The 216183-nt window shown below is 68.7% G+C and carries 237 protein-coding genes, 7 tRNA genes, 1 other RNA gene and 2 pseudogenes (1 of these 247 only partly in view); 124 read left to right on the top strand and 123 right to left on the bottom strand.

The window, feature by feature from the left end:
• The 10 genes from EPY72_RS09100 to EPY72_RS09060 all read right to left on the bottom strand — a co-directional run.
• Positions 1–1578: fibronectin type III domain-containing protein (locus EPY72_RS09100; protein WP_135806218.1), on the bottom strand; the 1578-nt coding region annotated here is incomplete at its 3' end.
• The gene (locus EPY72_RS09095) at positions 1578–2765 is read right to left on the bottom strand and encodes a hypothetical protein (protein ID WP_135806217.1); all 1188 of its coding nucleotides are present in this window, start codon (positions 2763–2765) and stop codon (positions 1578–1580) included. The genes EPY72_RS09095 and EPY72_RS09100, both read right to left, overlap by 1 nt.
• Positions 2766–2771: 6 nt before the next feature.
• Positions 2772–3389: a hypothetical protein gene (locus tag EPY72_RS09090; RefSeq protein WP_135806216.1), complete on the bottom strand. Its 618-nt coding sequence runs from the start codon at positions 3387–3389 to the stop codon at positions 2772–2774.
• Positions 3390–3437: 48 nt separating this feature from the next.
• Positions 3438–4670 (bottom strand): hypothetical protein, encoded by a 1233-nt coding sequence (locus tag EPY72_RS09085; RefSeq protein ID WP_135806215.1) that lies wholly within the window; start codon positions 4668–4670, stop codon positions 3438–3440.
• An 11-nt stretch (positions 4671–4681) separates the two neighbouring features.
• Entirely contained in the window at positions 4682–5059 is a 378-nt protein-coding gene (locus EPY72_RS09080; protein WP_135806214.1) for a hypothetical protein, read from the bottom strand.
• Between the two features lie 41 nt (positions 5060–5100).
• On the bottom strand, positions 5101–5250 hold the full coding sequence (locus tag EPY72_RS19355) for a hypothetical protein (protein WP_168216016.1): 150 nt from the start codon (positions 5248–5250) through the stop codon (positions 5101–5103).
• 29 nt (positions 5251–5279) lie between these two features.
• Positions 5280–5813, bottom strand: coding sequence for a hypothetical protein (locus tag EPY72_RS09075; protein WP_135806213.1), 534 nt, complete (start codon positions 5811–5813; stop codon positions 5280–5282).
• Positions 5810–6727: a phage tail tube protein gene (locus EPY72_RS09070; RefSeq protein ID WP_135806212.1), complete on the bottom strand. Its 918-nt coding sequence runs from the start codon at positions 6725–6727 to the stop codon at positions 5810–5812. The genes EPY72_RS09075 and EPY72_RS09070 overlap by 4 nt, the downstream gene beginning before the upstream one ends.
• Before the next feature lie 46 nt (positions 6728–6773).
• Positions 6774–7274 carry a hypothetical protein gene (locus EPY72_RS09065; protein ID WP_135806211.1) on the bottom strand — a complete coding sequence of 167 codons (501 nt, stop codon included), beginning with the start codon at positions 7272–7274 and terminating at the stop codon, positions 6774–6776.
• Positions 7271–7726 carry a hypothetical protein gene (locus EPY72_RS09060; protein ID WP_135806210.1) on the bottom strand — a complete coding sequence of 152 codons (456 nt, stop codon included), beginning with the start codon at positions 7724–7726 and terminating at the stop codon, positions 7271–7273. Before EPY72_RS09060 ends, EPY72_RS09065 begins: the two co-directional genes overlap by 4 nt.
• A 48-nt stretch (positions 7727–7774) precedes the next feature.
• Here EPY72_RS09060 and EPY72_RS09055 point away from each other — a divergent pair, with 48 nt between their 5' ends.
• Positions 7775–8017: a hypothetical protein gene (locus EPY72_RS09055; RefSeq protein WP_135806209.1), complete on the top strand. Its 243-nt coding sequence runs from the start codon at positions 7775–7777 to the stop codon at positions 8015–8017.
• A 4-nt stretch (positions 8018–8021) separates the two neighbouring features.
• Here the strand turns inward: EPY72_RS09055 and EPY72_RS09050 are convergent, their stop codons facing one another.
• The 15 genes from EPY72_RS09050 to EPY72_RS19350 all read right to left on the bottom strand — a co-directional run bounded on the left by EPY72_RS09050 (position 8022) and on the right by EPY72_RS19350 (position 21937).
• Positions 8022–8765: a hypothetical protein gene (locus tag EPY72_RS09050; RefSeq protein WP_135806208.1), complete on the bottom strand. Its 744-nt coding sequence runs from the start codon at positions 8763–8765 to the stop codon at positions 8022–8024.
• A 15-nt stretch (positions 8766–8780) separates the two neighbouring features.
• On the bottom strand, positions 8781–9074 hold the full coding sequence (locus EPY72_RS09045; protein ID WP_135806207.1) for a hypothetical protein: 294 nt from the start codon (positions 9072–9074) through the stop codon (positions 8781–8783).
• A gap of 3 nt (positions 9075–9077) precedes the next feature.
• A complete protein-coding gene (locus tag EPY72_RS09040; RefSeq protein WP_135806206.1) occupies positions 9078–9446 on the bottom strand; it encodes a hypothetical protein in 369 nt (122 codons plus the stop codon).
• An 11-nt stretch (positions 9447–9457) separates the two neighbouring features.
• Positions 9458–10435 carry a phage major capsid protein gene (locus EPY72_RS09035; RefSeq protein WP_135806205.1) on the bottom strand — a complete coding sequence of 326 codons (978 nt, stop codon included), beginning with the start codon at positions 10433–10435 and terminating at the stop codon, positions 9458–9460.
• A 3-nt stretch (positions 10436–10438) separates the two neighbouring features.
• Positions 10439–11692, bottom strand: a complete 1254-nt coding sequence (locus EPY72_RS09030; protein WP_135806204.1) for an XkdF-like putative serine protease domain-containing protein — start codon at positions 11690–11692, stop codon at positions 10439–10441.
• Between the two features lie 190 nt (positions 11693–11882).
• Positions 11883–13754, bottom strand: coding sequence for a phage portal protein (locus EPY72_RS09025; protein WP_135806203.1), 1872 nt, complete (start codon positions 13752–13754; stop codon positions 11883–11885).
• Positions 13755–13757: 3 nt separating this feature from the next.
• Positions 13758–15131: a hypothetical protein gene (locus tag EPY72_RS09020; protein ID WP_135806202.1), complete on the bottom strand. Its 1374-nt coding sequence runs from the start codon at positions 15129–15131 to the stop codon at positions 13758–13760.
• Positions 15118–15678 carry a helix-hairpin-helix domain-containing protein gene (locus tag EPY72_RS09015; protein ID WP_135806201.1) on the bottom strand — a complete coding sequence of 187 codons (561 nt, stop codon included), beginning with the start codon at positions 15676–15678 and terminating at the stop codon, positions 15118–15120. The genes EPY72_RS09020 and EPY72_RS09015 overlap by 14 nt, the downstream gene beginning before the upstream one ends.
• A 132-nt stretch (positions 15679–15810) precedes the next feature.
• A complete protein-coding gene (locus EPY72_RS09010; RefSeq protein ID WP_135806200.1) occupies positions 15811–16128 on the bottom strand; it encodes a hypothetical protein in 318 nt (105 codons plus the stop codon).
• An 8-nt stretch (positions 16129–16136) separates the two neighbouring features.
• Positions 16137–16391 carry a hypothetical protein gene (locus tag EPY72_RS09005; protein WP_135806199.1) on the bottom strand — a complete coding sequence of 85 codons (255 nt, stop codon included), beginning with the start codon at positions 16389–16391 and terminating at the stop codon, positions 16137–16139.
• Between the two features lie 2 nt (positions 16392–16393).
• Positions 16394–16783: a hypothetical protein gene (locus EPY72_RS09000; RefSeq protein ID WP_135806198.1), complete on the bottom strand. Its 390-nt coding sequence runs from the start codon at positions 16781–16783 to the stop codon at positions 16394–16396.
• On the bottom strand, positions 16783–17313 hold the full coding sequence (locus EPY72_RS08995; RefSeq protein WP_135806197.1) for a hypothetical protein: 531 nt from the start codon (positions 17311–17313) through the stop codon (positions 16783–16785). Before EPY72_RS08995 ends, EPY72_RS09000 begins: the two co-directional genes overlap by 1 nt.
• 118 nt (positions 17314–17431) lie before the next feature.
• Positions 17432–17710, bottom strand: coding sequence for a MarR family transcriptional regulator (locus EPY72_RS08990; RefSeq protein WP_135806196.1), 279 nt, complete (start codon positions 17708–17710; stop codon positions 17432–17434).
• Positions 17711–17770: 60 nt separating this feature from the next.
• The gene (locus tag EPY72_RS08985) at positions 17771–21532 is read right to left on the bottom strand and encodes a hypothetical protein (protein ID WP_135806195.1); all 3762 of its coding nucleotides are present in this window, start codon (positions 21530–21532) and stop codon (positions 17771–17773) included.
• Between the two features lie 254 nt (positions 21533–21786).
• Positions 21787–21937 (bottom strand) — tRNA-Met (locus EPY72_RS19350).
• A 143-nt stretch (positions 21938–22080) separates the two neighbouring features.
• Between EPY72_RS19350 and EPY72_RS08980 the strand changes: the two genes are divergently transcribed.
• Positions 22081–23313, top strand: a complete 1233-nt coding sequence (locus tag EPY72_RS08980; protein ID WP_135806194.1) for a DUF7115 domain-containing protein — start codon at positions 22081–22083, stop codon at positions 23311–23313.
• Here EPY72_RS08980 and EPY72_RS08975 read toward each other — a convergent pair.
• Entirely contained in the window at positions 23297–23686 is a 390-nt protein-coding gene (locus tag EPY72_RS08975) for a DUF5830 family protein (protein WP_135806193.1), read from the bottom strand. The two genes, EPY72_RS08980 and EPY72_RS08975, sit on opposite strands and share 17 nt — an antisense overlap.
• Positions 23687–23741: 55 nt before the next feature.
• Entirely contained in the window at positions 23742–24497 is a 756-nt protein-coding gene (locus EPY72_RS08970) for a DUF2797 domain-containing protein (protein WP_135806192.1), read from the bottom strand.
• Between the two features lie 112 nt (positions 24498–24609).
• Between EPY72_RS08970 and EPY72_RS08965 the strand changes: the two genes are divergently transcribed.
• Positions 24610–24942, top strand: coding sequence for a BsuPI-related putative proteinase inhibitor (locus EPY72_RS08965; RefSeq protein WP_134668969.1), 333 nt, complete (start codon positions 24610–24612; stop codon positions 24940–24942).
• Here the strand turns inward: EPY72_RS08965 and EPY72_RS08960 are convergent.
• Positions 24939–25877 (bottom strand): NAD-dependent epimerase/dehydratase family protein, encoded by a 939-nt coding sequence (locus EPY72_RS08960; RefSeq protein ID WP_134668967.1) that lies wholly within the window; start codon positions 25875–25877, stop codon positions 24939–24941. The two genes, EPY72_RS08965 and EPY72_RS08960, sit on opposite strands and share 4 nt — an antisense overlap.
• A gap of 90 nt (positions 25878–25967) precedes the next feature.
• On the opposite strand from EPY72_RS08960, the gene EPY72_RS08955 reads away from it, so the two are divergent.
• Genes EPY72_RS08955 through EPY72_RS08945 form a run of 3 tightly spaced genes read left to right on the top strand, consistent with a single transcriptional unit; the run spans position 25968 to position 29186 of the window.
• On the top strand, positions 25968–26528 hold the full coding sequence (locus tag EPY72_RS08955) for a tRNA (cytidine(56)-2'-O)-methyltransferase (RefSeq protein ID WP_135806191.1): 561 nt from the start codon (positions 25968–25970) through the stop codon (positions 26526–26528).
• A gap of 60 nt (positions 26529–26588) precedes the next feature.
• On the top strand, positions 26589–27845 hold the full coding sequence (locus EPY72_RS08950; RefSeq protein ID WP_135806190.1) for a DNA double-strand break repair nuclease NurA: 1257 nt from the start codon (positions 26589–26591) through the stop codon (positions 27843–27845).
• Positions 27846–27899: 54 nt separating this feature from the next.
• Complete coding sequence (locus EPY72_RS08945; RefSeq protein ID WP_135806189.1) at positions 27900–29186, top strand: hypothetical protein; 1287 nt, start codon at positions 27900–27902, stop codon at positions 29184–29186.
• A gap of 10 nt (positions 29187–29196) precedes the next feature.
• On the opposite strand, the gene EPY72_RS08940 is transcribed toward EPY72_RS08945, so the two are convergent.
• Positions 29197–30030 (bottom strand): PspA/IM30 family protein, encoded by an 834-nt coding sequence (locus tag EPY72_RS08940; RefSeq protein WP_134668959.1) that lies wholly within the window; start codon positions 30028–30030, stop codon positions 29197–29199.
• A 55-nt stretch (positions 30031–30085) separates the two neighbouring features.
• Here EPY72_RS08940 and EPY72_RS08935 point away from each other — a divergent pair, with 55 nt between their 5' ends.
• The 4 genes from EPY72_RS08935 to EPY72_RS08920 all read left to right on the top strand — a co-directional run bounded on the left by EPY72_RS08935 (position 30086) and on the right by EPY72_RS08920 (position 33698).
• The gene (locus tag EPY72_RS08935) at positions 30086–30700 is read left to right on the top strand and encodes a dienelactone hydrolase family protein (RefSeq protein ID WP_134668957.1); all 615 of its coding nucleotides are present in this window, start codon (positions 30086–30088) and stop codon (positions 30698–30700) included.
• Positions 30701–30814: 114 nt separating this feature from the next.
• Positions 30815–32461, top strand: a complete 1647-nt coding sequence (locus EPY72_RS08930) for a CTP synthase (RefSeq protein WP_135806188.1) — start codon at positions 30815–30817, stop codon at positions 32459–32461.
• The gene (guaA, locus tag EPY72_RS08925; RefSeq protein ID WP_134668953.1) at positions 32461–33378 is read left to right on the top strand and encodes a glutamine-hydrolyzing GMP synthase; all 918 of its coding nucleotides are present in this window, start codon (positions 32461–32463) and stop codon (positions 33376–33378) included. Before EPY72_RS08930 ends, guaA begins: the two co-directional genes overlap by 1 nt.
• Positions 33378–33698, top strand: a complete 321-nt coding sequence (locus EPY72_RS08920; protein WP_134668951.1) for a DUF7126 family protein — start codon at positions 33378–33380, stop codon at positions 33696–33698. The genes guaA and EPY72_RS08920 overlap by 1 nt, the downstream gene beginning before the upstream one ends.
• A gap of 25 nt (positions 33699–33723) precedes the next feature.
• On the opposite strand, the gene EPY72_RS08915 is transcribed toward EPY72_RS08920, so the two are convergent.
• The gene (locus tag EPY72_RS08915) at positions 33724–34407 is read right to left on the bottom strand and encodes an MBL fold metallo-hydrolase (protein WP_135806187.1); all 684 of its coding nucleotides are present in this window, start codon (positions 34405–34407) and stop codon (positions 33724–33726) included.
• Between the two features lie 80 nt (positions 34408–34487).
• Between EPY72_RS08915 and EPY72_RS08910 the strand changes: the two genes are divergently transcribed.
• From EPY72_RS08910 to EPY72_RS08900, 3 genes are all read left to right on the top strand, one after another.
• On the top strand, positions 34488–34700 hold the full coding sequence (locus tag EPY72_RS08910; RefSeq protein WP_134668948.1) for a DUF8142 family protein: 213 nt from the start codon (positions 34488–34490) through the stop codon (positions 34698–34700).
• A 386-nt stretch (positions 34701–35086) separates the two neighbouring features.
• On the top strand, positions 35087–35404 hold the full coding sequence (locus EPY72_RS08905; protein ID WP_135806186.1) for a cupin domain-containing protein: 318 nt from the start codon (positions 35087–35089) through the stop codon (positions 35402–35404).
• 68 nt (positions 35405–35472) lie between these two features.
• The gene (locus tag EPY72_RS08900; protein WP_134668944.1) at positions 35473–35802 is read left to right on the top strand and encodes a transcription factor S; all 330 of its coding nucleotides are present in this window, start codon (positions 35473–35475) and stop codon (positions 35800–35802) included.
• Here EPY72_RS08900 and EPY72_RS08895 read toward each other — a convergent pair.
• Positions 35799–36188, bottom strand: a complete 390-nt coding sequence (locus EPY72_RS08895) for a DCC1-like thiol-disulfide oxidoreductase family protein (protein WP_135806185.1) — start codon at positions 36186–36188, stop codon at positions 35799–35801. The genes EPY72_RS08900 and EPY72_RS08895 overlap by 4 nt on opposite strands.
• Before the next feature lie 153 nt (positions 36189–36341).
• Between EPY72_RS08895 and EPY72_RS20060 the strand changes: the two are divergent.
• Both EPY72_RS20060 and EPY72_RS08885 read left to right on the top strand, forming a co-directional pair.
• Positions 36342–36434, top strand: a pseudogene (locus EPY72_RS20060) (phosphoenolpyruvate carboxylase); the annotation flags it as partial.
• 57 nt (positions 36435–36491) lie between these two features.
• On the top strand, positions 36492–37013 hold the full coding sequence (locus EPY72_RS08885) for a hypothetical protein (RefSeq protein ID WP_135806184.1): 522 nt from the start codon (positions 36492–36494) through the stop codon (positions 37011–37013).
• 21 nt (positions 37014–37034) lie between these two features.
• On the opposite strand, the gene EPY72_RS08880 is transcribed toward EPY72_RS08885, so the two are convergent.
• The 6 genes from EPY72_RS08880 to EPY72_RS08855 form a co-directional block, all read right to left on the bottom strand.
• On the bottom strand, positions 37035–37571 hold the full coding sequence (locus tag EPY72_RS08880; RefSeq protein WP_244605550.1) for a DUF8135 domain-containing protein: 537 nt from the start codon (positions 37569–37571) through the stop codon (positions 37035–37037).
• On the bottom strand, positions 37568–38458 hold the full coding sequence (locus tag EPY72_RS08875) for a hypothetical protein (protein ID WP_135806183.1): 891 nt from the start codon (positions 38456–38458) through the stop codon (positions 37568–37570). Before EPY72_RS08875 ends, EPY72_RS08880 begins: the two co-directional genes overlap by 4 nt.
• 88 nt (positions 38459–38546) lie before the next feature.
• Positions 38547–39413 (bottom strand): dihydrodipicolinate synthase family protein, encoded by an 867-nt coding sequence (locus EPY72_RS08870; protein WP_135806182.1) that lies wholly within the window; start codon positions 39411–39413, stop codon positions 38547–38549.
• Positions 39414–39458: 45 nt separating this feature from the next.
• Entirely contained in the window at positions 39459–39755 is a 297-nt protein-coding gene (locus EPY72_RS08865) for a hypothetical protein (protein ID WP_135806181.1), read from the bottom strand.
• 512 nt (positions 39756–40267) lie between these two features.
• Positions 40268–40945, bottom strand: a complete 678-nt coding sequence (locus EPY72_RS08860) for a potassium channel family protein (protein WP_135806180.1) — start codon at positions 40943–40945, stop codon at positions 40268–40270.
• 62 nt (positions 40946–41007) lie between these two features.
• The gene (locus EPY72_RS08855) at positions 41008–41367 is read right to left on the bottom strand and encodes a response regulator transcription factor (protein WP_135806179.1); all 360 of its coding nucleotides are present in this window, start codon (positions 41365–41367) and stop codon (positions 41008–41010) included.
• Between the two features lie 211 nt (positions 41368–41578).
• On the opposite strand from EPY72_RS08855, the gene EPY72_RS08850 reads away from it, so the two are divergent.
• Entirely contained in the window at positions 41579–42007 is a 429-nt protein-coding gene (locus tag EPY72_RS08850) for a universal stress protein (protein ID WP_134668930.1), read from the top strand.
• Between the two features lie 3 nt (positions 42008–42010).
• On the opposite strand, the gene EPY72_RS08845 is transcribed toward EPY72_RS08850, so the two are convergent.
• Positions 42011–42295, bottom strand: coding sequence for a DUF2249 domain-containing protein (locus tag EPY72_RS08845; RefSeq protein WP_135806178.1), 285 nt, complete (start codon positions 42293–42295; stop codon positions 42011–42013).
• A gap of 112 nt (positions 42296–42407) precedes the next feature.
• Between EPY72_RS08845 and EPY72_RS08840 the strand changes: the two genes are divergently transcribed.
• A complete protein-coding gene (locus EPY72_RS08840) occupies positions 42408–43031 on the top strand; it encodes a helix-turn-helix domain-containing protein (RefSeq protein ID WP_134668927.1) in 624 nt (207 codons plus the stop codon).
• Here EPY72_RS08840 and hemG read toward each other — a convergent pair.
• Genes hemG through EPY72_RS08820 form a run of 4 tightly spaced genes read right to left on the bottom strand, consistent with a single transcriptional unit; the run spans position 43009 to position 46275 of the window.
• Positions 43009–44304: a protoporphyrinogen oxidase gene (gene hemG / locus EPY72_RS08835; RefSeq protein ID WP_135806177.1), complete on the bottom strand. Its 1296-nt coding sequence runs from the start codon at positions 44302–44304 to the stop codon at positions 43009–43011. The two genes, EPY72_RS08840 and hemG, sit on opposite strands and share 23 nt — an antisense overlap.
• Positions 44301–44663, bottom strand: coding sequence for a hypothetical protein (locus tag EPY72_RS08830; RefSeq protein ID WP_134668923.1), 363 nt, complete (start codon positions 44661–44663; stop codon positions 44301–44303). Before EPY72_RS08830 ends, hemG begins: the two co-directional genes overlap by 4 nt.
• Position 44664: 1 nt before the next feature.
• Positions 44665–45753, bottom strand: coding sequence for a radical SAM protein (locus tag EPY72_RS08825; RefSeq protein ID WP_135806176.1), 1089 nt, complete (start codon positions 45751–45753; stop codon positions 44665–44667).
• 6 nt (positions 45754–45759) lie between these two features.
• Positions 45760–46275, bottom strand: coding sequence for a halocyanin domain-containing protein (locus EPY72_RS08820; RefSeq protein ID WP_135806175.1), 516 nt, complete (start codon positions 46273–46275; stop codon positions 45760–45762).
• Positions 46276–46429: 154 nt separating this feature from the next.
• Here EPY72_RS08820 and EPY72_RS08815 point away from each other — a divergent pair, with 154 nt between their 5' ends.
• The 11 genes from EPY72_RS08815 to EPY72_RS08765 all read left to right on the top strand — a co-directional run bounded on the left by EPY72_RS08815 (position 46430) and on the right by EPY72_RS08765 (position 56263).
• Positions 46430–46987, top strand: coding sequence for a DUF7998 family protein (locus EPY72_RS08815; protein ID WP_135806174.1), 558 nt, complete (start codon positions 46430–46432; stop codon positions 46985–46987).
• Positions 46988–47073: 86 nt separating this feature from the next.
• On the top strand, positions 47074–47622 hold the full coding sequence (locus EPY72_RS08810; protein WP_135806173.1) for a metal-dependent hydrolase: 549 nt from the start codon (positions 47074–47076) through the stop codon (positions 47620–47622).
• 85 nt (positions 47623–47707) lie between these two features.
• A complete protein-coding gene (locus tag EPY72_RS08805; protein WP_134668914.1) occupies positions 47708–47920 on the top strand; it encodes a DUF2249 domain-containing protein in 213 nt (70 codons plus the stop codon).
• The gene (locus tag EPY72_RS08800) at positions 47917–49263 is read left to right on the top strand and encodes a hypothetical protein (RefSeq protein ID WP_135806172.1); all 1347 of its coding nucleotides are present in this window, start codon (positions 47917–47919) and stop codon (positions 49261–49263) included. The genes EPY72_RS08805 and EPY72_RS08800 overlap by 4 nt, the downstream gene beginning before the upstream one ends.
• A gap of 75 nt (positions 49264–49338) precedes the next feature.
• The gene (locus EPY72_RS08795) at positions 49339–49719 is read left to right on the top strand and encodes a cupin domain-containing protein (RefSeq protein ID WP_135806171.1); all 381 of its coding nucleotides are present in this window, start codon (positions 49339–49341) and stop codon (positions 49717–49719) included.
• A 55-nt stretch (positions 49720–49774) separates the two neighbouring features.
• Positions 49775–50002 carry a DUF2249 domain-containing protein gene (locus EPY72_RS08790; protein ID WP_135806170.1) on the top strand — a complete coding sequence of 76 codons (228 nt, stop codon included), beginning with the start codon at positions 49775–49777 and terminating at the stop codon, positions 50000–50002.
• Positions 50002–50310, top strand: a complete 309-nt coding sequence (locus EPY72_RS08785) for a cupin domain-containing protein (protein ID WP_134668907.1) — start codon at positions 50002–50004, stop codon at positions 50308–50310. The genes EPY72_RS08790 and EPY72_RS08785 overlap by 1 nt, the downstream gene beginning before the upstream one ends.
• A 220-nt stretch (positions 50311–50530) precedes the next feature.
• Positions 50531–52819, top strand: coding sequence for a nitric-oxide reductase large subunit (locus EPY72_RS08780; RefSeq protein ID WP_135806169.1), 2289 nt, complete (start codon positions 50531–50533; stop codon positions 52817–52819).
• 165 nt (positions 52820–52984) lie between these two features.
• On the top strand, positions 52985–54049 hold the full coding sequence (gene nirK, locus EPY72_RS08775) for a copper-containing nitrite reductase (protein ID WP_135806168.1): 1065 nt from the start codon (positions 52985–52987) through the stop codon (positions 54047–54049).
• A gap of 223 nt (positions 54050–54272) precedes the next feature.
• Positions 54273–55427 carry a galactonate dehydratase gene (gene dgoD, locus EPY72_RS08770; RefSeq protein WP_135806167.1) on the top strand — a complete coding sequence of 385 codons (1155 nt, stop codon included), beginning with the start codon at positions 54273–54275 and terminating at the stop codon, positions 55425–55427.
• A gap of 2 nt (positions 55428–55429) precedes the next feature.
• Positions 55430–56263, top strand: coding sequence for an SDR family NAD(P)-dependent oxidoreductase (locus EPY72_RS08765; protein WP_244605549.1), 834 nt, complete (start codon positions 55430–55432; stop codon positions 56261–56263).
• Between the two features lie 55 nt (positions 56264–56318).
• Here the strand turns inward: EPY72_RS08765 and EPY72_RS19675 are convergent, their stop codons facing one another.
• The 5 genes from EPY72_RS19675 to EPY72_RS08740 form a co-directional block, all read right to left on the bottom strand.
• The gene (locus EPY72_RS19675) at positions 56319–56873 is read right to left on the bottom strand and encodes a hypothetical protein (RefSeq protein WP_209019545.1); all 555 of its coding nucleotides are present in this window, start codon (positions 56871–56873) and stop codon (positions 56319–56321) included.
• A 101-nt stretch (positions 56874–56974) separates the two neighbouring features.
• The gene (locus EPY72_RS08755) at positions 56975–58033 is read right to left on the bottom strand and encodes an inorganic phosphate transporter (RefSeq protein ID WP_134668897.1); all 1059 of its coding nucleotides are present in this window, start codon (positions 58031–58033) and stop codon (positions 56975–56977) included.
• A gap of 343 nt (positions 58034–58376) precedes the next feature.
• Positions 58377–59495 carry an MFS transporter gene (locus EPY72_RS08750; RefSeq protein ID WP_135806233.1) on the bottom strand — a complete coding sequence of 373 codons (1119 nt, stop codon included), beginning with the start codon at positions 59493–59495 and terminating at the stop codon, positions 58377–58379.
• A gap of 709 nt (positions 59496–60204) precedes the next feature.
• A tRNA-Thr gene (locus EPY72_RS08745) sits at positions 60205–60276 on the bottom strand.
• A gap of 55 nt (positions 60277–60331) precedes the next feature.
• A complete protein-coding gene (locus EPY72_RS08740) occupies positions 60332–61000 on the bottom strand; it encodes a DUF7114 family protein (protein WP_134668895.1) in 669 nt (222 codons plus the stop codon).
• Positions 61001–61060: 60 nt separating this feature from the next.
• On the opposite strand from EPY72_RS08740, the gene EPY72_RS08735 reads away from it, so the two are divergent.
• Positions 61061–61753, top strand: coding sequence for an enoyl-CoA hydratase/isomerase family protein (locus EPY72_RS08735; RefSeq protein WP_135806165.1), 693 nt, complete (start codon positions 61061–61063; stop codon positions 61751–61753).
• Positions 61754–61859: 106 nt separating this feature from the next.
• Entirely contained in the window at positions 61860–62483 is a 624-nt protein-coding gene (locus EPY72_RS08730) for a C2H2-type zinc finger protein (protein WP_135806164.1), read from the top strand.
• 25 nt (positions 62484–62508) lie between these two features.
• Here the strand turns inward: EPY72_RS08730 and EPY72_RS08725 are convergent, their stop codons facing one another.
• The gene (locus tag EPY72_RS08725; protein ID WP_135806163.1) at positions 62509–63306 is read right to left on the bottom strand and encodes an NAD+ synthase; all 798 of its coding nucleotides are present in this window, start codon (positions 63304–63306) and stop codon (positions 62509–62511) included.
• A gap of 119 nt (positions 63307–63425) precedes the next feature.
• Between EPY72_RS08725 and EPY72_RS08720 the strand changes: the two genes are divergently transcribed.
• Positions 63426–63496 (top strand) — tRNA-Gly (locus EPY72_RS08720).
• A 173-nt stretch (positions 63497–63669) separates the two neighbouring features.
• Positions 63670–64791 (top strand): tyrosine-type recombinase/integrase, encoded by a 1122-nt coding sequence (locus tag EPY72_RS08715; protein WP_135806162.1) that lies wholly within the window; start codon positions 63670–63672, stop codon positions 64789–64791.
• A 61-nt stretch (positions 64792–64852) separates the two neighbouring features.
• On the opposite strand, the gene EPY72_RS08710 is transcribed toward EPY72_RS08715, so the two are convergent.
• On the bottom strand, positions 64853–66148 hold the full coding sequence (locus EPY72_RS08710) for a hypothetical protein (RefSeq protein ID WP_135806161.1): 1296 nt from the start codon (positions 66146–66148) through the stop codon (positions 64853–64855).
• Between the two features lie 221 nt (positions 66149–66369).
• On the opposite strand from EPY72_RS08710, the gene EPY72_RS08705 reads away from it, so the two are divergent.
• Together EPY72_RS08705 and EPY72_RS08700 are read left to right on the top strand one after the other, a co-directional pair.
• Entirely contained in the window at positions 66370–67044 is a 675-nt protein-coding gene (locus EPY72_RS08705; protein WP_135806160.1) for a hypothetical protein, read from the top strand.
• 1011 nt (positions 67045–68055) lie between these two features.
• The gene (locus tag EPY72_RS08700; RefSeq protein WP_135806159.1) at positions 68056–68700 is read left to right on the top strand and encodes a hypothetical protein; all 645 of its coding nucleotides are present in this window, start codon (positions 68056–68058) and stop codon (positions 68698–68700) included.
• Between the two features lie 529 nt (positions 68701–69229).
• On the opposite strand, the gene EPY72_RS08690 is transcribed toward EPY72_RS08700, so the two are convergent.
• The 4 genes from EPY72_RS08690 to EPY72_RS08675 form a co-directional block, all read right to left on the bottom strand.
• Entirely contained in the window at positions 69230–69952 is a 723-nt protein-coding gene (locus EPY72_RS08690) for an Nmad3 family putative nucleotide modification protein (RefSeq protein WP_135806158.1), read from the bottom strand.
• Positions 69953–69998: 46 nt separating this feature from the next.
• Positions 69999–70283 (bottom strand): DUF7577 domain-containing protein, encoded by a 285-nt coding sequence (locus EPY72_RS08685; RefSeq protein WP_134668871.1) that lies wholly within the window; start codon positions 70281–70283, stop codon positions 69999–70001.
• A gap of 99 nt (positions 70284–70382) precedes the next feature.
• Positions 70383–70862 carry a FlaD/FlaE family flagellar protein gene (locus tag EPY72_RS08680; protein ID WP_135806157.1) on the bottom strand — a complete coding sequence of 160 codons (480 nt, stop codon included), beginning with the start codon at positions 70860–70862 and terminating at the stop codon, positions 70383–70385.
• 71 nt (positions 70863–70933) lie between these two features.
• Positions 70934–71317 (bottom strand): hypothetical protein, encoded by a 384-nt coding sequence (locus EPY72_RS08675; protein ID WP_135806156.1) that lies wholly within the window; start codon positions 71315–71317, stop codon positions 70934–70936.
• Positions 71318–71434: 117 nt separating this feature from the next.
• Between EPY72_RS08675 and EPY72_RS08670 the strand changes: the two genes are divergently transcribed.
• Positions 71435–71611 (top strand): YHS domain-containing protein, encoded by a 177-nt coding sequence (locus EPY72_RS08670; protein WP_135806155.1) that lies wholly within the window; start codon positions 71435–71437, stop codon positions 71609–71611.
• Here the strand turns inward: EPY72_RS08670 and EPY72_RS08665 are convergent.
• The 3 genes from EPY72_RS08665 to kdgK1 all read right to left on the bottom strand — a co-directional run bounded on the left by EPY72_RS08665 (position 71608) and on the right by kdgK1 (position 75376).
• Positions 71608–73020: a dihydrolipoyl dehydrogenase family protein gene (locus EPY72_RS08665; protein WP_135806154.1), complete on the bottom strand. Its 1413-nt coding sequence runs from the start codon at positions 73018–73020 to the stop codon at positions 71608–71610. The two genes, EPY72_RS08670 and EPY72_RS08665, sit on opposite strands and share 4 nt — an antisense overlap.
• An 83-nt stretch (positions 73021–73103) precedes the next feature.
• Positions 73104–74312: a PGF-CTERM sorting domain-containing protein gene (locus EPY72_RS08660; protein WP_135806153.1), complete on the bottom strand. Its 1209-nt coding sequence runs from the start codon at positions 74310–74312 to the stop codon at positions 73104–73106.
• 110 nt (positions 74313–74422) lie between these two features.
• Complete coding sequence (gene kdgK1, locus EPY72_RS08655; RefSeq protein WP_134668859.1) at positions 74423–75376, bottom strand: bifunctional 2-dehydro-3-deoxygluconokinase/2-dehydro-3-deoxygalactonokinase; 954 nt, start codon at positions 75374–75376, stop codon at positions 74423–74425.
• 169 nt (positions 75377–75545) lie between these two features.
• Here kdgK1 and EPY72_RS08650 point away from each other — a divergent pair, with 169 nt between their 5' ends.
• Complete coding sequence (locus EPY72_RS08650) at positions 75546–76841, top strand: O-acetylhomoserine aminocarboxypropyltransferase/cysteine synthase family protein (RefSeq protein WP_135806152.1); 1296 nt, start codon at positions 75546–75548, stop codon at positions 76839–76841.
• 10 nt (positions 76842–76851) lie between these two features.
• Here EPY72_RS08650 and mutL read toward each other — a convergent pair whose 3' ends face one another.
• Positions 76852–79080 carry a DNA mismatch repair endonuclease MutL gene (gene mutL, locus EPY72_RS08645; protein WP_210423514.1) on the bottom strand — a complete coding sequence of 743 codons (2229 nt, stop codon included), beginning with the start codon at positions 79078–79080 and terminating at the stop codon, positions 76852–76854.
• A 157-nt stretch (positions 79081–79237) separates the two neighbouring features.
• Here mutL and EPY72_RS08640 point away from each other — a divergent pair, with 157 nt between their 5' ends.
• Complete coding sequence (locus EPY72_RS08640; RefSeq protein ID WP_135806151.1) at positions 79238–80194, top strand: acetamidase/formamidase family protein; 957 nt, start codon at positions 79238–79240, stop codon at positions 80192–80194.
• 57 nt (positions 80195–80251) lie between these two features.
• Positions 80252–80830, top strand: coding sequence for a pyridoxamine 5'-phosphate oxidase family protein (locus tag EPY72_RS08635; RefSeq protein WP_135806150.1), 579 nt, complete (start codon positions 80252–80254; stop codon positions 80828–80830).
• Between the two features lie 65 nt (positions 80831–80895).
• Here the strand turns inward: EPY72_RS08635 and mutS are convergent, their stop codons facing one another.
• The 4 genes from mutS to EPY72_RS08615 form a co-directional block, all read right to left on the bottom strand.
• Positions 80896–83649, bottom strand: a complete 2754-nt coding sequence (gene mutS, locus EPY72_RS08630) for a DNA mismatch repair protein MutS (RefSeq protein ID WP_135806149.1) — start codon at positions 83647–83649, stop codon at positions 80896–80898.
• A gap of 142 nt (positions 83650–83791) precedes the next feature.
• Complete coding sequence (locus EPY72_RS08625; RefSeq protein ID WP_210423513.1) at positions 83792–85465, bottom strand: thiamine pyrophosphate-binding protein; 1674 nt, start codon at positions 85463–85465, stop codon at positions 83792–83794.
• A 96-nt stretch (positions 85466–85561) separates the two neighbouring features.
• Positions 85562–86014, bottom strand: a complete 453-nt coding sequence (locus EPY72_RS08620) for an RDD family protein (protein WP_135806147.1) — start codon at positions 86012–86014, stop codon at positions 85562–85564.
• A gap of 154 nt (positions 86015–86168) precedes the next feature.
• Positions 86169–86366 carry a heavy-metal-associated domain-containing protein gene (locus EPY72_RS08615; RefSeq protein WP_135806146.1) on the bottom strand — a complete coding sequence of 66 codons (198 nt, stop codon included), beginning with the start codon at positions 86364–86366 and terminating at the stop codon, positions 86169–86171.
• Positions 86367–86553: 187 nt separating this feature from the next.
• Between EPY72_RS08615 and EPY72_RS08610 the strand changes: the two genes are divergently transcribed.
• Positions 86554–86895, top strand: a complete 342-nt coding sequence (locus EPY72_RS08610) for a four-helix bundle copper-binding protein (protein ID WP_134668845.1) — start codon at positions 86554–86556, stop codon at positions 86893–86895.
• Here the strand turns inward: EPY72_RS08610 and EPY72_RS08605 are convergent.
• Positions 86892–87218 carry a DUF8152 family protein gene (locus EPY72_RS08605; RefSeq protein ID WP_134668843.1) on the bottom strand — a complete coding sequence of 109 codons (327 nt, stop codon included), beginning with the start codon at positions 87216–87218 and terminating at the stop codon, positions 86892–86894. The two genes, EPY72_RS08610 and EPY72_RS08605, sit on opposite strands and share 4 nt — an antisense overlap.
• A gap of 106 nt (positions 87219–87324) precedes the next feature.
• Here EPY72_RS08605 and EPY72_RS08600 point away from each other — a divergent pair, with 106 nt between their 5' ends.
• Positions 87325–88206 (top strand): ArsR/SmtB family transcription factor, encoded by an 882-nt coding sequence (locus EPY72_RS08600; RefSeq protein ID WP_134668841.1) that lies wholly within the window; start codon positions 87325–87327, stop codon positions 88204–88206.
• Positions 88207–88271: 65 nt separating this feature from the next.
• Positions 88272–89306 carry a M23 family metallopeptidase gene (locus tag EPY72_RS08595; RefSeq protein WP_134668839.1) on the top strand — a complete coding sequence of 345 codons (1035 nt, stop codon included), beginning with the start codon at positions 88272–88274 and terminating at the stop codon, positions 89304–89306.
• Positions 89307–89316: 10 nt separating this feature from the next.
• On the opposite strand, the gene thiD is transcribed toward EPY72_RS08595, so the two are convergent.
• Positions 89317–90705, bottom strand: a complete 1389-nt coding sequence (thiD, locus tag EPY72_RS08590) for a bifunctional hydroxymethylpyrimidine kinase/phosphomethylpyrimidine kinase (RefSeq protein WP_135806145.1) — start codon at positions 90703–90705, stop codon at positions 89317–89319.
• Positions 90706–90803: 98 nt separating this feature from the next.
• Between thiD and EPY72_RS08585 the strand changes: the two genes are divergently transcribed.
• Positions 90804–91763, top strand: coding sequence for an NOG1 family protein (locus EPY72_RS08585; RefSeq protein ID WP_135806144.1), 960 nt, complete (start codon positions 90804–90806; stop codon positions 91761–91763).
• A gap of 10 nt (positions 91764–91773) precedes the next feature.
• Here the strand turns inward: EPY72_RS08585 and EPY72_RS08580 are convergent, their stop codons facing one another.
• The 4 genes from EPY72_RS08580 to EPY72_RS08565 form a co-directional block, all read right to left on the bottom strand.
• Positions 91774–93066, bottom strand: a complete 1293-nt coding sequence (locus EPY72_RS08580) for a TIGR00341 family protein (RefSeq protein ID WP_135806143.1) — start codon at positions 93064–93066, stop codon at positions 91774–91776.
• Between the two features lie 63 nt (positions 93067–93129).
• Entirely contained in the window at positions 93130–93642 is a 513-nt protein-coding gene (locus EPY72_RS08575) for an SHOCT domain-containing protein (RefSeq protein ID WP_135806142.1), read from the bottom strand.
• Positions 93643–93695: 53 nt separating this feature from the next.
• A complete protein-coding gene (locus tag EPY72_RS08570; RefSeq protein WP_135806141.1) occupies positions 93696–94430 on the bottom strand; it encodes an SIMPL domain-containing protein in 735 nt (244 codons plus the stop codon).
• A 54-nt stretch (positions 94431–94484) separates the two neighbouring features.
• On the bottom strand, positions 94485–95777 hold the full coding sequence (locus EPY72_RS08565) for a TIGR00341 family protein (protein ID WP_135806140.1): 1293 nt from the start codon (positions 95775–95777) through the stop codon (positions 94485–94487).
• Positions 95778–95959: 182 nt separating this feature from the next.
• On the opposite strand from EPY72_RS08565, the gene engB reads away from it, so the two are divergent.
• Complete coding sequence (gene engB / locus EPY72_RS08560; RefSeq protein ID WP_134668826.1) at positions 95960–96580, top strand: GTP-binding protein EngB; 621 nt, start codon at positions 95960–95962, stop codon at positions 96578–96580.
• A 52-nt stretch (positions 96581–96632) separates the two neighbouring features.
• On the opposite strand, the gene EPY72_RS08555 is transcribed toward engB, so the two are convergent.
• Positions 96633–96965 (bottom strand): DUF7344 domain-containing protein, encoded by a 333-nt coding sequence (locus EPY72_RS08555; protein ID WP_135806139.1) that lies wholly within the window; start codon positions 96963–96965, stop codon positions 96633–96635.
• Between the two features lie 560 nt (positions 96966–97525).
• Between EPY72_RS08555 and EPY72_RS20055 the strand changes: the two are divergent.
• Positions 97526–97708: pseudogene (locus tag EPY72_RS20055) on the top strand (helix-turn-helix domain-containing protein); the annotation flags it as partial.
• A gap of 172 nt (positions 97709–97880) precedes the next feature.
• Positions 97881–98327 (top strand): phospholipase D-like domain-containing protein, encoded by a 447-nt coding sequence (locus EPY72_RS19810; protein ID WP_244605547.1) that lies wholly within the window; start codon positions 97881–97883, stop codon positions 98325–98327.
• A gap of 18 nt (positions 98328–98345) precedes the next feature.
• Here the strand turns inward: EPY72_RS19810 and ddh are convergent, their stop codons facing one another.
• Positions 98346–99278 (bottom strand): D-2-hydroxyacid dehydrogenase, encoded by a 933-nt coding sequence (gene ddh / locus EPY72_RS08545; protein WP_135806138.1) that lies wholly within the window; start codon positions 99276–99278, stop codon positions 98346–98348.
• A gap of 771 nt (positions 99279–100049) precedes the next feature.
• Here ddh and EPY72_RS08540 point away from each other — a divergent pair.
• On the top strand, positions 100050–100661 hold the full coding sequence (locus EPY72_RS08540; RefSeq protein ID WP_134668819.1) for a TetR/AcrR family transcriptional regulator: 612 nt from the start codon (positions 100050–100052) through the stop codon (positions 100659–100661).
• Positions 100658–101926 carry an MFS transporter gene (locus tag EPY72_RS08535; protein WP_134668817.1) on the top strand — a complete coding sequence of 423 codons (1269 nt, stop codon included), beginning with the start codon at positions 100658–100660 and terminating at the stop codon, positions 101924–101926. The genes EPY72_RS08540 and EPY72_RS08535 overlap by 4 nt, the downstream gene beginning before the upstream one ends.
• Before the next feature lie 18 nt (positions 101927–101944).
• Here the strand turns inward: EPY72_RS08535 and EPY72_RS19970 are convergent, their stop codons facing one another.
• Entirely contained in the window at positions 101945–102073 is a 129-nt protein-coding gene (locus EPY72_RS19970) for a hypothetical protein (RefSeq protein ID WP_280177976.1), read from the bottom strand.
• A gap of 242 nt (positions 102074–102315) precedes the next feature.
• Here EPY72_RS19970 and EPY72_RS19345 point away from each other — a divergent pair, with 242 nt between their 5' ends.
• Positions 102316–102492: a DUF7501 family protein gene (locus tag EPY72_RS19345; RefSeq protein WP_167599392.1), complete on the top strand. Its 177-nt coding sequence runs from the start codon at positions 102316–102318 to the stop codon at positions 102490–102492.
• A gap of 27 nt (positions 102493–102519) precedes the next feature.
• On the opposite strand, the gene EPY72_RS08530 is transcribed toward EPY72_RS19345, so the two are convergent.
• Positions 102520–103791, bottom strand: a complete 1272-nt coding sequence (locus tag EPY72_RS08530; protein ID WP_135806137.1) for an eIF2B alpha/beta/delta subunit family protein — start codon at positions 103789–103791, stop codon at positions 102520–102522.
• Positions 103792–103950: 159 nt separating this feature from the next.
• Here EPY72_RS08530 and EPY72_RS08525 point away from each other — a divergent pair, with 159 nt between their 5' ends.
• Both EPY72_RS08525 and EPY72_RS08520 read left to right on the top strand, forming a co-directional pair.
• Positions 103951–104715, top strand: a complete 765-nt coding sequence (locus EPY72_RS08525) for a coenzyme F420-0:L-glutamate ligase (protein WP_135806136.1) — start codon at positions 103951–103953, stop codon at positions 104713–104715.
• Positions 104702–105688, top strand: coding sequence for a 5,10-methylenetetrahydromethanopterin reductase (locus EPY72_RS08520; protein WP_135806135.1), 987 nt, complete (start codon positions 104702–104704; stop codon positions 105686–105688). Before EPY72_RS08525 ends, EPY72_RS08520 begins: the two co-directional genes overlap by 14 nt.
• On the opposite strand, the gene EPY72_RS08515 is transcribed toward EPY72_RS08520, so the two are convergent.
• Complete coding sequence (locus EPY72_RS08515; protein WP_134668809.1) at positions 105645–105851, bottom strand: DUF8024 family protein; 207 nt, start codon at positions 105849–105851, stop codon at positions 105645–105647. The genes EPY72_RS08520 and EPY72_RS08515 overlap by 44 nt on opposite strands.
• A 157-nt stretch (positions 105852–106008) precedes the next feature.
• On the opposite strand from EPY72_RS08515, the gene EPY72_RS08510 reads away from it, so the two are divergent.
• The 5 genes from EPY72_RS08510 to yciH all read left to right on the top strand — a co-directional run bounded on the left by EPY72_RS08510 (position 106009) and on the right by yciH (position 111060).
• Positions 106009–106242, top strand: a complete 234-nt coding sequence (locus EPY72_RS08510; RefSeq protein ID WP_134668807.1) for a DUF7573 domain-containing protein — start codon at positions 106009–106011, stop codon at positions 106240–106242.
• Between the two features lie 155 nt (positions 106243–106397).
• Positions 106398–107387, top strand: coding sequence for an AAA family ATPase (locus EPY72_RS08505; RefSeq protein ID WP_135806134.1), 990 nt, complete (start codon positions 106398–106400; stop codon positions 107385–107387).
• A gap of 1 nt (position 107388) precedes the next feature.
• A complete protein-coding gene (locus EPY72_RS08500; RefSeq protein ID WP_135806133.1) occupies positions 107389–108429 on the top strand; it encodes a DUF58 domain-containing protein in 1041 nt (346 codons plus the stop codon).
• Positions 108426–110669 carry a transglutaminase TgpA family protein gene (locus EPY72_RS08495; RefSeq protein WP_244605546.1) on the top strand — a complete coding sequence of 748 codons (2244 nt, stop codon included), beginning with the start codon at positions 108426–108428 and terminating at the stop codon, positions 110667–110669. The genes EPY72_RS08500 and EPY72_RS08495 overlap by 4 nt, the downstream gene beginning before the upstream one ends.
• Before the next feature lie 97 nt (positions 110670–110766).
• The gene (yciH, locus tag EPY72_RS08490) at positions 110767–111060 is read left to right on the top strand and encodes a stress response translation initiation inhibitor YciH (protein WP_134668801.1); all 294 of its coding nucleotides are present in this window, start codon (positions 110767–110769) and stop codon (positions 111058–111060) included.
• Positions 111061–111128: 68 nt separating this feature from the next.
• On the opposite strand, the gene EPY72_RS08485 is transcribed toward yciH, so the two are convergent.
• The gene (locus EPY72_RS08485; protein ID WP_135806132.1) at positions 111129–111488 is read right to left on the bottom strand and encodes a rhodanese-like domain-containing protein; all 360 of its coding nucleotides are present in this window, start codon (positions 111486–111488) and stop codon (positions 111129–111131) included.
• Between the two features lie 160 nt (positions 111489–111648).
• Here EPY72_RS08485 and EPY72_RS08480 point away from each other — a divergent pair, with 160 nt between their 5' ends.
• Positions 111649–111948: a DUF7562 family protein gene (locus EPY72_RS08480; protein WP_134668797.1), complete on the top strand. Its 300-nt coding sequence runs from the start codon at positions 111649–111651 to the stop codon at positions 111946–111948.
• A gap of 113 nt (positions 111949–112061) precedes the next feature.
• Positions 112062–113369 carry a ribonuclease catalytic domain-containing protein gene (locus EPY72_RS08475; protein ID WP_134668795.1) on the top strand — a complete coding sequence of 436 codons (1308 nt, stop codon included), beginning with the start codon at positions 112062–112064 and terminating at the stop codon, positions 113367–113369.
• Here the strand turns inward: EPY72_RS08475 and EPY72_RS08470 are convergent.
• Positions 113366–113869 (bottom strand): GNAT family N-acetyltransferase, encoded by a 504-nt coding sequence (locus EPY72_RS08470; protein WP_135806131.1) that lies wholly within the window; start codon positions 113867–113869, stop codon positions 113366–113368. The genes EPY72_RS08475 and EPY72_RS08470 overlap by 4 nt on opposite strands.
• A gap of 103 nt (positions 113870–113972) precedes the next feature.
• Between EPY72_RS08470 and EPY72_RS08465 the strand changes: the two genes are divergently transcribed.
• Positions 113973–114641 (top strand): uracil-DNA glycosylase, encoded by a 669-nt coding sequence (locus EPY72_RS08465; RefSeq protein ID WP_135806130.1) that lies wholly within the window; start codon positions 113973–113975, stop codon positions 114639–114641.
• Positions 114642–114728: 87 nt separating this feature from the next.
• Complete coding sequence (locus EPY72_RS08460) at positions 114729–117434, top strand: M14 family zinc carboxypeptidase (RefSeq protein ID WP_135806129.1); 2706 nt, start codon at positions 114729–114731, stop codon at positions 117432–117434.
• 29 nt (positions 117435–117463) lie between these two features.
• Here the strand turns inward: EPY72_RS08460 and EPY72_RS08455 are convergent, their stop codons facing one another.
• Positions 117464–117994, bottom strand: a complete 531-nt coding sequence (locus EPY72_RS08455; protein ID WP_134668788.1) for an NUDIX hydrolase — start codon at positions 117992–117994, stop codon at positions 117464–117466.
• Positions 117995–118105: 111 nt separating this feature from the next.
• On the opposite strand from EPY72_RS08455, the gene EPY72_RS08450 reads away from it, so the two are divergent.
• Positions 118106–118564 (top strand): metal-dependent transcriptional regulator, encoded by a 459-nt coding sequence (locus tag EPY72_RS08450; protein ID WP_135806128.1) that lies wholly within the window; start codon positions 118106–118108, stop codon positions 118562–118564.
• Here EPY72_RS08450 and EPY72_RS19340 read toward each other — a convergent pair.
• The 6 genes from EPY72_RS19340 to EPY72_RS08425 form a co-directional block, all read right to left on the bottom strand.
• On the bottom strand, positions 118561–118713 hold the full coding sequence (locus tag EPY72_RS19340) for a hypothetical protein (protein ID WP_167599391.1): 153 nt from the start codon (positions 118711–118713) through the stop codon (positions 118561–118563). The genes EPY72_RS08450 and EPY72_RS19340 overlap by 4 nt on opposite strands.
• Positions 118714–118745: 32 nt before the next feature.
• Entirely contained in the window at positions 118746–119168 is a 423-nt protein-coding gene (locus EPY72_RS08445; RefSeq protein WP_135806127.1) for a DUF5809 family protein, read from the bottom strand.
• A gap of 24 nt (positions 119169–119192) precedes the next feature.
• Positions 119193–119648 carry a DUF5810 domain-containing protein gene (locus tag EPY72_RS08440; protein ID WP_135806126.1) on the bottom strand — a complete coding sequence of 152 codons (456 nt, stop codon included), beginning with the start codon at positions 119646–119648 and terminating at the stop codon, positions 119193–119195.
• Between the two features lie 47 nt (positions 119649–119695).
• Positions 119696–120184 (bottom strand): ribosomal protein S18-alanine N-acetyltransferase, encoded by a 489-nt coding sequence (gene rimI, locus EPY72_RS08435; protein ID WP_244605545.1) that lies wholly within the window; start codon positions 120182–120184, stop codon positions 119696–119698.
• A gap of 438 nt (positions 120185–120622) precedes the next feature.
• Positions 120623–121153, bottom strand: a complete 531-nt coding sequence (locus tag EPY72_RS08430; RefSeq protein WP_134668778.1) for a hypothetical protein — start codon at positions 121151–121153, stop codon at positions 120623–120625.
• Between the two features lie 322 nt (positions 121154–121475).
• On the bottom strand, positions 121476–123452 hold the full coding sequence (locus EPY72_RS08425; protein ID WP_134668776.1) for an aconitate hydratase: 1977 nt from the start codon (positions 123450–123452) through the stop codon (positions 121476–121478).
• 166 nt (positions 123453–123618) lie between these two features.
• Between EPY72_RS08425 and EPY72_RS08420 the strand changes: the two genes are divergently transcribed.
• Entirely contained in the window at positions 123619–124113 is a 495-nt protein-coding gene (locus tag EPY72_RS08420) for a deoxyuridine 5'-triphosphate nucleotidohydrolase (RefSeq protein WP_134668775.1), read from the top strand.
• A 77-nt stretch (positions 124114–124190) separates the two neighbouring features.
• Complete coding sequence (locus tag EPY72_RS08415) at positions 124191–125228, top strand: hypothetical protein (RefSeq protein WP_135806125.1); 1038 nt, start codon at positions 124191–124193, stop codon at positions 125226–125228.
• Positions 125229–125325: 97 nt separating this feature from the next.
• On the opposite strand, the gene EPY72_RS08410 is transcribed toward EPY72_RS08415, so the two are convergent.
• Positions 125326–125697 carry a DUF5658 family protein gene (locus EPY72_RS08410; RefSeq protein ID WP_134668771.1) on the bottom strand — a complete coding sequence of 124 codons (372 nt, stop codon included), beginning with the start codon at positions 125695–125697 and terminating at the stop codon, positions 125326–125328.
• The gene (locus tag EPY72_RS08405) at positions 125694–126317 is read right to left on the bottom strand and encodes a DUF7344 domain-containing protein (RefSeq protein ID WP_135806124.1); all 624 of its coding nucleotides are present in this window, start codon (positions 126315–126317) and stop codon (positions 125694–125696) included. The genes EPY72_RS08410 and EPY72_RS08405 overlap by 4 nt, the downstream gene beginning before the upstream one ends.
• Before the next feature lie 261 nt (positions 126318–126578).
• On the opposite strand from EPY72_RS08405, the gene EPY72_RS08400 reads away from it, so the two are divergent.
• From EPY72_RS08400 to EPY72_RS08365, 8 genes are all read left to right on the top strand, one after another.
• Entirely contained in the window at positions 126579–127745 is a 1167-nt protein-coding gene (locus tag EPY72_RS08400; protein WP_135806123.1) for a TasA family protein, read from the top strand.
• A gap of 14 nt (positions 127746–127759) precedes the next feature.
• On the top strand, positions 127760–128422 hold the full coding sequence (locus tag EPY72_RS08395) for a TasA family protein (protein ID WP_135806122.1): 663 nt from the start codon (positions 127760–127762) through the stop codon (positions 128420–128422).
• Positions 128423–128653: 231 nt separating this feature from the next.
• The gene (locus tag EPY72_RS08390) at positions 128654–130006 is read left to right on the top strand and encodes a hypothetical protein (protein WP_135806121.1); all 1353 of its coding nucleotides are present in this window, start codon (positions 128654–128656) and stop codon (positions 130004–130006) included.
• A complete protein-coding gene (locus tag EPY72_RS19335; protein ID WP_168216015.1) occupies positions 130006–130851 on the top strand; it encodes a hypothetical protein in 846 nt (281 codons plus the stop codon). Before EPY72_RS08390 ends, EPY72_RS19335 begins: the two co-directional genes overlap by 1 nt.
• Positions 130848–131405, top strand: coding sequence for a signal peptidase I (locus EPY72_RS08380; RefSeq protein ID WP_135806120.1), 558 nt, complete (start codon positions 130848–130850; stop codon positions 131403–131405). The genes EPY72_RS19335 and EPY72_RS08380 overlap by 4 nt, the downstream gene beginning before the upstream one ends.
• Positions 131406–131657: 252 nt before the next feature.
• The gene (locus tag EPY72_RS08375) at positions 131658–133181 is read left to right on the top strand and encodes an alpha,alpha-trehalose-phosphate synthase (UDP-forming) (protein ID WP_135806119.1); all 1524 of its coding nucleotides are present in this window, start codon (positions 131658–131660) and stop codon (positions 133179–133181) included.
• Positions 133178–134035: a trehalose-phosphatase gene (otsB, locus tag EPY72_RS08370; RefSeq protein WP_135806230.1), complete on the top strand. Its 858-nt coding sequence runs from the start codon at positions 133178–133180 to the stop codon at positions 134033–134035. The genes EPY72_RS08375 and otsB overlap by 4 nt, the downstream gene beginning before the upstream one ends.
• An 86-nt stretch (positions 134036–134121) precedes the next feature.
• Positions 134122–134967, top strand: a complete 846-nt coding sequence (locus tag EPY72_RS08365) for a hypothetical protein (RefSeq protein ID WP_135806118.1) — start codon at positions 134122–134124, stop codon at positions 134965–134967.
• Here EPY72_RS08365 and EPY72_RS08360 read toward each other — a convergent pair.
• On the bottom strand, positions 134964–136922 hold the full coding sequence (locus EPY72_RS08360; RefSeq protein ID WP_135806117.1) for an ABC transporter ATP-binding protein: 1959 nt from the start codon (positions 136920–136922) through the stop codon (positions 134964–134966). The genes EPY72_RS08365 and EPY72_RS08360 overlap by 4 nt on opposite strands.
• 153 nt (positions 136923–137075) lie before the next feature.
• Positions 137076–137342: a DUF7538 family protein gene (locus EPY72_RS08355; RefSeq protein WP_134668755.1), complete on the bottom strand. Its 267-nt coding sequence runs from the start codon at positions 137340–137342 to the stop codon at positions 137076–137078.
• Positions 137343–137434: 92 nt separating this feature from the next.
• On the opposite strand from EPY72_RS08355, the gene EPY72_RS08350 reads away from it, so the two are divergent.
• The 5 genes from EPY72_RS08350 (at position 137435) to EPY72_RS08330 (ending at position 141249) form a co-directional block, all read left to right on the top strand.
• A tRNA-Val gene (locus tag EPY72_RS08350) sits at positions 137435–137508 on the top strand.
• A 320-nt stretch (positions 137509–137828) separates the two neighbouring features.
• Entirely contained in the window at positions 137829–138023 is a 195-nt protein-coding gene (locus EPY72_RS08345; protein WP_134668753.1) for a cold-shock protein, read from the top strand.
• A 207-nt stretch (positions 138024–138230) separates the two neighbouring features.
• A tRNA-Arg gene (locus tag EPY72_RS08340) sits at positions 138231–138303 on the top strand.
• 159 nt (positions 138304–138462) lie between these two features.
• Positions 138463–139539, top strand: a complete 1077-nt coding sequence (locus tag EPY72_RS08335; protein WP_135806116.1) for a 2,3-butanediol dehydrogenase — start codon at positions 138463–138465, stop codon at positions 139537–139539.
• 255 nt (positions 139540–139794) lie between these two features.
• Positions 139795–141249 carry an MATE family efflux transporter gene (locus EPY72_RS08330; RefSeq protein WP_303645956.1) on the top strand — a complete coding sequence of 485 codons (1455 nt, stop codon included), beginning with the start codon at positions 139795–139797 and terminating at the stop codon, positions 141247–141249.
• A 1-nt stretch (position 141250) separates the two neighbouring features.
• On the opposite strand, the gene EPY72_RS08325 is transcribed toward EPY72_RS08330, so the two are convergent.
• Together EPY72_RS08325 and EPY72_RS08320 are read right to left on the bottom strand one after the other, a co-directional pair.
• Positions 141251–142225 carry an ornithine cyclodeaminase family protein gene (locus EPY72_RS08325; protein WP_135806115.1) on the bottom strand — a complete coding sequence of 325 codons (975 nt, stop codon included), beginning with the start codon at positions 142223–142225 and terminating at the stop codon, positions 141251–141253.
• 60 nt (positions 142226–142285) lie between these two features.
• Complete coding sequence (locus EPY72_RS08320) at positions 142286–142603, bottom strand: DUF5789 family protein (protein WP_134668748.1); 318 nt, start codon at positions 142601–142603, stop codon at positions 142286–142288.
• Between the two features lie 82 nt (positions 142604–142685).
• On the opposite strand from EPY72_RS08320, the gene EPY72_RS08315 reads away from it, so the two are divergent.
• Positions 142686–143423, top strand: coding sequence for a creatininase family protein (locus tag EPY72_RS08315; protein ID WP_134668746.1), 738 nt, complete (start codon positions 142686–142688; stop codon positions 143421–143423).
• A gap of 17 nt (positions 143424–143440) precedes the next feature.
• Here the strand turns inward: EPY72_RS08315 and EPY72_RS08310 are convergent, their stop codons facing one another.
• Positions 143441–143890, bottom strand: a complete 450-nt coding sequence (locus tag EPY72_RS08310) for a DUF5790 family protein (protein ID WP_135806114.1) — start codon at positions 143888–143890, stop codon at positions 143441–143443.
• 213 nt (positions 143891–144103) lie between these two features.
• Between EPY72_RS08310 and EPY72_RS08305 the strand changes: the two genes are divergently transcribed.
• A complete protein-coding gene (locus tag EPY72_RS08305; protein WP_134668743.1) occupies positions 144104–144508 on the top strand; it encodes a CBS domain-containing protein in 405 nt (134 codons plus the stop codon).
• A gap of 4 nt (positions 144509–144512) precedes the next feature.
• Here the strand turns inward: EPY72_RS08305 and EPY72_RS08300 are convergent, their stop codons facing one another.
• A complete protein-coding gene (locus EPY72_RS08300) occupies positions 144513–144860 on the bottom strand; it encodes a dihydroneopterin aldolase family protein (RefSeq protein WP_134668741.1) in 348 nt (115 codons plus the stop codon).
• Between the two features lie 103 nt (positions 144861–144963).
• On the opposite strand from EPY72_RS08300, the gene EPY72_RS19330 reads away from it, so the two are divergent.
• On the top strand, positions 144964–145134 hold the full coding sequence (locus EPY72_RS19330; protein WP_168216014.1) for a hypothetical protein: 171 nt from the start codon (positions 144964–144966) through the stop codon (positions 145132–145134).
• A gap of 79 nt (positions 145135–145213) precedes the next feature.
• Positions 145214–145822, top strand: coding sequence for a translation initiation factor IF-2 subunit beta (locus tag EPY72_RS08295; RefSeq protein WP_134668739.1), 609 nt, complete (start codon positions 145214–145216; stop codon positions 145820–145822).
• A 27-nt stretch (positions 145823–145849) separates the two neighbouring features.
• Here the strand turns inward: EPY72_RS08295 and EPY72_RS08290 are convergent, their stop codons facing one another.
• Positions 145850–146077: a DUF7860 family protein gene (locus EPY72_RS08290; protein ID WP_134668737.1), complete on the bottom strand. Its 228-nt coding sequence runs from the start codon at positions 146075–146077 to the stop codon at positions 145850–145852.
• A 91-nt stretch (positions 146078–146168) separates the two neighbouring features.
• Between EPY72_RS08290 and EPY72_RS08285 the strand changes: the two genes are divergently transcribed.
• From EPY72_RS08285 to EPY72_RS19325, 3 genes are all read left to right on the top strand, one after another.
• Entirely contained in the window at positions 146169–146396 is a 228-nt protein-coding gene (locus EPY72_RS08285) for a DUF8151 family protein (RefSeq protein ID WP_134668736.1), read from the top strand.
• A gap of 78 nt (positions 146397–146474) precedes the next feature.
• On the top strand, positions 146475–147236 hold the full coding sequence (gene azf / locus EPY72_RS08280) for an NAD-dependent glucose-6-phosphate dehydrogenase Azf (protein WP_134668734.1): 762 nt from the start codon (positions 146475–146477) through the stop codon (positions 147234–147236).
• An 82-nt stretch (positions 147237–147318) separates the two neighbouring features.
• Positions 147319–147480 carry a hypothetical protein gene (locus EPY72_RS19325; protein ID WP_167599388.1) on the top strand — a complete coding sequence of 54 codons (162 nt, stop codon included), beginning with the start codon at positions 147319–147321 and terminating at the stop codon, positions 147478–147480.
• A 56-nt stretch (positions 147481–147536) separates the two neighbouring features.
• Here the strand turns inward: EPY72_RS19325 and EPY72_RS08275 are convergent, their stop codons facing one another.
• The gene (locus EPY72_RS08275) at positions 147537–148154 is read right to left on the bottom strand and encodes a DUF309 domain-containing protein (RefSeq protein WP_135806113.1); all 618 of its coding nucleotides are present in this window, start codon (positions 148152–148154) and stop codon (positions 147537–147539) included.
• Here EPY72_RS08275 and EPY72_RS19320 point away from each other — a divergent pair.
• Complete coding sequence (locus EPY72_RS19320; RefSeq protein WP_168216013.1) at positions 148153–148323, top strand: hypothetical protein; 171 nt, start codon at positions 148153–148155, stop codon at positions 148321–148323. The two genes, EPY72_RS08275 and EPY72_RS19320, sit on opposite strands and share 2 nt — an antisense overlap.
• Positions 148324–148527: 204 nt before the next feature.
• On the opposite strand, the gene EPY72_RS08270 is transcribed toward EPY72_RS19320, so the two are convergent.
• Positions 148528–148600, bottom strand: a tRNA-Arg gene (locus EPY72_RS08270).
• A 107-nt stretch (positions 148601–148707) separates the two neighbouring features.
• On the opposite strand from EPY72_RS08270, the gene EPY72_RS08265 reads away from it, so the two are divergent.
• The 4 genes from EPY72_RS08265 (at position 148708) to EPY72_RS08250 (ending at position 152356) form a co-directional block, all read left to right on the top strand.
• The gene (locus tag EPY72_RS08265) at positions 148708–149211 is read left to right on the top strand and encodes a hypothetical protein (RefSeq protein ID WP_135806112.1); all 504 of its coding nucleotides are present in this window, start codon (positions 148708–148710) and stop codon (positions 149209–149211) included.
• A 188-nt stretch (positions 149212–149399) separates the two neighbouring features.
• The gene (locus EPY72_RS08260) at positions 149400–150824 is read left to right on the top strand and encodes a single-stranded DNA binding protein (protein WP_134668729.1); all 1425 of its coding nucleotides are present in this window, start codon (positions 149400–149402) and stop codon (positions 150822–150824) included.
• 90 nt (positions 150825–150914) lie between these two features.
• Positions 150915–151346 carry a histone gene (locus EPY72_RS19965; RefSeq protein WP_134668727.1) on the top strand — a complete coding sequence of 144 codons (432 nt, stop codon included), beginning with the start codon at positions 150915–150917 and terminating at the stop codon, positions 151344–151346.
• Complete coding sequence (locus tag EPY72_RS08250; protein ID WP_134668725.1) at positions 151343–152356, top strand: histone deacetylase family protein; 1014 nt, start codon at positions 151343–151345, stop codon at positions 152354–152356. The genes EPY72_RS19965 and EPY72_RS08250 overlap by 4 nt, the downstream gene beginning before the upstream one ends.
• Positions 152357–152387: 31 nt before the next feature.
• Here the strand turns inward: EPY72_RS08250 and EPY72_RS08245 are convergent, their stop codons facing one another.
• Together EPY72_RS08245 and rnpB are read right to left on the bottom strand one after the other, a co-directional pair.
• Positions 152388–154868 carry a heavy metal translocating P-type ATPase gene (locus tag EPY72_RS08245; protein ID WP_135806111.1) on the bottom strand — a complete coding sequence of 827 codons (2481 nt, stop codon included), beginning with the start codon at positions 154866–154868 and terminating at the stop codon, positions 152388–152390.
• A 400-nt stretch (positions 154869–155268) separates the two neighbouring features.
• Positions 155269–155637: RNase P RNA component (rnpB, locus tag EPY72_RS08240), an RNA gene on the bottom strand.
• Positions 155638–155810: 173 nt separating this feature from the next.
• On the opposite strand from rnpB, the gene EPY72_RS08235 reads away from it, so the two are divergent.
• Positions 155811–156413 carry a TIGR00296 family protein gene (locus EPY72_RS08235; RefSeq protein WP_134668721.1) on the top strand — a complete coding sequence of 201 codons (603 nt, stop codon included), beginning with the start codon at positions 155811–155813 and terminating at the stop codon, positions 156411–156413.
• Between the two features lie 205 nt (positions 156414–156618).
• Here the strand turns inward: EPY72_RS08235 and EPY72_RS08230 are convergent, their stop codons facing one another.
• Positions 156619–157770, bottom strand: coding sequence for a nicotinate phosphoribosyltransferase (locus tag EPY72_RS08230; RefSeq protein ID WP_135806110.1), 1152 nt, complete (start codon positions 157768–157770; stop codon positions 156619–156621).
• Positions 157771–157881: 111 nt separating this feature from the next.
• Entirely contained in the window at positions 157882–159375 is a 1494-nt protein-coding gene (locus EPY72_RS08225) for an Hvo_1808 family surface protein (protein ID WP_135806109.1), read from the bottom strand.
• A gap of 104 nt (positions 159376–159479) precedes the next feature.
• Here EPY72_RS08225 and EPY72_RS08220 point away from each other — a divergent pair, with 104 nt between their 5' ends.
• A complete protein-coding gene (locus tag EPY72_RS08220; protein ID WP_134668716.1) occupies positions 159480–160052 on the top strand; it encodes a cysteine hydrolase family protein in 573 nt (190 codons plus the stop codon).
• A 91-nt stretch (positions 160053–160143) separates the two neighbouring features.
• A complete protein-coding gene (locus EPY72_RS08215) occupies positions 160144–161307 on the top strand; it encodes an outer membrane protein assembly factor BamB family protein (RefSeq protein WP_135806108.1) in 1164 nt (387 codons plus the stop codon).
• On the opposite strand, the gene EPY72_RS08210 is transcribed toward EPY72_RS08215, so the two are convergent.
• The 3 genes from EPY72_RS08210 to EPY72_RS08200 are packed head-to-tail and all read right to left on the bottom strand — an operon-like array spanning position 161288 to position 163887.
• Positions 161288–162529, bottom strand: a complete 1242-nt coding sequence (locus EPY72_RS08210) for a PQQ-like beta-propeller repeat protein (protein WP_135806107.1) — start codon at positions 162527–162529, stop codon at positions 161288–161290. The two genes, EPY72_RS08215 and EPY72_RS08210, sit on opposite strands and share 20 nt — an antisense overlap.
• The gene (locus EPY72_RS08205; RefSeq protein WP_134668711.1) at positions 162526–163071 is read right to left on the bottom strand and encodes a PH domain-containing protein; all 546 of its coding nucleotides are present in this window, start codon (positions 163069–163071) and stop codon (positions 162526–162528) included. Before EPY72_RS08205 ends, EPY72_RS08210 begins: the two co-directional genes overlap by 4 nt.
• An 18-nt stretch (positions 163072–163089) precedes the next feature.
• A complete protein-coding gene (locus EPY72_RS08200) occupies positions 163090–163887 on the bottom strand; it encodes a hypothetical protein (protein ID WP_135806106.1) in 798 nt (265 codons plus the stop codon).
• Between the two features lie 219 nt (positions 163888–164106).
• Here EPY72_RS08200 and EPY72_RS08195 point away from each other — a divergent pair, with 219 nt between their 5' ends.
• Positions 164107–164478 (top strand): DoxX family protein, encoded by a 372-nt coding sequence (locus tag EPY72_RS08195; protein ID WP_134669012.1) that lies wholly within the window; start codon positions 164107–164109, stop codon positions 164476–164478.
• Positions 164479–164490: 12 nt separating this feature from the next.
• Here EPY72_RS08195 and EPY72_RS08190 read toward each other — a convergent pair whose 3' ends face one another.
• Positions 164491–165375 (bottom strand): DUF8155 domain-containing protein, encoded by an 885-nt coding sequence (locus EPY72_RS08190; RefSeq protein WP_135806105.1) that lies wholly within the window; start codon positions 165373–165375, stop codon positions 164491–164493.
• A 54-nt stretch (positions 165376–165429) separates the two neighbouring features.
• Here EPY72_RS08190 and EPY72_RS08185 point away from each other — a divergent pair, with 54 nt between their 5' ends.
• The 3 genes from EPY72_RS08185 to EPY72_RS08175 all read left to right on the top strand — a co-directional run bounded on the left by EPY72_RS08185 (position 165430) and on the right by EPY72_RS08175 (position 168370).
• Entirely contained in the window at positions 165430–166131 is a 702-nt protein-coding gene (locus EPY72_RS08185) for a lipoate--protein ligase family protein (RefSeq protein WP_135806104.1), read from the top strand.
• A 159-nt stretch (positions 166132–166290) separates the two neighbouring features.
• Positions 166291–167568, top strand: a complete 1278-nt coding sequence (locus EPY72_RS08180; protein ID WP_134669010.1) for a dihydroorotase — start codon at positions 166291–166293, stop codon at positions 167566–167568.
• A gap of 382 nt (positions 167569–167950) precedes the next feature.
• Entirely contained in the window at positions 167951–168370 is a 420-nt protein-coding gene (locus EPY72_RS08175; RefSeq protein WP_134668704.1) for a DUF5807 family protein, read from the top strand.
• Between the two features lie 154 nt (positions 168371–168524).
• On the opposite strand, the gene EPY72_RS08170 is transcribed toward EPY72_RS08175, so the two are convergent.
• A tRNA-Lys gene (locus EPY72_RS08170) sits at positions 168525–168598 on the bottom strand.
• A gap of 138 nt (positions 168599–168736) precedes the next feature.
• On the opposite strand from EPY72_RS08170, the gene EPY72_RS08165 reads away from it, so the two are divergent.
• The gene (locus tag EPY72_RS08165) at positions 168737–170002 is read left to right on the top strand and encodes a M20/M25/M40 family metallo-hydrolase (RefSeq protein ID WP_135806103.1); all 1266 of its coding nucleotides are present in this window, start codon (positions 168737–168739) and stop codon (positions 170000–170002) included.
• 12 nt (positions 170003–170014) lie between these two features.
• Here the strand turns inward: EPY72_RS08165 and EPY72_RS08160 are convergent, their stop codons facing one another.
• Positions 170015–170677 carry a DUF7119 family protein gene (locus tag EPY72_RS08160; RefSeq protein ID WP_134668700.1) on the bottom strand — a complete coding sequence of 221 codons (663 nt, stop codon included), beginning with the start codon at positions 170675–170677 and terminating at the stop codon, positions 170015–170017.
• A 172-nt stretch (positions 170678–170849) separates the two neighbouring features.
• Between EPY72_RS08160 and EPY72_RS19315 the strand changes: the two genes are divergently transcribed.
• The 5 genes from EPY72_RS19315 to EPY72_RS08140 all read left to right on the top strand — a co-directional run bounded on the left by EPY72_RS19315 (position 170850) and on the right by EPY72_RS08140 (position 174210).
• The gene (locus EPY72_RS19315) at positions 170850–171008 is read left to right on the top strand and encodes a hypothetical protein (RefSeq protein WP_167599386.1); all 159 of its coding nucleotides are present in this window, start codon (positions 170850–170852) and stop codon (positions 171006–171008) included.
• Positions 171009–171038: 30 nt separating this feature from the next.
• On the top strand, positions 171039–172004 hold the full coding sequence (locus tag EPY72_RS08155) for an oxidoreductase (protein ID WP_134668699.1): 966 nt from the start codon (positions 171039–171041) through the stop codon (positions 172002–172004).
• 137 nt (positions 172005–172141) lie between these two features.
• Positions 172142–172579, top strand: a complete 438-nt coding sequence (locus EPY72_RS08150; protein ID WP_134668697.1) for a DUF2391 family protein — start codon at positions 172142–172144, stop codon at positions 172577–172579.
• Between the two features lie 61 nt (positions 172580–172640).
• Positions 172641–173228: a DUF7090 family protein gene (locus EPY72_RS08145; RefSeq protein WP_134668695.1), complete on the top strand. Its 588-nt coding sequence runs from the start codon at positions 172641–172643 to the stop codon at positions 173226–173228.
• A gap of 49 nt (positions 173229–173277) precedes the next feature.
• Positions 173278–174210, top strand: coding sequence for a carbohydrate kinase family protein (locus tag EPY72_RS08140; protein WP_135806102.1), 933 nt, complete (start codon positions 173278–173280; stop codon positions 174208–174210).
• Here EPY72_RS08140 and EPY72_RS08135 read toward each other — a convergent pair.
• From EPY72_RS08135 to EPY72_RS08125, 3 genes are read right to left on the bottom strand one after another with little or no spacing between them, the layout of a single operon-like run.
• Positions 174207–175052: a BtpA/SgcQ family protein gene (locus tag EPY72_RS08135; RefSeq protein ID WP_135806101.1), complete on the bottom strand. Its 846-nt coding sequence runs from the start codon at positions 175050–175052 to the stop codon at positions 174207–174209. The two genes, EPY72_RS08140 and EPY72_RS08135, sit on opposite strands and share 4 nt — an antisense overlap.
• Complete coding sequence (locus tag EPY72_RS08130) at positions 175049–176164, bottom strand: DHH family phosphoesterase (RefSeq protein ID WP_135806100.1); 1116 nt, start codon at positions 176162–176164, stop codon at positions 175049–175051. The genes EPY72_RS08135 and EPY72_RS08130 overlap by 4 nt, the downstream gene beginning before the upstream one ends.
• A gap of 48 nt (positions 176165–176212) precedes the next feature.
• Positions 176213–176641, bottom strand: coding sequence for a universal stress protein (locus tag EPY72_RS08125; RefSeq protein ID WP_134668688.1), 429 nt, complete (start codon positions 176639–176641; stop codon positions 176213–176215).
• Between the two features lie 127 nt (positions 176642–176768).
• On the opposite strand from EPY72_RS08125, the gene EPY72_RS08120 reads away from it, so the two are divergent.
• The gene (locus EPY72_RS08120) at positions 176769–177224 is read left to right on the top strand and encodes a universal stress protein (RefSeq protein ID WP_134668686.1); all 456 of its coding nucleotides are present in this window, start codon (positions 176769–176771) and stop codon (positions 177222–177224) included.
• Positions 177225–177376: 152 nt separating this feature from the next.
• Here the strand turns inward: EPY72_RS08120 and EPY72_RS08115 are convergent, their stop codons facing one another.
• Complete coding sequence (locus tag EPY72_RS08115) at positions 177377–177901, bottom strand: GNAT family N-acetyltransferase (RefSeq protein WP_134668684.1); 525 nt, start codon at positions 177899–177901, stop codon at positions 177377–177379.
• On the bottom strand, positions 177898–178266 hold the full coding sequence (locus tag EPY72_RS08110) for a universal stress protein (RefSeq protein WP_134668682.1): 369 nt from the start codon (positions 178264–178266) through the stop codon (positions 177898–177900). The genes EPY72_RS08115 and EPY72_RS08110 overlap by 4 nt, the downstream gene beginning before the upstream one ends.
• A 103-nt stretch (positions 178267–178369) precedes the next feature.
• On the opposite strand from EPY72_RS08110, the gene EPY72_RS08105 reads away from it, so the two are divergent.
• Positions 178370–179032 carry a DUF5806 family protein gene (locus EPY72_RS08105; RefSeq protein ID WP_244605543.1) on the top strand — a complete coding sequence of 221 codons (663 nt, stop codon included), beginning with the start codon at positions 178370–178372 and terminating at the stop codon, positions 179030–179032.
• Here EPY72_RS08105 and EPY72_RS08100 read toward each other — a convergent pair.
• The 3 genes from EPY72_RS08100 to EPY72_RS08090 form a co-directional block, all read right to left on the bottom strand.
• The gene (locus tag EPY72_RS08100) at positions 179029–180075 is read right to left on the bottom strand and encodes a DUF7972 family membrane protein (protein ID WP_135806098.1); all 1047 of its coding nucleotides are present in this window, start codon (positions 180073–180075) and stop codon (positions 179029–179031) included. The two genes, EPY72_RS08105 and EPY72_RS08100, sit on opposite strands and share 4 nt — an antisense overlap.
• A gap of 63 nt (positions 180076–180138) precedes the next feature.
• Complete coding sequence (locus EPY72_RS08095) at positions 180139–180579, bottom strand: DUF7112 family protein (protein WP_134668677.1); 441 nt, start codon at positions 180577–180579, stop codon at positions 180139–180141.
• Positions 180580–180634: 55 nt separating this feature from the next.
• On the bottom strand, positions 180635–181036 hold the full coding sequence (locus EPY72_RS08090; protein WP_134668675.1) for a 30S ribosomal protein S6e: 402 nt from the start codon (positions 181034–181036) through the stop codon (positions 180635–180637).
• A 125-nt stretch (positions 181037–181161) separates the two neighbouring features.
• Here EPY72_RS08090 and hisA point away from each other — a divergent pair, with 125 nt between their 5' ends.
• The 8 genes from hisA (at position 181162) to EPY72_RS08050 (ending at position 188762) form a co-directional block, all read left to right on the top strand.
• Positions 181162–181884: a 1-(5-phosphoribosyl)-5-[(5-phosphoribosylamino)methylideneamino]imidazole-4-carboxamide isomerase gene (hisA, locus tag EPY72_RS08085; RefSeq protein ID WP_135806097.1), complete on the top strand. Its 723-nt coding sequence runs from the start codon at positions 181162–181164 to the stop codon at positions 181882–181884.
• Positions 181885–181985: 101 nt separating this feature from the next.
• The gene (gene hisB / locus EPY72_RS08080) at positions 181986–182573 is read left to right on the top strand and encodes an imidazoleglycerol-phosphate dehydratase HisB (RefSeq protein WP_134668671.1); all 588 of its coding nucleotides are present in this window, start codon (positions 181986–181988) and stop codon (positions 182571–182573) included.
• A 64-nt stretch (positions 182574–182637) separates the two neighbouring features.
• Positions 182638–183141 (top strand): TrpY family transcription regulator, encoded by a 504-nt coding sequence (locus tag EPY72_RS08075; RefSeq protein ID WP_134668670.1) that lies wholly within the window; start codon positions 182638–182640, stop codon positions 183139–183141.
• 94 nt (positions 183142–183235) lie between these two features.
• Positions 183236–184429, top strand: a complete 1194-nt coding sequence (locus EPY72_RS08070; protein ID WP_135806096.1) for an AI-2E family transporter — start codon at positions 183236–183238, stop codon at positions 184427–184429.
• Positions 184422–185045: an IMPACT family protein gene (locus tag EPY72_RS08065; RefSeq protein ID WP_134668666.1), complete on the top strand. Its 624-nt coding sequence runs from the start codon at positions 184422–184424 to the stop codon at positions 185043–185045. Before EPY72_RS08070 ends, EPY72_RS08065 begins: the two co-directional genes overlap by 8 nt.
• A gap of 84 nt (positions 185046–185129) precedes the next feature.
• A complete protein-coding gene (locus EPY72_RS08060) occupies positions 185130–187094 on the top strand; it encodes a gamma-glutamyltransferase family protein (protein ID WP_135806095.1) in 1965 nt (654 codons plus the stop codon).
• Between the two features lie 125 nt (positions 187095–187219).
• A complete protein-coding gene (gene hisI, locus EPY72_RS08055; protein WP_134668663.1) occupies positions 187220–187630 on the top strand; it encodes a phosphoribosyl-AMP cyclohydrolase in 411 nt (136 codons plus the stop codon).
• Positions 187623–188762, top strand: coding sequence for a DUF7118 family protein (locus EPY72_RS08050; protein ID WP_135806094.1), 1140 nt, complete (start codon positions 187623–187625; stop codon positions 188760–188762). Before hisI ends, EPY72_RS08050 begins: the two co-directional genes overlap by 8 nt.
• Positions 188763–188767: 5 nt before the next feature.
• Here the strand turns inward: EPY72_RS08050 and EPY72_RS08045 are convergent, their stop codons facing one another.
• From EPY72_RS08045 to glmM, 5 genes are all read right to left on the bottom strand, one after another.
• Complete coding sequence (locus EPY72_RS08045) at positions 188768–190171, bottom strand: PAS domain S-box protein (RefSeq protein WP_135806093.1); 1404 nt, start codon at positions 190169–190171, stop codon at positions 188768–188770.
• Positions 190164–191270 (bottom strand): sensor histidine kinase, encoded by a 1107-nt coding sequence (locus tag EPY72_RS08040; RefSeq protein WP_135806092.1) that lies wholly within the window; start codon positions 191268–191270, stop codon positions 190164–190166. Before EPY72_RS08040 ends, EPY72_RS08045 begins: the two co-directional genes overlap by 8 nt.
• Positions 191271–191284: 14 nt before the next feature.
• Positions 191285–192769 carry an ATPase domain-containing protein gene (locus tag EPY72_RS08035; protein WP_134668656.1) on the bottom strand — a complete coding sequence of 495 codons (1485 nt, stop codon included), beginning with the start codon at positions 192767–192769 and terminating at the stop codon, positions 191285–191287.
• A 143-nt stretch (positions 192770–192912) separates the two neighbouring features.
• Positions 192913–193335: a hypothetical protein gene (locus EPY72_RS08030; protein WP_135806091.1), complete on the bottom strand. Its 423-nt coding sequence runs from the start codon at positions 193333–193335 to the stop codon at positions 192913–192915.
• Positions 193336–193429: 94 nt separating this feature from the next.
• Positions 193430–194794: a phosphoglucosamine mutase gene (gene glmM, locus EPY72_RS08025; protein WP_135806090.1), complete on the bottom strand. Its 1365-nt coding sequence runs from the start codon at positions 194792–194794 to the stop codon at positions 193430–193432.
• A gap of 132 nt (positions 194795–194926) precedes the next feature.
• Between glmM and EPY72_RS08020 the strand changes: the two genes are divergently transcribed.
• The gene (locus EPY72_RS08020) at positions 194927–195328 is read left to right on the top strand and encodes a DUF7522 family protein (protein ID WP_135806089.1); all 402 of its coding nucleotides are present in this window, start codon (positions 194927–194929) and stop codon (positions 195326–195328) included.
• 39 nt (positions 195329–195367) lie between these two features.
• Entirely contained in the window at positions 195368–196192 is an 825-nt protein-coding gene (locus EPY72_RS08015) for an HVO_0234 family beta-propeller protein (protein WP_135806088.1), read from the top strand.
• Here EPY72_RS08015 and EPY72_RS08010 read toward each other — a convergent pair whose 3' ends face one another.
• Entirely contained in the window at positions 196193–197191 is a 999-nt protein-coding gene (locus EPY72_RS08010; RefSeq protein ID WP_134668647.1) for an AI-2E family transporter, read from the bottom strand. It abuts the gene before it with no gap.
• A gap of 50 nt (positions 197192–197241) precedes the next feature.
• Entirely contained in the window at positions 197242–198126 is an 885-nt protein-coding gene (locus tag EPY72_RS08005) for a hypothetical protein (RefSeq protein ID WP_135806087.1), read from the bottom strand.
• 98 nt (positions 198127–198224) lie between these two features.
• Here EPY72_RS08005 and EPY72_RS08000 point away from each other — a divergent pair, with 98 nt between their 5' ends.
• The 3 genes from EPY72_RS08000 to EPY72_RS07990 all read left to right on the top strand — a co-directional run bounded on the left by EPY72_RS08000 (position 198225) and on the right by EPY72_RS07990 (position 202350).
• Positions 198225–199391 (top strand): thiamine ABC transporter substrate-binding protein, encoded by a 1167-nt coding sequence (locus EPY72_RS08000; RefSeq protein ID WP_135806086.1) that lies wholly within the window; start codon positions 198225–198227, stop codon positions 199389–199391.
• 6 nt (positions 199392–199397) lie between these two features.
• Complete coding sequence (locus EPY72_RS07995) at positions 199398–201191, top strand: ABC transporter permease (RefSeq protein WP_210423512.1); 1794 nt, start codon at positions 199398–199400, stop codon at positions 201189–201191.
• Positions 201192–201291: 100 nt separating this feature from the next.
• Complete coding sequence (locus EPY72_RS07990) at positions 201292–202350, top strand: ABC transporter ATP-binding protein (RefSeq protein ID WP_134668641.1); 1059 nt, start codon at positions 201292–201294, stop codon at positions 202348–202350.
• 18 nt (positions 202351–202368) lie between these two features.
• On the opposite strand, the gene EPY72_RS07985 is transcribed toward EPY72_RS07990, so the two are convergent.
• Positions 202369–204720: an ATP-dependent DNA helicase gene (locus tag EPY72_RS07985; protein ID WP_135806085.1), complete on the bottom strand. Its 2352-nt coding sequence runs from the start codon at positions 204718–204720 to the stop codon at positions 202369–202371.
• A gap of 141 nt (positions 204721–204861) precedes the next feature.
• Between EPY72_RS07985 and EPY72_RS07980 the strand changes: the two genes are divergently transcribed.
• Entirely contained in the window at positions 204862–205311 is a 450-nt protein-coding gene (locus EPY72_RS07980) for a universal stress protein (RefSeq protein WP_134668638.1), read from the top strand.
• Positions 205312–205389: 78 nt separating this feature from the next.
• Entirely contained in the window at positions 205390–205944 is a 555-nt protein-coding gene (locus EPY72_RS07975) for a DUF1684 domain-containing protein (RefSeq protein ID WP_135806084.1), read from the top strand.
• A 49-nt stretch (positions 205945–205993) separates the two neighbouring features.
• Here EPY72_RS07975 and EPY72_RS07970 read toward each other — a convergent pair whose 3' ends face one another.
• Positions 205994–206674, bottom strand: coding sequence for a class I SAM-dependent methyltransferase (locus tag EPY72_RS07970; protein ID WP_134668634.1), 681 nt, complete (start codon positions 206672–206674; stop codon positions 205994–205996).
• A gap of 100 nt (positions 206675–206774) precedes the next feature.
• On the opposite strand from EPY72_RS07970, the gene EPY72_RS07965 reads away from it, so the two are divergent.
• The 3 genes from EPY72_RS07965 to EPY72_RS07955 all read left to right on the top strand — a co-directional run bounded on the left by EPY72_RS07965 (position 206775) and on the right by EPY72_RS07955 (position 209237).
• Entirely contained in the window at positions 206775–207923 is a 1149-nt protein-coding gene (locus EPY72_RS07965) for an NAD(P)/FAD-dependent oxidoreductase (RefSeq protein ID WP_135806083.1), read from the top strand.
• Between the two features lie 175 nt (positions 207924–208098).
• Positions 208099–208386: an amphi-Trp domain-containing protein gene (locus EPY72_RS07960; protein ID WP_134668630.1), complete on the top strand. Its 288-nt coding sequence runs from the start codon at positions 208099–208101 to the stop codon at positions 208384–208386.
• 92 nt (positions 208387–208478) lie between these two features.
• Complete coding sequence (locus EPY72_RS07955; protein ID WP_135806082.1) at positions 208479–209237, top strand: creatininase family protein; 759 nt, start codon at positions 208479–208481, stop codon at positions 209235–209237.
• Positions 209238–209392: 155 nt separating this feature from the next.
• Here EPY72_RS07955 and EPY72_RS07950 read toward each other — a convergent pair whose 3' ends face one another.
• On the bottom strand, positions 209393–210625 hold the full coding sequence (locus EPY72_RS07950; protein ID WP_135806081.1) for an MBL fold metallo-hydrolase: 1233 nt from the start codon (positions 210623–210625) through the stop codon (positions 209393–209395).
• Positions 210626–210759: 134 nt separating this feature from the next.
• On the opposite strand from EPY72_RS07950, the gene EPY72_RS07945 reads away from it, so the two are divergent.
• The 4 genes from EPY72_RS07945 (at position 210760) to EPY72_RS07930 (ending at position 213916) form a co-directional block, all read left to right on the top strand.
• Positions 210760–211137, top strand: coding sequence for a hypothetical protein (locus EPY72_RS07945; protein ID WP_135806080.1), 378 nt, complete (start codon positions 210760–210762; stop codon positions 211135–211137).
• A gap of 109 nt (positions 211138–211246) precedes the next feature.
• Positions 211247–211975 (top strand): DUF8081 domain-containing protein, encoded by a 729-nt coding sequence (locus EPY72_RS07940; protein ID WP_135806079.1) that lies wholly within the window; start codon positions 211247–211249, stop codon positions 211973–211975.
• 80 nt (positions 211976–212055) lie between these two features.
• A complete protein-coding gene (gene serB / locus EPY72_RS07935; protein WP_134668579.1) occupies positions 212056–212694 on the top strand; it encodes a phosphoserine phosphatase SerB in 639 nt (212 codons plus the stop codon).
• Positions 212695–212857: 163 nt separating this feature from the next.
• The gene (locus tag EPY72_RS07930) at positions 212858–213916 is read left to right on the top strand and encodes an NAD(P)/FAD-dependent oxidoreductase (protein ID WP_135806078.1); all 1059 of its coding nucleotides are present in this window, start codon (positions 212858–212860) and stop codon (positions 213914–213916) included.
• A 15-nt stretch (positions 213917–213931) separates the two neighbouring features.
• Here the strand turns inward: EPY72_RS07930 and EPY72_RS07925 are convergent, their stop codons facing one another.
• From EPY72_RS07925 to EPY72_RS07915, 3 genes are all read right to left on the bottom strand, one after another.
• Positions 213932–214666, bottom strand: coding sequence for a DUF7530 family protein (locus EPY72_RS07925; protein ID WP_135806077.1), 735 nt, complete (start codon positions 214664–214666; stop codon positions 213932–213934).
• Positions 214666–215553, bottom strand: coding sequence for an NAD(P)H-binding protein (locus EPY72_RS07920; RefSeq protein ID WP_135806076.1), 888 nt, complete (start codon positions 215551–215553; stop codon positions 214666–214668). The genes EPY72_RS07925 and EPY72_RS07920 overlap by 1 nt, the downstream gene beginning before the upstream one ends.
• A gap of 83 nt (positions 215554–215636) precedes the next feature.
• A protein-coding gene (locus tag EPY72_RS07915) for a S1C family serine protease (protein ID WP_135806075.1) crosses the window boundary here: on the bottom strand, positions 215637–216183 show its 3' portion. The gene runs 497 nt beyond the window's last position; 547 of the gene's 1044 nt are visible here — the last part of the coding sequence; its start codon lies off the right edge, out of view — the gene reads right to left on this strand; it ends in the stop codon at positions 215637–215639.

Below are 216183 nucleotides of genomic sequence, written 5' to 3'. Positions count from 1 at the left end.
GAAGTCCGTGTCGCCCTCAACACGGTAGCGGAGTGCGATCCGCCAGTCGCCGGCCGGGATGTCGTGGTTGGTGGTGAACGACCAGGGGCCGTACGTGATGAGGTCCGCGAGCGACAGCGCTTCGCCCTGCGAATAGTTCTCGAAACTGTCAGTCCCCGAGGTACCGCTGAACGTCTCGCCCTCGAGCGTCCAGCTCGTCTGCTTGCGCTGGAGCCGGCCATCACTCGTCACCTGCCACGGCTCGTCGCTCGCGATCGCGGTGTTCAGGTCGTTCAACCAGTCCGTCTCTGTGTCGATCGACTTCTGCAGCACGTCCTGGCGGACGGTCTGAGCGGGCGGGTCGACGTCCGCCTGATAGCTTGTCTCGCTTTCGATGAGGGATTCGACTGCGGTGTGGATGTCTTCGATGTCGTACTCGGCCTCAACCGGCTGTTTGAGCTCGCGGCCGCCCTCGCCGACCAGGATCGTGCGGTCGGGCTGCTGTTCGACGTCGACGAGTGTCCCGATCGGCTGTTTGTGGCCGTCCTCCCACACCCGCATGTCGGCCTCCTCGAACGCCTCACAAGCCCACGTCTCGTCTTTCGGGACCGGCACTCGGATCCGAGGCAGATCGTTCACCCGAGGGTTTGCTTCGGGATCGTCGAGCAGCCTGGGGCGGAGTGTCCGCCCGCTTGGATGGTCGACCTCGACAGTCCAGCCCGACGCCGTCGTCCGCGTCCGCGGCCGCCCTGAACTCGGTGTCGACACCACGCCACTCTCCCCGCTCTCGGACGCCCCGGACGCGTTGTACGCCGCAGCCTTGTACTTGTACGTGTTCCCCGGCGAGACGGTGTCGTCCGTGACCGCGACCGTGCCCGTGCCAGGGGCCGCGTCGAGTTCCACGGCTACCTGATAGGGCCCCCAGTCAGAGTCATACTCGCGCGCTCGCAGCAGCCGGAAGCCGGTCTCCGTCGCCGCGTTGTCGCTGAACTCGATGTCAACCGACGTCTGGGTCGGGTTGCTCGCCGAGATGTTGGACGGCGCTGCGGGCGCCGGCTCGATCTGCGCGCTGTCAAAACGGACGGTCTCCGAGCTCGCGCCGTTGAAATGGCTCCACCCGATCCCGCCGTCAGTGTAGGTCGAGTCGGTCGCCGAGACCGCGGCGTGCCTGGTGCCGGACGCGTCAGCGATGGCGGCCGTGATCGTGCCGTCAGCACTCCAACTGACTAACACCCGGAGCCACTCGCCGGTCGGCACTGATCCAGACTGCACGGCGATCTGCTCGCCGTCTCGCTGCAGTTGGAGCTCACCCGCGTTCCACCGCACCCGATACCAGCGGCTCGTGTCCTGGACGCCGAAGTACATCCCCGACGTGCCAGTGTCTGAGTCCTGGACTCGCAGTCGAAATGAGAACGCGTCTCCCGCAGCAGGATACGCTGGCAGACCGCTCGTGGAGAAGATACTGTAGCCGCCGCCTCCGGTGACTTCGAGCGCGTTCGACCCCGCGTGAGTGGGGCTGGACACGATGGTGAACGCGTCGGTGTCGCCAGTGTATTCGTCGAGGTTGCCGTCGTCGAAGTCGTCGATCGTCGTCGCCATTAGCGCCACACCTCCTCGCGGCTGACGACCCCCTGCGTTTCGGCTGCGGTGTAGTCGCTCCCAGACGCGACCGGGGCGAGCAAGTCTTGGAGCCCCGACGGCGTCGGCGGTGTCTCGTTCTCAGGGACGACCCAGTGGGGGCGTCGCCAGCCGCGATGCAACACTGCATCAAGTTCGAAGTCCTGATAGTTGTTGGTTGAGGTGGTGCCGACTGTTGATTCGCCGACAATCGCTTGACCGACGATCGCGGGCGCGATCGCGTCCGCGAACCGAACCCGGACGACGACTCGGGCCGGCCCGATCCGAGTGACTCCCCAGCCGTCGAGCATCCAGTCTGAGCTACCGAGCGCAACCTCCGTCCACGCGCCCGCACTATCGTCGTACTCCTCGACTGTGAGGCTCTCGCCGAGCCGCAGCCGGACGATCCGATTCGACACGATCACATCCTCCGCGAAGGTGTGGCTGGGCGCGAACACTCGTCCCCACTGGACATACCCGTTTGAGTCGGTCTTGTCCGCATGACCGCGTGTATCCCACACCTGAATATCTGTCCGCCACTCGGCGTCCAACGCGGCATCATAGATCAGATGAGGGTTCTCGAACGAGCTTGCGAGCGCGTCGACGACATCCACTTGGCCGTGTTCGCCAGCGCGCGTCTCGACGACAGAGACCTGCTCAGTCTGCTTGCTCTCCACGTCGAACCACCAGACATCCGTGGCCGACTCGGGGAGGCCGACGAGCGCGGTCTGGTCGTTGCCGAAGTCGTTCTCGACTTGCGCGACCGATGTCGAAACCGCACGGCGGCTGTTCTCACGCGTTCCCTCGAAGGTGAGCCGGCCATCAAACGCCTGCGCAGCCGGCGTCCGCGGATCCACGCGATTCGAATCGATGTTCTCCAGCGAGTAGTAGCCGTCCTGTGGTGTCTCGTCGACGCCGTAGAACGGCACCGGCCCGATCTCGGGGCCCGCGTCGAACAGCTCCTCCAGTTCGGTCGCGAGCTTCTCCGCGAACCGACCCCGGTACTGGCCGGTGACCGTGAACTCGTTGGGCTCGCTGGAGATGCTCTCGACGGAGCCGTTGATGTCTCCGAGCAGGCCCTGTTTAGCGAGGCGCTGGCGGCGCTGGCCTTGGCTGTTCGTGAGGCTGTCCGCCGGGATCTCGATCGGGCCGAGGTATCGTGTCGTCATGAATCGTTATTCCCGCTGGTTGCGACCGTCAATCGCTTCCGTGAGACTCGCCGCCTCGAGGAACGTGAGGCTGCCGTCGAAGACGCTCGACTGCTCTTCGGCGTCGAAGGTGAACCGCGGGCTCTCGACGACCACCTGCAGGGGATCGTAGAGGCCGTTCGTGCTGTACTCGCCGACCTCGAGCGTGGCGGTCGAGGCGCTGTCAATCGTGCAGACCTGGAGGTAGCGGTCGAGGACCTGCAGCTGGGTGATCGCGTTCGCTGCTGTGGCATCCGTTGGAGTTACCTGGGATGGGTCACCGGTGTCACCCCACTGGCTGTCGCTGCCCGTCCAGCCCTCGACACCCTGGAACGAGATCTCCGCGAAGTGGATGCCGCCGCCGAGATCGAGGTAGAGTCCCTGTCGTTTACCGTTCCCCGAGAGTTCCTCGCCGGTGGCGTCCTCGTACCAGCTGGAGAGGATGCTGTTGATGGAGCTTCCGGCACCGTCGAAGATGAACCCGGTGCGCGTACCCATTTCGATGGTGAGGTTGCCCTCGAACACGAACGTTCCAGTGACGTCGTTCCCCGAGTTTGCGGGGTCGCACGGCGGGAGTGTCAGCTTGGCTTTGTCGTAGCTACTCATGGATGATTAGTACTGAAAACGGAATCACGGGGTGGCTAGAACGGCCAGCTATCGGCCGGGAAGGCCGCCGCTGCCGCCTGTAAGGCCGTTCTCCAGCTCTTGGATGCGGCGCTCGAGCTTCCGGAGCTCCTGGCGCTGCCGTCGCTCCAGCTCGGTCGTGTCCAGCTTGAACGTCGGCGAGTACGTAATCTCTTGACGGGCCCGCTTGCGGTCCCGGGCCTGGTTCGACGACGTCGATCCCTGCGACCCGGACGTCGAGCCCTTGCCGTCGCTGCCGCCGCCGGCGATGCCGGTGATGAAGTCGACGATCGGGCCGAGTCGCTCCTTGCGGCCCTGCTCGGTGAGGATCGACGGCGGCGCCGACTCGCCCGTCCGCGGGTTCGTCCGCAGCGCACTCCCTTCGGGGAGCATCTCGGGAGTGAGGATGGGCATGCCGACGCCGGCGGCTCCGCCCGCGCCGGCGCCGCCGATCAGGGAGCTGGCGCCGCCCTGTCTGGCGAGCCAGGCGGCGATCCCACCGCCGGCGCCGAGGGCTGCTCCGCCGGCGATCGTGCTCGGGTCGATCGCCCCCGATCCATCGCTGGTGGGGCCGGACCCACCGCGAGGGTCGGCTTTCTCGCTGATGAGGTCGCTTGGCACGAGTTCAACAGCGTCCTCGATGAGATCGCTCACCTGTAGTCCGAGCGGGTTTTCGATAAGCGCAGACGCGGCGATCGTCGCTCCGCTTGCAACCAACGCGGCGGCACTGATGTCCGCTCCTTCTTCGATGACTGCGCCCTCACCGATTGACACTGCATCCTTGATCAGATCCGATGCTTCGAGACTCGCCCGAGAAGCGATCAGCGACCCAACTCCGATACTGACGGATCCGAGAAGTGAGGATACCGATAGAACGCCGCCGATCGACCCCAGCAGGCTACCACCGCCTCCGCCCCGGCTGGAGAGGTTGCCTTTCTCGATAGAATCATTCATGTTCCGGAGCAAATCGTTCCGAGTCCGGCTGAGGTCGTGCTCGATCTCCCACTCGTCGAGTACTGGCGGCTCCTCTAGATCCTCCTGGATCTCCGAGAGAGATTCAGTCTGAGAGTCGAGCAGTTGACGGGACATCGCCCGCTCCCGCGAAGCCCGCTCGCCACCCCCGTCGTTTGCGAGCTGGGCCGAGGCGTTCACGTCGACAGTCAGAGCGTTCTCGAGCTCGGACTCGATGTCGTCACGGGCCGCTCGAAGGCTGGCTGACGATACCTCTGCCTCAAGGAGTGCTGCTGTACTGAATTCGGTCATATGAATAGCGGTTATCTGCTGAAGGAGATGCGACGGCCGTCGACTTCGGTCGCGTTGATGTCGAATTCAACCGAGAATTCGACTTGCTCCTCCGGTGAAACGTCTTCCAGCTCGAGCGTCCGCGTTGCCACGGGTGACGATTCGTTCAGCAGGGCGACCTCCATCGTCCCACTGACGGACTCCTCGCCCGTGTTAAGGACCATCCCCGATATTTCGATGGTGCTACCGTTATCAGTTGTGTCCTGAGTCACGCTCCACGTCCGGAGCGGCAATTCAGCCACGGTTTCGGTTTCTGTCGTTTCCGGCGCTGATGTCCCCGTCCCGGCACACCCTGCAACGAGCAGTATCAAGACAAGAGCAACTGCGGGGAGGGTCCTGCTGAGGCTCATTGCTTGGCTGTTTGTCTCTGCCCGCTTAAATTTAGGGCCAGCTACTCATCGGGGACCCCGCCGAACGACTGCCGAGCGTCCATGATGTCGTGGATCGCGATCCAGTCCTCGATCTCCGCCCACGTCATCTCATCGAAGACCCGGGGGCTACCGCCACGATCGATGTACGCCGACTTCGCGTACCGGTACACCTCGCGCCGCGAGACGTCCTCCCGGGTCGCTACTCCGCGGGCGAGGTCGCGGAGTACCTCCCGTTTCCCACCTCGGGATCCAGGAGTTCGCTGATGCGGGCCTCCGCCCACTTCCGGTAGAACGGATGCAGCTGGCCGACGACGCCTGCGTGCTGTGCGTCGGTCATGCTGTCGTCAATATATGGTGCCTCGACCGTCCCTTCGGCGACGAGTAGCGTGGCCGACGTACCGCCGCCGGCGTTCGGGTCGCTCTCCAGGTCGTTCTGGATGTTGCCGTAGACGTTCGCCCGGACCGCGCCGAGCGTGACGCCGTCGACGTCCTCGTCCCACATCGGGAAGTCGTCGCTCTCGAACGCGCCCTCGCGGTCGTCGTCTTCGGGGAAGCCACGCGCCCACAGCACGCCCTTCTTCTGGGCGGCGAGTTCCTGCTTCTGGGAAGCCAACTGCTGGGCCTGCGGGCTGTCGTCGTCGATGTCCGCGAGCGCCTCGGTGAGCTCCTGAATCCGATCCTCGAGGCGGTCAACCTCGTCGTCGAAGTCGAAGTGCGTCTCGTTGAACGTCATGCGACCGTCACCCCGCCGTTGACGTGGAACGTCGTGCTGTCTGTCGTGTCGTCCGGCGTGATCACGCTATCCCAGTTGTACGAATCCGGCTTCAGCTTCGGGAGATCGTACGTCGAGACCGTGGAGCCCTCGACGGCGATTTCGACCGTGCCGGTGACGCTGTCCAGCTGGTCGGGCGGCGGGCCATTCGCCGCGCCGCGAGCTAGCTCCAGCCGCGACGGTGACGTGAACGTCGCGGTCGCGTCGAGCGTCGTCGACGGGTTCGCGATCACGGCTCGGAGCGGCGTCGGATCCGTGCCGCGCTGGAAGCGCGCGATCTCGCTGATCGACAGCGAGCACGACTGGAGGTCCTCGATGCTCGTTCCGTCGATAGTGAGGGTGAACCCGTGGAATGGCGCCGACGTCCCGTCGTTGACTCGGGTCGCCGTGGTCAGGTCGACTGACGATCCGGGCTGCTCGTCGGCGTACGCCATCGTCAGGCTGTACGAGACCATCCCGCCCTGTTCGTAGTCGATGCTGAAGTCGATCGGGATGACGCCGAGCAGTTCGCGCTCGGCAGTCCCTGTCGGGTACTGGACGTTGGTGAACACGCGGCCGGACGCGGCGAGCCCGGGCGTGAAGCCGGTGCCGCCGTCGTTGAACACGAGCTTCTCAACCTCGTTGAACGTGTCGCTAGACACGACGGCGGTGACGCCGACGGCGCCCTCGAAGTTCTGCTTGATGCTCTCGGCCGCCTCGACCTCGCCGGCTTCGCGGAGCCGCTGGAGTTGGTTGTCCAGCGAAAGTTCGGTGAGCTCGGCGTTCCGGCCAAAGTCGAAGAGGTCGGGCGTGCCGTCGCTGTTGCTGTCGACGAGCGAGCCGAGGAACGAGTCCTCGTGGCCGAAGATGAGTTCGCCACTGCCCGCGCCGGTCATCGGTCGGTACCTCCATCGTCAGGTGGAATACTGCGGTCTGTACTGGTCATGATAAGTCCTCGTAGCCGTCAAAGACGACGTCGAAATCGTAGCGGTAGTAGTCCGCATACAGCTCCGACTGCGGCGCTTGGTTCGCCACCTCCAGATGCGTGTACGAGACGTCGGTCCCGCCGGCGTCCGGCCAGGTGCGCTCGGCGAGCAGGGTGCTCCGGATCCGATCGACGAGGCCGGTGTCACCGTTCTGCCAGACGATGCCCTCGCTGCCGTCCGGATCGACGTGGCCCCATTCGCTGTGGTTGAGGCCCTCGATGCGGACGCCGACCACGGCCTCGCGGGAGAGGTTGTACTCGGCGCCCCGCGGCTCGGTCGCGACGTCCGCGAGCGTGGCGCCGACGTAGTTCGCTTGCTGGAGGTCCTCGGTCCGCGACCGGATGTCGCCGTCGAGGATGGTGCTCTCGTCGCGATCGACGCGGCGCAGCGGGACGGTCAGCGAGCCGACGACACTGCCCAGCTGGGCGAGCACCCAGTCAACTTCCGGACTACTCATCGCTGCATCTCCCTCCGGAGCTCGTTGAGTGCATCCCGAACCGCCCGCGACTCAGGCAGCCCGCTGGGATGGGTCTGTGGCAGGAACGCGGTTCCGTCGGGGAACATCTCGGCCAGGTAGGGGTACTCGGCGGGGTCGAACTCGAAGACGAGCAGGGGATCGCCCTCAACGGTGTGGTCGCTGGTCCCGAACTCGAAGTAGACCGAGGCCTCGTGCTCCCAGCCGACTCGGATCGAGAGCGAGTTCTCGGAGCGGTCGACTTGGGGTTCGCCGAGGCTCTCGATGATCGGCTCGACGTTGTAGTCGTACTGGCTGCCGTACGCTCGTAGCTGGTCGTGGACGTCCTGGACGAATTGATGGACGAGGTTGTCCGATTGCCCTATGAGTTCGTGTTCGGCCTCGTCCAGGACGGCCTCGCGGAGATCGTCCTCGAAGCTGCTGTCGAGATTCATGTATTGAGGCCCCTACATTTATCCGGGGTGGCTGACACCTCTCCAGTGATGTCCGAAGACATGCCCCGAGTAATCCGGAAGGCAGACCACGGCGTGAGTGTCGAGCTTGAACTCGAAGAGTCCGAGAAAGGATTCACTACGATGAAGTTCTCGGAAATCCGGCTACTTGAGAACGGCTGGGTGGAATGTCGAGACCCCAACGACGAGGAAGAACGGCGAAACTTCTTCCCTCCTTGGAAAGTGCAGAACATCGTTGTGTACGACGAAGACAAGCCGAAAACAACGTTGTAGGCCATTACTGGTAGACCTCCAGGAGCTCGTCGGCCTTCCGCTCGAACTCCTCAGCCAGCGACTCGACCGACCGAACCCGAGCGTTCTCCGGGATCTGGACCGCGGCCTCATCGACGAAGTCACTCGCAGCACGGAACGCAACCGCCCGGCGAACGTTCCGCGGGATCCCTTCGTGGCCGTACGAGTAGGACACGTACACCGCGTTCGCGAACGACTTCAGGACGTACTCGTCGTCCTCGCCGTCCTCGAGGAGGTTGTCCGTGTCGAGGTAGAGCCGGCTCCAGCCGCCGTTGTTCACGCGGAGGTAGTAGTCGTCGCCGACCGCGTCTGGCCACGACCCGCCCTCGTACTCGACGGTCCAGTCCTCGAAGCTCCCATCCGCAGTGCGGACGAGCAGCTCGGAGACGGACTCGGCGTCGCGGCGTGCGAGCTCGATCGCCGTGTACGATCCCTGCGAGGTCTTCGGCGACGGCCCGCTCTCGTCGACGATGAACGCACCACTGGTCGGGATGTCTTCCTCGTCGTCTCTGGTCTTCGACGCGGTCGGGATGTCGATCGCCGAGGCCTCGTCGAGGATGGTGGCGCCGGTCGGCGCGTACCAGTGGCGCTTCAGACTCTTCTCCAGTGGCTCGGTCTGGGCGGCGATCGCGTCGACGGCGAGCTGCTGGTCCTGACTGATGTCGCCGGGGAGCTCTGCCTCCTGGAGCGCGCGGCGGAGGTCCTCGAGCGTGCAGTAGCCTTTAGGCATAAGAGATCACCGCGGTCAGCTCGCCAGCAGCGTGATCGTCGCCATGTCTCCAGCCGTGCCGGTTCCACTCGAACAGCGGACGCGGATCTCCTCGGCGCCGGTCTCGACGACGTCGTCGTAGTCCGCGCTCCCAGAGTAGCCCGACCGGACACCCTGGATCCAGTCGCCGCCGTTCTGCCGGACGTCGACCTCGTAGTCCGCCGCAGCGTCGCCGCGGATGTGGATGTCGACGATGTTGGCGCCGAGCAGCCGGAGGCTGACGGCGTTGCCAGCGGTTTCGATGTCGATCGTCGCCTCTTCAGTGGGCATGGGTCAGCCCTCCAGCTCGTCGTAGTAGCGCGAACTGATGGTCTCGAGTGCCGTTGTCCGAGACTTCCCCGTGTCCTCGGCGTGGTAGAGTGCATCGAGGAGGTCGACATCGTCGATGTCCTCGACGCGTTCGCTGAGTTCGTCGACGGTCTGGTCGGATGGATCGAACGGCGGTTCGACCTCTACCGCACCGTCGCCGAGGTCGGATGTCTCGCCCACTTCGTCAGCGGCGTCCTCGACCACGTCGAAGTCCTCGTGGTCGCGGAGGTAGTCGGCGAGCTCGCCGTCGACGTCCTTGGTGTCGCCGGGGTCGAAGCCGACGCCGCCGACCCGGTAGTGGCCGCCGTCAGCCGTGTACGTGACTCGTGTCATGGCGAGCCACCTCAGGCGGTCGCGACGTTGTTGATGAGGACCGCGCCCTCCTCGTCCTCGACCTGGAAGTCGTCGCGGGTCCGCATGAAGTAGCGCGCGAACAGGTCGTTCTCCGCGGTCTTGTCCGTCTGATCGAGCACCTCGACCTCGGTCTGCCGCCAGACGCCGTAGATGAGGTTCTCCGGGTAGGTGAACAGCGCCGTACCCTGGGGCCAGCCGGCGAACCCGTAGACGTCGTAGTTGAACGGCGTCAGATCGTCGTCGCTGAAGATGACGGCAGCGCCGAGCGGGTCCTCACGCTGGGTGAGGTCGAACTCCCACTCCTCGATCTGGGAGAGGTTCATCATGTAGACGGGCTCGTTCACCGCCGCCGACCGCTTGAACTTGTTCGGCAGCGCTGCCCGCGCCTCGTGGAACAGCGACGTGTCGATCGCGCCGCCGGCGTGGTCGTAGGTGTTCGTGTCGGTGCGCTCGTTGAGGATCTTCAGCCAGCCGTCGTTCTGACTGAGGAACGCCTGACTGTCACCACCCGACGCGTCGTCTTCGTCGCCGTTGATGCCGAGGTCCTGGGTGTCGACCGCCCACTGGTTGCTCATCTTGTCGAGCACGATCTCGTCGACCTGCCCGATCGTGTCCTCGACAGTCTCCTGGGGGAGGTCCCAGTCGAGCACGCCCTTCTCGGCGTCCATCTTGATGCCGTCCGTGTTCACCTCCGCACTGCCGTTGCTGGTGCCTTCCTCGGTGCCGGCGCCGCGCCGCATGCGTTCGCCGACGCCGATCCGGGCGATCTCCATCTTCGGCCGCGGCAGGACCTCGGTCCGGACCATGCCCATCAGCTGGCTGGTGTCCTGGATCCGCTGGTACCACTCGTTGAAGAGGTCCCGCGGCATCACGCCGCCCGAGAGATCCGCGGGAGCGATGTCCTTCAGCGCTTCCTCGTTGCCCTTCCGCACGCCGGTCATACCGCCGTAGTTCTGCTGGATGCTCATGTTCTATCGGCCTCCCTGGCTGCCTGCGAGCTCGCTCATCTTGCTCTCCGGCGTGAAGAACGCCGCCCGACGGTCGACACCGTCTCCGTCGCCGCCCTTCTCGGCACCGCCGAGCTGCTGGCTCTCGGTCGCACCGGTCTGCTTCGAGATCGCGTCGATGCGCTCGGCCTGCTTGTCGACGTCCTCCTTCAGCGCCTTCGCCCACTCGGGAGCGTCAGCGAACGCGTCCTTCTCGCCGTCGCCGCCATCGCTGGCGGCCTCGAGGGCGTCGTCGAGTCGCTTGCTCTGTTCGTCGACCTGTTCCTTGAGTTCCTGTGCCCACTCCGGGGGCTCGTCGTCGTTGCTCATGTCAGAATCGTCGGCGGCTTCTGTGCCGCCATCGTCGTCGGCCGGCGTGTCGCCGCCGGGGGCGTCTTTGGCAGTCGATCCAGCACCCGAGGCCTCGGACGTCGTCGCACCTGTGTCGCCGTCATCGGATCCGGTGAGTGCGTTGAGGAACGCCGTCGCGGCGCTCGTCAGCTTGCTCTTGGCGCCGGGCTCGCCAGCGCCCTCGACGTTGATCCCGCGGTCGAGCACGTCCCACAGCCGTTCGGCGTCTTGCTCGCTGTGGCCGCGCTCCAGCGCCTCCTCGATGAAGGCGTCGCGGTTGCCGAGGTGGTCGGCGAGCCGCTTCTCCGCGGTCGCTGCCCGCGCTTTCGACGTCGAGAGGATCTGGGCGTCAGGCACCGCGGGGATGTCGACCGCGCTGACTTCTTGCATGATGCCGTCAGTGAGCTCCCAGTACTCCTCGACATCGACTGCGTCTGGGACGGAGACCTCGTCGGGGAGCTCCTCGGGGTCGTCAGTGGTGTACGTCCAGTCGACGTTGATCGCGCCGATGGAGTGGCCGTCGAGGATGCCGTCCGCGACGAGGCTCCAGAGCTCGTCGTCGTGGTAGGCCCACGTCTGGACCCACGCGCCGGCGTCGACGGTCTTGCCGCCGATCTCCTCGGCCTCGTCGAGCACCTCGTTCCGTTCGAGCGTCATCCAGTCGGAGGGCCAGACGGCGTGCATGATGCCGCCGTCGGCCTCCTCGACGTCCATGAACGCCTCGAACTGGGCGGCAAACGCCTCGATCGTCTCGGGGCGCTCCCAGTCGCCATGGTGGTCGACCGTCCACGGCACCATGACGACGCCCGTCGCGGTCTGGGCGTCCTCGTCTTTGGCGACGTAGTCGACGCGTTTCTCGTAGTGCTGTTCGTTTCGCTGCCTGGTCATCTGTCAGTCCTCGTCGTCGTTGGCGGCGTCGTCGGCGTCCTCAAGGTCTTTGGCACGACCGGAGGAGAGGACGCCGCGCTTTTCGCCGCGCTCTTTGTCACTGTTCGATGTCATCGATGGAATCCGTGCGTCCCGGTCGTGCCTCGCACAGGAGAGCCGGGACCTCCCCTGGGTCATCGGCGTCCACGGGCTAGTCGTCGGTCGGCGCTGCGGCCCCAATCTGCGGCCACCCGCTGGTGTCGGTCAGCTCCTCGTAGACGAAGTCCCACTTGATGTGCTCGTGGTGATAGGAGCCGTGCGAGGCGGCGTCCTTCAGGCCGGCCCACGTGTCTTCGGGGACGTCGAGGTAGACGTAGATCCGGTCGACCGGGTCGCCGTGGAAGCGGATGTAGAGGTCGCGCGTCTGCCGGTCGTAGAGGCCGGCGACGAGATTCGAGCTTTCGAACTGCATCATGTCGACCCGTGCCTCGTCGGGCGTGAGCGGGTCGTCGAGCTCGACGGTGACCCCCGAGCGCTCGCCGACCTTGTTCTCTGTCGGCGGCGCAGCCTCCGGCCGACCCATCGACTGCACGCCCATCTCGGTGGAGTCGTCGAACTCGCTGCCGACGTTCGCGACCAGCGTCTCCCCATCGACCGGATGATCGTCGGGGAGCGGATCCTCGCCGATCATCTCCAACGCCCGGTTGACCGGCACCGCGCCACGGACCGCCTGGATCTTCGTCCGGGCAGTCCGCGCCTCCTCGGCGGGCCGATCGGCGCCCCGGAGCTCGAAGTCGACCGTCCACTCGTCGACGCCAAGCGCGGTCTGGTGGAGGATGCGGTACAGTCGGGCTTCGAACTTCGCCTGCTCGGGCGCGATCACGTCCTCCGCGAACTCCCGGACCTGCGCCTCCGAGTTCGACCGGTTCGACGTCGACGTGACGTTGATGAGGATCGGCGGGACCTCGTGGACCTTCGCGATCTCGTGCTCGTTGCGCTCGCGGAACTGCTGGAACTCCATGTCGTTCGAGTCCGTCGCCCCCAACGGCTCGAACTCGATCTCGACGTCGCTCCCATCCTCGGCTTCCAGCGGGGTCTGTTGCTCGAACTCGTCAACCTCGAGGATCGCCGTCCGGTACGGCTCGCCTTTCAGGTTCTGCTGGAGTTCTCGGAGTTGGTCTTTCGACTCCTCGGTGAGCTTCCCGCCGGTGACTTTGATGGCGTAGTGGGGGATGCCGAGGTTGTCGAAGATGTCGTGGTTCCATTCTTGGGCGGCCTCGTCGGCGGCCATCGTCCGCATCGCGGCGACCCAGTCGGGGATCCCGTAGTAGAGGCTGATCGGGCTCGGATTCGGGATGAAGATCAGCTCGTTCGCCGGTTCGTTCTCGAGGGCGTCGACGCTGCTGGCGACATCGCCGGTCTCCTTGTCGACGAACGTCGGGTCGTCACCGTACCGGTCGCCGGCCTCGCCGAAGTACCGGCGGCGGCCCTGTCGGATCTGGACGTAGCCATGCCCGCTCAAGATCTCCTCCTGCTCCTCACCGTCGGCGTTCTCGACTGTGGTTGTAGTCTTGCGGACGCGGACGGTCGTCGCGGGGACGTGTGCGAGCCCGATCGGTGTGCCGTCGCCCTCGACGAGGACTTCGAGGGCGGCCCAGCCGATCCCGTGATAGTCGAGCCGGGAGAGTTCGAGTACCTCCTCGGGTGTGGAAGCGGCGGTGCCTTCGGGCCCGATCTGCCAGCGCGAGTCCGAGCCATGCCAGAAGTCGTGGACTGTCTGGTAGGCCTCACCGTCTGGGTCGGGTTCGTCGGCGCTGGGATGGGGGACGATGTCGAAGCCGTAGCCAACCTCGTAGCGCGCCTTCTTCCGGAGGCACGCCTGATGGGTTTCGTTGAGCTCCTGGAAGGCAGCAAGTGTCTCGGGGTTGTACGGCGGGACGATGCCGCGGCCGACGTCGGTGGCGATGCGGCGTTCGTCGAGCTGGGTCGTCTCCTCGGCTTTTTCCATCGCTCGCTTGTTGCCGGGCGTCGACACTGAGAGCGATACCGTCGTCTCCGAGTCGTCTGGGGTGTCGTCTGTCATGATTTAGAGGTAGCTCACTCCCGTCGAGTCGTCATCTTCGCTGTCACGCTTCTCGTGCCGGCGTGCGGCCGCGGTAATCCGGTCGAGCGCCGAGGCGGCCAGCGCCAGTGAGTCGACGCAGTCGTCATGCCCTGTCTCGGGCGCGTGGTAGCGGGTGTAGCCAGTCTCGGTGACGTCGCGCTCCAGCTGGCGAAGCTCCAGTCGGAGCTGGTCGAGCTCGGGAACGCTCGGGGCGGTCAGCTCCTCGTTCTCGATCCGGGTCGCGAGGTCGTCGATCAGGCTCTTCTTCGTCTTCGGCGACATCCCGACCGGGTCAAGTGTGACACCTTCCTGTGCGAGGTCGGCGACGATCTTGTTGTCGCGAGAGGCGTCGGGAAGAACGATGCCGGGGTACTCAGCGTGGACGTCTTCGATGTCCTCCTGGATGGTGTCCCAGCCCTCGTTCTGGTCGCGTGAGAAGTACGCGATCTCGCCGGTCGCGTCGAGGACGGTCGTCACTCGGTAGTCCTGGTGGCGGGCGAAGTCGACGCCGACGGCGAACGGCGGCCGGCAGTTCTCTGCCGGACGTCTGGCCTCGCCGGTTCCTTCGACGATGTCGCCCTTGAGCGGGTAGGTGGCGGTGAACAGCCGGTCGCCGAGTTTCTTGAATACCTCGCCGCCGTCGTCGGGGAGCTGGGCGAGGTACTCGCGTTGGAAGTCGTGCTCGGGGATCGTCCCTCGCTTGTCTTCGGGATCTTCAGCGAGGTAGGGGTTGTCGGCGGACGTCGCATGGCTGGAAAAGTACTCGGGGTAGTCAGCGGACTGCCCGAGGTCGAAATACTTCTGGAAATACGAGCGCGGGCGAACCGGCTTCGAGATGAACATCGCCGAGCCCCCAGAGTCGAGGAGCATCGGGTCGAGGTCCTGATACCAGAGGTTGTCCGGCATGTAGTCGGCCTCGTCGATGACGACGTGGTCGACGCCAGCCCCCTGCAGCGTCTTCGGGTGGTCAAACGTCCGGAACTCATAGGTGATGCCATTGACGAGGTCGATCTCGTAGGGTTCAGACTCCGTAGGCTGACCGTCGATCCAGCTGTTGGGGAGCGCGCTCTTCAACGGCTCGAACCCGTACTTCTTCGCCTGGTCGTAGCTCGGGCCGACCCACCAAAATACTGCGTTCGCGGGGTCGTCAGTCCCCCAGTCGGAGAGCCAGGGCGCGCGGCCGAGTTCGACCAGATCCATCACCGCGCAGATGTTCTTCCCGGCGCGCCGCCCCCACTTGAGGACGCGGTACCGGGCGTCCGAGGTGAGGACGTCAACCTGCTTCTCGTGGGTGGTGAACCGTGGCCGTGGGAGCAGCGGCTCGCGACCCGCCGACTGTGTGCTACTTGTTGCCATTGCCGGCCTCCTCGTAACTGACGAACTCGGCAGTCACGCCCTCGCTAGCGTCGAAGCTATGATCGGCGTTGAGATCGACCTCTTGACGCTCGGTCTTGATGAACTTGAAGCTCCGCTCGAGCAGAAATCGAGCGAACGTGGTGTCGATGTCGTCTTCGGGGTCGAGCGCTCGCTGGACGAGCTGGTCGGCGGCTCGCGCACGTGCGCGCTTAAAGCTGTCCGAAAACTCCTCGTGCTCGTCAAGGTATTTGTAGAGCGTCGACCGTGAGACACCGCCTTTGTTGGCGACCTGTTTGAGGTTGAGGAAGCTCTCGGCCGCCTCCAGCAGATCGTCTTTGACCTGCTCGAACTTCGACGGCCGGCCGCCATGGACGTCGTCCTCGTCTTCGAGGATGGCGGTGGCCGAGGCCTCCCCGAGCAGGTGGACGTCGGCGAGTTCGTCGACGGTGGCTTCGCGGACGTCGTCAGCGGTGGTGTAGCCGGCGTCGCGGAGCTCGTCGGCGATGGCGGATCCGACGCCGTCGATGCTGGTCAGGTCCTCAGTCATGGGAATCACTCAAAAGTCCGAGTTCGTGAGCGCACGCCGCGCAGATCGCGGCGTCGCCCTGCCGGTGGGGCGGGTCGAAAAGGTCTCCTTCCGAGCAGTCGTCGGCGACGCCGCTCGAACACGTCCACGCCATCAGTCCTCCTCGGCGGTGGTCTCCTGACTGACCTCGACGATCGCTTGGGCGAGTGCTTGGTAGTCGGCGATCTCGACACCGTTGTAGGCGCCGAGGACAGCGATCGCGAGCGGGACGATGACGGTTGGGTCGCCGCCGTATCGCAGGCCGAGGATGGAGATGGCGGAGATGCCGATGTTGACGACGATCGACCGGATGATCTTCAGGCCCTTGAGCATCTTCAGATCACCGCCCGTCTGGTGGACGGTCTTCCAGTCGTCGACGAGCCTGTCCGAGCAGTACCACGGCCGATCGCATGGGGTCGGTTCTGCGGCCATGGCATGCATCACCCTCCGGACTCCCCACCGTCGTCGCTGTCGTTGCCCTGGAGGTCGCCGACTGCGGCGACGCCCTCGCCCATCGCGTCGTCCCAGAGGTAGTAGGCGGCGCCGAGCGCGATCGCGACGGCGCCAAGCAGGATGAGCGAGTCGGGTTCGCGGCCGGTCCACTCCATCCCGAGCCAGGATGCGAAGAGGCCGAGGATGATGATGCCGGCGAGTACTGTGCGGATCAGTCGTGGAACGTCAGTGTGTTGTGTCATGGTTAGGTGATGAGGCCGAGGATGTAGGCCTCGAACAGCCAGTCGAGCGGCGTCCAGATTTCGAGCGTGTGCGACGTCCAGTCGTCGACCATCGCGAGCACGCCGATCACGGCCGCTGCGAACGCGACCCGGGTGGCGTACTGGCGGAAGCGCAGCAGGCCGGCCGTCGTGATGACGATCCCGAGCAGCGATCCGATCGAGCCGGCGACCGAGTAGAATCGCCAGATCGAGACGAACGAGAACAGGCCGACGGCGAGGCCGAGCGTGACGACCACTGGCTCGCGGTCGGTCATCGCGTCCCAGGCGTAGGTCGCGGCCCAGAACGCGAGCAGCGCGCCCCACGTGTAGTGGTGGGGAGCGAGCGTGTGGCCGTCGGGGACTGTTTCGAGCATTAGAAGAGCGTGATCCGGTCGATCTCGTCGAACGTGTCCGCGTAGAGGTCGAGGACGCGCTCGACGATCTCGACGGTGCGGTCAGTGTGGCCGGCGCCACACGACGAGGCGCACTTCGCGTTCGCGTAGCCCGAGACCGACGGTTCGTACTGGAGTCGGCTCCCGCAGCGCGGACACCGGGCTTCGACGTGGTCGAGCATCCACGCGACATCGGCGTCGACGTCGTCGCGACGGTGGAGGCGCTCAGCGAGCGCATACCAGAGCCAACAGTCCCAGGGGTCGTGCTCGCGGAGTCGCTTGATCGCGAGCGCGGCCGCCTGGTAGAGCTCGGCGTCCTCGTGGGTGTGGCGTCGCTGATGCATCCGCTTGAAGTAGCGGGCGAGTGCGGTCGCGGTGTCGGAGACGAGTTTGCCGTTCGAGAGTTCGCCGCTTCCGTCGAGGGCTTCGCGCAGCGGGATCGTTCCAGGATACCGCCGGTCGCGACTGAGTGGTGCGCCGCTGTTGGGGCTGAATTTGTGTGCGCCTTTCATCGTCTCAAGAGGAAAGCTGTCGCTGTGGTTCGTCCCCCTTCATCGCTCGCGACAACTGCAGTCGCGAGCATCCGAGCGACGGGCGGTCCTGTTGTCAGAAAGAAAGGGCAAGAAGGTATTAGTGCCATTCTGTTCCGGAATTATCCCCGGTTCTTTCGGACCCTGGCGCGAGCTCGTAGAGGTTCTTCCGAGCATCGTCGACGTAGGGGCGCTCGTCGAGCACGCCAACGTCATCGAGACGCTCTAAGGCGTCTCGGACTGTCCGACCGGGGAGGGCAGTTCGCTCGATCAACTCCGCTTGGGTGAGGGGTGCGTTCTCCTGCAGGATGAAGTAGACAAGCTTCGCGCTCGGTGGGAGATCTCGAACCCGGTCGGAGTCGATATTGAGCGAGGTCATGGATGTAGTCGGACAGTCCTGCAGCTACTCTTCGGGGCGAGCAGTCCGGGATTCGTGCCGCTAACTGGGCGGGTCACTGGCCGATTGCCAGTCCCACACCTCCGTTCGAGCCGTCGTCGACGTGGCCGACTCGTCAGCTGGGCCTCGCTCGGACGTGACGGGGTCGCGAATCGCCAACGATGCCGTATAGGACTCCCATACGTTGCTGTTGGTAGTCGAGGGCTGGACGTCGACCATCCCCGAGTTCGGACAACCGTCGTCCGCGTAGAGTGTCGCACCGTTCGGACCTGCACCCTCGAACGCCTGCAGGAGGTCGCGCTCCTCGAGGCGAGTGAACGTCGTCCGGACGTGTTCTTTCGAGCAGCCGACCTCGTCAGCGACATCCGCCGCGGTGACCGTGCCGGTCGCGTCCCGGAGAGACTCCACGATCTCGCGCTGGGTGTCGGTGTAGACCCATTCGACGCCCGAGACTTGGACGTCGGCGAACCCGGCGGGCATGGCGTCGGTCCGGACGAAGACGGTGGCGTGGCTGTCGGGGTCGCTCGGATCTCGAGCGTACCGGCCGGCGGCCTGCGCGGTATGGTTCTCCCGGACTGACGCCAGGATCTCTTTGGCGACCTCGGCGTCCTCGCCGACGAACCCACGGCCGTGGGCGCGGTGTTCGGTGCCGTCGTCGTCCCTAGTGGTCTCGGGTTCGGCGTCGAGATCGAGCTCGGCGAGGAGATCGAGGACGAAGTGGTCGCCCGGGTCGATGCAGCCGTTGACGAGCCCGGCGCGCTCGTGGGCGAAGTCGTTCCGGCTCTTCTCCTCGCCGTAGTGCATGGTCTCGGGGTCGACGCAGCCGGCGTCCTTCATCAGCTGGCGGACACGGGACTCAACGGCGTTCGTGGTGATGGCGGTCCGGAACTGGTGGCCGTACTCGTCCTGGAGGTGTTCGACGAGCGCGCGGACCTGATCCTCGTTGAAGTACTCGCCGCTCGCGAGCGGCCGGGTCGCCGTGCCGACTTGGACAACACGAAGACCGCGCTCGAACCGCCGCCACAGCTGGCGGGCCTCGGGGTCGAGCACCTCCTTGACGTGGATGTTCGGGTGGACGTCGACCGCCCACTTCGGCCGCGCCGGGTGGGCGTCGAGCCCGACGACCGACCGGGCCTGGCTGAAGTCGGGCGCGCATCGGACGGTCCAGAGCTCGTTGTCCTCGCTGAGGACGACCGAGACCCATTCGCGGTTCCAGCCGTCTTCGTCGCTGACTTGGGCGTCGAGCCGCGGGGGCTCGTAGCTGGTTTTGCCGACGCGGCGGCCATTCCCGCGGTCTTCGGCGTGGAAGATCGCTCTCGCGAGCGCCGGCGCCATCGTGTGGGCCCGCGGATCCTCGAAGTAGTGCTCGGCGGGCGGCTCCTGGTCGAGGGCGTCCTGGAGGGCGTCGCGCTCGTTGGCCGCGTCGCCCTGGTAGCCGTCGTGGCGGGCGAGGGTGATGAACGACTCCCAGTTCGTGACGGGCGCGTCGATCGCCTGCAGGTAGGCGGTGACCGCCTCCTCGACGCGCTGTTTGTCCATGTCTTGGACGAAGTCGGGCTCTTCGTCGATGACGATGTTCGTGCCCATCCGGAGGCCGGGAACGTGGGCGAAGTTGTGGGTCGCGAAGACGACGTCGAGACCCTCCTCGCGTTTGTTACGGAACGTCTCCCACTGCCGGATCGCGGGACACTCCGAGGGCGTTTCGTCGAAGTCGCCCTCGTCTTCGTCGTAGGTGGTCTGGCCCGAGCAGCACGGGAGGTCGGCGCCCTGGTCGTTGTGGTCTTCGAGGCGGCGGTGGACGTGCGAGAAGGGCAGGCCGCGGCCCTCGCACATCATCTTGATCCACTCGGAGGCAGCCATTCCGTCCATCGTGATCGGGGTGTAGTCGATGTCTTCGTCGTCCTCGGGCGGATCGTAATCACCGGCCGCGACCGTGCAGGCCTCGTGGCGGGCCCGGAGGACGAAGTGGTCGATGTCGTCCTCGCCTTGGGCGGCCTCGATGGCCTCGTCGCGAGCGTCGCGAGTCGCCTGCAGGTGGATGACGGGCGCGCCACCGGCGACGCCGTTGAGCGAGGGGTTGCTGTTCCAGGCGGTCGTCGCGACGGTGTGGCTCTTCCCGAGCGACGTGGGCGCGTCGACGACCGCGGTGTCCTCGTTCCGCATGACTTGAGTGATGGTCGCGAACAACTGGTCACGAGCTTCGCGTGTCGACGGCCAGTCGAGTCCGCGCTTCTTCGCTGCGCGCTTGCGTTCCTCGTGGGAGAGGTGTTCGAGCTGGCCGACCGGGAGCGAGCTCACCGGCTGGCTCTCGACGTCGTCCTCGCTCTCGAAGGCATCGTCGAGGAGCGCCGGGCGATCGTCGCTTGTATCTCCGCTGGTGTTCGCGGTCGAGCGCTCGAGTTCTGGGATGTCGAATCCGAGATCCCGGAGGTTTTCGATACCTCGCCACCAGAGCTCGCCGCTAGCCTGTCGGGGTGAGGCGTTCTCGGGCCGCATCTCGCCGGCGTCGATGAGCGCCATCACCACGGGCCCACCGTAGCCGCCGCGGTCGCCGGTGTCCTGCCAGATCTGGTCGTCGACGACGTTTGCCGTCCCGTTGCTGTTCTTCCCCCATGTCGGGACGAACGCGCGCTTGCCGTCGCTCGTCGACGCCGTGTCGTTCCAAGCATGAACGATTGTGCGCTCGGCCACCCGACGGGCGTCGAGGCGGTCGATCGCCGCGAAGATGTCTCGGATGTCGTCGGTCGTCTCCTCGGACGATGTCGCTGCGGGCTCGTAGTCGTCGAGGTCGTAGTCGTCGCGAGCAGTCGAGACATCTCCGCGCTGCGATGAGGCGACCTCGTCGTTCGCCTCCAGGAGCGCGTCGAGGACGTCGTCGTTCCACTCGCGGACTTCGGTCGGCGTCCCCGGGATGTGTTCGCCGGTCATCACGCAGACGCGCTTGCCGGGATACACTTCGATGGAGGGGAGTTCGTCGTTGTCGCCCCACGGCTCATCGTCGATCTGCCACGACGCCTGTTTCACGCCGTCGGGGAGCTCCCCACGGTAGATGGCGTGCGCGCCGGCGCCGCTCGTCGAGACGTCGGCGTAGGTCAGCCCGAGGTGTTCGAGGATGGCCTCGAACGCGGGGTGTACTTCACCGTTCTCGTCGCGGACGTCGTCGCCGTCGATGTAGACGTAGGGGTCGTCGGGCTGCTGGAGGAACGCCCGACCGTCGAGGCGGTTGTCGACCTCGGCCATCGCGACCGTTTCACCGTCGACGTAGTGGTCGGTGTAGCCCCACTTCCAGCGAGCGTCACAGTCACAGGTCGCGGCGGTGTCGTGGCCGTCCTCGCTACACTCGGCGGGCGCATTTCGGTCGCCCCACGGCGCGAACGGCTTCTTGTCGACGTGGCCCATCCACTGCTCGCGGTCGAGCAGCTCGGCCGGCCAGACGTTCGACTCGGGGCTCGCGAACTCCGCGTCGGCCCACGTTCCGTGGTCGCCCGCGCGGTTGTGGCCGTGATCGCGCAAGCGGTCGGCCCCCACGGCCGCGTCGGCGGCCTCCTCGGCGGTCGGCTCGTCGACAGTCTCGTCGTCGCCGGCGACGAGCTGCAGGTCGGGGTTCGAGGCGAGGCTGTCTCCGACCGCTTCGACGTCGTCGGTCGAACGTAATGCTTCGTTAAACTCGCGTTCGGTCCAACCGTTCGCGAGAGCTGTCTCTTTAAGTTCTGCTTTCGGGACAGGTTCGTCTGTGTCGAGGCCGAGGAAGCCCTGGGTCTCCCAGATGAGCGCCGCCCAGTCGAGATTCGGGACGTCGCTCACGCCCATCCCTCCTCGGTCCGGCTAGCGCTCGCGTCGAGTGTCGTGAGATCCTTGCCGCAGCGTGCGCCGTTGATTTCCCCGTCGCAGCGATAGTCGCCGGACTTGATGGGGGTTCCGCAGACGGGACAGCGCTCGCTCACGCGGGGCACCCCCTGGCTTCCGCTGTCTCAGCAGAGGTAGCTATCGCGGAATGGGGTTGACGATGGGTGCTCCTCGCTGTCTGATTATTTTGGGCATCTACAGGAACGAAATTATGCCCGGGGAGGGCTCCGAACCCTCGATCTCCGCATGTCCCAGGTTCGAGGCTCGGCAGTCCTCGGCGGACATGGGGAGGCTTCCAAGGCCTGAGCACCGAATCTCAGAACCCTATGAGTGCGGCGCTATGTCCAGCTAAGCCACCCGGGCTCGGTTCGAGGTAGGCGAGAGGAACTCTTTAAACTTCTCATCTGGACCGGATTCGTCACCGCGAGGCACGGTGATTTCGCGCGCGCGTTCGACCCGACGTGCCACCCGGCGGATTTAAGCCGGGAGGCTAATCATACCTGAGCATGAGCGTTCCCGGTATCGTGCAGTCGAAGCTCGACGGCGAACAGATCGCGGCCCAGGTGCCGCTCGGCGGCGAGGACGGACTCTACGTGACGCGGACTCGAACGCTCGTCTATCGAGCCGACGGGCTGCTCAGCGACGAGTCGGTCGAAGAGTACCCCCACGACGCAGAGCGCATCGAGATCTCGGAGGGGCGGCGCAAGTCGGCCATCACCCTCGACTTCGGCATCGAGGGCGAACAGCGGTTCAAGGTGCCGACCAGCCGACTCTACGAGGCGCTCCATCCGGTACTCGCGGGCGTGTTGAACGCCGCGGGCGTGACGGGCGCCGACGAGACCGTCACCCAGACCTACCAGTTCAGCGAGCTCACGCTCGTGATCACCAGCGAGCGCGTCGTCAAGCACGTCGGCGCGGCCGTCTGGGACGAGGACTACGAGGAGTATCACTTCGGCGACGTGACCGCGCTCGACGTCGAGGAGGGCAACGTCTCCTCCCAGATCATCGTCGAGAGCGAGGGCCGGCCCCAGCGGATCAAGACGCCGAGCGACCAGACCCGCGAAGTGCGCGAACGCATCGAGCGCGCGCTGCTGGAGTACCACGGCGCGAGCTCGTACGAGGAGTTCGCTCGCGAGCACGCAGACCCCGAGGACCGCGCCGACCCGGCGGCGGGCGCCGACGCCGAGGCGAGCCCCGAGACCGACGACGAACCGGCCGATCCGCTCGCCGGCGGCGTCGACCCGATCGAGGCGAACCCGCCGGAGCTCGACGACGACGGTGCGATCATCGAGGACGACGCGGGCGTGACCACCGACGAGCGACCGGGCGACGGCGGGGAGGCGGTCGCCGAGCCCGCGCCCGCCGAGCAGTCGGGCGGCGCGTCGGACGGGCCCGAGGCGTCGGGCGCCGCCGACTCGGTGGCGGCCGGCGAGCCGATCACGAGCAACGAGCCACCGGCGGCCGACGAACCGGCCGCGACCGGGACCGACGGCGCGCAGACCGGGACCGACAATGCGGCCGCGGCCGCCGACGGGGACGGGGACGACGCCCCGAACGGTGAGTCGGCCGACGGGTTCGCCGACTCGGGGTTCGAGCCCGCCAGCTCCGAGCTCGAAGCCGACGACACCGCGGCGCAGTTGGAGGCGCTCACCGAGGCCGTCGAGCGCCAGAACGAACTGCTGGCCGAACAGCAACGGACCCTCGAAACCCTCATCGAGGAGCTCAGTCGCGGCCGGTGACCTTCCGGATGCACTCGGGACCGAACGCGCCGTGTTCGGCGGCGTCGAGCTTCATGAAGTAGCCCGTCGAGATGCTCGCGCCACAGCGCCGACACGAGAACTCCCCCTCCTTGGTGACGATTTCGCTCTGGAAGCTGAGGTAGCCGCCGCCGCTCGGCCGCACGACGCCGTCCTCGCGCTCGATGACGCCGCGCTTCTCGGCGGCGTCCAGAATCTCGCGCGTGGTCGCTGGATGGGTCGTCACCGTCTCGATCCGGTCGACCGCCTCCGCGACCGTGAGCTCGGGGTGTTCGAGCTTCGAGAGGAGTTCGACGCCCACTTCGACGGGGTCGGCGTCGGTGTCGACATCGCCGGGCTCGGCGTCTTCGACCATCGCTACGAGTTCGCTCGCGGGGCGGATTAAAGCTTGCGCGAGGCCGGGCGGCCGCTCAGAACGCCTCCAGACTCGACTGGCGGTCCCGATCGTCGGCCTCCGGCCGGACCGCGTGGCCGACCAGTTCGCGCATGTCGACCGCGTAGGTCGTGTCGCCCCGCGCCAACACGAGCACTCGACCCTGCACGCCCACCACGGTGCCGGTCGCCAGCGTCTCCGGGACGGCGCCCGAGTCGAGGTCGAAGCCGTAGTCGAACGCGAACGTCGCCTCGTGGTCGAACTCCGCGAGCGTCGCCGACCACGCCCGGTCGTCGACCGCGCGGTGGAGCCCGGCGACCTTGTCGGGGACGCGCACCCGATCGGTGTAGGTCTCGGCGATCCGGGCCTCGATCTCGCGGGCGATCCGGCCGTTCGAGACCGTCCGGAGGTGGGCGGCCCGATCCGCCCCCTGTTCGCGGAGCCGGGTCCGGAGCCGCCACTCGCGGGTCACGCCGACCTTGAACGTCGCGGGCGCGAACGCCGCGAGGTAGACGGCGTGGTCCTCGTGGCAGTCCATCTCGTCTTTGAGACAGGTGCCGGTACACCGGGCACAGACCCACGTCGAGGTGTGGGCCTCGCAGTACGGCGCCCCGTCGCGGTCGCACGGGTAGTGGTCGGCGCCGTCGAGCGCGCCCGCACACCGACGCTCGCCCAGCGCGTAGGCGAGGTCCTCGCCGGGTCGTAGGGGCTCGCGCCGGACGCGCCCGTCTTCGGCGACGAGCAACGCCGGCCGGCGATCCTCGCGCTCGGTCTCGTAGCCCACGATCTGCACGAATCCGGCTACGCGCTCGGCGAGTAAAAGGCGTGCCGTTCGGTGCGGGCCAGCCGACCCGACCGCGGGCCGGCACGGAAGCGTTTTCACGCCGGGGTCACCACGCCGAACTATGGCCCTACGGAGCACCGTGACCGCGTCGGTCGCAGACGGCCGCGTGGCGTTCGACTACGAGGTCGAGAACGCGGGCGAGCCCGTCGAACTGACGTTCCGAAGCGGCCTCTCGGCCGACTTCGCGGTGTTCGAGGACGGCGAGGAGCGCTGGCGGGCGAGCGACGGCCGACTGTTCACGCAGGCGCTACGCACCGAGACGCTCGCCGCCGGCGAGCGCCGAGAGTTCTCGGACGCGTGGGAGGACCCCGACCCGGGCGCGTACGCGGTGGTCGCCCAACTGAACGCGACCGGGACCGACGCCGAGGCCCGCGCCGAGTTCTCTGTCGCCTAGGATTGCTCGCGGAGCTCCGCGAGCAACTGGCGGGCCGCCCGACGGACCGACTCGTCGCTCGACGTCGACGGCGTCCACCCGAGCGCCGAGAGCTTCTCGATCGAGAGCCGCATCTTCGGCACGTCGCCGGTCCACCCGCGGTCGCCGCCGGTGTACTCGTAGTCGGGGTCCAGCCCCATCTCGTCGGCGACGATGTCGGCGATGGCGTTGACCGAGGTGGTGGTCCGGGTGCCGAGGTTGTAGATGTTGAGAGGCTCGTCGGCGTGCTCGACGACGTGGCACATCGCGTCGACACACTCCTCGACGTGGAGGTAGGACTTCTCCTGGCGGCCGTCGCCGAGGATCGTCAGGCGCTCGGGGTCGTCGAGGAGCTTCTCGATGAAGTCGGGGACGACGTTGCCCCGCTGGTGGGGTCCGACGATGTTGGCGAACCGGTAGACCCACGCCTGCATCCCGTACGAGTGAGCGTACGTCGAGACCAGCCCCTCGTCGGCGAGCTTGCTCGACCCGTAGATGCTGATGGGTTCGAGCGGGGCGTAGTCCTCGGGCGTCGGCATCGGGGCCTCGCCGTAGACGGTCGAGGAGGACGTGAACGCGATCCTGTCGACGCCGACCTCGTCCATGCGTTCGAGGACGTTGTAGGTCATCGCGCCGTTCTCCTCGAACAGCCGGCGGTCGTCGTCGTAGTTGGTGTCGGTGTAGGCCGCGAAGTGAAAGACCATGTCGACGTCGTCGGTGATTACCTCGGCGACGTCGTCGGAGTCTGTCATATCGGCCACGACGAGTTCGGCGCCGTCGGGCACCCGATCGGCGTCGCCCTTCGAGAGGTCGTCGGCGACCAGCACGTCGTTGTCCGGCGCGAGCGCGGCGGCGAGGTGCGAGCCGACGAGCCCGGCCCCGCCGGTAATCACGACCCGCCTGTCGGAGAGTTGCATGACCGAACTTGGACCGGTTGCGCCAAAGTGCTTTCCGGTCGCGCGCCGCGTTCCGAAATCCCCTAACCCGCCGGCCCCCGATGGGCGCCCATGCAAGGCGAACCCGAGGTCGCGGTCCTCCGGCTGGGTCACCGGCCGGGCCGCGACGAGCGGATGACGACCCACGTCGGGCTGACCGCCCGCGCGCTCGGCGCCGACCGCGCCGTTCTGGCGGGCGACGCGAGCAAGTCCGTCGATACGATCGCGGACATCACCGACCGGTTCGGCGGCCCGTTCGCGGTCGAACTCACCGAGAGCCCCCGGCGGGTCCTCCGCGAGTGGGACGGGAAAGTCGTCCACCTCACGATGTACGGCGAGCGCGTACAGGACGTCGAAGGCGCGATTCGGCGCGCCCACCGCGGGGGCGACGGCGGGGTCGGCGAACCGATCCTGACGGTCGTCGGCTCCCAGAAGGTGTCGTTCGACGTGTACGAGGCCGCCGACTGGAACGTCGGCGTGACCAACCAACCCCACTCGGAGGTCGCGGGACTCGCGGTGTTCCTCGACCGGCTGTTCGACGGCCGGGAGCTCGATCGAGAGTGGGTCGGCGCCGACCGCCGAGTGGTCCCCGAGGAGACGGGCAAGACCGTGGTGCCGACCGACGAGGAGTGAGCCTCCGGACGCGCCGACCGAACCCCACCCTTTTTCGCGCTCGGCCGGGACGTGACTCGCATGACCCTCGACCCGGTGCACTTCGACGGCATCGCGGGGTTGGCCGACCGCATCGACTACGACGCCGAGGACGCTGACCACCGGGAGTCGGCCGAGACCGTCTGGCGGGAGTACCTCGACCCGCTGTACGGCGACGACGGCCCGATCATAGAGCCCCTCACCGAGCTCCGGCGCCGGCGGGTGAACGCCGAGGAGGTCGCGCTCGAAGCCGAGCCGTTCGGGACGACCCACGGTCTGGACGCCGGGACGCTCAACCCGAAGGTGTTCAAGAACGGGCTGGTGGTCGACGTGGCTCACGCCGCGATGAGCGCGACGCCGTCGGACCTCGACCTCCACGACCGCCGGACGGTGGTGAAGGCCGTCCACTCCAACGACACCTCCACCGACTTCGAGACCGAGTGGGAGCCCTACGACGACGGGAGCCGGCGCCGGATCGTCCACACGAATTTGCCCCGAAACCAGTACGAGGAGGACGTGGTTCACGCCCTCGCGCTCTATCTGGCCGAGAGCACCCACGCGATCGACCACGCCGATCGGGTCGCGGAGTTCCTGTTGCTCGACGGGCCCCTCTACCCCAAGGGCGTCCTCCGGTGGTACTACCGGAGCTCGGTGCTCACCGACCTGTTCGAGGAGTCGCCCCACGTCGGTCGGATCCTCGACAACTACGTCGAACTGGTCGAGACGTTCGTCGATCGGGAGGTTCCGCTCGCGGGCTTCGTCAAGAACGTCTCCTCGAAGTCGATCGTCCGGACGCTGAAGCGCCGGACCGAGTTCGGCCCGGTGCCGTGGGCCCACGACGCGGGGCTGTTCGCGCAGTTGCTCGAACGCCGCGAGCGCGTCGGCGGCGAGTTCGAGCGGCTCACCGACGAACTGACGCTGACCAACTGGTTCGTCTCGAGGGCGGGGATGGACGCGTTTTTCGGCGACCCGGATCGGGGCCTCCTCGATCGGTCCCTCGACCCCGATCAGTACCGAGTCACCTTCTGCGTGGTCTACGATCCCCGCCGGGACCTGATCTTCAAGATCGAGGCCCCCTACGCGTTCACCGCCGACGCCGAGACCCGCGAGCGGATCGAGCGCCAGATCCTCGGGGAGATCGCGCTCCGGCGCGGTCCGCCGGGCGCCGTCTCGAAGGCCGACGAGCTGGCCGCCATCGACCGCGGGAGCGCCGAGTCGCTGGTCGCCGCCTTCGAGAGCTCGCTCGATACCGAACTCGACGACAACTACAACGCGGTTCGGTGGGGCCGGGACTACTAGCGACGGCGGTGGGTCGCCGGGGTTCTTTTGGCGCTCCGTCGCGTGTGTGTCCCCATGGCAGGGGACGTGCGAGTCGTCCTCGCGGTGGCGGTCGCGCTCGCGGTCGCGGGCGTGACCCCGGCCGCGGGCGGCCCGCCGCCGGCAGTGGGGGAACAGCAAGCCGCCGAATTGGCGGAGATATCACAAGACGGTACCGCGACCGAGCCGAACGAGACGGTGGTCCTCGAAGGTGGGTTCGACCCGGACTACGACCCAGCCGCGGTGCTGACGCGAGTCGAAGCGCGCCGAGAGCTGTCGGCGACCGAGCCGATCACGCTCCACGAGTACGACGACGACGCCGGCCCGGAGATCGACGTCCGCGATCAGTTCGGCGAGATCCGACCCGCCGGTGCTCGCGCGCTCCAGTTGTACTCGAACGCGACCACCGAGCGCCGGATGCCGCTGGGCTACGCCGTCGAGCGCGGCGACGGCGTCCACATCTATCTCATGAACGCGACCGACCTCGCGGCGTACGGCGTCTCACAGGAGGTCGTGTTGGCCCACGAGTTCGTCCACGCGCTCCAGTTCCAGCGGGACCTGTTGGCGCCCTCGCGGGAGGGGTTCCGGTCGACGTTCCCGCGGTGGACGACCGACGCCAGACTCGTCACCACGTCGCTGGTGGAGGGCGACGCGACGTGGACGACCGAGGAGTACGTCGCCCGCTACGGCGGCGACTACTCGCCGGCCGACTACAACCGGACGCTGGCGCGGGCGGCATGGCCGAACAGCCTCGGCGGCACGCCCTACTACTACGGCTACGAGTACTACCGAGCGATCGGCGCCGCGCCCGACGAGCGGTCGGCCGCGATCCGGTCGCCGCCGAACTCGACCGCGGAACTGCTCGACCCCGACGGGGCCGTCCCGCGAGCGACCCTCCCCGAGGCTCCGGCGAGCTCACAGGAGTTCGAGGCGCTGACGCGGTACCACACCGACACGGTCGGCGAGCTCGCGCTCCGACACGCGCTCAGGATCAACGGCCGGTCGTTCGGCGCGGCCGCCGCGGCCGCCGACGGACTGGCGAACGACCGGATGTACTACTACGCCGAGGCGGCCACGACCGCGACCCACTGGGTGAGCGTCTGGGAGTCGCCCGACGAGGCCGCCGAGTTCGAGGCGGCGTGGCGAGAGCTACTCGACGATCGCGGAGCGACGCCGGGCGAGAACGAGACCCTCGTGGTGCCGACCGGCGACGACGCGCCCGCCGTCCACTACGTCGTCGAGCGCGACGGCGATACCGTCCGGATCACGGCCGCTCCCGATCCCGACCTCGCGGTCGAACTCGCCGCCCACGGCCGGGCGTGACCGCTCCGATCTAGTTCTCCTCGTCGTCGCGAATCTCTTCGAGTTCGGCCTCGATGTCCTCGTCGGCGACCGATTCGGTCTCGGCCTCGACTTCCGGCTCGGCGTCGACTTCCGGCTCCGCGTCGGCGTCCCCGGTGTCGACCGACCCCTTGCCCATCTCGGCCTTCAGGGTCTCGAGTTCGGCGTCGACCTCGCCGGAAGTCCGAACGTCTTCGAGTTCGCGGTCGAGGCTGTCCTTGTCCGAGAGGGCGTCCTCGAAGGTCCCCGACTCCTGAAGCTCGTCCATCGCCTGCGCGCGGGCCTCCATCTCCTCGGTGCGGCCCTCGGCGCGCTCGATGGCCCGGCCAACGTCTTCCATCTCCTCGCCCGCACCGGTCATCGCCTCCGAGACGCGGGTCTGGGCCTCCGCGGCCTCGTAACGGGCCTTCATGCTCTCCTTTTTGGTCTTGAACTCCTCGATGCGGTTCTGGAGCTGGTTTTTCTTGTCGACGAGGTTGTCCTGAGTGTTCTGGAGATCGGCGATCTGGTCTTCCAGTTCCTCGATCTGGTTCATCTTCGTCTTCTTCTTCTCTAGGGCCTGGCGCGCGAGGTCCTCGCGGTCGGCCTCGACGGCCTGGCGGGCCTGATCGTTGTGCTTCTCGACGTTCTCCTCGAGCTTTCGCTTCTGCATTTCGAGGCGCTTTTTCTGGGTCGTGAGGTCCGCGATCCCCTGTTTCACGTCCTGCAGCTCGTCGCGCATCTGCTCGTAGGAGTAATCGAGCGTCTCCGACGGGTCCTCCGCCCGGTTGAGCAACGCGTTCACCTTCGACCGGACGACGTACGACATGCGTGAGAGTACTCCCATACACCACCATTTCGTGACCTTACCCTTAAAATCCTCACCTCCCCAACAGGCTCTCGTGCACTCCGAAGACCTCCCGCTCCCCGGCGCCCGGGACGTGCGCGCGACGCTGGACCGGCCCGAATCCGACGACGAAGCCGCCGTAACGGTCGCGTGTCCGCCCCACCCCCAGCACCGCGGCCACCGCGGCGACGACCGACTGACGGCCGTCAGCGAGCACCTCGTCGACCGTGGGATCGCCTGCCTGCGGTTCGATTACGGCGATTGGGACGAGGGGTACGGCGAGCGCGAGGACGCGCGCAACGCCTACCGGTGGGCCCGAGAGCGGTACGACCGGGTCGGGCTGTTCGGCTTCAGCTTCGGCGGCGCGGTGGCGGCGCTGGCGGCCGCGACCGTCGAGGCCCGACCCGACGCCGTCTCGCTGCTCGCGCCCGCATCGGGGCTCGCCGCCGACCTCGACGCCGCCGCGGCGCTCGACGACGTCGACGCGCCTGTACAGGTGATTTACGGCGCCCGCGACGACACCGCCGACTGGGCGCCGGTGGTCGAGCGCGCGCGCGAACTGGGGTTCGAGGTCGTAGAGTTGAGCGCCGACCACTTCTTCGTCGGCCAGCGCGAGACGGTCGCCGAGACGGCCGGCGGGTTTCTGGTCGAACGACTGGCGACGCGGTGACGACGCCCCCGGAAAGCCGCGTTCGCCGACGCGGTGGGCGAGGCCCGTGGGAGACGCTCACGGCGTGCGCTCGCGCTCCGAAATCGTTTTGAACGACGCCCGCCGACACTCGGTATGCCGACCGAACCCGAAACAGACTACGACCCTTCTCTCGGGAACAAGTTCATCTTCGTGACCGGGGGCGTCATGTCCGGACTGGGCAAGGGCATCACGGCGGCCTCGACGGGCCGACTCCTCGCCAACGCCGGGTTCGACGTGACCGCGGTCAAGATCGACCCCTATCTCAACGTCGACGCGGGGACGATGAACCCCTACCAGCACGGTGAGGTGTACGTCCTCAAGGACGGCGGCGAGGTCGACCTCGATCTGGGGAACTACGAGCGGTTCCTCGACATCGACATGACGTTCGACCACAACGTCACCACGGGCAAGACCTACCAGCACGTCATCGAGAAAGAACGGGCGGGCGACTACCTCGGCAAGACCGTCCAGATCATCCCCCACGTCACCGACGACATCAAGCGCCGGATCCGGGAAGCCGCCGAAGGCCACGACGTCTGCATCGTCGAGGTCGGGGGCACCGTCGGCGACATCGAGGGGATGCCGTTCCTCGAAGCCCTCCGGCAGTTCGCCCACGAGGAAGACGAGGAGGACTTCCTTTTGACCCACGTCACGCTCGTCCCGTACTCGAAAAACGGCGAGCAAAAGACCAAACCGACCCAGCACTCGGTGAAAGAACTGCGCTCGATCGGCCTCCAGCCCGACATTCTGGTCGGGCGCTGTGAGGACGAACTCGACCCCTCGACCAAAGAGAAGATCGCGCTTTTCTGCGACGTGCCGACCGACGCCGTCTTCTCGAACCCCGACGTCGAGGACATCTACCACGTCCCGCTGATGGTCGAGGAGGAGGGCCTCGACGAGTACGTGATGGAGCGGTTCGGCCTCGCCGACGAGGCCGTCCCCGCCGAGGAGCGCGACACTCAGTGGCGCGATCTGGTGACCCAGGAGACCGGCGGCGAGGTCGACATCGCGCTGGTGGGCAAGTACGACCTCGAGGACGCCTACCTCTCGGTCAACGAGGCGCTGAAGCACGCCGGCCTCGAACGGGGCGTCGACGTGAACGTGCTGTGGGTCGACAGCGAAAAGATGGCCGACGACGACGAGGCGCGACTCCGGGAGGCCGACGGCGTCGTCGTGCCCGGCGGCTTCGGCTCGCGGGGCACCGCGGGCAAGATCGATGCCATCCGGTACGCCCGCGAACACGACGTGCCGTTCCTCGGGCTGTGTCTGGGGTTCCAGCTCGCGGTCGTCGAGTACGCCCGTAACGTCCTCGGGCTGGAGGGCGCCCACTCGGCGGAGATCGACGCCGAGACGCCCCACCCGGTCATCGACCTGCTACCCGAGCAGTACGACCTCGAGGACCTCGGCGGGACGATGCGGCTGGGCGCCCACGAGACCGAGATCGCGCCCGGGACGCTGGCCGCGGACGTGTACGGCGCCGAGGCCTGTACCGAGCGCCACCGCCACCGCTACGAGGTCAACCCCGAGTACTTCGAGGACTTCGCCGACACCGACCTCGTGTTCTCGGGCGAGTCGGGCAACCGGATGGAGATCCTGGAGCTAGACGATCACCCGTACTTCCTCGGAACGCAGTTCCACCCCGAGTTCCGATCGCGGCCGACCCGGGCGAGCCCGCCGTTCGTCGGGCTGCTCGACGCGGTCGTCGAATCGACTGACGAGCGACTGGAGGTCGAAGCATAATGGTAGACACAGACGAGTTCATCGACGAGGCGGTCCCAGAGGTTCGCGAACAGGTCGGCGACGAGAACGCCATCATCGCGCTGTCGGGCGGGGTCGACTCCTCGGTCGCGGCGGCGCTCGCCTACGAGGCGATCGGCGATCAGCTCACGCCGGTGTACGTCGACACGGGCCTGATGCGGAAAGGCGAGACCGACCAGATCCGCGAGACGTTCTCGTTCATGGAGAGCTTGGAGATCGTCGAGGCCCAAGACCGGTTCCTCGACGCGCTCGCGGGCGTCACCGATCCCGAGGAGAAGCGCAAAGTCATCGGCGAGCAGTTCATCCGGGAGTTCGAGACGGTCGCCCGCGAGACCGACGCCAGCATGCTCGTGCAGGGGACGATCTACCCCGACCGGATCGAGAGCGAGGGCAACATCAAGTCCCACCACAACGTCGGCGGGCTCCCCGACGTCGTCGACTTCGACGGCATCGTCGAGCCGGTCCGGGACCTCTACAAGGACGAGGTCCGGGAGGTCGCCCGCGCGCTCGACCTCGAGTCGGTCGTCGCCGAGCGGATGCCGTTCCCCGGCCCCGGGCTCGCGGTCCGGATCGTCGGCGAGGTCACCCGCGAGAAGGTCGAGGTCGCCCGCGAGGCGACCCACGTCGTCGAGGAGGAGCTCGCGGAGTACGACCCGTGGCAGGCGTTCGCCGCGGTGCTCGGCAAGGCCACCGGCGTCAAGGGCGACAACCGGGTCCACGGCTGGGTCGTCGCGGTCCGGTCGGTCGAGAGCCGCGACGGGATGACCGCCCGCGCACAGGAACTCGACTGGGAGACCCTCCAGCGGGTCCAGAGCCGGATCACCGGCGAGAACGAGAACGTCGCGCGGGTCGTCTACGACGTGACCCACAAACCGCCCGCGACCATCGAGTACGAGTGATGAAGGCGATCGTGGTCGGTCCCGACGACGACGGACTTGGCGAGGCCCTCGACGCCGAGGGCGCCGACGTGACTCGAATCGAAGACGTCGCCACCCGGCCCGCCCTCGAATCGGCGGGCGTCACCGACGCCGACGCGCTGGTGTTGACCCAAGCGAGCGGCGCGACCGCGATTCCGGTCGCGAGGGACCTCAACGACGGCGTCCGGATCGTCGTCTACGCCGAGGACGACCTGCCCGACTTCGCCCGCGGGCAGGCCGACCTGATCGTCGATCCGCGACTGCTCTCGGTCGACGCCGTGGCCGAGGAGCTGGCGGACTGACCGGCGGCGCGTTTTTCGGCGCCGACTACAGCCGCGCGGCCAGCTCTCGGAGTCGGTCGCTCCCGCCCGCGAGGATCGGCGTGCCGTGGCCCATCGCGGCCACGTCGAAGTCAGGGACGCGGTCGGCGAGCGCGCGAACGCTCCGGCGGACCGCGACGGTGTCGTAGCTAATCAGCCACGGCGACGGTTCGAGGTCGCCGCCCCGCTCGCGGACGAGATCGCCGAGAAACGCCACCCGGTCGCCGACGTAGACGACGTGGCCCGGCGAGTGGCCCGGCGTGTGGTAGGCCTCGAACCCCCCGATCTGGTCGCCGTCGGCCACCGGCCGGATCGGGACGCCCGGCGCGGCGACGAACGGCTGGACGACTCGCTGGAGCAGGCCCTTGTGATTGTGCCAGTCGGGGCGGTCCCGGCCGGCCAGCACCGCGGCGTCCTCGCGCCCGAGATACACCGGCACGTCGAGGCCCAACTTCCCGAGCGCGCCGACGTGATCGAAGTCGTAGTGGGTGACGAGAATGCGGTCGATCTCCCCGACTGCGTGGCCGGTGTCCCGGATCGCGCGCGCGAGCGGACCGGCGTCGCGGGGCGTCCCGGCGTCCACGAGCACCAGATCGTCGCCGTCCTCGACGAGGTAGGCGTTGACGCTTCCCAGATCCAGCCACCAGACCCCCGCCGCGTCGGGGCTCCGAAGTTCGGTCGTCGTTGCCATGTCGCAGGCTACGGGGTGGTCGGTGAAAGTCCTGCTCCCCGAACGGACGCTTTTTGTCGGTGGAGCGCCCACGTCACCGCATGGAGAATCGCTTCCCGTCGGGGTCTCGCGACCGCACCCGGGCCGCGCTCGCGGTCCTCCCGTTTCTCGCGCTCGGGCTCGCGGACGTGCTGTTGTTGCTCCTGTGGGGCGTCGACCCGCTGTGGGGGTTCGCCATCCTCCCGCCGATCCTGTTCGTGAGCGCGCTGGCGTGGATCGCGTTCTCGACGGGGTTCGTCGGCGACCGGGAGTAGTTCCGAACCGTTCAGAACCGTTTACTCCCGTGAACTGTGTGGACGGTCGGCCCCGTTGAAGTGACGACGCCCCCAACGGACGACTGCGGTCGCGGCGCACACGACCCGCCGTCGCACCGCTCTCGGCCGCGTCCGACCGCACTTCCCGGCGCGACGACGAGCGATCCCGGTCGGGCCGGACCGCCCACCGGCCCGACGTCCACCGCCATCGGTCGCCACCGCCGGCGACCGACCCACCACCCCTGAGCGACCCGGCCGTTCACAGAGGCACGCACCGCAGTCGGGCCCGCGGCGCCGCGCCGCCCGCTCCCGGCGCTCGCCGCGGCCCGCCGCCCGTCCTCCCGCTCGGACCGACCTTTAAGAGCCGGCCGGCCGTCTCGCCCGATATGGGACTCGACAGCTACCCGGACCTCGACCCCGACGCGGGCGAGGTCGTCGACGCCGAAGTGGTCGTGACCGACGACGTACTGGTGAAGGCGTTCGCGCTCGGACCGGGCGCGGAACTGACGCCCCACGACCACCCCGACGCGACGAACGTCTTCCACGTCCTCGAAGGGACGGTGACGGTCGTCCGGGGCGACGACGAGGAGTCGATCGACGCGCCCGGCGTCGTGCTCCACGAGCGGGGTGCGGTCCACGGCGCGCGCAACGAGACCGACCGGGTCGCGGTGCTGACCGCGAGCCTGTGTCCGTTGCCGTCCTGAACGCCGGCGACGCCGATCGGAGTCGCCCGAACGTGGTGCTTATGGGGAGCCGTCGACTACCTGCGGACATGCAATTTTGCGACGAATGTGGCTCCATGATGAAGTCGATGGGGTCGAAGATGGTGTGTACCGACGACGACTGCCAGCACACCGTCGCGAAAGACGAGGAGAAGGCCGCCGAGTTCGTCACCACCGAAGAGCAGGGCGACTCGGACGTGATCGAGACCTCCGAGGACGCCAACTTCGAGGGGAAGCCGACCGCCGACGACGTGATCTGCGACGAGTGTGGCCACGAGAAGGCGTGGTACACCATCAAGCAGACCGGCTCGGCCGACGAACCGCCGACGCGGTTTTTCAAGTGCCAGGAGTGTGGCCACCGCTGGCGCGATTACAGCTAAGGGTCGCCGCCGGACCCCTCGCGCGCCGGGGGCGTCTTCGAGACCACGGCGCCCAGTTCCGAGCGGTGGTCGGCGACCCATCGGTAGACGTTCTCGCGGGCGCGTTCGTAGTCCTCGAAGTTCCGGAGGAACTCGACGAGCGGGCGAGCCGACGCGCCGACCTCCGACCGGACCACCGCCTGTTCGAGCGACTCGCCACAGGAGTACACCGCGCCGTCTGCCAGCAGGTGCGAACACGACTCGTAGTCGTCGGGCAGGCGCGAACGCTCCCCGTCGGTCAGTTCCGAGAAGCCGACGATTCGGAACGACGAGCGGCGCTCGAAGAAGTCCGCCCACCACGTACAGAACCCGCAGTCGTCGTCGTACACGAGTGTGGTCTCGCTCATAGTCGACCCGTGGGACGACACCCACTAAGCCCTGTTGACAGCCGCGGGGCGGCGAACCGGGACGGGCGTCGTCCGCGACGGCGCAGGGACGTTCGAGCCTGGCGAGCGTAGTGGCGTGGACTTCCACGCCAGAGCGTCCGACGAGACGTCCGACTGCTCGGCGAGGACGACCGCTCTCCCGAGGCCGAGCGGACTCTCCGGCTGACGGTCGAGGGGATCGCGGCCGGGATGAAGAATACGGGATAGTCCGATTTCCGAGGGGTGGCGACAACGCTTACGGACGGGGCGGTGGTGACCCGGGACGTGATACCCGACATCGACCGACGGGAGTTCCTGGGGCGGGGCGCGGTGACGTTGCTCGGAATCGCGGGGCTGGCGGGCTCGGCGGGCGCACAGGACGAACCGACGCGGTCCAGACTGACCCGGCGGATGGCCTTCGACGAGCCGGCGACGCTCTCGGACGACTACGTCAGCCGGATCGTCCTGCTCACCGACCGGATGGAGCCGGATCCGGACATGCCGCCGGTCGCCGAGTGTGCGTTCTCGAACTGGCCGCCCGAGGAGCTTGGCCTCTGGGAAGGGCTGGTGATCGAGTGGCAAAACGAGGGGTTCGGCGAGCTCCTGACCGACAGCAAGGAAGTCCGGGCCGAGAAGATGGTCGAACTCCGGATCGTCGTCGACGAACAGGCGTCGCCGGCCGAACTCGGCACGCCGTTCATCGTCGGCGGGCGCGTCGAGTGCCCGGAGGGGTACGTCGGCGTCGAGACCAACGAGGTGCCGGGGCTCCGAATCAAGACGGGGCCGGGCGTCAGCACGCAGGGGTGACCGTCGAGCGTAGCGACGGGGTCACTCGGCGTCGGTCGCGATACTGCCGACCTCGTCGTCGTCGACGACCATCGGACAGTCGGCGACTCGGAAGTGGTCGACGTCGGGCATCTCGAGGATGTCGGTGCCCTCGTTGGTGCAGGCGACCGTCGGCGGGTCCGCGAAGTACGGACAGCCGTGACACGTCGACTTCTCGACGGTCCGGACGTCCCGGCCGTCGAGCCACTCGGCGTCGGCGACGGCCGTCGACGCGGCCACCTCGAAGTCGCCGTCGTCGTCGTCGGCCAGTCGCTCCCAGAGAGCCTCGCCGTCGATCTGGCCCACGTCGACCGACTCGAACGGGCCCTCGGCGTCGGTCTCGCGGCTTCGCCGCCGCTCGTCGACCTCCGACGCCACGTCGGCGAGCGGCCCGGTCCGGGAGGGCGAGTCGCCCGACCGGGACCGAACGTCGGCCGCGAGATCGCCGAGGGGCTCGGCGGATCGGTCGGCGATTTCGGCCTCGTCGGGGGCGCGCTCGGCCGCCTCCGGGCGGTCCTCGTCGGCGTCGCGGTCGCTCATTCGCCGGCCTCCGAATCGTCGAGAATGTCGTCGAGCGCCGCCTCGTGGTCGGTCGCGTCGGCCGCGACCTCGTCGACGGCCCAGTCGGCTCGCTCGCCTTCGAGCGCCGGCGGTTCGCCGACGACGAGGGTCGGCGAGCCGAACAACCCCTGTTTCGGCTCGACGTCGCTGAAGGTGCTCGCACAGTGGGGGCAGGTCGGCGACGCGAGCAGTCCGACGTGGACGGTCTGGTCGCAGTGGCCACAGTCGGCGCTCCGGACGCCCCGCCGGTTCGCGAGGGTCGCGAGCTCGTCGGCCGCCGCGCGGGCGGCGTGGCGGGCCGCCAGCGTCTCGGTCCGATCGCGGATATCGACGGTCACCTCCGCGAGCGTCGTCAGCTTCGCTTCGAGGTCGTCGGTCGCCTCGGTGAGGTATTCGAGGACGTCCTCGTAGTTCTCGAAGCCGGTCTCGACCGTCTCGTCTAACTCCGCGACCGTCGCGGCGAGGTCGTCGAGTTCGGCCGCCAGCTCGTCGGCCCTGTCGGCGACCGCCGCGGGCGCGAGGTCGGGGTGGTCGTGGTCGGTCGGGGCCTTCTCGTCGGCCTCGCGCTTGACCTGCACCACCCGGTCGCGGACGTCGTCGATCTTCTCGTCGAACGACGACCGGGCGTCCTCGACGTCGGCCCGGACGTCGTCGAGGTCGGCCGCGAGCGCCTCGTGGTCTGCGACCAACCGCGCGAGGAGCTCGCGCCGTAGCGCCCCGAGCTCCTCCGTGTCGCCTCCGGGCCCGGTGCCGAGCCGGGCGAGCAGTTCCTCGCGGCTCACGCCCAACTGCTCGGCCTGCGCGTCGAGCCACCCCTCCAGCGAGTCCCCCGGCGGCGACGGTTCGGTGACATTTTCGCCGGCCATTCGCTTTCAGTTATCACAGCGCCGACTTAATGGTTGGCCTCGCCGTCCGCGCTCCCCTGCGGGCGGCCCACGCGATCGGATCGGCCGGTCAGGGCGTCACGTCCCCGACGAGTTCGGCTATCTCGGCCTCGGCGGCCGCGCCGAGTTCGGTGTGGGGCCGCCGGACGTACCCCACGGGCGCGCCCCGCTCGCGCATCGCCGCCTTCGTCCCCGGGACGCCGTGCTCGATGGCGGCCGTGCGGTTGAGCTCTAAGAGTCGGGCGTTGAGCTGGCGGGCGGCCGCGTCGTCGCCGCCGACGTGGAGCCGGTAGATCTCGGTGGCGCGTTCGGGCGCGATGTTCGCGAGCCCGAGCACGCCGCCGTCGGCGCCCGACGCCAGCGCGTGCGCGTAGACGTTGCCGCTCCCCTCCAGCAGGTCGAACGACTCGTCGGCGGTGAGCGCGAGCGTGCGCTGAAAGCCCCCGAGGTCGCCGCTCGAATCTTTCATCCCGGCGACGTTGTCGTGGCTCGCCAGCCGACCCACCACCTCGGGCGCCAGCGCGACGCCGGTGAACACCGGGACGCTGTAGAGGTAGATCGGGATCGGGCTCTCGTCGGCCACCTCCCGGTAGTAGGCTTCGAGGTCGTCGTCGTCGTGGTCGTAGTAGAACGGCGTGACGACCAGCGCGGCGTCCGCGCCCGCGTCGGCCGCCAGTTCGGTCTGGCGGAGCGTCTCCCGGAGGCCGGGGTGGCCGGTCCCCGCCAGCACCGGGCCGTCGGCCGCCTCGGCGACGATCTCGGTGACGCGGGCGCGCTCCTCGAGGCCCATCAGTTCCGCCTCGCTGTTCGAGCCACACGGGACCAGAAAGTCGACGCCGCGGTCCTCGATCCACCCGACCAGTTCCCGGAGCCGTTCGGTGTCGAGCTCGCCGTCCCCGTCGAAGGGCGTGACGAGCGGGACGCCAGTGCCTCGCATACCCGGTCGACGACGGGGACGGACTTGAAAGTGAGCGCCCGGCGGTCAGGCTCGCCCCGACGCGACCGCCGCGACGCCGAACGCGACGGCGAGCGTCACCAGCGTCCACCCGAGCCACCAGGCGTCGGCGCTCCCGCCGGCCCGGAGCCGGACCGCGAGCAGTCCGGTCGCGACCCCGTAGCCGACGATCGTCCCGCCGGCGATCCGCGCGACTCGACGCTCGTCGTCGACCGCGCCGGGCTGGTAGTTCGCCAGGAGGTCGAGCCGACCGCGAGCGACGCCCGCGCCGGCCGCGACCAGCAGGACTCCGATCGCGCCGGTGACGAGTACGTTCGCGTCCACGGACGCGGAGTCTCGCCGACGACTGAAAAGCGTTCGGTGCCGGTCGCGCCGCCGGTCCGGTGCGTCTGACGCACTTTTAAGTCAGAGCCGGACACACGCCCCACCGGGCGCGCACTGACGGCCTCTCTCCCCATCCTCCCACCCGCGCGCCCGGCACACCACACTCCCCACACCCTCTCCCCACACCTTTCGCGTCCGCTACTCCGCGTTAGACTCACGTAATACCGAGTTACGCGAGGGCTACGCGAGCGCTGAGACCGGCGAGTCGAGCGACAGACGCCGCCTACGCCGGCGACAGCGTCCACATAACAAAGTCCGAACTCGCCATAGCAGGAGACGCGCCCGGCGGTTCGGGCGCAAGCGTGCAGCAGTCTCCCGGTCGGGCGACCTCGACGGTGCCGGAGGCGCTGGCGGCGAGCTGGCCTCTCGCCACTGTGTCACCAACCCTCCCACGAAAGTTCTCGTCTCGATCGCCCGCCACGACCCCGCACTGCCCATTTCCTCCACGTTTTTCACGACTCGGAAGCCGCGGCGCCGTCGCCCTGTAGCAGTCGACGGGCCTCGGGCACCGCCTCGCGCTCGGCGATCACCGCCAGTTTGTCGCCGCCTTCGACGGTGGTCTGGGGGAGCGGGATCGTCATCCGCTCGTGGGCGCGGCCGTGGGCGTAGATCCGGACGTCCTCGGGGAGGTCGATCGAGGTGACCCGCCGGCCCACGATCGGCGACTCGTCGGGGACGGTGAGCGTCGTCAACTGGAGCGCCGCGGTCAGGTCGGCGATGACGCTGAAGTTGCCCCCGAGCAGGGCTGTCTTCGCGCCGGCCGCGCCGAGTCGCTCGGGGTAGACCACCTCGTCGACGTCGTCTGCGAACTTGTGGTAGATGTCGCCCCGGTAGTCCTCGTCGATCCGCATCACGGTGCGACAGCCGTAGTGTTTGCCGAGCATGCACGCCGCGAAGTTGACGTTGAGGTCGCCGGTCAGCGCCCCGACCGCGTCGGCGCTTTCGGGGTCGGCCTGTTCGAACATCTCCTCGCCGGCGCCGTCGCCCTCCACGACGAAAAAGCCCTCCGAGCGCGCACGGTCGGCCTTCTCGGCGTCGTTCTCGATCACGGTGACCTCGTGGCCTTCCTCCTGGAGGATGCGAGCGGTCCGCAGACCGACGCGGCCGGCACCCACGATAACAAATCGCATGCAAAGGGCTACTCCGACCAGCAACAAAAGGATTCGTGTAGATTCGGCCCGGTCCGACCGACTCACCGCGAGGTGTCCGAGCCGTCGACCAGTTCGGTCACGGTGGCCGACAGCGCGTCGACCCCCGAGAGGGGTTTGGTGAGGTAGGCGTCGCAGTCGAGGTCCGCAGACGGCTGTTCGCCCGAGACCATCGCGATTCGACAGTCGACGTCGCTCGCCCGGATCGCTTCGAGCACCGCGTCGCCGCGAGTGTCGGGCAACCCCCGGTCTAAAAGCACCACGTCGACCGCTTCGTCGAGGCGCTCGAGCGCCGCCTCGCCGGTGTATGCGGTTCGTACCTCGAAGTGCGACGAGAGGTGAGCGGTGAAGCCGTCTGCCAGCGGTCGGTCGTCGTCGACGACCAGCACGGTTGTGTCGGACATAGTCTTTGAGAGGGCCAAATTCGACTAGGCCTAGTCAACTCCGCGACTAAGCAATGGGAGATTGTTGCAGATCGTTGCGACCGTTTCGAGCGTCGTTTCGCGATCGGAACGATGGCAACGTCGGGCGAGACTCCGGTCAGACGGGGGTTTTCGCCCGGCGGGAATTACGGTGTCTTATTTACGTGGCGCTCGTCAACTGTCGAGTAGAGACATGTACGACACCGTGTTGCTCCCGACCGACGGGAGCGAAGCAACGGAGAACGTCGTCGAACACGCAAGCGACATCGCCGCCCGGCGAGACGCCCGAGTCCACGTCCTCTACGTCGTCGACGACCGCGCGTTTCTCACCCTCTCGGAAGACCGCGTGCCGGAGGTCAGCGAAGAGCTCCGCAACGAGGGCGAGCGCGCGACCGGCGAGGCCGCGGCGGCGCTCGAAGCCGACGGCGTCGACGTCACGACCGCGGTCCGAGAGGGCAACCCCGCCGACGAGATCCTCGCGGCCGCCGACGACAACGACGCCGACCTCGTGGTGATGGGCACCCACGGCGCGGATCCGACCCGCGACATGCTCGGGAGCGTCTCTCAGAAGGTCGTTACGCTGTCGTCGGTGCCGGTGCTCACCGTCAACATCGACGAGTAGTCGCTACGCGTCGGGCCGCCAGATGGCGGTCACCACCTCCTCGTCGCCCTCGATCGTCTCGTACTCGTACCCCCTGTCGGTCAGCTTCGGATAGAGGTGCTGGGGCGCCCGATCGTTGCGCTGGATCAACACCGCCTCCTCTTCGAGGTCGGCCAGCGTCTCCAGCGTCTCCGAGAGGGGCTTGGGCGGGCCGGCCGCGCGCACGTCGAGCGTGCGACGCGGCCGGTCGGTCGGAACGCCGGCCCGGTCGACTGCTCGCGCCGCCGTGTCGGTGGGTTTCGAGGCCATGTTTCGACGTTCGCGGGCGCGCCCCACCACGCTTTCCCCGAACACGTTCGGCGACGTTGCCGAACATGTTCGGAAACACTTACGGGTCGGTCGGCCGAGAACGGTACGTACGATGCCGACCGCCAAGCTCCACATCACGCTCCCCGACGGCGTCTGGATCCACGAGGTATCGACCGCCCACCCCGAGACAGACTTCCGCGTGCTGGCCGCGTTCCCCGCCGACGACACCGGTGTCGGGCTCCTCGAACTGGCGGGGCCAGACCTGCCCACGGTGGTCGGTGACATCGAGCGCCACGACGAGATCGTGAGCCTCGACCTCCACCAGGTGTCGGAGGGGACCGCGCTGGTCGAGTTCGAGACCACCGCGCCGCTTTTGCTGTTGACCGTCCGAGAGTCGGCGATGCCGCTCGAACTCCCGTTCACCATCCGGGACGGCGAGGCGACCGTCGAGCTCACCGCCTCGCGCGACCGGCTCTCGGCGTTCACGACCCAACTGGAGTCGTTCGGGATGCGCTTCGACGTCGAGTACATCCGCGAGATGGTCGACTCCGAGAGCCTGCTGACCGACCGCCAGCACGAACTGCTCGACGCGGCGGTCGAGGCCGGCTACTACGACACCCCGCGGGAGTGCTCGCTGACGGAGCTGGCCGACCGGGCCGGCGTGGCGAAGTCGACCGCGAGCGAGACGCTCCACCGCGTCGAGGAGAAGATAATCAAGCAGTACGCGGAGGGGTAGCCGTCGACTCGGCGCAGTCGGCCAGCCGGTCGGCGATCTTCTTTGCCTCCCGGATCCGGCCCGGAATCCCGGCCCGAGCGGTGTAGTTGGTACAGAGGTGGAGGCCGACCGGCGTCGAGAGCCGGTCTAACGCCGCCCAGCTCCGGTCGTAGGCCGGCATGCCCAGCTCCCACCGGTGGACCGACAGGACGCGGGCCCCGTGGCCCGTCACCGCCTCGAACTCCCGAGCCGCCACGGAGCCGAGCCGATCGTCGTCCCACTCGACCACCTCGGGGTCGTACCCGCCGCCGAGATAGCAGGTGTACACCCCCTCGCGGTCGAGCAGGCTGTCGTTCCACGTCGTCCCGAGCGTCCGGAGGTCCTCGTCGTACTGGACCTGATAGCCGGCGCCGGTCAGGTCGGCGTCCGCGGCGAGGTGGACGACCGCCTGCGGATTGTAGGTGAACTCCCGGAGGGCGTCGGCCGCCTCGGGCGCGAACTCCGCCACGAGGCCGGCGGTCACGCCCGCGGGCGTCGTGACGACCAGTTCGTCGAAACGCTCGTCGCCGTCCGGCGTTTCGAGGACGAACCGCTCGCCGGCGCGCCCGATCGCCTCGACGGGCGTGTTCAGGTGCGCCGTGTCGTCGTTGTCGGCGTACAGCGCCTCGGGGAGCCGCTGGAGCCCGCCGTCGAACGACGCGATCGGCGGCGCCTCCCGGCCTTCGAGCACCTTCTTGGCGACCGAGGTCAGGACGCTTCCCTCGATGCCGGCCGAGTCGAGCGCCCGCGACAGCGAGTGGCGCATCGGCATCTCGTCGGGGTGGGTGCCGTAGAGGCCGCCGTACAGCGGCCCGAAGTAGTAGCGTGCGACCTCCGAGCCGAACTTCCGGGTCAGGTACGCCTCGACGCTCTCGTCGGGTCGCGCCGCGGTGGTGAGCGGTTCGAACAGCGCCCGGAGCTTCCCGCGCCACGACAGCAGGTCGGTCGCGACCGCCTCCCGGGGCGTCTGGGGAACCAGTCGGAGCCGACCGTCGCGGTAGACGTACAGCGGGAGGTCGTCGGCCTCCCGGAGTTCGTCGCCGAGCCCGAGCGACTCGACCAGCGCGGCGATGCTCGGGGTGAGTCTGGTGCGCTGGGGGCCGAGATCGAGCACCCGGCCGTCGACCCGCCGGCTCCGGATCACGCCGCCGGGCTCGTCGTCGGCCTCGAAGAGGACGCTGTCGACCCCCTGCTCGCGGAGGAAGTGGTGGGCCGCGAGTCCGGTGACGCCGCCGCCGACGACCCCGACCCTCATGGTTCGAGCAGGTCGCGCGCGACCGACGGGTCGACGCGCTCGGCCGCGACGGTCGACGCCCACTGTTCGACCAGTGCGTCGGCGAGCCGGGCGGAGAGTCGGTCGACCGCGTCCCGCTGGGCCGCCGACAGCTCGCCGGCCGCTTCGAGCCGGTCGAGCGCGGCGGCGAGTTCGCGCTCCCGGACGCTGTCGCCGCGCTCTCTGAGCCGGTCGGCGACCGCCTCGGGGTCCGACGCCTCGCGGTCGGCCGCGTCGGACTCGGCGGTCGGATCGCGCTCGACGGCGTCGGTCACGGTCGAGGGGTTGGCTTCGGTCGCCCGAATCGCCTGTCCCGAACGCGTTCGGCCGTTCGTCGCCATCTCACTCGCCCTCCCACGGGAGCGGTCCGTCGTAGCCGTCCGGGACGAACGCACACAGCGGGTCGCTCTCCAGCGGATCGCCGGTGGCGGCGTAGGCCCGCGAGCGACTCCCGCCACAGACGTTCCGGAACTGGCAGGCCCCGCACTTGCCCTTCAGCCCGTCTTTGTCCCGGAGCGACGCGAAGAGGTCGGCGTTCCGATAGATGTCGGTGACCGACCGCTCGCGGACGTTGCCGGCCGACTCGGGCAAGAATCCCGAGGGGAACACTTCGCCGCGGTGGCTCACGAACGCGAAGCCGTCGCCCGCGGTGATCCCCATCTGGCGGCGTGGCGGGGCGTCGGTCTGCTGGACCGACACCCGCCGGTAGTGGGGCGCCTCGGTGGTCTTGACGCCGAACGGCCACTCCTCGCCTTCCTCGACCAGCCACTCCATCACGCGCTCGGCCCGCTCGGGCGAGACGGCATCGAGGGCCGCCCCGCGACCGACGGGCACGAGGAAGAAGACGCTCCAGAGCACCGCGCCGAGGTCCGCCACGAGGTCGGCGATGTCCGGCAGATCCGAGATCGTCTGGCGACAGACGGTGGTGTTGATCTGCAGGGGCAGTCCCGCCTCGCGGGCGGCCAGCGCGGCCTCCATCGTCTCCTCGTAACTGCCCTCCTCGCCGCGGAACGCGTCGTGGCTCTCGGCGGTCGCGCCGTCGACGCTGACCGCCATCCGGCGCAGGCCCGCGTCCGCGAGGTCCGAGACGGCGTCGGCCGACAGCGAGGCGGTCCCGCTCGGGGTCATCGTGACCGTGAGCCCGACGTCGGTGCCGTACTCCACGAGTTCGACGGCGTCGTCGCGCTTCAGGGGGTCGCCCCCGGAGAACACCACCAGTTGGTCCTCGCCGAACTCCCGGACGTCGTCGAGCAGCGCCTTGCCCTCGGCGGTCGAGAGCTCGTCGGGGTGGCGGTCGGTCTGGGCGTCGGCCCGGCAGTGCTCGCACGTCAGATCGCAGGCCTGCGTCAGCTCCCAGATGAGGACGAACGGCCGACTCGCGGTGTCGACTCGCGACGGCGGACCGCCCGACCGGCTGGCTGACTCGGACATCCGCGATTACTCCACGACGATTGCGCCCACCATTCCCATCGTCTCGTGGGGCGAGCAGATGTACTTGTACGTGCCGGCGCTCTCGAAGGTGTGCTCGAAGGTGAACCCTTCCTCGTCGGTCTGTTCGCTCTCGAAGTCGCCGTTCTCGGCGACCACGTTGTGGAAGCTTCCCTTCCCGGTCCACTCCCAGACGACGGTGGTCCCCGGCGACACCGCGACCGCGGCGGGCCCGAACCCGAACGCGCCGCCGTTGGCGTCGACGCCGACTTCGACGGTGACCTCGTCGGAACCGGTCTCGTCGACGACGCCGTCGAAGTTGCTCGTGTCGTCGAACCAGCCGTCGAACTCGTAGGAGTCCGAGCCGCCGTCGCCCGACTCGTCGCCGGATCCGTCGCTCTCGGTCTCGTCGCCACCGCCGCCGCCCGAACCGCTATCGCTCGAACAGCCCGCGAGGGCGGTCGCGGTCGCGCCCGCCGCAGTCATCTTCAGTACGGTCCGCCGGTCGAATGTGTCTCGTTCCATCGGAGTCGTCACCTGTGTTCGCACTTTGGAATGGGCTATAAATACCGCTGGCTCCGATTCCCAGCCCGTGAAAATCGCACGAACACGTTCGCGAGCGCGCCGGACGAACACGTTCGGGGCCACGGCTACCCCGGCGCCGACCCAACGATAGGGTATGGTCGGATTTCCGCGCCCGTTCGCGTCGGCGGACGCCGACGACGCGACCTTCGACGAGTACGACGAGTTCGTCCCCGAGACAATCCCCGAGCCGGGGCCGTTCCTCGACGGCGCCGACGTGCTTACCGGCGACGACCACGTCGGGTTCCACCGGCTCACCCGCGAGATATTCGAGGATCGGGGGGTGTACGACGCGACGTTCGGGTACAACCTCGCGCGCCTGAACCTCGACACCCGCCACCCCGACGCGGGGTTCCGATACGCCGAGGCGCCCGACGACCCGGCCACGTTGCTCGCGGAGTTCACCCCGACCACGGAGTTCTGTCCCCAGAGCGACAGCCTCACCGTGGGGTCGTTTCGCGCGTGGAACGGCCTCGCCGACCGCCACGAGTACGACCGCGTCTCGGTCGCGGTCGCGCCGCTCCACCACGACAGCGCCCGGATCAACGAGAAGCTCCGGAGCCTCGAACGCCGCTACCGCGAGGACGGGTCGCTCCACGACGACGACCCCCGGGACGGGACCGACGACGAGGGCGATCCCGCGACGCCGTTCTGATCGGGCGGCGGTCGGCTCCCGGCAGGACCGCCGTCGCGAGGAGATCCGCCACCAGCGACTTACGGAGACGCGTCGAGGTTCGTCTCATGGTCGACGTACTCGGACACCTCGGTATGGCGCTCATCTGGCTCGCGCCCGCGTGGTTAGTGATCGACGCGCGCAAGACCGCGGCGACGTTCGTCGGCGTCGGGTTCTGGTTCGGCATGCTACCCGACGTCGACCTCGTGCTCGCGAACACGATCGGGACGGTCAAACACCACGGGATCTTCCACACGGTGCTGGCGGTCGGGATCATGGCGGCGGTCGTCGGTCCGATCGTCGGGTACGTGTTGAAAAAGGTCCTCGGCGGGTCGACGTGGTTCTCGGACGCGGCGGCCGACGACGCGCTCTCGCTCGGCGTCGTGATGGTGTTCGTGGCGGGCGTCGCCCACGTCTTCGCCGACATCCTCTCGGCGCCGGACATCTCGGAGGGGATCGAACCGTTCTGGCCGGTGTACGCCCAGACGCTCGGCATCGACCTCGTGTGGTACAACAACCCGTGGGTCAACTGGGGCCTGTTCCTCGGCGGCGTGGCGCTCAACGTCGCGCTCTACGTTCGCGCGACGCCAGAGCCTCCGCGGCGCACGCGGGCCTGAGACCGCGTCTCGAATCTGTCGTCGGCCGGGGGAGTCGAACATCTTCGGGGGAACCGCTACCGAAACGGCCCGCCGACATACACACATGACGCGGACCCTCGACGCCCGCGAACTCGGCGGCGAGCCGTTCGGGGCGATCACCGAGGCGCTCGCCGACCTCGGCGACGACGAGACGCTGGTGGTGGTGAACAGCTTCGAGCCCGAACCCCTCTACGCGGTGCTCGACGAGCGGGGGTTCGACCACGACACCGAACGGCTCGCGCCCGACGAGTGGCGCGTGGAGATAACCCCGCGATGACCGCGATTCCCGGCGGGATCGACGCCGAGCGCGGCCCGCCGCTCGTCGTTCCCCTCGGCCACTTCGTGGTCGGGGTCGGCTTCCTGCTGGCGGGGAGCGCGCTCGGGGTCGCCGGCGCGGCCGGCGCCCACTGGGGGCTGTCGGGGCTCGCCCACGTCCACTTGCTTTTGATCGGGTGGGTCTGTGTCACCATCATGGGCGCGATGACCCAGTTCGTCCCGGTGTGGTCGGGGGTCGACCTCCACTCCCGGCGGCTCGCGCTCGCCCAGCTCGGGCTGGTCGCGACCGGACTCGCGGGGTTCGGGGCGGCGCTGGTCGCCGGCGCGCTCGCGTGGCTCCCGGTCGCGGGCGGGGCGATGCTCGTCGGCTTCTGGGTGTTCGCCTACAACGTCGCCCGGAGCCTCCCGCCGGTCCGGTCGCTCGACGTGACCGAGCGCCACTTCGCTCAGACGCTCGGCTACGCGGTCGTCGTGACCGCGCTCGGGCTCGCGCTCGCGGTCGACTTCGTCCGGCCGACGCTGGGAGCCGCCGGGCTGGTCCGGACGCGGATCGTCGCGGCCCACGCCACGCTGGCGGCGTTCGGCGTGATCCTGACCACCGTGATCGGCGCGCTCTACCAGCTCGCGACGATGTTCACCCAGACGGACCTCGACGCCGTCGACCAGCGACTCCGGCGGGTCGAGGAGTGGACCTACCCGGTCGGGGTCCTCGCGCTCGCGGTCGGCCGCGGGACCGACGCGGCGGCGGTCGGGCTCGCGGGCGCGGTGTTGGTGCTGGTCGGGGTGCTCGCGTTCTCGGCGGTGCTCGCACGCACCCTCTCGCGGACCCGCGTCGAGCGCACGCCGATGCTGTCGCGGTACGGCGTCGCCGCGCTCGCGCTCCCGGCGTGGGCGCTCGCGACCGCGCCCGCGTGGCTCGCGGCCCCGACCGATCCGGCGGTCGTCTTCGGCCCGCCGGGCGTCGGTCACTTCCTGCTGGCCGGCGTCGTGGGGTTCGTCCTGCTCGGGACGCTTTACCACGTCGTGCCGTTCGTCGTCTGGCTCCGGCGGTACAGCGACCGGGTGGGACTGGAGTCGGTCCCGATGATCGACGACCTCTACGACGACCGGCTCGCGGCGGTCGACTTCTGGCTCGCGTTCGGCGGGCTCGGACTCCTCGTGGCCGGCGACGCGACCGGCATCGGAGTCGCCGGGCTCGCGGGCGGGGTCGCGGCGACGCTCGGGTTCGGGCTCTTCGCGGCCAACCTCGTCGGCGTGGTCCTGCGCCACGGCCCCGAGGCGCTCCGGATCGAGGTGCTCGCGGCTGAGGCCGCCGAGCGCGATCCCGACGACGGACTGCGGTGATCGGCCGGCTGTGCGCCGGACTGGCCGAACTTGTTCGGGAAACCGGTGACGGACGCGTCTGCCCCACGTCCGGACATGGTCGCGACAGATTTCGACGCCGAGCGCGAGTACAACGACGAACAGTTCTCGGCCCGATCGGTGTTCCGGAGCGACCGGATGAAGGTCGTGCTCGGCTACTTCGAGCCGGGCCAGTTCATCCCGGTTCACGCGCCCGACAGCGACGTGGCGATCACGGTTCGGCGCGGGGCCGGCGTGATCCGAGACGGCGACGACGAGCACGCGGTCGGGCCGGGCGAGGTGGTGGTCGTCCCGGCCGGCGAAGACAGGGGCGTGCGCGCCGACGCCGACGGGCGCCTGGAGGCGACGCTGGTGACCGCGCCGCCGCCGACCGACGCCGAACACGAGCCGGTCCGGCGCGGGCTGGCGGCCGGCGAGTTCGATCCGACCGGGGAGTAGAGGCGAACATCTTCGGGAGAACCCCGAATAGCGACGTGGGCAAACGTTCGATCGCATGCCAACCCTAGATGTCCGCGAGATTCCGCCGCCGGAGCGCCACCCGATGATCCACCAGACGTTCGAGGACATGGACGCCGGCGAGACGCTGGAGATCGTCAACGACCACGAGCCCAAGCCCCTGTTCTACGAGATGCGGGCGGAGGTCGAGGCGTTCGATGCCGACGGCTACGAGGTCGATCGCGAGGACGACGAGAAATTCGTGGCGAAGTTCCCCAAGCAGTGATGGTCGAGACCGCCAGCCTCGACGACCTGACCGAGACGCCCCGCGAAGTCGCGTTCCCCGCCAGCGAGCCCAAGACGGTGGGGCTGTCGCTGGCGGCGGGCGAGGAGGTGCCCGCCCACCGCCACCCCGACCGGGAGATCGTCGTCCACGCGGTGTCGGGACGCCTCGACGTGCGAGTCGACGGCGAGTCGAACGTGCTCGAACCCGGCGATCTCCTCCGGTTCGACGGCCGAGAGGAGGTCTCGCCGAAGGCCGAGCAAGACAGCACCGCGCTGTTGGTACTGGCCCGGCGAGCCGACGACGACTGACCCCCAGAGCGGCGGTCGCGACCGGGGCGCGCAGACGTACACTCCTCACTTTTCGCGCGGCATGTGAGACGACCAGCCCGGCCGCCGTCCCGCGACGACCGCCCGGAGTCGCGGCGCCGGTCATCGGTGTCCCGACGCGCCCGAACGCGTTCGGCCGGGTTTCGAACCGCCGGGAATCGCGTTCCGGGTAAAAGGTCCCCGAACGGCAACCCCGAACTGTATGAGAGTCAAACGCAGCACGCTCGCCAAGATTCTGGCAGTCGTGTTCGTCCTGAACCTGGCGGTGATGGGCGTGGGCGCGTGGTACTCCTATCAGGAGGCCCCGCCGATCCCCCAGGAAGTCGTCGGTCCCGACGGCGAGACGGTGGTCACCGCCGAGCAGGTCCAGGCGGGCAAGACGACCTTCCAGTCGAACGGCATGATGAACCACGGGTCGATCCTCGGTAACGGCGCGTACTACGGCGCCGACTACACCGCCGACGCGCTCGACCTGAAAGTAGCGCACATGCGAGACTACTACGCCCGCGAGCAGTACGACGCCTCGTACGACGCGCTCGCCGAGGACCAGCGGGCGACCGTCGACGTGGCGGTCGAGGGCGATCTCGGCGACGGCGAGCCGGGCGACCGGATCGAGTACTCGGCCGCCGAGGCGTACGCCCACGAGCAGGTCCGCGGGACGTACGTCGAGCGCTACCACGAGGGGAGCGCCGAGCGGGGCGTCCCCGAGGGGATGATCGAGAGCGAGGAGGAGGCCCGGGAGTTCGCGGACTTCGCGCTCTGGACCGCGTGGTTCTCCCACACCGATCGGCCGGCCGGCGACCACTCGTACACCAACGAGTGGCCCTACGAGCCCGCGGCCGGGAACGACGCCACCGGCGCGGCGATGACCTGGAGCGTCGTCGCGATGGTGTTGCTGGTCGCCGGGGCGGGCTTTGGCGTCTGGCTCTACAAGTCGATCGAGCTCCCCGAGCCCGACACCGAGGGCGTGACGGTGCCCCGGCCGAGCGAGGTGAACCTCTTCCCCGGACAGGCCGCCGCGCTCCGGTTCGTCGTGGTCGGGGCGGGGCTGTTTCTCGCGCAGGTCCTGCTGGGCGGACTGCTTGCCCACTACTACATCGAGCGCGACGCGTTCTTCGGGCTCGGCGAACTGCTCGGCATCGACTTCCTCTCGATGCTCCCGTTCGCCATCGCCAAGACGTGGCACATCGACCTCGGGATCCTCTGGATCGCCACGCTGTGGCTCGGGGCGGGGCTGTTCCTCCCGCCGCTGCTGACCGGCCGCGAGCCGAAGAATCAGGGCCGATACGTCAACGGCCTGCTTGGCGCGCTCGTCGTGGTCGTGGTCGGGGGCCTCGCCGGGGTCTGGCTCGGCTCGAAGGGGTACTTCGACGGCGCGCTCTGGTGGATCCTCGGCAACGAGGGGCTCGAATACCTCGAGATCGGGCGGCTCTGGCAGGCCGGCATCCTCGTCGGCTTCCTCGCGTGGGCGGTCCTGACCGCCCGCGGGCTCAAGCCCCTGCTCGACCGCGAGCCCCGGTACGGCCTCGCGCACATGATCCTGTACGCGGGCGGGTCGATCGCCCTGCTGTTCTGTGCGGGGTTCCTCTACACGCCCCAGACCAACATCGTCGTCACGGAGTTCTGGCGGTGGTGGGTCGTCCACATGTGGGTCGAGGGCGCCTTCGAGTTCTTCATCGTCGCGCTGGTCGGGGTCACCCTCACCAGCATGAACCTGCTCGATCGGCGCTCGGCCGAGAAGGCGGTGATGGTTCAAGCCCTGCTCGTGATGGGGACCGGCGTCATCGGCGTCTCACACCACTACTGGTGGGTCGGCCAGCCCGACATGTGGATCCCGATCGGGAGCGCGTTCTCGACGCTCGAACTCATCCCGCTGGTGTTCATCCTCTACGAGGCGATGGGCCAGTACCGCGCGATGGCGGCCAGCGGCGAGTCGTTCCCCTACACGCTCCCGTTCATGTTCATCGTCGCCAGCGGGATCTGGAACTTCGTCGGGGCGGGGGTGCTCGGGTTCTTCATCAACCTCCCGTTCATCAACTACTTCGAGCACGGCACCTACCTCACGGTCGCCCACGCCCACGCCGCGATGTTCGGCGCGTTCGGCCTGCTCGCGCTGGGGATGGTCGTCTACATGCTCCGGATCGCGGTGCCCGAGGCCAAGTGGCGCGAGCGCACCCTCCGGTGGGCGTTCTGGACGTGGAACGCCGGGCTCGCGCTGATGGTCGGGATCAGCCTGCTCCCGGTCGGATTTCTCCAGCTCGAAGTGGCGTTCACGCAGAGCTACGACGCCGCCCGGAGTCTGGCGTTCTACGAGGGCGAGCTCGTTCAGTTGCTGTTCTGGGCCCGGATGCCCGGCGACGTGCTCGTGATCCTCGGAACCGCCCTCTTCGGCTACGACGTGGTCAAGAAGATTCGGGTCCGCCGCGAATCGGCGAGCGAGGCGCCCGCCGACACGCCGGCCGCGGCCGGCGGCGTGCTCGACGACGACTGACCGGCCACACTTCTTTCGGTCTCGCCCGGCGGCGTCGAGACTGACCGACGGTTCTCAAACTCTGAGAACCCGGTGAACGTGTTCGTCGGCGTTCCGTCCGACCGAGAATCGCCGACCCGGTTGAAGGTGGGTCGGTCGCTATCTGCAAGTGTAAGGTGACTCCCAATGCCTCGAACCAATCGGCGGACGGTCCTGCAGGGTATCGGCCTCGGCGGCGCGGCGTCGCTCGCCGGGTGTGCTAGCGAAACCGCTCCGAGCGCGACGGACACGACCATGCAACAACAGACTACGACGAAGACGACGACCGACCGAGTGGCGGCCGACCCGACCGACATCCCCGACCCCATCGACCGAAGCGAGCCAAAGACGGTTTCGAGGACCCTCCGGGCCGAGGAGGTGACCGCCGAGATCGAAGACGGGGTCACGTTCGACTACATGACGTACGACGGCCAGATTCCGGGGCCGATGATCCGGGTCCGGCGGGGCGACACCGTCGACCTCACCTTCGAGAACCCCGAGGAGAACACGATGCCCCACAACGTGGACTTCCACGCCTGCTACGGGCCGGGCGGGGGCGCCGACGCCACCACCGTCCCGCCGGGCGAGAGCGCTCGCCTGCGGTTCAAGGCGACCTACCCCGGGGCGTTCATCTACCACTGCGCGGTGCCGAACATGGACACCCACATCTCGGCGGGGATGTTCGGCATCATCCTGGTCGAGCCCGAGGACGGCCTGCCGGCGGTCGACCACGAGTTCTACGTCGGCCAGCACGAGCTCTACACCGACAAGCGCGCGGGCGAGAGCGGCCACCACGCCTTCGACACCGAGGCGATGCGCCGCGAGGAGCCCAGCTACGTCCTGATGAACGGCGAGAAGTACGCGCTGACCCCGGACGGCCGCGGGCCGATGACCGTCGAGACCGGCGACACCGCCCGGGTGTACTTCGTGACCGGCGGCCCCAACCTCACCAGTAGCTTCCACCCCATCGGCAACGTGTGGAAAGAGCTGTACCCGAAGGGATCGCTCACCTCCCGGACCCAGAAGTACATCGAGACGACGCCCGTCCGGCCGGGCACCGCGACCGTCGCGACTATGGACTTCCCGGTCCCCGGCGGCGTCAAGCTGGTCGACCACTCGCTGACCCGGGTCGCCCGGAAGGGGTGTATGGCCGTGATCGCGGCCGAAGGCGAGGAAAAGCCAGACGTCTTCGACCCCGAACCCGATCAGTGAGCGCCCCACACTCGCCACGTCGTCCGACGTCGCCGATCCGGCCTCGGTGACGTGTGGAGAATCAGCGTCTCTCGTCCCGACTCGCCGACCGCTCTCGGTCGGTGAGCCGAACGCCAAACCTTATCAGCCGCCGCCGCGTCGCTCCCCGGTATCTGACGATGACACTCCGAGAACCGACGCCGCGTCGCGTCCCCGCGCCGTCCCGTCCCCGTGGTGGTCGGGCGTGACCGACCGGATCGTCGACTACGAACTGTACGAGGTCCCGCCGCGGTGGCTGTTCGTCCGACTGGAGACGAGCGACGGGACGGTCGGCTGGGGCGAACCCGTCGTCGAAGGGCGGGCCCGCACGGTCCGGACCGCCGTCGAGGAACTGCTCGACACCTACCTCCTCGGGGAGCCGGCCGGCCGGATCGAGGACCACTGGCAGACGATGTACCGCGGGGGGTTCTACCGGGGCGGCCCCGTCCTGATGTCGGCGATCGCTGGCGTCGATCAGGCCCTCTGGGACATCAAGGGCAAGCGGTTCGGCGCGCCCGTCTACGAGCTTTTGGGCGGCAAGGCGCGCGACCGAGTCCGGGTGTATCAGTGGGTCGGCGGCGACCGCCCCGAGAACGTCGCCGAGGCCGCCCGGGAGAAGGTCGAGGCGGGGTTCAGCGCGCTCAAGATGAACGCGACCCCCGAGATGCGTCGGATCGACTCGCCGGCCGCGGTCGACGCCGCGGTCGATCGCCTGCGGGCGGTCCGGGAGGCGGTCGGCGACGAGGTCGACGTCGGCGTCGACTTCCACGGCCGGGTCGCCAAGTCGATGGCAAAGCGGCTCGCGGCCGCGCTCGAACCCCACCGGCCGATGTTCATCGAGGAGCCGGTGCTCCCCGAACACAACGACGCGCTCCCCGAGATCGCCGCCCACACCACGACGCCGATCGCGACCGGCGAGCGGCTGTTCTCGCGGTGGGACTTCAAACAGGTGTTCGAGAACGGGAGCGTCGACGTGGTCCAGCCGGATCTGAGCCACGCCGGCGGCATCACCGAGGTCAAGAAGATCGCCGACATGGCCGAGGCCTACGACGTGGCGCTTGCGCCCCACTGTCCGCTCGGCCCGATCGCGCTGGCGTCCTGCGTCCAAGTCGACGCCACCGCGCCCAACGCCCTGATCCAAGAGCAGAGCCTCGACATCCACTACAACGAGACCAGCGACGTACTCGAGTACCTCTCGGACCCGTCGGTGTTCGACTACGAGGACGGCTACGTCGACCTGCCCGACGGGCCGGGCCTCGGCGTCGAGATCGACGAGGACCACGTCCGGGCGGTCGCGGGCGACGTCGACTGGCACAACCCCGTCTGGCGCCACGAGGACGGCGGGATCGCGGAGTGGTGACCGTGTCCGACACCGACCGCCCCCGGCGCTTCGAGGGCGAGACGGTCCTCGTCACCGGCTCGACCCGCGGCATCGGCGCGGGCGTCGCCGAGCGGTTCGCCCGCGAGGGCGCGAACGTGGTCGTCACCGGCCGGAGCGAGGACGACGGTGCGGCCACCGTCGCCGACGTCGAGGCGGCGGGCGGCGAGGCGACGTTCGTCCGGGCGGACATGCGCGACCCCGACGACATCGCGGCGCTGGTCGAGGCGACCGCCGCGGAGTACGGCGGCCTCGACGTGCTCGTGAACAACGCCGGCGTCGAGACCGACACCGGGGCGGCCGAGGCGTCGATCGACGACTGGGAGCTGGTGCTCGAAACCGACTTCCGGGCCTACTGGCTGTGTGCGAAGCGCGCCCGCGAACAGATGGACGAGGGCGCCATCGTCAACGTCTCGTCGAACCACGCGTTTCTGACGATGCCAGAGATGTTCCCGTACAACGCCGTGAAGGCCGGGATCAACGGGATGACCCGGGCGATGGCGCTCGACTTCGGGCCGGCGGTCCGGGTCAACACCGTCAACCCCGGGTGGGTCGCGGTCGACCGGACGACCGAGCAGATGGACGCTTCGTACCGCGAGCACCTCGAATCGATCCACCCGGTCGGTCGGCTCGGCCGGCCCGCCGACGTGGCGGGCGCGGTCGCGTTCCTCGCGAGCGACGACGCCGCCTTCCTCACGGGCGAGTCGCTACTGGTCGATGGCGGGCGGACCGCCGTGATGCAGGACGACGCGCTACCGGACTACCGCGAGCGCCGAGCGACGAACGGCGACGAAACCGAGAGCGAGAAGCGACGGTAATCCGAGGGGCGGCGACCGGCGGCGCTCGACCACCATCGGCATCGTCGTCCTGACATCAGGCCGACGAGTCGTCCGGACGAGACTCCTCGTCGTCGTCGAGCTGTTCGGTCACGCGCTCGTCGATCTGCTCGTCGAGATCCCCGATCTCGGCCTCGATCGCTTCCTCGACCTCGCGTTCGACTCGCTCGTCGACCCGGTCTTCGACCTGCGTCGCCACTTCCGATTCGACCTGCGTGGTGACCTCCTCGTCGACCTGCGCTTCGAGTTCGGTCGCGACCTCCTCGTCGACCCGATCTTCGACTCGGGTCGCCACTTCCGATTCGACCTGCGTGGTGACTTCGTCGGCCACCTGATCCTCGACTTCGGACTCGACCTGCCGCTCGGCCTCCTGGGAGATCCGCTCTTCGAGGATCCGCTCGTAGATGGACATCTTCTCCCAGATCCGCAACAGATAGCCGACAACGAGCCCGCCCTCGAACGCCGCCACGCGCGGGTCGACGCGAAACACGAGATAGCCGAAGCCGACGACGAAGAGCAGTCCGTACAGCAGTTCGATGTGAAACTGGGTCTGTCGCCCCTGAAAGCGACCGCTGAGTGCCTCCAGTGACATGGTCGTCCGATAGTTCGAAGCTGTCGGCCAAAAGCCTGACTCGTACCGGACCGAGACCCCCGCGACCGGCCGACGCCGCGGCCGCCCCTCCGGTCGATCGCTCACGAGAGGAGCCGGAACTGCTCTGCGAGCTCGAAGGTGACGAACGCGATCAGCCCCGCGGCCGTCGGGGTGGCGATCCACGTCGTCACGATCCGCTTGGTGGTCGCGGGATCGAAGAGGTCGAGCTGATCGGCGGCCCACGTCGAGCGCGCCTCGTCGGTCGGCCCGTCGGGGTCGACCATCGCGTGGATCGGGACCCGGCGGCTCGCCCGGCCCCAGCCGAGCCCGATGACGCAGGCGGTGAGCACGACCGCGAGGCTCGCCGGGATGCCGGCCCAGCTCAGCCCGGTGAGGATCGACGCCGCGATGAGTTCGGCGATCAGCGACGCCTCCAGCGAGAGGTCGGTGATGTCCTCGCCGACCGTCTCCATGGTCCGGGGGCCGAGCGCGAAGGCGCCGACGCCGATCGCCACCCCGCCGATCGCGACACCGGTCGTCATGCCGAGCTCGCCCGAGCCGACCAGCGGCGCGACCGCGTTGGCGACGTTGGACGCGCCCGCCGAAAACGCCATGTAACACCCGATAGCGATCACCGCGAATTCGGCGAGGCGGCCGGAGTCGCCGGATTCGAGGTCGAGGGCGTCCACGACCGCGTCGTAGAAGTACCGCCCGACGAACGCACAGAGCCAGAACGCGAGGATCGTCGAGAGGAGCCACCACATGCCGACGACCCCGACGGTCCGCCAGTCGAGCACCCCGAGAGCCGCGCCCATCCCGACGACCGCCGCGACCGCGGTCTGGCTGGTGCTGGTCGACACCTTGAGCACGTTCCCGAGCAGGATACCGAGGCCAATGAACAGGAGGATACCGATCGACGCGCCGAGCGTGAAGTACTGGGCGGGGACGAAGTCGGTCCCGAGCGTATCGACGACATTCGTTCCGATCGTAAACCCGCCGAGCACCACGAACACGGCCATCAGCCCGGAGGCCCGGCGCATCGACAGCACCCCGCTCCCGGTCGCCGGTCCGAACGCCACGCCCGTCGAAGAGCCGCCGACGTTCACCCCGACGAAGACGGCCGCGATCACGCCGACGACGAAGATCGTCGACACCGCCATACGTCGATCCGTAGCGCGCAGATCGGCAAAAAGACGGTGGTTTCTCGGCGGGCTGGCGTGATAGCTACGCGGAACGGGCCGTTTGAAGGCCGAGCACGACCGGCGGCGCTCGGGCGGGGCGCGAGCGTGTTCGGTCGCGCGGGACGCCCATCGGGCCGGGTCGGGATGCGCGTTCGTCGCGCTCGAGACCACCTCGGCGACCGAGAGAAACGACACACCGAAGACAGCGCGCAGAGTCGGCATCGCGACGACTCGTGGTGAACGTTCGGCGAAATCGGACGCTCCGAGTGGACGCTCACCGTCCACCGAGACTCCGGAGCCGTCGGGCCAGAGAGCGTAGCGTTCACTCAGACACCGGGATTTCCCAGACGAGGATCGCGCCAGACCCCACGACGAGGACGCCTCCGGCGACCGCCAAGGCGAACAGCGGCGACACACGATCGGAGATCACACCGCTCCCGAGTTGGAACGGAACGACCGCCAAGCCACTGACCATCGCCATCGAGCTGAGGACGGTCGCCCGTCCGAGCGTCTCGATACGATCGTTGACGTATTGGCCGGCGAACGATCGCGTCACGTCCGAGAGCCCACGGGCGACCAGGAACGTCGGGAGTGCGAGGATCGGAACGAAGTACATCCCGACGAGGGCCGTTCCGACGACGAACGGCAGTATCAGGAACCACGACCGGACGCCGATCGTCTCCTTAATCGCGCCGGTGTAGTAACTGATCACCGCTCCGACGAGACTGTACCCCGCGTAAAACCACCCCAAAAGCGACTCTACCTGCGATTCTGACACGCCGACGCTCACGACGACCGTCTCGAAGATCGGCTGAACGAAGACGAACACGAGGTACGTGACCGCCGCGTAGAGGACGTAGTAGTAGAGGATGAACGATCGGAGATTCCGGCTCGAGAGGGCGTCTCTGACGATTCCAACGGTCCTGCGGAGGCTCAGGTCGTCGGCGTCGGTTTCCCTGTAGCTCTCGGGTTCGCCGAGGGTGAGAACAACGACGGCACCGAGTCCGGTAACGGCGGCGGCCACGAACCACGGATACGAGAGGTCGATGCTTCCGAGGTACCCGCCAGTGATCGCCGCGACAGCGCCGACGGCGAGGGACGCAGACTCGCCTCGCCCGCGAACGTGGGCGAACTCGCTCTCCGAGAGGTCGTCGGTGAGGGTGTCGTAGAGCCACGCGTCCTCGCTTCCCGACCGGAAATTGTACCCCATCGACCAGCAGACGTAGAGGACCGCCAGCGCGAGGAACGACTCGGAGAGGCCGATACCCAGCAACGTGACGGCGATCAGTACGGTGCCGACGAGCAGGCTGTTCCGGCGGCCGATTCGGTCACCGACGTAGCCGGTCGGAATCTCACCGACCAGCGTCGTCACGTTGTACAGCGCCTCCAGGATCGCGATCTGGGTGAAGCTGAGTCCCTGCGCCAGGAAAAAGAGGTACATGATCGGCCGGTAAAACTCGACCGCTTTGGTCGACTTGTAGAGGTAGTATTTGAGGACGGTTCTCCGTCCAGAAATCCCGAAAGGAACGTTCACGGGGCCCGGGTTGACGAGTCTTCGATAACTACGTTGTGTTATGCCGATTCGACGAGATCGTAATACTCAGGCTTCGTCGGGCCCCTACCTAGCCGGCCCGTCTCGCGTCGAGGAGGTCCCCGGCAAGAGACCGAACGCGCAGGTGACGAGACCGACGAGCAATTCGAGTCGGACGAAACCGGTGTTCGGTCCGTAGTCTCGCCCGTACCGGACCGCGCCGTGGACGAGAACGACCCCGCTCACGAGGAGTACGGCGGTTCCGAACAGTGGTGGCGTACACCGGCGGTGTTCGCCATCCTCAGATCCTACTCGAGGTCACGATACACATGTTCCTACGATCGGGTTTCGACGGGGCCGATAATCCGGATCTCTCGGAAGTTCGCTGTGCAGAACGGGCGTGTGAGCGCCAGAGCACCGTGAATACGGGCGGCGACCGGTCTGGTCGAATAGACGGCGTCTCGGGACGGGTCAGATCGATCTTGCCAGAGTTCTACTAAATGCGTTTTCCGCACGGTGCAGGGACTGAAATGTGCCCTGCGTTCAGCACGGCTAGTGTCGTGGATCGTTTGAGAGCCAGAGCAACGGGCGCCTACGAGGTCGTCGCCAGAACGGGAGAAGCCTAGGCCGGGATTTGAACCCGGGCTCTCGTCCTTACCAAGGACGCGCTTTACCTCTAAGCTACCCAGGCGCTCGAACGCATTCTACGATAAGCCCGGAACCCTCTTTAGGCGTTTCGATTCGCACTAGGGATCGGTCGCCGACGGGTGGGCCTCGTCGGCCCCGTCGAACTTCCGGGGGGTCGGCACGTCGGCCATCGCCTTGGCGACCTCCTCGGGGAGGGTCTCGGGCGGTTGCGGACCGTCCTCGCCGACGGCGGCCGCCAGTTCCCCGGCGTACGACCGCAGCGAGTCGGAGGGGTCGACGCCGAACGTGGTCGTCCCCGCGAGCACCGCGAGTTCGAACACGTCGGCCTCCAGGGCGTGGGGCGGCGACTCGCGGCCCTGTTGGCCCTCGGTCTGGTCGCGGCCGAACGATTCGACCGTCTCGACCGCCTTGTCGGCGGCTTCGGTGTGCGCGAGCAACGAGAAGCCCCGAGCGACCATCACGTCGGCCGCGATGATGTCGATGTTGCTGTCGGTGTAGGGCGGCTCGCGGTCCCACGGCGACTCGTCGGCGAGCGCTCGCGTGAGCCCGAGCCCCTCGTAGATGAGCTGGACGCCGGCGGCCCGGTCCTCGACGCCGCTGGCGCCGGCGTCGGCGGCCTCGACGGCGCGTGCAGACGCGAGGGTGAGCACGCCCGGCACCATCGCCGAGTCGTCCAGCAGCGAGTGAATTCGTTCGCGGAGGGGACCGGGCGTGACGTCCCGTACCGCTCGTCGTCCCGCCTTTCGTGCCCTGACGGCCGCATCCATTAGGCGATCCTAGCGACGGCACCGCCAAAGACCTTTGGAAACCGACTCCGAGGGACGAACGTGATCCGAATCGAGGACGGAGACCGGGTCAGAACCGTCACCGTCGACCGCCCCGAGCGCCGGAACGCGCTCACCAGAGAGGGGCTCGACGCGCTCGAAGCCGCCGTGACCGGGGCCGACCGACCGGTGGTGTACCTCCGGGGAGCCGGGTCGGCGTTCTGCGCCGGCGCGGACCTCGACGTCGTCGAGGGACTCGATCGGGAGGCCGCCGAGGCGTTCGCCCAACGAGGCCAGCGCGTCGCCGACGCGATCGAGGCGGCCGACGCCGTCGTCGTCGCCGGCGTCGACGGCCCGGCCCGGGGCGGCGGGGTCGAACTCGCGCTCGCGGCCGACATCCGGGTCGCGACCCCGGCGGCGACGTTCGCCGAGCCCGGCGTCGCACTCGGGCTGTTCGGCGCGTGGGGCGGAACCGTCCGCCTGCCGCGGATCGTCGGGGAGGGCGAGGCGCTCGATCTCGCGCTCTCCGGGCGGACCGTCGACGCCGAGGCGGCGCTCCGGATGGGGCTCGTCTCGCGAGTGACCGACGAACCCCGCGCGGTCGCCGACGAGGTGGCCGCCCACGACGCCGAGGCGGTCGGCGTCGTCAAAGAGCGCGTGCGCGACGACGCTCCCGCGAGCGACCAGCGGCGTCGTGAGGCCGCGGCGTTCGGCCGACTCGCCGCCAGACGCGCCGACGCCGGAACCGAGGGGTGACGGTCGGCGGGCGCGGCGACCGACTGCCGGAAGACGAGTCGAGCTCTCCGCCCCCGAACTGTCCGTAAGACGAAGACTAAAACGCCCGGACGCCTAGCGTTGGGGCATGAGCGTCGAGGAGTGTGACCACTGCGGGAAGGGGTTCGACGACGAGGAGACGTATCTCAGACACCTCGAAAGCGAACACGGCGACGACCTCAGCGCGATCGAAGTCCGCCGGGTCGCCGGGCTCGACTCCGACGAGGGCCCCAGCGTCGCGGCCTACGCCGGCGCAATCGGGGCGGTCGTAATCGCCGGACTGCTTGCGTACCTGCTGTTTTTCTCGGGCGCGAGCGGGGGCGCTCCCGGCGGCGCGGACGCGGCGAGCGCGGAGACGACGCCGACCGGAATCGGGAGCGCCCACTACCACGGCCAGATACAGGTCGAGATCGGCGGCGAGCGCCTCGACTTCAGCCGCGACCGGTTCCAGCTCCGGGCCGACGCCTTCCACTTCGAGAACGGCAACGGCCAGCGGTGGCACGGCCACGCCCGGGAGGTCACGCTGGGGTGGGCGATGGCGTCGCTCGGCATCGAGGTGACCGACGAGAGCGTGACCTACGACGGGACCACCTACCGCGACGGCGAGGACGCGACGGTCGCCGTCGAGGTCGACGGCGAGCCGGTCGACCCGGAGAGCTACGTCCTCGAAGAAGGCGATTCGATCCGCATCGTGGCCGAGAGCGGCGAGTGATCGACCGACGGGACGAGCGCCGGGGTCAGTCGAGCGGCTCGGGCGACGGCGGCACCCGGCGCTTGTGGGCGCTTCGCTCGTACTTCTCCCGGACCGTCCGGACCTGCGCTTCGGTCACGCCCTCGATCTCGCGGACGAGCGCCGCCTCCGACAGCGGCCCGTCGACGTGGAGCGCGAGGATGGCGTCGAGGGTCTCGTAGTCGAGGCCGAGTTCGGCCTCGTCGGTCTGGCCCGCCCAGAGGCCGGCGGTCGCGGGCTTCTCGACGAGCTCGTCGGGCACGCCGACGTGGCTCGCGAGCTGGCGGACCTGCTGTTTGTAGAGGTTGCCGATCGGGTGGCAGTCGACCGCGCCGTCGCCGTACTTGGTGAAGTAGCCCACCAGCGCCTCGCTCCGGTTGCCGGTGCCGAGCACGACCGCGTCCTCGTGGTTGGCGACGAGGTAGTTGAGCACCGCGCGGGTCCGGGCCCGGGCGTTGCCGACCGCGACCTGATCGCCCTCGGCCTCGGGGTAGGTGTCGAGGAACTCGTCGACGATGGGGTTGATCTCGAACACGTCGTAGGCGACGTCGAGCTCCCGGGCGACCCACTCGGCGTCGCTCATGTTGTCGTCGCGGCTGACCGCCCCGGGCATGACCAGCCCGTGGAGGTTCTCGGCGCCGAGCGCCTCGACCGCGAGGTGGGCGGTGAGCGTGCTGTCGATGCCGCCCGACAGCCCGAGGACGGCCCGGTCGGTGCCGGCCGCGTCGACGGTGTCGCGGACGAACTGGACGATGTGATCGCGGCGGGCTTGGAGCTCCGATTCGGAGAATCGCAGGTCGATCATGGGCGCCGATAGGGGCGGCGACGACTAAAAGCCGCGGACGAGGCGATATTTCTGGACGAACGTACGGTCGGTCCGGAAGCGCTACGTTGAAGTGGCGGTAGGCGGAAAGTGTCGAGTGAGCGCCGGTGGTCTAGTGGTAGGACATGAGCTTCCCAAGCTCATAGCCCGGGTTCAATTCCCGGTCGGCGCATCGCCTTCGGCGTTACGTCTTGCAGTTTTCTGGTTCCGTAGGAAGTGAACGAAACATGGGAACCAGAGCTAATGTAGTGGGTTCAATTTCGTACCCCTACGCAGTACCGCGGTTTTGGAAGTGGTCAGGCTCATTACAAACAATAGTTGGGAGAATCGACGGAGGGCGTAGCCATGAGTGAGGAAGCTCCGAAGGTAGAGGGAATAACTGTGGTAAATGCACCTACGCGGGAAGTCCTTAATGACCGGCAGTTTGTGGACTACGAGGAGTACAAAACTAACCTCGTAAGGTGGCTTTTGCACTTCGGAAAGAACCCGGACAAGGCTGAGGGCTACGCTCCGGCAACTGTTAGGCAGGTGGCCCAGAAGACGGACAAGTTCTTCAGATGGCATTGGGACAGGCAGGAAGGGTATACGACGAGTGTTACGCCGGAGGATGCAGACGAGTACATCCAACACCTGATTTACTCCGAAGAGGACTACAGCAACAGCCACAAGGCAAGCTTCCAAAAGTGTCTGAAGAGGCTGTTCAAGTGGCAAAGGCACGAACTCGGAGAAGATGCTGAATGGGAACCCGAACATACCTTCTCTCAGTCAGCTACGCAAGCGCGGGACTACCTGACGCTTGAAGAACGCAGGAAGATACGAGAAGCGGCACTTGAGTACGGTTCTGTCCCTGCGTACAATAGCCTTACCCCAAAGGAACGGGATAGTTGGAAGGCGCACTTGGCGCAGCGATTTGAGAAACCAAAGTCGGAGGTAACACCGTCTGATTGGAACCGTGCCAATGGCTGGAAGGTCCCCAGTTTGGTGTGGACGAGTCTTGATGCTGGCTTACGACCGATAGAGGTTGGACGAGCTACGGTACAGTGGGTTGATGTTGAGAATTCTGTACTCCGTATCCCGAAGGAGGAGTCTTCGAAGAACAGAGATAACTGGATTGTAGGAATTACTGAGCGCACTGCTACGGCGTTGGAGCAGTGGTTGGAGGAACGCTCTATGTATGAGGAATATGCGGAGACAGACGCTCTCTGGTTAACGAGAGAGGGTAATTCCTACACCTCTCAGTCACTCATCTACGTACTACAGAGACTCTGTGAAATCGCAGATATTCCTACTGAAAACCGAAAAATGAGCTGGTACGCAATTAGACACTCTGTTGGCACATATATGACCAAGGAACAGGATTTGTCTGCAGCCCAAGCTCAATTACGTCATAAGAGTCCCGAAACGACAATGAGGTACGACCAGACCCCAGTTGAAGACCGACGAAATGCACTTGATAGGATGGGATAAACATTTCTAATAGTCTAAAAATAGTGTAACAACATCTTCCTTTTTTAGCTATCTCAAAATGTTAGTCGTCTGTTTTCTCAGGGGTTGAAATCAATGTATCCTCTTGACAGAAAATCCCCCTGATATCCTCTCTATCGAGATTACCATCTATGCTATCCTTCACAAGCCCATACAGGTCAATAGTTGTGAGTATCTTGTAATCCCCTCTTTGCTTCATGTAACTCTCTACGTTTGGCTCTATGCTGATATCGCGCTCTTCTGGTGGGATATCCATTTCCGGGTTCACTATTAGTAAACCTGACACATCTTTTTCTGGGGATTCGGCAGTCACATTTTCTACCCACTCATCCAACTGTCTACACTTGCTTAGTTTTACACCTCCCGTTGTCCCCGTTATTTCAAGAGCGAAACTAGTATTAGAAGTTTGAAGAATACCATCTCGTTTTCCCGGAATTTCATCCTCAACTTTGAATCCAACTTTTCGCAAGGCCTCTCTCGTGATTTCTTCGAGTGGGTCACCTATCTCATACAATAAATCCTTGAATCTAGTTATGGATTCTAATTCTTCTTGTAACTCATTTATTTGCTCTTTCTTTTCTTCAATCTCTTCTTCTATGCACTCTTCATTGGGAACAGTATAATCTGATAACCACGACGGTGGGGCACGACCTTCTATATTTAAATCTATATCAAATACCTTTTGAAGAGTATTTTTCACGAATTCAGAATATGCAATCCCATCATCCGGGGGTATTAGAGAGATATAGCCTTCTGATGAGCCATAATCGTACAAAGCTTTACCAGCTATATTTTTTGAGTAGGAATTCTCAGCAATTGATTTTATTGAGTAGCTATTACTATCAGATTTGAAACCAGTTTTCTCCCAGCTAAACCGGTTTCCAAAATACCACTCCCACTCTGACTCAACCTCTCCTATGGAATCCCCTGATTCATTCGTATTTATCCTTAATGAGAGCGGAAGCCAGTCTAACAGTTCATACTCACTATAAGGTTCAACATCCTCTGTACCCTGTTTTCTGCGAGGAGACAAGGTAGTTGGACTCACTCCATTCTGATTTTGCTTAGTGGTTGTTCCTCCCATTTCTACTTTTAGCGAATTAGGCAAGTATACAACCATATATCCCCCTGTTTTAACGAATTCCGTAATATTGGAGCCTTCAAAGACAACTGGGGAATTTTCTGATTCGTTGTAGGGATGGTCGTAATTCCCCGAATGTTGTTCTAGGGTTTTTAAATTGATAAAAATAACATCGTAATCTTTGAAATTTTCATGCTCATCCCAACCCACTGATTCGTGAACAAAAGGCAATTCACTGCCTTTGGAAAGGATTCTCATAAGAATCACTGTTGCAAAGCTCTAACATAGGTTTAATGAAATTCGATTATACAGCCATGTACTTCTTCAATTGTTATAATTATTGTTTAATTATATGTGTGGGATGAGGAAAATCGAAGACGAATCCTTTATCCCAACTGTAGTAGTTCTCATTCAGGCTAAAAGGGGGAAAGGTAAAGTACATATGACTAACTTTTCTTTCAGGGTACTGTTGACTATCAATGCCGACAAAGCGTGAAGTCTGGGACCAATGGTTAGCAGAAAATGTAGAGAATGAACAACCAGTCCCTCTTTTCGAGACCAAAGAAGAAAGAGAAGTAAAGACAAAACGGTATGGGCGAGATAACCGCCTTATTCTTCGCCGAAGTCGCCAAATGGAAGAGTTACTGCGAACGGAAGGATGGAAAGTCGTACAAGACTGGAAAGATACTGACGATACATATGAGGGACTTATCTATCTAATGTACACTCTTGATGGAGAATGTATTGTGCCTCGCTACCTCGGAAAAGCAGGGAAATATGGCCGAGACGGGCAGACCTTGAGTGCTAATCTCGAAAATATCCGCACTAACAATACGAAGCTTGCTCGTTGGGGTGACGGATATGCATATCATATTGGTGAACTCAGTGCCGCAGTGCTGAGCCATCACAAGGACGATAGCGTTAGTCGAGACAAAGGACCAAAAGGAAAGTACCAGAAGTGGGCTGACGAACTCTTTGTGTCTGGAACGAGGCGATTACGCGAACCAGTCTATTTCTGGACTAAGGCATGGTGTGTTGACGATACTGGCCCCTTCTATGACTTTAAGACGAACCTTGAATCCCTTGAATACAATCTCATCAATCTCGCTTCTGACCTTTATCCAGATTACTTATTGAACTCAGAAGGAGCTTAGACAGTAGTAGCTCGTAGTCAGGCGGGAAGGCGGAGGCACTTCGCCCCCTTCTATAGCCAAATTTCGTTATCTCATCTCGCCGGGTTACGTTTATATCACACCCCGGGGGATGGCTCTGATGTTCCAACCCCACGAGGACCAGAATTGGACATTTGTAAAATTCCTTTGTCCTCATCAGATACCAACCCTATTCCTATGAGAATTATTTCTATATCAAACTTGTATTATCCATACGGCCCTGAGTGCCGTTCTAACCGATTCTTTTCTCGAAGAAGACGGAAGACACTTGGAGAGAAAATAAATGGATTTGACGGCCCGTCAGAGGCCTTAAAATGGATTTGTGGGGGAGGACTTTCGCTCAAATTTCCAAGTGAGCGCAAAATCCTTCTGGAAAGGGGCACTGGTACAAGGGCACTGATACTACTAATACAGTTACTAATATAACAGGGGACTACTGTAACAGGCTGGAAGGAGTGTTAACAGTAGTTCTTAGGGATACTACTGATACAGGTTTACTACTGGTACGGAGTACATTGGGACAGGCTGGAAGGAGTGTTATTGAAGACGTGGTAGGTCAGAGTCCTACAAAATAGCTCTTGGCCCTGTTATACTCCATATGAAGCTCTGAGTTAGAAGGGTACGAAAGGGGGCAGAGAGTACCACAGACCCACAAAACTTTACAAATGTCCAATTATCCTTGATGGGATGCCTTCCCGCCTGAGCCAAGGACACTGGTAGCCCGTTCTCTATAACTGTAAATCAAGCCCCAGTTCTCAACTTAGGTAGGAAAGCGAGAGGCCACAGCAGTTCTGCATCAAATTAAAGGCGGAACAACTGGTCTCACTTCCTTCCAGTTCGTATCAGTGAACCTTGCTCAGGACTACTCTGCGTCCCCCTTCCAGCCTGTTTTCAGGCATAGCGTCAAACTCCCTCTGCCGGACTCTGGCATCCAACTACCATCAGTAGGAAAGTAATATATAGTATATGTACTATCTTCGGAAATGATAAGATATGAAAGGCACATCAGTCGTCGTCCTTATTGGATTGTTAGTCGTTCTTGCCGGGATTGCTATGCCTTCAACTCAGACAAGCACTGTAGAAGGATGTGTATCGGGTGAACGAGATATTCCGGGTGATGGACACTGTTCAGGGATAGAATCAACCACGAAAGTCACTACCTCGAATCCTACAAAAGCACCAACCATTGGATTTGGAATCCTACTTGTTCTCATCGGAGGTGTAATGGGTTACAATACAGGATTTAGTGACAGTGCATCCGGTAGAAAAAGTGATACCGTTTTGCGAGCCAGCAGTGAGGTGGTTGATTTAGAAACTGGAGAAACCACTACACTGGTCCTCCCCGTTCATACAGATAATGTTGAAGTAGCAATAGAACGGTTCAAATCACGTTGTGTCAGTGAAGGATATGAAATAAAGGAAGAACCGAATGTGGAAGTCGAGGCAAAGTCACAAGGGCCATCTGATACTGGAAAAGTACAGAGTAACCAGAACACCGATAGAAGCGATAATATTGCTGTAAGAAGATGGCGGAAAGCAGACGGTCCACTTGAAAAGGGCTATCTAATTGCAGCCGGCTTAGCCATTTTTTGGTTCATCCTTGTAGTTGTTCTTGGCATAATTGGAATCCTCGTCTAAGGACTAACGGAGTCGCCGCCATCTCAATTGAATTATCGTTTAGATTAGTGATATACGAAAAACCATTGTTTATCGAGCATACTTTTTGATTTCCCCTTCCTGCCTGAGTTAGTAGGTCCCTCATTGAATTTGAATAAGCCAGTAGCTAATAGACCGGGGATTTATAGGAGTACACCTCATTCAATCTAAGTACGGAACGTAGAAAACAGCAAGAAGACGCCGAAAACAGTACAATCGGCGCAGGCCGATTGGTGGTAGGACATGAGCTTCCCAAGCTCATAGCCCGGGTTCAATTCCCGGCCGGCGCAGTGAGCGAGCGTGCGAGCGAACGAGCAGGCCAGAGATCGAACCCGATGCCAGACCGAACGAAGTGAGGTCTGGCATCGGGTTCGATTCCCGGCCGGCCCACTCCACAGTCTTTCTCCAGTCGGTTTCCGGATTTCCAGTGAAATCGCCACCGAAAGTCGAAGGACGGGAGACACAGTGAGCGACCGTCTTGACGTGGTCATCCCGGCGGCCACCCGTCGGGTCACGCCGGAGGCTCGTAGCCGTCCTCGATCAGCGCCAGCACGTCGGCGGTCTCGGCGGGTCCGAACCGCATCGGGCGGCGCCACCACGGCCCCTTCCCGGAGTCGCTCGACAGTTCGGTCACGATCCGATTCGCCTCGGCGCCGGCTCGCGCCGAGCTCAGCGGGACCGCCGTCTCGTAGAGGCCCGACGCCGCCTGTTCGCCGGCCAGCAACACCGCGGCGTCGAACTCGGCGCGCTTGCAGTGGGCGTTGGTCGCGAACGCCGCCCGGTCGTCGGCCGGCAGGTCGGCGTACGCCTCGCCCGAAACGGGGTCCCGAGCCAGCCGGAACTGCCCGACGAGGTACGCCCCCCAGTCGGGCGCGATCCACCCGCGGTCGGGGTCGCCCCGTGCGGTCAGAGTGGCGTAGAAGAAGACGTAGTCGCCGGCCGACAGCTCCGACAGCGGCCGGGCCTTCACGCCGTGGGGGTCGCCGTAGGTGTAGGCCTCACACTCGGGGTACTCGGCGAACTCCGGGTCGAGGTGGACCGGCTCGTCGAGGGCACCTTCGGGGACGTCGGCGTCGAGATCCAGATCGGCGTAGGTCGGCACCGAAGCCGACTCGCGGACGGGTTCGGACTCGGGGATCGGGACGAACTCGAACGAGCCGTCGGGGTAGATGGGCCCGCGTCTCCCGGGCGCGTTCGTGTTGGCTCCGACGTTGATGGCGACGGCGCGGGGCATACCCGCCGGTCCGGGCTCGGAGACCAAAAGTCCGCGCTTCGCCGGGTCACCGCGCGGTGATCGGGTTCACGCAGTTCCAGCAGTAGGTGTAGCCCGCCTCGTTTTCGGCGCCACAGCCCGGACAGACCACGACCGAGGGGTCGTCGTTCCGGGGGAGGTCGTCGAACTCCGCGGGCTCGTCGACGCCGGCCGACTCGGCGTTTGGCGGCGTCGCGCGGAACAGCGCGTGGTCGGCGTTCGCGTCGCCGTCGCGCCGGAGGTAGCGGTAGACGAACAACTGGAGCAACGAGAACACCAGCACGTACAGGACGATCCAGCCCCACACGCCCATACCGTGGTATACGGTGTCATGGTACTTTGCTCTTCTGCCGCCGACCGGGCGGTCCGGCCGGACGAGTCGGCGCGCGAGGCGGTCGCGTCGCGCGGGCGCTCAGCGCACCGACGAGAGGCGCGCGATGTACACCAGACTCATGACGTGGTCGTCGACGTCGAGGTCCGCCGGGCCGGGCCGGTCGGGATCGAAGCTCTGGACCTCCGAGAACCCGCGCATGTACTCCCGGAGTTCGCCTCGGGTCTCGTCGGTGATCCAGCCGACCTCCTCGTAGTAGTCGAGCGCGTTGCCGGTGTTCTCGAAGCCGGCCTTGTTGATGAGGAAATCGAGCCACTCGAAGACGACGACCTCCGCGCCGTACCGGTCGGGGAGCCCCGCGAGATATGGCTTGTCCGGGAGCGCTCCGACCGCCGAGAACTGGCTCTGGAGCCGGACCAGTTCGTCGCGCTGGGTGTGTCTGAGCACCTCGTCGGGCGAGGCGGGGAGGTCGGCGTCGGCGAACGCGTCGGGCGTCTCCCGGTTCGGGTCCGCGAGGCACCGCAGGTCGCGCAGGTCGTAGGCTCCGGGATTCGTCGACATAGTGATCGGGTAGTTTCGGCTAACTCGCACATCACATTTAAGTTTTTGTGCCGAGCGCCGCCAGAAACGGGTCAGTTCCGACGCTTGCGCGCGATGAGGAGGGTGCTCGCGACCGCGGCCACGAGACCGACGACGCCCGCGAGCTTGCGCATCCGACCGCCCGATTCGTCGCCGCCGATCTCGGGCTCGGAGCCGTGGTCGTACTCTGCAGACCGATCGGCGTCGGTGCCCCGACCTTTGAGTTTGACGACCGCGGCCCCGACCGCGGCGACCGCCGCGAGCAGGCCGACGAGCTTGAGCTTCCCGCCCGAGGACCCGCCGTCCTCGGATCGATCGGCCGGGGCCGAGCCCGACCCGTCGGACGAGCCGGCTCGGTCGCGGGCGGTTTCGGTGGCTGGCTCCGGGATCTCTTCGACGAGCGCGGGCTTGCTGAGGTTGATTTCGACGAGCGCCATGGCGAGACCTTCGTCGGGCGAACGGGTATACATTGGGGCTCCCCCGGCGAGATCGCGGACGCGTCTCCGACCCGCCGGGCCACAAACTACTCGCCGGCCACGGTCGTACGCGCGACGATGCCAACGTGTCCGGTCTGCGGCATGGACGTCGACGTGACCGCGCCAGAGGAGACCGACTACCGCGAGGAGAGCTACGCGCCCGCGACCGCCGAGTACGACGGGGAGAGCTACGCGTTCTGTAGCGAGGCCCACCGCGAAGCGTTCGCGGAGAACCCCGAGGAGTACGTCGATTAGTCCAGCCGCTGGGTCGCGTCCCGGAACAGGCCGTCGAGTATCTCCGGGGTCGTGGGATGGTAGGCCCGGTCGGGGACCTCCCGGACGTCGACCTCGTTTTCGACGAGAATCTGCATCGTCTTGGCCATCGCGTCGGCGTGGTAGTGGAGCCCCTGATACCCCAAGACGGTGCCGTCGTCGGCGTCGACCACGAGCTTCGCGAACCCCTCCGGGACCGCCTTGGTCTTGAACACGCCGTCGTCGCTTGCCTCGCGGGTGACCGCCACGTAGTCACACTCCCCGGCCGCGGCGGCCGCCTCCGAGACGCCGACGCGGGCGAACGGGTAGACGCCCGCGCCCGAGAACACGACGTGGTGGTGGACGTTGCGGTACGGCTCCGGTTCCCGACCCTCGCGGTGGGCGAGGATGTTCTCGGCGGCGCGGAACCCCTGCTCTTTGGCGACGTGGAGGATGGGCTCGCGGCCGTTGGCGTCCCCGACCACGAACACCCGGTCGTCGTCGCGGGCCTGCATGGTCGCGTCGACCCACCCCGCGCCGGGGTCGAGCGCGGTCTGTTCGAGGCCGAGGCCGTCGAGCGCGGGACGACGACCGGTGAACAGGAACAGCCGGTCGGCCTCGACCGCCTCGGCCTCGGTCCCGGCGTCGGTCTCGCGTTCGACGCGGAGTCGCACCCCGCCGTCGTCGGTCGGCTCGACCGATCGCTCGGTGGCGTTGGTCAGCACCTCGATTCCGAACGCGTCGCGGTAGATGTCGAGCAGTTCCGCCCCGAAGCGATCGTCGGCCTCGTCGAGGGGCGCGTCGTCGTGTTCGATCACGGTGAGGTCCATCTCGGCGGCCTCCGAGAGGTACGGCGCGAGTTCGAGTCCGACGTAACCGAAGCCCATCACGACCCCCGAGTCGGGAAACGAGGTCGCGTCGAGCACGTCGGCGCTGGTCGCGTACTCGACGTCGTCGAGGCCGGGCAGGTCGGGCACGTTGAGCGTAGAGCCCGTCGCGATCACCACGTAGTCGGCCTCGATCTCCCGGTCGCCGACCGCCACCGTGTGGTCGTCGACGAACGCGGCGGTCTCGTCGAGGAACTCGACGCCGTCGCGCTCGGCGAGCGCGTGGACCGCGGCCCGCCGGTGGGCCGCGAAGTTGCCGATGTGTTCGTCTTTGGTCTCGACGACCGCGTCGAGGTCGACCGTCGGGACCCCCTCGGTCCGGTGGTCGTGGCGCGCCTGAAACCGGTGTTCGGCCGCCGACAGCACCTCCTTCGAGGGCATGCATCCCCGGAGGATGCAGAGCCCGCCGCCGGGCTCGCCGTCGTCGACGAGCGTGAGCTCCAGATCGTCCGCCTCGACCAGTTCCTGTGCGACCGCGACCCCGGCGCTCCCGTAGGCGCCGACGACGACGACGCGAGTAGTCATGTATCGAACAACGTCGGCCCGCGGATTTAGTCGTTCGGCCCGCGGCGCTCCGACCGGCGGGTCGGACCGGCGCCGACCCCGAGCTATCGGCGCCGGGCGACGAGCGCGGCCCCCGCGAGCGCGACGGCCGCGATCGTCGCGGTGAACCCGGAGACGCCGCCGTCGCCGCCGGGCGCGGTGGCGTCGGCGTCCGTGCCGTCGGTGGCGGTCCCGGTCGACGGCTCCCCGTTCGCGGCGTCGGCTCCGGCCGTCGTCTCGGCCGTCGCGACGCCGTCGGCCGCGTCGTCCGACACCACCGTGACCGTCCGCGCCGAGAAGCGATTGACCGCGACCACCACGTCGGCGCCGGCCGACGCCTCGGCGCCGCTCTCGACCATGTACCGGGACTGCTCGCTCCCGAGCGCGCTCTCCAGTTGGGTGTACGCGGCGGCCTCGGCGGCGGCCTCGCCGTCCACCGTCACGGTCAGGTCGTCGGTCGCGTCCGGCGCCCGTCCGGGAAGGCCGGTGAGCAACACCGTCCCCCCGTCGGTCGTCCGAGTCACCGTGACGGTCACCGCGCTGTCGGTCGCGTCGGCGGCCTCGACGGTGGTGTTCCGATCGTAGGTCACGGCCCCGATCGCGGGGTCGGCGCCGGCCGACGCGACGTAGGTCTCGGCGGCGGCCCGCCCGTCGGCGATGAGTCGCTCCTGTCGGTCGTCGCCGGCGTCCGTGCCGGCCGGGTACGATCGGAACGCGAGCCGGCCGTCCTCGCCGAGGCGGGCGGTCACGCCGCCGTCGTCGTTGACCGTGAGGGTGCCCTCGCCGACGACGAGGACGGTGGCGTTCGTGCCGTCGGCGGTGGTGACCGCGACCCGCGAGTCGCTCTCGGCCGAGGCGGTCGCGCCCGCCGGGAGGTCCGCGACCACGTAGTCGGACCGGTCGCCCGACTCGACGAGGAGGACGCCGTGGCCGCCGTCGTGGGCGGTCACCGTCGCGCCGTTCCCGACCGCGAGACGAGCCCCGGTCCCGGCGTCGGCTTCGAGGTCGAGCGCCGCCCCGTCGATCCGGGTCACCGCCGACAGCGACGCGCCGGCGTCGACGAGCGCGCCGTCCTCGACGTCGCGCCGTGACTCGACGCGCACGGCGTCGAGCATCGGTTCGCCGTCGACCGCGTAGTCGACCACCGCGCCGTCGGCGGTGTCGAACGAGACGTGCGTGCCGGCGTACGTTCGGGTCGACGATTGGCCGGCCGCGATCGGCGCGGCGGTCGCCGCGGCGACGAGAACCAGCAGGGCGATCGCGAGTCGTGTCATTCCGATCGGGCGTGAGCGATCGTCACCTTATACGCTTTCTGGCCTCCGGGCGGACGCGGGTCTGCGGCCGGCCCGAACCGCGGGACCGCGTTCCGGATCACCGCGAGGAGCTACCGCTTGATCTCCTCGCCTCCCTCCGCGAGCACGCGCTCGACCTCCTCGCGCGTGACGACCGCCACGTCGCCGGGGATGGTGCGCTTGAGCGCGGCGGTCGCCGCGCCGTACTCCATGGCGGTCGCCACGCCGTCGCCCGCGAGCCGGCGGGCGAGGAACGCCCCGACGAAGGCGTCGCCGGTCCCGATGGGGTCGAGGGTGTCGGTCTCGAAGGCGGCCTGCTCGTGGACCGCGCCGTCGTGGCGGGCGAGCGCGCCGTCCTCCCCGCGGGTGACGACGACCGTCTCGAAGCCGAACTCCTCGGCGAGCCCGGCCGCGATCGCTCCGGCGTCGCCAGTCCTGGCGAGCACCTCCCGGGCGTCGCGCTCGGCGGTCACGAGCACGTCGACGTCGGGGAACAGCGCTTCGAGGCTCTCGCGGGCCGCCGCCGGCGACCAGAGCTTCCCCCGGTAGTTCACGTCGAACGCGGTGGTCGCGCCGGCGTCGCTCGCGGCCGCGAGCAACTCGGCCGTGGTCGCTTCGAGCGTCTCCGAGAGGGCGGGCGTGATGCCGCTGGTGTAGACGTACTCGGCGTCTTCGACCCGCGAAACCGGCAACTCCGCGAACTCGGCGGTGGTGACCGCCGCGCCCTCGCGGTCGTAGACGACGTTCGTCCCGCGGGGCGTGCCGGCGTGTTCGAGGTAGTAGGTCCCCTGTCGGCCCTCGTCGCTCCAGACGACGTCGGTTTCGACGCCGTGGCGCCGCAGGCCCGCGACCACGCGCCGGCCGAGCGGCGAGTCGGGGAGCTTCGAGGTCCAGACGGCGTCCGCATCGAGCCGGCTCGCCGCGACCGCGACGTTGCTCTCGGCGCCGGCGGCCCGGAATTCGAGGTCGGTCGCGGTTTCGAGGCGCTCGCCCCGCGGGGGCGAGAGTCGAAGCATCGTCTCTCCGAACGTCACGAGATCGGTCATGTGTCGGGCGTCGTGGCCGCGGGCCATAACGGACTCGGTCGCCGGCGTCGCGATCGGGGTCCCGTCGTCCGAGCCGATCGGCGGTGACAATTGCCGATACCGCGTCCGAACCGCAGTACTTGCTGACACCCGCCGACATAAGCGGTCGGCGTGCGTGTCTCCGACCGTCATGACCGACTCCGACGACCGCAGTTTCCACACCGAGAGCGTCCACGCCGGCCAAGAGCCCGACTCGGCGACCGGCGCGCGCGCGCCGCCGATCTACCAGACCACCTCGTACGTCTTCGACGACGCCGAGCACGCCGCGTCGCTGTTCGCGCTCGAAGAGCCGGGCAACATCTACAGCCGCATCATGAACCCCACGAACGCGACCTTAGAGGAGCGACTCGCCACCCTCGAAGGCGGGGTCGCGGGGCTGGCGACCGCGAGCGGAATGGGCGCGCTCAACCTCGCCACCTTCGTGCTCGCCGAGCAGGGCGACAACGTCGTCACCGCCTCGTCGCTGTACGGCGGCACCTACACCTACTTCACCCACACCGCGCCCCGGCGGGGGATCGAGGCGAAGTTCGTCGACACCCTCGACTACGACGCCTACGACGAGGCCATCGACGAGGACACCGCGTACGTCCACCTCGAAACCGTCGGCAACCCCGCGCTGGTCACGCCCGACATCAAGCGGGTCGCCGACATCGCCCACGACCACGACGTGCCGCTGGTGGTCGACAACACGTTCGCGACGCCGTACCTCTGCAACCCGATCGAACACGGCGCCGACATCGTCTGGCACTCGACCACCAAGTGGATCCACGGTAGCGGCTCGACGGTCGGCGGGGCGCTCGTCGACGGCGGGAACTTCCCGTGGGAAGAGGCCGACTACCCCGAGATCGCCGAGGAGAACCCGGCCTACCACGGCGTGAACTTCCGCGAGCGGTTCGGCGACGCCGCGTTCGCCTACACCGCCCGCGCCCGCGGTCTGCGCGACCTCGGCAATCAGCAGTCGCCGTTCGACGCGTGGGTCACCCTCCAGAAGATGGAGAGCCTACCGCTCAGAGTCGAGCGCCACTCCGAGAACGCACTGGCGGTCGCGGAGTACCTCGAAGACCACGACGACGTGGCGTGGGTCAACTACCCCGGGCTGGAGAGCCACGAGACCCACGACAACGCCAGCGAGTACCTGGAGGGCGGCTACGGCGGCATGATCACCTTCGGGCTGGAGGGCGGCTACGAGGCCGGTCGCGCGGTCACCGAGGAGACCGAACTCGCGAGCCTGCTCGCGAACGTCGGCGACGCCAAGACCCTGATCATCCACCCCGCGAGCACAACCCACCAACAGCTCACCGAGGAAGAACAGCTCGCGAGCGGCACCACGCCCGACCTCGTCCGGCTGTCGGTGGGCATCGAAGACGTCGAGGACATCGTCGCGGACCTCGATCAGGCCATCGCGGCGGCGTCCGAGAGCGCGTAGCGGCGCCGGACTACTCCGCGCGCCGGCCCGCGTGGCCGGGGTAGTCGCGCTCGAACCGGTCTTCGATCTCCGCCTCCGAAAACTCGATGAGCACGGGGCGGCCGTGCGGGCAGGCGTAAGGGTTCTCGCAGTCGTCGAGCGCCGAGAGCAGTTCGACGACAGATCCCTCGCGGAGCGACGTGTTTCCGGTGATCGACGGGTAACACGCCAGATCCGCCAGCAGGTCGTCGGCGACCGCCTCGACGGTGTCGCCGCGGTCGGCGGCGTCGGTCGAGACGAACTCCCCCAGCGCGTCCCGGAGGAGCGCGGGCTCCAGCGTGGCGTCGAGGACGGTCGGCGCGGTCCGGACGCGGACGGTGCGCTCGCCGTCCGCGCGCTCGGCCCGGAACCCAAGCCGTTCGAGCGCCTCGCGGTGGTCGTCGAACACCGCGGCCTCGCCCGCGGTGAGTTCGAGCTCGACCGGTTCGGCCAGCATCTGGGTGGTCGCGTCGTCCTCGAACTCGGCGACGAGCCGCTCGTAGTTGATGCGCTCGTCGGCGGCGTGCTGATCGACGAGCACCAGCCCGTCGGACGTCTCGGCGACGACGTAAGTGTCGTGGAGTTGGCCGAGCACCCGCATCCGCGGCAGGGTCTCGAACTCGGGATCGTCGGGCGACGCGCCGTCGAGTGTCGCCGCGTCGGTCGGGCCGGCGAACTTCCGGTCGCCGGTCGCGTCCGGTTCGGCGGTGGTCGAACCGACGGCGTCGTCGGACGACCCGTCGGCGTCGTCCGGGCGGTCGCGGCGGGCGGCGTCGCCCCCGGTGCCGCGAGTCGGCGCGGTCGAAGCGTCCGCCGACGAGCCGGGACCGTCCACCGAACCGCTCGCGCCCGATTCGGCCCCCTCCACACTCGATTGGGAGGCCGCGGGCCGGCCTGCGGGGTCATTCGCGGACGACCCTGTCCCGGACTCAACGGGCGACTCCGCGGACGCGCGCGAACGCTCCTCGGTGGCGGCCGTCGCGGTCTCCTCGGCGGTGTCGGCCGTCGCTTCGGCGGTCCCGCGGGCCGCTTGGGCCGGCCCGTCGGCGGTCCCGCGGGCCGATCCGTCCGACCGGTCGGACCCGTCGAGCGTCGACTGCTCGCGGTCGGCGGCGGCCCCCCGCTCGGTCAGTTCGGCCTGCTCGCCGGCGTCCGGTTCGGGATCGACGCTCGCCTCCTCGGGGGCGCTCGCCCCGCGGGGCGCCGACGACCGGACGAGGCCGGCGTCGAGTAGCGCCGATTCGACCGCGGCCTCGACCGCGTCCCGGACCGCCTGCTCGTGCTCCCAGCGACACTCCATTTTGCGGGGGTGGACGTTGACGTCGACCTCGCCCGGCGGGACCTCGACGAACAGGACCGCGAAGGGGTACCGTTCGGCCGAGAGCTGGCCGCCGTACGCCGAGAGCACGGCGTCCCGGACGGTCGCCGAACTCACGTACCGGCCGTTGACGTAGGTCGAGAGGTACTCGCGGGTGCTCCGGGTGGTCTCGGGGTCGCTGACGTAGCCCGAGACCGACACGCCGTCGCCGGCCGCCTCGCCCTCGACCCGAATCATCGACGTGGCGACCTCCCGGCCGTACACCGACAGGAGCGCCGACTGGAGGTCCCCGCGGCCCGAGGTGGCGAACACCTCGCGGTCGTCGTGGGTCAGCGAGACGGCCACGTCGGGGTTCGCAAGCGCGTAGCGGGTCACGACCGTGTTGACGTGGGAGAACTCCGTGGTCTCGGTCTTGAGGTACTTCCGGCGGGCGGGCGTGTTGTAGAAGAGGTCCGCGACCTCGACGGTGGTGCCCTCGGGCCGACCCGCGGGACCGACCGACTCGACCTCGCCGTCCTCCAGTCGGAGCTCGGTCGCGCGGTCGCCACCCCGGGGCTTGGAGGTGATGGTCACTCTGGCGACCGCCCCGATGGTGTGGAGCGCCTCGCCGCGGAACCCCAGCGTCGTCACGCCCGAGTCGAGGTCCTCGGCGTCGCTGATCTTGCTCGTGGTGTGTTCTTCGACCGCGGTCCGGAGGTCGGTCTCGCTCATCCCGACGCCGTCGTCGCTGACGACGACCCGGTCGGTGCCGCCGGCCTCGACGGTCACGTCGATGCGGTCGGCGTCGGCGTCGAGGCTGTTCTCGACCAGCTCTTTCACCACCGAGGCGGGGCGCTCGACCACTTCGCCGGCCGCGATCTTCCGGATCGTCGCGTCGTCGAGCTTCGCGATGCGGTCGCTCACGGCCTCGCCCTCCCGTGTCGCGGATCGGCCGCGTCGCGCCGACGCGAGCCGTCGGTACCGTCCGTCATGCGCCCAACCACGGAGGTGGCGACTATCAATCCACGGTTCCGCGTTCTCCACGTTTAAGCCGCTGTGCCACGGAGTGACGTGCATCGCCATGTCAGCCACGCCGGACTACCGAATCGACGCCAGCGACGACAACGTCCATCAGACGTGGGACAACGACCACGACCCCGTGCGGACGGTCGAACCGGGGGCGGTCGTGGAGTTCGACTGTCGGGACGCCACCGACGGCTACCTCGACGAGGACTCGACCGTCGCGGACGTGGTCGAGATGGTCGACGTCGGGGGCGGCCACCCGCTGACCGGCCCGGTCGCGGTCAAGGGCGCACGGCCGGACGACACGCTCGCGGTCGACCTGCTCGACCTCGAACACGAGGGGATCGGCTACTCGTACTTCTACCCCGGCGCGGAGGAGTGGGGACTACTCTCCGAGGAGTTCCCGGACGCCGGCCTCCACGTCTGGGACCTCGACGGCGACGTGGGCCGCTTCGCGAACGGGATCGAGGTTCCCCTCGACCCCTTCCCGGGGAACCTCGGGGTCGCGCCCGGCGAGGACGGCTCGCACAGCACCACGCCGCCCCGCCGGGTCGGCGGGAACCTCGACGTGAAGCACCTGACCGCGGGTTCGACGCTCTACCTGCCGGTCGAGGTCGCGGGCGCGCTGTTCAGCGTCGGCGACTGCCACGGCGCGCAGGGCGACGGCGAGGTCTGTGTCACGGGCATCGAGGCGCCGATGACGGTGACCGCCCGACTCCGGCTCGCGTCCGACCGGTCGGTCGATCGGCCGACCTTCGAGACGACCGGTCCCTACTCGGCCCACGGCGCCGGCGAGCCGGCGTACGGTACGACCGGCATCAGCGACGACCTGATGGACGCGACCAAGGAGGCGGTCCGCGCCATGATCGATCACCTCCGCGAGAACCGCGGGCTGACCGGCGCGGAGGCGTACCTGCTGTGCTCGGCGATCGTCGACCTCAAGATCAACGAGGTCGTCGACAAGCCAAACTGGGTCGTTTCGGCGTACCTCCCCCAGCGGATCTTCCCGGAGTAGCCCCGACGGGCCGAATCCACCAGAACGTTTAGATATCCGGTCGCGCTACTCGGTGGCATGGACGAGCGCACGCCAGAGAACGTCTCGGACGCGATTCGGTATCAGGGGAAGGCCGTCGACGACGACGAGGAGATCGCCGCCTTTCTCGACGACCAGCGATCCGGCGTCCTCGGACTGGTCGACGACGGCGAACCGCACCTCGTGACCCAGCTGTTCGTCTACGACGAGACGGCGGGCGCGATCTTCTTCCACGGGGCGCGGGACGGCCGCGCCCACGGCATCGTCGCGGACGGCGAGGACGTGGCGGCCTGCTTTACGACCAGCGAGATGGGGCGATTCATCCCGGCCGACGAGCCGGTCAACTTCACGGTCGAGTACACCAGCGTCGTCGCGTACGGCACCGTCGGACTGGTCTCGGACCCGGCGGCAAAGCGGGCGGTCCTCGAACGGTTCATGGCGAAGTTCGCGCCCCACCTGACTCCCGGAGAGGACTACGAGGAGATGACCGAGGCGTCGATCGACCGGACCGCCGTCTACCGACTCGACGTCGCGGAGTGGAGCGGCAAGGCCGGCGAGAAACCCCCCGAGTACCCCGGCGCGTACGACCTCGACGCGGTCGGCGAGTCCGGCGAGTGAGCGAGGCGCCGGGCGGCGGCGTCGCGGCTCGGTCGCGCCCGTCGAGTGTCGCCCGCGAGCCGCGCTCACTCGTCGAGTCGCTCCTTCCACGCCTGGACCCGGTTCATGAGCTCGACCGGCGAGGTCCCGGTCAGGTCCACGCCCGACAGCTCGTCGAGGACCGCCCGCGTCTCCTCGTCGAGCCGGTCGCCGGCCGGGTCCTCGTCCGAGGCCCCGGTCGCGGGCGCATCGTCCCCGTCGTCGCGGGTCTGTAACTGCCCCGACCCGACGTCGAAGACGACCTGCTTGGTGGCGTCTGCCCCCCCGCCTTTGGTCTCGATGGCCTCCTCGGCCCGGAGCTTCTCGAGCACGTCCCGCGAGCGCTCGACCACGGGGTCGGGCACACCCGCGAGTCCGGCGACGTGGATCCCGTACGACCGGTCAGTCGGGCCGTCCTCGACGGTCCGGAGGAAGGTCACGTCGCCGTCGCCCTCGTCGGCCGAGCCCGACGCCGCCCCGTCGGACGAGGGCGGCTCGCCGTCGACCGCGACGTGGACGTTCTGGACCCGATCGAGCTGATCGGCGAGCGTCGTGAGCTCGTGGTAGTGGGTCGCAAAGAGGGTCTTGGCGCGCACCTCGTTGTGGAGGTACTCGGTCGCGGCCCACGCGATCGAGATGCCGTCGTAGGTCGCGGTGCCCCGGCCCACCTCGTCTAAGATCACCAGCGAGTCCTCGGTGGCCGAGTGGAGGATGTTCGACAGCTCTTGCATCTCGACCATGAACGTCGACCGGCCCTGCGCGAGTTCGTCGAGCGCGCCGACCCGAGTGTAGATGCCGTCGACCGGTTCGATCTCGGCCGCGGCGGCCGGCACGAAGCTCCCGATCTGAGCGAGGAGCACGACGAGCGCGACCTGCCGCATGTACGTCGACTTCCCCGACATGTTCGGGCCGGTCACCACGAGAAACCGCCGGTCGCCGCCGAGGTGCGCGTCGTTGGGGACGAACTCGGTGGTGCGCTCGACGACGGGGTGGCGCCCGGCCTCGACGTCGATCCCGCCCGACTCGCAGAGCTCGGGGCGGACCCAGTCGTTCTCGACGGCGTGGACCGAAAGCGACGCCAGCGCGTCGAGTTCGGCGAGCGCGCGCCCGACCGACTGGAGCAGGTCCGCGCGGGCCGCGACCGCCTCCCGGAGCGTCTCGAACAGCTCGTACTCCAGGTCGCCGCGGCGCTCTTCGAGCCGGAGGATCTCGCGCTCGCGCTCGTCGAGCGCGTCGGTGGTGTAGCGCTCGGAGTTCTTCAGGCTCTTGAGCCGGTCGTAGCGGTCGGGCACCGCGTCGGTCTCGGAGTTGCCCACCTGGATGTAGTAGCCGTCGGTCTTGTTGCGGTCGACCCGGAGGTGGGTGATGCCGGTCTCGCGCTTCTCGCGGTCGGCCAGCGTGTCGAGCCACTCCTCGACCGCCTCGTGGCGGTCGATGAGGTCGTCGAGGTCGTCGTCGTGGCCTCGCCGGAACAGCCCGCCCTCGGTGATCGTGGCCGGCGGGTCGTCGACCAGCGCGTCGAGTCGCTCGCGCAGGTCGGCGGCCGCCTCCCGGTCGGGGCGGGCGGCGATGTCGGCCAGCGGCGACGCCGAGAGTGTGGGGTCGGACTCGATCGCGTCGGCGACCGTCGGGACGAGCGCGAGGGTCTCGCGGACCCGCAGGAGGTCGCGGGCGTCGGCGCTCCCCGAGGCGGCCTTGCTCGCGAGGCGTTCGAGGTCGTAGGCGTCGCCGAGCGACTCTCGGACGCCCTCGCGCGCCAGCGCGGCGTCGGCGAACGCCGCCACGCCATCGGCGCGCGTCCGGAGGGTCGAGCGGTCCTGTCGGGGGCGCTTGAGCCACTCCGCGAGCAGGCGCTTGCCCGGGCTCGTGACGGTGTGGTCGATGGTCGCGAACAGCGACCCCTCGCGGCCGCCCTGTGTCGAAGTACCGCCGGTACTTCCGGACATGGTCTCGGTGAGTTCGAGGTTGCGCTGGGTGGTCGCATCGAGTTCGACGTGGTCGTCGCCCCGGTAGCGCCGGAGCCGGGTCATCGACGACGCGACGCCGGTGCCGGTCTCCTCGACGTACGAGAGCAACGCGCCCGCCGCCTGCACCTCGGGGGTGTCGTCGCGCCCGCCGTCGAGGCCGAGGCTGTCGAGGGCCTCCGGCCCGAACTGTTCGGTCGTCAAGTGGGTCGCCCGGCCGGGCGCGAACGCCTCGGCCCGGTGGACCGAGACGGTCGCGTCGGTGCGCTCGCGGACCCGATCGAGGAAGGCGTCGTCGTTGCGGACCGACGGCCCGGGGAGGATCTCGACGGGATCGAACCGGTAGAGTTCGGCGAACACGCGGTCGGCCGCGTCGTCGGCGTCCCCGTCCCCGACCGCGGTCACGAGGAATCGTCCGGTCGTCACGTCCGCGAACGCCAGCCCGTAGCCGGCGTCGGTCCGGACGACCGCGACGAGATACTGGGCGTCGGCGTCGGAGGTTTCGAGGAGCGTGCCCGGGGTCACGACACGCGTGATCGCCCGCTCGTGGCCGTCGGCGGTCTCGCGCTGGTCGGCGACCGCCACCCGGTAGCCACGCTCGACCAGCGCCTTGAGGTGGGGCGTGAGCTTGTCGACCGGGACGCCCGCCATCGGGTAGTCCGAGCCGTGGGCGGACTTCTGAGACACCTTGAGGTCGAGGAGGTCGGCGACGGTCTCGGCGTCCTCGCCGAAGAACTCGTAGAAGTCCCCGACCTGCATCACGAGGAAGTCGGCGTCGGTCTCGCGTTTCAGCGCGAAGAACTCGCCGACGATGGTGTCTGGGTCAGGGTCGGACACGGGACCCACCTCCCGCTGGACTGACGAGAGCGCTCGAAATCATACTCGGTCACAGGGCCGAGGCCGACTAAAACCGTGCGGGTTCGGTCGGGCCGCGCGACCGGCCGGCGACCGAACGCGGGTCGGCGGTCGGAGCCGCGGCTTACGGCAGGTCGATCGTCGACTCGTAGTCGGCCGCCTCGGCCGCGGACTGCTCGTCGGTCTCGATCGGCACGTCGATCAGGTCCGGCCCGTCGCGGCCGACCGCGTCGTCGACGGCCTCGCGGAGTTCGCCGAGCGACTCCGCGCGGGTGCCCCGACAGCCGAACCCCTCGGCGACGGTCGCGAAGTCGGGCGACCCCCAGGTGAACTGGTGGCCCTCGGTGTACTGTTCGATCTTCGGCGACTTGCTGATGACGCCGTAGTCGGCGTTGTTCGAGACCACGACCGTCACGTCGAGGTCGTACTCGGCGGCGGTGTGGAGCTCGTGGATACACATCATCAGCCCGCCGTCGCCGGTGAGACAGACCACCGGCTCGTCGGGGTTGGCGAACGCCGCGCCGATGGCGGCCGGCAGGCCGACGCCCATCCCGGCCCACGAGCCCGCGGCGACGTACCGCTCGGGGTCGTAGGCCGTGAACGCCTGCATCGCCCACAGCCGGAAGCCGCCGACGTCGACCGCGACCGGCGCCTCGCGGGGCGTCGACTCGCGGACGGCGTCGATCACGCCGGGCGTGTTGAGCGGCGCGCCGTCCTCGAACAGCCCCGCGGCGTCGAGGGTCTCGCGGTACTCCGAACGGACCGCGGACCCGACAGCGCCGCCGTCCCAGCCGCCGGCGCCCGCGCCGTCGAGGCCCTCGCGGATCGAGTCGACCGCGTCGGCGACGTCCGAGAGGACGGCCACCTCAGGCTCGTAGGAGGCGCCGACCGCCGACGTGTCGAGGGTGACGTGAATCAGTTGCTCGCCCATCGGGAGCGACCAGTGGGCGGTCGTCACGCCGTCGAAGTCGGTCCCGAGCGCGAGCACGACGTCCGCGCGATCGAGGACGCGCTCGGCGCCCGCGGGCAGGTGCGAGCCGGTCACGCCGAGGAAGCGGTCGTCGTCCTCCGGGAAGACGCCCTTCCCCTTGTAGGAGGCGACCACGGGGGCGTCGAGGTCCTCGACCAGCCCGCGGACCGCCTCGGTGGCGCCCGGCGACCGGCGGGCGCCGCCGCCGAGATACACCACGGGTCGGTCGGCGTCGGCGAGCAGGTCGGCGGCGGCCGCGGCGTCGTCGCCGGCGTCCCACGTCGTCCGCTCGGGCGAGACCGTCGCGGCCGGCGCGTCGACCGTCTCGTCGAGGATGCGGCTCGGCACCCCGAGCCGGACGGGACCGGTCGGGGGTTCGAGCGCGGTCTCGATGCCGCCGGCCAGCTTCGCGGGGAGTTCGAGCGCCGACTCGACGGCGACGTTCGCTTTCACCGCGTTGTCGAAGGTGTCGGCCTCGATCTCGTGGATCGGGCCCTTCCCGCGGTCCTCGGGGTTGACGTCGGCCGAGACGTGGAGGATCGGCACGCAGTCCTCCGAGGCGTTCTTCAGGCCGTGCATCGCGTTCGTGTCGCCCGGCCCCGGGACCGTGAGCGTGGCGGCGACGCCGCCGCCCGACTCGTAGTACCCCCACGCGATGTGGGGGACGGCGGTCTCGTGGCGGGCCATCAGGTACTCCATCTCGTCGCGCTCGACGACCGTCCGGTCGAGCGGGAGCGTCTGGGTCCCCGGGATGCCGACCAGCAGATCGACGCCGGCGTCCAAAAGCGCCTCGTAGACGTAGTCTCCGCCCCGTTTCTCGTCGCTCACGCGGACCACCTCGCGGCCAGTTCACTGGTCATACCGGCAGTTTAGCACCGGCGTAGTTATCAGTTGGTGTCTCGGCACGCCGCGAACCGACTCCCGTCACGTCCGGACCACCACCGTGTCGGCGAGTCGGTCGCCCACCCGCTTGTAGCGGTCCGAGAGGAGCGCCGCGACGATCCCGACGACGTAGAAGAGCGGCAACACGTCGACGAGCCGCGAGACGTTGCGCACCGCCGCCGACCGGAGCGTCAGGGGCGAGCCGTCGTCCTCGACCGCCCGGATGCCGACGAGGTACTTGCCGAGGGTCTTGCCCGAGCGCCACTCGAACAGCGTGTGGTAGCCGACGCCGAGCCCGAGCCACAGCAGGAAGGCCGCGGTGGCGGGAGTCCCCGTGAGATCGGCGTCGGTCCCTGTCGCGGTGGTCTCGATGTCGCCGGTGAGCGCGGCGATCGGATAGATCGCCGCGAACAGGAGTCCGAACCAGACCACCGAGTCGATCCCCATCGCGACGCCGCGAATGCCGACGCCGCAGTCGTTCGGGTTGTCGGTCATGTGATTGAACGACCGGCTCCCACGAATATAAGTATTGATGTGTTGATACGACAGCGAGTCATCGACGGGACGCCGACGCCCCACCTCGTGTCGACGCCTCGGCGCGGATCGCACGCGGCGTGTCGGTGACCGATAGCGGACGCGCCGGGGCGGCTCAGAGCTTTGGCTCGTAGCCGGCGTCCTCGACTGCGGCCGCGAGGTCCGAGTCGCTGGCGTCGCCCTCCACGACGACGGTGTCGGTCTCGTTGTCGGCCTCGGCGGCGCGCACGCCCGGCAGGTCCGAGAGCGCGTCCTCGACGGTCTCCTCACAGCCGCCACAGCTCATCCCTTCGACGGTGATCTCGTTCGCCATGTCCGTTCCTTGGCGGTCCCCCTTTTTCGGGTTTGTGCCTTCGATCGTTCGGCGAATCGGCCGTTCGATCTCGGAACCAAAAGCGAGCGCCGGGCGTCTTTCGACTGCGTGGGGCTAACGGCCCCACAGCGTCCGATCCGCTAGCCACAGACCCTAAGACGGTCATTGCCGTGAGCCTGAGACCGCGATGGCACTGTCAGAACTCGACGTGAGCGACGAGATGGACGAGTGTATCGACAACTGCTTCGAGGCGACCCAGGCCTGCGAGTGGTGCGCCGACGAGTGTCTCGACGAGGAGATGGACATGTCCCGGTGTATCCGGCTGTGCCGGGACGTGGCGGACGTCGCCAGCATGCACGCCCGGTTCATGGCGCGCAACTCCGAGTACAGCGAGGACCTCGCCGAGACCTGCGCGGACGCCTGCGAGGAGTGCGCCGAGGAGTGTCGCCAGCACGACCACGATCACTGCCAGACCTGCGCGGACGTTCTGGAGGAGTGTGCCCGGACCTGCCGGGAGATGGCGGCCTAGAGCCGCGAGTCGATTTCCGCGGCCAGCTCCCGGGCGGTCCCGACCCGCTGGTCGGCCGCCTCGCTCCCGGTCGCGTCGACGTTCGAGAGGAGCATCCGGACCTGTTCGACGCGCGCTTCGACGACCGCCTCGGGGCCGTCCGGATCCGCTCCGGACGCCGCGTCGGCCTCGCGGGCGGCGCGCGCGGCGTCGCCGGCGACCGCTTCGGCCTCGCCGAGCCACCGGCTCGCCGACGCCTCGACCGGGAGTTCGGCCGTCGCTTCGAGGGCGGCGTGGAGGTCCGCCGCGAGTTCGGCGAGTTCGTCGTCGGTCGAGTCTGCCATACTCGACCTTCGGGCCGGCGCCCGAAGGGTGCTGGGGTCGGCGACGTGGCGCTTCGTCGACCGTAACGGTTCTCCGGATGGCCGGTGTACCACGCACCGATTCACGATGAGCGCCGACGAGGAGGCCATCGAGCCCGCGACCGCGTTCGCCGCGCTCGGCGACCCGATCCGGGTGGCGGTGCTCGAAACGCTCGCCGACGACCGCCGGAGCGACCCCGACGAGCCGGGGCTGGCGTTCTCGGAGCTCCGAAAGCGGGTCGGCGTCAGGGACTCCGGTCGATTTCGGTACCACCTCGAAAAGCTCCGCGGGCCGTTCGTCGAGCAGACCGACGACGGAAGCTATCGGCTGACGTACGCCGGTAGCGAGGTGGCGACCGCCATCGTCGCCGGCACGTACACCGAGCGAGCGACCCTCGGGCCGACCGACCTCGACAGCGACTGCGAGCTCTGCGGGGCGGGGGCGGTCGGGCGCTACGACGACGGGGTGCTCTCGGTCCGGTGTGCGAACGACCACCGGCTGTTCGTCTGGAGCCTGCCGCCGAACGCCGCCAGCGGCGCCACCCTCCGGGAGCTGGTTCGGACCGCGACCCTCGACCTCTACCAGACGGTCGAGACCATCCGGGCGGGCACCTGCCCGGACTGCTACGCGAGCGTCGAGACCCGCCTCGAACCGACCGACGGCGCGGGCCAGCCGTATCGCTTTCGCGCCCGGTGTGAAGCGTGCGGGAGCACCCTCGACGTGCCGGCGGGGTGCTGTCTGGTCGGCCACCCCGAGGTCGAGGCGCTCTACCGCCGCCACGGCAGGTCAATACGCGACGGCTACTGGTGGGAACTGGAGTTCGCGCGGGCCGATGCGCCAGTCGAACGGGTCGACGGCGACGAGACGCTCCGGATGTCGGTCGGAGTCGGCGACGAGACGCTCCGCGCTACCCTCGACGACCGCGGGCGGGTGACCGCGACCGACGTCGAGTCCGTCGAGCGAGAGTGACAGAAATCCAATAGAAGAACGGTTCGCCAAACACTGAAGCCCGATCCCGGCGATCGGAGTAGACGATGACGGAGTCGCGTCACCCCGCCGCGTCCGAGCGCAAGCCCAAACGAGAGCGACTCGACCGGCTGTTGGGCCGAATCCCCGATCCGACGGTGCTCTCGGTGCTGGGGTTCATCGGACTGCCCGCGATCGCGTTCGAGCGCTTCGAACACCTCGAAGACTTCATGCTGTTTTTCCTGTTCGGGCTGTGGCCGTACGTCAAAGGCGTCGCTTCGGCCACGACCGGCGACGACGACCAGCCGGCGCCGACCGACTGGATCGACACCGGCGGCCGGGCCGCGACCGTCCGGGCGTATCTCGGGATGTTCCTGCTCCAGTTCCAGCCGGCGGTGTTTGTGACCAGCCTGTTGCAACTGGCGGGCCACGTCCCCATCCTCGTGCGGTACCGCGGTCGGTTACCCGATCCCGACAGCCACGACAGCCCGGTCGACTACCGGCTCCCGTTCGAGGGCGAGTGGACGGTGGTCAACGGCAGTCCCGACCGGCGCTACTCCCACTCGTGGGGCATCTTGACCCAGCGGTACGCCCACGACTTGGTGATCACCGACGAGTCGGGGCGCACCCACGCGGGCGACCGGTCGGGCCCCGAGGCCCACTACTGTTTCGGCGAGCCGATCGTCGCGCCCGCCGACGGCGAGGTGGTCGCGGCCAGCGACGGCCACCGCGACTACCACCGCACCGACGGCTGGCTCGACCCGCGCCAGCGCGACATCCGGGGCAACTACGTGACGATCCGTCACGCCGACGGCGAGTACAGCGTTCTGGCCCACCTGAAACGGGGGAGCGTGGCGGTCTCGGCCGGCGACCGGGTCGAGCGCGGCGACCGGATCGGCCGGTGTGGCAACTCGGGGAACACGACCGAGCCCCACCTCCACTTCCACGTTCAGGACCGCCCGAACTTCTTCGTCGGGATGGGACTGCCGGTCCGGTTCGCCGACGTCGCGACCCGCACCCCCGAGAGCGACCCGGTCGAGCGCGACCGCGACTTCGTCCACGCCGGACAGATCGTGGCGAACGCGGCCGACGCCGGCGAGTGATCGCGGACGGCTACTCGCCCGCGACCGCCTCGGCGAGCCCCACGACGCGGTCGGCCAGCGTCGCGGGATCGGACGCGACCAGTTTCGTCATCGCCTCCTTGCCGACCTCGCCGCGGTCCACGACCGCGACCGGCGTGCCCGCGGCCGCCTCGAAGGCCCGACGCGCGCCCCACTGCATCGTCGACCCCTCCGGTTCTTTCACGGCGTCGGGCTCGGCGTCGCGGTCGTACTCGGCGACCGGCCAGCCGAGGTCGTCGAGCGCGGCCTCCACGTCGGCGTCGAACCGGCAGTTGGCGGCAAATCGGAGTTCGGGGTCGAACTCCCGGGCGGCCAGCAGGAATCGCGCGACGTGGCTCGACGCGCCGAACCGAACCCCGCGGGTGGGCCGAACGCCCGAGAGCGTCCGGGTGATCCGGCCCTCGACGGCCGCGGTCTCGCCGACCGATTCGGCGTAGGGGGTCGCGCCGACGACGTTCGTCCCCACTTCGGGGACGACCGCCGAGACGTCCGCCTCGACGAGTCGCCCGACGACCTCGCTGACGGCCTCCGCGGCGGGTTCGCGGGCGGCGCGGTTCCGGAGTCCGACCGCGTGGTGGACCGCACCCGGCCCCTCGCCGACGTCGAGGTTGTAACGGACCGCACGCGCGACGAACTCGACGCCGGCCTCGACCGCGGCGGGGAGGTCGTCGCCGAGCGCGAGTCGGGCGGCGATCGCGGCCGAGAGCGCACACCCCGAGCCGTGGGTCGCGTCGGTCTCGACCCGCGGGTGGTCGACGGTGCGGGTCCGGTCGGGCGTGACCAGCGTGTCCCGAACCGTCTCGCCCGAGACGTGCCCGCCCGTGAGGAGCGCCGCGTCCGCACCCATCTCGACGAGCGCCTCGCCCGCCGCGGCGGCGGAGTCGGCGTCCTCGACCGCGATGCCGGTGAGGACTCGGGCCTCCTCGGCGTTGGGCGTCACCAGCGCGGCCTCGGCGAGGAGACCCTCGTAGGCGTCCTCGGCGTCGGGATCGAGCAGGCGGTCGCCCGAGGCCGCCACCATCACGGGGTCGACGACGACCGGGAAGTCGGCGGTCGCCGCCCGGTCGGCCACCGTCCGGACGTTCTCGGCCGTGGCGAGCATGCCGGTCTTGGCGGCCCGCACGTCGAGGTCCGCGGCGACCGCGTCGAACTGGGCCCCGACCTCTCGGGCGGGCAGGACGTGGGTCGACTCGACGCCGCGGGTGTGCTGGGCCGTGACCGCCGTGACCGCGCTCGCGCCGAACCCGCCGTGGGCCTCGATCGTCTTCAGGTCCGCCTGAATCCCGGCGCCGCCGCCCGAGTCGCTCCCCGCGACGGTGAGGACGGCTGGCTTCGAGACCGGGGCCGGTCGTCGGGTGAACTGAGTCGAGGTGTCACTCATTAGCTTGTGGTAGTAGTTGGTGGTACTTAGGGATGGGTGATCGCGCGCCGGCCGTCGGTATGAACGCCCTTTTAAGCCCGCGAGAGCTACGTACGTCCATGATTTTCGAATCCCTTCCGACGACGCCCACGTCGGAGGAACTCATCGACCAGGCGTTCTCGCGGGCGGCGCGTGCGGGACGGGCCAAGAGCGGCACTCAGGCCCAGCAGTCGATGCTCCAGACGGCGTCGAACGTCCTGAGCGACAATCTGGGCAACGTCGCGACCGAGTGGCCCGATTTCCGCGAGGTCGATCCGTTCTACTACGAACTCGCCGACGCGATCGTCGACGTGAACGAACTCCGCCAGAGCCTCTCGGAGGTCCAGTGGGCAAGCCACAAGACCAAAGAGATCGGCCGGGAGTATCAGGGCCGGCTCACCGGCGACCTCGAAACCGACCGCAAGCTCCGCAAGCAGGGGTTCGCCCGGCTCGCGTCGGTCGTCGAGGAGGTCGAGGCGGACCTCGAACGGGTGGGCGAGGCGCGCAACGCCCTCCGGGACCTCCCCGAGATCGACCCCGACGAGCCGACCGTCGTGGTCGCGGGCTACCCCAACGTGGGCAAGTCCTCGTTCGTCAACGACGTCACCAACGCCCGCAACGAGATCGCGGAGTACCCGTTCACGACCAAGGGCGTCCACGTCGGCCACTTCGACCGCGATCGCATCCGGTACCAGATCGTCGACACGCCGGGCCTGCTCGACCGGCCGGCCGACGAGCGCAACGACATCGAGAATCAGGCGGTCTCGGCGCTCGAACACCTCGCCGACGCCGTCCTGTTCGTGGTGGACGCAAGCGGCTACTGCGGCTACCCCCTCGACGCCCAGCTCGAACTCCGGGACGCGCTGGCCGAACAGTTCGGCGACGTCCCCGTGCTCACCGTCTGCAACAAGTCCGACCTCTCGACGGACGTGGAGGCCGACGCCTACATGAGCGTCGAAACCGGCGACAACGTCGAGGAGACGCTCGACGCCGCGGTCGAGGCGGTCGGCTACGAGCCCGAACTCCCGTTCGAGGAGTGAGCGCCGCCGGTCACCCCGGCGGCGCCTCGGCGACCTCGTAGTCCACGAAGGTGACCCGGAGCGCGGGCCGCTGGCCCGTCCGGTCGGCGATCCGGCGCTGGAGGCGGTCGGCGAGGTCGGGGAACTCCCCGTCGGCGGTCCGACTGATCGTGACGGTGACGGTCTCGGGGCCGAACAGCTCGCCGACGAACCCGTACTCGATGCTGGTCTGGACCAGCGTGAGGTTGGCGTACTCGGGATCGTCGAGCACCGACTCGATCTCCTGATTGATCGCACGCTCGTAGCCGACCTGCTGGTAGGTCCCGACCACGGCGGCGCCGACGACGAGCGCGATCGCGACCGCCCCGACCGCGAACGTCGCGATCCGGCGGCCGTTCTCGAACGTCAACAGCCCGGAGTCCGACCGCCGGGGGCGATAGCCCAGATACCAGAGCGTGGCGAGCGACGAGACGTTGATCGCGACCAGCGAGACCGCGAGCAACAACAGCGACCCGACCGCGATCGTCGGATACCCCCAGACGACCGCGATGCCGGCGGTCCCCGCCGCGGGGATGAGCGCCGCCGCGATCATCACGCCGATGAGCGAGGTCGGTCCCTTGGTGGTGAGCCCGAACGCCGCGGCGCTCCCCGAGGCGAGGCCGACCGCGACCGTGAGGAGACTGGGCGCGACCCGGGAGCTGATCTGGCCGATTGCGCTGATCTCCAGCATCGGCACGAAACTGAACGTCCTGAGAACGTAGCTGAACGCGGTCGCGGTGACCACCGCGACCACGAGCCCGATCACCTGAAGCCGGACGCTGTCGGCGAGCATCTCCCGGTCGCCCGTGACCGTCCCGACGCTCGCGGTGAGCACGGGCCCGACCATCGGCGCGATCACCATCGACCCCACCACGACCGCCGGGGAGTTGACCAACAGCCCGGCGGTGGCGATGATCGCGCTCAGGAGGATCATCCAGACGAACGACCGGAGGTCGTGGGACATGTCCTTCGCCTTCGACCGGAGCGCCTGCCGGGTGAGCGGGTCGAAGTCCCCGGAGTACCGGTCCTCCAGCGCCGACATGGTCGCGGTGGTCGCGGTCTCGGCCGTGCCGACCACGGTGTAGGCCGTCTCGTCGAGACCGGCCTCCCCGAGGGCGTCCATCACGTCGCCCGTGCCGTCGTTCGGAAGCGGGAACTCGACGAGCAGGTCGCCCTCCCCGCCGTCCTCGGCGTCGAGGACGACGTAGGTGACGTTCCTGTCGTCGAGCGCGCTCAACACCGGGTCGCGCTGCTCGTCCGAGACCAGGACGTGTATCAGGCGCACAGGGAATCAACGCCGTAGCGCCGCAAAAGCGTTCAGGCCGGCGCGAGCGTTCGACGCGACCGTTCAGTTGCGCTCGGCGTCGCGGTCGGGACGTTCGGCGTCGCGGCGCTCGGCCGACCGGGAGGCCGCGAGCGCGGCGTCGACCCCGAGCAGGTCGTCGAGGCGGCTCTCGAACTCAGTCTCCGAGATCTCGCCGGCCGCGTACCGGCGCTTCAACAGCGCGACCGCGTCGTCGGGGTCGGACGGTCCGGCGGCGGTCGACGGCGCCGCCCCGCCCGTCTCGGCGTACGCGCTCGCCGACTCGACGTTGCCGATCAGCGAGAGGTAGACCGGCCAGAGGACGATCAGCGCGAGCGCCACGCCGCCGAGTCCGGCCGCAGTCGCCGCGAGCGCGACGAGCGGCCAGAGAACGACCGACGCCGCCGCGGACCAGATCGCCAGCAACAGCGACGTGGCGCCGACCCCTCCCGCGAGCGCCGCCAGCAGGAGGCGACCGAGCCTCCCGTCGGGCGTGTAGTGCTCGAGGAGGCGATGCCACGGGCGGAGATCGGACGTCGCGGATGGGGGACCGACCATACCCCGAGGTGATCACCGGCCGGTAAAGTCAATTTTGGAAGATGTTTCGGCGATCACGCGTCGGTCCCGTTGTAAGTCACCGCCACCTGCGCGGAGACGGTCACCGGCCCGGCGTCGATGTCGGTCGCGGCCTCGCCGCCCGCGTCGGCGTCGAAGGCCTCCGTCCGGAACGGCTGAACGCTCGCGTCGCCGGTCGAGACGGTGTGGACGCCCGCGATCGAGAGACCCGCGCTCTCGGCGAGCACCTCGGCGTCGCTCCGGGCGTTGGCCATCGCGTCCCGTAGCGCGTCGGCCCGGACCGCCCGACGCCGGTCGGGAGAGAGCGTGAGTTCGACGCTATCGACCCGGTCGGCGCCGTTCGCGACCGCGACGTCGACGATCTCGCCGGCCCGCGAGACGTTCGCGAGCGTCACCTCGAAGGCGTGGACCCCCTCGAAGCCCCGCGGCCGGTCGGTCGTCGTCTCGCGGTCGTATCGCCGGTCGACGGTGTACGCGACCGTCCGAACGCGATCGTCCGGAACGCCGTTCTCCGCCAGCGCGGCCCGGAGCCGCGAGGCGTTGGCCCCGAGGCGCTCGCGGACCGCGTTCGCGTCGTCGCCGGTCGCGACGACCGCGACCCGCAGGATGGCCCGATCGGGGTCGGCCTGCGCCTGCCCCGAAGCCGCGACGTCGATGGTCGGGCCGTCTGCTTGCTGTGCGTTCGTCGCGGCGGGGCCGACGGCGCCGGCGAACCCGGCGACCGCCACGAGCGCGGCGACCCCCACCGCCGTGAGTGCTCCCCTGAACATCTCCAACGGGTACGACACCGCCGCCCAAATAGGCTCGTGTCGGACCGCCGGGCGCTACGCGCCGGCGGTGTCGGTCTCGACGTAGCGGACCTGCACCTCGACGGGGGTTCGTGCGCTCTCGTTGATCCGCCGGCTGAGCCGGTCGGCGAGTCCCGGATACGCGGCGTCCGCGGGCCGGCCGACCGTGACCACCACGCGCTGGTGGCTGGTGAACGGGGGCGTCCCGGCGGTCTCGAACGCGACGTCGAGCAACTGGGCGCCCTCGGTGTCGTTGAGGACCGCCGCGACGTCTTCGCGGGCGTCCTGCTGGAACCCGGCCGACTGGACGGTGGTGTAGGTCACGCCCCCGAGGAACACCGAGAGCACGAGGATGGCCGCGAGGAGGACCCCGGCGCGCTTGGCAAGCGCCGACCGGGTCTCGTCGAGCTCGAACCAGTTTTTCGGCCGGTAGCCCATGTACCAGAGCACGACCAGCCCCGAGAGGTTGATCGAGAGGATGTTCACGAGCACGAGGACCGCCGAGCTGATCGCGGCCATCGGGTGACCCCACGCGAGCGAGATGCCGACCGCGGCGGCCGGCGGCACCAGCGCCGCGGCGATCATGACCCCGACAAGCGCGACCGAGACGCCCGACGCGATGCTGAGCGCGCCCGCGGCGCCCGCCCCGAGCGCGACCACCAGCGAGAGGAAATCGGGGGTGAGCCGACCGCTGATCTGGGAGATGGCGGTGACGTCGGTTCCCGGCGGGACCAGAAACCCCACCTTGACCGCGAGCGCGAAGGCGGTCGCGCTCGCGATGGTGAGGACGCCGCCGATGATCTGGAGCTTCAGCCCGCCCCGGAACAGCTCGCGGTCGCCCAGCACGGTTCCGACGCTGGTCTCCATCGCCGGGCCGATGAGCGGCGCGATCACCATCGACCCCACCACGACCGCCGGCGAATCGAGCAGGAGGCCGGCGGCCGCGACCACCGCGCTGATGATCGTCATCGCGACGAACGTGGTGAACTCCGGGGACATCTCGTGGGCCGTCGTCCGCATCTCCTCGCGGGCGATGCGTTCGGTCTCGTCGTTCTGCTCGTCGAACTTCGCTTCGAGCTGCTCGTAACGACGAGACGTGTCGGTCTCGGCGTCGATGATGACCGCGTGGGCGTCGTCGCCGAGTCCCGCGTCCCGGAGCTCGTCGAGGATCGGCTGGACCGCCTTGGTCGGCAGGGGGAAGTACGCGATGTCGGTGTACTCCCGGCCGCTGGTCTCGTCGGTCAGCATGTAGTCGACGCCTTCGTCGTCGAGGACCTCGATGACCGTATCGCGCTTGCCGGCGGGGATCGAGACCTGTACGAGCCGCATACCCACAGGTGGCACGGCGTCGATAAATAAGCCCGGAAAGCGATCGAACGGGGCTCGGCCGACCGTTCGCGGCCGGAACGTCCGTTCGCGGGCGCCGGCTCAGCGTCCGCGAGGACCGTCCGATCGGGGACGCCTTCCGCGGGAACCGCGCCCGTTAAACCTCGCCGACCCGAAGCGAAGGTATGTTCGAGAGCCGACCGGACCGGGGAGCCGAGGTGGTCTTCGTCGGGCGGTCGAACGTCGGCAAGTCGACACTGATGCGCGAGCTGACCGGTCACAGCTTCGACACGGGCGGCAAGCCGGGGGTGACCCGCTCGCCGAACCACTACGACTGGGCCAGCGAGGACTTCGTGCTCACCGACCTCCCGGGGTTCGGGTTCATGTCGGGGGTCTCCGAGGAGCGCCGCGAGGAGATCAAGACCGACATCGTCCGGTACGTCGAGGACAACGCCGACGAGATTCTGGTCGGGGTGCTCGTGGTCGACGCCAAGAGCGCCGTCGACATCATCGACCGCCACTCGGGCGGCGAGGAGGTGCCTTACGACGTCGAGATGTTCTACTTCCTCCGGGACGTCGGGATCCCGGTCGTCGTCGCGGTCAACAAGATGGACAAGGTCGACGACGACGACGAGCGGCTGAACGAGCTCTGTGACCGGCTCGGGCTCCACCCGCCGTGGAAGCAGTGGCGGGACACGATCGCGCCCATCTCGGCGAAGCGCGGAAACGTCGACGCGCTGAACGAGGCCGTGAAGACCCAGCTCCACGAGCACAAGCGCGACGACCTGCTGAAGTTCTTCTCCTGAGCGCGCCGGTCGCTCGCCCGACCCGGACGGCCGGCTCTATCCCGCGATCGTGTCACCGTTCGGCCTCGAACGTCGCCAGCGCCGCCAGCAGTTCCTCGACCGACTCGTCGGCCTTGTATCGCACCGTTCCCGACCGGGAGTCGTACTCGACCAGATCGCAGTCGGCCAGCGTCGGCAGGTGGACGTGGTGGAGTTCGACTCTGGCAGGATCGGTCGACGGCGACTCCCCGCCGCCGTCGGCCCGCGCACTGGCGACCTTACAGCACAGTACTTCGATGTCCGCGACCGCCGTCTCGGTCGCGACGAAGTGTTCGAGCACCGCGCGCCGCTCCCGGCTGGCAAGCGCTTTCAGTTCGCGTTCTGTGCGGTCGGAGCCGTTACTCATGTGCGCCCTCCGAGCGGTGAATCACTGCTCGTTCGTCCGCGGAGGAGTCCCTGACCCAAATAGGTGGTTTTACTCCGCGTTCGTACACAAACGTGCTTCGTCGACTCTCGAGTCCTGTATCGACGTCGTAACACGCTCTACACCGTCGTTCGCACTGTTACTCGATTACTCACACAGATGTGGCGTACGGGTCCTCGCCACCGGACCGGCGCGCCCGTAGGCCGTCGCTCGGTGGTAGCGGTCGCTCGGACGTCGCAGGCAGGGCTCAGGCCGCTCCGCAGAAACCTGCCACGGAGTGGCAGGTAGCGCGCGGTACGCGGTGGTTGGGACACTGCTACCCGCGCGCTGATTACCGATTCAGCCCGCGAACCTATGTAGTTTGTGTGATTAACTGAGTTAATCTATTCTCGGCGAGTTCCGACGCCCGTCACACGAGTCGGGCGACCGATATCGGCCGTCCGCTCCGTTCCAGCCGCCGAAAACCCGAAAGAAGAACAAGACTAAACGTCACGGGAGTATACATCCGCTATCTCCGGGACAGCCCCGGTGGTTGGGACACTATGGCTGAAACCGATAGACAAGCGGAGGCCGCTGGACTGCTCCAGCAACTCGGCCTCAAAGAGTACGAAGCGAAGTGTTTCGTCGCCCTGACGCGGATGGAGAAGGCGACGGCAAAAGAGATCAGCGACATCACCGACGTGCCCCGGACCCGAGTCTACGACGCGATACGGGTCCTAGAAGCGCAGGGACTCGTCGAGATACAGCACACGAACCCGCGCCAGTACCGGGCCGTGAGCCTCGAGGAGGCCGCCCAGACGCTCCGTCGCCAGTACCAGTCCCGCGTCGACGAACTCCAAGACGCGTTGGAGACGATCGAGCCGGCCGAGATCAGCGACGAGTCGGTGACCCCACGAGGTGTGGTCGCTGTCGGGGACCGGCGGGATCACGAGCCGGACCCTCCAGTTGCTCGAAGACGCCGAAAACGAGGTCGTGTTCATCGCCAGCGAGGAGTCGCTCGCGACCGACGAGACGGTCGAGGCGCTGGCCGACGCCGCCGCCCGCGGCGTCGACGTCCTCATCGGGACGGTGACCGAATCACTGCGGGAGGAACTGGCCGAGCGCGTCCCCGACGCCGAAATCTTCCGTTCGGAGCTGGAGTGGCTCCACGCCGACGCCGAGAGCGGAGTGGCGATCGGTCGGATGTTGCTGGTCGACCAGAGCACGATCCTGCTGAGCTCGTTCGAGGAGGAGAGCCGCGAGGAGAAGGCCATCTTCGGTCGGGGGTTCAAGAACGGGCTGGTGATCATCACGCGGCGGCTGATGGCGACCGGACTGCTCGCGACCCGCGACCCCGAGGAGTGAGGGCGTCGGCGCTGGCGGTCAGACGACGCGGTTCGTCAGCTCCCGGCCGGCCGCGGCCCGTTCGAGATTCTCGCCAACCAGATCGGCGATGTCCCGGTAGTAGTCCCGCGTGGCGGCCGCCCGGTGGGGCGTGACGACGACCTCCTCGAAGTCCCAGAGCGGCGACTCCTCGGGCAGGGGCTCGGTCTCGAACACGTCGAGGCCCGCGCCCGCGATCTCGCCGTCCCGGAGCGCGTCGATCAGTTCGTCCTCGACGACGACCGGTCCACGGGCGACGTTGAGGAGGTAGGCGTCCTCGCGCATCGCCGCCAGCTCCTCGCGGCCGATCAGTCCCTCGGTCTCGTCTGTCAGGGGCACCGCGAGCGCGACGAACGTCGCGTCGGCGATCGCCTCCCGGAGGTCCTCGGGCGCGGAGACGGCCTCGGTGTGGGGCGTCGGCTCGCCCGACCGCCGGACCCCCGTGACCCGCATGCCGAGGGCGTCGGCGCGCTCGGCGATCCCCCGCCCGAGGGTGCCGAGCCCGACCACACAGAGGTGCTCGCCGGCGAGCGTGAACGGCTCGTCCCACGCGGGGTGGGCCCACTCCTGATCGCGCTGGGCGCGGACGTAGGCGTGGAGCCGGCGCGCGAACGACAACATGAGCCCGACGGCGAACTCCCCGACGCTGGCGTCGTGGATCCCCGTGCTGTTGGTCAGCGCGACGCCCGCCGCCTCGAAGGCGTCGAACGGGAACCGATCGACGCCGGCCTGAATCGAGTGGACCCACTCGAGATCGGCGTCGAGGAAAGCGTCGGTGTGGGCGAACGTGACGACCGCGTCGCAGTCCGCGATCCCGTCGGCGTCGGCGACGATCCGGACGTCGGCGACCGCCCCGGAGAGTTCCTCGCGGAGTCGCTCGGGCGGGAAGACCGCGCTGACGGAGTCGTGGACGCCGAGTCGCTCGATGTGCATACCGACTCATCGACCCCACCGGGGATTCAAGCTTCGGGTCACGGAAGGCGGCTCGGATGAAAAGGCCTCGTCACAAGGGGCTCGGTGGGGGTAACCCTCGTCACTGCCGCCGACAGCGAGTAGAACGCTCGACGTGAAAAGGCTCACGCAGTGCGAGCCGCCGTCCCGCGCGGCGGCCCCGACGGCGCCTGACGTCCCCGTCCGACTCCCGACGCCCCGGCGCGACCCCTCGGACTACGATACGGATGCCTTTCGAGCGATTGCTGGACGATCAGGCTCGTCTCTCCTTGTATTGTTCATACACTGCTAGCAAACACCGAGTGTACTACCGTGTTTGAAGAAACGGTTTTGTAGGGGCGCGCCGAACGGATTGGGTACGGAGGTGACCCGACACACGGTTCGGAACCCGTCCGGCGTCCCGTCTGATCGAACCGGACTCACGGCAACCGACGGAACCATCCGCCGCTCGGTGGTCCAGGCCGCGACCGTCATCGCGCGGCCCGGTTCGGAAGCGCCACCGAGGTGAACCCGCCACGAGTCGGCCGACGGACGAGCGCGGCCGTCGCCTCGAACGGCCGCGTTCGTCCGCTCGCGTACCGACCGCCTCGTTTTCACCGCGTTTGCGACTCGGCGCCCCTCCGAAGAGACGGCCGATCGCCGCGCACGCGAGCGCCGGGACCGGTGGGCCGGCGACCGGACGGCGGAGCGACCGCGCAGACCGCGAGCGCGAACGCGAACACCTTTCTACGATGGGTTAACTAACTAGTCAGTATGAGCGACGACGACCGAGCGCCCCCCGACACCCGGACCGCGATCATGGAGGCCACCTACGATGCGGTCTGCGAGCACGGGTACGCCGACCTCACGATGCAGGACATCGCCGACGAGTTCGACAAGACCAAAGCCGTGTTGCACTACCACTACGACACCAAAGAGGACCTGCTGGTCGCGTTCCTCGACTTCCTGCTCGATCGGTTCCTCGACGCCGTCGAGGCCGAGACCGGCGACGACCCCGAGGAGCGCCTCGTGGCGCTGGTCGACGCGCTGTTGCTCGGCGCCCACCAAGGCCGGTCTGGGACCGACCACTGGGAGTTTCACACCGCACTGCTGGAGATTCGGGCTCAGGCCTCGCGCAACGACGCCTTCCGCGAACAGCTCACCACCAACTACCGCTTCGTCGCCGACACCGTACGGACGGTGATCGAGGACGGCGTCGAGCGCGGGACGTTCCGATCGGTGGACCCCGACCGGACCGCGACGTGGCTGTTGGCGACCATCAACGGCGCGCGGCTCCACCAGGTCACGCTGGACGCCGACGTGGCCGAGGACGTGCGGGACTTCGTCGTCCACGACTGGATTCCGTGGCTCCGGGAGGCCGAATGAGCCGGCTGTTCGGCGCCGAAGACCCGAGCGTCCCGTACGTCGTCGGGAGCCTCATCGCGGGCGTGTTCCTCGGCGGGCTCGGCGGCGGGGTCGCGTTCCCGACAATCCCGTCGCTCGGTCCGATCATCGGCATCTCGCCGTTCCTCGTGGGCGTCATCCTCTCGATCAACCGGTTCACGCGACTGCTGTTCAACACCCCCGCGGGCCAGATTCTCGACAGGATGGGGACCAGACGCCCGATGATCCTCGGCTTCTTCGTCCAGGGGCTGGTCCCGTTCGGCTACGTGCTCGGGCTCAATCCCGGCCCGATCCCGCTCGACAGCGCCACCATCTTCCTCGTCTCGCGGGCGACGTGGGGGCTCGGGTCGGCGTTCGTCTTCGTCGGGGCGTTCAGCACCATCACCCACATCACGACCCCCGAGAACCGCGGCAAGTGGGTCGGCTACATGCGGGGCGGCCAGAGCCTCGGCTTCCCGGCGGGGCTCGTCGTCGGGGGACTGGTCACCGACGCGTTCGGCTACACCGAGGCGTTCCTGACCGCGGGCGTCGCGGCCATGTTCGCCGCGGTCGTCGCGGCGCTCGTGCTCCCGGACGTCAACGCCGACGTGTCGGCCACGAGCAGTCTCCGAGACCTCCCGGCGCTGGTGGGCGCAGACAGCCGCATCTTCACCGTCGGGGCGATCAACTTCGTCGTCCGGTTCCTGTTCGCGGGGGTGTTGCTGTCGACCGTCGTGCTGTACGCCGAGGAGTACGGCATCGGCATCGGATCGCTGTCGGGCGTCGGCGCGAGCGGGCTCGTGATGGCGGTCAGCGTGCTGGGATCGAGCCTGACCACGCTCGTGGTCGGGCGCTACTCCGACCGGCTCTCGAACCGGGCGGCGCTCAGCCTCCCCGCGCTCGCCGTCTTCGCCGCCGGGTTCGCGGTGCTCGCGCTGGTCCAGACGCTCGAATCGACGCTGATCGGGGTCGCGCTCATCGGGATCGGCGTCGGCGGGACGAACCCGCCGTTGCTCGCGTATCTCGGCGACATCAGCCCCGACGACGACGTCGGCAAGCTCGGGGGCGTCTACAACGTGTTCGGCGACCTCGGGTCGACGCTGGGCCCGCTGGTGGCGCTCCCGTTCGCGACCGCGTTCGGGTTCACGGTCGAGTATCTGGCGTGCGTCGGCCTCGTCGGGGTCGCCGGCGCGCTCGCGGCCCGGACGCTGTACGGCGACACCGCCGCGCCCGGGGCGGGGCCGGCGGCCGCGAACGGCGACGATTGAGTCGAAAAGAGCAGTCGGTCAGTCCGCGCTGTGGGGCGGGACGTAGCTACAGTCGGTACAGCCCCACGAGCCGGCGTCGAACGAGAGGACGCCGCGACATTCGGGACAGCGGTACGTTTCGGCGGTGGTCGGAGGGGTCGTTGCCATTAGGCGAGTCCAGCGCGCCGGCGGATAAGAAGGTTGTTATAATTCTGGCTGTAGAATATAAGGACGTATAGAGACGACTGTAACGATCATTTCTCGACGTTTTCGGAGACTGTGGAGCATAGCTGATGAGTTATCCGGAATGCGATAATCTCGACGAAGCATATTAGGGTGATATAATCACATGAATTTCAATATAGTGTTTGTCGAAAGGATTCATACGTCTGGTCGCCCCCGTGTCGGCTATGGCAACGAGCGAAACCTGGGACGACCCGAACCGCTGTCCGTTCTGTGGCGACGCGCTCGCGTCGCCCGGCGCCGGCTTCCTCGCACACGTCGCGGAGGCGCCCGAGTGCGAGGACCGCTTCGACGCGTGGCGCGACCGCGTCGGCGGCGACGTCGGCGGCGGCTGGAGCGGGTGAGCGACCCGGTCGACGTCGCCCGCGAACTCACTCGCGCCACGCCGACAGCGCCCGGAGCTCCTCGGCGACGGCCGACACCTCGGCGGGCGCCAGCGCGCCCCGCTCGGTGAGAATCGCCGAGACGAGGTCGGCTGGCGTCGCGTCGAACGTCGGATTCAGCGCCGAGACGTCGGCGGCGCCGTCGTAGACCGCGGTCGGATCGCCGTCCTCGAGCCGGACGGCGTCGTCGGTGCGGACCTTGTCGGTCGAGGCGACCGCGTACACCGGAACGTCCTCCCGGTCGGCCGCGAGCGCCGCCGGGCGCGTGCCGGTCTTGTTGACGACCGTCCCGTCGGGCAACACCGCGTCCGCTCCGACCACGAGGGCGTCGACCGACTCGGTCGCCAGCACGTACGCGACCGCGGCGTCGGTGTGGAGGGTGACCTCGGCGTCGCCGGCCAGCGCCTCCGCGACGCCGACCCCCTCGCGGGCGGGACGCGACTCGGCGACGAACACGCGGTCGGCCGCGGGGAGCGCCGCCCGGACGGTGCCCGACCGAGAGATGGTGAGCGCCGTCCCGTCCCGAATCTCCTCGGCGGCGCGGGCGGCGGCGTCCTCGTCGACCCGAAACGCCCGGGCGATCCCCTCGCGGGCCGCCGCCTCGAGCGCCGCCGGCGTCCGGTCGTCGGCCGCGGCCGCCATCGCGCGGTCGACGCGGTTCGGGACCGCCGCCATGCTCGGTCGGGCCTCGCACAGTCGCTCGGCGATGGCGACCAGCGCGGGCCAGCCGCCGGCTTCGAGGTCCGTCGAGTCGCGCGCGGCGAACGACCCCGCACGGTCGCGCAGGACTTCGAGCGCGCGGACCGAGAGGATCGCCGAGCCGCGTTCGGCGTCCTCGGCGACCGCATCGACGGTCGGAGCGACCCGCGAGTACGACGTCCAGAGCTGTGGGACCGTCTCGCGCCGCAGGATCTCGGTGGGGTGGGCCCACTCGGTCTCGGCCGTCTCCCAGTTGGGGTCGACGTCGCGGCGCTCGCAGTCGAAGAGGTACGGGTGGACGACCCACCGGGTGTCGAGGTCCTCGTCGGTGAACTCGAAGGTGACGCCCCTCCGCGCGAGCTCGCAGGCGTCGAGGAGCCCGGTCTCCTCGGCGATCTCCTCGCGGGCCGCGGCGTCCGCGCTATCGTCGGACTCGCCCCCGACGTGGCCCGCGACGCCGCCCCACAATCCCGCGTACGAGCCGACCTCGGCCGAGCGCTTGAGCAGGAGGACTTCCCCGCGATTCCGGAGAAAGCAGGTGACGACGCTGGTCTCGTCCATGCGCGGGCGTTCGGCCCCGAGAGGTTTGAACCGTTGGGTGTCCGCGACGAGCCCCGGCCGTCGGCGTCGCGGACGGCTCGAATCCGGTCGAGGGCGTGGGAGGGGTAGGCCTTGCCCGTTTCGGGCGGGTTTTTATCGCCGACGGCCCAACGTCCGGTCATGGACGTGTTCGCAGTGCCGGGCCTGCCCGAGGTCCGGCCGGGCGACGACCTCGCGGCCCTCGTCAAGGAGCGGACCGACCTCCGGGACGACGACGTACTGGTAGTGGCGAGCACGGTGGTCTCGAAGGCGGAGGGGCGGCTCGCCGACCTCGAGGACTTTCCGGCCGGCCCCAGAGCCCGGGAGATCGCCGACCGACTCGCGTCGATCTCCGGCGACGAGAAAGACCCCCGGTTCGCACAGGCCGTCCTCGAAGAGAGCACCGAGCTCCTGATGGAGGCGCCGTTTCTGCTCACCGCCACGAAGTTCGGCCACATCGGGGTCAACGCCGGGATCGACCGGTCGAACGTCGGCGGCGACGCCGACCTGCTGTTGTTGCCCGAGCGCCCAAGCGAGAGCGCCGCCCGCATCCGGGAGGCCCTCCGGGCCGACCCCGGCGTCGTGGTGACCGACACCTGCGGGCGGCCGTTCCGCCACGGCCAGCGCGGGGTCGCGATCGGGTGGGACGGCGTGCCGGCCTCCCGGGACTGGCGCGGGGAGACCGACCGCGACGGCCACGAACTCGCGGTCACGGTCGAGTCGGTCGTCGACGAACTCGCCTCGGCCGCGAACCTCGTCACCGGCGAGGGCGACGACGGCCTCCCGGTCGCGGTGGTCCGCGACTGGGAGTTCGGCGACCACGGCGGGAGCGAGAACCTCTACCGCGACGTCGACGGGGACTTCGTGCGCCAGGCGCTCAGGGGGTGGGAGTTTGCGGGGCATTGAGATCACGCCCGAGCACCCGATCTCGGAGCTCGCCGAACTCGGCCGGACCGCCGAGCGCGAGGGGTTCGACACCGTGTTCGCGAGCTGTCACTACAACAACCGCGATCCGTTCGTCGTGCTCGACCGGATCGCGGCCGCCACCGACGAGGTCCGGGTGGGCCCGGGCGTCGCCAACCCCTACGAGACCCACCCGGTGACCCTCGCCTCGCGGATCGCCACCCTCGACGAGGCCAGCGACGGCCGGGCGGTCTGTGGACTCGGCGCGGGCGACCGCTCGACCCTCCGGAACCTCGGCTACGACCGCGAGCGGCCGCTCCGGCGCGTGCTCGAAGCGATGAAGGTCTCCCAGAAGCTCTGGGCCGGCGAGTGCGTCGACCACGACGGGACCTTTGAGGCGACCGACGCCGCGCTGAACTATCCAGACGCCGTCGGGCGCGTCCCCGCCTACGTCGGCGCACAGGGGCCACACATGATCCGGATGGCGGCCAAGCACGCCGACGGCGTGCTGGTCAACGCCGCCCACCCGAAGGACTTCGCGTGGGCCGACGAGCAGGTCGCGGCCGGCCTCGACGACCGGCCCGACGACCGCGGCGCGTTCGACTTCGCGGCCTACGCCAGCGTGAGCGTCGCCGAAGACGACGACGACGCCCGCGAGGCCGCCCGGCCGCCGGTCGCGTTCATCGTCGGCGGGGCGGCCCCGCCGGTGTTGGAGCGTCACGACATCGACGCCGAGCGCGCGGAGGCGATCGGCGAGAAAGTGGCGGCAGGCGAGTTCTCGGCGGCGTTCGAGGCGGTGACCCCCGCGATGATCGACGCCTTCTGCATCGCCGGGACCGTCGACGGGGTCGCAGACAGGATCGCCGAGGTGTTGACCTACGCCGACAGCTTCGTCGCGGGGTCGCCGCTCGGTCCCGATCCGGCGGACGCGATCAGCCTTGCTGGGGCGGCCTGCGACCGAGCGACTCGGGAGTGAGGAGGTCGACGACCGCGCCCGCGACGAGGTACGCCAGCATCAGCGACGACCCGGCGACGAACACGAACCCGACCAACAGCAACAGCGCCGTGACCGGCGTGTTGAGCGCCACGTCGGTGAACAGGCTGATCATGTCCAGGACGTTCTGCACGAGGTTGACCATGTGCGAACGTGTGTGGCGGGGGTACTTGTTTGCTCCGTTCGCGCGAGACGGGTCGGCCGACTGGACGACACGACGCGACCGCCTCTCGCGGCGACTCGCCGCGAGCGCGCCCGACGGCTTCGCTACGCTTACCACGCCGGCGGGCGTAGCCCGGGACGTGACCGAAGACGCATCGCTCGACGCCTTCGCCGCGTCGGGCGAAGACGACGCGGGATCGGACGCGAGCGACGGCGAGTCGAGCGCCGCCGCGGACGCCCCGAGCGTCGAGCCCGCGCGGTCGACCTACGCCTGGTCGCCCCGGGGCGGCGAGTGTGCCGACTGTGGCGAGTCGGTCGAGCGCCGGTGGCGCGACGACGGCGCGCTGGTGTGTGGCGACTGCAAGGAGTGGTAACGCGGGCGAAATCGGAGCCCTCGGGCCGTCTCGAACCGGCGAAGCCCGCCTCTCGGGACAAAGGTTTCAAAGCTGGGGAAGTAAGGTGTGGGTGTCAGGCCCACGCCGGGGCGACCGATGCGGTTCCCGTCTCCCCTTCCCGCGCCCACAAACCCATGACGGACGCCAACCCGAATCCGACACCCCCATCCCGACGAGGCGACGACTCGCCGACCCCGTTGCCGGTCGACGAGGCCGCGTCGCTCGCCGGACGCATCGTCGAGAACGTCGAGGAGGTCATCGTCGGCCACCACGACGTGACCGAACACATCGTGACAGCTATTCTCGCCCGGGGCCATCTCCTGTTAGACGACGTGCCGGGCGTCGGCAAGACGATGCTGGCGCGGTCGCTCGCACGCTCGATCGACTGCGAGTTCAAGCGGGTCCAGTTCACCCCCGATCTGATGCCGACCGACGTGACCGGCGTGAACGTCTTCGACGAGCGAAGCCGGGAGTTCGAGTTCCGGCCGGGACCGGTGTTCGGCAACGTCGTGCTCGCCGACGAGATCAACCGCGCCCCCCCGAAGACCCAGTCGGCGCTGCTCGAAGCCATGGAGGAGTCCCAGGTCACCGTCGACGGCGAGACCTATCGGCTCGACCAGCCGTTCACCGTCATCGCCACCCAGAACGACGTCGGCGGCGACCGGACCTACGAGCTTCCCATCGCCGAGATCGACCGGTTCATGAAACAGCTCACGCTCGGCTACCCCTCGCCCGAAGACGAGTCGGAGGTGCTCCGGCGAGTCACCGGTCGCCACCCGATCGAGGGGCTCGACCCGGTCGCGACCGGCGAGGAAGTCCGTCGCGCTCGCGAGACCGTCGCGGGGGTGACCGCCGAGGCGGCCGTCCGGGAGTACGTCACCCGGCTCGCGAACTACACCCGCGAGCGGGCCGACCTCGGGGTCAGCCCCCGCGGGTCGATCGCGCTCCTCCGGGCCGGACAGGCCCGGGCGGTGCTGGACGGCCGCGACTACGTGGTTCCCGACGACGTGCAGGCCGAGGCCGAGGCCGTCCTGCGCCACCGCGTCCGCACCGGAGCCGAGACCGGCGGCGCGAGCGGTGCGGCGCTGATAGCCGAGGCGCTCGAAAACGTGCCGGTGAGCTGAGATGCTGACGAGACGCGGCTGGGCGGTCGCGGCCGTCGCCGCGGTCGCGGTCGCGATGGCGGGCTGGTTCGGCGCGCGCTCGCTGAACGGCGTCGTCGCGCCCGCGGCGGTCGCGCTCGCCGCCGGATACGTTCAGCTCCGGCGCACGCCCCGGCCCGACCTCCGAGTCGAGGCGCCCGAGTACGGCTTCGCGGGCGACGCCGCCGAGGTCGCGGTGGCGTTCGACACCGAGACGCCCCTCGCGGGAGCGGTCGAGCTCACCGCGCGGGGCCCGCTCGCCCTCGCGGGCGACTCGGTCGAGACGACCGTCACCGACGAGCCGATCGCGTTCGGGCTCGAACTGCGCGAGCGCGGCGTCGGCGCCGTCGGGCCGGTCGAGCTCCGCGTCGAGGACGTGTTCGGCCTCTGGACCGCGACCCACCGGTACTCGATCCGCCGGGACGTGACGGTGTTCCCGCGGCGGCGGCGACTGACCGACGCCAACGAGCTCGCGGCGCTCGACAGGACCCTCGGGATCGACGGCCGCGACCGGTTCGACCAGCTCCGGGAGTACGAACGGGGCGACTCGCTCCGGGACGTCCACTGGAAGACGAGCGCCAAGCGGACCGACGACCTCGTCGTGATGGAGTACGAGGCCGACGACCGGCGCGGGCGGATCGAACTCCTCGCGGAGGCCGACCCCGGCCGGGCCGACGAGACGGCCGAGGCCGCCGCGAGCGTCGCGGGCTACCTGCTCGACGCCGGCGTGGCGGTCGGACTCACCCTCCCCAGCGACCGGATCGAGCCCGGAACGGGCCCCGCCCACCGGATCGCGGTGTACGCGGCGCTGGCCCGGCTCTCGGCCGGCACCGTCGTCGACTCGCGTCGGGGCAACCCGGACGTCGCCGTCGAGGGGTTCGAGGGCGAGGCGGTCCGAGTCGCCGCGGCCGGCCGGAGCGTCGAGTTCGCGCGGCTGGCGGGCCCGCCGGCCGAGCCCGCGGTGTCCCCGGGTTCCGAGCGATCGGGACGGGCCGCGGTCACCGACGGAGGTGAGCACCGGTGAGCGCCGACGCCGCGGTGGGTCGCGAACTCGAACTCGGCGACGTCGCGGTCCCGTACCACTGGCTCGCGGTCGGCTCGACGGGCGTTCTGATGGCGACGTACCTGAGCGTGCTCTACCACGTCACCGACATCGTGGGCGGGACCGCCGCGTTGACCGCGCTGGTCGTCGCGACGTTGGTCGCCGCGACGCTCGCCGCCCGCCACCTCCCGGTCAGTTACGCCGCCGCGCTGGTCGTGGGTCTGCTCGGCGCGGGGCTTGGCGGCTACTACCTGTCGGTGCCGAGCCCGTACCTCGTGGCGACCTCGACGGGCCAGATACTCGCGGACAACGTCGCCCTGCTGACCGGGCTGTCGGTCCTGCGGATGACGGAGGTCGGCGCGTGGGCGCTCGGGGTCGCCCCGGCGCTGTCGTTCGGGCCGTGGTATCTCGTGCTCCGGCGACGCTACGCGCTCGCGGTCGCCGCCGGCGGCGTCGCGCTCACTTTTTTCGTCCTGACGGGCGACGCCGGGAGCTTCGTCACGCTGGTCGGGTCGCTCGCGGCCGCGAGCGCGCTCGGGTTCGGCACGCTGGCCCGCCGGGGCGGGACCGCCGCGCAGGTCGACGCCATCGCCATCGCGCTGGTGGCGATGGTGGTGGTGTCGTCGGCGATCAGCGTCGTCCCGGGCGGCACCGCGAGCCCGATCCTGCCCGGCGGCTCGGCCGGTCCCCAGACCGTCGAGGGGAGCGTGGTCAACAACGACGAGCGGACCAACATCGTCGGCTCCATCGAGCTCTCGCCGACCGTCAGGTTCTCGGTCGAGGCCGAACGGCGGGGGTACTGGCGGGTCGGCGCGTACGACCGCTACGACGGCGACGGCTGGATTCGGACCGGCGAGGCGACCGATTACCGGGCCCAGTCGGCCCCGCCCGGCCCGAGTCGGACCCTCGATCAGACGGTGACGGTAGAGGCCGATCGGCTCGGCGCGATGCCCGCGGCGTGGCGGCCGGTCCGGCTCCGGACGGGGGCCGACAACGCGCGTGTCACCTCCGAGGGGTCGTTCGATCCGATCGGCGCGCTCCGCGAGGGCGAACAGTACACGGTCCTCAGCGAGGTCCCGGACCCGAGCGAGTCGGAGCTTCGGACCGCCGGGACCGACTACCCCGAGGAAATCGCCGAGCGGTACCGCCAGCTCCCGGCGAGCAGCGCCGACCGGATCCGCGAGCGCACCGACGAGATCGCGGCGGGCGCCGAGACGCCGTACGCGACCGCGGTCGCGATCGAGAACTGGCTCGAAGCCAACAAGGCGTACTCGCTCGACGTCGATCGGCCCGACGGCAACGTCGCCGAGAGCTTCATCTTCGACATGGAGCGGGGCTACTGCACCTACTACGCGACCGCGATGGTCGCGATGCTCCGCTCGCAGGACGTGCCCGCCCGGTTCGCGGTGGGGTACACGCCGGGCCAGCGGGTCGCCGAGAACGAGTGGGTCGTCCGCGGGCTCGACTCCCACGCGTGGGTCGAGGTGTATTTCCCCGAAATCGGCTGGGTGAAGTTCGACCCGACGCCCGGCGGGCCCCGCGCGGACACCGAGAGCCAGCGCGTCCAGCAGGCCCGCGAGCGCAACGTCTCGAACGTCGACACCGACGACAGCCAGAACGGGACGTGGACCCCGACGACGACCCAGCCCGAGGACGAGACCGGAACAGAGACGACCGACGACGGGACCGGGAGCGAGAACCTGACCGCCGTCGCGGAGTCGGGACCGGGCCAGCGACCCCAGCTCGCGCCCGATCGGGAGGTGGGCCGGACCGACTCGGCGCCGGAGATCGGAGTCGCCACCACCGAAGCCGAGGACGGCGCCGGCGACGTGCCGATCCGGCCGCCGTCGCCCGAGGAGGCGGCGCTCGGCGGGCTGGTGGTCGTTGGCCTGCTCGCGGCCGCCCGCCGGACGGGCGCGCTCGCCCGCCTCAGGCGGACGGCGTGGCTCTACTGGCAGCCCCGACGCGACCCCGACACCGACGTCGAGCGGGCGTTCGCCCGGCTCGAACACCTCCTCGCGGATCGGTTCCGCGAGCGCCGGCCGGGCGAAACCCCGCGGGAGTACCTCGACGCGATCCGGGGGATCGACCGCCGGGCCGAGCGCGTGGGCGAGATCTACGAGCGGGTCCGGTACGCCGGCGAGTCCGACCGACTGCTCGCGGATCAGGCGGTGGCGCTCGTCGACGAGTTGGTGCGCGAGCGGCGCGGGCTCGGGCGGTAACGACCGGCGAGGAGGCCCCGAGCCCGGCGCTCGACGCCGCCGAAAGGCGCAGGTAGCGACACTGTTTTGTACCCCGACAATCAATCCCTAAAATGTAATGTCGGAAGTGTGCTCGACGTGCGGGCTGCCTCAAGAGCTCTGTGTCTGCGAGGACGTCGCCAAAGAGTCCCAGCAGATCAACATCCGCATCGACGAGCGACGCTACGGAAAAGAGGTAACGATAATCGAAGGATTCGACCCGAAGGACGTCGATTTGGACAGCCTCTCGTCGGACCTGAAGTCCAAGTTCGCCTGCGGCGGGACTGTCGAGGACGACCAGATCGAGCTCCAGGGCAACCACACCGGACGCGTCGAGGATTTCCTGCGCGATAAGGGGTTCAACGTCGCCTGACCCCGCGCGGTAGGCTGTGCGGAGCGGGGCGCAGTGGCGCCACTACGGATATTTTTCGCCTTCGGCCGTCAGAACGGGCTCTCGGGTCCTTCGTCGGTCGGGGACGGCTCGGCGGCTTCGAGGTCGCCGTCCCACGCGTCGAGACCGCCGGCGAGGCTCTCGACTCGGGCGGCGTCGGACACGCCCTCGTAGGAGGCGATGAGCCGTGCGGCCTGCACGCTCGATTTGCCGTGCGGACAGACGGTAACGATGCGTTCCTCGCCGTCGAGGCGCTCGATCTCGTCGGCGAGCGCGTGAAACGGGACGTTCTCGCTGTCCGGGATGTGACCGCGGTCGAACTGCGCCGCGGGCCGGATGTCGACGATGCAGACGTCCGCGTCGGCGTCGAGGAGGTCGGCGAGTTCGTCGGGAGAGATTTCGGCGTCCATCGGATCGAGGTTGTGGGCGGATCCGAATAAGCCCCGCGGTGGGACGGCGTCGCAGGGCGCTCGGACCGGGTCGGCGCCCGGTAAGCTCTCGTTACGCTCGCGGGATCTCGTCGAATCGCTGACCGAAAACCGCAAGTAACGGCGGCGCGTGGTCGGTAGTATGTGGGGCACCCGGAGTAGCCGGGGGAACGACTCGGTCGACTGCATCGCCTGCGGCGAGACCGTCACCCGGTCGGCCGCCCGCGAGTACGACAAGGAGGGCGACCGGTGGGACCGGAAGGGAAAGACGTTCGAACATCTCTGCAAGGAGTGTCACACCGGCCTCTGTCACCAGCCCCGAGACGAACTCGAGGAGCTGTTGGTGGAGATCGACGCCGGCGAGCTGAGCGAGATCGAGTTTCTCGACCGCTACGCGCGGGCGGTCGAGGAGCGATACGGGCCGCTCGACCACGAGCGATAGCGCGGCCCGACCCGAGGGGCACGGCGCCGAGACCCCCGGCTCGGGCGAGAGCGCTCGCCGAAACGGGCGTACGCTCCGACACGCCTAACTACTCGTCCCCGTAACCGTTCGGTATGACAAGCGACGCCCAGGCCGAGGCCGGCACCCCCGAGGGACAGGGCCCGGTCGAGATCTCTCCGGAACTGGCCGACAGACTCGAAGCCCACCGCGAGGAGCTGTTCGAGAAGTTCGAGATCCGCGACGAGTTCCCCCAGTCGGTGCTCACCGAGGCCGAAAAGCGAACCGAGGACATCCAACAGGAGATACGAGACGAGGTCGACGAGCGCCGCGACCTCCGGGACATGACCACCTGGACGACCGACCCGATCGACGCCCAGGACTTCGACGACGCGCTGTCGGTCGAGGAGCGCGACGACGAGTACGTCCTGTGGGTCCACATCGCGGACGTGACCCACTACGTCGACCCCGAGTCGAACATGTGGGAGGAGGCCGTCGAGCGGGCCAACACCGTCTACCTGCCCGCCTACACCATCCACATGCTCCCGCCGGTGCTGGCCGAGACGGTCTGCTCGCTGGTGGCCAACGAGGACCGACTCGCCCACACCGTCGAGATGCACCTCGACAAGGAGAACCTCGGCTACGAGAGCATCGAGATCTACAAGTCGGTCATCGAGAGCGACGCCCGGCTCACCTACACCGAGGCCGAGCGACTGCTCGACGAGCCCGAGACCGCCGACGACCTCCTCGAAGACACCGAGGTCGACCTCGCCGAGAAGTGCGAGCTGGTCTGGGAGCTCGCCGACCGGATGCACGAACTCCGCAAGGAGGAGGGGAGCCTCGTGTTGAACCCCCGGCGGGACCGCGCCCACACCATCATCGAGGAGTGCATGCTGAAGGCCAACAAGGCGGTGACCCACAAGCTGATGTGGGACCGCGGCGTCGAGGCGATGTACCGGGTCCACCCTCAGCCGAGCCCCGACGAGTGGGGCGAAGCCCTCCAGGAGATCCAGGAGCTCGACGGCGTCTCGATCCCGGGCGAGGCGTGGGACGAGCCCCGAAAGGCGGTCAACGCGACCCTCGAAGACGCCCCGAAGCGCCAGCTCGACAAGATCCAGTGGGCGGTGATGAAGGTGATGCCGCGCGCGAAGTACATGAACGACCCGTTCGGCGGCCACCACGCGCTGAACTTCGAGATCTACGGCCACTTCACCAGCCCGATCCGGCGGCTCAGCGACCTCATCAACCACTGGATCGTCTACACCAACGACGTGCCCGAGGATCTGGTGGCGCTCTGTGACCGCGCCAGCGACAAGCAGGCCGACGCCGAGGCCTGCGAGCGCGAGTACAAGCAGTTTCTCGAAGAGGTCGGGCTCGACCCCGCGGCGGTCAACAACCGCGGCATCGAGGTCGTCGAAGACTAGAGGCCTTTCTCTCGGACGTAGTCGTCGACGGTCTCGCCCTTCAGGTCCATCTCGCGCGAGTCGACGCGCCGGTAGCCACGGCTCTCGTAGAAGGCGTTGGCCGCGTCGTTGTCCGCCAGCACCGCCAGCCGCACGCCGTCGGCGCCGCGCTCGCGGAGCCAGTCTTCGAGTCGGTCGAGGAGCGTCGACCCGATCCCCTCGTTCCAGCGGTCGGGGTGGACGTAGAGGCGCGCGAGTTCGGCTCCCGCCTCGTCGGTCGGCTCGGCGACCAGCGCCTGCCCGAAGCCGACGACCTCGTCGCCGCGCTCGGCGATCAGCATCCGGGCGTCGGCCCGCCCGATCGACGCCCGGAGGTCGGCGACGTCGTACCAGTCTGCGATCGCGGCCTCGATCGTCTCCTCGGCGACGACATCGTCGTACGCGGCCAGCCACGAGGCGCGGGCGACCCGCCGGACCGCCGGCGCGTCGTCGGGGACCGCGACGCGAACGTCGAGAGTCACGTACTCGAGACGGTCGCGCGACCCCAAATAGGTTCGGCGGGCGTGTGAACTCGGCTCACGTTCGGAGCGAAGCGTTCAGAACCGCCGAGCGCGAACGTCGCTCGTGGCCCAGTTCCCCGACTCGAAGCACGTCCTCGAACCCGGGTGTTCGCGGTGTCCGGCGCTGGTCGAGTCGCGCGAGCGGATCGCGTGGGGCAACGGCTCGTTCGACGCCGCGGTGGTGGTGGTCGGCGAGGCGCCGGCGGCAGGCGTCGAGCCGCGCTCGACCGATCACTCGAGCGGCGCCTCGCCGAGAGACGGCGACTCGGACGCCGACCGGTGGCGGGGCGGCAACTGGACCGGGAAGGCCTACACCTCCCGTCACTCCGGGCGGACGGTCCGGGAACTGTTCGCCGACGCCGGCCTCGGTCCCGAGGAGCTGTACGTCACGAACGCGGTGAAGTGTTTTCCGGAGGGCGAGGACGGGTCGAACCGCGAGCCGACCGCCGACGAGCGCGCGAACTGCCGGACCCACCTCCGAACAGAGATCGAGCGGATCGACCCCGCCGTGATCGCGACTACCGGCAAGCACGCGACCCTGTCGGTGCTCGGCGACGACGCCCCGGAGTCGTTTCTCGACGGGGTGCTCGATCCGGTCGAATCCGAGGACTTCGACGCCGCCGTCCTCCCGCTGGTCCACCCCTCCTACCAGAACGTCTGGCTCCCCCGACTCGGCTACGACCGCGAGACGTACGTCGAGGCGATCCGGGCCCGGATCGCGGCCCGCCGGTGATAGTTCCCCGGAGAGGTGTCGGGGAACGGATGCGAATTGTTATCGTTTGGACCGTCGCACAGCGTGTCTCGAAGGGAGGACAACGAGATGACACGAAACGACGATCCGACCGACGGGACGTTCGCGGACGCGCGCGTCGACAGGCGGACGTTCCTTCGACTGACGACCGCGACGGCCGGGACGCTCGCGCTCCCGGGGGCCGCGACCGCGCAGGTCGAATCGGAGAAGATGACCGACACGTACCGGTTCGTCGCCAACCACACGCCGACCGGCGACCGGATACAGACGCTACTCGAGGTGGCCGACGCGTCCGGGCTCGACCGGATCGAGTCGTTCGACTTCGACGTGCGAACGACCCGGGACCCGACGACCGCCGCGTACGCCCGTCCGACGCCCGAGCAGGTCGAGGAGTTGGTCGAACTCGACGCCGTCGAGCGCCTGCTTTTCTCGCCGGGCGCGAACGCGTTCTGGCGGCTCGGCGACTACTCGGAGGGGGTCTTTCCGCCCGCCAACGACAGCGTCGGCTTCATCTCCTTCGAGGAGATGGTACAGGGGATCCAGCACCTCGAAGCCCGACACCCCGATCGGCTCGCTCTCCGGACGATCGGTCAGACCGCCGGCTGGTACAACTTCGTCACCCGGGAGACCGAGCCCCAGGACATCTGGCTCGCCGAGATCACCAACGACGTGAACGACGCCGAGCGCTTCGAACAGAAGGAGAAGGTGCTGGTGTTCAATCAGGACAGCAGCGAGCGACAGGGGCCCGAGGCGATGTTCCGGTTCCTCGAAGACCTGCTCGAAGGCGACGAGCCGAGGGTCGAACGCCTGCTCGACGACATCGCGCTCGTGTTCCTGATCGCGAACCCCTCGGGGTGGGTGGCGAACCACACCTACTACTACAGCGGCGAGGAGGTCACCCCCGAGCAGGTCGTCCGGACCAACGAGTACAGGACGCTCCTCCCGACCGGCGCCGATCCGAACCGATCGTACCCCACGCCGGGGTACATCGACCCGGGCCACGTCCCCGCCGAACCGCACGGGGCGGACCTCGACGACGACCGCTCGGGCGTCGACCGGGACGTCCCGCCCGAGATCGCGGAGTCGGTGCCGGGCGAACTCGACATCGCGGAGTACTTCCGGACCCGCGACTACGAGAATCTGGAGTACGGCCTCGACCTCCACGGGTTTTACAGCTCCGAGTCGTTCCTCGAAGGCTTCCCCCTGAACGGCGACTACGACTTCGAGGACCTCGCGGACCTGTACGCGCTCCAGCGGTCCGTCGACGAGGCGCTCGAGGAGTCGGCGCTCGGCCAACTGATCGCCAGCGACGAACTCCAGTCGGTGTTCGAACGGTTCAACGACCGGGTGAGCGACGACGGCGAGTCGCCGCCGACGCCCGAAGACACCTACCAGTACGGGACGCTGTTCGACATTCTCGGCTACTCGACCAGCGGGGACACGATAAGCTGGCTGTCGGCGTCGCGCGAGAACGGCGGGCTCGGCGACGTCAAGACGTTCGCCACCGAGACCGTCTACTCGGTCGGCGAGTTCGTCCCCGACCTCGTCGACGCGTGGGTCGTCGGGAACGCGACCGTGATCCGGGCGGTCGCCGAGCACGCCGCGGGTGACGTGAGCGCGAGCGTCGAAACCGGCGGGGCGTCGACCGCGTACGTGGAGACCGACTCGCTCACGCGCCGCTCGGAGGACCTCCCGTACGGCGACGGCGGCGAGACCCGCTACGAGACCGAGCGAGTGGGCGTCACCCTCGACGGCGGCGGAACCGAGCGAGTACCGGTGGCGGCCACCGAGGACGCCGCCCAGCTCGCGGTCACCGTGCCCGCGCTTCCGGGCGTGAGCGTCCGGCTCGACGGGCCGACGGGCGACCGCATCGCCGGCCGGGGGCTCGCCGAGGGCGCCGACCGGCCCGAGGAGCTAGTCGTCGCGTCGCCGGCCGCGGGCGAGTGGTCGGTAGTCCTCGAACACGACGGCGGGGAGCTCCTGGAGTTCGACGTCGAGGTCGGCGTGCTCCGCGCTGAGAGCGAGAGCCCGAACCCCAGCGACGTGCTCGGGTTCGACCAGCGGTCCTACGAGGTGAGCCCGTTCGCGTTCTTCGAGGACCTCGAGGCGTCGCTCGGCGGCGGCGGGAGTACGCGAGCTGTCACCGTCGACGAAGTCGCGAGCGGCGGGCTCGTCGACGGCGACGCCCCGGCGGTCGAGAACCTCGTCGCGATCCACGCCGACGGGCGCGACGACGAGACGTACGTCGCCGAACTCGATCGGTACGTCGAGGCCGGCGGGACGCTCGTGCTCACCGACCGGGGCGTCCATCTGCTCGGCGCGATGGACGCCGATCCCGTCGCGGAGGTCGGGCCCGACGACATCAGAGACGAGACGCTGTTCACCGCCTTCCTCGGGGACCGCAACGACGACCACCCGTTGCTCGCGGGGACCGACCCCAACGCCAGAGAGATCGGGAAGTTCGTCCCGCTGGGGTACAGCATCGGCGACGACGCGCCGATGACGCTGGTCGACCCCGAGGCGTTCACCGACGCCGGGGGCACGGTCGCGGCGACTACCGCCGGCGAGTACACTCAGATAGAGCCCGGGGTCGCGGCGGGGTCGATCGCGGGCGCGGGCGAGGGCGCTGTCCACGTCGTCGGCGGACTCCTCCCGCCGGCGACCCAGGACTTCCTCCACCCGTTCGGGCTCAACGAGTACTCGGTCTCGCACCTCGGGACGAGATTGCTCGCGAACGCGCTGGGGTACGACCCGAGCGTCCGGGTCGAGACGTAGCCCCGAGCGCGCCTCGGCCCCGCCCCGGCTCAGAGGAGTCCCTCGGCTTCGGCGAGCAACAGCGCCTCGATGGTGGCGTCGTTGGCGGGGGCCTCGCGGGCGGCGTCGAGCGCCTCCGCGACCGGTATCGATCGGACCGAGAGGAACTCGTTGTCGTCGAGGTCCTGCTCGACCGGCGCCAGTCCCTCCGCGAAGACGATCCCCCGCTCGTGGCGGAGGACGCCCGTCGAACAGTAAAAGTCCTCCAGCAGGCTGACGCCCGCGGGGTCGAAGCCGGTCTCCTCGCGGAGTTCCCGGGCGCCGGCGGTCGTGTACGACTCGCCGTCCTCGACGATGCCGGCCGGACACTCCAGACACGTCTCGGCGATCGTCGGCCGGTACTGCTCGACGAAGACGACGCGGTCGTCGGTCACCGCGAGGACGACCACCGCGGGCGGCAGTTCGGCCCAGTAGTACTGCTTCGTCGAGCCGTCGGGCTGTTCGACCAGATCGTAGCCGCCGGTGTACCAGCCGGTCTCGTACTCCGCGACCGACTCGATGACGCGCCAGTCGTCTCCCATGTGAGGTCGGTCGGCTCCCGCCGGGTAAAGCATGACCATCGCCGGCCGTCGGGCGCCGGCCCCACACCGTCGGGAGTAGGCTTATTATCGTTCGCGGCGAGTCAGAAAACGATGAGCGACGTCTCCGAGAGCGTGGGGCGGTACCTGAGCCACGTCCACCTGCTCACCGCGCGGTCGGACCGCCGGGCGGGCACCGGCGAGCTCGCCACGGAGCTCGACGTGAGCGCCGCGAGCGTCACGGAGATGCTCCGCGGGCTCGACGAGCGCGGGCTCGCCGACTACGAGAAGTACGAGGGGGTCGCGCTCACCGACGCTGGCGAGGCGACCGCACGGGAGTTCCTCTGGCGGCGGTGTGTGGCCGAGAACTTCCTCGAAGACGACCTCGGGCTCGATCCGGCGGCGTTCGACGACGACCCGCGCGCGTTCGGACAGGAGCTGTCGCCCGAGGCGATCGACCGGCTCAGGGCGCTGGTCGACCACCCGTGCGACGGGCAGTGCAACGCCCCCCGCGACGAGTACGCCGCCTGCACCGACGAGGTGCGGGAGGCGCCGAGCGGACCGGAGCCTTAGCTCCCGGCGGTCGGGAGTTCGATCGTCCGGTCGGACCCGAACAGCGCGAACAGCGCGAACAGACCGAACAGCGCAGGCTCGCCCGTCCAGACGCCCAACACGCCGAGCACGCCCAGCACGCCGAGTTTCCGCACTGCTATTTCGGTCATACTCGATACTTCGTCCCGCCGGAGAAAAAGCGTTACTCCGGAGCCGCCAGTCGCTCCCGGTAGACGCTCCCGTAGGCCTGTCGCCGGAGGGTCGCCACCGCCGCGTCGGTCTCGGTCTCGTAGGTGGCGGCGACGACCGTCTCGCCGAGGGCGTCGTGCCACGCGACCCGCGAGACGTGTTCGCTTCCCCGCTCGGTCACCTCTCGGTCGCGGTCGGCGAGCCACGACTCGTACTCCTCGCGGTCGCCGGTGTGGACCGCCAGCAGCGACGCGAACAGCGCGTCGCGGGCGGTCTCGATCACCTCGCCGGTCACGCGCTCGTCGTACTCCTCGCGGTCGAACGCCATCGCCTTGGCGGTCTCCTTGACGACGGTCTGGGCCGCCGGCCCGACCGCCTCGTAGCGGTCGCGGGCCGCAGCTTCGGTCTCGGGTGCGAGAAACCCGTGAGTCTCCATGCGCGGGCGTTCGGACCCGGGGAACTACTCGCTTTCGTCCGCGCCGTCGTCCTCGACGCTCCCACCGTCGCTCTCGTCGCCCTCGTCGAGCAACTGTTCGGTCATCTCCTGGGCCTCCCGGAGGATCTGTTGGGCCTCGCCGTCGAGCGCGCCCGCGCCGGTGCCGCCGGCCGCCGATCCGCGGCCGCGGCCGTTGGCGCGTTCGAGTTCGTCCTCGAAGAGGTCGCCCGCGCGGGGTTCGTCGCCGTGATCGTGGTCGTGGGTCGTGTCGTCGAAGACCTGCGGGAAGCCGACCTCGCCGCCGTACTCGGCGACGCGTTCGGCGAGTTCGTCCTCGCCCTGCTCGTGCCACCCCGGAGCGTGCTCGTCGAGCCACGCCTCGTGGGCCTCGTCGCCGAGCATCGCGGTGAACGCGAGGTGGTTGGCGAGGTGCTCGGGGTCGGGATGGGGCGTCTCGCAGACCGGGCAGGCGTGTCCCATGGGCCGGGGTACGTTCCGGGCCCGCAAAAGCGCCACGCTCGCGAACGCTACTCGTCGACCTCGACGACCAGAATCAGCGCGTCCTCGCCGTCGTCGTAGTACCGCGGCAACCTCCGGAGGTGTTCGAAGCCGAACTCCTCGTACAGCGACCGGGCGACGTCGTTGCTCTCCCGGACTTCGAGTTTCACCGTGTGCGCGCCGTGCTCGCCCAGGACGGCGAGCGCGCGGGCGAGCAACGTCCTGCCGAGCCCCCGCCCGCGACAGTCGGGGTGGACCGCGATGTCCTTGACGTGGCCGAGCGGCCGGCCGTGGTTCGGCACGAGGTCGGCGACCACGAACCCCACGACGCTCTCGTCGTCCCGGGCGTCGTCGACCGCCACCAGAAAGCCGGGTTCGCCGAGGTAGCGCTCGAACGCCGAGAACGGCCACGGCTGGGGGAACGACTTGCGCTCGATTCGCAACACCGCGAGCAGGTCTGCCTGCACGGCCTGGCGGACCTGCACGTCGGTTTCGTCACCCACGCCAGCGGTTGTCACGTCCGGTGGTTTGCGCCCGACCCTTAAGAGTGTCATGCCCGGTGGACACTCGTAATTTTTTAGTGAGGCCGAACGGTAGAATCGAACGCACTCTCCGGCCGGAGGTGCAAGCTCCCGAACTCTCCCCCACAACCTTTTGCTGTGCTCGCGCCCCGAGCGGCGCTCGCTTGCAAAACGTTGATGAAAAGCCTGCGCTCGTCCCATCGTCCCCGTGAGCGAAGCGAACGTGGGCTCGGAAGAGCTTCGCTCTTCCGGCGGTCCTCGCTTGGCCCGCTCGCTCCTCGTGGTCCGAGAGAGCGAATCTCTCTCGTCATCACGAAAGGCGATGCCTTTCGAACGACTTCGCTCGTCGCTCGCGGGCCAGCAACGTTCACCGTCGCCCCGGAGACGGACTCGCGAACGGGCAAAGCGATGAAATAGGTTTCAAAAAGGGCCGACTCAGTCCGCGAACAGCCGAACGTCCTCGGCGGCGGGACCGTCCTCGACGGCGTCCGGGAGTTCGTCGAGCCACTCGGCGCGCCAGTCACAGCCGTCCGAGACTCGGCGCTCGTCCGGGGGGTCGGCGGGCGAGGCCGCGAAAACGACCTCGTAGCTCGTGGCGTGGGGGTCTGGGCTCCCCTCGACGACGTGTTCGACCCGCCGCACGCGTTCGGGGCCGTCGATCTCGACCCGGAGGTCGGTCAGGTGCTCGACGCGCTCGCGGCCGGCGGCGGCCCAGTCGTCGCCGGGCTCGGCCGTCCCGTTCGGTAGCATCGCGCGCGAGCCGTCGTCCAGCACGATCGCGAGGACGGCCCCCGCCTCGTCGGTGACTCCGACCGCGACCCGGCCCTCGCCGTCGGCCGCGCAGTGGTCGCGGTCGTCGTGGACTCTGGTCTCCTCGCGGACGTCGACGCCCTCGCGGGCGCGGAGCGCGTCGGGGTCGGAGTCTATCGGTACGTCGGCGGCGTCCGGTGTGGGTTGGTCTGGCATATATGGGTTCGGTGTCGCGGTTTACAGGTCGGTTCGGGGTCGGGCCGCGTCGTCGAGCGCTCGCTTCGAGTCACGGTTCTGAGCGTCCGCGTCGGCGGGTTCGAGCGCGGGAACAGTAGCTACGCGGAAATGATAGAAAAAGACACCGATTTATATTCTTTTTCTCTTTCGTGTAATAATTCACCGTCCAGCGATAAAAACGTTTCGCCGGCGTCGCTATTCGAGGGTCTGAAGCGCTCCAATTGTGATCTCCGAGCGGCGGCGCTCGCGACACCAGTCGCTCCGAGCGCGACGAAAGAAAAAACGCAGTGTGGCTATCGGCTCAGTCGTCCGCGGGCGCGGGCGAGTCGCCGCCGGACTCGGCCTGCTTTTTCGTGTGCGAGAGCTTGCCACCGTCGGCGAGAATCTCGCGTTCGCGCTCGGAGGCGTCGAGGTGAGCCGTCGCCTCCCAGTCGTCGTTGATGCGGACGGTGAACTCCTCCTGACCGGAGCGGACCGCCTCGGCCACGTCGTCGACGATCTCGACGTCGTCGCCCTGCTCGATCTTCGCGTAGGTCTCCTCGTCGATGGTGAGCGGGATGAGGCCGAAGTTGAAGAGGTTCGCCTTGTGGATCCGGGCGAAGCTCTGGGCCAGCACGCCCTCCACGCCGAGGTACATCGGGCACAGCGCCGCGTGCTCGCGGGAGCTACCCTGTCCGTAGTTCTCGCCGGCGACGAGGAAGCCGCCGTCGGCCTCCAGCGCGCGGTCGGCGAACGTGTCGTCGACCCGCGAGAGGGTGAACTCCGAGAGCTTCGGGATGTTCGACCGGAACTTCAGGATGTCGGAGGTCGCCGGGATGATGTGGTCGGTCGTGATGTTGTCCTCCATCTTCAGGAGGGCCTCGCCTTCGAGGTGGGCGTCGAGCTCGTCTTTGAGCGGGACGTCGCCGATGTTCGGGCCCTTGATGAGCTCGTCGTCGGGCGCCTCGTCGGGGCTGATGAGGTCGACGTTGCTACCGAGATACTCGTCGGGGAGCTCGAAGCCGGGGTCCTCGAGGTCGCCGAGTTCGTCGGCGAGGTCCCGCGGGTCGACGATCTCGCCCTTGATGGCCGCCGCGGTGGCGACCTCCGGCGAACAGAGGTAGACGTTGTCGTCCTCGATGCCCGAGCGACCCTCGAAGTTGCGGTTGAACGTCCGGAGCGAGACGGAGTCGCTGGCCGGGACGTGACCGATGCCGATACACGCCCCGCAGGTGGCCTCGGAGAAGTTGACGCCGGCCGCCATCATCTCGGCGACCCAGCCCTGACGGGCGAGCATCTCGGAGGCCTGCTTGCTACCGGGCGCGACGATCATCTCGGTCGTCCGGTTGATCTCGCGGCCCTCCAGCATCTTGGCGGCCGGGAGGATGTCCTCGTAGGCGCCGTTGGTACACGAGCCGATGATGGTCTGGTCGACCTCGGTGCCCGCGACCTCGCTGACCGGCACGACGTTGTCGGGCATCGACGGCTTGGCGATGAGCGGTTCGAGGTCGCTCAGGTCGAGAACGATCTCGTCGTCGTACTCGGCGTCCTCGTCGGGGCCAACCTCGACGTAGTCCTCGCCGCGGCCGAGCCGTTCGAGGTAGTCTTTGGTGTTCTCGTCGGTCGGGAAGATCGACGAGGTGGCGCCGAGCTCGGTGCCCATGTTGGTGATGGTCGTCCGCTCGGGGACCGAGAGGCTCTCGACGCCCGGGCCCGTGTACTCGAAGATCTTGCCGACGCCGCCCTTCACGCTGAGGCGCCGGAGCATCTCGAGGATGACGTCCTTGGCGGTCGCCCACTCGGGGAGCTCGCCTTCGAGTCGGACGTTGACGACCTCGGGCATCTCGATGTAGTAGGGGCCCCCGCCCATCGCGACGGTCACGTCGAGGCCGCCCGAGCCGATCGCGAGCTCGCCGAGGCCGCCGGGCGTCGGGGTGTGGGAGTCGGACCCGAGCATCGTCTTGCCGGGCGCGGCGAAGTTCTCCTTGTGGACGTTGTGACAGATGCCGTTGCCCGGTCGCGAGAAGTGCGCGCCGTAGGTTCCGGCCGCCGACCGGAGGAACCGGTGGTCGTCGGTGTTCTTGAAGTCGAACTGGTAGGTCTGGTGGTCACAGTACTGGGCCGCCAGCTCCGTCTGGACCTCTTCGAGGCCGAGCGCCTCGAACTGGAGCCACACGAGGGTGCCCGTGGTGTCCTGTGTCAGTACCTGGTCGATCTCGATTCCGATCTCCTCGCCGGTTTCGAGTTCACCGTCGACGAGGTGGTCTTCGAGTATTTTCTCCGTTAGCGTTTGTCCCATAACGCACGAATATCGACTCTCCTCGGGTATAAATCCCGCGTGTTTCTGTTCATTCGGACAGTCGTAAATCCGCACGTCGGCCGGTAATTGTTACGCGAACCGTCGGCCTCTGACACACCGATCGGACTCCGGCACCGATATACGCCGCCGAGAATTCCACTCGCGTATGTTCGAGAGCGGTTCCTACGTGGCCGAACACGTCTCGGAGACGACGGCCGAACAGGTCCAGCCAAACGGCGTCGACCTCACGCTGGCGGCGGTGTACGAGCAGCGCGAACCCGGCCGGATCGGCCGGGAGGGCAAGGAGATCGGGGCCCGACAGCGACTCGAAACCGAGCAGGTCGCAGACGACGCCCCCGAGAGCTACTACCTGACGCCCGGCGGGTACGTCGTTCAGTACGCCGAGACCGTCCGGATCCCCGAGGGTCACGTCGGTTACATCTACCCGCGGTCGTCGCTCCTTCGTAACTCCTGTATGCTGAACACCGCGGTCTGGGACGCCGGCTACGAGGGGAAAGGCGAGGGACTGCTCGAAGTCCACCGCGACATCGAGATCGAGACCGGCGCGCGCATCGCCCAGTTGGTGCTCGCCGAAGCCGACCACGACGGCACCTACGACGGCTCGTATCAGGGCGAGAACGTCGGGCTGGACGAGTTCTAGGGGCGGTTTCGCGGGTCGGGCGCACAACCGCCAAGCCCTTATTCGGGGCGGAGTGGTGGATACCTTCGGTGGAGAGAATGACACACGACAGACGGGAGTTTCTGCAACTGGGCGCGCTCGCGGGCGTCGGCGCACTCGGCGTCGACGGCCTCGGCGACGTGCCGATCCGGTTCGAACAGGACGCCGACGGGGAGACGGGGTGGCCGGGCATCGACGTCCGGGTCACGCAGGCGCCGGGCAACACCGCCCACTGGGTGCTCCCCGGGCGGCGAGCGTTGAGCGAGTACGTCTTCGGGACGCCCGACAACCCCCGGATGACCGGCCGCCACTGGGTCGATGTCGCGGAGGGACCGGTGAAAGCAGTCCTGGAGGAACAGACGTTTCAGGTGGGGCTCCCGCTCGAACAGCGACGCACGAACGAGGACGAATCGGCGTACACGATCGCCGACGTCCTGACCGGGTACAGCGATTCGGCCGAACCCACCGAGGGCGAACTCGACCTGACCTACAGTGACCGCCAGCCGTGGGACACCCCGGGCGGGCCCGGCGACACCCGCGACACCGCGGCGGTGACCGCCCGCTTTGGGGACCCGGCCGGAAACGAGTACGAGGCCGTGCTCGACCACGTCATCAAGCCGCCGTTCCCGCCGTGGGAGACGGGAGGCGGCGTGGTGACCGGAACGTGGCTCCACGGGATCACCGGAACGGGCACGCCGTTAATGCCACGTATGTTCAATTACGCGGCGCTGTGGGGGCTGGGGGCGCTCCGGATCAACGGCGAGGTCGTCGACGAGGGACGAGTCATGCACTTCATGACATCCGAGAACGTCCGGAAGGCGGACAGCTACGCGCTGGCGCTCGACGAGGAGCTCCCGCTGGCCGAAGACGAGCGCTACCTCGGCCGGCCCCATCACACGCACCTGTTCATGCCGCCGATCAAGGGGACGCCGGAGGGTCCTCAGACGAGTCCGGTCCCGACCGCGTTCGAGCTCCCGAGCGGCGAGACTCAGCCGTTCGTCCACTTCATGTGGGACCAAGACACCATCGAGGAGGTCGTCGTTCGCGGGGCGGACGGCGACGAGACGACCGTCGGCGCCGAGACGACGACCGGATAGGGTCGCTTGGCTCCGAGCGGACGGACGCCCCGGCGGACGTGATCGCCCCTCGGTCGGCGGGGCTCGCGTCCGTTCGGCTCGGTCGCCGATCGACGCGTCAGCCGAGCATCAGCCGGACGTTGTAGACGGTGAAAAACACCCCGAACACCAGCAAGACGAGGGGCGCGAAGTAGTACATGACCCGGTCGCGCCACACCCGGATCGCGTAGTAGCTGAGCCCGAAACAGAGCCCGAACACCACCAGCTTCGCGGCCACGAGCCCGCCGAGCCCGAGCGCTTCCATCGTGCGCGCGAGCAGCGGGTTCCCCTCGGTGACCGCGGGGTGGTAGTTCACGAGCGCGATCGTCGTGACCACGTCGCCGACGCCGTAGCCGGTCGTCGCGACGATCCACAGCCAGACGAACTCCCGCTGGGTCGTCGGGGCGGCGGCGAGCGAGAGCGGGTGATCCGGCGGTAACTGCTGGCTCATGACCGCGATTCGGTCTCGTCGGCCGACTCGATCTCCGGGACGTCGGGCGGCGACCCGGCACTACCGAGCCGGCGCTTGCGCTCGTAGTAGGTGTCGACCGCGGCCGAGACGATCACCGACGCGATGCACAGGCCCGCCCACGCCATGTCCGGGAGCGCGTTGAACGGGACGATGTCGACCCACGCGACCGTCAGGAGCGCCGCACACACCGCCCCGAGCCCGAGGTAGTACTCGCTGCGCGGGATCTCGGCGTCGGGCACCACGTCGAGGTAGAGTTCGACGTCCTCGATCCCGTCGCTGGACTCGATGACGCTCCGGTCGGCGTCGTACTCGACGACGTTGGCCTCGTCCATCTTCGGGAGGTGAGTCTGGCGGAGCGCGGTGTACACCCGCCGGCGCTCGTCGTGGGTGACCTCCGCGGGCGCCTCCTCGTTCTCCCACGCCGAGAGATGGGTCGACAGCTCCCGGAGTTCGACGGGGCGGTCCCGCTGGTGCAGGTAGTGGACGACGTGTCGGCGACGCTGGTTGCTCACGATCTCGAATATCTCCTCGCGCGACGGCTCCCCCGAGTCGGCCCCCGACGGCTGGGAGGCCGGTGTCGATTTCGCACCCGCTGACATATTTATAATTTGAACGTACCGTCACATAAGCTTATCCTACGTTTCAACGAGAGCGTGATCCGGAACGGATCCGAGCACCGAATCGGGAGACGGCGGCCGTATCAAACAGTCTTTGAACGACCTGTATGCGGACCAAGACGGTTTTTCTGACACTGTTTGCACGGTTACAGGCCCGCCCTGAACTCCCGTCAACAAGCCAATATATGGGATGGTTGTCGTATAAGCTGTGAGTGACGACGGGACACCCGTCGTGAGACAACTATGACCGACGAAGACAACAGCGGATTCGACCTGTCGCGGCGTAAAGTACTCGGAGGCGTTCTCACTGTCGGCGCTGCGTCCGCAGCCACGGGCGCGGGGACGATGGCACTGTTCAGTGACAGCGAGGAGAGCAACGATAATACGGTTCAGGCGGGGACGCTGGACCTGACGATCGGTGGAAACAACAGTTCCACCCTTTCGGTGTCGGACATTGCGCCCGGCGACTCCGGTCGCACTGCGATCAAAGTCAACAACGCTGGTAGCCTCGGCGGCTCGCTCGACGTCAACGTCTCTGATGTGACGCCGAACGACGCCAATCCCGAGCCGGAACAGAGCCGGACGAGCAAGCGGAACTTCACCATCCACTACGGGAGTGACAACGACGGAAATCAGGTTTCGCTACAGTCGGAACTCGGAGGCGTCGCAAATGTCGAGATCGACATGAGTTCCGACCCGGTTGTCATCACGGCGGATCTCCCGTACGCTCTCGATCCGAGCGGCGACTCAGCTGTCTTCGCCTTCGATTCCGATAACGACGGGATCGAAGACTTCCAACTGGCTGTTCGAGACCACGACAACGACGGTAATTTCGAAGGAGGCTACGACGACGCAAGCACCCTCCCATCCGGCTCGCGTAATCGGAACGAGTCGGTTCCCTCCGGCTACGACGTCCGTCTCGAAAACGGGAACAAGCGCTTCGTCGTCAAGGTTCCGGCCGGCGATCTCGCCGATCCGTTCGCGATCACCGGACAGGCCAACCTCGCAGCATACACCCCCTCGACGTCCGGTTCGAACCTCGCCATCCCGTTCATCCCCGGCTTCGGCTACAACAACCCCCCGATCGCGGGGACCAGCAGCTTCGACGGCCACGCGACCAAGATGGTCGAGATTCAGCGCGGCCAGCTCCGGACGCTCGCGGACATGCTCGACGTTTCGGTTCGCGTCAGCTCCGACTCGAAGAAAAGCAACAACGATACCTTCGTGAGCGCCGGCAAGGTCAACCGGCTGCCGAAGGTCGACGCGGAATCGAATGTCAGCCTCCCGTCCGGTAGCACGAAGTACGTCATCGTGGAGTACGAGCTCTCGAAGAACGTCGGTAACGCCGTTCAGGGCGACTCGGTGTCCTTCAACATCGACGCCGAACTCAATCAGGAAGACTCCCAGTAACCGGGTGACCGCAAGTGTCCGACGAAACTGACGGTACCGCCGGCCGCACCCGTCGACGGGTGCTCGGCGGACTCGCGACGATCGGCGCGGCGTCGGCAGCCGCTGGTGCGGGCACGATGGCGCTGTTCCAGGACACGGAGACGAGCGGTGACAACACCCTCGCCGCGGGCACACTCGACCTCGAAGTCGGCAACGCCGGGGAGTTTCAGCTGATCCACGTCGAGGAGGCCGCCCCGGGAATGAGCGACGACCAGGAGACCGCGATCATAAAGAACGAGGGAACCGTTGACGGCTCGCTGGACTTCGAGATCGTCTCGATCCGCGACGAGGAGAACGGCGTGAACGACCCGGAAGCGGCGTCGCCGGAGGAAGACGATCCGGAGGGCGAGTCCAGCGGCGGCCCCCAGAGCGGCGAGCTCGCCGAGAACCTCTGGATTCGGTCTCGCATCGTCGAGGCGAATCCCGACCCGGCGTATCTCATCGGCGACAAGAACGGTCTGGTCAAGGCGTCGACGCTGACGACCGGCGAGCGAGATCTGAACGTCCAGATCGACGCTGGCGACTACGCGACTATCGAATCGGAGTACCGGATCCCCGAGGACGCGGGCAATGAAATCCAGAGCGACCGGGTCGTCATCGACGCAAAGTTCCACCTGAACCAGGAGGACAGCCAGTAATCCGGCGATCGCCGCCGATCCGTTGCGCCGCAGCGACCGAGAACTAACCGCGAACCACCTATCGAGTCATGTCGGACACCGGCCGTTCGAACGCTCGCCGTCGGTCGACAGTCTCGACTCTCTCGTCTCACAGCACGATTTTCAGCATGCAACTCCTTCATACGCGAGTAGAGACGCCCTCCAGCCGTTCGAAACGAGTAGCCGTGACGTTCGCAACCGCGGGTGATCGCGGTGCTCCGTGAACTCCTCGCTCGCCTGACGAAGATGGGCGTCCGGCAGACGGCGCTCGTGTTACTCATCACCGGGGTCGTCGTCGCTGGCGCCGGGTTCGGGTTCGTCGGGACGCTCACCGACGGCGCCGACGAGCAGACCGCGACCCCGACCACCACGCCGGCGCCGCCCGACCCGACCGTGACCACTCAGCCGACCGCGACGACCACCGCGACCGAGTCGACCGCGACGACCGACGCGAGCGATGCCGACGAGGCCGCGCTCGATCCCGAGACGGCGACGACGACCACCCCGGAGACGACCACGGCGCCCGACCCCGTCGCGCCGAACGCGACGCTCGCGCTCTCGGCGTCGGACCCGCCGACGGTACGCAACGACGACGGCGCGGTCGAGCGCATCGCGGGGAACCTCACCGGCGCGCTCGACTGGACCGCGGGCGCGAACGTCACCCGAGTTGCGCTGGTCGTCCAGACCTGGACGCCAGACTCGGAGTGGCGCGAATCCCGGCGCGTTGAGGTCGAGCCGAACGGGTCGAGTCTCGCCGTCGAAGCGGCGCTGGGCGGGACCGAACTGGTCTACGCCGAGGGCGACCGGGCGAGCGAATTCGACGTCGACGAGGACGGCGCGAACGTCTCCCGGGAGGGGTTCGTCTCCGTCACCGGCGTGTTGTTCGACGCGAACGGCACCGAACTCGATCGCGTCTCGACCGTCGACGGCTACGCCGTCCGGGTGATCAACGAGGAGGCCCCGACGGTCTACGCGTTCGGCGGGTCGGACGGCGAGCCGTCGGTCCGACTCGGCGACGGCGAGGCGGCGCCGGCGGTCCTCGACGTGGCCGGCGTGGCTCCCGGGTACTCCGGGGAGGGCCGGCTGGCGATCACCAACGACGGCGACGACGAGGGCGTGCTCCGTGCGTCGATCACGGCGATCGCGGAGCGCGAGAACGGGCTGACCGAACCCGAGCGCGCCGTCGACGACTCGCCGTCGAGCGGCGAGCTGGCCGCCGCGCTCGACGTGCGAATCAGCCTCGAAGACGAGTCGGGCGAAACCGTCGCGTATCTCGCGGGCGACGACTCGTCGTACGTCGCGCTCGGGAGCCAGTCGCCCGAGCAGTTGAGCGCCCGGACCCGTCTCGACGCCCGGGAGACGGTCGATCTCGTCGCCGAGTGGCGCGTCGACGCCGACGTCGGCAACGAGATCCAGAGCGATTCGGTCAGCTTCGATTTCAACGCAACCGTCGTCGACGACGCGAGCGCACTGCAGGACGCGGGGGCGCCGACAGCCCCGACCGATTTAGTCGGGAAAAGTGATATTATCACACGTCCGAGAGACATGACCGGGGGGACCGCATAATGGCGTGGAACGACACCGACCTCTCGCGGGCCGCGGCGCTGGCGGGCATCGTGATCGTCGTCTGCGCGTTCACGAGCGGCGCGTACACCTACGGACTGCTCTCCGATCAGGAGTCGTCGACGGTCTCGATCACCGCCGATTTCGAACCGACGACCACGCCGGACCCGCCCGGACGGAACGTCGTCGCGACGACGTCCTGTCACACGGTGACCCTAGAGAACGAAGGAAAAGGAAACGTCATCGTCCAAATCGAGAGGGTAGACGATCGTGTGATTTGGGTGGGAACGGTCCACCACAAAGTGAAGACGAGGGCGACTCTGCCCGCCGGCGAGTACGAACTCACGGCCGGACGGGGGATCGGTTGGCTCGGCGAGAAGAAGGCAGGGAAAAAGCCGTCATGGACCGTGAACGGCAAGAAGGTAGCGACGCTGACCGTGAGCGGGTGTCAGGACGGGGAGTCAAACAGCGACGACGACGCGAGTAGCGCAACAGCGTTCGGTTCGAGTTCGGTTGCCGAAACAGAAGACACTCCCACCCCCACTACGGCCCCCGACGGGTCCGGAAACGAAACAGTTCGCGAGACCGCCGAGACGACTACTGCACCGACGACTACCGTCACGAACGAGACGACCGTCACGGAGACGGCGACGACGACGACCGACGCCACTCCGAACGAAACGACCACTCCCACAACAGTCGCGAACGAGACCACGACGACCGAGAACGAAACGACCACCACCACGACGACCGAGAACGAAACGATCACCGCGACCGAAACCCCGCAATCGACCACCGCGAACCGAACGACGACCGAGACTACCACTACGACTGAGACCGAGACATGAGCCGAGAACAATCGCTACGCCAGCGCGTCGCCTCGATAAACACCGCAAGCGCCCTCCGAACGCTTGGATTCGTCGTCTTGCTCGCGATCGTCGTCCCGTTCGTCGTCGTCGCCGTCCCGCAGGTCGTGGGCGCGGACGCGAGCCACGTCGTCCTCTCGAGCAGTATGTCCCCGGCGATCCACGCCGGCGACGTGGTCGTGGTCGACGGGGTCGCGACCGACGCGATCGAGGAGGGCGACGTCATCACCTACGAGCCGCCCGCGGACCACGAACTCGCGGACGTGAATCTGGTGACCCACCGGGTCGTGGCGGTGACCGAACAGGGCGGCGAGCGCCACTTCAAGACCAAAGGCGACGCCAACGAGGAGGCCGACCGAGCGCTGGTCCCGGCCTCGAACGTCGAGGGCCGAGTCATGTTCCACATCCCGTTCGTCGGTCGGGTGATCTCGTTCGCTCAGTCGGGGCCCGGGATCGTGGCCCTGATCGTCGTTCCCGGCGTCCTGCTCGCGGTGTCGGAGCTCTACGACCTGTACGTCGCGGCCTCCGGGGACTGAGACCGAGCGATCCCGGGCCGTCGGCCTCCCCGCCCGTCGTACGGTGCCCGCAGGTCATCACGCCGCCGAACGCGCTCGTTTCTCCCCGATAAGCCGGGGTTACCCTCGCTTAGACCCCCCGTAACCCCGCGGCCCGATCGTTTCAGTTTTGGAACGGTTTTGAACGGACGACTACGTTATACCGCCGTCCGAGCAAGCGTTTGCAGTACACTCGTCGACGGCGGGTCGCTCCGCCGCGAGGGATCAAACTCCATGAGTTCAGACACGACAGGGGCGATAGCAGAGGCCGCAGTCGAGACCGTCGCGACGCTTTGTGAGGACCGCGAGCTCGTCGTCGTATCGAACCGCGAACCGTACAGTCACCACCGCGAGGACGGGGAGGTCGTCGTCGACAGGCCGGCCGGCGGGCTGACCGCGGCGCTCGACCCGGTGATGCAAGCCGTCGAGGGAACGTGGGTCGCGTGGGGCGACGGCGACGCCGACCGCGAGACGGTCGGCCCCGACGGCGTCGTCGCCGTCCCGCCCGAGGACCCCAGCTACGACCTGCGGCGGGTGTGGCTCACCGACGAGCAGGTCGACGGCTACTACCGGGGGTACAGCAATCAGGTGCTGTGGCCGCTGTGTCACCTCGACACCGCGAAGATGACGCCCGAGCCGTCGTACTGGCGGGCCTACCGCGAGACGAACGACGAGTTCGCCGACGCGGTGCTCGGCGCGACCGACAGCGACCCCGTGGTGTGGTTTCAGGACTACCACCTCGCGCTCGCGCCCCGGCGGGTCCGGGACGCCCGGCCCGACGCCTTTCTCGCGCACTTCTGGCACATCCCGTGGCCGTCGTGGGACGTGTTCCACGCCTGCCCGCAGTACGAACAGTTGCTCGACGGCCTGCTTGCCAACGACCTGATCGGCTTCCACACCGACGAGTACTGCCGGAACTTCCTCGACTGCGTCGACGCCGCGACCGACGCCCGCGTCGACCGGGCCAATCGGAGCATCGCCCACCGGGGCCGGCGGACGTTCGTGCGGTCGTTCCCGCTTGGCATCGACGCCGCCCGGCAGGCCGAACTCTCGGAGACCGAGGCCGGCGACGACTTCTGGGCGTCGTTCAGCGAGAAACACGGCCTCGTCGGGGACCACCGGTTCGCGCTCGGGGTCGAGCGCCTCGACTACACGAAAGGCATCGAGCAACGCCTCGACGCGCTCGAACTGTTCTGGGCCGAGCACCCCGAGTGGCGCGAGGAGTTCACGTACCTCCAGAAGAGCATCGAGAGCCGCGGCGACATCGGCGACTACCAGCGCCTCCAGAGCCGTGTCGGCGACGCCATCGATCGGGTCAACGACCGGTTCGGGACCGACGACTGGACGCCGGTGGTCGCGGTGACCGAACACCTCCCCGAGGCCGGGCTCGCGGCGCTCTACCGGGAGGCCGACCTCGCGCTCGTCACCCCGGTCCGGGACGGGATGAACCTCGTCGCGAAGGAGTTCGTCGCGGCCCAGACCGCCGACCCCGGCGTGCTGGTGTTGAGCGAACTCGCGGGCGCGAGCGAGCAACTCGGAGAGGGGTCGATTCTGGTCCACCCCCACGACCCCGAGAGCGTCGCCGACGCCATCGAGGAGGCCCTCGGGATGAGCGAGCGGGCGCGGCGCGTTCGGATCGCCGACCTCCAGCGGGTGGTCCACGCCGAGGACGTCTACGCGTGGCTCGAATCGACCTTCGAGACCGCGGCCGCGATCGAGCGCGGCCGGCGGTCGGCCCCGGCCGAACCGACCAGATGACCGACGAAGCGACCGACGCCCCCGAGACCCCGCCGGCGATCAGCGAGCACCTCTACGCGCTGGTCGAGGGGCTGGTCGACCGCGACGGCCTGCTGGTCGCTCTCGACTTCGACGGGACGCTCGCGGCCATCGAGGGGCGCCCGGAGGCGGCGACGTTGCCCGACGCGACCCGCGAGGTCGTCGCGGTGCTGGCCGACCGCCCGGACGTGGAAGTCGCGGTCGTCAGCGGCCGCGAACTGGCCGACGTACGCGAACGGGTGGCGATCCCGAGCGCCTCGTACGCCGGGAATCACGGCCTCGAGCTCCACACCGACGAGTACGTCGTCCACCCCGCCGCCGAGGCGGCCGAGACCGCCATCGCGGAGGTCTGCGAGCAGGTCGCCGCCGAGCTCACCGACGTCGAGGGCGTCATCGTCGAGAACAAGGGCGTGACCGCGACGGTCCACTACCGGCTGGTCGAGGACGCGGCGGTCTCCGCCGTCGTCGAGACGGTCGAGTCGCTTGCGGCCGCCCGCGAGGACCTTCGACTCACGACCGGCAAGGAGGTGCTCGAACTCCGGCCCGCGGTCGAGTGGGACAAGGGCGAGGCGCTCGCTCGATTGCGCGACGAACTCGTCCCCGAGGACGCCGCGTGGCTACCGATATACGTCGGCGACGACACCACCGACGAGGCGGCGTTCGCGGTGCTGGCCGACGACGGCGTCGCGATCAAGGTCGGCGACGATCCGGCGACCGAGGCCGGCTACCGGGTCGCCGATCCCGAGGCGGTCCGGACGGTGCTGTCGTGGCTCGGGACCTACGGCGTCGAGTTCCTCGACCGCGCGCCCGACGAGGTCCCGACCGAAACCGCGTAACGCCGCGTTGAATCCCGGCCCCCCGCGAAAACGATGTGAACGGTCGGCTCGGTTTAGTCGCCGACTCGCGCAGTTTCTCTCGGATCATGGCTACCGACAACCGCGACGACGACGGCGAGGAGTCGGGCGAACGAGCGGACGCCACCATCGGTCGGTATCAGAACGGCGGCCGCGAGGCGGACGCCGGTCGCGAGCGGCGCCGAACCGACCCCGCCGAGCGACGGACCGATCGGGGCCGGGCCGCGGCGCGACCGCCGGTCGGCCACCGGTACGGCTCGCGCGAGCGACCACGGTCCGACCGGCCGCCGCGACGGTACGGATCGCGACCGCCGACGAACGCGGCGCCGGCGACCGAACCCCGCGTCGAAAGCGGCTCCGCCGGCGAGCGGAGCGACCCCGGCGCGGGCGAGCCCGGAGATCGCGACCAGACCGCGACCGGCGGAGCGTCCACCCCGCGACAGGAGCCCGAACCGGAGCGGCGATCCGAGAGACCGCGAGCGACGAACGAACCGGACGCGTCGACGACCGACGAGTCCGACTCCGAGCGAGTAGACTCGGAGCGACGCGGCGGACGGAGCGGCGACCGACCGGAGTCCGGCGAGGAGTCCCGACGAGACGACGCCGAGTCGTCCCGACGGCAGACCGGCGAGTCGGGAGTCGGCGATCGAGGAGACGCGTCGCCGCCGAAACGGACCCAACCGCTTCGCGAGCCCGCCGACGCCCGGACGGCCGACGAGCAGTCCCGATCGGCGGGCGTCGACCGGGAGAAAGAGACGCGCCGGTACGGGGGCCCGCGCGAGGACGACGCGTCGGATCGGGCGGGCGGACGCGAGCGCGAACTCCGGGAGTACGAGCGGCGGATGGACCGCGAGCGAGACCGCCAACGCGAGTTCAAGCGCGACAAGAGCGGGAACCGCTACCGACGAGGTTAGTCGTCGGTGGCGTCGGTGCGGGCGGTCCGGCGGGCCGCTCGCTCGATGAACTCCTCGGGGAGCTCGTCGATCTCGCCGGCCTGAACGCCCCACAGGTGGGCGTAGAGGCCGTCCTCGTCGAGCAGATCGTCGTGGGTGCCCCGCTCGACGATCCGGCCGCCTTCGAGGACGGCGATCTGGTCGGCGTCCTTGATCGTCGAGAGCCGGTGGGCGATCGAGAACGTGGTTCGATCCTCGGTGAGGTCGTCGAGACTGCGCTGGATGAGCATCTCGGTCTCGGTGTCGACGTCGCTGGTCGCCTCGTCGAGCACGAGTATCTCGGGGTCTTTGAGGACAGCGCGCGCGATGGAGATGCGCTGGCGCTGGCCGCCCGAGAGCTTGACCCCGCGCTCGCCGACCTCGGTGTCGTAGCCCTCGGGGAGGTTCGTGATGAACTCGTGGGCCTCGGCGGCCTTGGCGGCCTCGACGATCTCCTCGTGGTCGGCGCCGAACGAGCCGTAGGCGATGTTCTCTGCGACCGTGCCGTAGAACATGAAGGTGTCCTGGCTGACGTAGCCGATGGCCTGCCGGAGGCTCGGCAGGCTTACGTCCCGGAGGTCGGTGCCGTCGATCCGAATGGCTCCCTCGTCGACGTCGTACATCCGCAACAGAAGCTTGAGGACCGTCGACTTGCCCGCGCCGGTGGGACCGACCAGCGCGAGCGTCTCGCCGCCGTCGACCTCGAAGGAGATGTCCTCGACGATCGTCTCGTCGTCGTCGTAGCCGAACGTCACGTCGTCGTAGACGACCTCGCCCTCGTCGACGGTCAGCTCCTCGGCGTCTGGGTCCTCAGTGATGCGGCTCGGCTCGTCCATCAGGCCGAAGATGCGAGCGCTGGAGGCGTACGCGCGCTGGTACATGTTGATGATCGAGCCGAACTGGGCCATCGGCCAGATGAACCGCTGGGTCAGCAGGATGAACACGACGAACTCGCCGCGGCTGAGTTCGCCGGTGAACAGCCACGGTCCCTGCCCGTTGAACACCCAGAGCCCGCCGACGATGAACGTCAGCGCGAACCCGAGCCCCGAGAGGATCTGGAGCGACGGGAAGAACTTGATCCGGGTGATGATCGCCCCCCAGTTGGCGCCGAAGTAGTCGTCCGAGACCTCCTCGACGCGGTCGGACTCGTAGGACTCGGTGTTGCTGGTCTTGATGACCTGAATCCCGCCGAGGTTGTTCTCGAGCCGGGAGTTGACTTTGCCGACCGTCGACCGGACCTCGGCGTACTTGGGCTGGATGATCTCGACGAACTTGTAGGTGAAAAACGCGATGAGCGGCACCGGCACCATCGCGACCAGCGCGAGCTGCCAGTTCATGCTGAACAGGATGACCGCGATGGCGACGACCATCACGCCGAGCCGGAACCCGGAGTTCATCCCGTCGTTGAGGAACCGCTCGAGCCGGTTCACGTCGTTCGAGAGGATCGACATCATCTCGCCGGTCTGCTTGTCGGCGAAAAAGTCCATGTTGAGCCGCTGCATCTTGTCGTAGGTGTCGGTCCGGACCGAGTGTTGGATGTTCTGGGCGAACGAGTTCCACCCCCAGTTGCGCGCCCAGTGGAACGCCGCGCCGAACCCGAACGCGCCCGCGATGATCGCGACCGAGAACCAGAACTGATCGGACGCGGCCGCGGGGGCGATCCGGGTCGCGAACCCCTCGGAGACGAGCGGGATCTGATTCGAGAGCGCGACCGCGTACGCGACCCCCTCGCCGTCGGCGAACAGCGCGTCGATGGCGACGCCGAGAATGAGCGGCGGGAGCAGATTCAGGACCCGAGCGAAGATGCTCGCGACCACCCCGGTAGCGAACGCGAGTCTGTTGTCCGACCCGTATTCGAGGAACAGTCGCTTCATCGGATTCTCCGCGTTCTCCCGTTGTTCCTCGAAGGGGTCGTCGTCCTCGTCAGGGAGTGTCATTGTCACTTCGGAATGGTTCGGCTCTTGAAAATGTTTCCTTCGAATCGAAACACGCGCTCCGAGTGGGTGCCCATCGGACCGTTCAGTACGGAAACGGCGGTCTTATGGCTGGCGATAGTGTGAGAAAAGGTAACGTGGTTGGGGTCCCGACCCCTACAGCGTCCGCTGTTCGGCGGCCGGATCGACGCCCGCCTCGGCCAGATCGCGACGGATGCGCTCTCGAAGCGGGTCGGGGACGGTGTCGCGACCGACCGGGACCGCGGTCTCGCCGTCGCCCTTGACTTTCCAGTAGACGACGCAGTCGCTTGGCGCGTAGTACTCGATACTGTACCGGTCGTCGCCGCCGCCGTAGTGGACGCGCGCGGCGAACCCTTCGGTCCGCCACCCGTCCTGCTCGGCGAGCGCCTCGATCTCGTCCATGCGGGAGGCGTGGGCCCCGGCCGTGGTAGTGATTTCGAAGCCCGGGCGAGAAGGTAAACGTTATTTCCGGCGAGCGGTTGTGTTCGGGTGCGGGGTCTGTGGTCTAGTTGGTCATGACGCGGCCTTTACAAGGCCGAAGTCGGCGGTTCGAACCCGCCCAGACCCACTTCTGACGGCGCCACGCGACGAGCGACGCGAGGAGCCGGCGCCGACGAATTGTCTCTGCGGTAGTGAGGAGCTGATGGGCTGTTGCGGGAGCGAACCCCGAAAGACGACCGGTCGACCTATCTCGAAAGCGAGAACTGTGGATGCGGAGGGATTCACGCGAAAAGCCGACGAAAGACGGGACGATGCGGCGAGTAGTTGACTGTCCGTGTTCATTTACGCAGTTTTGGAGTCATTTCGAATACGTTTGACCAATATATCGACGAGCGAGAAAACAGATTGCGAAGCCTTATCCGTGCGACGGGCATTTGTCTATTTGCAATGGCAGAAGGCAACGTTGATTTCTTCAACGACACAGGCGGCTACGGTTTCATCTCGACGGACGACGCGGACGACGACGTGTTCTTCCACATGGAAGACATCGGCGGCCCGGACCTCGAAGAGGGAACTGAGGTAGAGTTTGACATCGAACAGGCCGACAAGGGCCCCCGCGCGTCGAACCTGACGCGTCTTTAATTACGCGGTAGTCCGCCTGACGGCGGTCCGACACGCGTTTTTCCGGAACACTACATCGACAGCGACCGGTTCGTCGTTCGGGACGAATCGCCGCTCGCACAGCGGCGCGAACGCGATCACGCGTCGACTTGCCGACCAGCGGGACGGCGCCGGTCGACTCGCGCATTTCATAACCGTTATACCGGCGAACCGAGTATCTGGGTGTGAGGGCGGCTAGTTCAGCGGACAGAACGCTTGGTTCCGGACCAAGAGGTCATGGGTTCAAATCCCATGCCGCCCGTTCGATTCTCGAAGTGTGATGATCGACGGGGTCGAGTCTGCGAGTCACGGACGCGTCTCGCCCACCGACCGCCGACCGGTCCCAGTAACGGAATCCCCGGAAGTTGATTGCTCGCCGATATGAACTATTATCCGTCGACGCCGTCAAACGGGACCTGCAATGAGAGCAGCAGTTTACCACGGTCGAGAGGACGTACGCGTCGAAGACATCGAACGGCCCGACGGGCCCGGCACAGACGAAGTCCGCGTCGCCGTCGAGGCGTGCGGGATCTGTGGCTCGGACCTCCACGAGTACGCGGCCGGTCCGATCTTCATCCCCGACGAAGGCGAGCCACATCCGGTGACCGGAGAGACGCTCCCGATCCCGATGGGCCACGAGTTCGCGGGGGAAGTGACGGAGGTCGGCGACGACGTGAGCGACCTCTCCGTCGGCGATCAGGTGGCGGTGAATCCGATCGTGTACTGCGACGAGTGCCGGCAGTGTGAGGCGGGCCAGTACCACCTCTGTGAGTCGGGCGGGTTCGTCGGGCTGTCCGGCGGGGGCGGTGGACTCTCCGAGGAGGTCGTCGTCCCCGAGGAGAAGGCCGTCGCGCTTCCGGGCTCGGTCCCCACCGAGTACGGCGCCCTCGTCGAGCCGTACAGCGTCGGCTTCCACGCGCTCCGGACGAGCGATTTCGACGCCGGCGATTCGGTCGCGGTGTACGGCGCGGGCCCGATCGGCCTGACGGTGATTCAGGTGCTCCGGGCGGCCGGGGCGGGGACGATCTACGCGGTCGAACCCCAGGACTCGCGGCGCGAGCTCGCGGCCGAGGTCGGCGCGGACGAGGCGCTCTCGCCGATCGAGACCGACGCGGTCGAGTACATCACCGAGCGGACCGACGGCGGCGTCGACGTCGCGTTCGAAGTCGCGGGGATCGAACAGACCGTCCAAGACGCGATCGCGTCGACCGCCTCGGGCGGGAACGTCACGATCGTCAGCATTTTCGAGGACAGCGTGGAACTCCAGCCCAACGAGTTCGTCATGGGCGAGCGGACGCTCACCGGGACGCTCGCCTACCAGGGCGGTCCCCGGTCGGACGAGGAGTTCGGTGCGGTCCTCGACATGTTCGACTCCGGAGCCCTCGATCCGGAGGCGCTGATCAGCAGTCGAATCGAACTGGAGAGCGTCGTCGAGGACGGCTTCGAGGCGCTCCTCGACTCGGACCGAGAGGAAGTGAAGATTCTCGTCGAACTCTAATCGGCCGCCCGTCGACAATCCCGGCGCGCGGAGACGGCGCGCGTCGTCTGGACTCGTTTCCTCGTTTCCGACCGGACTGGGGACTCACCGCGGGTCGGGAACCCGAAGCGGCGAATGGGAACAAGTACCGCGGATGGGAAACTGATTTGTTAGCGACGTGAGTACTGCGACCGTACCGTTCGCGTGGCGACCGACGCCGGTCGCTGTGGCCGAGACCCACAACGTTCAAACGACGACCTTTCGTTTCGAAACACAATGGAACCCGCGACGCCGGACGACTCGATAACCGAAGGCGGGTTAGTCCGACCGATGTTCCGGTTGGCGTGGCCGATCGTTGTCATCCAGCTCCTCCAGGTGACCTACAACATCGCCGACACCTTCTGGCTGGGGCGGCTGTCGGCCGACGCGGTCGGGGCGATCAGCCTCGCGTTCCCGCTCATCTTCCTGCTCATCTCGATCGCGGGCGGGTTCACCACCGCGGGCTCGATTCTGGTCGCTCAGTACACCGGGGCCGACAGCGAGGGGTCGGCGGGCAAAGTCGCCGGCCAGATCCTGATGTTCGTCACGATCCTCGCGGTCCTGTTGAGCGCGATCGGCTACGTCGCGACCGAGCCGATGCTGGCTGTCCTCCCGAGCCAGGGCCAGACGACCGCCCAGATCATCCCGCTGGCGGCCGACTACATGGAGGTGTTCTTCCTCGGCCTGCCGTTCCTGTTCGGCTTCTTCGTGTTCTCGGCGCTGATGCGAGGCTACGGCAACACCCGGACGCCGATGCGGGTGATGGTCGTGAGCGTCGCGCTCAACGTCGTGTTGGACCCGGCGCTCATCTTCGGCTGGGGGCCGTTCCCGGCGATGGGGATCGAGGGCGCGGCGCTGGCGACCATCTTCTCGCGGGGCGTCGCCAGCCTGCTCGGGTTCTACATCCTGTTCGTCGCGCGGGCCGGTCCCGACGTCCGCCTCGAGTACCTGTTGCCCGACGTCGGCTACATCTGGGACATCGTCCGGATCGGCGTCCCCTCGACGCTCGAACAGTCGATGAGCGCGCTGGCGATGATCACCCTGACCGCGATGGTGGTCCAGTTCGCGCCGCCGGTGGTCTCGGCCTACGGGCTGGGCAACCGGCTCGCGTCGCTGGTCTTTCTGCCGGCGATGGGGCTGGGCCGGGCGACCAACACGATGGTCGGCCAGAATCTGGGCGCGAAGAAGACCGACCGGGCCGAGCGGGCGGTCTGGCTCGCAGCGAAAGCCGGCGCGGCTGTGATGTTCGTGGTCGCGGTCGTCGCCGCGCTCGTCCCCGAGCCCATCGTCTCGGTGTTCATGGCGACCGGCACCGACGCGGCCGCCCAGACCGTCGCGTACGGCTCGGAGTACCTCCGGATCCGGTCGGTCGAGTTCACGTTCATGGCGGTCCTGCAGGTGATGCTCGGGGCCTACCGGGGCGCCGGCAACACCAAGACCGCGATGGCGTTCTCCGTGCTCGCGCTCTGGATCGGCCGGGTGCCGACGGTCTACTACCTCGCGTTCGTCGCGGACTGGGGGCCGACCGGCATCTGGGTCGGGATGGCGCTGGGCAACGTCGTCGGCGCGATCGTGGCCGCGCTGTGGTTCACCCGCGGGACGTGGAAAGAGACGGTTATCGGCGAGGGAGACGACGAAGAAACGCCGCCCGAGTCGCCGACGCCGGACGCCGCCGGCGCCGACGGGGAGTGAGCTACAGCGGCACCTCGGTGCCCGCGTCTCGCGCCTCGGCCGCGTCGAAGACGTGTTCGGCGGCCGCCGCGTCCAGCACCGCAGTCCCGACGCTCTCGACCACCAGAATCTCGTCCGCGCGCTCGCGGCCCCGATCGCCGTCGAACACCGCAGACAGCGGCGCGAAGTCCTCGGCGTCGAGTCCCGCCTCGCGCGCGTCGCCGATCTCCGCGACCTCCGCGGGCACGTCGGCGAACAGTCGGCTCGCGCGCTCGAAGGTCTCGGCGTCGAGTTCGCGCATCTCCGCCTCGTAGGCCCCGACCGCGACGACGAGCGTCCCGTGGTCGAGCGCCCCGCCGTCGAAGACGGGGTCGGTGGCGGTGGTCGCGGTCACCACGACGTTCGCGCCGGCGACCGCGGCTTCGGGCGCGTCGACCGGCTCGGCGGGGACGCCGAGTTCGTCGCCGAGGTCGGCCGCACACTCGCGTTTCGAGTCGCTCGGCGAGTAGACCCGAACCGCGTCGAGGTCGGTCGCGGCGTCGATGGCGCGGGCCTGCCAGCGAGCCTGCGTGCCCGCCCCGAGGAGCCCGAGCGTCACCGGGCCGGTCGCGAGTTCGGCCGCCGCGAGCCCGCCGATACACCCCGTCCGGGCGTTGGTGATGCGGGTCCCCGCGAGGTAGCCGGCCGGCAGACCCGTGTCGGCCGCGGTCAGCGCGATCTGGGCGTTGACCGTCGGCAGGCCCCGTTCGGCGTTGCCCTCGTGGACCCCGACCAGTTTCGTCGCGTAGTAGTCGGCCCCGCGGACGTACGCGGGCATCACCAGCCCGGTGCCGGCCGGATCGGAGCCGTCGGGCCCCGCGCCGACCGGGAAGTGGGGCCGCTCGGGGCGCTCTACTTCGTCGCGGCCCTGCCTGACGAACGCCTCGCGGACCACGGGGAGCAGTTCGGACAGCGAGAGGCACTGTGCGACCGCCGAGTCTGAGAGGACACGAACCATACCGGCGGTTCGGACGGGGTCGGGTTAGCGCTTGTCCCGGTCGTCGAGTTCCGGCGCCGGTCAGAACGACTCGTCGCTTCCCTCGTCTTGGGCGCTCCCCGCGCCCCGATCCGAGTAGCCCTGCCGGCCCACCGCCTCGCTTCCGACCCGGTTCAGGACGGCCTGTCGCACCTCGTCGGCCGATTCGAACTCCTCGTCGCCGCCGGTCACCAGCACCTCGCGAAACGACTCGGTGCCGTCGGACATCCCGATCTCGCGGTCGCCGTACCGGTCGAGCAGTTCGTCGGCGGAGACGGGGTACTCTTCGTCTTCGAGGTCGTCCTCGACGTCGCCGAAGTCGATGCCAAGTTCGCGGTCGTCGTCGCCTGATTCGCTCATAGCGAGCGTACGCCGCGAGTCCGAATAAGCCGTGTGGCCCCATATCGGGGGCTACAAGTCCGCGGTCGCCCTGCGTCCGGACATGCATCTCTCGGACGCGACGTGGACCGACGCCGACGCCGCCGCGACCGACCTCGCGGTGGTCCCGGTCGGCAGTACCGAACAGCACGGCCCCCACGCCCCGCTCGGGACCGACGCCTACACCGCAGAGGCGGTCGCGGAGGCGGGGGCGACGGCCTACGACGGGGAGGTGGTCGTCGCGCCGGCGATCCCGATCGGAGTGGCGGCCGAGCACCGCCAGTTCACCGGCACGCTGTGGGTGAGCGAGGACACCTTCCGGAACTACGTCCGCGAGACGGTCGCGAGCCTCGCCCACCACGGCTGGGACCGGGTCGTGCTCGTCAACGGCCACGGCGGCAACGTCTCCGCGCTCCGGGAGGTCGCGGGCGCGATCGCTCGCGAGGACGACGCCTACGCCGTTCCGTTTACGTGGTTCGAAGCGGTCGGGGATCACAGCGACGAGATGGGCCACGGCGGACCCCTCGAAACCGCGCTGTTGCGCGCGATCGCGCCCGAGTTGGTCCGAGAGGACCGCATCGAGGCCGCCCGCGAGGGCGGCGCCGACGGCTGGGGCGAGTGGGTCAGCTACGCGAATCTCGCGTTCGATTCGGCGGAGTTCACCGACAACGGCGTGGTCGGGGACCCGACCGCGGGCGACGCCGACCGGGGAGACGAACTGCTCGAACTGGCGAGCGCGGCGCTGGCGGCGCTACTGGAGGCGGTCGAGTCGCGCGACGCGAGCCGACCGCCCCACAAGTAACGGCCGAAGGCTCGGGCTCAGGCTTCTGCGGGTTCGGCGTCCTCGTCGGCGTCGTCGGCGTCGGTGGCCTCGGACTCGTCGTCGAGCCCTTCGAGCGCGTTCTTCAGCGCCGGGATCGTGCTCGTGAGTTCGCCGACCTGCGCCTTGGCGTCGGCCACGTCGTCGATGGCGGTCTCCAGACGCTCGATCTCGGCTTCGAGGTCGTCGGCGTCCTCGAAGGCGTCGGCGCGCTCGCCCATCGTGTACCACTTTTTGGCGTCCCGGAGGTGGTCCTCGGCGTCGCCGGCGTCCAGCGACGAACTCAGGGCGTTGAGCGCGCCGAGGGTGTTGTCGGCGTCGAGTTCCCAGACGTCGTCGGCCGCGGGGAGCGCGGCCGCCGCGTCCGCGAGGCTCGACTCGACGTCGTCGCGGACCTCGGTCGCGGCCTCGCCGAACAGTTCGTCCTCGTCGAGTGTCGATTGGCTCATACGTTCGGTTTCGGCCCCATCATGTTTAAAACCATGCCCGAAACCGGAAGTGAAACCCACCAACGCGACGGGTGAGTCTCGACCGAAACCGAAAACGACGACCCGGTGAGGGTCGACCGAGGCGTCGGCGTCGACGGACCGGCGTACGGCGGCCCGGCGGCGTGACCTCTCTCGAAGCCAATGCTTATCTTTCGCGGACCAGAACCGGTCCGTATGGAAGATATCTTCGTCGGACGGCTCATGTCCTCGCCCGTAAAGACGGTATCGCCGGACACGCCGGCCCACCGCGCGGCCGAGACGATGCTCGACGAGGGCATCGGCTCGGTCATCGTCACGAGCGACGACGGCCGCCTCGAAGGCATCCTCACCGCGACCGACTTCGTCCACGTCGCCGCCGAACAGCGGTGGGCGAGCGACGCGACAGTCGCGACCTACATGACGACCGACGTGACCACTACGACGGCGAACGCGGAGGTCCGGGAGATCGCCGACCTGATGGTGGACAACGGGTTCCAGCACGTCCCGGTCGTCGACGACGAGGACAACGTCGTGGGCATCGTCACCACGACCGACATCACCGCCTACCTCTCGACGGTCCGGACGCCCAGCCCGTCGTAGTCGATCACTCCGAGACGGAGTCGACTCGCATCCGCGGGTAGCCGTCGTCCATCTCCATCCGCGCGGTGACGCCGACTCCCTCGCGGTCGACGACGATCTCGACCTCCATGAACCGCCCCGTGAGCTCGGTGTACTCGGCGGGCGCGTCGGCGAGTTCGGCCTCGAGCTCGTCGGTCAGGATCTCGACGGTCACCGCCTCGCAGAACGGCTGGTTCTCGATCGACTCCTCGATGGCGGCCCCGAGGCTCGCCGCGTTCCGGGGGCTGACCGGCGTCCCGGCGAACTGGTGGTAGAGCGCGCCGAACTTGATGCCCGCCTCGAAGCAGGCCGACTCGCGGTCGGTTGGGTCCATGGCCGAGAGTGGGCGCCCCGACCGCTAAGTTCCTGCCCTTTCGCGAGCTGGTCTGTCCGCCGTCGCGCCAACGTATTTACGCCAGCGGGGCGTTGGGTCGGCGATGAAAGACATCGACGCCAGAGACGAGGCGATCGATCACCTCCGGGACGCGCTCGACGCCGACGACGCCGAGCCGAAGGACTTCCACGTTCGGCAAGCGCTCCAGTTGCTCGACGTCGACGAGGAGTCGTCCGACGCCGGTGAAGACGGCTCGTCGGCGGACCGAGCGTAGCCCCGGGATGTCGACGGACCGGGGCCCAGACGCCCACGGAACACGGAATACCTATCCGTGTCGACCGCCTCTCGACCGTATGGACTACACAGCCAGCCTCGACCGCGCGATGGACGCGACCCCGGACTTCGAAGGCCAGACCGACCGGTTCAGCTATCCGGACGCCGAGGCCCAGAAGGACGGCGCGTTCACCCGACTCACCAACTTGAGCGACATCGCCGACGCGCTCGGCCGCGATCCCGAGCACGTCCACAGCACGCTCCAGCGCGAGCTCGGGACCAACGGGAAGCTCGAAGAGGGCCGCGCCCGCTACAACGGGACCTTCTCGGGCGGGGACTTCGACGCCGCCATCGAGAGCTACATCGAGGAGTTCGTCCTCTGCTCGGAGTGTGGGCTTCCCGACACCCGGCTCGTCCGCGAGAACCGCAACCTGATGCTTCGATGTGACGCCTGCGGGGCGTTCCGGCCGGTCACCAAGCGCTCGACGTCGAGCCAGACCCAGAGCCGGGACGCCGTCGAGGAGGGTGCCACCTACGAGGTCAAGATCACCGGCACCGGCCGGAAGGGCGACGGCGTCGCCGAGAAGGGCAACTACACCATCTTCGTCCCCGGCACTCAGGAGGGCGACGTGGTCCAGATCTACATCAAGAACATCAGCGGGAATCTGGCGTTCGCGCGACTCGCCTGAGCCGCGCGGTTGGGGTTTCTTCGGTCGTTACTCGGTTAGGGGCAACACCACGCCGAACACCAGCGGACACAGCAGGATACCGAGCGTGCCGACGACCTCCATGTCGAACAGAAGCGTCTGTTCCCACGCCGGGAGCGAGGCGTGCATCGTCGCGGCGGTCAGTTCGCCGCCGGCACCGACCGCGAGGAGCGCCAGACTCAGCAGGAAGCCGCGTTTGGCCAACCGTTCGTACTCCAGATCGCCGTATCGTCCCATAGCGACGAAGTCCGGCGAGGAAGCCGAAAAGACTTGCTACATTCGACCGAGGCGAAAAGACGATAGCCGTCAGGCCCATCGCTCGAAGCGAATGTACGGAATCCTCACCGAGATCGGATCGGAACTGCTCGCGCTCGTGTTGTACGGCGGGATGACGGTCGCGCTGTCCGCGCTTGGCGTCGCGGCCGAGTACAACGGCCTCCAGCAGTTGGTCGGGGGCGACCGACTGCTCGCGGCCTGGTACGCCTACGTCGGCCTCGTCGCGCTCGCGTTCGCGACGATGCTCGCACGGCGGAAAGTCCGCCCGCGGCTCGGGTGACTCCCGAGGAGCCGGGGCCGGAGACTGACCGCCCCGAATCGTACCTTACTTATCGCGGCCCTTCGTCTCTCGACCTGAATGGACGACCCAGTCCTGCTTACGGGCGCGGAGGGCCGCGTCGGGCAGGCCATCCTCTCGGAGCTGTCTGGGAAGTACGACTGGCGGCTGCTCGATCGGGACCCGCCGACCCGCGACGTCGACCACGAGTTCGTCGTCGCCGACATCACTGACGAGGAGGCGGTCCGCGAGGCGGTCGAGGGCGTCGGCGCCGTCGTGCATCTGGCGGGCGATCCCCGCCCCGAGGCGCCGTGGGACAGCGTGCTGGCGAACAACATCGACGGCACCCGGACGGTGCTGAAGGCGGCGGTCGACGCCGGCGTCGAGAAGTTCGCGTTCGCCTCCTCGAACCACGCGGTCGGCGCGTTCGAGACCGACGAGCGCACCCCGGAAATGTACCGCCCCAGCGACGAGTTCCGACTCGACGGGACCGAACTCCCCCGACCGAGCAACCTCTACGGCGTGAGCAAGGCCAGCGGCGAGGTGCTCGGGCGTTACTACCACGACCACCACGACCTGAGCGTCGTCTGCGTCCGGATCGGCAATCTCACCAAGGACCATCCGCCGCGTGACTACGAGCGCGGGCAGGCGATGTGGCTCTCTCACCGAGACTGTGCACATCTCTTCGACCGATGTCTCGAAGCCGACTACGATTACGAGATCGTCTACGGCATCTCGGACAACGACCGGAAGTACTACTCGATCGAGCGCGCGAAGGACGTGCTCGGCTACGACCCGCAGGACAACTCCGCGGAGTTCGCCGACGCCGAGGTCGACGAGTAGCCCGCTCCGAGGAGACGGCGGCCCCACGGGGCGTGCGACGGCGACCCAAACACCTATTGAAGTGCTTGTCGTACGAGATCGTATGTCACAGACGGACGGACAGCAGTCGGTATCGCGGTGCACGAACTGCGGCTTCGAAGCGGCGTCGGACGGCGACGACTGGGAGAACGTGGAGTCGCCGTCGCTGGGCCGGATGACCAGTTGTCCGGACTGCGGTAGCACGAACGTGACGCTCCGGCGCTAACCGGGGTCGGCAGATCGAACGGGTCGGTCACCCGGCGGCGCGACGGGGTCGATCGGTCACTCGAACAGTCCCTCGACGTCGGTCTCGCGGCGGCGTCGCTCGGCGACGTGCTGGCGCAGTCGCCGAAAGACGATCCCCCGATTGGCGGCGTCGCGCGCGAAGTCCATCACGAACGTGACGAACGAGCTATTGGCCTGCCCGTCGGCGAGGTCCTCGCGGGCGTAGTCGACGCCGCGCTCGATGACGGCCTCGTCGTAGCCGTACTCCTCGGCGAGGGTCACGGCCGCGATCGCGGCGGCGTCGAACTCCAGGTCCTCGGGCACCAGGGCCAGTCCGTCCGCGCGCAAGCGCGGCGGGGCGGCGCGCTCGACGTGTTCCGGATCGGCGGCGAGCGCTCGGAGGCACCGCCGGACCGCGGCGACGTTCACCCCGCGGTAGTTGGCCGGGAGGTCGGCGAGGTACGCCGCCGCGCTCTCGGCGAGCCCCTGCACGCCCACCCAGTTCGCGCCGTGGGCGTGGTGGACCGCGGCGGTGAACTGAATGAGTCCGTGGAGGAACCGCTCGTCGTCGGTGCCGGCGTCGAGGCCGAGCCAGTGGTCCTCCCACGCGTCGTGGGCGGCGTGGTGCTCCCCCGCGTTGTAGACGGCGATGCCCGCCCGGAGGTGGTCGTCCATGCGCGAGCAGTACGACGTCGGCGAGCAAGTGGCTTCGGGACTCGGACGAGTCGCTGTGCTCGTCGTCGATGCGTCGCGCGAAAAACGTCCCGACGGGGGTTCACGCGAGCGTCGCGAGCGCGAACCACGTCAGGTCGAAAACGTAGTGAGCGTCCTGACGGAGATTTGAACTGGCCGAGACGGTCCGGGATGCTCACTCCGTTGTGCTTCCGGGCGTGCGACTCGTCTGCTCAAATCTCCGTGGTGACGTTTTCACTCCGCAATTTGTGAGATTCACAGAAAGCCCTCGCGTGCTTACTCTGTGAAAACGTCCTGACGGAGGTTCACGCGAGCGTCGCGAGCGCGAACCACGTCAGGTCGAAAACGTAGTGAGCGTCCTGACGGAGATTTGAACTCCGGTCCCTGGCTCCGCAAGCCAAGAGGATAGTCCACTACCCTATCAGGACTCAACTCTACGTTGGCCGGTTCAACTAATAGGGGTTACGGTCTGGGCGTCCAGTGAGAGACGTAGGCACGGGAGACTCAAAGACCTATTTTTCCAAACATCAAGACTATGAAAGTCGAGATCGTGGTCGTCCGTATGGACCGACGCGAACTGCTCGCCGGGGCCGGCGCGTCCCTCGCCGCCGCGTCGCTCGGCGGGTGTCTCGACCGATACGGAGTACCGGAGGAGGGAAGCGGTGGAGGCGGGACCGCGCCGACGCTGGCCGAGGAGTCGTTCGAGATGACCGACGCCGACTGCGGAACGGCGGCGAACGACGCGACCGTCGGCTTCGACGCCGAGGAGGGGATAGTCGAGGTCACCGGGACTGTTCCGGGCGCCGACGCGTGTCACGTCGCGCGGCTGGCCGGCGCGGACTACGATCCCGACGCCGACTCGCTCGCCGTGACCGTCGAGAGCGTCCGGCGCGACGACGCGGAGGCGTGTGCCGACTGCGTCTCGGAGATCGACTACGAGGCGTCGTTCGCCTTCGACGGCGGCCTACCGGCGAGCGTGACGGTCACCCACGAGGCGCTCGGCGAGACGAGCGCCGTCGCGTCCGCCGACCCGAGCTAAGATTTATACCGAGAGGGGCGACCAGTTCGGCGCGTGACCCCCCGAGAGCCGACCGCGGGCGGGCCCGAACGGGCCCGCGAACGATGGAAACCGCCGTCCGAAAAATCGCCCGACGTGACCGAGACGGAGCGGCGTCCGCGCCAAGGACAATGCTTAAGCGCGGGCCAGCCCTGCTCGCTAATACGATTATGGGCGCGATAGAGGACGTTCACGCCGACCTCGACGCAGATATCTCTCTGGAGGAGTTCCGCGAGGCGGTCGAGGAGAAGGTGGCACAGATGGGCGGGCTGGCCGACGAGGAGACGGCGGCGATGCTCATCGCTCACGAGCTCGACGAGGAGGGCGGGGAGGTCGACAGCGTCGCGGACATCGAGCCCGGCATGGAGGAGGTGAAGTTCGTCGCGAAGGTCGTCGGCATCGGCGACGTTCGAAGCTTCGAGCGCGACGGCGATCAGGAGGACGGCCGCGTGCTGAACGTCGAAGTCGCCGACGAGACCGGGTCGGTCCGCATCACGTTCTGGGACAAGCAGGCCGACGCCGGCGAGGACGAACTCGAAGTGGGCGAGACGCTCCGTATCGCGGGCCGACCCAAGGAGGGGTACAACGGCGTCGAAGTCAACGTGAATCAGGCCGAGGCCGACGACGACGCCGACATCGACGTTCAAGTCCAGGACACCTACCGGATCGAGGACCTCTCGCTCGGGCTCTCGGACGTGAACCTCCGGGCGAAGGTGCTCGACACCGACGCCATCCGGACCTTCGATCGCGACGACGGCTCGGAGGGTCGCGTCTCGAACCTGAAGGTCGGCGACGAGACCGGCCGGGTCCGGGTCACCCTCTGGGACGATCGGGCCGACCGCGCCGCGGAGCTCGACGCCGGGACCTCCGTCGAGGTCGTCGACGGCTACGTCCGCGAGCGCGACGGGAGCCTCGAACTCCACGTCGGCGACCGGGGCGCCGTCGAACAGATCGACGAAGATGTCGAGTACGTTCCCGAGACCGCCGACATCGCCGACCTCGAGATCGGCGACGAGGTCGACATCGCGGGCGTGGTCCGGTCGGCCGATCCCAAGCGAACCTTCGACCGCGACGACGGCTCGGAGGGGCAGGTCCGTAACATCCGCGTGCAGGACGACACCGGGGACCTCCGGGTCGCGCTCTGGGGCGAGAAAGCAGACGAAGAGATCGCGCCCGGCGACGAGGTCCAGCTCGCGGACATCGAGATTCAGGACGGCTGGGAGGACGACATCGAGGGCTCGGCGGGCTGGCAGTCGACCGTGACCGTCTTCAGCGAGGCCGAGCCCGGTGACGATGGGAGTCCAGCCGACGCGGGCGCGACCGGCGGCGACGGCCCCGGACTCGACGACTTCGCGGACGGCGACGGGGCGGAGTCGGCGGCGGACGGCGGCTCGAACGCGGCGGCGACCGCCGAGGAGAGCGGCGAGGTCGTCGAGTTCACCGGCACCGTCGTGCAGGCCGGCGACCCGATCATCCTCGACGACGGCGAAGAGACGGTGAGCGTCGACGCGAACACCGACGTGACCCTCGGGCAGAAGCTCACCGCGCGCGGCGAGCTCCGGGACGGGCGGCTCGACGCCGAGGACGTGTTCTGACCGCGCACGCCGGTGGGCCGAGAGACGCCGGCAGGGACCTCGAAAGACGCGACGGAAAGAACTAAGGGCGCGAGATACCCGGATTCGGGTATGAGCGTCGAGCTGCCGTTTGCACCGGTCGATGCTATCATTCGACGGAACGCGGGGGACCTCCGAGTCAGCGCCGACGCCGCCGAGGAACTGGCCCGACGCATCCAGCGCCACGGCGCCGAGCTGGCGGCCGACGCCGCCGAGCGCGCGAACGACGACGGCCGCAAGACGCTGATGAGCGGCGACTTCGGCGTCGAGCAGGTCGTCGACAAGGACGAGCTCGAACTCCCGGTCGCGCCCGTCGACCGGATCGCGCGGCTCGACATCGGCGACGACTACCGGGTCGCGATGGACGCCCGGATCGCGCTGGCGGACATCCTCGAAGACTACGCCGACAACGTCGCCACGGCGGCCGCGACCCTCGCGCGTCACGCCGACCGGCGAACTGTTAAGGCCGAGGACATCGAGACGTACTTCAAGCTCTTCGAATGAAGTTCGGCTACAGCGAGGCGTGTCTCGCCCACGACACGGGCGGGCGACACCCCGAAACCCCCGACCGTCTGCGTGCGATACGGGAGCTACTGGCTCGCAAACACGGCGTCGAGTACGTCGAGGCCGACCCCGCGTCCCGCGCCGCGGTGGAAGCCGTCCACGACCCCGACTACGTCGCGGAGTTCCGGGAGTTCTGCGAGTCCGGCGGCGGCAACTGGGACCCCGACACCGTCGCCGTGGAGGCGACGTGGGAGGCCGCGCTCCGGTCGGCGGGGCTCGCCCAGTGGTCTGCCGAGACGGCGCTCGACGGCGTCGACGGCCGCGAGACGCCGTTCTCGATCGGCCGGCCGCCGGGCCACCACGCGGTCGGCGACGACGCGATGGGGTTTTGCTTTTTCAACAACGCGGCGGTCGCGGCCCGTCACGTCATCGACTCGCGGAGCGTCTCGCGGGTCGCCATCTTCGACTGGGACGTCCACCACGGCAACGGGACCCAGGACATCTTCTACGACGTCGGCGACGTGTTCTACGCCTCGGTCCACGAAGAGGGACTGTATCCGGGGACGGGCGAGGTCGGCGAATCCGGAACGGACGCGGGCGAAGGTACGACGCTCAACGTCCCGCTCCCGGCGGGTGCCGGCGACCCCGAGTACCGCGACGCCGTCGACGAGGTGGTCGCACCCGCTCTCCGGGAGTTCGACCCCGGACTCGTGTTGGTGAGCGCGGGGTTCGACGCCCACCGCCACGATCCGATCTCCCGGATGCGGGTCTCGACCGACGGGTACGGGATGCTGACCGCACGCGTGCGTGACCTCGCCGACGAGATCGGCGCCGCGCTCGGGTTCGTGCTCGAAGGCGGCTACGGGCTCGACACCCTCTCCGAGAGCGTCGCGGAGGTCCACGAGACGTTCGACGGCCGGCGGCCGGTCGCGCCCGACGGCGAGGCCAACGAGGACGTACGAGAGCTGATCGACGAGATCCGGACCGACCACCCGGCGCTGAACGACTGAGAAAGCAATTCCCGGCGAGCGCGACCGGCGGCTACTCCTCGGGTTCGACGCGCGCGAGCCGCATCGCGTTGCCCGTCACCGCCAGACTCATCCCCATGTCGCCGACCACGATGGCGGCCGCGACCGACACCAGCCCGAGCGGCGCACCCGCGGCCAGCACCGCCTTGACCGCGAGACTCGCCCAGATGTTCTGGCGGATCACGCCGGTGGCGGCCCGCGAGAGGCGATAGAGGTACGGCACCGCGAGCAGGTCGTCGCCGAGCAGGGCGATGTCGGCGGTCTCGATGGCGGCGTCGGTGCCGGCCGCCCCCATCGCCACCCCGACGGTCGCGGCGGCCATCGCGGGCGCGTCGTTGACGCCGTCGCCGACCATCGCGGTGGCGCCCCGGCTCTCGGTGAGTTCCTCGACGGCCGCGACCTTCTCCTCGGGGAGGAGTTCCGCGCGGTACTCGTCGACGCCGACGCGCTCGGCGACCGCGCGGGCCGTCCCCTCGTTGTCGCCGGTGAGCATGACGCAGGTCACCCCGCGCTCTCGGAGGCGCTCGATCGCGGTCGCGGCCTCCTCGCGGACCTCGTCGGCGATGGCGACGACGCCTTCCAGTTCGTCTTCGGTACCGACGAGCACGACCGTCTTGCCCTCGCGCTGGAATCGCGGAACGACGTCCGCGAGCAGGTCGAGGCAGTCCTCGCGGTCCTCGCACTTCGACGTCCGGGACGCGAGGCGGTTCTCACCGCCGTCGGTCGAGAGGTGGACGTGCTCCAGATCGAAGCCGAGCTCCGCGAACAGCGCGGGCTTGCCGGCGTAGTGGGTCACTCCGTCGAGGTCGGCGCGGACGCCCTTGCCGGTCAGGCTCTCGAAGTTCTCGACCGACCGGTCGCCGTCGGCCCCGTCGTGTGGGTCCGCCCGACGGTGGGCCTCGTCGACGATCGCTTCCGACAGGGGGTGTTCGCTCCGGCGTTCGAGGTCGTGGGCACGGGCCAGCACGTCGGCCTCGTCGGCGCCGTTGAGTCCCACCACGTCGGTCACCGCGAGGTTCCCCTCGGTGAGAGTGCCCGTCTTGTCGAACGCGACCGCCTCGACCGAGCCCATCGATTCGAGGTGCGGGCCGCCCTTCACGAGCACGCCGTTGCGCGCCGCGCTGGTGACGCCCGACACCACCGAGACCGGCGTCGAGATGACGAACGCACAGGGGCAGGCGACCACCAGCAGGGTCAGCCCGCGGACGAACCACGGCCGGAACGGCTCGCCGAACGCGGGCGGACCGAACGCGGTCACGAGCGCCCCGGCGACGATGATCGGCGTGTAGTAGCGCGCGAACCGCTCGATGAACTGCTCGCTGTCGGTGCGCTCGCGCTGGGCGTCGCCGACCAGTTCGACCACCCGCGAGAGGGTGGTCTCGTCGGCCTCGGCGGTGGCTTCGATCTCGAGGTACCCCTCCTCGTTGACCGTGCCGGCGTACACGTCGGCGCCGGGCGTCTTGTCGACCGGGACGCTCTCGCCGGTGATCGGGGCCTGATTCACCGCGCTCGTCCCGTCGGTCACCTCGCCGTCGACCGGGATCTTCTCGCCGGGTCTGACGAGAACCGTCTCGCCGACCGCGACCTCCTCGACGGGGACGGTCTCCTCGCCACCCCCGCGTCGGACGGTGGCGGTGTCGGGCGAGAGGTCCATCAACTCCCGGACCGAATCGCGAGCCCGATCCATCGAGTACGCTTCGAGGAGTTCGGCCACGCTGAACAGGACCGCCAAGGTGGCGGCCTCTACGTAGAGGCCGACCGCGACCGCGCTGAGGACGCCCACGCCCATCAGCAGGTCGATGTCGAGGCTCAGGTTCCGCGCGGAGTAGTAGCCGCCCCGGACGATCGGCTGGCCGGCGATCCCGGCGGCCCCGAGCAACAGGACCGCCGAGGCGTGAAACTCCCGGCCGACCGCCTCGAACAGGAGCGGGTTCGCGCCCTCGAGGAGAAACTCGAGCGCCATCCCCGCGATCAGTAACACCGCCCCGACCGCCGTCTTGAGCCCGCGCGGACTCGTCCAGACCGCGGTCGAGTCGGCGACCTGCGGGCCGGCGGCGTCGTCGATCGCGTCCGCGACCGCGTAGCCCGCGCTCTCGATCGCGTCGACCACGGCCTCGCGGTCGGGGTCGCCGGAGACGACGACCTCGCCCGTCGCCGGGTACGTCTCGTGGGCGACCCCCGCCCGGTCGAGCGCGTCCCCGACTTTCCCCGCACAGGAGGCACAGTCCATCTCGGGGACCGAGAGCCGGAGCGTTCTCTCCCGGCCGGCGTCTGACCCGACCGCGTACCCCGCCGCACGCACGCGCTCGCGAACGGCTTCGGCGTCGGTCCGACCGGCGTCGTAGCGCACCGTGACCGTCCCGGTGGTCGGCGCGGCGTCGATCGCACGGACGCCGTCGAGGCGCTCGACGCTGGCGGTGACTTTCCCCGCACAGGAAGCACAGTCCATCTCGGGGACCGAGAGGGTGATCCGCCCGTCTGAGTCGTCGGTCATCGTCCGAAAGTAGTCGCCCGTCCGTTATTAAATCTCCTGCTATATTCGACGATCAAAGTGGTACTTGTTAATAACTCGTCCGCACTCAGATATTAATTCTGAGTCGCTACTGTGTTCGTCCCGATTTAATTAGGGATTTCCGAGGGCGTAGAACCGTTCTAGAGCGTTCATTGCGTTACGTAACGGCCGGAATCGGAAACGGTTCCCAACTTTGTGTCCGACTTATGGGGGACGGCGTCCGAGTCGAAAACGGGATGAGCACCTTCGACCGGGGGACGGAGACGACCGCACTGAAAATCGGGGCCGCGGTGACGCTGCTGGCAGTCGAGGTGGCGGCGGCGCTGATCGTCCTCGCCGTCGTGTTCGGGTAGCCAGCGCCGCCGCTGGTCGATTCGAAGTCGGCTGAGGGGAGTAAGCCCCCTTCTGTTCGTCCGAGTATTCGGCTGAGCGTCCGCGCCAGCGTCCGGGCTACCAAGCGGCGCGGACTTGCACCGGCGAGGATTCGCCGTTCCATCCATTCTCCACCGTCGGCGTGCCGACCGAGCCAATACGGCTCGCGCGACATCGCGTCCCTCGGTGGGTTAGCTCCCCCTCGTTGCCTCGGGGTTCGCGCACCTCATCGGTCGGGTGGAGTGGTCTCGTTTCTGTTCCAGAGCCAGCGGTCTCCCGCTCCGGGCTTGCGCCCGGTCGCCCGCCCGGACGGTGGGGGGACTTTCCTCACGGCGACCCGAATCGCCGGCGTCGCCGCGGGAACTCGGCTCCCTCTGCCGTTCGAACGTAGCGCCCGACCCCGTTTAAGCAGTTCGGTGCGACGACCGGTAGGCCTCGTCTAACGTCCCGTTACTCGGTGTCAAGCGTTGCCACGTAAAAGGTAGTCGAACATTACCGTCTTTAGTATTGAAGGGAAGACTTGAAGTCATCGCCCGCCATATAGTGTTCTGTATGGCACAGGCCCAGGCAGTCACCCTTTCCTACGAGGATGGCACACGCGCCGTTGAACTCGCTCGCGAATCCGTCGAATCCTACGTCATCAACGGTCAGCGCGAACAGCCCGGTAGCATGCGCGAAGCGTTCTACGCCCGCACCGGCGTCTTCGTCCGGCTCGCGTCGACCCGGGGGCGCGGCCGGCTTCGCGGCTGTGACGGCGCCTACGAGGGAACTGACCAGCTCGGCCACCTCATCGTCGACTCGGCTATCAGCGCCGCCAGCGACAACTCCTGTGGCTCGGAGGTCGAGGCACCGGAGCTCCCCAATCTCGAGATCTCGGTCTGCATCGTCACCGATACGACTCTGACCGACGACCCCGTCGAGGACATCGAACTCGGCACCCACGGCGTCGCGATCGAAGGGCGGGGCAAGCAGGCGTGGATGTATCCGATGCTCCCCTGCGAGAACGACTGGAGCGTCTTCGAGTATCTCGACCGAACGTGCCGAAAGGCCAATCTCCCGAAGGGGGCGTGGGAGGACGACGACGTGATGGTGACGCTGTTCGACGGTCAGGTGTTCCGCGAGCGCGAGCCCGAAGGCACGATCGAAGAGGTCTAACACGACCTTTTGCTGTGGGCGGCGCATAAACGCGCCGCCCTTGCAAAAGCTCGATCAAAAACACGGCGCTCGTCCCTCCGGTCCTCGCTTGGTCCGCTCGCTCACTCCGTTCGCTCGCGGTACAACGACTAACTAGACAGCAACGGCACCGCACCGCGACCGCTCCGCGACTCCACCGCACCGCGACCGCTCCGCGACTCCACCGCTACGCCTGTTCGCGGAATCCGACTGCGTCTGCGTCCTCGCGTGCGCGCTCGGTCGCCGCGTCGAGGTCGAACTCCCGGACGATTTCGCCGTCCCGGATCAGGGGTTCGAGCAACGGGTCGCCGCCCTCGGGATCGGCGCGATCGGCGAGCCCGACGTGATGACCGCCGTCGGGCGTCCGGAACGCCTGCTTGACCCCCGAGAGCTTCCCGCGCTTCGAGACGGGCTCGCCGTCCAGTTCGACGATGTCGAGCGCGAAGTCCAGCGGATCGGCGTTGCTGACGTAGCCGCCGACGCCGAACCCGTCGACCAGATCGCGGAGCTCGCGGAGCTCGGTCGGCCCGAGCCCGCCGCTGACGAAGATGTCGACGTCCTCGCGGCCCCGAGCGTCGAGCTCCCACCGGACCTCCCGGACGATGTGACGAAAGTCCCCGCGCCGCGAGCCGGTGGTGTCGAGTCTGACGCCGTCGAGCGCGTCCCCGAGAGTCGCGGCCGCCCGGAGCGACTCGTCTTTCTCGTCGGAGAAGGTGTCGGCGATCGCGATCCGGGGGACCTCGGGCGCGACCGCGTCGTCGAACGCCTCCCACGCGGTCTCCTGATCGCCGAAGGCGATGACCAGCGCGTGGGGCATGGTGCCGCCGGCCTCCCGGCCGAGCAGTTCGCCCGCCGCGACGTGCGAGAAGCCGTCGAGGCCCCCGAGCAGTGCGCCGCGCTCGACCACGCCCGCCAGCGAGGGGTGGACGTGGCGCGCGCCGAAGCTCAGGACCGACGCGTCGGGCGCGGCTCGGCGGGCCTCCAGCGCCGCGGTGGCGATGGCGCTCTGGTGAGAGAGGAATCCGAGCAAAGAGGTCTCGTACCGCGCGAAATCGAGGTACTCGCCCTCGATCCGCAACACGGGTCCGCCGTCGAACAGCCGCCCCTCCCTGATCGCGTCGACGTCGACCGGGAGGTCTTCGAGCAGTCGCGCGGCGTCTTTCACGCCCGCGAGCAGGTCGAACTCCCCGGTCGGGAACTGATCGCGCGTGATCTCGGCGACGACTGTCGGATTGCGGTCGGCCCGTTCGAGCGTCTCCTCGGTTCGCAGGAAGTACGCGTCGGTGGCGGTCCCGTCGCGGACGGCCGCCTCCGGGATCGCGTCGAACCGGCCGCTCATCGCCACCGCCTCCGGACAGTGTGCATGTCCGGGGGTACCGCCGCCGGAGCGAAAAAGGTCTCGCTTGCGGGCGAGACGGCGCGTCGGTCGCGAGCGCCGCTCAGCCGCGGGTCACTGCTCGGGCGCCGCGCCCTCCCGAACGTCGCCGAGGTCCGCCACGGTCGGGGCGTTGGTGACGACGACCGTCTCGCCGTCCCGGTCGACGTGGAAGGCGTCGGCGAACTCGCCCTCGATGCGCCAGGTGTTCGTGCGGCCGTCGACCGCGGTGGCGTTGTTCGCCCGGAGGAGCTGGCGGTAGCCCTCGACGAACTCCGCGGCGTCGTCCTCGGAGTCCCAGACCGTCTTCCAGACGTAGCCGGTCTCGTTCTCGGCGGCGGACTCGCTGGTGTAGACCGCGAGCTTGTCGCCGTCCCAGCCGTCCGAGTAGGTGCTGTTGTAGTCGTACGGGTCGAACTGGTCGATCTCACCGTCTTCTCCTCGGTTGAAGAACGACTGGGCCGGGACGATCTGTGTCTGGCCCTCCGAGGCGTAGACGGGGTACATGAACATCGAGAACAGCCCGGCCTCGCCGACGCTGGCGTAGTCGGGGCGCCCGTCGAGCCTCAGTCGACTCCAGTCGTCGTCGGACGCGCCCTCGATGGCGAAGGCCGCCGGCTCGTCGTCGCCGTACTTGTCGGGGTGGATGACCTGCTCGGTGCTCGCGGGCGGGTTCTCGTAGAGGTCGTTGACCGCCGTCCAGCCGCCCCGACGCTGGACGCCGCGAACGAACGCCGGCCCGTCGCTGTACGGCTGGAATCGGAGCAGGTACGGACCGATGTTGGCGAGTTCGGCGCCGCCACCGGGCGGGGACTGCGGGAACAGGCAGTCGCCGTCCCACTCGTCGCGACACCGCTGTTCGTAGAGGTAGTCGACGTAGTTGCCGTCGCCCTCGATGAGCCCGTCGTTGGCGTTGTGGAGTTCGCGGGTCGACTGATTGTACGAGGAGATGTCGAACTGCTGGTCCTGAAGCGCGTGGAACAGCTCTTGTGAGAGGGTGATCTCGTCGAGTTGGGGCGTCGAGACGTTGTCGGAGATGACCACGATCTCCTCGTCGGTCGGGCTGTAGTAGCCGCCGACCGACGAGCCCGAGTTGCGCCGCTGAATCGCGAGCGAGTCGGTCGACTCGTTGATCATGAACAGGGCCTCGAACTTCGCGTTGTCGAACGTCCGGCGCTTCTCCGAGCCGGAGCCGCGGCGTTGCTCGGCCCGGAACTCCTCGCGAGTCTGTATCTCGACGGGCACCCGCTCGTCGAACTCGAGCCCCCGGATCCGCTCGACGCGAGCCATCGACCGGGAGACGACGGCGTCGAGTTCCGTGTCGTTGAGGCCGTCGGACGGCGTGACGTTTATCGTCTCGTTGTACCACCGTCCGTCTTCCCATCCGAGCACGTCGGTATCGGGGTCGTCGGGCGCGACGACCGCCGACTCGGTGTCGACGGTCGTCGTCTCCACCCCGGACTCGGGCTGTGTCGTGTCCGCCGCCGTGGTCGTCGCCCCGCCGGGCGCCTGCGAGCACCCCGCGAGGACGAGCATGAGCGCGACGGCGATTGCCAAGCTTGATCGCATCAGTTGTAACTCTCACATGGGGCTACTCCGCTAAAAAGTTCGGGAAGGCTCGGGCCTCCGACACCGGGAAAGCGCTTTTTGCCGCCGTTTTCGTAGGGTCGCGTATGCGTCTGGAACCCGACTCCACCGCAGTGGTCGTGGTCGACATGCAGAACGGCTTCTGTCACCCCGACGGAAGTCTCCACGCGCCCGCGAGCGAGGAGGCGCTCGCGGCCGTGACCGAGGTGGTCGCGACCGCCCGCGAGGCGGGCGCGTCGGTCGTCTACACCCGCGACGTCCACCCGCCCGAGCAGTTCGACGGGAACCACTACTACGACGAGTTCGAGCGATGGGGCGAACACGTCCTCGAAGACACCTGGGACGCCGAGTTCCACGACGACCTCGACGTGCGCGAGGACGACCACGTCGTCGACAAACACACCTACGACGCCTTCTACCGGACCGACCTCGAGGGGTATCTCGACGCCCACGGGATCGACGATCTGGTCATCTGCGGGACGCTCGCGAACGTCTGCGTGCTCCACACCGCCGGGAGCGCCGGGCTCCGGGACTACCGCCCCGTGCTGGTCGAGGACGCGGTAGGGTACATCGAGGAGGCCCACAGGGAGTACGCGGTCGACCACGCCGACTTCCTGTTCGGCGAGGTGACGACGAGAGACGAGATCGGTTTCGCGTAGCGCCCGCGTCTGGTTCCGGCGGTCCGACCGCTCGGCCCGGGGTTTCGGGAACCAGTAGATATAATTTCTGACGGCCGAAACCCCCGCGAAAATGCGTCGGAGGCGTCTGCTCGCGGTGACCGGACTGTCGGCGCTCGGGGGCTGTCTCAGGCTGACCGCCACCGAGGAAACGAGGACCGAGACGGCCGACGGCGCGGCGACGGCCGGATCGACTACCGACGACGACGCGCCGGAAGGCGCCTCGACGACCGAGTCGGGACCGGAATCACTCACGCTCGATTCGGGGTGGCTGTGGAGAAAACGGCCGGCGGCCACCACGTTCGGTGACGACGCGCTCTACGTCGGCCGGAGCGATAGCGTGACCGCGCTCGACCCCGAATCGGGCGACGAACTGTGGGCCGAAGCGACCGACTTCCAGATTCACTCGGTCGCGGCGACCGACGAGGGCGTCGTCGTCTCGGGCGGCGTAGACGAAGACGAGGAGACGACGGAGTCGGGGACCGTCGCCACTCTGAGTCCGGACGGTAATGTCGAGAACCAGACCGAGGTGGCACGCACGGTCGACCTGTTCGGGGTCACCGACGAGACGGTGTTTGCGGGCTACTCCAACACCACTTCCGAGCGCGAGGGGCCGACGCTGTTCGCGCTCGCTCGTCGGGGCCTCGACGAGCGGTGGACCGCGAGCCAGTTCGCCACCGACGCGGTCGGCGGCGTCTCGGTGACCGAGGGGACGGTACTCGTCGGCTATCTCAACAACTTCGCGACCTACTCGCTCGACGACGGCTCGGTCGGTATGACGACCGACTGGGGGGTCTCCGGGAGCCCGCTAGTGGTCGACGGCGTCGCCTACCTCACGACACACGGCGGTCTCCGGGCGCTCGACGTCGCCAGCGGGCTAGAACAGTGGTCGTTCGAGAACGAGAAGATCCATACGGCGCCGACGCTGGTAGACGAGACGCTGTACGTCGGCGGCTGGGACGGCCTCTACGCGGTCGGACGCGACGGCTCGAACGGACGGAAGGTACTCGACACCGGCGGCGAGGAGACGTACGTCACGACCCCGCCGGCGTTCCACGCGGGCCACGTCTGGATTCTCACGGTCGACGAGCGACTGCTCGCGGTCGATCCGACCCGCGAGCAGGCGAGGTTCGAGACGCAACTCGACGGGCGCGGGCAGTGGCTCGCCGGCTCGGGCGACCGCCTCTACGTCGAACACGACGCGGGCGTCGAGGCGTTCACGGTCGAGTCACGGTGAACGCCAGCACGCGGTCGTCGAGGAACGCGAACAGGCGGTCGCCCGCGGCCGCGGTCCGCTCAGTGTTGGCGGGGAGTTGCGTTCGGAACACCGTCTCGCCGGTCTCGACGTCGAGGCCGTGGAGAACGTCGGTGTCCTGCGTGGCGACCCAGACCACGTCCCCGACGACGGCGGGCGAGTACCGTACCGGATTGGGGAGTTCGACCGACCACAGTTCGTCGCCGCCGATTCCGGCCGCGTGGACGTTCGGACCGACCGTGAAGAAGGCGACGTCGCCGTCGAACACCGGCCCCGAGACGTGCGAGAGGACGTTCGTCTCCCGCTCGACCGCGTGACGCCACACCTCCTCGCCGGTCGCGGGGTCGAGCAGTTCGAGCCCACGGTCGGCGTCAACGAACAACAACGACCCGTCCTTGACAACCGGGTCGGTGTCGGGGGCGAGTTGCCAGTCCTCGCGCCACGCCCACTGGCCGGTCGCGGGATCGAGCGCTCCGAACCGGTAGTCGAATCCGCCGACGTAGGCCGTTCCGTCGGCGAGGACGCCGCCGGTGTAGCTGCCGTCCTCGACGCTCGCCGACCACCGGACATCGTGGCCGTCCCGAGAGAGGCCGTAGAGCTTGTCCTCGCCGTCTTCGTGGAACGTCGTTCCGAACACCACGAAGTCGGACCCGATCAGCGGCGAGCCCCGCGTCGGCGACTGGTCGGCGTCGAAGACGACCTCGGCCGACCCCGATTCGGCGTCGACGGCGTACAGCGACCCGTCGGTTTCGGTGAGTTGTCCCACGCCGGCGTAGAGGGTTCCGTCGTCGGCCAGTGCGAGCGATCGCGTCCGGTACGGGGACGAGACGGTCCAGCGCCGCGAGCCGTCCGCGACGTCCAGCGCGAGCAGGCCGAGGTCGGTGGTCTGATCGCGGTCGGCGACGTACAGCGTGTCGCCGTCGAGGACGTGTTCGCCCGGGCCGAGGTGGCGACTCCACTGAGGCGCTAACTCGACGTCCCAGTCGGAGGTCGTCTCGGTGGTGGTCGCCGGGTTCTCGGTGATCTCGGTGTCCGGCACTCGGTCGTTCGTGGTGCCGCCCTGCGTCTCGGACGCGGTAGTCGTCGCGTCGCCGGTCGCGGTCAGCCGGAGACAGCCCGACACCGCCAGCGAGCCGAGCGCCGCGAGGACGCCGCGACGACGGGACTCGGGCGAGTCGTGGTCGGGGGCCTCGTCCCGATTCATCGCTCGACCAGCGTGCTGACGCTGTCGTACAGCGCGTGGGGGCTCGTGACGTTCTCCAGTTCGATCGCGCCGAGTCCCTGATTCATCGAGATGGTACCGTACCCCAGCAGCTTCTGGACCCTGCTCTGGCGGAGTTCGTGGCTCCGGACCTTAGAGACAGGGACCGTGCGCTGCCACGTCCGGAAGAACAGTTCGTACTGGCGAGTGATGGTGTCCTCGTCGACGACGTACTCGGTCTGTCTGAGCACGTAGAGCCGAGCGAGGAAGCGCAGGACCCCAAGCCCGGTCAGAAGCGCCACCGCCCGCATCGCGACGGTCGCGGCCCCCGCACCGCCGAGGACTCCGGGGGCCGACCGGATCGCCGCGATCAGTCCGACGCCCAGAACCGTCACGGAGACGAGCCAGATCGTCGTGGGCCGGAGCGTCGGGTGAGTCCGTATCGGCGTCTCGACCGTCGTTCGGTTCGACGTCGAGGTCGTCGCATCGCTCCCCGCGTCGGTCGGTGCGGCTTCGTCGGGCGTATCGGATGATTGTACGCTCATTGTTCGTGAATGGAAGAGTTACAGCGTCGGGATGGCCGGCGTGGTGTACGCGAGTATCGACGCGGAGATGTAGAGGACCGGCGAGGCGACCACCGCGAGGACCACCAGCAGGCCCTTGATGCGGTCGGCCCCGTGGTTGAGGCGCGCGCCGAGATACAGCGAGTAGAGGTAGTACGCGACGAGGACGACGAGGACCGCGAGCACCGACTGGCCGTGCGGGGACAACTGCCCGAGTTCGAGCGCGCCGGGACGACCGCCCGGGAGCCCCAGGCCCGCGCCGAACCAGTCGATGACCGCGTAGATGAACGCCTTCTGGAAATCGACGACGAGGGTGCGAGCGGCGGCCACGCCCTCGGCGGTCGAGAGGTACCAGACGACGGTGAAGATACCGGCGAGGTACGCGCTCGTGGAGTAGATGACCGCGTACGCGGTCCGGAGGAAGCCGTTCGACTGGAGCGTGACCACCATCGAGACGTGGACGCTCAGCAGTGTGAGTCCAGTCGCGGCCAGCAGGAACAGCGAGTTCTGGGCGAACCCGAACAGGAGTTTCCACGTCTCGGGACCGCCGACGCCACCGAGCGAGCCGCCGAACCACGCGGGCATCGCGGGAACGTTCTGGCGCCCGAAGCCCGCGAGGGTCAACGGTCCGGCGTACGCCGCGAGGTTGATCACGTAGACCACCAACAGCCGCCGGAGCTGACCCAGTTGGGTCAACAGCGACCCCTGTCGCTGTCGGACGGTGCGCGCCTCGACGAGCGCCGCCGGTCTGAGTACCGCGTCGTACAGTCCGGAGACTACGCTCACCGTCCGTGACATGGTACGGTTACTCGGCGTTCGCAACGCAACATAAAATTTTTCAATAATATTCGTCGTCGAGCGAGACCCCCGCCGTCCCACCACGGCTTCGAGCGCGTCCGGGTCGCCACGTAGCGTGTCCGACCCCGGCGAGAGAGCGAAACTGTTTCACCGCTGTGAGCGCAACCGCCGACGGTGAACCGACTTCTCCAACGGCTCAAGCGCCCGCTGTTGTACCTGATGGCGTCGGCGTACGTCCTCGCGGGCGTGCTACACTTCGTCGTCCCGGAGTTGTACGTCCAGATCGTGCCGCCGGTGTTCCCGGCGGCGCTCGCGCTCGTCTATCTCTCCGGGCTCGCGGAGATAGCCGTCGGGGTCGGGCTCGCGATCCCCCGGACCCGGCGGCTCGCGGCGTGGGGAACCGTCGCGCTCCTCGTCGCCGTCTTTCCGGCGAACGTCTACATGGCGACCCACGGTGTCGTCGTCGAGGGGATGCCGGGCGGCGGCGACCCCTCGGAGCTCGTCCGCTGGGGACGGCTCCCACTGCAGGGGGTGTTGATTCTCTGGGCGCTGTGGTACACCCGGCCGACGACCGAGTCGGGGCCGTTCTGACGCGGGCGCCGGCTACCGACCGCGCGTCACGGTCACCGCGACGCGCTCGCCGACCTCGAAGTCGGCGTCGGGACACACCAGCTTCGCGCCGAACGACGCCCGGCGCGAGCAGAACAGCGAGACGCCCGTGATCGGCGTCCCGTTCGCCAGCACGGTCACGTCGTCCCACGCGACCGTCCGGCCGTCGGCGACGCCCACGGGCCGGCCCGCGAGCGAGACGGGACCTGAGGCGTCGCCGAGGAGCCCGCCGCCGTCGTAGTGAGGGAGGCCGCCGTCGAGGACGCCGTCGGGCTCGGGGTCCCCGCCCGAGGAGCCTCCGTCCGCCTCGCTCGCCGCGACGCGCCCCCCGATCCCCGCGAACCGCTCGCCCGGCGCGGGGTGGTCGGGGGCGTCGAGGACCACGTAGGTGTCGGCGCGCTCGGCGACCCGACCGGTCCCGTCCCACGCGACCGCGACCGGGTCGACCGCCGCGTCGACCGAGAGCGACCCCGAGGCCCGGTGAGGGTTCGCGTCGCGCTCGCGGAAGCCGAGGTGGACGTGGTTGTCGACCCACGGCGCGAAAAAGCCAGACCGCACCATCTCGCCGAGCGAGTCGCCGACCGCCACCGCCTCGCCCGGTTCGACCGCCGGCTCGACGTGGAGGATCCGGGCGAGGTGGGTGCCGGTGTCTATCACCACGAGGTAGTCGTGCTCGACCGCGTACGGCTTGGGCGGCGCCGAGACCGTCCGGGTGGCGACGACCTCGCCCGCGACCGGGCTCGGAGCGTCGTCGCCCGGTCGGTCGTCCGACTGGGGGTAGAGGTCGATCGCACACCCCTCTTCGTGGGCGACGTACGGCGAGTTGTACAGCGAGAACCGCGGGAACAGTTCGAGGGTCGCCGCGGGAAGCGTGACCATCGTTCGTGTCTCGAAGCCCGGAGGATTTAGGTACTCCGGATGCAACCCCCCGCCATGCGCGTACTCCGCGGACGGGCCGACTCGCCGGTCGCCGACCGCGACGCCACCGCCGCGATGCTCGAACGCACCGCCGAGTCGGGCGACCCCGCGGTCCGGGCGTGGCGACCCCACCGCCAGATCGCGTTCGGTCGCCGCGACTCGCGGAGCGACGACTACGACGTCGCAAAGCGGGTCGCCCGCGGTTGCGAGTTCGATCCGGTCGAGCGGTCGGTCGGCGGCCGGGCGGTCGCCTACACCGGCAACACGGTCGCGTTCGCGACGGCGGTCCCGCTGGCGGACATGCGGGTCGGGATGGACGAACGCTACGACGAGGCGACCCGGGCGATCCAGCGCGCCCTCTGGAAGCTCGGCGTCCCGGCGCGGCGCGGCGAGCCCGAGGCGAGCTTCTGTGCGGGCGACTACTCGCTGCAGTGTGAGGGCAAGCTCGTCGGCATCGCCCAGCGCGTCCGGAAGAACGCCGCGCTGGTCTCGGGGGTCGTCGTCGTCCGGGACCGCGAGGAGATCGCTGACGTGCTCGATCCGGTCTACGCCGCGCTCGGCGTTCCCTTCGACCCCGACTCGGTCGGGAGCGTCGCCGACGCCGGCGGCACCGACGATCCCGACGAGGTGGCCCGGACGATCGAGGCGTTACTGGTGGGCGACCGGGAGACGGAGGTCGTTCGCGTGGGCGAGCGCGAGGACGCCGCCAGCGCCTGAGCCGGGCGTTCGACCCGCCCCTTCGCTCGCCGGCACGGCCGGCCGTCGGGCGCCGAGCAGACGACGCTGGCACTTCGGGGCGCCAGAGACACAGACACCGTCTGTCGGGAGCCCAAATCGGGAAGCTTAGGGCGCTCGCCCGGGATGCTAAGACCGAGAATGCTCACTATCCGGAACGCGACGCTCGCCGACGGCCGCGAGTGCGACGTCCGAATCGACACGTCGGCGGGGCGCATCGCCGCCGTCGGCTCGACGCTCACCGAGGCGGGCGAGGTGATCGACGCCGACGGGAAGCTCCTCCTGCCGGGCGCGATCGACGCCCACGTCCACTTCCGCGAGCCCGGGTTCTCCCACAAGGAGACGTGGGAGACCGGGAGCAAGTCCGCGGCCGCGGGCGGGGTGACGACCGTCGTCGACCAGCCCAACACCGACCCGCCGACCGTCGACGGCCCGAGCTACGACGAGAAGGCCGACCTCGCCGCGAAGTCGTACGTCGACTACGGCATCAACGGCGGGGTCACCCCCGACTGGGACCCCGACGCGCTGTTCGATCGGCCCCTCCTCGCGCTCGGCGAGGTGTTTCTGGCGGATTCGACCGGCGAGATGGGGATCGACGAGGCGCTGTTCGCCGAGGCGGTCGAGCGCGCGACCGACGAGTACCGCGTAGTGACCGTCCACGCCGAGGACGCCGACCTGTTCTCGGCCGATGCGACCGAGCGCGACGCGGACGACTACGACGCGTGGAGCGCCTACCGCACTCCCGAGGCGGAGGCCGCCGCGGTCGAGCGCGCCTGCGAGATCGGCGCCGAGGCCGACGCACGCATCCACATCGCCCACACCAGCACGCCCGAGGGCGTCGACGCCGCCAAAGAGCGGGACGCGACCTGCGAGGTGACGCCCCACCACCTGTTGCTCTCGCGAGACGACTACGACGATCTCGAGGCGTTCGGCCGGATGAACCCGCCGCTCCGGAGCGAGGACCGCCGGGAGGCACTCTTCGAGCGCGTCGCCGACGGGACGGTCGACATCGTGGCGACCGACCACGCGCCCCACACCCGCGAGGAGAAAGACGCCGGCGTGTGGGACGCGCCGAGCGGCGTGCCGGGCGTCGAGACGATGCTCCCGCTCCTGTTAGAGCAGGCCCGAGCGGGGCGGCTGAGCTACGAGCGCGTCCGGGATCTGACCGCGGCGAACCCCGCCGACGTGCTGGGGCTCACTCGGAAAGGACGCATCGAGGAGGGCCTGATGGCCGACCTCGTTCTCGTCGACCCCGACGAGAACCGGGAGATCCGCGGCGAGGACCTCCACTCGAAGTGCGGGTGGACCCCCTTCGAGGGGATGGCCGGCGTGTTCCCCGAACTCACGATGGTCCGCGGGAACGTGGTGTACGACTCGGGGACGTTCGGCGACCCCGTCGGCGAGAACGTCCGAAGTTGAAGTTCGGACACGAAGTTCGCTATTCTTCTGTATCTCCGACACTCTTTGTGGCGAGTATCGCCCGATCGTTGTTCAAACGAACAGCTTCCAGCCTGTCCGTCGAGAATATTGCGCGAAGAGTCCCGGTTATGTCGCTCCCCGGCATACGAAGACGTGTCGGCGCGTCGCCGACTGTCGTACCGCCTTCGAACGATCGAGTGCTCGTCTGTGACATCGGCGTCCGGTCGTCGACCCGCCACTATCGGCTCTCGTCGCCTTGCTCGGACTGCGAGACCGCGACGACCGTCGACCGCCGTCCACCATTCCTGCCGACCCCGCGTTCGCGAGCGCCGTCGCCGCCCGAGAACGCGAGCCTTTTCCCGCTCACCTCGCTACGGGGGGTATGAGCAAGCGCGAGCAGTTCCTGGCGGGCGAGCGTCCCGAAGACGTGGCGCTCTACCTCGCCGACTCGTTCGTCTCGGGCGACGGCGGACTGGCCGACCACGGCGAGACCGTCGAACGGGGAACCGTCCTCGTCGTCGAGGGCGACCGGGGCCGGAGCGTGTTCAAGACCGCGACCGACATGGACGCGATGGGGTTCGCCAAGCGAGCGATGGGCACCGACGGCGACGTCGACCGCGACCTCGCGGGCGGGGACTGCCCCGAGTGCGACGCCGACCCGACGTTCATCTTCGCGTTCGCCGAGGCGCAAAACGAGGACGTCGGCGGCCTCTACGGCGAGGGCGACGTGATCCACGCCTACGCGTACTGCGAGTGCGGGACCGCCTACGCCGACAAGTGGGTGGCCGGCGGCGAGGAGTAGGGACCGAGAGGCCGAACGTATTCGCTCGTAGCGTTTCCGACGGGCGAGAAGACGAGTCAAGGGGGATCTGAACCACGGTCATTCGGCTTCGCTTCCGACGCCGATTCAGTACTCTCCGAGTCGCGTCGCTACCCGCGTTCGTTGGTCCTAAAAGCGGGCTGGAAGGGATTTGAACCCCTGACCGTCTGGTTAAAAGCCAGACGCTCTGCCTAACTGAGCTACCAGCCCACATCACTCGCTTGCGGGCGATACGGGTTAAACGTTTACTTTCGTTAGCCACGCAGTGCTATCCAATGCGATAGTTCGTACCAAGAGAAGCTTACTCTTCCCGGAAGCTTTACACCCCCTACCTTGGTTATCCCACCCATGAGCGACTTCGCCGAGGAACGCGACGCCGAACTCCGGGCCTTCACCGAACGACTCCTCCGATTCGACACGACCGGCGGGGCCGAAGCGCCCGCCCAGCAGTGGGTCCGCGACCGACTCGACGAACTGGGCTTCGAGACCTACGAGTGGACCGCCGACGCCGAGGCGCTGGCCGGCCACCAGTCGTTCCCGGACGATCCCGACGCGATTCCGGTCGAAGACCGACCCAGCGTCGGCGGCGTGCTGGAGCTCGGCGAACCCGAGGCGGGCCCCACGCTCGTGTTGAACGGGCACGTCGACGTGGTGCCGGCGGCCCGCGAGTCGTGGTCGAGCGACCCCTTCGAGCCGGTCTGGCGCGGCTCGGACGGCGACGAGCGACTCGTCGCGCGTGGGGCCGCGGACATGAAGACCGGGCTCGCGACCTGCGTGTTCGTCGCGAAACATCTCGGCGAGACGGCGACCGACCTCGACGGCCGGGTCGTCGTCGAGAGCGTCGTGGGCGAGGAGGAGGGCGGTATCGGGGCGGCCGCGGCCGCGCACTCGAACCCCTATCCGTTCGAGCGCGACGCCGCGATCATCGCCGAGCCGACCGAACTGCGACCCATCGTGGCCTCCGAGGGGTCGGTGATGAAACGGCTCTGCCTCACCGGGCGGTCGGCCCACGCGGCCTCGCGGTGGGAGGGCGTCGACGTGCTCCCGAAGTTCGAGGCGATCCGGCGGGCGTTCGCCGACCTCGAAGCCGAGCGCGGCGAGTCGGTGACCCACCCGCTCTACGAGGACTTCCCGGTCCCGTGGCCGGTCGTCGTCGGCACCGTCGACGCCGGGAGCTGGGCCTCCTCGGTGCCCGCGGAGCTCACCGCCGAGATGCGACTGGGCGTGGCGCCCGGCGAGACGGTACGCGAGGTCGAAGCCCAGTTCGAGGAGCGCCTCGCGTCGGTCGTCGCCGACGACGAGTGGCTGGTCGAACACCCGCCGACGTTCGAGCGGTTCTCGGTCCAGTTCGAGCCCTCCGAGATCTCGCCCGACGAGCCGGTCGTCCGGGCGGTCCAGCGCGCGATGGACGCCCGCGGGCTCGGGGACGCCGAGCCCCGGGGCGCGACCTACGGCGCGGACGCCCGCCACTACATCGAGGCCGGCGTGCCCGCGGTGATGTTCGGACCGGGCACCGTCGAGCAGGCCCACTTCCCCGACGAACACATCGAGTGGGCGGAGGTGCTGACCGCCGGCGACGTGCTGGTCGCGGCCGCCCGGGAGTTCTTACGGTAGAGACTGCGGGCCTCAGGAGAGGTACTCGTCGAGCGCGCTCGCGACCACGTCGGCCGGCTCCGCGTCGTTCAGCGCGGCCGCCCGCCGGAGCTCCCGGTAGGTGTCGGCCGGGAGCGCCAGCGTGAGTTCGCCGAGGGTCACGTCGCGGTCCGCGAGCGCGTCGGCGACCGGCGTCCCGCGGTTGATCTCGCTCGCGATCGCCCGGACCTCCCGGACCGTGAGATCGCCGTCGAGCACGGCCCACGCGAGCAGGAACCGATCCTCGCCGTCGACCCGCGCGATGTGCTTGGCGGCGGTGGGTGCGACGTGGCCCATCGCGACGTACCGCCGGATCGACCGGGGGAGGTCGTGGACTCTGGCCCACTTCCGGACGAACGCGACCGTGACCTCCCCGCCCGCGCGGTCGGCGGCGCCCTTGTACGAGCCGACGCCCCGGACCAGCGCGGCGCAGGCGGCCGCGCCCCGGAGCATGAAGACGTTGTCCTCGCCGCCCGCGGTGTTCTGGGCGAAGCGTCGCGCGGTGTCGGCGGCCTCCGCGAGGCTCGCCTCCTCGTCCGGGTCGAACGCCTTGGCCCGGTCGGCGCGCTGGCCCGTGACGCTCTCGTCGCCCCTGACTACCGGCTGGCCCACCGGCGACTCGCGGTCGGTCGGGGGGCCGCCTCCGTCTTCGGTCATCGCTCGAAGCCTCGGGTGCCGAACGCAAAAAGCCGTGGGTCGCGTCGGGGCTCTCTCGATCGGTGGCGCGGGGGTTATGGAGCCGTTACGCCCGGACCGGTCGCGGAATCCGGGATTACCCGCGCGACGGTCACCAACCGCTATGTCGGTCGCCGTCCTCGGTCGGACGAGAATGGGGATCTTCGACAGACTGCGGGTGCGGTTCCGAGGCGAATCGAGCGGCGGGTACGTCTGTACGCTCTGTGGCGAGACGTTCGACGAGGCGGCGCCCGTCCTCTGTCCCGACTGTCGAGGGTACGTGGTCGAGTCCGACGCGACCGGCCGGCAGTAGCCCTAACTGTCTGCCGACGGGACGCTACGTATGGTCACCACGAGCGACTCGGCGTGGACGGCGGACGACGTTCCGGAACTGGACGACCGAACCGTGGTCGTCACCGGCGCGAACACCGGGCTCGGCTACGAGGCGACCCGCGTCTTCGCCCGGAAGGGCGCCGACGTCGTCATGGCGTGTCGGAGCACCGACCGCGGCGAGGCGGCGAGACGCGAACTCCGGGACGGCGACCTCCGGGGGTCGCTCGACGTGGCGGCGCTCGACCTCGCGGACCTCGACTCCGTCCGGTCGTTCGCCGACGAGTTCGGGGCGACCCACGACGGACTCGACGTCCTCTGTAACAACGCGGGCGTGATGGCGATCCCTCGACGCGAGACCGCAGACGGCTTCGAGACTCAGTTCGGCGTCAACCACCTCGGCCACTTCGCGCTGACGGGACTGCTCCTCGACAGCCTGCGGGCGGCCGACGGCGAGGCCCGCGTCGTCACCCAGAGCTCGGGCGTCCACGAGCGCGGCGAGATCGACTTCGCGGACCTGCAGGGCGAGGACGATTACGACGAGTGGGACGCCTACGCCCAGAGCAAGCTCGCGAACGTGCTGTTCGCCTACGAGCTTCAGCGCCGGCTCGACCGGGCGGGCGCGGACGTCGCGAGCGTCGCGTGTCATCCGGGGTACGCCGACACGGACCTCCAGCGCCGCGGCCCCGAGATGGCGGGCTCGCGGCTCCGGTTGGTGGCGATGAAGGCCGCGAACGCGGCGTTCGCCCAGCCGGCCGAGGCGGGCGCGCTCCCGATGCTGTACGCCGCGACCGCCCCGGCGATCGAGGGCGGCGAGTACGTCGGCCCCGGCGGACTGTTCGACATGCGGGGTGCGCCGACCGTCCAGCAGTCGAGCGACCGCTCGTACGACCGTCGGCGCGCCGAGCGCCTCTGGTCGGTCTCCGAGGAACTGACCGGCGTGAGCTACGACCTCGAAGCGGCCGCCACCGCCGAGTGACGGCCGGCGGCGATTCGGGCCGACGCCAACAGGGGCGATTCGGGCCGACGCCGACAGGGGCGATTCGGGCCGAGCGCGCTGGCCGGGAGACGCCGCCGAGCGCGTCCCTTTTACTTATGGGGTGTGTCGCTGGCGGTATGGTCGGCTCGAAAAAGCGGTTCGCGCTCGCGGACTCCGCACAGCAACTGGTCGGCGGATTCCTGCTCGCGGGGCCGTTCGTCGTCACCGAGGAGGTCTGGTCGCTCGCCGGCGACATGACGGTCCTCCAGTCGCTGTCGACGGTGCTGATCGTCTTTCTGATCGGCTACGGCGCCCTCTACAAGGCCGACGACGACCGCGATCCCGACCGAGAGGCGGAGGTCGCGGGCGTCCCCACCCGGTTCGTCTCGCTCATGCTGGTCTCGTACGGGTCGGTCGCGATCCTCTCGCTGTCGTTCGGCGCGCCCGGCACCTTCCTCGAACCGACCTACGACGCCGGGCCGTCGATGGAGACGGTCGCCACGACCCTCAAGGCGATCAGCGTCGGCGCGGTGTTCAGCGTGGTCGGGGCGGCCACCGCCGACAGCGTCTTCTGACCGCGAACTCCCCGGCGGCGCACCCGCAGTCTTAAGTCCTCGCCCCGTATTATCGGTCGGTATGGACTATCGACTCGCCGTCGAAAACGCCCCCGAATCGATTCCCGGTGGCACGGGGATCCTCCTTCTGCACCCGAGTACCGGCGAAACCGACCGAATCGATACCGACTTTCTCAAGACCGACACCGATCACTTTCTCGTCATCTCGACCCGCACGACCGCCCGGGAGGTCAAACAGAAACTCGACCACTACGATGTCGACGAGGAGCGCGCCGAGATCCTCGACACCCTGAGCATCGAGCGGGGCTACTCCCGGCGAAGCACCGACAACGTCCACTACGTCTCGTCGCCCGACGACCTCGAGGGCATCCTCGAGATCGCCCGCGAGTTCCTCGAATCGACCGACGGCAAGCGCCGGATCAGCCTCGACTCGATCACCGAGATGGCCTACTACGCCGACGAGGCCCGGGTGCGGGACCTGATCCGGGAACTGCTCGACCTGCTCGACGACCACGACGCGGTCGCGCTGTTCCACCTCTCGAAGGGGGTCCACGACGAGGAGCACGTCGAGAAGTTCATGGGGTTGTTCGACGCGGTCGTCGACCTCGACCGGGACGGCGAGGTCCGGACCGACTTCGAGGGCGTCTGAGCCGCCGGCTCCCGAAAGCCGTTTCACGGCGGGGCGCCCCTCTCTCCTAATGAGCGATTTCGACGCGATCGCGGTCGGGAGCGCGGTCCTCGACAGGCTCTACGGGCTCTCGAACCTCCCGGAACCCGACGGCGGCGCGTTCGTCCGCGAGGAGACGACCGCGACGGGCGGCGTCGCGGCGAACGTCGCGGCCGCGCTCGCCGAACTCGGGCGCGAGACCGGCGTGGTCTCGCGGGTCGGCGACGACGAGGCCGGCGACCGCGTGCTCGCGGCCCTCCGCGAGCGCGGCGTCGACGCGAGCCGGATCGTCCGGGGCGACGAATCGACCTCCTACTCGCTGATTCTGCGCGACCCCGACGGCGAGCGCATGATCGTCGCGGGCGGCCAGAGCGTCCCGAAGCTCCGACTCGACGCCGCCGATCGTGCGTACCTCAGGCGGTCGGACCTCGTCTTCACCAGCGCGTACGCGCCCGACCGGGTGACCGCCGCGCTCGCCGACGCCGCGGGGTCTGGCGAGCTCCCGCCGCTGGTCTTCGATCTCTCGGGACCGCTCGCGGAGCTCGACGGCCGGGCGACTCGTCGGGCGACCATCGACTCGCTCTGTTCGGCCTGCGACCTGTTCGTCGCCAACGAGGTGTCCGTCCGGTCGTATCTCGGAGTCGGTCCGCGAGCGGCGATAGCCGAGCTCCGCGATCGCGGGGTCCCGCGGGCCGCGATCACGCGGGGCGAGGCGGGCGCGCTCCTGTTCGACGGCGAGTCGGTGAGCGAGATCCCGGCGTTCGACGTCGAGACCGTCGACACCACGGGCGCGGGCGACGCGTTCACCGCGGGGCTGATACACGCGTGGCTACTCGACGGGCGACCGCCCGCGGCGGCCGGCCGGTTCGCGGCCGCGACCGCGGCGCTCAACTGCACCGCCGAGACCGCCCGCGGCGGCCTGCCGACCGCCCGGGACGTCGAGGCGTTCCTCGAATCGAGCTAACGGACCTCGTCGGCGGCCGCGACCAGCCGCGCGACGCGCTCCTCGTCGACCGGCGCGGTCGTCTCGCCGTCGACCTTCAGCGCGGTGCCGACGATGGCGCCGTCGGCGGTCGCGAGCAGGTCGGCGACGTTCTCGACGGTCGTTCCGCTCCCGACGAACACCGGGGCGTCGAGCCCCCGCTCGTCGCGGGCCGCCGCCACCGCCGCGAGGTGCTCGCCCGCGACGGCGTGGCCCGTGCCCGCGCCGCTGACGACGACGCCGGCCGCGAGCCCGCGCTCGATCGGCTCGGCGACGGCTTCGGCGTCGAGCGGGCGCTCCCCGCTCGCAGTCCGAGGCGCGTGGCGCCTCGCCAACGGCGCTGAATGTTTCACGTCCAGATCGGCGAGCACGGCCACGTCAGCGTCGAGGCGCTCGCGCAGGCGCATCGTCTCGTGGGCCCGCCCCTCGACGACGCCCTGATCGGTGACCCGCGCGCCGACGTGGACGTTGACCCTGACGAACGCCGCGCCCGCCGCGGTCGCGACCGAGAGGGCCGCCTCGGCGTCGTTTCGCAGGACGTTCACCCCGAGCGGGCGGTCGACGGCCTCGCGGATCTCGGTCGCGAGCCGAGTCATCGACGCCACGACGTGCTTGGGCACGTCGTCGGGGTAGAACGGTGCGTCCCCGAAGTTCTCGACCATGAGAGCGTCGACGCCGCCGGCCGCGAGCCGACGGGCGTCCCGCAGGGCGGCCGACCGGACCGCCTCGAAGTCGCCGTCGAACCCCGGGGCGCCCGGTAGCGCCGGGAGGTGGATCATGCCGACGATCGGCTTCCGGGCGTCGATGGCGTCCAGCGTCGTCATTCCCCGGCGCCCTCGGCGTCCGCTCGCTCGTCGTCCGAGTCGGGCTCGTCGTACTCCAGATTTCGGAACGCGTCGACGATCACCTGCTTGGCGACCGCGCCGCGGGTGGTCCAGTGGTGGGCGTAGTCGAGCATGTCGTCGTAGATGTCGGGCTTGCACCCGGCGGCCTTCGGGTGGCCGCCGCCGTTGACCTGCCCTGCGACCTCGTGGGCGCGCTCGAAGGCGTCGGTGCCCCGGATCGAGGCGCTCCCGGAGGGTTTGACCACGACCGCGGCGTCGGTCCCCTGCTGGCGGAGCGCCTCGGCGACCTCGTTCTGGGAGCACCGACCGTAGGTCACCCCGATCGTCCACGGCCCGACTTCCTCGACGTCGGCGCGCTCGACCGCCTTCTCGATGAGGGCTTCCTTCTCGACGCGCTGTTCGGCGAGGAACTCCTCGATCTCCGGCGGGAGGTCCGCTCCGTGCTCGGCGACCGCCTCGATGTACTCCTCGGGGTCCGACCAGTAGGAGAAGTCCGCCAGATCGTCGCTCCGGGGGTCCTCGCGGAGCCAGAGGTCGTGGTCGCGGGTGACCGCCGCGAGTTCGGCGAGGTACTCGGGGAACTCGTAGTCGAGCGACCGGAGCGCCACGTCGGCGGTACACTCCTCGTCGCTGTCGCCGACGACGAGGTCGACGCCCGCCTCGCGGACCGCCTCGGCGACCGCGTCGTCCCACTGGTGGTGGTCGAACCACCGGACCGGCCCCGATCGCTCGACCAGCGTCTCCAGGGGCGCCCCGACGTCGTCGTAGGCGTCGGGACAGAGGTCACAGACGAACACGCGCGCGTCGGGTTCGGCGTACTCGGCGACGCGTTCGAGCGCCTCGTCGAGGTCGTGGGGGCCGGCGTCGACGAGCGCCGCGTCGCCGTACACTTCTCGGACGAGCGCGGTACAGGCGAGCCCGTCGGCGTCGGGGTCGGCCACGACCGCCACGTCGGCGCCGGTGAGCGCCGCCTCGGCCTCGGCGTCCTCTCTTTCGTCTTCGATCGAATCGGGGACGAAAAACCCCTCGCCCGGCAGGATCGATTTGCGCTCGATGGGCAGGGCGTCGTCGTCGATGACCCAGTCTTTCATACCCTCCTCTGGGCGCCCGACACGAAAGAATCCCCGGTTCCGGGCCGGTCACTCCTCGGCGAGTTGGCGGACGGTGAGCACCGGAACCGGACACGACCGGACGACTCGCTCGGCGACGCTCCCGATGAGAAAGCGGTTCTCGCCGTGGCGCCCGCGGGTGCCGGTCGCGACGACGTCGGCGTCGTTCTCGCGGGCGTACTCGGTGATCTCGGGCGCGGGATGGCCCTCCCGAACCGCGGTCTCGATCTCGCGGTCGGCGTGGTCCCGAACCTGCGCGAGCGCCGCCTCCGACTGGGACTCGAGCGCGGTCCGCAGTTCGTCTCGCAGTTCCTCGGGCGAGGAGCCGACCTCCCCTTCGTCGACGACGTACAGCGCGTGGACCGCGGCGTCGAACCGCTCGGCGAAGTCGAGCGCGACCTCGACGGCCCGTCGGACGCTCTCGGAGCCGTCGGTGGCGATGACGACCGTGTCTATCATGTCCGCCTCTACCGGCGGACGCCTCTTAAAGTTCGGTGAGTCGCCGGGACCGGCCCGCCGGTTCGGGGCGCGCCTTCGGCCGGCGCGCGAACGAAGATTTTTCCCGGGAGGCCACACACGTAGTCGTATGACCGAACCGCCGCTCGCAGTCGAAACCGTCCTCGTCCCGGTCGACGGAAGCGACGAGTCGGTCGAGGCCGCCGAGTACGCCGCCGCGGTCGCCGAGACGTACGGCGCCTCGGTCCACGCGATGTACGTCCTCGGCGAGGAGTTCGTCCGGGGGATCGAGACCGGGACCGTCGCCGAGGAGGAGGTGCTCTCGGAGACCGAGGCGTTCATGGAGACGGTCGGAGACCTCGCCGAGGAGTACGGCGTGGAGCTCTCGACCTCCAACGCGTACGGCTTCTCGACCACGCGCAAGACCCAACACCCCGGGAGCGCGATCCTCGACACCGCCGACGACCTCGACGCCGACTTCCTCGTGATCCCGCGCGAGCCGGTGAGCGGCGAGCCCGGCGAGGTGCTCGAAAAGGCCGCCGAGTACGTGTTGCTGTACGCGAGCCAGCCCGTGCTGTCGGTCTGAGGAAGACGCGTTCGCACGCTCGGTCTTTTCCCCGACGCACCGGCAATCCCACCGCGAGCGACGCGAGGTCGCGAAAGAGGGGGTGGCGCCGTGTTTTTCAGCAACGGTTTGCAAAAGCGGCGCGTTCGTGCGCCGCCCGCAGAAACGGTCGTTTAGAGTCGCAGCGCCATCTCCCGCTCGAAGCTCTCGGAGCTACAGGTCTCGAAGCCGACCGACTCGTAGAGCCCGATCGCGGCGCGGTTCCACCGCTCGACGGTGAGCCACACCTTCTCGACGCCGTTGGCCCCCCCGTGACCCAGCAGGCCGCGGAGGAGCTTCGAGCCGATGCCCGCGCGCTGGTAGTCCTGATGGACGAAGATGGCGAGTTCGTGGTCGGCGTCGTCGCCCGGCACGAGAGTGGCGTGACCGACCGCGCGGTCGCCGTGCCACGCCACCACGTTCAGGCCGTCGAGCAGCGCGTCGAACCAGTCCCGGACCCGCGACTCGGTCGCCGGCGGGATGCCCTGCGCGCGGTCGGCCGAGTCGAAGTCGACGTACATCGCCACGACCGATTCGAGGTCGCCGTCCTCGTAGGGCCGGACCTCGATCTCGCGGTCCTCGCGGTCGGTGAAAGACAGCGGCGGCTCGGGGAACGAGCCCGCGGACGCGTCGGGGTACTCGCGTTCGGATCCGTTCATCGAACCAGAGTCACCGTCACCGGGGAGTTCAGCAGGACGAACTCCGCGATGTGGCCCAGTTGTATCTTCCCCATCGGGCTCCGCTGGCCGCCGCCGAGCGCGATCTGGTCGAACCCCTCCCGCTCGGCGAGGTCGACGAGCTCGCTCCCGGGATCGCCCGAGACGTGTCGTACCGTCGCCGAGAAGTCGGCGTCTTCGAGAGTGTCTCGGACCCGCGTCTCGATGCCCTCGGGCGTGCGGTCGCTCTCGGGGTTGTCGACGATCGCGACCGTGAGTTCGTCGCCGGCCGTCTTCGCGCGCTCGACCGTCTTCTCTAACGCGCGGATCGAGTCCTCGCTTCCGCCGATGCCGAGCAGGAGGTTCATACTCGACCAAACCCGGGCATCAGTGAAAACAGTTGTGCGAGCGTCCGGGCTGGCGATCCCCACAGACGATACGCTTTTCCACCTCCCACCGCAAGCGAGATCCATGGCAGACGACCGACCGCGTCCGACCGAGAACGACCACCAGGACGCCGACACCGGGGCGGTCGACGCCCCGGAGACAGACGACGAGCAGGCCGACGCCTCTGTCGCCGACGGCTCGGCCGAGGGCGGCGACGTCCCCGACGAAGTCCGCAAGTACGAGCGGTTCAAGAAGATGGACGGCGCGGAGTACGACCGGGTCAACGAGTTCCTCCGAGATCGGACGTACATCACCGCCCGCGAGTGGGCCATCGCCCGGCTCTGTGCGGACTTCCGGACCGAGACCGGCGTCGAGATGACCAAGATCGGCGAGAACCTCCCGGAACTGGTCCCGTTCATGACCGACACCTACACCCCGCAAGCGGTCAATCAGGCCCGGGCGAGCTTCGAGGAGAAGGTAAAGCAGGCCGGCGCCACCTTCCTCTACGGGGCGATGTCCGGGTTCTTCACCGCCGAGGAGCTCGACGACACGATGTACGAGGTGACCGAGGTCGCGAAGTTCCTGCTCGAAGTCGAGGGCGTCGACCTCTCGGTCGAGGAGGAGCTAGAGGCCGAGGACCGCATCTCGTCGGTGATGCGGGAAGTCCAGTCGGCCAGCGAACAGCTCCGCCACGACGAACTCGAGTGTCCCCACTGCGGCCACGAGATGGAGCCGGCCGACGACTAATCGCCGTCGCGCTCGGCCCCGGCGACGAACGGCCCCATGAACAGCGTCGACTGGGAGACGGTCGCCAGCCGCCCGACGTACGACACCAGCGTGGCGAACGGGATCAGAGACACCGTGGTCGCGGCGGCGACGAACCACAGCCTGTTCTCGACGCCGAGCGTCGCGCCGGGGAACACGCCGGGATCGTATATCTGGGTGGCGAGGTAGGTGACAAACAGCGTGGGGAGCCCGACGTAGAGCAACGCCCGCGAGAAGTTGATGTACTCGGTGCGGACGTACGTGGTCTTCAGGAAGCCCCGCGCGGTGACGAACAGCTCGATGGTGTCGACCATCTCCTCGATCGCCGCCCGCTCGTCGTCGCCGAGTTTGTCGTCGTACTCGATCCGAACGCGGCGCAGTCGCTCGATCTTCCCGGAGGTGTCGAGATCCATGACCGCGGCGACCGCCTCGAACTCGCCGAACGTCGCCTCGGCGAGCTCGTCGTTCACGCCGTCGGCCTCGGCGGCGAGCTCCCGGGCGAACGACGCGAGTTCCGACTGGAGCTCCGGGGAGCCGTCGACCGACGCCGCGAGTTCGACCCCTTGCTCTCTGAGCGCCGAGACGAGGTCGTCGAGGTACTGACCCGGCGCGAGCGGGCTGGTCGGCCGGTCGAGGAGGTCCTCGCTGTCGCGTCTGAGCTCCATCGTGTCGGCCAGGCGCTCGCGCTGGTCGCCGACCGGCCCGAGCTCGGGCGAGAGCGCGAGCTGATTGATCGAGAGCACGATGGTGACGACCGAGACGATGGTCTTCATCAGCTCGACCAGCACCGAGCCCGGCGACGTGCCGCGGGCGAGAAATCGCTGGGCCGAGACCGGTCCGAAGGTGCCGACCAGCACCGTCAGCACGAACACCGAGCCGGTCAACAGCCCGACGACCGTCCACCGGTTCGCGTCGAGCAACAGCCATCGCTTGAGCGCGAACAGCGCGGCCCGTAGCGTCCCCCGGTCCGGTCGGTCGATGGTGTCGCTGATCTCGGTCAGCGAGTCGCGGTCTGCCTCGGCCATTCTACGCGACGTTCACCGTCGGGCGTTATCTGTCCGATGGCCGACGGGCCCGCCGGAACGACCCTACCCGTCTAACTGCTCGGCGATGTCCGAGAGCCCCTCGTCGGGCGACTCGGTCGCGTCGTAGAACACCCGCTTTCCCGGCTCGCGCAGGCCGTACTTGAACCCGGGCTCGATCACGTCGACCAGCACCGACTGGCCGAACTCCACGCCGGTGTCCGCGACCCACGATTCGAGGCGGTTGTCGGCCTCGCCGGGGTTGCGCGCGAGCCGGGGGGTGTCGTACAGCCCGCGGAGCTCCCGGCCCTCGCCGGTCAGCGGCGCCTCGATCCGAGCGCGGTACTCGGTGTCGCCGGCGACGACGCGCACGAGGTCGCCGTCCGGAAATCGGTCGGCCTCGTCGTTCGGAATCTCTACTTTCGGGCGGTCGAGCCCACCGCTCCGGACGAGCGTCGCCCGGACGGTCGGGACCGAGGAGTGGTCGCTGGAGATGCGGTCGGCCATAGCGATCGCTGGGGCGGGGTACGGTCGGTCGGGAGAAAACGCCTGCGGTCGAGCGTTACTCGGCGTCTTCGTCGTCGCCCTCGCCGAGGAGTTCCTCGACGGCGGTGTCGCCGCGCTCGCTGATCTTGGCGTTGATCTGGACGACCGACTCGCTGACCTCGCCGCCGCGGACGGTCACGCGCCGGCGCTCGCCGTCGCGGGAGGGCGCATAGCCCGTGCCGCCGTCGAGGAGGACCTCCTTCAGGTCCGGACCGGACACGTCGCCGCGCATCGGTCGACCCGCCTCGTCGGAGCCGCCGGTGATCTCGACGCTGTAGCCGTCGAGGCCGACCGCGCCGCCGTCGACGTCCTCGCCGATGGATTTGCCGAGGAACCGGTTGGCGTCCTGTCCGTCCACGTCGCGCTGGAATGTCGTCCCGGAGTCGGGGTCCGCGACGACGACCTGAAAGTCTGCCATACGGAACAGAAGGGCGATTGGGCGTAAAAATACGTCGAAGTGTCCCGCGGGGCGGGCCGGGGCGGTCGGACGCGGCGCTCGCCCGAAGAGTCAGCGTTTAACCGCCGTCCGACCAACACCCGGCCATGACAGCCTTCCCCGAGTTCGAGGTCGTCCCGGCCGTCGACATGCAGGACGGCGAGGTCGTCCAGTTGGTACAGGGCGAGCGCGGCACCGAGAAGACCTACGGCGACCCGGTCGAGGCCGCCCGCGAGTGGGTCGACCGGGGCGCCGAGACCCTCCACCTCGTCGACCTCGACGGCGCGTTCGACGGCGAGCGCGCGAACGCCGACGCGGTCGAGCGCATCCGCGAGGCGGTCGACGTTTCCGTCCAGCTCGGGGGCGGCATCCGGACCGCCGACGACGCGATCGGCCTACTCGACCGCGGGGTCGATCGGGTCATCCTCGGGACGGCGGCGGTCGAGAACCCCGAGATCGTCGCGGAGATCTCGGCGGCGTACCCCGGGTCGGTGACCGTCAGCCTCGACGCGAAAGACGGCGAGGTCGTCGTCTCGGGGTGGACCGAGGGAACGGGGCTCGACCCCGCCGAGGCGGCGGCCCGCTACGAGGATCTGGGCGCGGGCGCGATCCTGTTCACCGACGTGGACGTCGAGGGGCGACTCGCGGGCGTCCAGACCGACCGGGTCCGGGCGGTGGTCGAGGCGGTCGAGATCCCGGTCGTCGCCTCGGGCGGCGTCGCGACCCTCGACGACGTGGCCGCGCTCCGGGACGCCGGGGCGGCCGCCGTCGTCGTCGGGACAGCGCTCTACGAGGGGGAGTTCACGCTCGAAGCGGCGAACTCGATCTAGGGCGGGCGCCCCGTTCCGGGTGCCACGCGTCCGCGGTTCGCCGACGACGCGGGTCGCACGCGGAGGGCAACGGCCTTGTGTCTCGGCCCGAATTGTCGACCATGAGCGACCGAACCGCGGCGGTGACCCGCGAGACCGCCGAGACCGACATCGAGGTGATCCTCGACGTGGATGGCGACGGCGACGCCACGGTCGAGACCGGCGTCGGCTTCTTCGACCACATGCTCGATAGCTTCGCCAAGCACGGCCTGTTCGATCTCACGGTGCGGTGCGACGGGGACCTCGACGTCGACGACCACCACACCGTCGAGGACGTTGCGATCGCGCTCGGAACGGCGTTCGAGGAGGCGCTGGGCGACAAGCGCGGGATCGTGCGCTTCGCCGACCGGAAGGTGCCCCTCGACGAGGCGGTCGCCGAGGTCGTCGTGGACGTGAGCGGCCGGCCGCTGTTCGAGTTCGACGGCGACTTCTCGCAGGCCGGCGTCGGCGGGATGACCAGCCACATGGCCGGCCACTTCTTCCGGTCGCTCTCGATGAACGCCGGACTGACCCTCCACCTCGGCGTGACGGGCGAGAACGCCCACCACGAGATCGAGGCGCTGTTCAAGGGGGTCGGACGGGCGCTCGACGACGCGACCCGGATCGACGACCGGCGCGGCGACGTCGCGAGCACGAAGGGCCAGCTATAGCGATGCGAGCGCCCGGCGGAACCCAACACCACTAAAGCCGTCACCGCGTATCATCCGCCAATCAATGTTCGACGAGATAATGCGGAAGTTCGAGGGGAGTCCCTCCCAGCAGGCGGTTATCCGACTGCTGCTCGAACGCGGCTTCTCGGTCAGCGACGAGGGGCGGGTGGTCTCGGGGAGCATCGAGATCCCAAACACCCAGATCGCCCGCGAGATCGACGTCGACCGGCGGGTCGTCGACTCGACGACCGACGCCATCCTCGAGGACGAACAGCTCCGGCGCATCTTCCAGAACATCTCCTCGATCCCGAGCCTGATGGATCTGGCGCCCGTGCTCGACCTGACGGTGCTCACCGTCGAGGTGACCGACGCCGACGAGTCGGGCATCGTCGGGACCGTCACGGGACTGCTCGCCGACCACGACATCTCGATCCGCCAGACCATAAGCGAGGACCCGGAGTTCACCGACGACCCGCGGCTCTACCTCGTCACCGACGCCGACATCCCGGGCGACGTGCTCAACGAACTCAAGAACCTCGGGTTCGTGCGGAAGATCGAACTGGAGTAGGCCGGACCGACGAGTCCGTCGAGCGCCGGGTGCCGGGGCCCCGGGACGGGCGGGCGGCGCGTCCTATTTAGGGCTGGCCGACCAACCGCCGGCCATGACGCTGGTGCCGGAGGACCGCGAGCGCCTCGCGTGGTGGACGTTCACGCTCGCGATGGTCGGCGCGCTCGGGTTCGTCGTCTGGTCGTTCGTCGGGACCGTGGTGTTCGGGGTCTTTCTCTACTACGGGATGCGCCCGCTCGACCGCCAGCTCCGCCGCCGGCTCTCCTCGGACGTCGCCGCGGACCTGACGGTCGTGCTGGTCGCGCTCCCGGTGCTCGGGCTGGTCGGATTCGCGGTTGCCGTCGGATTTCAGGAGCTGAGCCAACTGATCGGGACCGATGGGGCGCTCGCCCGGCTGGTGCCGTGGTCGCCCGACCAGCCGACCGCGCTGTTCGAGGACCTCCGGGCCGCGCTGGGCTCGGGGTCGGCCGGGTCGGCGGGCGGACAGTTGCTCTCGACCGTGCTGGGGACGCTGGCGGCCGCCGCCACCGGGCTGTCTCATTTCTTCCTGTCGCTTTTGTTGTCGTTCGTCCTGCTCCGGGAGGACGCCCGCATCGCGGCGTGGTTCCGGAATATGTTCGGCGGCGAAGGGTCGGCCGCCCACGCCTACGCGGCGGCGGTCGATCAGGACCTCCACGAGGTGTACGTCGGCAACGTCCTGACCGTCTTCGCGGTCACCGCGCTCGGACTGGGCGTCTACAACGGCCTCGACCTCCTCGCGCCGTCGGGGGTCGGCGTGCCGGTGCCGACCCTGCTCGCGTTGCTGACCGGACTGGCGACGCTGGTCCCGCTGGTCGTCGGCAAGATCGTCTACGTGCCGGTCGGACTCCTGCTCGCGTACCGGGCGACAACCGGGCCGGGGCCGGACGCGCTGTGGTTCCCGATCGCGTTCTTCGCGGCGGCGTTCGTGCTGTTGGACCTCCTCCCGGTGGCGGTGCTTCGACCCTACATCGCCGGCCGGCACGTCCACGGCGGGCTGATGGTGTTCGCGTACATCGGCGGCACCATGCTCTTTGGCTGGTACGGGCTCTTTCTCGGCCCGATGCTGGTCGTGCTCGGGGTCCACCTCGCCCGGATCGTCCTCCCGGAACTGATCCACGGCGAGACCGTCACCCGAGAGGTGCGGGCCGCCGAGTCGCTGGGGTCAAACCCGGGCGTCGTGGAGCCCGGCGCCGCGGAATCGGGCGACGCCGACGAGTCGGGCGCCGGCCCCGGCCCGACGACTTCGGAGGGGTCCAGCGATGGGTGACGAGCGCGCCGGCGCGCCCGACACCTTCCGCACCGCGGCGGGGTCGGGTCGAGCCGCCTTCGAGATCAGGGGGTCGGAGTTCGTCGGCCGAGTCCGGCCCGTCGCCGACCGCGAGGCGGCCGAGGCGTTCGTCGCGGAGGTCCGCGAGAAGCACGCCGACGCGACCCACAACGTCCCCGCCTACCGGGTTCGGGCGGACGGCGACCTCCTCCGGGAGTACGGCGACGACGACGGCGAGCCCTCGGGGTCGGCTGGCAAGCCCGCCCTGAACGTGCTCCAGCAGGAGGGCGTCGAGAACGTCGCGGCGGTCGTGACCCGCTACTACGGCGGGACCAACCTCGGGGTCGGCGGGTTAGCCCGCGCGTACTCCCGTGGAGTCAAGGAGGCGCTCGCGGACGCCGGAATCGCCGAGCGCCGGCCGCGCGAACAGTTCGGGGTGACGGTCGCCTACGACGACTCGGGGACCGTCCGGGGGATCCTCGAGAGCGCGGACGCCGAGTTCGAGGCGACCTACGAGGCGGAGGTGTCGTTCGCGGTGACGGTTCCGGTCGCCGAAGCCGCGGGGCTCAGAGACCGCATCCGGAGCGCCACCAGCGGCCGGGCCGAAATAGACTGACAGGTCAGCTCGCCGTCCCCTAGAGTTAAGCGGCGACTAACAGTAGCCGGTTCGTGCCGTGCGTTCGCACGGGACGAGGTAACTATGGGGGGACACGACACGCGCTCCGAGGAGCGCGACCGCGAACGAACAGGGCGAACGAACCGACGCGACTTCTTGCGGGGGTCGGCGGCCGCGCTGGGGCTGAGCGCGGTGCCCGCCTCCGCACGGGCGAGCGCGGTCGACGGCCGACCGCGCGCGATGCAGGCCGAGGAGGTCGCGACCGCGACCAGCGCCGAGGGGATGGTGTCGTCGGTCCACCCGGAGGCGACCCGGGTCGGCACCAACGTACTCGAAGACGGCGGCAATGCGGTCGACGCGGCGGTGGCGGTCCAGTTTGCGCTCAACGTGGTCCAGCCGCACGGCTCGGGCATCGGCGGCGGCGGGTTCATGCTGGTGTACTCGGCCGACGAGGACGTGACCTACGCGGTGGACAACCGCGAGCGCGCGCCGGCCGGGGCCGACCCGGAGATGTTTCTCGGCGAGGACGGCGAGCCGATCCCGTTCGACCAGCGCCACATGAGCGGTCAGGCCGTCGGCGTCCCGGGGACCCTGCGGGCAATCGACGTGGCGCTCAAGCGCTTTGGCACCCGGCCGCTCGAGCGGTTGATCCAGCCGGCCATCGACCTCGCGTCGCCCGGTTTCCGGGAAGCGACGGTCGACGCGTACCTCGCGGAGGTGATCGCCGAGGAGGTCGACAACTTCAACGACGCCGCCCGGTCGGTGTTCGCGCCCGGCGGCGAGCCCCTGGAGGCGGGCGACTCGCTGCTCCAGCCCGACCTCGCGGACACGCTCGAGCTGATCCGCGACGAGGGGGTCGAGGCGTTCTATCGGGGCGAGATCGCCGAAGCCATCGCCGAGACGGTGCAAGACACCGGCGGGACCATGACCACGAACGATCTGGCGGCGTACAACGTCACCATGGACCACCCCGAGTACGTCGAGTACGAGGACGTGGTGATCCGGACGATGTCACTGCCCAGCTCCGGGGGGCTGACGGTCGGCCACGTCCTGAAGCTGGTCGAGAGCTTCGACCTCGGCGAGTACGGCCCCAGATCGACCGAGAAGTACCACGCGCTCGCCGAGGCGTTCCACCGGGCGTACGCCGACCGCGGGGCGTACATGGGCGACAAGCTGTTCGCCGACGCGCCGTGGCAGGGACTGTTAGACGAGGAGTACCTCGCCGAGCGCCGCGACGAGATCTCGCTGTCGTCGGCGACCGAACCGCCGTGGGAGCCGGGCGACCCGTGGGCCTACCAGCCCGGCGAGCCCTACCGCACCAGCCCGCTGGTGGCCGACCCGGCCGAGATGGCCCGGAGCCTCGACGCCGAGAGCGCAGAGACCGTGCTCGGCATGCTGGCGGCGCTGTTGGCGGTCTCCCGGAGCGACGCCGGGGCGCGAGCGGGGGCGGCCGCCGGCCGGCCCGGACCCGACCGAGCCACGCCGCTGGCGGCCGATCGCGGCCAGACGACCCACTTCACGACCGCCGACAGCGAGGGCAACATGGTGTCGTGGACGAGCACCATCGAGCAGTTCTTCGGGACGAAGATGATGGTGCCGGGCTACGGGTTCATGCTCAACAACGAGCTGACCGACTTCGACGCCACGCCGGGCGGTCCGAACGAGGTCCGACCGAACAAGCGCCCGCTGAGCTCGACGAGCCCGACCATCGTGTTCCGCGACGGCGAGCCGTTCATGACCGTCGGCTCGCCCGGGGGCACGACCATCATCACGACGGTCGCCCAGATAATTCAGAACGTGACGACGTTCGGGATGGGGCTCGCCGAGGCGATCGCCGAGCCACGTATCTACGCCGACGACGACCCGGAGCTCTACTGGGAGGACGGCGTCCCCGAAGGCGTCCGCGAGGAGCTGTCGGGGCTCGGCCACGCGATCCAAGACGAGTCGGTCGGGCTCGGCAACGCGCAGGCGATCTTAGTCCGGGACGGCGAGTACGTCGGGGCGGCCGACTTCCGGCGGGCGGGCGCGGTCGGCGCCCCCGAGTCCTAACGCCGGCACGGGCTCGGGCGGGACGGCGCCGATCGGCGGCGCGGCCGCTCGTCGCTATTTTCCGCGATCGGCGCGGCGTGTCCGACACACAAAGCATATCGCCGGGAAAGACGAAGCCTCACCAAATGAGCGACGCCCCCACGACCGAGGCCGAGGCCGACCCCGACGCCGCCCGGGCGGTCGAACTCGACTTCGGCGAGTCCGGACGGATTCCCGCGGTCGCACAGGACGCCGAGACGGGCGAGGTGCTGATGCTCGCGTACGTCACCGACGAGGCGGTCGCGAAGACCCGCGAGACCGGCCTCGCCCACTACTACTCGCGGAGCCGCGAGGAGCTCTGGCAGAAGGGCGCGACCAGCGGGAACGTCCAGCACGTCGAGGAGGTCCGGGTCGACTGCGACGGCGACGCCCTGCTGTACCTCGTCGACCCGGAGGGCGGGGCGTGTCACACCGGCTACGAGACGTGTTTCTACCGGACGCTCGACGGCGAGACGGTCGCCGACCGCGCGTTCGACCCCGACGACGCGTATGAGTGAGAACGCCGCGCCGGCCTCGGCGGTCGCCGAGCTGGCGGACGCCGACGAGCGGCGTCGCGAGATCGACGCCCGGATCGAGGAGTACGGTGAGTCGACCGTCGAGTCGGTGGCCGACGCCTACGACCGGGCGACCGGCCTGCTGGCGCGCTACGAGGAGCAGGCGACCGGGACCGGCCGCCAGAACTTCCAGAAGTTCGTGGAGTTCAAAGCCGAGTTCGGCTCGTTCGTCGAAGAGCTCTCGGAGGACCTGCCCGCCTACGACGCCTTCGACGCGGCCGGCGACCGCTTCGACAAGAACCGACTCAACGAGCGGGACTTCGAACTCGCCCGCGAGGACCTCGAACCCGCCGCCGAGATCGCGGGACTGCTCGAGGACCGCGCCGAGGCGCTCGATCGCTACCGCGAGCGCCGGCGCGCGGTCCGGGACGCGCTCGAAGGCGTGGGCGAGGAGATCGCCGACCGCGAGCGACTGCTCGAACTCGGCGACGCCGACCTCGACGCGCCGGTCGAGGAGATCCGCGAGCCCATCGAGGCGTACAACGACGCGGTGACCGAGGCGTTCGACGAGTTCCGACGGAACGCGAGCGCCCGTGCGGTCCTCGATTTCGTGGCTGTCACCCGCGACTACCCGCTGGTCGAGTTCCGCGAGCCGCCCGAGCGCCTCCGGGCGTACGTCGCCGACAGCGAGGCCGGCGAGAAGCCCGTCCCGGAGCTACTGGAGCTCTCGGGGTACTCGAACTCGAAGCTCGACCACTACGTCGAGGCGCCCGCCGCGCTCAAGCGCGCGGTGGCGACCAACGAGACGTACCTCGAACGCCTCGACGCCGCGCCCCTGCGGCTCGACTGGCCGCCCCGGTCGGCGGCCGACCTCCGGTGGCGGACCGACGAGCTGGTGTCGGTCGTCGGCCGGTTCGCGCCCGAGGGCGTGGTCGCAGACCTCCGGGCGGTCCAGACGGCGGTCCGGGACGCCGACCGCTTCGAACGTCTGCGGACCGCGGCGATCGCGGCCGAACAGCTCTCGGAGGCCGAACGCGAGAAGATCGAGCGCGGCGCGGTCGAGCGCGAACTCGACGAGCTTCGGTCCCGGAGAGAGCGGTTGGAGGACGCGCTCGACGACCACCCGAACCGATAGGCGCGCTACCGCGTGACCGGGAGGGTCACCGACACCGTCGTGCCGTCGGCGGTGGTCTCCAGATCGATGTCGCCGCCGACGTACGTGATGACCCAGTAGGCGAACCACAGCCCGAGTCTGGAGCCGTGTTCGAGGGGCTTTTCGGTCTCGGCCTCGATGACGCGTCGCTCCTGGTCGGGGATGCCGGGACCGTTGTCCGCGATGGTGACCGTCGCCGTGGCGGACTCGGTCCTCGCGGTGATCGCCGCACGCGGGACCGCCGACTCTGAGTGTTTGACCGCGTTCTCGACGAGTTCGCGAAACGCGGGGATCGCCCGCGCGTCGATCCGAACCGACTCCGTGCGGTCGCCCTCGATCGCGATCTCGGCGTCCGGGTACAGCGCCCCGACCTCGTCGGCGATCTGTTCCAGCGCCGCCATCAGCCCGCGCTCGGTGTCCTCGTCGAGCGAGTCGCCGAAGATCCGCTGGATGCGGTGGGCCTTCTCGCTCGTTTCGAGGAGCAACTGGACGTTCTCCTGGATGGTGCGGAGGTGTTCGACGAACGCGTCGTCGTCGAGAGACGCCTCGAGTTCGGCGGCGTACCCGTTGATGACCGTCCCTTTGTTCCGGAGGTTGTGTCTGAGTATGCGGTGGAACACCGTGAGCTGTTGCTCGCGCAGTTTGTGCGCGGTGATGTCGTCTTGAATCCCGACGAACGCCTGAATCTCCCCGTCGGCGTCCGCGATCGGCGCGATCGTCTGATTGATCACGAACCGCTCGCCGGATTTGCGCTCGTTGACCAGTTCGCCGGTCCAGATGTCGCCGTCCCGGATGGTGTGCCACAGCTCCCGGTACAGCGACTCGTCCTGCTCGCCGGATTTGAGGATCCGGGGGTTTTCGCCGATGACCTCGGCGGCGGCGTAGCCGGTCATCCGCTCGAAGGCCGGGTTGACGTACTCGATGACCCCGTCGGGATCGGTGATGAGGATCGCGTGACCGGCGTGCTCGACCGCGTTCTTGAACTGCCGGAGCTCGTCGTTTTGCGCCCGGAGGTCGGCGTGGAGTTCGGCGGTCTGGTTGCGACGCGCGAGGAGGTTCGAGATGGTCCGGAACAGCGACGCCGGTTCGACGGGGGCGGTCACGACGTCGTCGACGACCAGCGGGCGCTCGGCGGTCTCGACGTCCGGGAGGTCGACCGTGACCGGCGTCTGGTCCCGGCGCACGAGGACGACCGGACAGAACACCGGATCGAGCTCTCTTTTGCGGCGCTCTAGCGCGTCGCTGTATCGGTGAAACGACGGCTCGTCGACGAGATACAGATCGACCTCGCGCAACTCCTCGTCGACGACCGGAGTGTGGTTGTCGTCCAGAATCGAGGTAAGGGCGCGGCGGTTGCCCGAGCCGTCGACCAGCAGTTGGATCTCAGCCATCAGACCGAGCCTCCTCGACCGTCGGGAGCGTCACGACGAACACCGCGCCTTCGGGGTCGTTGTCCTCGACCCACACGTCGCCGCCGTACGATTCGACCAGCGTCCGGACCAGATAGAGCCCGATGCCCGTCCCGTCGCTCTCCAGACCGGTCGCCCGTCTCCCGAAGATCTCGTCTTTCTGCTCGTCGGGGACGCCGGGGCCGTCGTCCGCGATTCGGACCGCGACCTCGCCCGCACGCTCGCGGACCGAGACGGTCACGTTCGGGGCCGGCCCGTCGTTGTGTTGGATGGCGTTTTTGAGCAGGTTTCGAAACACCGAGTCGAGCATGTCGTCGGCGACGACGGTGACCCCCGGGACGGTCCCCTCGACGGCGACGGTCGCGTCCGGGTACTCCGAGCGGACTCGTTCGAGTTCGAGGTCGAGCGTCCCGCGAAGCGCGATTCGCTCCGGTTCGGCCTCCTCGGTCGAGAGCATCACGTCGGCCATCTCCCGCGCCGTCTCGGTGAGCTCGACCGCGTGGTCGGCGCTGTCGAGGACCGTTCGGAGGTGTTCGCGCCCCGCCTCGTCGACGTGGGCTTCGAGCAGGTCGCCGTAGGCGGTGACGAGCTGTAGGTCGTTGCGGATGTCGTGGCGCAACATCTGGTTCAACAGCCCGAGGTCGTCGCGCTGGGCTTCGAGCTGGTCGTTTCGCTCGCGGAGTTTGGCGGTCGCGGCGTCGAGTTCCGCCGCGATGTGCTCGCTCCGGGCCTGCCTCGCGAGGAGGTTCTCGACCGTTCGAAAGAGCGTCTGTTTCCCGACCGGCGCGTCCAGCACCTCGTTGACGAGGAGCGGCGACTCGGACTCGACCGGGTCGGGGAGGTCGACGGTCACCGGCGTCCGGTCGCGACGGAGCAACACCACCGGACAGAACACCGTTCTGGTCTCGCGTCTGCGTCGATCCAGCGCGTCGCGGTAGCGGTGAAACGACGGCTCGTCGACGAGATACAGATCCGCGTCCCGGAGCTCCTCGTCGACGATCGGATCGTAGTGTTCGTCCACGACCGACGCCAGCGCCCGGCGGTTGCCGTCGGCGGACAACAGCAGTTGGATCTCGGTCATTGCTATCGGATGTCTCAGAGCGACTGATCGGGATCACCACCGACGCGTTTGGGCACGCCTTCGACGACCCCGTGCATCCCCGAGACCGACTCGCCGATCTGGAGCCCGTCGTCGGTGATCCTGAACCGGCGCGGGACCGTCTCGAAGCCCCCGATGCGCTTTTTCAGCACCCCGACGATCCGCTGGAGCTCGCCGCCGACCTCGATGTAGTTCTCGAAGACGATGTTGTCGGCGAGATAGCTGACGCTCTCGCTGGTCGGTTCGGGGAACCCCGTCACCTCCCTGCGCTGGTCGATCAGAATCACCGACGCGTTCATCTGGATCAGGTACTTTGTGAGCGCCCGGAGCCGGCGGCGCAGTTCCACGCCGTCTTCCCCGCCCTTGATCGCGTTCTTGTAGCCGGCGATGCCGTCGATGACGACGAGTTCGGCCGCGTGGCGTTCGACCTGCGTGCGGACCTGATTGGCGAACTCCTCGGGCGACATCGCGAGCGAGTCGATCTCCTCGATCAAAAGCGACCCCTCCTCGTGGAGGTCCGAGACCGGGTTGCCAAAGTGCTCGGCCCGGTGAGTGAACGTCTCGATCGACTCCCCGAACAGGTACGCGAGCGCCGGGTCCCCGTGCTGGGCGGCCGTCGACAGGAACTCCGCGGCCGTCGTCGACTTGCCGACCCCCGAGGGACCGCTGAGGATCGTGACCGTGCCGCGTTCGAGCCCGCCGTCGAGGAGGGCGTCGAGCCCGTCGATGCCCGAGGAAAACTTGGTCGGTTCGAACCGCCGACTGTGCGTTTCGGGCACGAGCGCGGGGAAGACCTCGACCCCGCCCTCGCGGATCTCCATCCCGTGGGACCCATCGCGCTGGCCGACCCCGCGGTGTTTCGGCACGCGGATCCGTCGGCCGGCCTTCTCGTCGCCGTGGTTGAGGGTGATGACGCCGTCGCTGAGCGACTTGAGCTGGGTGTCCATCTGCTCGGTCGGCGTCTTGGTCGCCAGCACGGTCGTCCCCCGGTTTTTGAGGAAGCGCGCGAACGAGATGATGCGCTTTCGGAACTGGTACTCGGTCGGTTCGAGGTACTGGAAGTGGGTTATCGGGTCGATCAGAACGCGGTCGGGGTCGACCGCTTCGATCGAGTCTCTGATGTCGGCGATCAGATGGCCGTCCTCGACGTCGCGGGGCTTGACCACGTCGTACGACTGGGCCCGAGTGAAAAAGTCCGACTCGGGCCCGACGTCGAGGAACGCGGCGTCGTCGAGGTCGATGCCGAGTTCGGCGGTGTTGGCCCGGAGGTCGTCGGCCGACTCCTCGCCGTGGATGAACAGGACCGTCTCGCCCGCGTCGAGGCCCGCTTCGAGAAACTGGGTCCCGAGGAGGGTCTTGCCGGCCCCGGGCGGCCCGATGACGAGGTACAACCGACCGTTGACGAACCCGCCGCGGAGGAGCGTATCGAGCCCGGAGATCCCGCTCGAGATCCGCGTGAACTGACGGTCTGAGGAGGTCATATTGCAGAATCACCGGCTAGCAAGCATAAAAGCCACGAAAACTGAGGTCAGATGAAAAGAGACGAACGTATTGGCGAGCGGTCGATCGCGGCGGGCCGACGACGAGGTCGTTCGCGTCGGGAGACGAGAGAGCCGCGACGCCGTTACGTCCGACACCAGTTCTGGGAGACCGACGCCACGGTAGCCGACAGGATCGAGACTTCGACGTGTTCGCCCGCGTCCGAATCGGGGCAGTCGGGGACGAAGGTGTACTCGTTGATGTAGCCCTGACTTTGCTTGACCCGGACGAGCGCTTTCTGGGCGTCGGAGACGTCCTGACGGTCGACGTACGAGGTCCCGTCCGACGCGTTCGAGGCCAGATCGATCCACTCACCGAACAACTGCTTCTCCGAGAGGTCCGCTTCGATATCGACCGGCAGGATCTCGACGAACACCGAGCGGTCTTCGGCCGTCAGATTCGACACCGAGAGCGACACCGGGCGAGGGTCCGAGCCGGTACAGCCGCTGGCCCCGGTCGCGAGGGCGGTCCCGACCGCGCCGAGGAACGTACGCCGAGAGGCTGGCATGTCTCCGAGACGCCGGCGGGTCCGAATAAGTCTTCTCTCTCGTCGGTGTGGGAGGGCTTCGAGCCGCCACCGCCGACCGCTCGCCGAGCGATCGCTACGCCGCGGCCTTCGCGTCGCGTAACGCCGCCGCCATCTCCTCGGCCAAGTCGCGTGCTCTGGACTCCTCGCGGGCCTCGGCGTAGATCCGGACCATCGGCTCGGTGCCGCTGGGGCGGGCCAGCACCCACGCGTCGCCGTAGTCGAGCCGGTAGCCGTCGAGGGTCGTGACCTCGGCGTCGGCGGCCTCGGCCTCGCGCTCGGCGGCCTCGAGAAGCGCGTCACGCTCGGCGTCGGTGTCGTGGCCGATGTTGATGCGGACGTTGTGATAGCCGTCGTAGGGCGCGACGACCTCGCTCGCGGGGCGGTCGGCGAGCAGTTCGAGGAATCGCGCGGCGGTGTACGCGCCGTCGCGGGCCAGCAGGTACTCCGGGAAGAAGATCCCGCCGTTGCCCTCGCCGGCGACCGGGACCGGCTTGCCCTGCTGTTGGAGCTCCTCGATCCGGGTGATGAGGTTGGTCGAGCCGATCGGGGTGAGTTCGAGGTACGCCTCGCAGTCGTCGGCCACGTCGACGAGGCGCTGGGAGACGTTGACCGCCGAGACCACCGAGTCGCCGGGGTCGAGTTCGGCGGCCGCGAGCGCCGCCAGCGTCGCGTCGCCCTCGACGTACTCGCCGGTCTCGTCGTAGAAGATGGCGCGGTCGGCGTCGCCGTCGTGGGCGATCCCCACGTCGGCGTCGGTCGCCTCGACGAGCCGGGCGAGATCGCCGAGGTTCTCCGGGACCGGTTCGGGGTCCCGGCCGGGGAAGTGGCCGTCGGGCTGGCTGTTGGCGGTGACGACCCGACAGCCCAGCTTCCGGAAGAACTCCGGGCTGGTGAGCGACCCCGCGCCGTGGCCGGGGTCGAGCGCGACCGTGAGGTCGGCGTCGGCGACGGTCTCGCGGTCGACCGACGCCAGAAGCCGGTCGACGTACGCCCGCCGGACGCCCTCGACCTCGCGGCTCGTTCCGGTCTCGCTCCACGGTGCCCCGTCGAACTGCTCGGCGAGGAACTTCTGTTCGATGCGCTCTAGGTCCTCGACCGCGAGCTCGACGCCGTCCGCGCCGACGAGCTTCACGCCGTTGTACTGGGGCGGGTTGTGGGAGGCGGTTATCATCACGACCGGCACCGACTCGCGGCCGGCGTACGACTGGGCGCCCGGCGTCGGAACCACGCCGAGCCGGTCGACGTCCGCGCCGACGCTGGCGAGCCCGCTGGCGGCGGCGTCGGCGAGCATCCGTCCCGTCGCGCGGGTGTCGCGAGCGACCGCCACGCGATCGGCCCGCCACACCGTCCCCGCGGCCTTGGCGACCTTCAGCACGAACTCCGGGGTCAGCGCCTCGTTGGCGACCCCGCGAGTTCCGCTGGACCCGAATACCTTCATGCCCGTGGGTGCGGACCGGGACGCAAAAGGCATTCCGGAGACGCTCGGGACGTGTTAGCCGGCCGTCAGCCCCGCCGGTCGGGGAGTGCCGAGTAGACGACGTTATATACGAGAGGCAAAGTGAGTCCAACAGTGAGCGATTCGGCGGCCCACCTCTGCGCGTCGCGGGCGCGCGAACTGCTCGAGACGCTGCGACCGCTCGCCGGCGATAGCCTCCGATGTGGCGTCCACTACCACGGTCGCCACCAGGCGGTGTTGGACGTCCGCGACGACGTCGCCGAGTCGTACGACGACGACGAGATCGCCTGCCTGATCGACGACCTCGCGCTCGAAGCGTTCGGCGACCCCACCCGGCTGACCGACCTCTACCGACTCGGCGATCTGGAGGCCACCGCCCGGTGGTTCGAGGACGGCGTCCTCGTCCACTACCCCTACAGCGACGCGAGCGGCGTCGCGGTCACGTTCGACCACGACGTCGGGTGTTCTCTCCGGACGCTCATCGCGACCGGGGCCGCGTTCCTCGACGGCCCGTGAACCCGAACCACTAACCCGCCGGGTGCCCCACGATCGGACATGGACATCAGCATCGACGAGAAGCGGGTGTACGACGGGAGCGACGAGAGCGTCCCGGTGTACGTCGTCGGTGAGTTCGGCGTGGCCGCGATCGAGACCTCCGACGATCTGGTCGGGGAGTTCGGGCTAAAACACCAGTGTACCGCCCGGGACGCCGCCGGGCGGGACGGCCGACTCGCGGTCGCCACCGACGAGGACGTGCTGGTCGCGACAGGCGACGGCTTCGGGGCGCTCGGCGTCGGCCCGGCGGTCGCGGTCGGGTTCGGGACCGACGGCGACCTCGTGGCGGCGCTCGGCGACGGCCGGGTGATCCGCGAGCGCGGCGACTCGTGGACCGAACTCGGCGAGGTCGCCGACGCCCGGGCCGTCGACGGCGATTTCCTCGCGGGGGCCTCCGGCGTCTACCGGGCGACGAGCGGCGGCCTCCGGCAGGTCGGACTGAACGAGGCCCGGGACGTGTCGGCGGCCGAGACGCCGCTGGCCGCCACCGACGACGGCCTCTACCGGCTCGGGAACGGGTGGCTGGCCGAACTGGAGGGCGCCTTCCGCGCGGTCAGCGCCTCGCCGGCCGGCGCCGACCAGACGGCGAGCGCCGGCGACCTCGGCGAGGCTCACGCCGCGACCGACGCGGCGCTCTTCGAGTTCGCCGAGGGGGCGTGGCGGACGGTGTCGCTACCGGTCGAGGAGGCGATCGTCGCGCTCGATCGCGGTTCCGACGGCGCCTACGCGATGACGGCCGAGGGGACGTTTCTGCTGTCGGTCGGGGACGGCTGGCGCTCCCAGCCGGTCGGCCTGCGCGAGTCGGCGGCGCTCGCCGTCCCGTGATCAGTCGGTCGCGGTGGCGCCGTTGACTTCGGCGGCGAGGAGGTCGGTCGCCTCCGCGAGGAGCGCCACCACCAGCGGCCCCGCGATGAACCCGATCGGGCCGACGCTGAGGAGCCCGCCGGTGAACCCGATGAAGTAGAGGCTCCCGGGGATGTCGGCGGTGTGGCGCGCGAGTCGCGGCCGGACGACCGCGTCGGGGAGCCACCCGATCAGGACCGCGCCCAGCACGCCGACCGAGACCGCCGCGGTCACGTCGCCGACGCCGAACTGGTAGAGTCCGAGCAGTCCCACCAGCACGGTCGGGCCGACGATAGGGAGAAACTGGAGGAACCCCGAGACGAGCGCGAGCGTGACGAACAGCCGGTAGTCGAGCAGGTAGAAGACGGGGAGCGCGACGAGGAAGGTCGCGGCGGCGGTCGCGGCCTGTAAGACGTAGATGGCGAACAGCGTCTCGCGAGCGCGCTCGCGAAACGCCTCGGCCACGTCGCGGTAGCTCGGCGGGATCGGTGCGAGCAACGCCTTTCGGGCGCGCTCGCGGTGGATGAGCAACGCGAACACCAATAGTGCGAACAGCGTCGCCTTGAGCGCGAGCACCGGCGCGATCCGTGCGACGGTGAGCGCGACCCCGGTGAGGTTCTCCCGGACGAACGCGATGGCGACGCTCGCGTCGGCGGTGTAGGCGACGCCGAGCAGTTCGACGGTGAGGCTCCGGGGGAGCGCTCTGAGCACCGCCAGCATGTCGGCCTGGCGCCGGTAGACGAGGAAGGCAAAGGAGCCGAACAGCGCGAGGACGCTGAGAAAGCCCACGGCGGTCGCGGCGACGCTCGCCCACCACGGGTGGGCGCCGCGCTCGACCAGCCGTCGGTGGAGCGGGGTGAGGACCGACGCCACCGTGATCGCGAAGAAGACGGTCCCGAGCACGTCGAACAGCACCACCGCGGCGAGGAGTCCGACCAGCACGAGCACCACGCCGAGTACCCGTTGTCGCGTCCCGGACATACTCGCCGCATCGAAAGCGGACACGAAAACCTTTGGGTCCCGCGCCGGCGCTACACGCCCCGCCACCCGGCGAGACAGAGGAGCGCGCCGACGAGGCCGAGCACGCCGGCGAGGTACGCGCCGACGACCGGGTCGTCGACCGCGCGCCACCCGAGGACCGCGACCCCGACGAACAGGAGGCCGGCGCCCGAGACGACCGCCCGGACCGCGGGATCGGTCGTCGGCGACTCGGCCGGCGTCTCGACGCCCGCATCGAGCGCGGCGCCGACGGCGTCGGCCGCTTCCGGGGGCACCGTCAGGAGTCGCGGGACGAACGCGCCGGTCCCGCGGGCGTACGACGCCCAGTAGATCGTCGGGCCGGCGACCCGGACCGATCGGACGCGGGTCACCTGCGCCAGCGGGACCCGCCGGCCGTTGCAGACGAGGTCGACCTCGCCGGTCGCGTCCGGCGGGTCGGCCGCGCCGGCGGGGCCGCCGTCGAGGTCGACCGTCCCGGCCGTCGAGAACAGCGCGACCGCGACCGGCGAGAACACGAGCGCGACCACGACCGCGAACAGCGCGTCGAAGCCGACGCCGGCGGCCGCCAGCCCCCAGAGGCCGACCGCGCCCGCGACGGCGGCGACGGCCACGCTTCGGGGCGTCCACGGGGTCGCGTCGCCGGCGAACGCGCCCGGACTCGGTCGCTGGTCGGGGTCCGCGAGCATCGGCCAGAGGTAGACCAGCGAGACCGGCCCGCCCACGAGGACGAGGAGAGCGACGAACAGCAACGCGCCGAGGGAAATCGCGGTGACGAGGGCGGGGAGCGCGAAGAGGAGCGTGCCCGCCGCGAGCAACAGCGCGCCGCCGAGTCCGGCCACGAACCCGTGGGCGAGCACCCGGAGGAGCCTCGATCGGGTCGCGTCGTAACGCCACTCGACGCCGGCGGGGTCGCTCATACCCGATACGTGACGGCGCGGGGACAAATACGTTCGGCGGGGGACGCGAGAGCCGAGGACCGCGCCACCTAAGTATCACTGTGTGCAATCACCGGGTAATGAAACGACGCACGTTCCTCAAAAGCGGCGCGGCGGGGTCGCTGATCGGCCTCGCGGGCTGTACCGGAACCGGCGAGCAGGCGACGACCACGACCGAAGAGACCACCACCGAGACGACGACCGAGGCCACGGAGACGACCGAGACGACCGAGACGACCGAGGAGACCACCACCGAGAGCGACGACGGGCTGAGCGGAACGCTGACGGTCGCGACCTACAGCTCGTTCGTCGATGCCCCCAGCTCCTCGCCCGGGCCGTGGCTCAAGGAGACGTTCGAGGAGCGCCACCCCGACGTGACGATCGAGTGGGCGACCCCCGACAACGAGATGAACTACTACATCCAGCGTCGGACACAGGGCGTCGACATCGACGCCGACGTGTACGTGGGGGCGAACGTCGACCATCTCATCCGGATCGACGAGAAGCTCGGCGACCGATCGCTGTTCGCGTCGAGCGCCGACGCCCTCGACAACTACGGCCACGTCGACGACGATCTGAAGTTCGACCCCCAACAGCGCGCGATCCCCTACGACACCGGCTACATCAGCCTCGTCTACGACGGCACCGAGACCGACGACCCCGAGACGTTCGACGCGCTCACGACCGACGAGTACGCGGGCGATCTCATCGTCCAGAACGCCCAGTCGGCCGCGACCGGTCGGGCGTTCTTGCTGTGGACGGTCCACAACCGCGGCGAGGACGAGTATCTCGACTACTGGAAACAGCTGGTGGACAACGACGTCACGATCCTCGGGTCGTGGGACGACGCCTACACCGCGTGGGAGGAGGGCGAGGCGCCGATGGTGGTCTCGTACTCGACCGATCAGGTGTACGCCAACCGCTACGATCAGGATCTGGAGAAACACCAGGTCTCGTTCCTCGACGACCAGGGGTACGCCAACCCCGAGGGGATGGCGAAGTTCGCCGACACCGACGTGCCCGAGCTCGCCGACGCGTTCATGGACTTCGTGCTGTCGGCGGAGGCACAGGGCGAGATCGCGGTCCGGAACGTCCAGTTCCCCGCGACCGACTGGGCCGAACTCCCCGAGGAGTTCGCCGAGTACGCCAAGATCCCCGACGAGCCGGTCACGTTCACCTACGAGGAGCTGGCGGGCAACCTCGACGAGTGGGTCGACGACTGGGCGCGCCAGATCGCGAGCAACTGACCCGACGTGAGCCGACGCGACGGGGTCGGGGGCTGGCTCGGACGCCGCGCGTCGACGGCCGAGCGCCACGCGCTGGGGGCGCTCGGCGTCGCGACTGCGGCGGTCCTGCTCGTGGTGTTTTACTACCCGGTCCTGACCGTGTTCGCCGACGCCGTCCGGATCGGCGACGCCTGGAGCCTCGACGTCGTCCGTGAGGTGCTCGAAGACCCCTTCTACTTCGGCCCGCTCGCGGCGGTGTTCGCCGGCGACTTCGGTTCGGTCGGGGCGGTCGCGGCCGACACGCCCCTCGGGCGGTTCGGGTTCACCGCGTACCAGGCCGCCCTCTCGACGCTCGCCAGCGTCGCGCTCGGGCTCCCCGGCGCGTACGTCCTCGCCCGCTACGAGTTCCCGGGTCGCCGGACGGTGCGGTCGCTCACCATCCTCCCGTTCGTCCTGCCCTCGATCATGGTCGCCATCGGCTTCGTCGCCTTCTTCGGGTCGGCGGGGCCGCTCAACGACCTGCTCGCCCGGTTCGGACTGGGGCGGGTGAACCTCCTCTTTACCCTCGAAGCCATCGTGGTCGCCCACGCCTTCTACAACGCGCCGCTCGTGGCCCGCGTGACGACCGCCGCGTGGGAGAGCGTCGACGCCCGGACCGTCGAGACCGCCCGGTCGCTCGGGGCGAGTCCGCGCCGGGCGTTCCTCGACGTGCTCGTCCCGCAGTTGTTGCCCGCGGTGCTGACCGGCGCCTTACTCACGTTCGTCTTCACGTTCATGTCGTTTCCCATCGTGCTCGCGCTCGGTGGGTTCCAGCTCGCGACGGTGGAGGTGTGGGTGTACTCGCTGGTCCAGCAACTCGACTACGCCGAGGCCGCGACGCTCGCGGTCGTCGAGACCGTCCTCTCGCTCGCGCTGACCTACGCCTACCTCCGGTACGAGTCGAGCCAGTCGGGCGGGAGCCGGGCCGCGAACCCGCCGGCCCGAAAGCGACTCGTTCCCGAAACCCCCTCGGCGGGAGCGCTCGCCGAGCGCGTCGGCGTAGCCGCCTACGCGGGCGTCGTCGCGGTCGTGTTCCTCGGCCCGCTCGCCAGCATGGTCGCCGAGAGCCTCACCGGGCCCCAGGGGTTCACCCTCCAGTACTACCAGTTCCTGCTCGAACGGCAGGCCACCGGCGCGTCGTTCCAGACGAAACCCGGGGTCGCGGTGCGCAACTCCCTGCTGTTCGGGGCGGCCGCGCTCGCGGTCGCGCTCCCGATGGGCGTGACCGTCTCGGTGCTGACGACCCGGAGCGGCCGGGCCGAACGGCTCGCCGACGCCGCCGCGATGGCGCCGCTCGCGGTCAGCGGCGTGGTCGTCGGGCTCGGGATGCTCCGCGGGCTGGTGTTCGGCGTCGAGGTGTGGGGCCACCGGCTCCAGATCGCCGGCCCGACCGCCATCGTCGCGGCCCACGCGGTCGCGGCCTACCCGTTCGTGGTCCGGAACGTCTCGCCGCTTCTCGGCGGCCTCGACCGCTCTATGGTCGAGTCGGCGCGCGCGCTCGGCGCCAGCCGAGTCCGGGCGCTGATCGACGTCGAACTGCCGCTGGTGGCCTCGGGCGTCGCGGCGGGCGCGGCGTTCGCGTTCGCCATCTCCATCGGCGAGTTCGATTCGACGGTGATTTTGGCCACCGGAAGCTCCAGCTACACGATGCCAGTCGCCGTCGAGCGCTACATCGGCAACCGGACGCTCGGGCCCGCCACCGCGATGGGGACGGTGTTGCTTGCGGTGACCAGCCTGAGCTTCGTGGTCATCGACCGACTCGGCGGGAGGTGGGAGGCGTGAGGGGCTCGCGACGCGAGGTCCGAAGGCCTCCGGACGTGGGAGGCGTTCGTCGGCGGTCGAACGCGGGTTCGACCGCCGACAGACGCCGGAGGTGGGAGGCGTGACCGACCTCCGCCTGCGCGGGGTCTCGAAGTCGTTCGGCGAGGTGACGGCGCTCCGGGACGTGAGCCTCGACGTCGCCGACGGGGAGTTTTTCACGCTGGTCGGCCCGTCGGGGTGTGGCAAGACCACGACCCTCCGCGCGATCGCGGGGTTCGAGACCCCCGACGCGGGATCGGTGGCGTTCGGCGACCGCGAGATGGCCGGGGTCGCCCCGGAGGACCGCGACGTGGGGGTCGTCTTCCAGAACTACGCGCTTTTCCCCCACATGACGGTCGCCGAGAACGTCGCCTACGGCCTGCGGTTCCGGGAGGTCCCCGGCGGCGGGTCCCGCGAGGAGCGCGTCGCCGAGCTCCTCGAACTGGTCGACCTCGCCGGCTTCGGCGACCGCGAGCCCGACGAGCTGTCGGGCGGCCAGCGCCAGCGCGTGGCGCTGGCTCGGGCGCTCGCTCCCGGCCCCGAGGTCCTCCTGCTCGACGAGCCGATGAGCGCGCTCGACGCCCGGCTCCGCCAGCGGCTCCGGACGCAGGTCCGGGCGATCCAGTCGGAGCTCGCGATTACGACCGTCTACGTCACCCACGATCAGGAGGAGGCGCTCGCGATCTCGGATCGAGTGGCGGTGATGAACGGCGGCCGGGTCGAGCAGGTCGGCGCGCCCGAGGCGGTGTACCGCCGGCCGGCGACCCGGTTCGTCGCCGAGTTCCTCGGCGACAACAACGTCTTTACGGGCGAGGTCGACGGCGGCGCGGTCCGGGTCGGCGCCTCGCGGTTCCGGGTCGCGGGCCTCGACGCCCCCGACGGCGCGCCGGTCACCCTCTGCGTGCGGCCCGAACACCTCGCGGTCGGCGACGCGACCAACGCCTTCGAGGCGACCGTCGAGACGGTCGAGTTCCTCGGCGAGGCGTTCCGGGCGTCGCTCGACTGGGACGGCCGGGAGGTGACCCTGCGCGTGCCAGAGCGCCCGGAAGCCCGGCGCCTCACGGTCGGGTTCGAACCCGACGACGCCCACGTCGTGTCGGTCGACGGCCGCGAGCCCGCGGTCCGGAGGGTCGAGGAGTAGCGGTCGCCGGGCGGTCGGTCAGGCCCGCCCGTCCCAGAACCGCTCGATCCCGAGCGACAGCATGTCGGGACTCACCGGCTGGAACTCCTCGCGCTCGGTCTCGGGGAGGTACTTGCGGACGCTGTCCCACGAGTCGCGGGCGTACCGCGAGTCGACGAGCACGCGGACGCCGACCTCCTCCGGGCCGCGGATCACCCGCCCGAGCGCCTGCCGGGCCTTCCGGGCGGCGGGGACGGTGAGCGCGTACTCGAAGCCGTCGCCGAACGCCCGGTTGTACGCGGTCCGGACCGCCTTCGTCCGGGGGCTCGCGGTGTTGATGATCGGGACGCCACACACCACCGCGGCCCGGAGCCGATCGCCCTGGTAGTCGACGCCCTCGGTGAGGGTCCCCCGGAGGCTCGTCACCAGCACCTTCGGCTCGCCGCCGAAGAACTCGGCCTTGAGGTCCTCGGTCGTGTCGTCGTCGCTACTCTCGTCGAGCAGGACCGCCTTCTCGACGCGGGGGTTCGCCCGGAGCGCGTCGGCGGCCCACTCGGCCTCGGCGTAGTTGGGCATGCCCACGAGGACGTTGCCCGCGGTCCCGGCCGCCACGTCCCGGAGCGCGTCGGCGTACGCCCGTCTTGCGGTGGTCTCCTCGCCGGGCGCCCCGCGGTTGTCGTAGGTGAACTTCGGGGCGTCGACCGCGAAGCTCTCGCGGTTCTCCGGCGGGAAGTTCAGGCCGTAGGTTCGCTCGACGATCGGGCGATCGTCCTCGCGTTCGAGGTGGTTCAGCCCGGTCACTTCCTCGAACACGTCGAGGGGTTCGAGGGTCGCGCTCATCAGCACGCCGCCGCCGAACTCCGCGAGGCGCTCGCCGATGGCGTCGCTTGGCACGCAGTTTTGCATCGCGAGCCGGGCGTTGTACGCCCGGCGCCACGACGACTCGGGCTCGGTGTCGTTCCACGTCCGTTCGAGCTCGATCTCCCGGAAGTACCGCTCGTGGTCGTTGCGGTACCACTCGCCGAGCACGCGCCCGGCGGCCGGGGCGGCGCGCTCTTTCTCGTCGTCTTCTGCCTCGTTCAGGATGCGGGCGGCGACGCCCCCGACGGCCTCGGCGCGCGCCCAGACGCCGTCGTGGTACCCCGCTTTCTCGGCCCACTCGGTGATCTCGTCGGGGCTCGGCTCGGTCGGATCCCGGAGCGGGATCTCGTCGTCGGGGAGGTCGGCGAGCCGCGACTTCCAGCCGCGGTGCTCGCGTTCGAGGTGGGCGGTGACCCGCCGGTCCAGTTCCTCCCGGAGGTCCCGGAGGAACTCTCGGGTCCGCTCCAGTTCGGAGAGCGAGACGTCGGCGTCCTCGAGTTCGGCCCGGACGAGGTCTGCGTCGGCGGTGGTGTGGCTCTCTCGACCCTCGAACTGTACGGGCTGGATCACGCGGCCGAGCTCCGACTCGGCGTCCCGCAGGGTCGCGTCGCCGACCGCGTCGCTCACGAGGTCCCGGACCCGGGGTTCGAGCATGTGGGCCTCGTCGCAGACCACGAACGTGGCGTCGTCGAGTAACGCGCCCGTGAACCCCCCAGTGGTGACGGGATCGAACGCGTGGTAGTAGTTACCGACGACCACTTCGGCGTGGCCCAGCACCGCGCCCATCATCGAGTGAGGGCAGGTGCCGTGCTGGACCGACAGCGAGACCAGCTCCTCGGGGTCGATCAGCCCCATCGCGTCGAAGTCGAACGGGACGGCCTCGACCGGCTCGCCGTCGTCGGGCAGATCGTCGAGGAACTGGGCGTAGAACGGACAGTACTCCACGTCGTCGTACTCGGGCATCTCCGGGGGGTACGGCGTCGGTTCGCCGCCGGTTTCGAGGTACGTCGCGCCCCCGCCCGAGACCCCCGAGTCAGCCAGCCCGGTCTGCTGGCTTCGGGCGCGCGAGACGAGGTTCCGGGCGGTCGTCGAGCCGGCCTCGCCGGTGATCGCGCGGGTGTCCTCCCGGAGAGACTCACAGCGCTCGTAGACGTTTGTGTCGTCGATCCCGCCCGCGTTCTCGCGGTTGTACGGGCAGACGTCGGCCTTCCCGACGAGCGTGAGCGCCGTCACGGGATCGTAGCCGTCGGGGAGGTTCGCGTTGATCGTCCGGAGGTCGTCCTCGAACTGCCGGAGCTGTTGCTTGACGCTGGTCAACACGAGCACCCGGTCGTAGTCGCTGTCGGGGTCCCGGACCAGCTCGATCCCGGCGGTCAGCGCCAGCATCGTCTTGCCGGTGCCACAGGCGCCCTCGACGACGGCGAACCCGCCGTCCCGGCCGGTCTCGATGGCGGTCTCGATACCGTCGACTTGCTCGTCGTACGGCTCGTCGTGGCCGAAGACGTCGCGCCACGAATCGGAGGCGGTCACTGGACCGGGGTTGGTCGGCGTCGGGTTTGAACGTTTGGATGGCACCCCGACGGGCCCCTCGGCGGGGCGGCCGGCGGGCCGTCCCAGAAGGTGAGAATCGCGGACAGCCCTTATCTGGCGGTCGGACGAACTATCGCTCGTATGTACGAGACGATCCTGCTCGCGACCGACGGCACCGTCGCGTCCGAGAACGCCGAGTCCCACGCGATCGACCTCGCGGCCGCCCACGACGCCGTCCTCCACGCGCTCTACGTCGTCGACGACAGCGTGTACACGGCGTACAGCGGCGACGAGTACGTCGACGGCTCCGAGGGCCCGGAGCACGGCCTCGAAGAGCGCGGGCGCGAGACCCTCGACCGAATCCGGGCCGAGGCCGACCGCGCGGACGTCGAGGTCGTCGACGCGCTCGAACACGGGGACCCGGTCGAGACCATCATCGAGTACGGCGACGCCAACGACGCGGACGCCGTCGTGCTCGGGACGAAGCGCCGGCCCGCCGAGTACCGGGCGCTCCTCGGGAGCATCACCGACCGCGTGCTCAGGCTGACGACCCGGCCCGCGATCGTCGTGAAGACCGACGCCGACGAGTAGCCGGGCTCGCGGTCCGATCGGGGCCGACCCGACGCGCCGATGCAAACCGTTACCCGGCGCGACCGACTACCGTCGTCCATGAGCGACGCCCCGAACTTCGACGCCGACCAGTGGCGCGAGGAACTGGAGTCCCACCGCGCGGAGAAAGACGACTTCTTCGGCGACCACCCCCAGTCGCCGATCCCGCCCGAGGAGCGCGAGGGCTTCGAGGGCCTCGAGTACTTCGCGCCCGACCCCGACTACCGGGTGACCGCGACCGTCGAGACCCACGACGAGCCCGACCCGGTCGAGATGGACGTGAGCGCGGGCGCGCCCCAGCGGTATCTCCGGGTGGCGACCCTCCGGTTCGAGTTGGGCGGCGAGGACCACGAGCTCGCGGCGTACACCCGCGACCAGCAGGAGGGGCTTTTCGTCCCGTTTCGGGACAAGACCACGGGCCAACAGACCTACCAGGGCGGCCGGTACATGGAGTTCGAGACCGAAGGCGACTTGCAGGACGGCTCGGAGATCACGGTCGATTTCAACCTCGCGTACTCGCCGTTTTGCGCCTACAGCGAGACGTTCGCCTGCCCGCTCGCGCCCGAGGAGAACTGGCTCGAAACCGAGGTCCGGGCGGGCGAGCGCGACGACTGATCGGGCGTCGGGGCCCGGCGACTGACGCGGGAACCGGACCGACCGGCGGTCAGGGCGCGACGCCGACAGTGAGTAGCGTGCCCAGCTCCCGGTAGCGCTCGACCATCGCGGCTCGGCTGTCCCAGTCGTCGGTCGGGAACGCGCTCGCGTCGGGGATCTCGATCTCGCGGTCCGGGACGTTGTCCTGCTCGGCGACGTGCAGACCGGCGTCGCGGAACGCCTCGCGGTACTCCCGGGCGCTCCAGCGGGTCATCTCGACGTCGATGTTGTCCTGCCAGCCGTGAGAGTGGACGTTCTCCTCGTAGTAGTTCACCGCACAGAAGAAGGTGCCACCGGGGGCGAGCACGCGCCGTATCTCCGCGAGGGTCTCGCGGGGGTCGTTGGCGTAGTAGAACGCCTCCATCGAGAAGACGTGGTCGACGCTGTCGTCGGCGAACGGCAAGTGGTCGAAGTCCCCCACCAGAAACCCGACCCGCCGGTCGTCGGTGTACCCGTCGGCGTTGTGCGCCATCTCCGGGGAGCCGTCGAGCCCGTAGGCCCGACCCGCCCCTTTGGTGTCCCGGAGCGCGCGGGCGGCGTACCCGCTCCCCGTGCCCAGATCGAGGACGACGTCGCCGGCCTCGACCGGCATCCGGGCCAGCGCGTACTTGGCGGTGTGCCAGTGGCGGTCTTCCATCCCCTTGTCGCGGCCCTCGGCCGCCCAGTCGTCGAACTCCTCGCGGACGCTCATACTCGCCGCGAGACGCGCCACGGACAAAACGGGTTCGAAACGCCGCGTCGACCCCGGCGACGGTAGACTTATTTCGCTCCGCCGGGCAGTTGTAGCCGACATGGACGCCGTCGTCGTCGGAGGCGGGATCGTCGGCCTGTCGTCGGCGTACTCGCTCGCTCAGGCGGGCGCGGACGTGACGCTCCTCGAGAAGGGGTCGCTCGGGATGGGATCGACAGCCCGATCGGCGGGCGGCATCAGGAGCCAGTTCTCGACCCGGGTCAACGTCGAACTCTCGGTCGCGAGCCGGGCGGTGTGGGACGACTTCGCCGAGCGGTTCGGCGTCGACATCGCCTACCGGAAGTCGGGGTACCTCTTCGTGGCCCGGACGGAGGCGACCGCAGAGCGGTTCCGCGAGGACGTCGCGATGCAAAACGACCTCGGGGTCGACACCGAGTATCTCGATCCGGCGACGGCCCGCGAGCGCTGTCCCGGACTGATCGACGACCGGTTCGTCGCCGCGACGTACAACGGCGCCGACGGGTTCGCGGACCCGAACCTCGCGGTCCAGGGGTACGCCGAGGCCGCCCGCGAGGCCGGCGTCGACGTGCGGACCGGGACCGCGGTCACCGACGTCCGCACCGACGGCGACGCGGTGACGGGCGTCGACACCGACGACGGGCGGATCGACGGGACGTTCGTCGTCAACGCGGCCGGCGCGTGGGCGGGCGAGGTCGCCGAACTGGCCGGCGTCGACCTCCCGATCGCCCCGCGCCGGCGCCAGATCGCGGTGGTCGAGCCCACCCGATCGGTTCCCGAGGACGTCCCGCTGACCATCGACCTCCAGACGGGATCGTACTTCCGCCCCGAGCGCGACGGCGCCGCGCTCGTCGGCGGCCAGTTCGACGAGGCCGACCCCGACGTGGACCCGGACGCCTACTCGGAGTCGTTGGACATCGACTGGGCGGCGACCGCTGTCGAGCGCGCCGCCGACTGGACGACGTACTTCGACGGCGACTCGCGCATCCGGCGCGGGTGGGCCGGGCTGTACGCGGTCACGCCCGACCACCACCCGATCGTCGAGGAGACCCGCCCCGGCCTCGTCACCGCGGCGGGGTTCTCCGGTCACGGCTTCCAGCACGCGCCGGCGACCGGACAGATCGTCGCCGAACTCTGCGTCGACGGTGCGGCGTCGCTGGTGGACGTCGACCCGCTGTCGAGCCGTCGCTTCGAGGACGGCGAGGCGCTCGTCGAGCGGAACGTCGCGTGATCCGGAGCCGATCCCGAACGGGCGGGCTCGCGCCGACCTTCGGGGCTACCGCGTCGCCCTCGATCTCCTCGCCCCCGTCGCCGCGGCGGGATCGACGGGGCGACGCCGCCTGATTCGTCAGCCGAACGGTACGTAGCGGATACACTTATCGGGGCTGGCGACCGTATGTACCCGTATGCCAGAAGAAGTCCTGTTCGAGTCAGAGAGCGACCGGACCCGAGACGAGATCGCGTCGTACCTTCACAGCGTCGCCGAGAAGCTCGAAAGCGGGGACGCGATCACGCTCAAATCCGGCTCGGACTCGGTGACGATGGACCCGCCGGCCCGACCGACGTTCGAGGTCAAAGCCGAGCGAGAGGGGCCGGCGGGCGGCGCCGGGGAACTGAGCGTCGAGTTCGAACTCGAATGGGACGAGGACGGCGATTCGGGGCGCGCCGAGAGCGGCCAGTTAGAGATCGAGTAGCGCCCCGGCGAAGACGAGCGATCGGCGGTCGGCCGACCGTCGTATTCGTTCCACCACAAGACTTTCACGACGGTTGATAGAACTGTCGGCTGATGGCTTCTCGCAGATCAGTGTGCCTCGAAGAGATGACGTGGCCGGAAGTCGAGTCAGCCCTCGAACGCGGGACGCGAACGGCGATCGTTGCCGTCGGGTCGATCGAACAGCACGGACCCCATCTGCCGTTGAACATGGACACGCTGGACGGCGACGAGCTCGCTCGACGGATCGCAACGACGCTCGGAGACGCCCTCGCGGCCCCCACGATTCGGCCCGGCTGTTCGGGCCACCACATCGAGTTTCCCGGGACCATCACGGTGGCGCCCGAGACGCTGATGGACGTGATCCGGTCGTACTGTCGCTCGCTGGACGAACACGGCTTCGAACATATCGTCCTCGTGCCGACCCACGGCGGGAACTTCGGCCCGGTCGAGACCGTCGCGCCGCAGATCGCTCGGGAGATCGACGCCGCGGTCATCCCGCTCGCGGACCTCGACGAGCACATGCGGTTGCTGAACGAGGGCCTCACCGAGGCGGGCGTCGAGTACGAGCAGGACGTGATCCACGCGGGCGCGGCGGAGACGGCAGTCGTGTTGGCGATCGACGAGGACCTCGTCAGGGTCGAGGACATAGAGTCCGGCCCGGAAGGGGAGATCACGACCGCCCGTCTGCTGAGCGAGGGGTTCAAATCGATCACCGACAACGGCGTGCTCGGCGATCCGAACGAAGCGACTCCCGAGGCCGGTGAGACGATCATCCGGAACGTGGTCGACGCGTACGTCGACCACATCGAAACCGAGCGCCGTTCGGTCTGATCGCCGATCGTCGCGACGAGCCGTTCGCGGTGCTTTCGCGTCGCGGTCCGTGCGGACGCGAGACGAACGACCGCACGAGCCGCCACACACCCGGTGTCGGATGAGAATCGGTCAGCGCGTTCCGAGCCGACCCCGGCGTTCTCGACTGCGATCGCTCAGACGCGATGCACCGACCCGACCTGCGGGGCCGTCGCGTCGAAGCCGTCCGCCCGGAGCTCGGACGCGAACTGCTCGCACCGGTCGCCGTGGTTCACGAGCACGGCGGCGTCCTCGTACGACGAGAGAAGCTCCACGAGCCCGTCGCGGTCGGCGTGAGCCGAGAAGTCGTACTGTTCGACTCGGGCGCTCACGGGCATCACGCGCCCGTCGATCTCGGCGCTCCCGGTTTCGAGTAGATCGCGCCCGGGCGTCCCGTCGACCTGATAGCCGGTCATGGTGATCTTGTTCATCGGATTCGATCGGATCTCGGGGATGTAGGTCATTGCGGGGCCGCCCGAGAGCATCCCGCTCGTGGTGATGATCGCGGCCTTCTGTTCAGTAATCCGCTTTCGCTGACCGTTTCGTCCGGTGACGAACCGCGCGTGGGATTTCGCTCGTCGAAACGCGTCTGCGTCGCGAACGAACTCGGGATACTGCCGAAGCATCTCGGTGACTTGCTTGCCCATCCCGTCGACGTAACAGGGGATGTCGTACTCCTCGCAGATGAGCATCATCTCCTGCGTCCGACCGATCGCGAACGCGGGAACGACGACCGTCCCGCCTTCCCACAGCGTCGTCTTCACGCTCTCTGCGAACCGTTTCTCCACCACGGAGCGGTCCTCGTGGTCGACGTCGGCGTAGGTGCTCTCGCAGATGACGGCGTCGGCGTCGGGTCGCCCAGTCGTCCCCGAGACCAGACGCTGGTCGTCGGTGTGGAAGTCGCCGGTGTAGAGGAGTCGCGTCTCCCCGTCGTCGACGAGGACGTGCGCGCTCCCCGGGATGTGGCCCGCGTTGTAGAAGGTCACCTCGTAGCCCGCGGCGTCGAAGGGCTCGCGGTACCCGTGGGTGTTCGACACCTGCGTGACGCGCTTGCGGTCGGTCTCGGTGAACGGGCAGTGGTACGACCCCCCGTGCAGTTTGAGCGTGTCTCGCGCGAGCGTCAGCGTGAGTTCGTACGTCGGCGGCGTCCAGTGAATCGGCGGCCGCGCCTCGCCCGAAAGCAGGGCCGGTACCGTGCCGACGTGGTCGAGGTGGCCGTGGGACACCACGACCGCGTCGGGAGTCGGCGTCTCGACCGGAAACTGCGGGGGGTTGTCGGTCAGCATCCCGAAATCGAGGAGAAGAGAGTCGTCGACGAGAACGGCGCTCCGGCCGATCTCGCGGGCCCCGCCGAGAAACTCGATGTCCATCGGTCGTCGATAGTCGGTCGAGGCCTTTTCGTTCGTCGGTTCTCCGATCGCGGCGCGACCCGGCGCTCGCGACCGAACTCGCCGGACGCCCGCCGACAGAACGCTCAAAGGCGCCCGGACCGTAGGTCGACCGAATGGATCGGACGCTCGAACTCCCGAACGGCGAGACGGTCGCGCCCGACGACGTGTTCCTCTACAACAACTACCCCTACCGCGTCGCGTTCCCGGACGAGGCCGACTACGAGTTCGCGCTCTCGCCGCTCCACTGGGGCGGCGGCGAGATGGACGTGCCGTTCCGCGACCGGACGGCGCTCGTCGAGCAGTGGGGACCCGACTCCCGCGGCACGCTGTCTCCCGACGAGTGGGAGCAGTGGCTGGGGGAGGCCCGCCACAACGATCGGATCGGCGACGGCGAGGTCGACGCGCTCGCCCGCGAGCTTCCGGTCTCGGGCGGCGACTCGGTCCGGGACGGCGGACTGGTCGGTCGACTCCGGCGGGCGCTCGGGCTCTGAACCCACCGTCGGCCGGTCGTCGCCGACCGCGAGGACGACGCCACCGCGATCCGGTCCGGCGACGTCGTTTCGTCGCCATTCAAATGGCCGGCGCGTCCACACCCGAGCGATGACAGACGACGAGCCGTTCCGGGTCGCGATCAAGGACAGCGCGACCGACGCGAACGAGGCGGCGTGGCAGTTCGGGCGGGCGGAGGGCGAGACCGCCAAGTTCGACTCCGAGGCCGACGCTCGGCGCCGCGCCCGCGAGCTCTCGGCGGCGGGCGAGACGCCGCTCAAGATCCAGCGGGCGGCCCCGCAGGACCCCTCGGACGCCGACGCCTACCTCGTCGCGTGGCCCGAGCGCCGCCGCCGGGACCCCGACGGCACGCCCGCCCGGGGGCTGACCTTCGACACCGCGGCGAACCAGTACGGCGCGCTCGGCGAGGCGGTCGTCTGCTCGCCGGCGGTGAACCCGCCGGTGCTGGCTCACTTCGCCCGGGTCGATCCGGCGCTCCCCGACGAGGACCTCCGGGTCGAACTCGACGCCGACCCCGAGCCCGTCGTCGTCGGGGCGTCGCGTCGGTGGGTGCCCGACTGCCGGGCGACGGTCCGGCTCGGCCCCGACCGGCCGGTCCTGACCGAGTACTGGTGTGAGGTCAAGACCGGCGACGGCTCGTTCGAGCGGAGCCAGCGCGAGGCGATGACCGCCAAGGCCGGCGAGGCGACCGTCCTCAAGATCCGGGTGGACGTGACCGAACTCCCCGACAGCTACACCGCGTGGGTCCGGAAGGTCGACCCCGAGGAGGGCGACGGAACCGACGTGCGGGTCAACGCCACCCTCGACAGCTACGAGTGAGTCGCGGTCGGGCGCCCGCGACGCTCGCAACACGCGCACCTTCCGGGCGTTTCAAGCACCCGCCCGACCAAGCCGACGCCATGACGCTGGTCGCGTTCGACTTCGACGGGACGCTCTCGGACTCGGAGATGACGGTGTTGCTCGGCGAGCGGATGGGAGTCGCCGACGAGATGGCCGACATCACCGAGCGGGCGATGAACGACGAACTCAGCTACGCCGAGAGCCTCAGAGACAGGGCGGCCCTGCTGGAGGGGCTCTCGACCGACGGGGCCAAAGCGGCCTTCGACGAGGTCGCGCTCCGGCCCGACGCCGCCACGGTGATCCGCGAGCTCGACGAGGCGGGCGTGACGACCGCGATCCTGACCGGCGGGTTCGAGCGCGGCGTCGAGGCCGCGCTGGCGAAGGCGGGCGTCTCGGTCGACGTCGTGGTCGCGAACCGCCTGCCCGTCGAAGACGGCCGGCTCACCGGCGCGGTCGAGGGGCCGCTCATCGAGGGGACCAAAGACGACGCGCTCGAACGGCTCGCGGGCGAGCGCGAGATCCCCATCAGCCGGACGATCGCGGTCGGCGACGGCGCTAACGACCTCCCGATGCTGGAGGTCGCGGGGCTCGCGGTCGGGTTCGCGCCAAAGCCCGCCGTCCGGCCGGCCTGCGACGCGGTGGTCGGCTCGATGGAGGAACTGCGGGACGTGCTCGACGAGGAGGAGCTGTTCGGATGAGCTGATACCGGCCGCCTCAGGGTTCGAGTGATCCGCGGCGCGCTCGCCCGGTCGCGACGAGCGAGCGATCGACAGCACGAACTACCTGTTCGGCCGACGCGAGCGAACCGAGACGACCCGGACCGCGGCCAGCCTTTTGCCGACGCGGTCCCACGGATCAGGCATGCCAACAGTCGCGATCGTCGGTGCGGGCGTCGCCGGGCTCGGAGCCGCCTACCGCCTTCGAGAAACCGACGCCGAGGTGATCGTCTTCGAGCGCCGCGAGTCGGTCGGCGGCCGGGCCGCGACCCGGCGGCGGAACGGCTGTACCGTCGACGTGGGCGCGAACTACTGCAAGGACGGCGACGACCGGGTCGCCCGCCTCCTGCGCGAGGAGCTCTCGGACGGGCTGGTCGAGGCCGACGGCCCGGTCTGGACGTTCGACGCCGACGGCGAAATCTCGGAGGGTCGGGGCGACGACGGCTCGAAGTGGACCTACCGCGAGGGGCTGGCCGCGCTCGGCGACCGACTCCGGGCGGCGAGCGACGCCGCCGTGCGGACCGGAACCGAAGTCACGGGACTCGCACGCGACGGCGATCGGTGGCGGGTCGAGACCCGCGACGTCGGCGGGTCGGTCGACGGTGACGGCGACGGCGCGACCGTCCGAGCCGACGCCGTCGTGCTCACGCCGCCCGGGCCGACGACCGCCGACCTGCTCGCCGACAGCGAGTTGGGCGACGACGGGCTTCGGTCGACGCTGGTCGAGGCCGCGTCGGCGGTCCCCTACCGGACGATTCTGTCGGTCGCGCTCGGCTACGGCGACCGCATCGAGGCGCCCTACTACGCGCTGGTGAACGCCGACAAGGGCCACGACCTCGGATGGGTCGCCCGCGAGGAGTGCAAGCCCGGCCACGTTCCCGACGGCGAGAGCGTGCTGGTCGTCCAGCCCGCGCCCGAGTGGTCCCGGCGGCGCTACGACGACACCGACGACGAGCTCGCGGCGGCGGCCGCCGAACGGGCAGCCGACCTGCTCGACGATACCGCCCGCGAGCGGTTCGACTGGGCGGAGGTGGTGCGGTGGCGCGAGGCCCTGCCCGACGCGGGCGCCGACCGCGAGGCGCTCGACCGGGGCGCCGACGCCGGCCTCTTTTTCGCGGGCGACTGGGTGGTCGGCGAGGGGCGACTCCACGCCGCGCTCGCGAGCGGACTGGACGCCGGCGACCGGGTCGACGCGGACCGCTGATCGGTCCCGCCGAGGTCAGGCCGACCGGGAGAGCAACACCACCGACGCCCCCGAGACGACCGTCACCGCGAGGACGTGGCCGACGATGGCGACGAGCAACACCGGCCGGTCGCCGACGAACGGGACCAGCGCCAACTGGACGAGGGCGAACCCGATCGTCAGCAGGTCGGCCCGGCGGAGTCGCGCCCGGGTCGGGGCGTCGAGCGTCCGCCGGTACCGGACCGACCGGGAGAGCCCGACGACGCTGGCCCACCAGCCGGTGCCGATCCGGTAACAGAGGTCCCAGAGCACCAACAGCGCGAGGTACACCGCCGGCACCGGGAGCGCCGGCCCGAGGAGGGCGGTCAAAAGCGGGCGCCGGCCGACGCCCGCGCCGCCGGTGAGCAGGGCGGTCACCAGCGCGACGAACGCCAGTACGCCAAGCACCACCTCGATGCTCGTCCCGAACAGGAGCCGGGGGTAGGCCGGCGGTGCCGACGACGCCCGGATCTCGCGGCTGAGCGCGAGCATGAGATAGCTCCCGGCGGCCGCGACCCCCACCGCGGCGGTGCCCGCGGGCACGGCCGACCAGAGGTCGTAGCCCGCCGCGAGCGCGAGCATCGCGCCCTCGAACAGCAGGAACTGGACGGTCACCGCGGCGGTCGGCGAGAGGTCGACCCCGGGGATCGCGCCGACGATGCTCTCGTACACCCACGTCTCGCCGTACTCGGGGGTCGGGGAGTCGGAGTCGCCACCGGCGTCTCCCGCCATCAGTCCCCGCCCGCCAGTGCGCGCTCGACCGCCGCGTCGAACGGCGTCAGTTCGACGGGAACGAGTTCGCGAATCCGTTCGTCGTCGGCGACGACGGGGTTTTTCAGTCCCTCGACGAGCGGCCGGGCGACGCTCGCGGGCACGTCGGTCACCAGCCGGAGCCAGTGGGCAGACAGTGTCGGCGTCAGGACCGGCACCGGAACGAGCACGAGCGGTCGGCCGGCGGTCCGGGCGGTTCGGCGGAGCATCTCGGCGTAGCTCAACACCTCCGGGCCGCCGATCTCGTAGGTCCCGCCCGCGGTCTCGGGGGCGTCGAGGACCCCGACGAGGTACGCCACCACGTCGGCGACCGCGATCGGCTGGCAGTCGTTGCGGACCCACCGCGGGGTGATCATCACCGGGAGCTTCGAGACCAGTTCGCGCATCAGTCGGAAGCTCGCGCTCCCGTCGCCGACGATCACCGCGGCCCGGAGCACCGTCAGGTCAAACTCGCCGCCCGCGAGGATCGACTCGACCTCCCGGCGGGATTTGAGGTGGGCCGAGAGGTCGTCGCCGGTCTCGCCCAGTCCGGCGAGATAGACGACCCGCTCGAGCGGCGACTCGCGGGCGGCGTCGGCGAAGTTCCGGGCCGCCGCGCGGTCGCGGGCCGCGAAGTCACCGCCGGTCTGCATCGAGTGGACGAGATAGTAGGCGGCGTCGACGTCCGCGAAACAGCCCTCGAGGCTCTGTGGGTCGAGCAGGTCGGCTTCGACGACCGCGACCCCGTCGGGCGGGTCGTAGCGCTCGGCGTCCCTGACGAGCGCGACCACCTCGTGGCCCGCATCGATCAGGGCCGGCACCAGCCGGCCGCCGACGAATCCCGTCGCTCCGGTCACCAGCACGCGCATTGGCGGCGGGTTCGGACCGAGGGGTCATAACTGTCGGTGCAAGAGCGGTCCGCGGCCCGAAAAGAGTCGTCAGGTCTGCCCGCTCAGTCGCCCAGCGTCTCGCCCGGTGCGGGGCGCTCGCCGAGCGTCACCTCGACGGTCCGGCGCTCGCCGTCGCGAAGGATCTGCATCGAGACGGTGTCGCCGGGCCGATACCGCACGAGGGCGCTCGCGAGATCCTCCTGCGAGGCGACCGACTGGCCCGCGACCTGCAGTACCACGTCGCCGCTCTGGATCGCGCCGTCGGCGGGCGACCCGGAGATGACTTGCTGGACCAACACGCCGGACGTGACGTTGAGTCCGGCCTGCTCGGCGACCGCCGGCGACACGTCTCTCGACGAGATGCCGAGGAACGAGTGGGTGTACGAGCCGTTCTGGATCAACGCCGGGACGACGCGCTCGACGCGAGTCGACGGCACCGCGAAGCCGATGTTCTCCCCGCCCTGGGCGCCCGCGGTGTTGACCCCGACGACCGTCCCGGTGCAGTCGACCAGCGGCCCGCCGCTGTTACCCGGGCTGATCGCCGCGGTCGTCTGCAGGGTGTTGGGAATCGTGAACTGCGGGCCGCCCTCCTGGCCCGACGGGAGCGAG

This window comes from Halorussus marinus, from assembly GCF_004765795.1.
In the GTDB taxonomy this organism is placed as follows: domain Archaea; phylum Halobacteriota; class Halobacteria; order Halobacteriales; family Haladaptataceae; genus Halorussus; species Halorussus marinus.
Note: the sequence above shows the minus strand (reverse complement) of the source record. Positions and strands in the feature narration are given on the sequence as shown.

What these genes read in the sequence shown, in the direction of transcription:
- EPY72_RS09095 (WP_135806217.1), bottom strand. Translation starts at nt 2,765, where the DNA reads ATGACGACACGATACCTCGGCCCGATCGAGATCCCGGCGGACAGCCTC.
- EPY72_RS09090 (WP_135806216.1), bottom strand. Translation starts at nt 3,389, where the DNA reads ATGAGTAGCTACGACAAAGCCAAGCTGACACTCCCGCCGTGCGACCCC.
- EPY72_RS09085 (WP_135806215.1), bottom strand. Translation starts at nt 4,670, where the DNA reads ATGACCGAATTCAGTACAGCAGCACTCCTTGAGGCAGAGGTATCGTCA.
- EPY72_RS09080 (WP_135806214.1), bottom strand. Translation starts at nt 5,059, where the DNA reads ATGAGCCTCAGCAGGACCCTCCCCGCAGTTGCTCTTGTCTTGATACTG.
- EPY72_RS09075 (WP_135806213.1), bottom strand. Translation starts at nt 5,813, where the DNA reads ATGACGTTCAACGAGACGCACTTCGACTTCGACGACGAGGTTGACCGC.
- EPY72_RS09070 (WP_135806212.1), bottom strand. Translation starts at nt 6,727, where the DNA reads ATGACCGGCGCGGGCAGTGGCGAACTCATCTTCGGCCACGAGGACTCG.
- EPY72_RS09065 (WP_135806211.1), bottom strand. Translation starts at nt 7,274, where the DNA reads ATGAGTAGTCCGGAAGTTGACTGGGTGCTCGCCCAGCTGGGCAGTGTC.
- EPY72_RS09060 (WP_135806210.1), bottom strand. Translation starts at nt 7,726, where the DNA reads ATGAATCTCGACAGCAGCTTCGAGGACGATCTCCGCGAGGCCGTCCTG.
- EPY72_RS09055 (WP_135806209.1), top strand. Translation starts at nt 7,775, where the DNA reads ATGTCCGAAGACATGCCCCGAGTAATCCGGAAGGCAGACCACGGCGTG.
- EPY72_RS09050 (WP_135806208.1), bottom strand. Translation starts at nt 8,765, where the DNA reads ATGCCTAAAGGCTACTGCACGCTCGAGGACCTCCGCCGCGCGCTCCAG.
- EPY72_RS09045 (WP_135806207.1), bottom strand. Translation starts at nt 9,074, where the DNA reads ATGCCCACTGAAGAGGCGACGATCGACATCGAAACCGCTGGCAACGCC.
- EPY72_RS09040 (WP_135806206.1), bottom strand. Translation starts at nt 9,446, where the DNA reads ATGACACGAGTCACGTACACGGCTGACGGCGGCCACTACCGGGTCGGC.
- EPY72_RS09035 (WP_135806205.1), bottom strand. Translation starts at nt 10,435, where the DNA reads ATGAGCATCCAGCAGAACTACGGCGGTATGACCGGCGTGCGGAAGGGC.
- EPY72_RS09030 (WP_135806204.1), bottom strand. Translation starts at nt 11,692, where the DNA reads ATGACCAGGCAGCGAAACGAACAGCACTACGAGAAACGCGTCGACTAC.
- EPY72_RS09025 (WP_135806203.1), bottom strand. Translation starts at nt 13,754, where the DNA reads ATGACAGACGACACCCCAGACGACTCGGAGACGACGGTATCGCTCTCA.
- EPY72_RS09020 (WP_135806202.1), bottom strand. Translation starts at nt 15,131, where the DNA reads ATGGCAACAAGTAGCACACAGTCGGCGGGTCGCGAGCCGCTGCTCCCA.
- EPY72_RS09015 (WP_135806201.1), bottom strand. Translation starts at nt 15,678, where the DNA reads ATGACTGAGGACCTGACCAGCATCGACGGCGTCGGATCCGCCATCGCC.
- EPY72_RS09010 (WP_135806200.1), bottom strand. Translation starts at nt 16,128, where the DNA reads ATGGCCGCAGAACCGACCCCATGCGATCGGCCGTGGTACTGCTCGGAC.
- EPY72_RS09005 (WP_135806199.1), bottom strand. Translation starts at nt 16,391, where the DNA reads ATGACACAACACACTGACGTTCCACGACTGATCCGCACAGTACTCGCC.
- EPY72_RS09000 (WP_135806198.1), bottom strand. Translation starts at nt 16,783, where the DNA reads ATGCTCGAAACAGTCCCCGACGGCCACACGCTCGCTCCCCACCACTAC.
- EPY72_RS08995 (WP_135806197.1), bottom strand. Translation starts at nt 17,313, where the DNA reads ATGAAAGGCGCACACAAATTCAGCCCCAACAGCGGCGCACCACTCAGT.
- EPY72_RS08990 (WP_135806196.1), bottom strand. Translation starts at nt 17,710, where the DNA reads ATGACCTCGCTCAATATCGACTCCGACCGGGTTCGAGATCTCCCACCG.
- EPY72_RS08980 (WP_135806194.1), top strand. Translation starts at nt 22,081, where the DNA reads ATGAGCGTTCCCGGTATCGTGCAGTCGAAGCTCGACGGCGAACAGATC.
- EPY72_RS08975 (WP_135806193.1), bottom strand. Translation starts at nt 23,686, where the DNA reads ATGGTCGAAGACGCCGAGCCCGGCGATGTCGACACCGACGCCGACCCC.
- EPY72_RS08965 (WP_134668969.1), top strand. Translation starts at nt 24,610, where the DNA reads ATGGCCCTACGGAGCACCGTGACCGCGTCGGTCGCAGACGGCCGCGTG.
- EPY72_RS08960 (WP_134668967.1), bottom strand. Translation starts at nt 25,877, where the DNA reads ATGCAACTCTCCGACAGGCGGGTCGTGATTACCGGCGGGGCCGGGCTC.
- EPY72_RS08955 (WP_135806191.1), top strand. Translation starts at nt 25,968, where the DNA reads ATGCAAGGCGAACCCGAGGTCGCGGTCCTCCGGCTGGGTCACCGGCCG.
- EPY72_RS08950 (WP_135806190.1), top strand. Translation starts at nt 26,589, where the DNA reads ATGACCCTCGACCCGGTGCACTTCGACGGCATCGCGGGGTTGGCCGAC.
- EPY72_RS08945 (WP_135806189.1), top strand. Translation starts at nt 27,900, where the DNA reads ATGGCAGGGGACGTGCGAGTCGTCCTCGCGGTGGCGGTCGCGCTCGCG.
- EPY72_RS08940 (WP_134668959.1), bottom strand. Translation starts at nt 30,030, where the DNA reads ATGGGAGTACTCTCACGCATGTCGTACGTCGTCCGGTCGAAGGTGAAC.
- EPY72_RS08930 (WP_135806188.1), top strand. Translation starts at nt 30,815, where the DNA reads ATGCCGACCGAACCCGAAACAGACTACGACCCTTCTCTCGGGAACAAG.
- guaA (WP_134668953.1), top strand. Translation starts at nt 32,461, where the DNA reads ATGGTAGACACAGACGAGTTCATCGACGAGGCGGTCCCAGAGGTTCGC.
- EPY72_RS08920 (WP_134668951.1), top strand. Translation starts at nt 33,378, where the DNA reads ATGAAGGCGATCGTGGTCGGTCCCGACGACGACGGACTTGGCGAGGCC.
- EPY72_RS08915 (WP_135806187.1), bottom strand. Translation starts at nt 34,407, where the DNA reads ATGGCAACGACGACCGAACTTCGGAGCCCCGACGCGGCGGGGGTCTGG.
- EPY72_RS08910 (WP_134668948.1), top strand. Translation starts at nt 34,488, where the DNA reads ATGGAGAATCGCTTCCCGTCGGGGTCTCGCGACCGCACCCGGGCCGCG.
- EPY72_RS08905 (WP_135806186.1), top strand. Translation starts at nt 35,087, where the DNA reads ATGGGACTCGACAGCTACCCGGACCTCGACCCCGACGCGGGCGAGGTC.
- EPY72_RS08900 (WP_134668944.1), top strand. Translation starts at nt 35,473, where the DNA reads ATGCAATTTTGCGACGAATGTGGCTCCATGATGAAGTCGATGGGGTCG.
- EPY72_RS08895 (WP_135806185.1), bottom strand. Translation starts at nt 36,188, where the DNA reads ATGAGCGAGACCACACTCGTGTACGACGACGACTGCGGGTTCTGTACG.
- EPY72_RS08880 (WP_244605550.1), bottom strand. Translation starts at nt 37,571, where the DNA reads ATGAGCGACCGCGACGCCGACGAGGACCGCCCGGAGGCGGCCGAGCGC.
- EPY72_RS08875 (WP_135806183.1), bottom strand. Translation starts at nt 38,458, where the DNA reads ATGGCCGGCGAAAATGTCACCGAACCGTCGCCGCCGGGGGACTCGCTG.
- EPY72_RS08870 (WP_135806182.1), bottom strand. Translation starts at nt 39,413, where the DNA reads ATGCGAGGCACTGGCGTCCCGCTCGTCACGCCCTTCGACGGGGACGGC.
- EPY72_RS08860 (WP_135806180.1), bottom strand. Translation starts at nt 40,945, where the DNA reads ATGCGATTTGTTATCGTGGGTGCCGGCCGCGTCGGTCTGCGGACCGCT.
- EPY72_RS08855 (WP_135806179.1), bottom strand. Translation starts at nt 41,367, where the DNA reads ATGTCCGACACAACCGTGCTGGTCGTCGACGACGACCGACCGCTGGCA.
- EPY72_RS08850 (WP_134668930.1), top strand. Translation starts at nt 41,579, where the DNA reads ATGTACGACACCGTGTTGCTCCCGACCGACGGGAGCGAAGCAACGGAG.
- EPY72_RS08845 (WP_135806178.1), bottom strand. Translation starts at nt 42,295, where the DNA reads ATGGCCTCGAAACCCACCGACACGGCGGCGCGAGCAGTCGACCGGGCC.
- EPY72_RS08840 (WP_134668927.1), top strand. Translation starts at nt 42,408, where the DNA reads ATGCCGACCGCCAAGCTCCACATCACGCTCCCCGACGGCGTCTGGATC.
- hemG (WP_135806177.1), bottom strand. Translation starts at nt 44,304, where the DNA reads ATGAGGGTCGGGGTCGTCGGCGGCGGCGTCACCGGACTCGCGGCCCAC.
- EPY72_RS08830 (WP_134668923.1), bottom strand. Translation starts at nt 44,663, where the DNA reads ATGGCGACGAACGGCCGAACGCGTTCGGGACAGGCGATTCGGGCGACC.
- EPY72_RS08825 (WP_135806176.1), bottom strand. Translation starts at nt 45,753, where the DNA reads ATGTCCGAGTCAGCCAGCCGGTCGGGCGGTCCGCCGTCGCGAGTCGAC.
- EPY72_RS08820 (WP_135806175.1), bottom strand. Translation starts at nt 46,275, where the DNA reads ATGGAACGAGACACATTCGACCGGCGGACCGTACTGAAGATGACTGCG.
- EPY72_RS08815 (WP_135806174.1), top strand. Translation starts at nt 46,430, where the DNA reads ATGGTCGGATTTCCGCGCCCGTTCGCGTCGGCGGACGCCGACGACGCG.
- EPY72_RS08810 (WP_135806173.1), top strand. Translation starts at nt 47,074, where the DNA reads ATGGTCGACGTACTCGGACACCTCGGTATGGCGCTCATCTGGCTCGCG.
- EPY72_RS08805 (WP_134668914.1), top strand. Translation starts at nt 47,708, where the DNA reads ATGACGCGGACCCTCGACGCCCGCGAACTCGGCGGCGAGCCGTTCGGG.
- EPY72_RS08800 (WP_135806172.1), top strand. Translation starts at nt 47,917, where the DNA reads ATGACCGCGATTCCCGGCGGGATCGACGCCGAGCGCGGCCCGCCGCTC.
- EPY72_RS08795 (WP_135806171.1), top strand. Translation starts at nt 49,339, where the DNA reads ATGGTCGCGACAGATTTCGACGCCGAGCGCGAGTACAACGACGAACAG.
- EPY72_RS08790 (WP_135806170.1), top strand. Translation starts at nt 49,775, where the DNA reads ATGCCAACCCTAGATGTCCGCGAGATTCCGCCGCCGGAGCGCCACCCG.
- EPY72_RS08785 (WP_134668907.1), top strand. Translation starts at nt 50,002, where the DNA reads ATGGTCGAGACCGCCAGCCTCGACGACCTGACCGAGACGCCCCGCGAA.
- EPY72_RS08780 (WP_135806169.1), top strand. Translation starts at nt 50,531, where the DNA reads ATGAGAGTCAAACGCAGCACGCTCGCCAAGATTCTGGCAGTCGTGTTC.
- nirK (WP_135806168.1), top strand. Translation starts at nt 52,985, where the DNA reads ATGCCTCGAACCAATCGGCGGACGGTCCTGCAGGGTATCGGCCTCGGC.
- EPY72_RS19675 (WP_209019545.1), bottom strand. Translation starts at nt 56,873, where the DNA reads ATGTCACTGGAGGCACTCAGCGGTCGCTTTCAGGGGCGACAGACCCAG.
- EPY72_RS08755 (WP_134668897.1), bottom strand. Translation starts at nt 58,033, where the DNA reads ATGGCGGTGTCGACGATCTTCGTCGTCGGCGTGATCGCGGCCGTCTTC.
- EPY72_RS08750 (WP_135806233.1), bottom strand. Translation starts at nt 59,495, where the DNA reads ATGTACCTCTTTTTCCTGGCGCAGGGACTCAGCTTCACCCAGATCGCG.
- EPY72_RS08740 (WP_134668895.1), bottom strand. Translation starts at nt 61,000, where the DNA reads ATGGATGCGGCCGTCAGGGCACGAAAGGCGGGACGACGAGCGGTACGG.
- EPY72_RS08730 (WP_135806164.1), top strand. Translation starts at nt 61,860, where the DNA reads ATGAGCGTCGAGGAGTGTGACCACTGCGGGAAGGGGTTCGACGACGAG.
- EPY72_RS08725 (WP_135806163.1), bottom strand. Translation starts at nt 63,306, where the DNA reads ATGATCGACCTGCGATTCTCCGAATCGGAGCTCCAAGCCCGCCGCGAT.
- EPY72_RS08715 (WP_135806162.1), top strand. Translation starts at nt 63,670, where the DNA reads ATGAGTGAGGAAGCTCCGAAGGTAGAGGGAATAACTGTGGTAAATGCA.
- EPY72_RS08710 (WP_135806161.1), bottom strand. Translation starts at nt 66,148, where the DNA reads ATGAGAATCCTTTCCAAAGGCAGTGAATTGCCTTTTGTTCACGAATCA.
- EPY72_RS08705 (WP_135806160.1), top strand. Translation starts at nt 66,370, where the DNA reads ATGCCGACAAAGCGTGAAGTCTGGGACCAATGGTTAGCAGAAAATGTA.
- EPY72_RS08700 (WP_135806159.1), top strand. Translation starts at nt 68,056, where the DNA reads ATGAAAGGCACATCAGTCGTCGTCCTTATTGGATTGTTAGTCGTTCTT.
- EPY72_RS08690 (WP_135806158.1), bottom strand. Translation starts at nt 69,952, where the DNA reads ATGCCCCGCGCCGTCGCCATCAACGTCGGAGCCAACACGAACGCGCCC.
- EPY72_RS08685 (WP_134668871.1), bottom strand. Translation starts at nt 70,283, where the DNA reads ATGGGCGTGTGGGGCTGGATCGTCCTGTACGTGCTGGTGTTCTCGTTG.
- EPY72_RS08680 (WP_135806157.1), bottom strand. Translation starts at nt 70,862, where the DNA reads ATGTCGACGAATCCCGGAGCCTACGACCTGCGCGACCTGCGGTGCCTC.
- EPY72_RS08675 (WP_135806156.1), bottom strand. Translation starts at nt 71,317, where the DNA reads ATGGCGCTCGTCGAAATCAACCTCAGCAAGCCCGCGCTCGTCGAAGAG.
- EPY72_RS08670 (WP_135806155.1), top strand. Translation starts at nt 71,435, where the DNA reads ATGCCAACGTGTCCGGTCTGCGGCATGGACGTCGACGTGACCGCGCCA.
- EPY72_RS08665 (WP_135806154.1), bottom strand. Translation starts at nt 73,020, where the DNA reads ATGACTACTCGCGTCGTCGTCGTCGGCGCCTACGGGAGCGCCGGGGTC.
- EPY72_RS08660 (WP_135806153.1), bottom strand. Translation starts at nt 74,312, where the DNA reads ATGACACGACTCGCGATCGCCCTGCTGGTTCTCGTCGCCGCGGCGACC.
- kdgK1 (WP_134668859.1), bottom strand. Translation starts at nt 75,376, where the DNA reads ATGACCGATCTCGTGACGTTCGGAGAGACGATGCTTCGACTCTCGCCC.
- EPY72_RS08650 (WP_135806152.1), top strand. Translation starts at nt 75,546, where the DNA reads ATGACCGACTCCGACGACCGCAGTTTCCACACCGAGAGCGTCCACGCC.
- EPY72_RS08640 (WP_135806151.1), top strand. Translation starts at nt 79,238, where the DNA reads ATGTCAGCCACGCCGGACTACCGAATCGACGCCAGCGACGACAACGTC.
- EPY72_RS08635 (WP_135806150.1), top strand. Translation starts at nt 80,252, where the DNA reads ATGGACGAGCGCACGCCAGAGAACGTCTCGGACGCGATTCGGTATCAG.
- EPY72_RS08620 (WP_135806147.1), bottom strand. Translation starts at nt 86,014, where the DNA reads ATGACCGACAACCCGAACGACTGCGGCGTCGGCATTCGCGGCGTCGCG.
- EPY72_RS08615 (WP_135806146.1), bottom strand. Translation starts at nt 86,366, where the DNA reads ATGGCGAACGAGATCACCGTCGAAGGGATGAGCTGTGGCGGCTGTGAG.
- EPY72_RS08610 (WP_134668845.1), top strand. Translation starts at nt 86,554, where the DNA reads ATGGCACTGTCAGAACTCGACGTGAGCGACGAGATGGACGAGTGTATC.
- EPY72_RS08605 (WP_134668843.1), bottom strand. Translation starts at nt 87,218, where the DNA reads ATGGCAGACTCGACCGACGACGAACTCGCCGAACTCGCGGCGGACCTC.
- EPY72_RS08600 (WP_134668841.1), top strand. Translation starts at nt 87,325, where the DNA reads ATGAGCGCCGACGAGGAGGCCATCGAGCCCGCGACCGCGTTCGCCGCG.
- EPY72_RS08595 (WP_134668839.1), top strand. Translation starts at nt 88,272, where the DNA reads ATGACGGAGTCGCGTCACCCCGCCGCGTCCGAGCGCAAGCCCAAACGA.
- thiD (WP_135806145.1), bottom strand. Translation starts at nt 90,705, where the DNA reads ATGAGTGACACCTCGACTCAGTTCACCCGACGACCGGCCCCGGTCTCG.
- EPY72_RS08585 (WP_135806144.1), top strand. Translation starts at nt 90,804, where the DNA reads ATGATTTTCGAATCCCTTCCGACGACGCCCACGTCGGAGGAACTCATC.
- EPY72_RS08575 (WP_135806142.1), bottom strand. Translation starts at nt 93,642, where the DNA reads ATGGTCGGTCCCCCATCCGCGACGTCCGATCTCCGCCCGTGGCATCGC.
- EPY72_RS08570 (WP_135806141.1), bottom strand. Translation starts at nt 94,430, where the DNA reads ATGTTCAGGGGAGCACTCACGGCGGTGGGGGTCGCCGCGCTCGTGGCG.
- EPY72_RS08565 (WP_135806140.1), bottom strand. Translation starts at nt 95,777, where the DNA reads ATGCGGCTCGTACAGGTCTCGATCCCCGCCGGCAAGCGCGATACGGTC.
- engB (WP_134668826.1), top strand. Translation starts at nt 95,960, where the DNA reads ATGTTCGAGAGCCGACCGGACCGGGGAGCCGAGGTGGTCTTCGTCGGG.
- EPY72_RS08555 (WP_135806139.1), bottom strand. Translation starts at nt 96,965, where the DNA reads ATGAGTAACGGCTCCGACCGCACAGAACGCGAACTGAAAGCGCTTGCC.
- ddh (WP_135806138.1), bottom strand. Translation starts at nt 99,278, where the DNA reads ATGCACATCGAGCGACTCGGCGTCCACGACTCCGTCAGCGCGGTCTTC.
- EPY72_RS08540 (WP_134668819.1), top strand. Translation starts at nt 100,050, where the DNA reads ATGAGCGACGACGACCGAGCGCCCCCCGACACCCGGACCGCGATCATG.
- EPY72_RS08535 (WP_134668817.1), top strand. Translation starts at nt 100,658, where the DNA reads ATGAGCCGGCTGTTCGGCGCCGAAGACCCGAGCGTCCCGTACGTCGTC.
- EPY72_RS19970 (WP_280177976.1), bottom strand. Translation starts at nt 102,073, where the DNA reads ATGGCAACGACCCCTCCGACCACCGCCGAAACGTACCGCTGTCCCGAA.
- EPY72_RS19345 (WP_167599392.1), top strand. Translation starts at nt 102,316, where the DNA reads ATGGCAACGAGCGAAACCTGGGACGACCCGAACCGCTGTCCGTTCTGT.
- EPY72_RS08530 (WP_135806137.1), bottom strand. Translation starts at nt 103,791, where the DNA reads ATGGACGAGACCAGCGTCGTCACCTGCTTTCTCCGGAATCGCGGGGAA.
- EPY72_RS08525 (WP_135806136.1), top strand. Translation starts at nt 103,951, where the DNA reads ATGGACGTGTTCGCAGTGCCGGGCCTGCCCGAGGTCCGGCCGGGCGAC.
- EPY72_RS08515 (WP_134668809.1), bottom strand. Translation starts at nt 105,851, where the DNA reads ATGGTCAACCTCGTGCAGAACGTCCTGGACATGATCAGCCTGTTCACC.
- EPY72_RS08505 (WP_135806134.1), top strand. Translation starts at nt 106,398, where the DNA reads ATGACGGACGCCAACCCGAATCCGACACCCCCATCCCGACGAGGCGAC.
- EPY72_RS08500 (WP_135806133.1), top strand. Translation starts at nt 107,389, where the DNA reads ATGCTGACGAGACGCGGCTGGGCGGTCGCGGCCGTCGCCGCGGTCGCG.
- yciH (WP_134668801.1), top strand. Translation starts at nt 110,767, where the DNA reads ATGTCGGAAGTGTGCTCGACGTGCGGGCTGCCTCAAGAGCTCTGTGTC.
- EPY72_RS08485 (WP_135806132.1), bottom strand. Translation starts at nt 111,488, where the DNA reads ATGGACGCCGAAATCTCTCCCGACGAACTCGCCGACCTCCTCGACGCC.
- EPY72_RS08480 (WP_134668797.1), top strand. Translation starts at nt 111,649, where the DNA reads ATGTGGGGCACCCGGAGTAGCCGGGGGAACGACTCGGTCGACTGCATC.
- EPY72_RS08475 (WP_134668795.1), top strand. Translation starts at nt 112,062, where the DNA reads ATGACAAGCGACGCCCAGGCCGAGGCCGGCACCCCCGAGGGACAGGGC.
- EPY72_RS08460 (WP_135806129.1), top strand. Translation starts at nt 114,729, where the DNA reads ATGACACGAAACGACGATCCGACCGACGGGACGTTCGCGGACGCGCGC.
- EPY72_RS08455 (WP_134668788.1), bottom strand. Translation starts at nt 117,994, where the DNA reads ATGGGAGACGACTGGCGCGTCATCGAGTCGGTCGCGGAGTACGAGACC.
- EPY72_RS08450 (WP_135806128.1), top strand. Translation starts at nt 118,106, where the DNA reads ATGAGCGACGTCTCCGAGAGCGTGGGGCGGTACCTGAGCCACGTCCAC.
- EPY72_RS19340 (WP_167599391.1), bottom strand. Translation starts at nt 118,713, where the DNA reads ATGACCGAAATAGCAGTGCGGAAACTCGGCGTGCTGGGCGTGCTCGGC.
- EPY72_RS08445 (WP_135806127.1), bottom strand. Translation starts at nt 119,168, where the DNA reads ATGGAGACTCACGGGTTTCTCGCACCCGAGACCGAAGCTGCGGCCCGC.
- EPY72_RS08440 (WP_135806126.1), bottom strand. Translation starts at nt 119,648, where the DNA reads ATGGGACACGCCTGCCCGGTCTGCGAGACGCCCCATCCCGACCCCGAG.
- EPY72_RS08430 (WP_134668778.1), bottom strand. Translation starts at nt 121,153, where the DNA reads ATGCCAGACCAACCCACACCGGACGCCGCCGACGTACCGATAGACTCC.
- EPY72_RS08425 (WP_134668776.1), bottom strand. Translation starts at nt 123,452, where the DNA reads ATGGGACAAACGCTAACGGAGAAAATACTCGAAGACCACCTCGTCGAC.
- EPY72_RS08420 (WP_134668775.1), top strand. Translation starts at nt 123,619, where the DNA reads ATGTTCGAGAGCGGTTCCTACGTGGCCGAACACGTCTCGGAGACGACG.
- EPY72_RS08415 (WP_135806125.1), top strand. Translation starts at nt 124,191, where the DNA reads ATGACACACGACAGACGGGAGTTTCTGCAACTGGGCGCGCTCGCGGGC.
- EPY72_RS08410 (WP_134668771.1), bottom strand. Translation starts at nt 125,697, where the DNA reads ATGAGCCAGCAGTTACCGCCGGATCACCCGCTCTCGCTCGCCGCCGCC.
- EPY72_RS08405 (WP_135806124.1), bottom strand. Translation starts at nt 126,317, where the DNA reads ATGTCAGCGGGTGCGAAATCGACACCGGCCTCCCAGCCGTCGGGGGCC.
- EPY72_RS08400 (WP_135806123.1), top strand. Translation starts at nt 126,579, where the DNA reads ATGACCGACGAAGACAACAGCGGATTCGACCTGTCGCGGCGTAAAGTA.
- EPY72_RS19335 (WP_168216015.1), top strand. Translation starts at nt 130,006, where the DNA reads ATGGCGTGGAACGACACCGACCTCTCGCGGGCCGCGGCGCTGGCGGGC.
- EPY72_RS08380 (WP_135806120.1), top strand. Translation starts at nt 130,848, where the DNA reads ATGAGCCGAGAACAATCGCTACGCCAGCGCGTCGCCTCGATAAACACC.
- EPY72_RS08375 (WP_135806119.1), top strand. Translation starts at nt 131,658, where the DNA reads ATGAGTTCAGACACGACAGGGGCGATAGCAGAGGCCGCAGTCGAGACC.
- otsB (WP_135806230.1), top strand. Translation starts at nt 133,178, where the DNA reads ATGACCGACGAAGCGACCGACGCCCCCGAGACCCCGCCGGCGATCAGC.
- EPY72_RS08365 (WP_135806118.1), top strand. Translation starts at nt 134,122, where the DNA reads ATGGCTACCGACAACCGCGACGACGACGGCGAGGAGTCGGGCGAACGA.
- EPY72_RS08360 (WP_135806117.1), bottom strand. Translation starts at nt 136,922, where the DNA reads ATGACACTCCCTGACGAGGACGACGACCCCTTCGAGGAACAACGGGAG.
- EPY72_RS08355 (WP_134668755.1), bottom strand. Translation starts at nt 137,342, where the DNA reads ATGGACGAGATCGAGGCGCTCGCCGAGCAGGACGGGTGGCGGACCGAA.
- EPY72_RS08345 (WP_134668753.1), top strand. Translation starts at nt 137,829, where the DNA reads ATGGCAGAAGGCAACGTTGATTTCTTCAACGACACAGGCGGCTACGGT.
- EPY72_RS08335 (WP_135806116.1), top strand. Translation starts at nt 138,463, where the DNA reads ATGAGAGCAGCAGTTTACCACGGTCGAGAGGACGTACGCGTCGAAGAC.
- EPY72_RS08330 (WP_303645956.1), top strand. Translation starts at nt 139,795, where the DNA reads ATGGAACCCGCGACGCCGGACGACTCGATAACCGAAGGCGGGTTAGTC.
- EPY72_RS08325 (WP_135806115.1), bottom strand. Translation starts at nt 142,225, where the DNA reads ATGGTTCGTGTCCTCTCAGACTCGGCGGTCGCACAGTGCCTCTCGCTG.
- EPY72_RS08320 (WP_134668748.1), bottom strand. Translation starts at nt 142,603, where the DNA reads ATGAGCGAATCAGGCGACGACGACCGCGAACTTGGCATCGACTTCGGC.
- EPY72_RS08315 (WP_134668746.1), top strand. Translation starts at nt 142,686, where the DNA reads ATGCATCTCTCGGACGCGACGTGGACCGACGCCGACGCCGCCGCGACC.
- EPY72_RS08310 (WP_135806114.1), bottom strand. Translation starts at nt 143,890, where the DNA reads ATGAGCCAATCGACACTCGACGAGGACGAACTGTTCGGCGAGGCCGCG.
- EPY72_RS08305 (WP_134668743.1), top strand. Translation starts at nt 144,104, where the DNA reads ATGGAAGATATCTTCGTCGGACGGCTCATGTCCTCGCCCGTAAAGACG.
- EPY72_RS08300 (WP_134668741.1), bottom strand. Translation starts at nt 144,860, where the DNA reads ATGGACCCAACCGACCGCGAGTCGGCCTGCTTCGAGGCGGGCATCAAG.
- EPY72_RS19330 (WP_168216014.1), top strand. Translation starts at nt 144,964, where the DNA reads ATGAAAGACATCGACGCCAGAGACGAGGCGATCGATCACCTCCGGGAC.
- EPY72_RS08295 (WP_134668739.1), top strand. Translation starts at nt 145,214, where the DNA reads ATGGACTACACAGCCAGCCTCGACCGCGCGATGGACGCGACCCCGGAC.
- EPY72_RS08290 (WP_134668737.1), bottom strand. Translation starts at nt 146,077, where the DNA reads ATGGGACGATACGGCGATCTGGAGTACGAACGGTTGGCCAAACGCGGC.
- EPY72_RS08285 (WP_134668736.1), top strand. Translation starts at nt 146,169, where the DNA reads ATGTACGGAATCCTCACCGAGATCGGATCGGAACTGCTCGCGCTCGTG.
- azf (WP_134668734.1), top strand. Translation starts at nt 146,475, where the DNA reads ATGGACGACCCAGTCCTGCTTACGGGCGCGGAGGGCCGCGTCGGGCAG.
- EPY72_RS19325 (WP_167599388.1), top strand. Translation starts at nt 147,319, where the DNA reads ATGTCACAGACGGACGGACAGCAGTCGGTATCGCGGTGCACGAACTGC.
- EPY72_RS19320 (WP_168216013.1), top strand. Translation starts at nt 148,153, where the DNA reads ATGCGCGAGCAGTACGACGTCGGCGAGCAAGTGGCTTCGGGACTCGGA.
- EPY72_RS08275 (WP_135806113.1), bottom strand. Translation starts at nt 148,154, where the DNA reads ATGGACGACCACCTCCGGGCGGGCATCGCCGTCTACAACGCGGGGGAG.
- EPY72_RS08265 (WP_135806112.1), top strand. Translation starts at nt 148,708, where the DNA reads ATGAAAGTCGAGATCGTGGTCGTCCGTATGGACCGACGCGAACTGCTC.
- EPY72_RS08260 (WP_134668729.1), top strand. Translation starts at nt 149,400, where the DNA reads ATGGGCGCGATAGAGGACGTTCACGCCGACCTCGACGCAGATATCTCT.
- EPY72_RS19965 (WP_134668727.1), top strand. Translation starts at nt 150,915, where the DNA reads ATGAGCGTCGAGCTGCCGTTTGCACCGGTCGATGCTATCATTCGACGG.
- EPY72_RS08250 (WP_134668725.1), top strand. Translation starts at nt 151,343, where the DNA reads ATGAAGTTCGGCTACAGCGAGGCGTGTCTCGCCCACGACACGGGCGGG.
- EPY72_RS08245 (WP_135806111.1), bottom strand. Translation starts at nt 154,868, where the DNA reads ATGACCGACGACTCAGACGGGCGGATCACCCTCTCGGTCCCCGAGATG.
- EPY72_RS08235 (WP_134668721.1), top strand. Translation starts at nt 155,811, where the DNA reads ATGGCACAGGCCCAGGCAGTCACCCTTTCCTACGAGGATGGCACACGC.
- EPY72_RS08230 (WP_135806110.1), bottom strand. Translation starts at nt 157,770, where the DNA reads ATGAGCGGCCGGTTCGACGCGATCCCGGAGGCGGCCGTCCGCGACGGG.
- EPY72_RS08225 (WP_135806109.1), bottom strand. Translation starts at nt 159,375, where the DNA reads ATGCGATCAAGCTTGGCAATCGCCGTCGCGCTCATGCTCGTCCTCGCG.
- EPY72_RS08220 (WP_134668716.1), top strand. Translation starts at nt 159,480, where the DNA reads ATGCGTCTGGAACCCGACTCCACCGCAGTGGTCGTGGTCGACATGCAG.
- EPY72_RS08215 (WP_135806108.1), top strand. Translation starts at nt 160,144, where the DNA reads ATGCGTCGGAGGCGTCTGCTCGCGGTGACCGGACTGTCGGCGCTCGGG.
- EPY72_RS08210 (WP_135806107.1), bottom strand. Translation starts at nt 162,529, where the DNA reads ATGAATCGGGACGAGGCCCCCGACCACGACTCGCCCGAGTCCCGTCGT.
- EPY72_RS08205 (WP_134668711.1), bottom strand. Translation starts at nt 163,071, where the DNA reads ATGAGCGTACAATCATCCGATACGCCCGACGAAGCCGCACCGACCGAC.
- EPY72_RS08200 (WP_135806106.1), bottom strand. Translation starts at nt 163,887, where the DNA reads ATGTCACGGACGGTGAGCGTAGTCTCCGGACTGTACGACGCGGTACTC.
- EPY72_RS08195 (WP_134669012.1), top strand. Translation starts at nt 164,107, where the DNA reads ATGGCGTCGGCGTACGTCCTCGCGGGCGTGCTACACTTCGTCGTCCCG.
- EPY72_RS08190 (WP_135806105.1), bottom strand. Translation starts at nt 165,375, where the DNA reads ATGGTCACGCTTCCCGCGGCGACCCTCGAACTGTTCCCGCGGTTCTCG.
- EPY72_RS08185 (WP_135806104.1), top strand. Translation starts at nt 165,430, where the DNA reads ATGCGCGTACTCCGCGGACGGGCCGACTCGCCGGTCGCCGACCGCGAC.
- EPY72_RS08180 (WP_134669010.1), top strand. Translation starts at nt 166,291, where the DNA reads ATGCTCACTATCCGGAACGCGACGCTCGCCGACGGCCGCGAGTGCGAC.
- EPY72_RS08175 (WP_134668704.1), top strand. Translation starts at nt 167,951, where the DNA reads ATGAGCAAGCGCGAGCAGTTCCTGGCGGGCGAGCGTCCCGAAGACGTG.
- EPY72_RS08165 (WP_135806103.1), top strand. Translation starts at nt 168,737, where the DNA reads ATGAGCGACTTCGCCGAGGAACGCGACGCCGAACTCCGGGCCTTCACC.
- EPY72_RS08160 (WP_134668700.1), bottom strand. Translation starts at nt 170,677, where the DNA reads ATGACCGAAGACGGAGGCGGCCCCCCGACCGACCGCGAGTCGCCGGTG.
- EPY72_RS19315 (WP_167599386.1), top strand. Translation starts at nt 170,850, where the DNA reads ATGGGGATCTTCGACAGACTGCGGGTGCGGTTCCGAGGCGAATCGAGC.
- EPY72_RS08155 (WP_134668699.1), top strand. Translation starts at nt 171,039, where the DNA reads ATGGTCACCACGAGCGACTCGGCGTGGACGGCGGACGACGTTCCGGAA.
- EPY72_RS08150 (WP_134668697.1), top strand. Translation starts at nt 172,142, where the DNA reads ATGGTCGGCTCGAAAAAGCGGTTCGCGCTCGCGGACTCCGCACAGCAA.
- EPY72_RS08145 (WP_134668695.1), top strand. Translation starts at nt 172,641, where the DNA reads ATGGACTATCGACTCGCCGTCGAAAACGCCCCCGAATCGATTCCCGGT.
- EPY72_RS08140 (WP_135806102.1), top strand. Translation starts at nt 173,278, where the DNA reads ATGAGCGATTTCGACGCGATCGCGGTCGGGAGCGCGGTCCTCGACAGG.
- EPY72_RS08135 (WP_135806101.1), bottom strand. Translation starts at nt 175,052, where the DNA reads ATGACGACGCTGGACGCCATCGACGCCCGGAAGCCGATCGTCGGCATG.
- EPY72_RS08130 (WP_135806100.1), bottom strand. Translation starts at nt 176,164, where the DNA reads ATGAAAGACTGGGTCATCGACGACGACGCCCTGCCCATCGAGCGCAAA.
- EPY72_RS08125 (WP_134668688.1), bottom strand. Translation starts at nt 176,641, where the DNA reads ATGATAGACACGGTCGTCATCGCCACCGACGGCTCCGAGAGCGTCCGA.
- EPY72_RS08120 (WP_134668686.1), top strand. Translation starts at nt 176,769, where the DNA reads ATGACCGAACCGCCGCTCGCAGTCGAAACCGTCCTCGTCCCGGTCGAC.
- EPY72_RS08115 (WP_134668684.1), bottom strand. Translation starts at nt 177,901, where the DNA reads ATGAACGGATCCGAACGCGAGTACCCCGACGCGTCCGCGGGCTCGTTC.
- EPY72_RS08110 (WP_134668682.1), bottom strand. Translation starts at nt 178,266, where the DNA reads ATGAACCTCCTGCTCGGCATCGGCGGAAGCGAGGACTCGATCCGCGCG.
- EPY72_RS08105 (WP_244605543.1), top strand. Translation starts at nt 178,370, where the DNA reads ATGGCAGACGACCGACCGCGTCCGACCGAGAACGACCACCAGGACGCC.
- EPY72_RS08100 (WP_135806098.1), bottom strand. Translation starts at nt 180,075, where the DNA reads ATGGCCGAGGCAGACCGCGACTCGCTGACCGAGATCAGCGACACCATC.
- EPY72_RS08095 (WP_134668677.1), bottom strand. Translation starts at nt 180,579, where the DNA reads ATGGCCGACCGCATCTCCAGCGACCACTCCTCGGTCCCGACCGTCCGG.
- EPY72_RS08090 (WP_134668675.1), bottom strand. Translation starts at nt 181,036, where the DNA reads ATGGCAGACTTTCAGGTCGTCGTCGCGGACCCCGACTCCGGGACGACA.
- hisA (WP_135806097.1), top strand. Translation starts at nt 181,162, where the DNA reads ATGACAGCCTTCCCCGAGTTCGAGGTCGTCCCGGCCGTCGACATGCAG.
- hisB (WP_134668671.1), top strand. Translation starts at nt 181,986, where the DNA reads ATGAGCGACCGAACCGCGGCGGTGACCCGCGAGACCGCCGAGACCGAC.
- EPY72_RS08075 (WP_134668670.1), top strand. Translation starts at nt 182,638, where the DNA reads ATGTTCGACGAGATAATGCGGAAGTTCGAGGGGAGTCCCTCCCAGCAG.
- EPY72_RS08070 (WP_135806096.1), top strand. Translation starts at nt 183,236, where the DNA reads ATGACGCTGGTGCCGGAGGACCGCGAGCGCCTCGCGTGGTGGACGTTC.
- EPY72_RS08065 (WP_134668666.1), top strand. Translation starts at nt 184,422, where the DNA reads ATGGGTGACGAGCGCGCCGGCGCGCCCGACACCTTCCGCACCGCGGCG.
- EPY72_RS08060 (WP_135806095.1), top strand. Translation starts at nt 185,130, where the DNA reads ATGGGGGGACACGACACGCGCTCCGAGGAGCGCGACCGCGAACGAACA.
- hisI (WP_134668663.1), top strand. Translation starts at nt 187,220, where the DNA reads ATGAGCGACGCCCCCACGACCGAGGCCGAGGCCGACCCCGACGCCGCC.
- EPY72_RS08050 (WP_135806094.1), top strand. Translation starts at nt 187,623, where the DNA reads ATGAGTGAGAACGCCGCGCCGGCCTCGGCGGTCGCCGAGCTGGCGGAC.
- EPY72_RS08045 (WP_135806093.1), bottom strand. Translation starts at nt 190,171, where the DNA reads ATGGCTGAGATCCAACTGCTGGTCGACGGCTCGGGCAACCGCCGCGCC.
- EPY72_RS08040 (WP_135806092.1), bottom strand. Translation starts at nt 191,270, where the DNA reads ATGACCGAGATCCAACTGCTGTTGTCCGCCGACGGCAACCGCCGGGCG.
- EPY72_RS08035 (WP_134668656.1), bottom strand. Translation starts at nt 192,769, where the DNA reads ATGACCTCCTCAGACCGTCAGTTCACGCGGATCTCGAGCGGGATCTCC.
- EPY72_RS08030 (WP_135806091.1), bottom strand. Translation starts at nt 193,335, where the DNA reads ATGCCAGCCTCTCGGCGTACGTTCCTCGGCGCGGTCGGGACCGCCCTC.
- glmM (WP_135806090.1), bottom strand. Translation starts at nt 194,794, where the DNA reads ATGAAGGTATTCGGGTCCAGCGGAACTCGCGGGGTCGCCAACGAGGCG.
- EPY72_RS08015 (WP_135806088.1), top strand. Translation starts at nt 195,368, where the DNA reads ATGGACATCAGCATCGACGAGAAGCGGGTGTACGACGGGAGCGACGAG.
- EPY72_RS08010 (WP_134668647.1), bottom strand. Translation starts at nt 197,191, where the DNA reads ATGTCCGGGACGCGACAACGGGTACTCGGCGTGGTGCTCGTGCTGGTC.
- EPY72_RS08005 (WP_135806087.1), bottom strand. Translation starts at nt 198,126, where the DNA reads ATGAGCGACCCCGCCGGCGTCGAGTGGCGTTACGACGCGACCCGATCG.
- EPY72_RS08000 (WP_135806086.1), top strand. Translation starts at nt 198,225, where the DNA reads ATGAAACGACGCACGTTCCTCAAAAGCGGCGCGGCGGGGTCGCTGATC.
- EPY72_RS07980 (WP_134668638.1), top strand. Translation starts at nt 204,862, where the DNA reads ATGTACGAGACGATCCTGCTCGCGACCGACGGCACCGTCGCGTCCGAG.
- EPY72_RS07975 (WP_135806084.1), top strand. Translation starts at nt 205,390, where the DNA reads ATGAGCGACGCCCCGAACTTCGACGCCGACCAGTGGCGCGAGGAACTG.
- EPY72_RS07970 (WP_134668634.1), bottom strand. Translation starts at nt 206,674, where the DNA reads ATGAGCGTCCGCGAGGAGTTCGACGACTGGGCGGCCGAGGGCCGCGAC.
- EPY72_RS07965 (WP_135806083.1), top strand. Translation starts at nt 206,775, where the DNA reads ATGGACGCCGTCGTCGTCGGAGGCGGGATCGTCGGCCTGTCGTCGGCG.
- EPY72_RS07960 (WP_134668630.1), top strand. Translation starts at nt 208,099, where the DNA reads ATGCCAGAAGAAGTCCTGTTCGAGTCAGAGAGCGACCGGACCCGAGAC.
- EPY72_RS07955 (WP_135806082.1), top strand. Translation starts at nt 208,479, where the DNA reads ATGGCTTCTCGCAGATCAGTGTGCCTCGAAGAGATGACGTGGCCGGAA.
- EPY72_RS07950 (WP_135806081.1), bottom strand. Translation starts at nt 210,625, where the DNA reads ATGGACATCGAGTTTCTCGGCGGGGCCCGCGAGATCGGCCGGAGCGCC.
- EPY72_RS07945 (WP_135806080.1), top strand. Translation starts at nt 210,760, where the DNA reads ATGGATCGGACGCTCGAACTCCCGAACGGCGAGACGGTCGCGCCCGAC.
- EPY72_RS07940 (WP_135806079.1), top strand. Translation starts at nt 211,247, where the DNA reads ATGACAGACGACGAGCCGTTCCGGGTCGCGATCAAGGACAGCGCGACC.
- serB (WP_134668579.1), top strand. Translation starts at nt 212,056, where the DNA reads ATGACGCTGGTCGCGTTCGACTTCGACGGGACGCTCTCGGACTCGGAG.
- EPY72_RS07930 (WP_135806078.1), top strand. Translation starts at nt 212,858, where the DNA reads ATGCCAACAGTCGCGATCGTCGGTGCGGGCGTCGCCGGGCTCGGAGCC.
- EPY72_RS07925 (WP_135806077.1), bottom strand. Translation starts at nt 214,666, where the DNA reads ATGGCGGGAGACGCCGGTGGCGACTCCGACTCCCCGACCCCCGAGTAC.
- EPY72_RS07920 (WP_135806076.1), bottom strand. Translation starts at nt 215,553, where the DNA reads ATGCGCGTGCTGGTGACCGGAGCGACGGGATTCGTCGGCGGCCGGCTG.